We start from the raw sequence: 224,639 nt of genomic DNA, 5'->3' as shown, positions 1-224,639 counted from the left end.
AACTGTTTTCAATGTGCGAAATGTCAAGTTGCCCAAGGCTTCTCGGGCAACTGTCATCGTCGGTGCGCTGGCGGTGGTAGCCGCCCTGGTACTGGGCTACTTCGGGATGAACCTGTACAAGAAGCTGACCACCACCACGGTCACCGCGTACTTCCCCGAAGTGCTTGCGCTGTACCCCGGTGACAAGGTCCTCATCATGGGCGTCAAGGTCGGCGCGATCGACAGCATCGAGACCGACGGCGACAAGATGAAGGTCGTCTTCCACGTCAACAACAAGTACAAGATGCCCGAGAACGCCACGGCATCCGTGCTGAACCCCAGCCTGGTCGCGTCCCGCGTCATCCAGTTGTCCCCGCCGTACACCGGTGGGCCGCAGATGAAGAACAACGCGGTGATCCCGATCGAGAACACCCAGATCCCGGTCGAGTACGACGAGCTGCGCAACCAGATCACCCGCCTGCTCGACGAACTGGGGCCGACCGCCGAACAGCCCAAGGGCCCGTTCGGCGACATCATCGAGTCCTTCGCCGACGGCTTCCAGGGCAAGGGCGATCAGCTCAACCGCACACTCAACGGATTGTCGGAGGCGCTGACCACGCTGAACCAGGGCCGCGGCGACTTTTTCCAGGTGGTCAAGAGCCTGGCGTTATTCGTCAACGCCCTGCACAAGAGCGATCAGCAGTTCGTGGCGCTCAACAACGACCTGGCGCAGTTCACCAACTCGTTCACCAACACCGATCAGGAGTTGGCCACGGCCCTGCAGGATCTCAACCGGGTACTCAAGACCACCCGGGAGTTCCTCGACAAGAACGGCGGGGTGCTGGCTCACGACGTCAACAACTTGTCGGAGGCGACGACGGCGATCCTGCAGCCGGAACCGCGCAACGGTCTGGAGACGGGTCTGCACGCCTACCCGAACCTCGCCGCGAACGTGCTCAACATCGTCTCGCCCAACCAGGGTGGCATCGTGGGCCTTCCGGTTCTGCCGGGCCTGACCAACTTCTCCAACCCGCTGCAGTTCGTCTGCAGCTCCATCCAGGCGGGCAGCCGGTTGGGGTACCAGGATTCGGCCGAGCTGTGTGCGCAGTACCTGGCGCCGATCCTCGACGCGATCAAGTTCAACTTCCTGCCGTTCGGCCAGAACCTGGCCAACACCGCGATGACGCTGCCGAAGCAGATCTCCTACTCGGATCCGCGCCTTCAGCCGCCGGGCGGATATAAGGACACCACCGTGCCGGGCATCTGGTCGCGCGACACCTTGTTCTCGCACGGCAACCATGAGCCGGGCTGGACGGTGGCCCCGGGTATGCAGGGCGTGCAGGTGCAGCCGGCCACTCAGCAGATGCTGACACCGGAATCGTTGTCGGAGTTGATGGGTGGGCCGGACATCGCGGCGCCGCCTGCCCCGCCGGCATTCGGTGCTCCCCCGGGAGGCAACCTGCCCGGACCGCCGAACTCGTACGACGAGCGCAATCCGTTGCCGCCGCCGTGGTACCCGCAGCCCGGACCGCCGCCGGCGCCCGCGCCGGGTGTGATCCCGGGTGACCCGATGTCGGGTCCCGCACCCGCAGCAGCTCCTGCGCCTGGCCCGGCCCCCGCCGGACCGGCGTTGCCTGCCGAGGTCGGAGGACAACCGTGATGAGCCGCTTGCGCGAAGAACCGACGGGTCTGATGAAGACACGCAAGTTGCGTCGCATCGGACGACGTGTCGCGGTGTTGTCGGCGTCCGCGCTGATCCTCACCTCGTGTGGTCAGTGGCGCGGTGTGGCCAACGTGCCACTGCCGGGTGGGCCGGGAACCGAGTCCGGCCGCACGACGCTCTACGTGCAGATGCCAGAGACGTTGGCGCTCAACGCCAACAGCCGGGTGCGGGTGCGTGACGTGTTCGTCGGCCGCGTCCGCAAGATCGAACTGATCAACTGGGTGCCCACGCTGACGGTCGATCTGGAGCCGGGCATCGAACTGCCCAAGAACACCTTGGCCAAGATCGGCCAGACCAGCTTGCTGGGTTCGCAGCACATCGAGCTCAATCCGCCGGACAAGGACGCGTCCAAGGAGATGCTGCGCAACGGGGACACCATCCCGTTGGCACAGTCATCGGCCTATCCGACGATCGAGCGGACCCTGGCCGGTATCTCGGGCATCCTGACCGGCGGCGGTATCCCCAACATCGAGACCATCCAGACCGAGGTGTTCAACATCCTCAACGGTCGCGCCGATCAGATCCGGGACTTCCTGGGCCGGCTCGACACGTTCACCGATGAGCTCAATCAGCAGCGCAACGACATCACCCGCGCGATCGATTCGACGGATCGGTTGCTGAACATCGTCGCGGCGCGCAACGACACGTTGGATCGGGTACTCACCGAGTTCCCGCCGCTGATCCAGCATTTCGCCGAGACGCGCGATTTGTTCGCCGACGCGGTGACCTCGCTGGGTCGGCTGTCCAAAGCTGCCGACGACACGTTGTCGAACAGCAACGCGAACCTGCACACCAACCTGCAGAACCTGCAGCGTCCGCTGAAGCAGCTGGCGCGCTCGGCCCCGTACCTGGTCGAGGCGCTCAAGCTGATCCTGACGGTGCCGTTCAACATCGAGAACATCCCGAAGGCCGTGCGTGGCGACTACATCAACGTGTCGCTGACGATCGACCTGACGTTGAGCTCGGTGGACAACGCGTTCCTGTCCGGCACCGGCGTCTCGGGCATGCTCCGTGCGCTGGAGCAGGCGTGGGGCCGCGATCCGGCGACGATGATCCCGGATGTCCGGTTCACGCCGAACCCGCACGATGCACCTGGTGGCCCGCTTGTGGAAAGGGGGGAGTGAGACATGTTGCTGACCCGCTTCATCAAGATGCAGCTCGTTCTGTTCACGGTGCTGACGGTGATCGCGCTGGTTGTGTTGGCGCTGATTTATCTGCGGCTGCCGACATGGGCCGGCGTCGGGATGTACAACCTGAACGCCAACCTCCCGAATTCGGGTGGGTTATACGCCACGGCCAACGTCACCTATCGCGGAACGACGATCGGCAAGGTCACCTCCGTCGAGCCCACCGAGCAGGGCGCCCGGGTCGAGATGAACATCTACGACCGGTACCGGGTGCCGCTGGACGCCAGTGCCAATGTGCACTCGGTGTCGGCGGTCGGTGAGCAGTTCATCGACCTGGTGTCCAAGGGCGGCTCGAAGGAGTACTTCCGCGACGGCGACACCATCGAGAAGGGCACGGTGCCCGCCGAGGTGGGCCCGTCGCTCGACGCCGCGCAGCGGGGTCTGGCGGCGTTGCCGAAGGAGAAGATCGCGGTCCTGCTCGACGAGACGGCCCAGGCCGTCGGTGGCCTCGGCCCGTCACTGCAGCGCCTGGTCGATTCGACGCAGGCGATTGCCGGTGACTTCAAGGACAACCTCGGTCCGGTCAACGACATCGTCGAGAACTCCGGGCCGATCATCGACAGCCAGGTCAACTCGGGCGACGCGATCTCGCGTTGGGCCAAGAACCTGAACACGCTGGCGGCGCAGAGCGCTCAGAACGACGCGGCGTTGCGCAGCGGCATCCAGCAGGCGGCGCCGACGGCCGATCAGCTGAACTCGGTGTTCGGTGATGTCCGGGAATCGCTGCCGCAGACGTTGGCGAACCTCGAGATCGTCATCGACATGCTCAAGCGCTACAACAAGAACGTCGAGCAGGTGTTGGTGGCGCTGCCTCAGGGTGGCGCGGTGGCCCAGACCGCGACGATCTTCGCGCCCAAGGGCCTGCTGCACTTCGGCCTCGGTATCAACATGCCGCCGCCGTGCCTGACCGGGTTCCTGCCTGCTTCGCAGTGGCGTTCGCCCGCGGATACCTCGCTGGCGCCGCTGCCGTCGGGCCTCTACTGCAAGATCCCGAAGGATGCACCCAACGCGGTGCGCGGTGCCCGTAACTATCCGTGCGCCGACGTGCCGGGTAAGCGGGCCGCCTCGCCGGCGGAGTGCCACAGCGACGAGCCCTATCAGCCGCTCGGCACCAACCCGTGGTACGGCGACCCGAATCAGATCCGCAACTGCCCGGCTCCGGCCGCGCGCTGCGATCAGCCCGTCGATCCGGGCCGGGTCATCCCCGCGCCTTCGGTGAATAATGGGATGAACCCGTTGCCGGCAAGTCAGCTTCCACCACCGGAATCAACGGCGCCACGCAGCGATCCGCTGACCGCGCCGCGGGGTGGCAATGTGAGTTGTAGTGGACAGCAGCCGAACCCCTGCATCTACACTCCGGCAGCAGGTTCGACCGCCACCTATAGTCCGTCCAGCGGTGAGGTGGTCGGTCCCGGCGGTGTGAAGTACTCCGTCACCAACTCGAATAAACCAGGAGATGACGGATGGAAGGAGATGCTGGCACCAGCCAGCTGAACCTCGCCGACCAGCAGGACCCCCACACCACCGATCCGCAAGCGGAGGCTGTCACCGAGATCGCTGATCCGACGTCAGCCCCCGACGCCGAGAACGTCACGTCACGTCCTTCTCGGCTGGGCCGGGGTTGGATGGCAGCCATCCTTGCCGGGTTGCTCGTGCTGGCGGCGGCCGTCGGTGTCGGCGGCTATCTGGCATTGCGCGCACATCAGGACAGTGAACGGATCGCCGGCGACGAGGCCGAGGCCCTGGCCGCGGCCAAGGACTGTGTGACCGCGACCCAGGCACCTGATACGCAGGCGATGATCGCGGCTCAGACCAAGATCATCGAATGCGCGACTGGCGATTTCGGGGCGCAGGCAGGCCTGTACAGCGGCATGCTGCTCGACGCGTACCAGGCGGCCAACGTCCAGGTGAAGGTCTCGGACCTGCGAGCCGCGGTGGAGAAGCACAACGACGACGGGTCGATGGACCTGCTGGTCGCGGTGCGCGTACTGGTCACCAACAGCGAGAAGTCCGATGAAGAGCAGGGCTACCGGTTGCGGGTGAAGATGGCCCGTGCCGAGGACGGCATCTACAAGGTGGCACGGCTCGACCAGGTCACGTCGTGACCGCTGTTCTCGACAACGCTGACACGGTCTCGACAGCGGGAGCCGGGTCGGGCCAGCCCCGGTTGGCGTCATGGCCGGCTCGGGCCGGGGCTTTCGGCATCGATGTGCTGGCGCCTGCCGGGTTGATCGTGACGCTGGCGCTGCTGGCCTGGTCGGCCCCGTTGTACGGCTGGTTCTGGTGGGTCTGCACAGTGGCCGCCGCCGCGGTGGGCGTCGCGATGCTGATCAACAGGATCGGGTTGCCCGCATTCACCGGCTGGTCACTGGGCCGGTCCGTGTTCGGTATCCGGGTGGTCTCGTCGGCCGGAGACGCCGGTCTGCTGCGCCTGTTGCTGCGTGACGTGGCACATCTGCTGGATACCGCGGCGTTGTTCCTTGGCTGGCTCTGGCCGCTGTGGGAGTCGCGCAACCGGACGTTCGCCGATCTGCTGACCCGCACCGAGGTCCGTCGTATCGATCGGCCGGAACCCGACGTTCGCCGTCGCGCAGGCGCGGTGCTGCTGACGCTCGCGCTGCTCAGCGGAATCGCGGGCGGGCTGGGAGATCTCGTGGTGTACCGCGAGGACCGATCCGTCGACCAGGCGCGCGAGCAGCTCACCGAACAAGGTCCTCGGATGGTCGAGCAGCTGCTCAGCTACGGGGTGGATTCCCTCGATGCGGATTTCTCCAGGGCGCAATCGCTGACGACCGACAACTACCGCCAGCAGCTGGTCGACCAACAGGACGCGGTGCGGAAGGCCGGGCCGACCACCAACGACTACTCGGCGGTGAGAAGTGCGGTGCTGCCCGGTATGACCAAGAACTCCGCGGCGATGCTGGTCGCGTTGCAGGGTATGCGGGGCACCAATCCGCAGGAACTGAAGTTCATCACGGCGACGGTGCGGGTGGAGTTCCAGAGGTCGGGTGACCACTGGCTGGTCGACAACCTCACGGTGCTCAAGCGGCCGGTCCTGGGCGGGGGCGGACAGTGAGCCCGCGTCGCCGGATCGACCCCGAAGAGCGCGACTACTTCGCGGTCGAGCCCAAGGAACCGATCCGTTGGGGCCTGCCGATCGTCGGGATCATCTCGGCGCTGCTCATCGCGGCCGCCATCGCGGGCAGCACCCTGATCCTGGTCCGGCACGAATCCGATCACCGGGCGGAGATCAAGACCGCCGGCGCTTTGGACTACGTGCGTGAGTTCATGACGGTGTACACGACGCTGGATCCGTTCCACGCCAACGACTATGCGGACCGCATCGCGGCACAGGCGACCGGCGATTTCCGAAAGATGTTCCAGGAGAAGCAGAACGAGATCGTCGTTCAGGTGGCGCGGTCCGAGCCGACCGAAGGTTCCGTCTTGGATGCCGGTATCGAGCGCTGGAACGACAACGGCAGTGCCGATGTGCTGGTCGCCACCAAGACCAGCACGCGTACGCCGGACGGGAAGTCCGTGATCGAAAGCGGCAGCCGTTGGATTGCGACGACGATTTGGGAAGGACAGCAGTGGAAGATCAGCCAGCTGATTCAGGTGATCTGACCACCGGCGAGCCTGACAAGCCGCGCCGCAGACTGCGTTTCGGGCGGCGTCGCCGTGCCGAGGACGTGGTTGCGGCTCCGGCCGACGAAGGTGACTCGGAATCCGTCTCGGAATCCGATGATGCCCAAGCCACTACGGAACGTCGCACGCCTGTGGGCAAGACCCGCCGCAAGGCGGTGACCGAACCCGAAGGTGAGGCCGCGCCCGAAGCGAACGCCGAGTCCGAATCGGAACCGGAATCCGCGTCGGAGCCGGAAACCGAGGTCGCTACCGACGTCGCCACCGAGATCGACGCCGCAGGCGACGGCGAAACTGAGGCGACGGACACTGAGGTGGCGGATGCCGACGCCGAGGCGACGGATGCGGAGGCCGAGGCGACGGAGGCGGAGGCCGAGTCGGCCGAGGACGTCGTCCTGGTTCCGCACCGCGAGGCCGGCAAGCGATTGACGTACGTCGCCGCCGGTACCGCTGCATTGTTCGTGGTGGCGGGAGCATTCGGAGGTGCGATGGTGCAGCCGTACCTGGCGGATCGGGCCTTGGTCGCGACCAAACTGCAAGTTGCGCGTACTTCTGCAGATGCCATCACCACGTTGTGGACCTACAACCCGGACAACATCGAAAGCCTGCCGGACCGGGCGTCGAAGTACCTCTCGAGCGACTTCGCCAAGCAGTACCGGCAGTTGATCGATTCCATCGTGCCGACCAACAAGCAGGCGCAGGTCACGAACAACACCGAGGTGATGGGCACCGCGGTGGAGACCATCAGCCGCGATGAGGCCACTGCCATCGTCTACACCAACACGGTTTCGACGAGTCCGGTGACCAAGAACGTCCCATCGCTGCGGTACATGTCGTATCGGTTGAGCTTGCAGCGCAGTGATGGGGATTGGCGTATCACCCAGATGCCGGCGTTGACGCAATTGGACTTGTCTCCGCAGTTGTAGCGGCGAGGATGTAGGCATGGCCATCGCCTCTCCGGTGACGCAGCGGTCGACCGTTGTGGCGCTTCTGTTGTTGACGTGCGCCACGGGGATCGTCGACGCGGTCAGTGTGTTGGTGCTGGGTCATGTGTTCGTCGCCAACATGACCGGAAACGTGATCTTCCTGGGGTTCTGGTTCGTTCCCGGCTCCGGCGTCGACGTGACCGGGGCACTGGTGGCGTTCATCGGGTTCGTGCTGGGCACTGTGGTCGGTGGTCGCCTGCGGCGCCATCTCGACAGTCATGTCCGCAACTGGCTGGTCACCGCGCTGGGTGTGGAAGTCGTTCTGCTGACCGTGCTTTCGATTCTCGCCGGCACCGGTGTGCTGGACTATCACGACAACCGCAAGTTCATGCTCATCGTTCTGGCGATGACATTTGGTATCCAGAACGCGACCGCACGCCAATTCGGCATTCAGGAGTTGAGCACGACGGTGCTGACGCAGACGATCGTCGGCATCGGATTCGACAGCAGACTGGCCGGTGGTACGGGGGACCGCGAAAAGCTGCGCTACAGCGTGGTGTTGACGATGTGTGGCGGTGCGGTGTTCGGTGCCACGGTGTCGCGGTTCACCGTCGCACCGGTGATCGGGTTGGCTGCCGTGGTGGTGGGGATCAGTGCATTGATCTTCAAGTTCGGGTCGGCGTCTGAGCCGGTGTCTGCGGGGAATGCTCGCTGATCCACGCCGCACCCTCGTCCGCAGCGTGTCGCAGGGCGGTGAACTCACCGAAGTAGTCGACGACGGCGCCGACCCCGGGCAACATGCCGAGGTAGCGGTAAACCTTTTGCGGTTGGGGCCTTTTCGTGAATTCACCTCCGACCGCACGTAGGGTGCCGGCGAACTCCCAGAGCCTCACAGGTAGCGATTGCTGCGCTGTGTCGGCATCCTCGGCGTCACCGGCCGCAGTGTCGGGAAGTTGACGGTCGCACAGAACCGCGCCGAGCAACTGCACCTGATCGTCGTGGTCGGTGACGCCGTCCTCGCGGGCCACGGCGCACAGCACGAGGGCCTGGTTGGTGAAGCCCAGGAAGTCCTGGACGCCGAGCCGGTCGGCGATGACCCCGAAGGCACCGGGAAAGGCGACGAGGATGGTGGTCACCGCCCCGGCGCGGTGCACCCACCACTTCACGTGGCCGTCCTGATCCATCTCGGCCCAGGCTTTGGTGCCCGGCAGTTCGGCGAAATTGAGCAAAGCCGCCGCGATATCGAGAGACTTCCCGACAGGGCCCCCGGCGGGCTCCTCGCGATGGGTACGCCGTCTCAACCCGAGCGGATCGAATCGGCTGAACACATCGAGTACCGGGTTGATCACGGACACCGCGTGATCAAGTGCGCCGGCGACGTCAGCGTCCGACAGGCGAGTGAAAGGCAACAGGTTTATCCCCACCCCAGCTATCTTGCCCGATGGTCGCTCGGACGTCAGGGACAGCCACCGGGTCGAGGGGCCGTAACTTGTCGGTGGCCTCTGCGATGATGATCTTATGTCTTCGGCCGCAGCGGCTTTCACCGCGCAGGGGTGAGTCCTGTGCGGCGGATCGAGGTGTTGTTCGGGGAGTTGGAGCAGTTGTGCGGTCAGCGCAACGCGATCGACGGCCGGATCGTGGAAATCGTCGCCGAACTGGACCGCGACGAGTTGTGCGGGAACACCGGTGCCCGCTCGATGAAAGCGTTGGTGGCCTGGAAAACCGGGGTCAGCCCCCGCAACGCCGAAACCACCGTGGCCATCGCCCGCCGCATCGACGAATTTCCCCGCTGCACCCAAGCCCTACGCGACGGACGCCTGTCGCTGGATCAGGTCGGGGTGATCGCCGAGAAAGCCGCCGACGGCTCCGATGCGCACTACGCCCAGTTGGCCGGCGTGTCAGAAACCACCGTGGCCATCGCCCGCCGCATCGACGAATTTCCCCGCTGCACCCAAGCCCTACGCGAAGGACGCCTGTCGCTGGATCAGGTCGGGGTGATCGCCGAGAAAGCCGCCGACGGCTCAGATGCCCACTACGCCCAGTTGGCCAGCGTCGCCACCGTCAACCAACTGCGCACCGCGGTCAAACTCGAACCCCGCCCCGACTCCACACCACAACCGGAACCGCCCCGGTCGTTCACCCGCACCGAAACCGACGACTACACCATCTACACGATTCGGCTACCCCGGCTGGAAGCGGCCAAGTTCGACGCCGGCCTGCGCTCACATCACGACGGGCTGGTCGCCGACTGGAAACACCACCACGACGCCGGCGCTGAGGGTCCCGACGGGCAGGCGCCCCCGTTTCCCAATAATGTCGACGCGTTCATGAGTCTCATCGAAGCCGGCTGGGACGCTGAGGCGGCACGTCGCCCGCACGGCCAGCACACCACCGTCATCGTGCACCTCAACCTGGACACCGACACCCCGGTCGCCTCGCTGCATCTGGGTCCGCTGCTCACCGACGAAGAACGCCAATACCTGCTCTGCGAGGCCACCTTCGAAGCCTGGTTCCAGCGTCACGGCCAACCCCTCGGCGCTGCTCGCACCACCCGCCAGATCAGCCGTCGGCTGCGCCGTGCGCTGGAGCACCGCGACCACTGCTGCGTGGTCCCCGGCTGCGGGGCGACCCGCGGACTGCACGCCCATCATCTGGTGCACTGGGAAAACGGTGGCCCCACCGAACTCCACAACCTGGTGCTGGTGTGCCCGTATCACCACCGGCTGCACCACCACGGCGGCATCACCCTCACCGGACCCGCCGACCACCTCGTCGTCACCGACCCCGCCGGAAAACCACTGCACAACGGGTCCCTGGCCCAACCACCGACCACACCCCCACCCGACGTCCCACCCTGTCGCGGCCCCACCGGCGAACGCGCCGACTGGTGGTGGTACCCACCCTTCGAACCCCAACCAACACCACCATCGACGAACTAGCCGCGGGCGCGACACGCGTCACGGTTCGTCGGACACCACTTCACGGAGGAACCGGCCGCCGTGGATAGCAGCCAGCAGTGAATTCTCCGAGGTGCGGTTGGCGGTGAAGAGCAACTCGTCTCCGGCCTCGAGTACGTCGTCGGGGCTGGGCAGCCTGACCTTGTTGCCGCGGACAACGGTGACCAGCGCGGTGTCCACCGGCAGCTCCAGCCGGTCGACCCGCTGCCCCACCACCGGATTGTCCTCAGGCAGTGTGAGTTTGGTCAGCTCCACCCGTCCGCCGCGTAGCGCCATCAACCGCACCAGGTGCCCGACGTCGATGGCACCTTCGATACCGGCAACCAGGGAACCCGGCGTCGACACCGCGACATCGATGCCCCAGTCCTGACCGAACAACCATTGGTTGCGGATGTCGTTGATGCGGGCCACCACCCGAGGCACCCCGAACTCCGACTTGGCCAGCAACCCGACCACCAGATTGGACTTGTCGTCGCCGGTGGCCGCGATCAGCACGTCGCAGGTTTCGATCCCGGCATCTTCCATCGCCGAGAGTTCGCAGGCGTCCGCCAGCAGCCAGTCCGCGCCCGGCACGGTATGTGGCTCGTATCGCCGGTGCAGCTGTTCGATCAGCAAGACCTTGTGGCCGTTCTCAAGCAACTCCCGCGCAACAGAACGGCCCACATTGCCCGCTCCGGCAACCACTACTCGCATATTCCGGTCCGCCACTCAGCCATTTTCGCCTATTCGCACGGGCCACTCACGGCCCTTCGCCCTGATTAACTAATCCCCGATGAGTCTGAACCAGCTGTACCTGACCTTGCTCACCGGCGGCGTTGTCCTGCTGGCGAGCATCATCGGCACGCGGGTGGCGACCCGGATCGGGTTCCCCAGCCTGCTGTTCTTCCTGCTGGTCGGCATGGTGCTGGGCGTCGATGGGATCGGGCTGGAGTTCGACAATGTCGAGTTGGCCCGCAACGTGTGTACCACCGCACTGGCGATCGTTCTTGTCGAAGGCGGTTTGACCACCCGGTTCTCCGATATCCGGGGGGTACTGGCACCCGCAGGCGTACTGGCCACCCTCGGTGTTGTGATCAGCACCGCGATCACCGCCGTCGGTGCACACCTGCTGCTGGGCATGGACTGGCAACTCGCCCTGCTGCTCGGCGCGATCGTCTCCTCCACCGATGCGGCCGCGGTGTTCTCGGTGCTGCGGATACTGCCGCTGCCCCGCCGCCTGGCCGGGCTGCTAGAGGCCGAGTCCGGTTTCAACGATGCGCCCGCGGTCATCCTCGTGCTGACGTTCAGCGTGGTGCCGTTCGTGTTCCACCCCGAAGGGGCCGTCACCGATCTGCTCTACGAACTGATCACCGGTGCCCTGCTGGGTCTGGCCGTCGGGTTCGCCGGGGCGTTTGCGCTGCGCCGTATCGCGCTGCCCGCCTCTGGTCTCTACCCCATCGCCACCTTCGGGCTGGGTTTCATCGCATTCGCTGCCGCAGGCAGTGCCCACGCGAGCGGTTTCATCGCTGCCTATCTGTCCGCGGTGGTCCTCGCAAACTCGGGGCTGCCCCACAAGTCGGCCACCCGTTCCTTCGCCGAAGGCGTGGGCTGGCTGGCCCAGATCGGCCTGTTCGTGCTCCTCGGGTTACTGGTGAACCCGCACGATTTGGAGGGCGACATCGTCCCGGCAATCGTCATCGGGCTGGTGCTGCTGCTGATCGCCCGGCCGGTGTCGGTGGTCCTGTCGCTGGCCGGATTCCGTATCCCGTTCCGCGAACAACTCTTCCTGTCGTGGTCGGGGCTCCGCGGTGCGGTGCCCATCGTGCTGGCGACGTTCCCGATCGTCGCGGGCGTGCCCGACAGCTACCGGTTGCTGAACATCGTGTTCGTCCTGGTGGTGATCTTCACCTTGATACAGGCGCCCAGTATCCGATTCGTGGCGAACAGGCTGGGGTTGATCACCCGCGACATCACCCGCGAGATCCAGGTCGAGGCCGCACCGCTGGATGTGCTCGACGCCGAGTTGCTCACGATGACGGTGCAGCCCCACTCCCGTCTGCACAACGTGACGATCCTCGAACTGCGGCTTCCCGATCCGGCCGTCATCACGCTGATCATCCGCAACGGCCGCACCTTCGTCCCGCTACCGGACACCCGCATCGCCGTCGGCGACGAACTGCTCATCGTCACCACCAGCAAAACCCGGCACGCCGCCGAGGCCCGGATGCGCGCGGTGAGCCGGCGCGGCAAACTCGCCTACTGGTTCGACGAATACGGGCTCGAGGACTGAGCGCTGCTCGGCGTACACGCACTGTGGCATCGGGCACATCCGCGCTCGGCGATTTGAAACACAACCCTCCCCCAAGGGTAGAGTTCAGCAACGGCGCCGAACGTGGCGGTCCGCGCGCGTGATCTCACGAGCCAGCGGCCCGATCAATTGCATGTTCTGGCAATACTTTTCACGCAATGAGGCGTGACTGTGCCCATTTCTTGCCTTTGCCGCGCTGAACTCACGGCGCTGAAACGGAGTTGTGTTGAAACCGTCGACCGACGCGATGACGCCGCGCGAGCAGCAATCGGTGCTGGCCGCGCTTCGTTCACCCCGGCGGCTGCGCACCGAGGTGCTCGCGGGTCTGGTGGTGGCATTGGCCTTGATCCCCGAAGCGATCTCGTTCTCGATCATCGCCGGCGTGGACCCGCGCATCGGCCTCTTTGCCTCGTTCACGATGGCGGTCACGATCGCGCTCGTCGGTGGGCGCCCGGCGATGATCTCTGCCGCCACCGGAGCCGTCGCTCTGGTGGTGGCCCCGTTGGTGCGCAGTCACGGTCTGGACTATCTGATCGCGACGGTCATCTTGGCCGGTGTGCTGCAGTTGGCACTCGGCGGGCTGGGAGTCGCCAAGCTGATGCGGTTCGTGCCACGCAGCGTGATGGTCGGCTTCGTGAACGCTTTGGCGATCCTGATCTTCCTGGCTCAGCTGCCTCACCTACTCGGCGTGCCGTGGCTGGTATATCCGATGGTCGCGGTCGCCATCGCCGTCATCGTGGCCCTCCCGAAACTGAGTACCGCGATCCCCGCTCCGCTGGTGGCCATCGTGGTGCTCACTGCCGCGACAGTTGGATTCGGCTGGTCGATTCCCAACGTCGGCGACGAGGGGCAGCTGCCATCGAGCCTGCCGTCGCTGCTGATTCCGAACGTCCCGTTCACTCTGGAGACACTCGGCGTCATCGCGCCTTACGCACTGGCGATGGCCGTGGTCGGCCTGCTGGAATCGTTGATGACGGCCAAGCTGGTCGACGACATCACCGATACCCATTCCAACAAGTCCCGCGAGTCGCTGGGTCAGGGTGTGGCCAACATCGTCACCGGATTCTTCGGCGGCATGGGCGGCTGCGCGATGATCGGGCAGACGATGATCAACGTGAAGGCCTGCGGTGCCCGTACCCGGATTTCGACGTTCCTGGCCGGTGCGTTCCTGCTCGGTCTGGTTGTCGGACTTGGTGACATCGTGGCCCAAATCCCCATGGCCGCACTGGTCGCCGTGATGGTGATGGTGTCCGTTGGCACCTTCGACTGGCACAGCATCAACCCGAAAACGTTGCGGCGCATGCCCAAGAGCGAAACCGCGGTCATGCTCGCGACGGTGGCGGTCACTGTGGCGACCAGCAACCTGGCCTACGGAGTCGCGGTCGGCACGCTCACGGCGATGGTGCTCTTCGCCCGGCGCGTCGCTCACTTCACCGAGGTGGTCGACATCGACCATCCCGATGACGACACCCGCGTGTACGCGGTCAGGGGCGAACTCTTCTTCGCCTCCAGCAATGACCTGGTCTACCAGTTCGACTACGTCGGCGACCCCGCCAACATCATCATCGACATGAGCCAGACCCACATCTGGGATGCATCGACCGTATCCACGCTCGACGCCATCACCACCAAATACGCCGCCAAGGGCAAGACCGTCACCATCGTCGGGATGAACGAGAACAGCGCCGAGCGTCACGCGCGGCTCAGCGGCCAATTAGCCGCCGCGCACTGAGCCGTCGGGACACGCGTTGAGCAATCAGGACCATCTGCAGATCGGCGAAGTCGCCACACGAACCGAACTGTCCATCAAGACAATTCGGCACTACGACGAGGTCGGCGTGGTCATGCCATCGGCCCGGTCCGCGGGCGGCTTCCGCCTTTACACCGCCGACGACGTCGATCGCCTACTCGCGATTCGCCGGATGAAACCCTTGGGCTTCAGCCTCGACGAAATGCGGCAACTCCTCGAGGCCCTCGACACGCTCAACTCACCTACCGCGACCATCGCGCAGCGCGCCGAGGCCATCACCTACGTAGCCGAATGCCACACCCGCGCACAGGATGCTTGCGCCAAACTCAGCCGACAGCTGGCCTATGCGCAGGAACTGACCGAGCAACTCGCGGACTACCGCAATTGAGCACCGCCGTTTGACCTCCGGGCAGCCGGGTATACCGCGCGCATGCCGATGTCGACACCGCTTGCGGTTCTGTTCGATGTCGACGGAACACTCGTCGACTCGAACTACCTCCACGTCCATACGTGGGCGTGCGCGTTCCACGAGGAGAACATCGACGTCGCGGCGTGGCAGATTCACCGCAGCATCGGCATGGACGGCAGCAGCCTGGTGGCCAGCCTGTCCGGAGACGCCAGTGACGCTGTGCAGCAGCGACTCAAAGACCGCCACAGCAGCCTCTACAAAGACAGCTCAGACCTGATCGTGCGCTTGCCCGGCGCCCGCGAACTGCTGCACCATCTCGCGGACGACGGCATTCGGGTGGTGCTCGCGAGTTCCGCGCCCGAAGACGAACTCGCGATCACCCGAAAGATTCTCGACAGCGACGACGTGATCTTCGCCGCTACGTCCTCGAAGGACGTCGACACGGCCAAGCCAGACCCGGGCATCGTCCAGGTGGCGCTCGAGCGGGCCGGCGTTTCCGCCGATCGGGCGGTCTTTGTCGGCGACGCGGTGTGGGATGGCGAAGCTGCCACCCGCGTCGATGTGCCCTTCATCGGTCTGCGCTGCGGCGGCGTCGCTGACTGCGAACTCGAAAAAGCCGGTGCGCAAGCGGTTTTCGACGACCCTTACGAACTCCTCCAACGCCTGGAGAGCACCGTCATCGCCGCCCGGATCGCCGAGGACGCCCACCGGCCAACCTGAGCGCGGCGGGCGCGTCAACTTGACCACAGACGTCGAACGTGTGTTCTAATGTCTCCGACCGCCAGACCGCCCAGCGTAAGCGATGTTCGAAAAGGAGTTCGCCGTGACGATGACTGTAGACGCCCTGGCCCCAGAAACTTTGACCACCGAAGCCGACACTCCGGACGCCTTGGTTGCGCCGACCGACAGCGCCGCACCCGCCGCTGAAGCCCAGGCCGACGAGAAACCCAAGAAGGCGCCGGCCAAGAAGGCAGCCGGCAAGAAGGCCAAGACCATCGAGCTGACCCTCACCGTCACCGGTACCGCCGACGGTGAATGGCATGCCGAGCTCAAGCAGGGCACCACCTACCTGGCTCGCAACGTCGCAGTCGCCGCTGCCGCCGTCTCCCGCGCGGCCAAGGAACTACACGTGGACCTTTCCACCCCGATCGACGAGGTCATCGAGGCGGCCCGCTCCGAACAGGCTGCAAAAGTGGCCGCCTTGGAGGCAGAACTCGAAGCTGCGCGAAAAGCCTTGTCCGACTTGGAATAATGTCCAGACCCGGAGTGTCGGGTCAAAGTCGCCTACCCGTAGGCGGGATAGCGATTTTCCCAGATCGCGAGTTGCTTCGCGCGGTGCCGGCGGACGATTCGGGTCTCGGGGCCGAGCAGCATCGTGGGCCCGCCGGCCCCGTCGTACTGCTCCCAGGGCTCTCCCCCACGAACGAACTCCAGCCACAGTTGCTGAACTGCATCCGACATCTGGCGGGCCGCGTCGTCGGCACCGGCCAGAGCGGGTGCGGCGTCCAGGGTGCCGAACAGCAAGGGCAGACACGAATCGTGGCAGGCCCCGAGCCCGGCACGCGGAGAAGGCCACTGCAGTTCGTAGCGAAACACCGGGTTGCCGCGCTCAGCGTGGGTTCTGATGAACTGCTCGGTAGGCGCGGTGAAGTGGTAGTCGGTGACCATCGCGCTGGCGACATCGCGAAGCGCGTGCTGCTCGGCGCGGTAGGTAGCCACCACTGCGCCCGGGTCGTGACTGTCCCCGGCGAGTGCCCGCGCCCTGTCGTGCACGTACTGCTCGGTGAAGACCCCCTCATCCAGCGCTGCGTCGAAGATCCGCCATTCGTCGCGCGTCGATCCGGCGAGGATGGGAGTCGCCGGCATGGCGCGGGTGCGCGCGACCACCAACGGGTGATCGGCGATGACGTCGCCGTCGATGCAGGGATGGAACGGGCCCTGCGGCGGCACGAATCCGGTGTCGATGCGCCGCTGCGCGGCGAGGATCTCCTCAACGTCCGGTTCTCGGCCGACCGAGGAGATGACCTTCTCAGCCACGGCCGCGGCGGCTGCGGTCGAGCGGAAGCGTTCCAAACCGCCGCTTTGCAGAATCGCGCGGTCGAAGAGGCGGCATCCGCCGGCGAGCAAGGCCGATATCGCGATCGCGCCCGAGGACTGCCCAGCCACCGTGACGGCGTCGGGGTCGCCGCCGAAAGCACCGATCTGCTCGCGCACCCACCGCAGCGCGTGCCGTTGGTCGCGCAGTGTCAGGTTGGTGGAGTCGGCCCCGTGCCAGTCCGGCGCGTAGAGCGAGCCCAGCACCCCGAGCCGGAAATTCACTGTCACCACTACGATGTCGCCGTGACGGGCCAGTCGCGCACCGTCGAGCAGCGGTGCGGATCCGTGGCCCTGGGCCTGCCCGCCGCCGTGCAGGAAGACCAGCACGGGCCGCCGGTTGTCGTCGACCGCGGGTGTCCAGATGTTGAGCGTGAGACAGTCCTCGCTCATGGTCAGGCCGCGCTTGGCCAACCGCTCGGGCGCGATGTCCTGCGGGGCGATCGCGCCGAACGCTGTCGCCTCCCGTACGCCGGCCCAGCAGGGTACGGGTTGTGGTGGGCGCCAACGACGTTCACCTGTAGGCACCGCCGCGTACGGCACACCGCGGAAAACGATGACGTCGCCACGCGCGTCGCCGCGCAGCGCTCCGTACGAGGTGTGCGCGACGGCGGTCACGGGCGCTCGGTCAGCGGATAGTTCTGCGCCATCTCACCGTCGAGTATCCGGGTCAGAAAGTCGCGGCCCTTGAAGCTCACCACCTCGACGCGCAGCCCGCTGCGGGGGTCGCGCAGGAACGCCACTCCGGCACCGGTGCGCTCCAACTCCCAACCGTCGGCCTGCAGCCGGGCGACGTCGTCGCGCCAGCGCTCCGCGTAGTAGCCGAGGTGGTGCATGCCGCCGCCCTTCGGTTCGGCGAAGATCGAATCTTTGTCAGCGACAACCTCGATCAGTTCCAAGTACGGCGGGCCGGACACGGAGAACGCGATGCGTACTGTCTGGTCGTCTGCGGACCCGTCCGGCCGGGTGAAGCCGCTGCGCATCTCGAACGGTGGCGCCCAGGTGATCTGCATGGCTGCCGACACAGAGTCCATGGCTGTCGCCAGATCGGGTACGAGGTGGCCCACGTGGTAGACGTTGTCGAAGGTCGACGCGGCGAGCGTCTGGAGTCTGGCGTCCATCTCAGATCCTGTACCTGCGGCGGATGGCGTCGAAGCGGGCGTGCAGTTGCGCGGCGCGTTCGTCGGCCGTGACGCGCCGGGTTTCGGCCGGCAGCAGGGTGTCCAGCTCGGTCAACGGCACGACGGTGGTGCTGACGTCGGGCACCTGTCGGCTGCCGATGACCCGCATGGTGAGATAGCCCGCACTGAAACGTTGACTGTCGATCCAGTTGTGCACGCCGGGATCGTTGTGGGCCAGCACCATTCGCACGCGGCCGTCGGAGTCGATCGCCGATCTGCTCGGGGTGTAGCTCACCGGCCGGTACAGGTAGTCCATGCTGTTCCAGAATGCCCCCATGTTGGTCAGCATCCAGAACTCCCCGTCGTCGGCGAACTCGAAGATCAGCGCTTCGTCCGGCCCGAGGCGCCATGGCGTGGTGACGATGAGCCGGCCCCGGCGCGCATCGCGTTGCTCGGCCGTGCCGGCGAAGCGCGCGCCGGGAAAGACGTTTGGCTCGGGCTCGCCGAACAGCGAGCCGATCTGCAATTCACGATCGGGCCAGTCCGTCATCGCCCCGGTGAGGAAGTCCCCGGCCCACTGCATCGACGCGATGAGATCCTGCGGGGTCGGAACGGGACGTGGCTCGTCCATGTCGATGCGTTCGATGCTGAATTGCGCCGAGCGCTCCGCCCAGGAGTCGAAGCCCTGCCGCATGAAGAGCTTGCGTGAACCCGCCGTGGTGGGCAGCCAATTCGGTTCTCGCCGTTCCCCTCCGACGTAGAGCACGAAGCTGCCGTCGGGCTCGGTGACAAGCTCATCACCGGTGATGTTCGCCTCAGGGGTATCGCCGAAAGGCTCATGCAGATTGGGGTGATCGGCGCCGTAGTAAACGTCCTTTTCCGGACGCGGCCCCTGCACGGTGAAGTTGATGAAACGCGCAGTACCCCGGTCACCTTCGATGCGATACGTCGATGCGCCGTCGATCCAGGCCTGCAGATACACGAAGTCAGCGTTATCGCCGCCGAGCTTGCGGCTCGGCCCGCAGAACGGATGGATCATCGGATAGCGGCTGTTCTTGGTCTCCAGGGCGAGATCGTAAGCCTGCCCGAGATTCTGCGTGAGGTAGCGGAGAGCGTCGGCGCGCTGCAGCGCATTCGGCGGCGAAGTGTCCTTGAACGCCAGATCTCCGGCGGCCTTGAGCCGGTCGCAGAATTCGTGCCAGGCCGCACGCAGCGCCGCGTCGTCCGAAGTGTCGCCGAACGCCATCAGTGCCTCGTCTCGATGTCGATGCCGAATCGCTCGCGGTATCCGGCGAATTCGTCGTGCAGCTGCTGTACGGGGACCGGTAGGACGTCGGTGGAGTAGGTGAACTTGCCGTACCGGTCGCTGCGGTTGGTGACGAGGTAGTCGCGCATCGCCTTTTCAGCGGCGGCGGACAACGGAAGTCCGGCGAAGTCGTAGAAACCCCCGATCGCGGCGACCGGATCGGCGACGAAGTCGCGGTAGCGGACGTGGTGGATACGCGGGTCGTCCACCAGCGGGTCGGTGAGGTAGGCATGGAAGTTCGCCCGCGACCCTTCGATGGTGTCCTTGGCGTACTGCGTCCAATCCAGCGCCCCGGCAAGGCTCTCGTTGATCTGCCCGAAGGCCACGATCTGGGAGGCGAGCACCTGCACCGGGTCACGGTGTACCCAGACGATGCGGGCGTCGGGGTAGGTGTCGAAGAGCGCGCGCAGGCGCCGACCGTGAAACCCCTTGAGCACCCAGCGTTTCGACGGGCGCGAGTGTTGGATGTGTTGCAGCATCATGCGGTGCAGGTTGTACTGCGCGTGATGGTCTTGGTCGAAATTCTGGATCGTGAGCGGCACCCGCCACCAGGCGCTCGGATTCGTCGCACGGAAATCGAAGGCCCACGTACGTTCACACTCGGGCAGTCCGGCGCCGAGCAGATCGTTGTAGGGGTGGCTGACGATCCACGGCGGGATGCGGTCGAGGATCTCTCGCCAGTCGGCGTCGGCCTGCGCCCGGCGCGGGTCGTCGATGGTGGCCGGGCCCGGTGGCGGCGAGGGGTACATCACCTCCCAGAACCGCAGCGCGCGCGAATCCTCGTCCTCGGCGAGCAGGGCATGCAGCAGCGTCGTACCTGACCGCGGCTCGCCGGTGGCGAAGAGCGGGGCGGTGATCGGTTCTGCCTGCAGCGGCAGGCGGGCATGGTCTGCGATGAACCGCAGGCGGCTTGTGAGCAGCCCGTCGATCGTGAATGCAGCTGCCTGCAAGCAGGTTTCATCGAGTTGGGCGCTGTTCAGCCTGTCGACGACAAGTGCCACGCGGGCGGGGAGGGTTTCGTCGCCGAAGTCGGTGAGCCCGGTCGATTTCTGCGTGGCGGCGATGAGGACACCGGTGTCCAAGGTTGTCATGGTGTGCCTCCTGTGAGCTGCAGCAATTCGTCTTCGACCTCGCGAACTTTGCGTGCCGACTCGGCGGCGTAGTCCTGCCCGGCCATTCCGCTGTAGTCGAGCACCGAGACGACTTGGGCGCCCGCCTCGGCGAATTCGGCGATCTGCGCGGCGACCTGTTTCGGCGTGCCGTGCGGAACGACGGACAGGACCGCGGCCGGGTCGACCTGTTCGAAGAGCCGGAGCAGCCTGTCGCGGGTCAGCACGCGCGGGTCGATGTCCTGGATGCCGCGCCAGTGCTCCCCCATCGGATGGCGGTGACCGGTGGTACGCAGCACGTCGGCCGTCAGTTGCAGCACCAGCGACTTCACCAGCGGGCGTTGCACAATCGCGCCCAGTTCGTCGGGCTCACCGATGAGGCAGACCACCATCTTCGCGGGCGTGACCGCCTCCGGGTCGCGCCCGGCCTGTTCGGCCGCCTCCCGGATGCTGGCCAGCTGGTTGGCATAGCTCTCCGGCCCGGCGCTGCCCGTCGGCCACCAGCCGTCACCGAATTCCCCGACCAGCCGCAGCATGCGGGGTCCGTTGGCACCGATCCAGATGGGTGGCGGGCCGGTGTGGTGCAGCTCGGTGTCCAGCCGGGCATGCTCCAGCGTGAAGTACTGCCCGGCGAAGTCGATCGGTCCATCGGTGCTCCACAGCAGCCGGATCAGCCGGAGTGCCTCGGCGAATCGACTCACCGCGCGCCGGTGGTCGAAGCCGTACGGCGCCAGGTTCTCGCGCTCACCGGCGCCCAGTCCCAGAATGAACCGGCCGTCCGAGAGATGGCTGAGGGTCAGTGCCGACTGGGCCAGCATCACCGGGTGGCGTCGAACGGTGTCGAGAACGCTGGTGGCAAGCCGGGTGCGGGTGGTGCGTGCCGCGACCGCACCGGCGAGACTGAGGGTGTCCAGGTAGCGGTGCGGTGACGGCGACAGCTCCGCGAGGTCGGTGAACTCGGCCGTCCAGATCGAGTCCGGCCAGAAGCTCACGAGGTGATCGGGCAGCCAAAGGGAGTGGTAGCGGCCATCATCGAGGGCGCTCAGCCCGCTGAGATCGAGCGGCAGAGTTGTCCGAAAGAACGAGGCCAGCTCTAAGGGCATGCAGGCAAGCTACCGGAGGATGACGGCTACGTCACCGATTTGCTGGGCATATGCTCAGCGTCGCCTGTTCCGCAAACCAAAAAAGCCCGCCCCGACCGCGGACAGCCCGCGGTGCGTTGGCCTTCAAACGACGGCCGCAGTAGCCCAGGGGCGTCCGCTACTTTGCGTGGCGGAAATAAGGTTCAACCGTGCCGCTGAGCTTGACGACCATCGGATTGCCGCGGCGATCCTTGGCGGTGGGGACTTCAACACGCACCCAACCCTCGGCCACGTCGTATTCGTGAACATTGGATTTCTCGACGCCATTGAAGCGAATACCCACGTCGCGGAGGAGCACCTCTTCGTCATAGAAGGCGCTGCGGGGATCGACGGAGAGATGATTCGGTGGAACGTCTGCGTTCTGGTCCTCGGGCATGATGGCTTTCGTTGAATGCTGCGTTTGGCACTTGGATTTGGTTCCCTACGAACCTACGCGACCTGTTGTGGCGGGTTCCGGGTAGGCCTTGGCGGACCGCCCTCAGCGGGATTACGAAACACCGGCGCGGCCGATCAGCTCATGCGGCCGAGTGATCGCCACCGCTGGGTTACCTCGTGATCGAGTTCAGCATCACCAAGCCGCACACAGCAAAGAAACCGGAGTCATCTGACTTCGGGTTCTCAAACGTGGACCCAGGGGGATTTGACCCCATTCTGACCTGGCGTTTTGCATGGCCGCCGCAGCCCTATACCCCCAAACGCGTGAGCAAACTCACTCCAGAAGTATCGAAAGCTTGAACTCAGCGACGACAACGATTGCTAGCTTCAGGCTCAACAGGCCCGAACAATCTTTGCCGACCCGGAAAACAACCCCGAGCCAGCGCTGCAGCGCGGGGAATACAGCCAGGTAGTTGACGAGTTAACGAAAGTCGATCTAGAGTCCCGGAATCGCTCGGGAGTGGATAGCCATCACCTCCTGACATGTTGCTGATCGGGGGATCACATGCGGGACGATCGAGGCTTTCCAACTAGTTCAGCAAATTTTCTCGTCAGACGTCAGCAAAGCATTTGGCTAAGTTGGCCCGCACGATGGCTAGCTAGCTTGTGCGCGGTGGCAGTCACCCTCGGCGGGCTGCACCCGACCGCACCCACGGCGCAGCAGGCCAGCAACGGTGTGGCGGCGACTGCGGCGTCGGCGGCTGAGGGGTTCGCCAACGCCGCAGTCGCCGCGTTCGACAACTCGGCGGTGGGTACCGATCCGTTGTTGTCGCCCCAACAGCGCCGCGCGGGCTTGCCCGCCGATCCAGTGGCCGGGCTGACCTCACCAACAACGGCCGGCCCCGTACAGGTGGTGCTGCCCGGCGGACTCGGACCCGCGCAGCACACCGCCGGTGGCCAGGTGAGCTACCCGAATGCCGGTGCAGGCTTTGACTTCCTGGCCGAAAACACCGCCAACGGCACCCGCACCGTCGCACGAATCAACGATCCGGCTGGGCCGCGGATGGTAACCACATTCGTGCGTACCCCCGCCGACACCGTGATGCTGGCCCACACTAACGGCTACCTGACGATCAACCAGGCCACCCCGGCGGCCGAAACCATCGGCATGTTCTCCCCAGCCGAAACCCGCGACGCCACCGGCAAATTGGTGCCCAGTTCGTATGTGGTCAAACAACTCGCTCCCCAGTTATACGCGCTGGCCGAGGTGTTCGATCCTCAACCGTCCACCACCTGGCCGGTCTATGTGGACCCGCCGCTACATCTCGCGCGACCCGGCGGGGCCGCACTTCCCGAAGGACTATTCGATTCGGTCACCAACGCGGTCAACTCGGTCGCAAACACAGTGACCTCAGCGGCCTCCAGCGCGATGTCGGCCACCGTCTCCGGCGCGAAATCAGTGGGTTCGTTCGTCAAGGAAAACCCGCTCGAATCGGCCATGCTCGTCGGTGGAGTCGCCCTGGCGTTGACTGGCGTCGGCGGACCCGCCAGCGCGGCGATGATCGCCTCGGCCACAGTCAACCTCGCCAGCGCGTCCGTCGATATTGCCGCCGCCGCCCTACCTGACAACCAAGCGCTGGGCATCGCCTCCAACGTGCTCGGTGCCGCGTCCATGGTCACCCCACAAGGCGCAGCCAAAAAGGTCATCAAAGGAGGCGTTGAGGAAGCGGCCGAACAGCTCGCCAAACACGCCGACGACGTTGTCGACGTCGCCAAAGCCGCGCCCACCCCACCAGCACAACTCGCCGACGAGGTGGCGGCAGCCGGTGCAGCGAAACCGCCCACCCCGCCGGGGTTGTCGCCGAAGGCACCCAACGCGCCACCGGCCGGGGCGAGAACACCGGAAATGCCCTGTGCGGGACAGTCGTTCAGCCCCGATACGTTGGTGCTGCTGGCAGATGGCACGAGTCGCCCCATCTCCGCAATCAATATCGGCGAGTTGGTGTGGTCAACCGACCCTGCCACCGGCCGGTCAGGACCTCAAACGGTTCAGGCAGTGCTCGTCAATCACGACACCGACCTGCTCAACCTCACCATCGTCAACGCCGTCGGAAAATCTGCGGTCGTCAACACCACCGAACGCCACCCGTTCTACAGCCCCAGTCGCTCGCAGAACCCGGTTCGCAGCCTGGCAGCCGCCACCACGCCGAGTCAGGCCAACGGACCCGGCTGGACCGACGCGGCCGATCTTCGTTCCGGTGACGGCCTCTACACGCCCAACGGTCATGCCGCACAGGTCAAGTCAGCTACACCCCTGGACGGTGACGCCCACATGTGGGACCTCACCATCGAGAACACCCACACCTTCTACGTCACGACCACGGCAGCACCGGTCCTCGTCCACAACTGCCCGATGCCGGCCGACTACGGACCTAAGAGCCTGCCCGCCTGCACAAAACTCGATTGCGGACACACCACCGAGGTGCCGTCGGCCGTCTACAACGAGAGCGTCGTGCCGGGACACTACAACCACAACCTCGACGCAATCGAAAATGGACGCCCCAGCACGCTCACGAAAGGTGACCCCAAAGACACTGATCGACGCCGTCGACAGGCAACCGGACATTTACCACCCGCTGGCGAGGGGAAGGTCAAACACGAGTACCCCTATGCCTCATCGGAAGAGGGCGGCAAGGGTGCCCACGTCACCTCCCAGCTGCGCAGCGAATCGGATATCGAGGGCGACTTGGTGCGGTCCCTCAATCGTGATCAGAAGGTACGTCCAGGTGATCAGTTCACGACGACCTATCGGGGCACTGACGGGAAGACGCGCTGCCCAGAGTGTGCGAACAAGCAGCGCTACAATCCGCAGGACGCAAGCCGTCAAGGCGTCATCCAACCCTCCGTTCGCCAGCAGGGATCACAAGGCGGCACTCGTCAAGGCCACAGCACGAACCCAACAAAGGCCAAATCCAACAAAAAGCCGGACCGCAAGAAGGTGAAGCAGCAACGCAAACAAAAGCACCAGGACAAGAAAAAGCAGAAGAAAAAGAACAAGAAGAGTAAGCAAAACCACAAGAAACCAAAAAGGTAAATTCAATGTCGGCTCCACAGAACTCGCTGATTCTCGAAACGGAAGTATTTCCCGACTACCACCGTGTCTATATCGAGGACTTCGACACTTCCGACGGTGCGGAGTCCGGCGAGTCGGCGTGCAGTTACACGGACCATTCTGTGCTGGTGAAGACTATAACCTCGGATGAAGCCATTGACAGCGACACCGACATTCGCGTGAGGGTATACAAGGGAACTTCCGAACAGTCTCTAGGTGAGCGCATCTATTCGGGCGAATTGACCCTTGATAGCGGATATCTAGCGGTAGGAAATTCGGAGGACACTATCGCGAAATGCCCCTTTGAGGTCGGTGAAACGATCCACCTCCAGATTTTTGCAGACAGGCCGTCAGCGGCGCGTGAGGTTAATGTTCTGATAGATCCCACATGATCACGGCCAGCTGTGCCGTGCGTCATTGCAAATAGTCGACATAAAGTGTGGCTTCATCCCTCATGAACGAAACGATTCCCTGCCAGCGACGCAACAGATATCAGCTTCCTGCTCGACGATGAGGCCGAGTGATCCGATGAGCGTCGCCCCCAGCCTTCACCGACTGGGGGCGCCCTTGTAGCCGGCCGTCTGCCCTGAGGGCATCAACGTCAGGGGTGTCGTGATTGGAGGGGTCAGAATAATGGTGCGTCAGACGTCGTGACCGTTGCCGCAAAATGAGATGGTGACCTACGACGACGCCGGCTGGCACTACGACACGGTGGGTGAGCACGGTCTCCCGCTGGACAACGCAGCGACTCATATTGGGATGTTCTTCGCATGGCTCGCGCACAATCGGATGGTTGATCCCGGCTACGAGGACGTGGCGCCTTTGTTGAACAGATCCGTGACACCTGGACGGTTCGTTCTTCAGCACTGTTGCGGAGAGATCAATGAATCCATGCTGACGCCGCCGGGCGCCGCGTTCACCGAAGCTGCATATAGCGCATATCTCAAGGCCTACGACTACATTCCAACGATCGCCGCCTACGACGTGAGCTACGCCGCTCCCGACTCATGGGACGTTTACGACGCGGTAGCACCCGAGCTCGACGAGGCCTACCGAATCTTCGCAAGCACCCGGTGATTCCGCCCTTCGCCGGGATGCAGGCAACGTACTGCGTGGATCGTCTGAGCCGATCGTGACCTCGCTTGGCATTGTGGCCCAAACCCGACGGGCGCTGACAAAATTCCAGCGTGGAGGTCGACGTTGCTCAAAACGCCCGCATTCACAGATATGCGGGATCACGACCGAGCATTTTGCCGGGGCACGCGTTGCCACTACTGGTCGTCGACAACCGAGGCGGCGAGGGCGCCGACGATGTTCATGAAATTGGCCTGCGGTAGTTCGCTATCGGCGATATGTTCCCCCTGTTCAGTGCGTCGAATCGGGGGGCAAAATGTATGTCGGAGTGAAGGAATCGTTAACGGCGGGTGCGGCGATACTGACCGCGAGTGTTGTTGCTCTCAGTCCGCTGACCGACTCCGCGCCGCACCCGGTGCCGGCAGTACAGACCGCCTACCTGGATCTCACCGCTGTGACCGATCCACTGGAGGCCGCGGCCATCGTGGGTGACGGCATCTCCTCGTCGCTGGACCTGTTGGCCTACTACGCCGTCGACGCAGCGGCTGCGGTGCTGGTCGGCGCCTACGATTTGGGTCGGCAAGACAACAGGAGCTTCTACAACACAGTCCGCCAATTAGTCTCCGCACCAGCGATAATCGCCTCTCCAACTTTCGAAGCCCTGGCCCAGGTCCTTCCGCCACCGGCCGGTGGTACCGACGGCGCCCCATGGAACAACACTGCGGCCGACGGTGCGATGGTGGACTTCGTAGACCACGTCCTGCGGCCCACCGCGGATGCCATCAACGCCCAGATCGCCCAGGCCCTCCATGTCTATCCGGACACAGGTACCCCGTTGCCGGATCCAAGCCAGGCCGGACCACCCGCGAACCTGTTCCAGGGCGCGATCACGCTGGGCTTTGGTGTCGGCGGGACGGCGGTGCGCGCGCTCCAAGCGGTTGCGGTATCACCGTTGGCGGTAGCGCGGCTCGCTGTCGGCGCCGCTGCGGCGTTGACGACGGGCGACAACAAGTCGCTGTATCTGGCTGTGCGCGACATCGTCGATGCCCCATTGTGGGCGGCCGATCCGGCCATCGACGCGCTGGCCAAGGTGCTGCCCAGGCCGGTCGGCGGGACGGACGGAAAGCATGAGGTCTCATCGTTGCAGGACGGACGGATCATTCAGTTCCGCGACAAGGTGCTGTGGGGCGCCACCAACGCTGTGCGCAACGGCGTCGCGAAGGTGCTGAAGGTAGATCCCAACTACGGCGATCCACTGCCTGCCCTGAAGGCCCCCAGCGTTGACACCGACCTGGGCTCGGTTGCGAATCTCAAAGCCGGCGAGAGCGTCGAGCGGGCCGGTGCGGTGTCGGTGCCGGCTGCCTCCATGATCCGCGCCAAGGCGCGCGTCCCGGTCACCGGCAATGTCAGCGTCGATGAGGTCGTCGAGAATCCGGGCACGCCTGAGCATGCGGCCACGACCGGCGCTCAGACCGCCGTGAAGTCGCGCCGGGTTGCGGGCAGGGATCAGGTCACGGATCCTGCTGGTCAACTCAAGGCGGGCGCCAAGCGTGTGCACCAGCGGCTTCGAGGCGACGCCAAAAAGACTGCGGCCCAGAAGGACACCACGAAAAGGCCTTCGGCCGGCACTACCGACTAGCCGTGTCATCCCATCATGGTGGTGATGCCATAGCGCTGCGGAGCGCTATCTGAAGCGACCCAACCAGATACCGGTTTGATCGCCGCCATCACCACACGCGGGACACAGTTCGCGAACATGCGGCTGCAATCGGCAGGCCCCAACGCTGAGGGTCTCGCTACAAGGATCGCCCAACCTTCTGGGCGCTGAATTCGAAAATGAGGGGAACGTAAGTGAGTATCGGTATCAACCAGAGCAACCTGTGCCAGTTGTCGTCCACCAATCTGGCCACCACACTGGACGGGATTGCTGCCATGGGCTTTCAAACGGTGCGGTTCGCGGTCGACTGGGGCTACCTGAGCAATTTCCTGGGCCAGACCAACTACGCCCCCGTCACGGCGGTGAAGAACGCATTGACCGCTCGCGGCCTGACCCCGATGCCGTGCCTGGGCATCCACTATCCGTTCAACCACAGCGCCACCGGGTTCGGCAACTTCGTGGGCAAGTGCACCGAAATCTTCGGCAACATCCCGTACTACGAGGTGTGGAACGAACCCAACCTCATCGCGTTCACCATCGGTAGCCCGGCCACCTACGTCTCGTACCTCAAAGCCGCAGCACCCAAAATCAGAGCGGTTGGCTCACAAGTCATCTCGGGAGGAATGGCGGCCTACCCGACCTTCGGGTCGAACAAATCTCCGGTGGACTGGCTCAACGGAATGTACGCGGCCGGCGAGAATGGCGACTACGACCTGCTGGGCTACCACCCGTACAGCATCAAAGACGACCAGAACGCCACCTTTGTCGATCCGCGGACAAACCCGTTCGGCATCGCGCAGATCAACGCACTCAAGGCAGTACAGGCGACCAAAGGCGATACCCGGCCGATGGCCTTCACCGAGGTCGGCTATATCACGCCGGGCAAGGTGAGCTTGGCTGACGCGTCCGACTGGCTGACATGGCAACTGGCGAACGAGGACCCAAGCTTCCCGCTCACCTGGTTCTTCTGCTATCAGGACACCGCAGGCGACGGTGGCGGGTACGGCATCAGAGACAGCGCAGGCGCTAACAAGGGCGTGTACTTCGACACGGTCGCCGCCCTGGTGTAGCGCCCGCCCTCGGGTGAGTGAGAATGTCGACTTTATTCGGGTTCAGGCGGGCGGTTTGATCGGGACCACTGTGGGGAGGGATCGGGTGCGAAACCCGCGGCTGACGGGCACAGGGTTCTTGTCGCAAATCCGATGCGTGGTGTTCGATGTCGGCGAGACGTTGGTCGATGAGACTCGGATGTGGAGTGAACTTGCCCAGCGTTTGGGGGTGACGCCATTGACCTTGAGCGGCGTACTGGGAGCATTGATTGCCACCGGTAGAGACCATCGCGATCTGTGGGGCGTTCTCGGTGTCGATCGGCCCGCGATGGGCGTCGACCCGGCCCAGGGCGATCTATATCCGGATGCTCTGGAGTGCCTGGCAGCTGTGCGCCGGGCGGGTTTGATCGTCGGCGTCGCCGGTAACCAGCCGGCGACTGTCAACCAGGTACTCGCAGCGGCCGGACTGGAGGCCGACTTCGTGGCCTCCTCGGCTGAATATGGTGTGGCCAAGCCAGATTCCGCGTTTTTCCTCCGCGTGATCGCCGAGGCCAACGTTCCTGCCGACAGCATCTTGTATGTGGGTGATCGCGTCGACAACGACGTGCTGCCGGCTCGTGCGGTCGGGATGCGCACGGTGTTCATCCGGCGCGGTCCGTGGGGCTATATTCACGCACTCAAAGATGAGGCGGCGCTTGCCGATCTGCGGTTGGACTCGCTTCAAGAACTAGCGAGCTTGTTCGGCCCACAATGCGGCTGACGGCGCCGAGATCTAAGTGGGCGGTGTTGGTGGTGTGACATGAGAGTGTTCGATTGCCAGCACAACGAAACGAGGCCCCCTTGCGGGAGCCTCGGAACGCGCACAACTTCGTTATTTTTACTCTCGATCAGCTCTTTCCCTTGCCGACATCCTTTCGGGCGTCGGTTCGAATAAGGACTCTTGGGTGGAGCTAAGGGGATTCGAACCCCTGACCCCCACACTGCCAGTACCGGGAGCTGCCGTGACCAGGCGCGATAGGGCGCGAGTGGTTGTATAGGCGACGTGGTTGAGGGAGCAACTGTCGTCACCATTGTCGTCAAGACTGTCGTCACCTAACGATGAGAACCGGCGTCTCCACTCTGTTGCTTCCCGATGCCGACGACCGCACGTGCTGCAGCAGCGTCGCCGTTAGCTCCAGCCGAACCCGACCCGGGTCTGAAATTCTTGCATCTCTATCAATCGGCCCTACGCGGCCGATTCCCCGTCATATCCGATGGATGACTGCGATGTGTGTCGTGAAGGGGCCACGCTGTACTCGGCTCTCAGCGCGACGGACCTTGTGCCCGCGAAGGCGGGTGCCGCAACCGACGTCAGATCGTTACTCCTGACTAAGGGCCTGCGGTGCAGTTCGACCGAGCTCATCAGGGCACCTAGTCAGCCAGTTTGCCAAGTTCGGCCCTCTAGAAGAGGGCTTCGGCTCGGGGTTGGCGCCCGTTTCGATGCCACGTCAGCGACAGCCAAAGCAAACGTCCCAGGCGCGACAGACGTGCTAATGGCCCACCGCACCGGGGCACCATTTGCGGGCGAGTCGGTGCGGAGTTGACAAGGCGTACCAGTAGGATGCGATCGCACGGCAACCGCACCGCTTGGGGGAATAGATGCCCGATAACCCTCTAATACAAGAGGTTGATGAACTGCGTTTGGCGTTGCTACAAGATCCGGATTTGCGCGATCTCGTCGCCTCTATCCCGACAATTCAGGAGGCCGTCGAGAAAATCTGGCGAACGCCTCACCACTCTTGGTTCACTGATCATGGACCGGACCACAGTCGACGAGTCGCCTCGTACGCTATGCAGTTGGCCTTGCTACCGAGACTCCACCCATCTTATCGTTTGTCTCCTCTGGAAGTCTTCATTCTTTGGTCAGCTGCTTGGCTTCATGACGTTGGAATGCAGGACCTACGGGCGACGGGGCAGCCGATAGGCGAGATGTCACCAGACGCATATACCCTTGTGCGACACCAACATCCGGATCGCAGTTCCGAGAACATATTGAGAGACTGGCGACAGTTCGGCTTACCTGAGCACGATCCGCCATTGGCTGAATTGGTGGCGAGTGTAGCGCGGGCGCACGGCACGAAATACTATCGAGAGACTGTACGACATCGCCTTCCGAATTCCGCAAACGTTCGTAATCTCCCCGTAAGGGCAAGGCTGTTAGCGGCGTTACTGCTTTTTGCCGATGAACTTGATCTGCATTACCAGAGAGCGGTGCCGCCAAGCGGGTGGAGGGACGACAACCCCATTTCGGAGGCTCACTCATTCAAACATAAATGTGTGGTAGCTGTGAAGCCAGTGTGTCAAACCGATGGGCGAATTGCCGTGGAACTTGAGCTTAAATTTCCGGCGGAACTGTCCGAGGAACATCGCGATATCGTCAGACACTGGATCGAGGTAAAACTGTTGAAGCAAATGGGGATGATCGAGCCCGAAATTATCGCCGGATTTAGTTCCCAAGCAAGCTTTGATCGAATTATCCGCACAACCGTCGGAACGTCATTGGCTCACGCACCGACATTGTCTGAGGCTGCTCTTGCGGTGATACGCGCGGACACGACGCGCGATCAATTGATAAATCACCAAACTAATTTTGAGTTGGTGCAGCAAGAGGTCGACAATAACGGCATTGTCGTCATTTTGCCGGGCCCGAAGGGCAGTCTTGCGCCTCAGGACGACGGTCAGACGGACCTGCTCGAGGCGATCATCGCAGCTGCGGAAGCGGCTGGGCGCCGTGTGTGCGTTAGTCGCCGCGGCGAGTTGGTACTGGGCGCCACCGCGCGCGACATCATTAAGGAGTGGACACTCTGCCTCGCCCCTGAGTCAGCTGACAACCACCATGCTTCTGACGGGGGGAACAATGAGAATGATCTGGATCGTCTCGTGAGCGCTATCACAGCGGCAGGGGAAGACAAGGCGTATCTGTTTGCGATAGTAGGAGGTGAGTATGTCGACGTGGACGACCTCGCGTGGATCGCTAACACGTTGGCCCCTAAGCTACGTGAGAGCTGTGGATCTGTCGCATTCGCCCTCACGCTTGGCTTGGACAGCACATTCACGGCGATGGGGGCTGCGCAACTAGCCGTTCCCATGTCAGACTTGTCTTCCGACGACATTGCTGACTATCTCCGACGTTTCGTTAAGGAGGACGTGGCGCTCGCAGAAAGCCAGGCCCATGACTCTTACACGAAGGTGAAGCTACAGGGCCAACGGCATTTGATGACACAAAGAAGGTGAGGTGGACATGGACTTGCTCGAGGCGCAAGCCTCGGTTCTAAGCGTCGCACCCGCCTTCGATAACCACGTGGCAGCGGGCATCTTGGGGAGCTCCGAAGACTGGCTGACGCGCTTTGGCGGCGGCGACAAGACTGACCCAATCACCAGTCTGCGACTCGCTGGTCTCCTCGTCGAGTGGTCGGGAGTGATGCGGATCGCAGATCCGCTGAAGTCTGAATTGGCCTCCCGACTGGCTGCTGAGAGCCCCGCGACGTATCGCGCCTGCGCCCACACCTTCTCAGCGCATGCGCGCAACGGTTTCCACACACGCCTGGCGCAGGTACTCGGCGATCGAGGCGCGGCAGTCAGCGTCGCCGTCCTCGATGTTGCAGGGGCTGATCCAGATTCCGAGTCGTCATCGATTAGGTCTCTAATCGCCACGTTGCAGACAAGTTCGAGCCGGCCAGTTGACACGGCTGCGGCGATCCGCCAACTTAGTCAGTCGCCAGCGCGGAGAACAACAACAGATCGACTGGCTGCTTTCCTCACAGGGCTTCATGATTGGCGCTTAGGTCGACACGACGAAGCTTCCCACCAACTGGAGCTAGTCCTGGCTAGCAGGAGAGACGATCAAATCGAGGCAATTGCGCGTCACCTTGTCGGTGTTTACCGCGCAGAACAGCGGGATTTCGATTCTTCCCTGTTGTACCTCGAAACAGCGTCAGACCTGTTAAGACGGCTCGGCGACCGTCGGGGACTTACGCAGGCTCTAACGTCGTTTGGCCGCGTCCTCGCTGGAAGTGCAATGAGTCACGTTGCTTTCCCCAACAAGCCAGACTTCGAAACTGAGCAACTTGTCCGTGCCGCAAAGATACTCGACGAGGCCATCGCAATGGGTCAAGATCTCCATGACAATGTGCTGGCAGGTCGAGCAATCCTTGAGCTAGCACGTGTCGAATACGCATCCGAACGAATAGATGCTGCAATAGATTTAGCGGAGGACGCCGCACGCGTTCTTTCACATCATCAGCCAGATCTGGTCAATGTTTATACGTACATGGGCACTTGGTATCGGGAAGCCGGGCGAACAGATGAGGCGCGCGAGGTACTTCGAAAGGCCGCCGAAATTGCAGAGAAATCCGGCAGCTCCGACGCGGCGCTTGGGCGAATCTTGAATGTCCAAGCTAGTGCTGATCGACGAGCTGGACTGACGGATGAGGCAATTCGAAACGCCCGCGACAGTGTCGAAATTGGGCGGCGGCTAGGAGATAATAGACACACAGCCCATGCACTTCACACCCTCGCCGCGTCATTACTTGATCTCAACACCCAGGAAGCCCAGAAGGAGGCTATCTTGCTTCTTAACGAGGCACGAGCACTTCTTGAGCACCTGGGTGATTCCAAAGGCGTCGGGATGGTAGACACGACACTTGCTCGTACCCTCGGGCCTCATCGAGCATAAGTTCGCCGAGGCAACACATCGTCAATGCGTGGCGGGAATTGTGGATGGCGGGCCCGGTTGTTCCCGCCCGTACATTGAGCAGCAACAGGTCAGTCGAGAGTTCGGCCAAGTAATGCCTTCGATGCCCATGGAATCGGTTTGCGTTCCCATCCCCCTTTCTGACGTAAGGCTGTACTGGCCCGCGCCGGGTGGGGCGGCAAACACTGGCGGCCGTGTCGCTGGCCCGAGGCCGCCACGATGAAACTTTGCGTGATCCGCCCTGCATAAGACAGCGTTAACTTCCGGAAACTGACGAGGTTAAACCTCCTGCCCGCCTCATCGCCGCATTCCGAATGCTTTGAACTGCTCTGTGTCTCTCATCAGCCGGGGCTCAACGATTGCCCGGAGAGCCGCGCCGATCGGCGTTATCGACTCGTTGATACCAGTAGAGAAACTCCTCACGGGTTCGTGCTGCTGAGGTTTGTCCTATTCGACGTGCGGCTGAGATTTGCGGTGGCGCTAACCGAGTGTTCTTACATCTCGATCCCACAGTCGAGGCTCTGGTTGCGGCTGCGGCCGATGTGGTGCTCTCGTGCGGTGGTCATATCCCGGGCAAAGCTCTGCGTGTCTGCTTGCCAGGCTCGGTAGGTTGCCCGCCGGCGCTGCACCGTCGCTGCGCGCCGTTCGCGGATGCGGCGCACGCGTTCAGGCAGTGCGGCGCTGGGTGTTTGGGCAGCGATCTCGTTTGCGGTGATGGGCTGGTCGTGGTGGCCGATGATGGCGCGTGCCAGACGGCCGGCGTGCTGAGCGGTGCCGCGGGCCACGACATGCGCGCCGGGCAGCCGGTCGCCGCCATACTCTGCTTCGGTGGCCCGTTCGTAGATGTAGACGTTGTTAGTTTCGCGGCCATCGCCACGTAGAGCATCGAGCGGCTGGTGTTCTCGCCGAGCACGGCCTTGGTGGTGTCGGCGGTGACCCCTTGGGCGCCGTGCACGGTGACCGCGTAGCCGTGGGTGATGTGCTCGCGTACGTAGTCGCCGTCGAAGGCGACGCGGGTGCGGTCATCGAGGCGTTCGGCGGCGACCCGGTTGGTCGTCGCGTCAATCCCGGCGACGCGCCAGCGGTTGCCGTTGCGTACCGGGTCTGGTTGCGCCGCTTGGTCGATGGCGCTGTGTACCGCGATGGTGGTGTCGTTTCGGCGGCTGATGATGAGGTCGCCGACGGCGATTCGATGCCCACGGGCCGCCGACCGTGGGCGCGTCGGCGGCGATGGTGTCGCGGTGGATGCGCTGGTTGAGCGCGTCGGCGATTTCGGTGGTGTCGCAGATCAGTAGGGCGTCCTTGCCCGCCGCGGTGTCGGCCCGATAGGCGGCCAGCGCGTCGGCGGCCATCATGATCTGATCCCCGCAATTAAGACGGCCGTGGGTGCGGTACCAGCCGACCGCTTTGCGCACCGATGCAGGACCGCCGTTGCGCAGCGCCAGTGAGGCGGTGCGTTCCTCTGGGTCGTTCATGCGCCATACCCGCGAAAGGTGTTGTGTCCAGGGCAGGTCGGCGCACGGCTCTCTGGTTGTCAGCGCGCCGCCGCCTGCATGACTCGATGTCTCATTTCAGCGTCCAGATCCATCAACTGCTCACAATGGGCTTGTGTGCCGATCCGCGATCCCGTCCGAGCCGGTTGCCGTGGGTCAAATGACTACTCCCGGGACTAAGCAGCATCTCTCACGGCAGGCGAATGCGCCTAGCCGCCGAGCAGCGCGCTTATTGCCGTGACGTAGTGGCGACTCCGGCAGACCGAGGACAAGATGACGGCGCTAACCGGGTCCACCGTAGACGTGTGGGAATAGTGCCCCGGCCTGGGATCCTGCCAAGATCCGTAATCGACCCGGGGTTGCGGCCAGACGTCTGTGCCGCCTCGTCGCCAACCCGCTTTCGATTCATCAGCTGCGGTGATCGTGGGCACGATTCGTAGCGCCTCGAAATTGGCGCGGACGGCTTCGTACAAGTCTTGAGCACCCACAACGAATACTAGATCCAAAAGTACTGTCGCGACGTAACTTTGGAGTCGCGAGGATAGTGTGGTGCCGGCAAGTGTGCCGCCGAGTAGGCGCTCGATTGATACTTCTTCGTTCTCCTGTAGGTCGGCAAGACCGAGACCGCTTTTCTGGGGGTCGTGGCGATCAAGAACCCAGTTGGAAACCGTCCGCAGAAAGGCGGTCGCGGTGTCTCTATCTAGTCTGGCTAACACCACAGTCGGTGCGATCAGTGAGGCGGCGAACTGATCGGCGATGGGCCGATGGGAACCAGGATGATCCGAGCAGAGACGCCGGACCGCTTCCCCGGCCCGGGCAGCTAGATCGCCATCGACCACTAGCGCAAGGAGTCCGAATATCTCGATCATCCGACTGCACGCCGCAGGGTAGGTGACTATGGCGAGCGGTTCGATGAGTGCGTTGACAAGCGCCTTCGGATCATCGAGGAAGGGCTCAACTTGTTCCAGCAACTCCGCAGCGTAGGCGGTGAAGAGCCGCAGTGCCGAAGTCGACACGACGTTGGGAAGTGAAGGCGATGCCGCTCGGTAAAGATGCAGCGACATGAGCGCGGCCAGATCGAGACGCTGTGTGTTGCGCAAAAGGTTACAGATGATCGAGGCTTCAATCGACGCTTGGCGGAGCCGAACCCCGTCCAAATCTCCATCTAGCCATCGCCGCGAGAACCGCTCCAGCATGGGTTCTGTCACGTTCAAACTGTTGATAGCGCTAACCAGCGCGATGAGGTCGTTCTGGACGGCCGTTGCGGTCAGGCCGAGCGAGGGATCGTTGCACAGCCAGGTCAGGAGGTCTTGATCGTCCCAGACTTCGAAGCCGGCAAGTCCTCGCGCCTTGCAGCTTTTCTTGAACTGCTGAGCGTCAGGTGCGGCGGCACCTTTGAGATGGCCAGTGGTGACTAGGACTGCCACGCGCGGCAAAGCTTCGTCGAACGACGGGTGGCTGAGAGTGTTGTACTCGCACTCCTCAAGCTGAGAGCGAACGGCGCGCCACTCAGGCATACCGATGTCTCCGGCCTTTGACTGAATCGAATACTGGCGGAGAGTCAGCCCATTCCCGCGTGAGCATCCCCGGCGCAGACGTGCAAGGATGCCGCCCTTGGCCTCCGCCTTCTTGGCAATGACGTCTTTGCCGAACTCGAACCCACCGTGGGTGAAGTGGATATCGGTAAAGCCTCGGCTCGACAAGATCGCCAACAATGGACCGTCGAACTCGCGTTCTGTCAGGGATTTAAGGAAGTTCTCGACGACTGCGCGCAGCATTCCATTCCTCCCGCTTCCGATCGATCACTGCCTTCAGCCTTGCTTCTTGCTCGGCGGTCGGCGGCTCCTTCGGGAGGTTGTCGGGGTGAAGGAGGATTTGCTGCCGAAGCTTGCCTTCGTCGTCGAATGCCAGATCCATGTTCTCGGAGACTTCGATGATGGCGTCATAGAAGTTGCTCCCGCTGGCGTCTACTACGTTGCCTGTCCGGTCGCATATTGCGCTGATGTGTTCGGCCATCGCCCGGACAAGTTGACCACCCATGTCGTCCGCGGCCTGCGCGATGCTGCTCAGTAGGGAATCAGTGTCGTAGGACAGGATTTCGTCAACGCTGGTGGTCCATTCGTGCTGCAGATGGATGTCGCGGTACAGCGGCGAACGTAGACCGGCTTCGGGCGCCGGCTTACTGTCAGGTTGCACGAATTAACCCTGTCATTCGCTAGATTGGGCTGGATCAGCCTCAGGGAGGTCACGGACGACCATGTAGCTGGTCTCGCTGAGTATTGGATGCAACGCACGCGACAGATCGTGTATCGCCCGCGTCATCCATTGGTGTGCGGCAAGGCGGTATTCGCGGGGAGCAAGCCATACAGGCGAAACTCCGGATTCCTCACCTTCATTGTCCACCGACAAGAGCCTACTTTGCATCGACGGCATCGAGGCCGACCTGTCCGGAGGGTCGCGCGCCTAATTCCGTCCGTTGCCGCGTGGCCCATGCCGCAGCTCAGGGCAGAGTCGTATCGCTCATCCACGCGCATATTTCAGCGCGCGTGCGGAAGCGCATGGGCCTTCGGCTTGGGCCTGAGTGTCGTCAACTTTCGGGCGTTCGAGTGTGATGCGCATTTTCGAACGACAACTGTCGTCAACTCTGTAGTCAATCTGCGGCGGACTGGCCCTATCCGCGCCGCATTACGGGCATACGTCCTGGTCAAATGGGTGGAGCTAAGGGGATTCGAACCCCTGACCCCCACACTGCCAGTGTGGTGCGCTACCAACTGCGCCATAGCCCCGTTTGTCGTGCCCCACGAAGTTACACCACGGCTACCCGCCATTCAAAATCGCTGGTCAGGGAACCTCTCCACCGGCCTCGGGCCCCAATGCTCGGGTCGGAGTGTGCTCAGCGGAGGGCCGTCCGCGCGTCTCGGGAGCGAAGATCCAGCCCACCGCGGCAACGAGCAGGATGACCCCGCTGACCACGAAGGCCCAGGAGAACGACAGGTACTGCGCGATCAGCCCGACCAGTAGCGAGCCGCCGACCGAACCGACGTCGGCCATCATCTGGAACGTCGCCACCGCGGTGCCGCCACGAGCCTTGTTGCCGATGATGTCGGCCACCGCGGCCTGCTGCGGCGCGGTGAAGATCCCGGTCGAGAAACCCGCGACGTAGGCGCTCACCAGAAACAGCGTCAGGCCGTCGGTGAAGCCCACCATCACCGTCGAGATCCCGGCCGCCGTGAGCCCGACGATCAGCAGCAGGCGCCGGCCCACCCGGTCCGACAGATACCCGCTGGGGATCACCGCCGACACATTGCCGACGGCGAAGGTGGCCAAGGCCAGCCCCGCCATTCCGGGACCGCGATGCAGCACGTCGACGATGAACAACGGCACCAAGGCAATTCGTAGTCCGAAGGCCGACCATCCGGTCGCGAAGTTCGACAACAACGCCGCCCGGTAGGCGGGGTTGGCCAGCGCCGCGCGGACAGTGACCTTGGCACCTTCGTCCGGCGCGGGCGCGGCCAGTGACGAGTGCCGCAGGCTTATGAACACCACGGCGGCGGCAACCGTCAACGCCGCACCGTAGATCACGAACGGGGCATTCAGGCCGAGCCCGGCGGTCAGACTGCCCAGCACCGGCCCGCCGACCGAGCCGACCAGAAACGCCGAGGAGAACAGGCCGGCCACCCGTCCGCGGGCATCCTCCGGGCTGACCCGGATCATCAGTCCCAATGCCGACACGAAGAACATCGTCGAACCGATTCCGCCCAGCGACCGGAACAGCAGCAGCTGCCAATACGTCTGCGCGAACGCACATGCGCCGGTGGTGACAGCGACGATCAGCAGACCCCACACGTAGATCCGGCGCTCCCCCAGCCGCTGGATCAACACCCCGGTGGCCGGCGCGAAACACAGCCTCATCAGCGCGAACGCGGTGATGACGAACGTCGCGGCGCTGATGCTGACCCCGAAGTGGCGGGCGTAGGCCGGCAGCACCGGCGCCACCACGCCGTAGCCGAGCGCGATGACCGCGTTGGCGACGATCAGGACCCAGACTTCACCGGGCAGCTTCGGCTTGGCGTCGCTCTGACAGTCACCCTCCTTAACGCTCACCCGATGACTGTATTAACCACGTCCTTGGCGGCCTCCTGCACCTCCGCCAGATGGTCGGGACCGAGGAAGGACTCGGCGTAGATCTTGTAGACGTCCTCGGTGCCCGACGGCCGTGCGGCGAACCAGGCGTTCTGCGTCGTGACCTTCAATCCGCCCAGCGCTGCGCCGTTGCCGGGCGCGGCGGTCAGCTTCGCGGTGATCGGCTCGCCGGCCAGTTCGGTGGCGCTGACCTGCTCGGGCGAGAGCTTGGCCAGCCGTGCCTTCTGCTCGCGGTCGGCCGGCGCATCGATGCGGGCGTAGGTCGGCGAACCGTAGCGTTCGGCCAGTTCTGCATAGCGCTGCGACGGCGTCGTTCCGGTGATGGCCAGGATCTCCGAGGCCAGCAGCGCCAGGATGATGCCGTCCTTGTCGGTGGTCCAGGTCGAACCGTCGGTGCGCAGGAACGAGGCCCCCGCACTTTCCTCACCGCCGAAGCCGATCCCGCCACCGATCAACCCGTCGACGAACCACTTGAACCCGACGGGCACCTCGACCAGCTTGCGATCCAGCCCGGCCACCACACGATCGATGATCGAACTGCTCACCGCGGTCTTGCCCACCGCGGTGGCAACCGGCCAGTTCGGGCGATGGGTGTAGAGATAGTCGATCGCCACAGCGAGATAGTGGTTGGGATTCATCAGCCCGCCGTCAGGGGTGACGATGCCGTGCCGGTCGGAGTCCGCGTCGTTGCCGGTGGCGATCTGGTAGGAATCCCGATTGGCAATGAGCCCAGCCATGGCATTCGGCGAGCTGCAATCCATCCGGATCTTGCCGTCGGTGTCCAGGGTCATGAACCGCCATGTCGCGTCCACCAGCGGGTTCACCACGGTCAGGTCCAGGTTGTACCGGTCGGCGATGGCGCCCCAGTAATCGACGCTGGCCCCGCCCAGCGGGTCGGCACCGATGCGGATCCCCTCGGCCCGGATCGCGTGCAGGTCCACCACATTGGCGAGATCCGCGACATAGGCATCGAGATAGTCGTGACGCTGGGCCATCTGCAGCGCCCTCGAGAGCGGCATGCGGTTGACCGACTTGAACCCCTCGCGCAGGATCTCGTTGGCGCGCTTGGCAATCCAACCGGTGGCATCGGTGTCGGCGGGTCCGCCGTTGGGCGGGTTGTACTTGAAGCCGCCGTCGCGCGGCGGGTTGTGCGAAGGGGTGACGACGATACCGTCGGCCAAATCCGAATCGCGGCCCCGGTTGAACGTCAGGATGGCGTGGCTGACCGCGGGTGTCGGGGTGTAGCGGTCGGCCGAATCGATCATCGCTACCACATCATTGGCGGCCAGCACCTCAAGAGCGGACGCCCAGGCCGGTTCCGACAGGGCGTGGGTGTCGCGGCCGATGAACAACGGTCCGGTGGTGCCCTGTGCCGCCCGGTACTCGACGATGGCCTGAGTGGTGGCCAGGATGTGGCCTTCGTTGAACGCGGTGTCCAGACTGGAGCCGCGGTGCCCGGATGTGCCGAACACCACCTGCTGCGCGATGTCGTCGGGGTCGGGTCGTCGGGTGTAGTACGCGGTCACCACCGCCGCGACGTCGATCAGATCCTCGGGTTGAGCCGGTTGCCCGGCGCGGGGATTGGCAGCCATGGTTCCCGATTTCCCTCCGACAACTAGCGTTCGACGGTCAGAGCAAGCCTTACACAAGTCGGTTACAAGTGTGGCCCTGCAACGTGGCTGCCGTGAACACTCCGATGCAACCCACACGACTCGTCAACGTCACCGCGCGGCGTCCCGGCGATCCCGAGCCCGACCTCCTCGGTATCAGCCTTGCGCACCGCGCCATGGTCACCGACGTCGGCCGCGTCGCAACTTTGACCTCGGCTTTCGCAGATGGAGGGATGACGTGCACGCCCCGGCGTGCACGCGCTGTCGCCCGGTACGTGAACCTGCTGTGCGACTCGGTTCATCACCACCACACGACGGAGGACCAGATCCTGTGGCCGGTGATCGAAGCCTCTGCCGGCGGGAGTGTCGACCTGACCGAGCTGACCGAGGACCACGCGGCACTCGACCCGCGGTTGGACCGGTTGCGCGCGCTGGCGGCGGGGTTCCGGGTGAATGTCGGCGATAAGGAGTCAGCGGCACCGCTGGCCGCCGGCCTCACCGAACTGCACGGGCTGCTGCATGAACACATTGCCGACGAAGAACGGGAGATCTTCCCGGTGATCCGGCAGTACGTGTCTGTCGACGACTGGGCCGCCGTCGAAAAGGCTGCCCAACGGAGCGGGCGGATGTCGTTCGACGGACCACGCACCGTGGCGGTGATGACCGAGCAAGAACGCGTCGCACTGTCCGAAACCGTAAGTCCGATACTGCTCGCGCTGATCACCGTGTTGTCGGTGCGCCACCGGCGATTCGACCGTCGGGTGTTCGGCTGAGCACCCGGGCGGCGTCCGCCCCGAGACGCTGACGGAGCGCAGCGGCATCGGCACGGTAACGGCGAGCCTGCTCAGCGTCGCCGGTCAGTTCGGCGACGGCGGCCAGCGCCTCGTCGACGGGTCCGGTGAGCAGGGTGCCGTTGTCCAGCCCAGCCATCCGACCGGAGTAGGGCAGCAGCTCCTCGGCAGTCGCCTTCGCGACCGCCTCGTCACCGATCGCCGCCGACGCGTGTGCGCGCAGCGTGGTCATCGCCAGCCAGTAATAGGACCGCTCCACCGGCTCTCGCTGGGCCCAGACCTGTTGTGCTTCATCGGTTCTTCCTGAGGCCAGCAACGCCAGGACCACAGCGTCGGTGACCGTCCTCGACACCATGTTGTGAACGGCGAGCAACTCGTCTGCCAGCGGAGCGAGGTCGTTGCGGAACAGAGCGCCCGTCAACCGTCCGACTACTGCCATCAACGCGCCGTTGGGCGCGCCGTGTTCGGACAACTGAACGGCCGCCGCAGCGTAGCGGCGCTCCCCCTCGTCGGGTCGGCCCGCCAGCACCGTCAACTGCGCCTCGAACACGTCGAGCACACCCATCAGGTAACCCAACTGGCCGGTACCTGCCCGTGCCACAGCGAGATCGACACGGTCCAAGGCGGCAGCCAGGTCCGAGCGGCCCGCCGCAGACAGGAACAACAGCCACTGAGCGACCGCCTCGTAGTCGACCGCGCCGCACTCCTGTGCCACCGCGAGCAGTTCGGCGGCCGCCGCTTCCCGTTCGGCGGCAAGGTCGGGGCCCAGTGCTGCGAAGGCACGGGCATTGAGCGCCGCACACAACAACCGGCCGTAGACGTCGGGGGCCTCGGCGTGGGCCGCACGCGCCAACTCCAGTGCCTCCGAATTCGCCTGCAATGCGGCGGGCGTATCCGCACCTTCCAACTCGGCGAACAACGTCGATAGCAGTCGCGCCCGCACGGGCCCCGGATGATCACTGGCCAGCACCCGACGAAGCGGCACCACGATGTCCTCGTCGGCTGCGTCGGTGGTCCGGAGCCGCCACACCAGCGGGGCATCCCACAGGGTGAGCGCGCCGACTGTCAACGCGTCGTTGCCCGTTGTCAGTGCCAACGTCCGCTTCTGTTCGTCGCGTGCCGAAACGACATCGCCGGCCCGGGCCAGCGCCGCGACCAGACCACAGCGCGCGAGAACCGCCCGCTCCAGCGCGTTCGGCTGCGGGCCCACGGGCCGGACTCCGGCGAGATCCAGCATCCGAACGGTCGCCCGCCACTGCCGCACCGATTCGGCCGGTGCGCCGACGGTATCGGCCTCGCGGGCAGCGGCCATCGCGAAATCAGCTGCTGCACTTGCCGTGTCGGGAGTCGCTGCGGCCACGGCGTGATAGGCGAGCGAGGAGGCATCCGCTGAACTTCCCGGTCGGCGCAGTAGGCCGAGGGCCGCAGCGTGCAGCCGGGTCCGGCGCAGGATGGACATGTCGTCGTAGATCGTGTCGCGGATCAGGGCGTGGGCAAATCTCGCCCGGCCCGGCGCCGGCTCGTCGAGAAGCCCGGCCAGCACAGCCGGTTCGAGCGCGTCGAGCAGATCTTCTGAGTTGCCTTGCGCGAGATCGCCGAGTAGGTCGAGATCCACATCGCGGCCGAGTACCGCAGCCTGACGCAGTGCGGTGGCGGTCGGCGCTGGCAGCCGGGCAAGTCTGCGCCGCAACACATCACGCACCCCGACCGGCACGCCGCCCTTGCCGGCTTCCACGCCCTCGGCAACCATCAACCGGGCCAGTTCCCGGATGAACAGCGGATTGCCGCCGGTCCGCTCACGCAGGAGCCGTAGCGTCTCGCCGGAGAGCGCCGAAAGTCCGTACTCGGCAGCCAGTTCCGCCGTGGCCGGCTCGTCGAGGCCCGCCAGTTCGAGGTGGACGGCGGCGTGGTTGGCCAGCGCCGCGCGGGCCGCCTCCAGCTCTGGCCCCAATTCGGAAGACCGGTAGGTTCCGATGATCAGCACGCGATGACCACCGAGTCGATCGGTCACGAAACGCAGCAATTCCAGCGTCAGGCCATCGGTACGGTGCAGGTCATCCAGCACAACGACCAGCGGTCGACGGGCCGATACCTGCCCTAGGAGGCCGGCAAGCGCCTGGGCCAACCAGAACGTGCCGCCGCTGTCGGCACTGGCTGTGCCGCCGTCGTGCAACAACGGGCCCAACGCCGCGACCTGATCGGGTTCGCACGAGGCCACGAATTCACGGATGACCTCCGTCCACGCCCAACCTGGCGGTGCACCGTCCACCTCCGGGCAGCGTCCCGAGGCCACCGCCCAGCCGGTCGCGCGTAGCCGCTCGGCGGCGGTATCGACAAGTGTGGTCTTGCCGAGGCCCACCTCGCCACAGACCCACAGCACGCGACCACCTTCGCGCTCAACCGTTTCCGCGGTCCGTGCGATCGCCGCCAGTTCAGCGGTCCGCCCACACGACCGTGGCGGCTTTCGCCCGAACCGCGGAATCGCGACCGGCCTCTCCGCCAGTGGGATCGGCTCAAGGTGATCGGCCTGCTGCAGGATGTCGCGTTCCAGCTCCCGCAGCGGACGCGCCGGTTCGAGCCCTAGGTCATCGAGGAGGTGTTCACGGGTACGGCGTAAGACGTCCAGTGCTGCCGACTGATGTCCGGTCCGGTACAGCGCGGTCGCGAGCAATCCGGCGGCAACTTCCCGGCCCGGGTGATCGCGGGCGTGGCGCTCCAGAACCCGAACGACGACTGCGTCGCGACCCAGCACCGACTGCGTCTGTGCATACGATTCGGTGGTGGCCAACCGCAATTCGGTCAGACGGGCCACTTCAGGGACCGCCCACAGCGCGTCGGCCACCTCCGCGTAGGGCTCACCTGACCAGCCCTCGAGCGCACCTTCGAGCAGTCGCGCCCGCTCGGCAGGGTCCGCTTCCTGCTCTGCCGCAGAAACCTTCGACTCGAAACGCCACACGTCGACGGCCTCGACCGGCAGCCGCAGAGAGTATCCCGGGGCCGCGCTGACGATGACGCCGGCCACGGTACGCGGCTCGCGCCACGGCTCGAGCACGCGACGCAGATGCGAGATGTAGGCCTGTAGCGATGCCAACACTTTCGGTGGCGGCTCCCCCTCCCACAGGTCGTCGATGAGCCTGTCGACCGAGACCACTTCGCCGTGTGCGGATACCAACCGCGCCAACACCGATCGCTGCCTGCGACCGCCGAGTTCCACCGGCTCGCCGGCCACCCACGCCCGGATCGGCCCCAGCGCAGCCACCCGCACCGCGGAAACTGCGGAATTATCCGGGGCCGTCATAGTGAGCCGACGATAGCCGTCGGGCCGGCGACCGACATACTTTGCATCATGACCCGTCACGACGGCCGCGAACTCGCCGCAGTGTTCGTCGGCGGCGCGCTGGGCACCCTCGCCCGCGCAGGACTGGCGGTGCTCGCGGCACCCGAACCCGGACATTGGCCGTGGCCGACGTTCATCGCGAACATTCTCGGCGCGTTTCTGCTCGGCTACTTCACCACGCGACTGCTGGAGCGGCTGCCGGTGTCCAGTTACCGCAGGCCGCTGTTGGGTACCGGCGTATGCGGCGGGCTGACCACCTTTTCCACGATGCAGGTCGAGACGGTCACGATGCTCGAACACGGCAACTTGGCGTTGGCCGCGGGATACACCACCGCCAGCATCGCCGCCGGTCTGCTGGCAGTGGCGATCGCGACCGCGATGGTGCGTCGGGCGGCGGTGCGCCGATGACGACCGTCATGGTGTGGACCGGCGTGATGCTCCTAGGCGGCGTCGGCGCGGTGTGCCGGTTTCTTCTCGACCGTGCGGTGTCCGCGCGCCACACCCGCGGCTTCCCGTTCGGCACCTTGGCGGTCAACCTCAGCGGCGCCTTTCTGCTCGGCTTCCTCGGCGGGCTGGCCCTGGACCGGCACGCGGCGCTGCTGGCGGGCACCGCATTCGTCGGCTCCTATACGACGTTCTCCACCTGGATGCTGGAAACCCAGCGGCTCGGCGAGGAACGCCGGGTCTGGCCCGCAGTGGGCAACATCGGTATCAGCGTGGCGCTCGGCCTGACCGCGGCGTGGCTGGGCATGTCGCTCGGGAGCCAACTGTGACCACCACCGACTACCTCAAGCTGACCGCGTATTTCGCCGAACGGTCGCGTCACGAACACCGCTTCGTCGCCGACGCGCTCTTGGATCTGTACGGCGGCAGCGACATCGCGGTCAGCGTGATGCTGCGCGGGATCTCCAGCTTCGGTCCGCACCATCACCTGCGTACTGACGAGACGTTGACGGCCTCGGAGGATCCGCCGATCGCCATCGCTGCTGTCGATGCCGCCGACAAGATCTCCGCACTGGCCGAGCAGACCGTCGATCTCATTCCCCGCGGTCTGATCACCCTCGAACGGGCCCAGCTGATCCGTCGCGAGTCCCCCGCGCCGACCGTGACCGATACCTGCAAGCTGACTGTGTACGTCGGCCGTCATCACCGGGTCGGCGGAGTTCCGGCCTACCGTGCGGTGTGCGCTCTGCTGCACGGGCACGGCTTCGCCGCGACCACAGTGCTTCTCGGGGTGGACGGGACGGTACACGGCGACCGTCGGCGCGCCGCATTCTTCAGCCGCAACACCGAGGTGCCGCTCATGATCGTCGGGCTGGGGACCGGTGCCCAGGTGAACGCGGTACTGGGCGAGCTGACCGACGTGCTCGAGAATCCCCTGCTCACCGTCGAGCGGGCGCAACTGTGCAAGCGGGGCGGACAACTGCTGACCCGCCCGGCCGAGCTGCCCGCGACGGACGCCGAAGGCCGGCCGCTGTGGCAGAAGCTGATGATCCACACCTCGGAAACCGCTCACCACGACGGTGTCCCGATCCACCGGGCCATCGTCCGCTCGCTACTGGAGTCCAACGTGGCCGGCGGCGCGACTGTGCTGCGTGGCATCTGGGGGTACAGCGATGACGGTAAGCCTCACGGGGACAAGCTGTTCCAATTGGGACGGCAGGTGCCGGTGACGACGATCGTGGTCGACACCCCCGCACGCATCTCCGCGTCCTTCGACATCATCGACGAAATCACCCGCGAGCACGGCGTGGTCAGCGCCGAGATGGTGCCCTGGGCAACGGTTGTCGACGACGGTCAGCGCTTCGGCGGGACCGATCTGGCCGGTTTCTGAGCGTTGCCGGCACCCGCCTGCGCCGAGCGAGGCCGATGAGCCGTTGCTAGGGTGAAGGGGATAGCGCCTAGGGTTCCGGTGCGCCAGTCATGGTGTACGTCTGGTCCGAGCGGCGCCACCGTAGTCCTGGACGGGGTGCGGTCATCTGAACGGATAAAAGCCTGGAGGATCTCCGTCGGCGTGCCCCACGCCGACGAGAAGGTCCTGCGATGTTGACTCTCGTCTTGGTTTTCATTCTCGCGCTGGGCGCCGGAGCACTCGGCGGTCTGGTGGGCACCGGATCGTCGCTCGTACTGCTTCCGGTGCTGGTGCTGCTGTATGGACCGCGCGCGGCGGTGCCGATGATGGCGATAGCAGCCGTGATGGCCAACGTCGGCCGCGTGGCCGCCTGGTGGCGACAGATCAGGTGGCGCCCCGTGTTCGCCTACTCGGCAACAGGCGCACCCGCCGCAGTGCTCGGCGCGCACACACTGCTGACGATCTCTCCGAAGATCGTCGATGGGCTCTTGGGTGGGTTCTTTCTGGCGATGATTCCGGTCCGCAGGGCAATCGCGAAGCGAGGGTGGCGGGTGCGATTGTGGCAGCTCGGTGTCGCGGGCGCTGTTGTGGGCTTCTTGACCGGCCTGGTCTTGTCGACCGGACCGTTGAGCGTCCCGATGTTCACCGGATATGGGCTCAGCGGAGGCGCCTTCCTGGGTTCCGAAGCAGCCAGCGCCTTGCTGCTTTACACGGCCAAGCTCGCCACCTTTGGTCAAGGCGGCTCCCTCACAACGGGTGTCATCATTGACGGGGTCGCGATCGGGACCGCGTTGATGATCGGCCCATTCTTGATCCGCCGGATCGTGCAACGGCTTCAACCGCACACCTACGCTCGGCTGATCGACATGGTCCTGATCGCCGCCGCCACCGGCATGTTCATCGCCGTCGGCACCGTCTGAACGCACCCTGGCCGCAGGCTTAGTTATCGACCTCACAACGGCCTTTGTAAGGCTAGCCTATCTTTCCTCCGACGTGTACCGTGCCACCCCATGCAGTCGACAACACCCGAAGCGGTCAGCGCCGCCCTCACCGAGATCCTTCGCGACGACATGAACGTCGATGTCCGCCGGGTGACCAGGGACTCCCGGCTCATCGACGACGCCGGCCTGGACTCCGTGGCGTTCGCCGTCGGCATGGTGGCGATCGAGGACAAGCTCGGGGTCGTCCTGTCCGAAGAGGACCTGCTCAGCTGCGACACCGTGGGCGATCTCGAAGCGGCCATCCTGGCGAAAGTGCCTGCCGCGCAGAGCAACCAGTGAGCGTGCTCGCCACGGCGCTCGCCTCGTCGCTGACCACCACCGACGCCGACCTCGTGGTGTACGACCAGGCGACCAGCACCTGGATCCGCCACCCCTGGGGCGAGGTATACGCCCGCGCCGAGAACATCGCCGAACAGATCGGCGAGGACGGTTCGACAGCTGTCGGGATGGTCGGTGAGCCCACGGTCGAGGGCATCGCGACCATCCTCGGCGCGCTTCTGGCCGGTACGGCGCTGTCCGTACTGCCCGGCCCGATCCGGGGCGCCGACGTGGACACCTGGGCGCAGGCCACGATCAATCGGTTCGCGGACATCGGAGTGGGCACCGTGTTCAGCCACAGCGGCTACCTGGATCTGCTGCGAACAGCTGAGACTCCGGTGGCGATCCACGACTACGCCGTCATCGCACACACCCAACGCTCCACCACCCTGCCGCTGGGCACCGGCCCGTTCGCGGTCCTGCAGGGCACCGCTGGTTCCACCGGCACGCCCCGTACCGCGCAGCTGACGCCGTCAGCCGTGCTGGCCAATCTGCGTGGACTCAGTGAGCGGATCAGCTTGTCCCCCAGCGACATCGGCTGCTCGTGGCTGCCGCTGTACCACGACATGGGCCTGACGTTCCTGCTGGCCGGAGCGCTCGGTGGCATCGAGGTATGGCAAGCCTCGACCATGGCATTCGCGGCCTCACCGTTCAGCTGGGTGCGCTGGCTCACCGAGAGCCGCGCCACCCTGACCGCCGCTCCCAACATGGCCTACGGCCTGATCGGCAAGTACTCCAAGCGACTGACCGATCTTGACCTGTCGGCCGTGCGGTTCGCGCTCAACGGCGGCGAGCCCGTCGACTGCGAGGCCACCAGCCGCTTCGGCACCGAATTGTCCCGCTTCGGCTTCAACCCCGGAGCCCTTTCACCGTCCTACGGGATGGCCGAATCATCCTGTGCCGTCACAGTTCCCGTTCCGGGACTCGGCGTCGTCCTCGACGAGATCACCGTCGCCACGGACGCAGGCTCCAACCGGCAGCAGCTCGCCGTCCTCGGTGATGCCATCGGGGGCATGGAAGTGCGGCTGCGCCCCAGCGAAGACAACGCGGGCATCGTCGACCGCGAGGTCGGTGAGGTGGAGATCCGTGGCACCTCGATGATGTCGGGCTACCTGGGCCAGACTCCCCTGAACCCCGGCGAATGGTTCGCCACCGGAGATTTGGGCTACTTCGTCGACGGCGGCCTTGTGGTCTGCGGACGCACCAAAGAACTGATCACCGTGGCCGGACGCAACATCTTCCCCACCGAGATCGAACGGGTTGCCGCTCAGGTCAAGGGTGTTCGTGAAGGTGCGGTGGTAGCTGTGGGCGCCGGTGAGAAATCGGTCCGCGCCGGGCTGGTGATCGCGGCCGAGTTCCGTGGCGCCGATGAGGCGAGTGCCCGCAGCCAGGTTATTCAGCAGGTGGCATCCGAGTGCGGCATCGTGCCCGCCGACGTGGTGTTCCTGACGCCGGGGTCACTGCCCCGCACCTCCTCGGGCAAGCTGCGCCGCCTTGAGGTCAAACGACAATTGGAGACAGCGAAATCATGACCGCGCTCACGCCAACCCTGGCGCCGGCCACCACGACGCTCGACGAGTACCGCGACCTGCTGGATCGGGCGTTCGACGACCGGGTCAAGCAGTGGACCACCGAAGCGGAAGAGACCGAGAGCTTTCCGCGCCCCCTCATCGAGCACCTGGGCCGCTCCGGGGTGTTCAGCGAGAAGTGGGGCGACGGTCAACAGCCCGACGTGGCCAAGCTGATCGAACTCGCCTTCGCGCTGGGCCGCAACGGTTCCTCGGGCATCGGCGTGGGCGTCAGCCTGCACGATTCGGCCATCGCCCTGCTGCGGCGCTTCGGAAAATCCGACCACTTGCGCACGATCTGTGAACAGGCAGTCCGCGGCGAGGCTGTGCTCTGCATCGCGGCGTCCGAGGAATCCGGAGGTTCGGACCTGCAGATCGTGGAGACCGAAGTACGTACGGCCCGTGACGGATTCGAGATCAAGGGCATCAAGAAGTTCGTCTCCCTGTCCACGATCGCCGATCACATCATGGTGGTGGCCCGCAACGTCGACCAGGATCCGACCAGCAGGCACGGCAACGTCGTCGTCATCGCGGTGCCGACCTCTCAGGTCGAGATCCAGACGCCCTATCGCAAGGTCGGCAACGGGCCCCTGGCCACCGCCGCGGTGCACATCGACACGTGGGTGCCCGCCGATCATCTGGTGGCCCGCGCCGGCACCGGCCTGGCGGCCATCTCCTGGGGATTGGCACACGAACGCATGTCGATCGCCGGGCAGGTCGCCTCCGGATCCCAGCGGATTCTCGGAATCACGTTGGCGCGCATGATGAAACGGCGGCAGTTCGGCCAAACCCTCTATGAGCACCAAGCGTTGCGGATGCGCATCGCCGATCTGCAGGCCCGCGTCGATCTGCTGCGTTACGCCCTGGCCGGGGCAGCCGCGCAGGGCAAGCTCGATCTCAGAGCCGCCGCCGCTTTCAAGGTGACCGCCGCACGGCTCGGCGAGGAGGTCGCATCGGAGTGCATGCACATCTTCGGCGGCTCCGGCTATCTCGTCGACGAGACGCCGCTGGGCAAGTGGTGGCGCGACATGAAACTCGCCCGCGTCGGAGGCGGCACCGACGAAGTGCTGTGGGAGCTGGTGGCCGCGGCAATGAAGCCCGATTACGAGGGTTACGCCGAGTTCGCCGGAGCCTGAACCGGTGGCTCCACGTCAGCCGGCGGCGCCCAGGGCGTCGCCGGGTGTGCGCGGTAGCGCATAAAGGGCCATCCGCCGGTTGGACATCTGGTGCTCGCCCAGGAACTCGCATCCGGCCCATTCACACACGCGGCGGGCACCGGCATTGCGATGGTCCGGATCGAACATGATCCGCCGGCAGTTCGGCTCGAGTTCGAATACGTTGGCCACGATGCGCGGCAACAAGATCGGGCCCATGCCCCTGTTGACGAATCTCAGATCGGCGATCGCGGCGTGCATGCCGATGTCATATGGATCGGCGGCGTAGCGCGGAGCGATCGAATCCTTGGCCGCCCGATACAACTCGACGTACCCGACCGGCTTTCCGCGGAAGCTCGCGATGAACGGCCGTGAGTATTCGCCGTCGAGCTGCGCCTGCAGGTACCGGCGCCAGCGCTGCGGTTCCCAGTCGTACTCCCAGGCTTCCACCAGGTGCGGGCGATTCATCCACTCCGATACCAGCTCGGCGTCGGCGGCGGCGTCGGCGACCCGGATGTCGTACGGCTCGGCCAGGACAGGGGTGGGTGGGGCGTCGACGGCGCGCACCTCGTCGGTGATGTCGGTCAGCTCGCGTTTGAGGACGGGGGCTCCCGGCACGTCCGTCACGTCGGTATCGATATCGCTCATTTGAGCGCCGAGCCTACCGCAGCGACTGAGGGTAGGTTTACCTTCCTCCCTACGGTGAGACTCAGGTCAACAGCCCCGCCAGGACACTGAGGTGGCTGAGTTCGAGCTCACGGGTGGCCGTGACCAACGTGACAGGCCCCTTGCCGCCCTTGCCGACCAACGCCCGCAACTCGTCGAGCGCGGCGGCCTCCTCACCGGACTCCAGCTCCTGGGTGTAGCGCGCGGCGAACTCGTCGTAGCGCTCCGGCTTGTGGTCGTACCAGTGCCGCAACTCGGTGGACGGGGCGACCGCGGGCAGCCAGTGCCCCACCCGTGGATCGGTCTTCTTCACGCCCCTGGGCCACAGTCGATCGACCAGGACCCGCTGACCCTCATCGGGTTCGGGCTCGGTAAACACCCGGGCCAGCCGCACACGGTTCTTATCGGCCATCACATGCCATCGTAGGAGGCATGAGCGTCGACCGGGTGGCAGATCTACAGCGCTGGGAGGATTCCGGCGCGCATTGGCGCGTCCTCACCCGCACCACGCACAGCCTCACGATCGCGCTGCTGCGGTGCGACGGCGGCGAGGAGGTGGACCGGTTCACCTCCGGCGATCCGCGCCTGATCGCGTTCGTCGGTGCACGTCTGTCCAGTGAGGAACCCGAGCCGACATAGGGCTCACCGGGATAGGGCTCACCGGGCCCGGCGATAGCGCACCAGCCGGGCCAGATGCGATCGGTCCTCGACACCGACCTTGGCGAACACGCGGTACAGATGCCCGTCGACGGTACGTACCGACAGGCACAACAGATCGGCGATCTGCCGATTACTCAGCCCGGCATCGACCAGGTCGGCGATCTCCCACTCACGCTCGGTGAGCGGCAGCGGCTCCCCTGCACAGCGCAGTGCCGGAGACCGCGCTCCACCCTGGGCGCACAGCCATCGCGCCCTCGCGGCGGATTCCAATTCGGCACCCCGGCAGCCGGCCCGGGCATACTCCCGGGCCGCGTGCGCGGCAGCGTCGCCGGCCAGCGCGAACGCGCCGATCGTCTCGAATGTGTCTGCCGCGGCGACGAGTTGGGCGGGATCATGCTGCGCCAGTCCGCGACTGTGGGCGCCGATCGCCTCGGCCATCCGGCCACCGTGCAGGCGCACCAATTGCCGGATGCGCCCGTGGCCCGACGTTGCGCCGAATCGCAGCGCGGTGTGTAGGGCGGTGAGTTCGACCGCATCCATCCCGGCGCCCTTGGCACTGCGTGCGGCCTGGGCTGCCTGCTCCACCGACACCGCGGTGTCACCCGCCGCGGCGGCCGCCCAGCCTCGGGCCAGCTCCCACTCCGGGCGGAACACCTGCAGCAACGGTCCGACTGCCGCAGCCTCGGCCCGCACCAGTGCAGCGGTTGCCGCGATGCCGTTGCCGCGCATGCCCTCGGCCTGCGCCAGCCACGCGGCGACCACCATCAGCCAACCGGGCGGAAGACCCTGCGGCGCGGCCCATACCGCGGCCCGAAGCGCTTCACAGGCCGAATGCACGCAGCCGCGGGCCAGCTCCACCCGCCCTGACAACGCGCTGACGATGGCCTCGGCCTGCGGGGAACCGGCCGCCAGGACGGCATAGCGGTCACACACCCGGCGTGCCGCCGCCACTTCGCCGTCGGCCACATGCGCCGACACCTGCGCGAAGGCCAACCAGTACCGCTGCAGTCCGGACTCGCATTCCTCGGCCGCCCGTTCACCGGCGCGTACCACCGCGGCGACGTCGTCTTGTCGACCGGACAGGGCCAGTGCGCCCGAAACGCCCAGCGCCGCCCACATACCGGCCGCCGGCGACACCTCGTTGTCGAGTGCCGCGGTGCCCAGCGCGATCGCGCCGGCCATGTCACCGGCGAAGAATGCGAAGACCGCTTCCATCGCCACCACCAGACTCAACATCTGCGGGAGTTGTATCTGCTGACGGAGCATCGTCAGCACCGCATGCGCCGCCTCGGGACGGGCGCAGCCGAAGAACAGATTCGACGCCCGCAGACAACCCCAGCGGGCCAGCGCGGGCTCGTCGTCTGCGGCCGGTACGTTGCGGGCCAAAAGCTCCTCGGCCTGCTCGCCACGCCCCTGCCAGCTCATCGCATCAGCCAGCACGATGGCCGCGGATATCCCGGCGCCGTGGTCCAGGGCGTAGCGCGCAAGTTCTTCTCCGAGAACCAGATTGGACATGGTGACCGCACTGGCCGCAGCCTCGGCGATGACCCCGGGATTGGCCGGGACATCGCCTCCCACCATGAATCGGGCCAACTGAATGCGTCCCCGCACATCTGAAAGGGAGCCGCCACCAGACTGCATGTGAGCCTGCAGCAGCACGGCCAATTGCGTATTGATCTGCCGGGAACGGCTTTTCGAGCATCGCTTGCGGGCCACCTCACCGACGATCGGATGGCCGGGCTGCACGAGGGTACACGCCGCATCGTTGAGAACCTGAATCGCTCCCCTGCGCTCGACACGCGCGATGGCGTCCGTGTCGCAGGCCCGGACCAGCACATCCCAGTCGAGCACCTCGGCGGTCGAAATCACCTCCACCACATCGCGTTCGTCCGGAGTCAGCGTGTCGAGCCGGGAAGCGATGAGCGCGTACAGGTCAGCGCTCGCGCGCAGCTGGCCATGTAACCGCCAGCGCCCCTGATCGCGGACCAGCACCGCGTCGGCCAGCGCCGCGTTGAGCGCGCCACGAAGATAGAGCGGGCTACCGGCGGAGAACCGGTGCAGCTCGCCCACCGCATGCTCGTCGATCTCGCCGCCCAGTACCGCCGCGGCCAATTCACCGGTCTGGTCCCTGGTGAAGGGTTCGAGGTCCATCCGCAGCAGCAGGTGTTCCTTCCACAACGCGGTGACCGCGTCGGAGGTGGTCGCGCCGTTCTGCATGGTGACGATCAGCTTCGGCGAGCCGGCCACCGCCAGTTGCTGGACCAGCAGCGCCGACAACGGATCCAGATGCTGGACGTCGTCGACCACGATGAGCAGTGCGGGTTCGGAGGCCAGCGCCTCGTGTGCCGCCGCCAGCATCACTGTGGGTTCACGCGCGTCGGTCAGGGTGAGTGCATGGCGAAACGCCCCCAGCGGCACCGCTTGAGCCGTCTCGGTACCCAAAACGAATCGCACCGGATAACCGTCGGCCTCGAGTTCGTCGGCAAGAACCCGAGCCAACGCCGATTTGCCGACTCCGGCGGCGCCCGCCAGAACCACGCCCCGCGAACCGTCCCGCAACGCCTGTGCGGCCTCGCGCCGTTCGGCATCCCGTGCCACAAATGGCCAGTCCGACAAAACGCCCCCAGATGCATTCCTTGAGCCGGGTGCTACCCGGACCCGACGCTACGCCGGTGCAAGAAACCGTAACGGCCAATCAGCACCGCCGCAGCGCGGATCTTTGCCTCAGAAAGCACTTTTCGGACTGTCAGGGCGCATGCGTCAGGCGGCCTATACCGTGGGTTGCGGCTCCCACACGCCTCGGCGCAACACTGCGCCGACTGTCAGATCCCGGTCCAGGACCACGAGATCGGCTGCAGCGCCCGGCGTCAGGCCGCCGCCGGGCAGACCCAACGCTCGCGCCGGGTTGAGCGACGCCTGCCGGACGGCGAGCATCAAGGCCTCATCGCCTTCCAAACCGCAATGGGCCACGGCGAATCGGACCACGTGGTCCATCGTGGCGGTGCTCCCGGCGATTGTGTCGGTGCCGCCGACGAACGCCACCCCGTCGGACACATCGACCTCGACCGGCCCGAGGTGATAGCGACCGTCAGCCATGCCGGTGGCCGCCATCGCGTCGGTGATCAGCGAAACCCGATCCGGCCCGACGGCGCACGTGACGTGCCGGTATATGGCCGGAGCGACGTGCACCCCGTCGGTGATGAGTTCGACTGTGACAGAGCTGTCTTCGAGCAGCGCGATCACCGGTCCCGGCTCACGCCGGTCGATCGGACGCATGGCGTTGAACAGGTGGGTGCCGACGGTGGCACCGGCCGCAAGCGCAGCGCGGGTCTGCTCGTATGTCGCCTCGGTATGACCGACGGCCACCACCACGCCCGCGTCGACGAACTGCTCGATGGCCGCCAGCGCACCGGGACGTTCGGGGGCGATCGTCACCATCCGGATCGCGCCCGCGGCGGCCGCGAGTACTTGCTCGATCTCGGCGGGACCCGGGTCGCGCATGAGCGCGGGTTGATGCGCCCCGCACCGCACGGTCGACAGCCAGGGGCCTTCGAGGTGGATCCCGTCGATCCGGCCGACGCGGACGTCCTCGGCCAGCACACCGACCTGGCGCAGCAGATCGTCCGGGCTCGTGGTGACCAGGGAGGCGATCAAGGTCGTGGTGCCGTACCGACGGTGCAGCGCCACGGCGGCCGACGTGTCGGCCTCCGATGCGACGGAGAAGCTGCCGCCGCCCCCGCCGTGGTTGTGGGTGTCGACGAAGCCCGGCACGATCGTCACCGGGCCGAGGTCACGGTCGGCGGGCCGAGGAGCAGCGCCTGCCCCCACTGCCGTCACCCGCCCGTCGGACACCTCGATCCACCCCGGCCGCAACAGTTCTGCTCCGGTGATCACGGTGTCGGCGGTCAGTAGCACTCAGATACCCTGCCAATCCGGCTTCGAGCGGTAGGTCTCACGGTAGTAGTCGATGAGCTGAAGCCGTTGAGCCGCAGAGTCGTCGAGCAGCACCGTGACATGCGGGTGGTGCTGCAGGATGGTCGCCGGCCACATGGCGCTCACGGCACCCTCGACGAGACGGTGCACGGCTTCGGCCTTGCTGCGCCCGAGCGCCACCAGGATCACGTGCCGGGCCGCCATGATGGTGGCCAGCCCCTGGGTCAGGCAGTGCGTCGGCACGGCGTCGAGATCGTCCCCGAAGAACCGGGCATTGTCGAGGCGGGTCTGCCGCGTGAGCGTCTTGATGCGGGTACGCGACGCCAGCGAGGACCCCGGCTCGTTGAAGGCGATGTGTCCGTCGGTGCCGATGCCGACGATCTGAAGATCGACGCCGCCGGCGTCGCGAATGGCGTCCTCGTATGCTGCGCAGGCCGCCGGAATGTCGGCCGCCAGACCATCGGGCCCCTGCACCGCATCCGGCGCGAAGTCGACGCGGGAGACGAATACGGTGTCGATCACGTTGCGGTAGCGCTCAGGATGATCGGCGGGCAGCCCGACGTATTCGTCCAGAGTGAATCCCCGCGCCTGCCGGAATGAGATCCGCCCGGCGGTACACCGCGCGACGAGTTCGTCATAGATCGCCAGCGGCGACGAGCCGGTGGCCAGGCCGAGGACCGCGTCGGGCTTGCGGCCGAGCAGCGCGCCGATCGCATCGGCAGCCACGCCGCCGATCGACGCGGCATCGGCCAAGATGACGACCTCCATCTACCGTTCCCGTTTGTGCGCCGTGAAAAGCTCTGTGCCCGAATCGATGTCGGCACCGGCGACGACCGGCCCCGCCACGGTCACGTTGCCGGCCTCCCGCTCATCCATGACCACAACAGGGACGATCGGATTGAGGCCCTTGGCCTCCACGGCGGGCACGTCGTAGGTGATCACCACCTGGCCGGCGGTCACCTGATCCCCCTGGCTCACATGGGTGGTGAATCCTTCGCCGTTGAGCGCGACGGTGTCCAGACCGAGGTGCACCAGCACACCCACGTTGTCCGACGTCATGATGACGTACGCGTGCGGCATCAGCTTCAGCAACGTGCCGCTGACCGGGGCAATCGCGTCGATCACGCCACGCGGCGGGTCCACCGCGGCGCCATAACCCACCATGCCCGCCGAAAACACGGGATCGGGGACATCCTGAAGTGCCACCGCTCGCCCGGCAACCGGGGCGAGTACTTGCGTCCTGCTCACTGTGCGGCTCCTTTGTGGCGCGGTGTGCTCGTGGCACAAACAATACGAGCGTGCCCGTAAGCGGGCCTCGAGTTCACGGGTTCTCGTCTAAGCTTCCGCACAGCCTCGCGGCGGGTCGCGCCGGTGGCCAGGAGGGCGGTAGGGCGATGAGCAGTACGACGAATTCCGCAGGTGCACAGTCGAAATCAGGCTTGCGCATACCCGCTTTCGCGCAACTGCAACGACTCGGCAAGAGCCTCATGTTGCCCATCGCCGTTTTGCCCGCGGCAGGCATCCTGCTGCGGCTGGGCCAACCCGACCTGCTGGGCCGGATCGACTCCCCCGTGATCGGCCCGTTCTTCAAGGCGATGAGCGCGGCCGGCGACGCCCTGTTCAGCAACCTGCCACTGCTCTTCGCGGTCGGCGTCGCGATCGGCTTCGCCCGCAAGGCCGACGGTTCGACGGCACTGGCCGCGGTGGTCGGCTATCTGGTGATGTCAGCGGTTTTCAAGACCATGTCCCCGATCGTGTTGGCCGGCGAGGTGGACAAAGCCGGCGATCAGGCACAGATCAACTACAGCGTGTTCGCCGGAATCGTGGTGGGCCTGCTCACGGCATGGCTGTTCGACCGCTACCACACCATCCAATTGCCGTCCTATCTGGGCTTTTTCGGCGGACGCCGATTCGTGCCGATCGTGGTGTCCCTGGCGAGTTTGTTCATCGCCTTCTTGATGAGCTACTTCTATCCGATCTTCGACACGGGTCTGACCGGACTCGGCCGGTTCATCGGCGGCAGCGGCGCACTGGGCGCATTCGTCTACGGCTTCGCCAACCGCATGCTGATTCCCCTGGGCCTGCACCACATCCCGAACTCGTACGTGTGGTTCATCTACGGCGACTATCAAACCCCGGACGGCAACGTGGTCACCGGTGAGCTCACGCGCTTCGCGGCCGGCGACCCGACCGCAGGAGTCCTCACCTCGGGGTTCTACCCGGTCCTGATGTTCGGCTTGCCCGCCGCGGCGCTGGCGATGATCCTGGCGGCGAACAAGAAGCAACGAAAGGTCGCGGTCGGCATCCTCTCCGCTGCGGCCCTGACCGCGTTCCTGACCGGCGTGACCGAGCCGCTGGAGTTCGCGTTCATGTTCGTGGCGTTCCCGCTCTACGTCATCCACGCGGTCCTGACCGGGCTGTCCCTGGCGATCGCCTACCTGCTCGACATCCACTTGGGGTTCTCGTTCTCGGCCGGACTCCTCGATTTGCTGCTCTACGGCGGTGCGCCCGCGGCGAAGAACATCTGGCTGCTCATCGCGATGGGGGCGGTGTTCTCGGTCATCTACTTCGTGTTGTTCTACGTGGCGATCACGAAGTGGAACATGCGGACACCGGGACGGGAACCCGAGGCCGAGTTCGAGGCGGAGGAGCAGGCGAACCTCGGCGAGGGCACCGAGTCTGCGACGGCGGTTGCCCCAGGTGGCGCCGGCATTCTGACCGCGCCCGCGCGTGCCGACACCCAGACCGAACAGATCATCGCGGCGTTCGGCGGCCGGGAGAACCTGGTCAACGTCGACGCCTGCATCACGCGGCTCCGAATGGAGGTCGCGGACAAGTCGAAGGTCGATCAGGACCGGCTGAAGGCGCTCGGCGCCGCCGGTGTGATCGAAGTAGGCAACAGCGTCCAGGCGGTGTTCGGCACCAATTCCGAAGCGCTGAAGAACGCCATCATGGACAGTCTGTAGGCCCCGCGACGGCCCCGGGCCGCCTCACACCGACAGCAGCCGCTGGAAGAAATCCCGGTACCGCGTGAGAGCCACACGGAGATCTTCGGTGGATGCCTCCTCGCCACGGGACCATTGCGCCTCAAGCCGCGAACGGGTGTCGGCGAAGCTCGCGGTGAGCTCTTCGACCACTTCGGCGACCAGATTGTCCGCTCTCTGTACGCAGTCCCTCGGATCGTCGACGAACGCCGCCTGAATGTCATTCCAGCGCGAGTGCAATCCCGACCGGTGCTCATCGGCGAACAACAACGTGTTGTCATCCGTCACGCCCTCGGCCGGCGCTGCTGAACCCGTATCGGGAGCCGGTAGGTCCCCACTTCGGGTCTCTTGCACATCACTGAAGTCCGGTCGAGCAGTCGATGTCTGCTCGTCATGGGTCGTCATGCTCGCGCCTCCTTCGGCGAATCCGTACCCGCGTCGTTCGTACGGGCCTCATGTTTCCCGGCGTCGCGCTCAGACCCGGTTTCGTGTTCAGGCTGGGTCTCGTGTTCAGCCTGGGTTTCCTGTTCGTCCCGCGCCCCGTGCCCGGCCCCGACCAACTGCTCGAAGAGCGCGCGATAGTGCACTATCGCCTCACGCTGGGCCTCCGTGCCGATCTCGCCCTGCTCCTGAGCAAGGTGCAGGATGTGCGCGGCACGGTAGTGCTCGACCACCTTGGGATGGTCGACCGAGATGTCCGCCGCGCGTTGCTCGAAATCGTCTACCGGGTAACCGCGTTCGCGCATCACCTCGGTGACCAGACGATCGGCTTCGCTGACCGACTTCGCCGGGTTGTCGACGAATCCGGCCTGAGTCACTCCCCACGCCTCGACGTATCGCGCCCGGGATCCCGGCGTCAACTCGGCGATGTCCAGCTTGTCGTGCTTCCGTTTGCGCGCGATGAGCTCCCGCTCCGCCGCACGCTGGTCACCTGCGGATTCGACGGCGTGCTCATACTCCGGGCCGAACTGTTCCCTGAGCCGTTCACTGCGCTTCTGACGCATCATCGACGCGCCCACGATCACCGCGAGCAGCACGATGACCACGACAACCACAGCGATGACGATCCAACTCCATGTAGGCATTTCCGAACCTCCTGGCGCCAGGAGTACCCGCGGTGTGTCTACAGAAACGTCAATACCGCGGCGCTGCCGCGCTCAACGGCAGTAGGACCTGGTGGCGTAGTCCAGCGCCCGGCGGTACAGCGGGTCCAGATCTCGCGCCGTGGCCACCGCTTCGACGGCGTTCGCCCGGTCAGCCTGACAGGCCTGCGAGTGCAAGGCGGGCCATCGGTCGGCGATCTCGTTCACGATCGTGTGGTTGAGCTGGTCTATCGTCGACCTGGATGCGGCGAGGTCTGGCGCCGTCACCGGAGCGGTCGCGGGATCCAGCTTCCATTGCGAAAACAGGCCGTACTCCACGGCGACGGTCGCGTCGATCTGATCACGGAACACGTCGCTCACATAGGCCGGGTCGATCTGGCGGCCGACGGCTTCCGCCCTGGTGGCATCGATGACCTGTTGCTCGCGGCGCGGATCCTCGATCGGCCCACCGGTGCGGAACTTGTTGGCGGCCACCGGGTCCGCGGTCTGCAGGCGCTGCGCGGCGGCATCGACCAGCGGTAGCAACGAGCTGGGAGGCTCGGCCTGTGCGATCGGCACCATGGTCAGTGCCGCGAGGATGAGCGCGGCTGCCGCCGCGGTTCGGCTCATGCTCACAGCTTGGAGAAGCAGGCGTCGTCGGATTCGTCATTGGGAATGGACGCGTTCTGGCTGGAGAACTTGCCCACCACGCCGGTGTCGGTCACGGCGACGCTGTCGGCGTGGATGCCCAGCGGGTAGGCGTCGTTCAGCTTCGCGGTGAGTCCGTCGAGCGCGGCCTGCACGGTGTCTTTCTCGAACGGGCCGCTGACGTCGGTGACCTGCAGATCCAGATTTCCGTTGTCCACCACCGGCTTCGCCGTCACCTTGGTGTCCCCTACGGCCTGCAGGGTGATGGTGCCCGCGGCTGGATCGGTACTCACGTCGGAGACCAGCGCGCCGACCCCGGGCAGGTTCTCGGCCACGGTGTCCTTGATACCGGCCGATGTCCAGCTCAGTGTCGCGCTCAGTGATCCGATGGTGCCTTTGGAATCGTCGGTGCCCTGGAGCCGGATGTCGGACAGCGCCACATCCGCCGTCATCCCCTTCGCGGCCTGCACCTGCTTGCCGCCGGTCTTCACCGAGATGTTGGTGTAGTGGCCGTTGACGTGCTGCCACAGGAACGGTGGATTGACCCCGAACGAGACCGAGGCACTGTCCTCCACAACGCATTCGGCGACCGCCACGAGTACCGAGCCGGCCTTGTGCCGGGCGTACAGTTCGGCGCCGGTCAAGCCGATCACCACAACTGCCACGGCCACGACGGCGATGAGGATGATCGCCTGCGGACTGCGCCACCGTGACGGCGGCTTGGCCGGCTCGGGAGCGGTGGCCCTGGGGCCGGCGGGCGGTTGCTGCGGCGGCGGTCCCGCCGCCCGAGGAGCCACGGGTGGGGGCGGCCGCATGATCTTCTGAGTTGCCGCCTCGGGAGGCTGTTGGCGGGCCCGGATCTGCTCGGTGGGCGCCTCGGGTCGTCCCGGGCGGGGCAGCCGCCGAGTGGCCGGGTCAGGAGGCGGCACGGGACCGCGGCCTTGCCGGCCGGGGTCGCCGGGGCGTTGCGGCGGTGTCGGCACCTCCGCATTCTGCCTCATCGCCCGGGCGCTCAGCGGTGCGCCGCGCCTGTGGGTTCGCTCCTCATTCCTGGTTGCCTGCGGCACCCGAAGGCACCGATTCGGGCTGTTGTTGCAGGTCGGCGGGATTCACGGTGGCCGCCGCGGCAATCGACAGTCCGGCGATCACCACGCAGATCACGGTGTAGAGCAGGCTGCCGGTGGGATCGCCATCGGCGGTGACTCCGTCGACCGCCCCGAAGTAGGCCGGCAGCGCCGTGAGCCACAGGACGGTCATGACCGCCAGGTAGACCGTGGCGTAGCGCAGGATGAGCGGGTTCGCGTAGCGCACGGTCGCCGGGTCGCGGTCTTTGCGCAGGCTCGACCATTGGCCGAACAGCACCGGAATCGCCACGAGGGTGAGCACCACGAGTTCGGCGGCGTACACGACGCCCCCGACGGTCGTGCTGCCCGAGATCGACGTGGCCAGTGTGGCGGGCAGGGGCAGGATCGCGGTTCCGATCGACGCCAATACACCGACGACGATGGTGCGGCCCACGAGCTGCGGCCCGCTGAACGTCTTGCCGTCCTGCACGTGGCGTCCGACGAACAGCTGCACACAGAAGGCCAACGACATCGGCCACAGCGCGGCGAACACCACCACGCTCGGCAGGGGCACCGAATCGAAGAACGGTTGGTTCATCGGATGGTCGAGTGTCCACTCCCACCACCGCAGCTGTGGCCCGAGGTGATCGAAGATCTCGTAGAACGCGTGGTGGACGAAGCCGACACAGATCGCGCCCACCAGGACACCGCGCCGGCGGAACACCCCCAGCATGCGGACGATCTCGTAGGCGACCGTGGCCATCATCGGGTAGATCGCCACGATGTAGAGCGGCAGCCGGCCCCACAGGAAGTCGACGGTGAACACGTTGTGCGCGAACATCGTGTCGACGTGTTCGCTGATCCCGAACGCGCCGGGGAAATACAGCGGCGGCTCGATGATCAGCAGGTAGGCGATGGCGCCGAACCACAGCACCAGGTTGGTGGGATCGTTGTGCCGACGCAGCCGCACGATCGCGTACACCAGGGCCAGCACCGCGCCGACGATCACGGTGATCTCGAGCACCGGCAACGTCCAGTTCTCCAGCCCGAACGGGTTACGGAACTCGACAAGCCCGCCGGCGGTGTCACACGAAAAGCCCAGGCGCTGAGCCAAACCCGAGAATGTCGGGGTACACAGATCAGACATCGGCGGTATCCACCCTCTGGGTCGGGGCCTTGTCGGCGGTGTACCACTGGGTGACCTCGTAGCCGTCCTCGTAACGCTGGAACCACTCGTCGGCCAATGCCGGCAGCTTCTCGTGGGCCGGATTGTGGCCCGGGACCTGACTGCGCACCACACCGGACAGGGCGGTCAGCATCTCGCGCACCGGCAGGTGGGCAAAGGCGTTGGCCACCGGCCCGTCGTACGGCGTCTTGGTGAACGGAAGCTTTTGCAGCAGAGCCTTTTTACGCGCCTGCATGCCGAACATCGACATCGCGTCGATCTGGCGTTCCTCCAGCGGAACATGCTTGTTGAAGCCTTCGCAGGCCACCTTGAGCACGGCCCACACGTGTTTGAAGATCGACGGCGCGACGCGCATGCGGTACCACGGGTCGTCCGCCACGGCGTCGTAGATGATCAGGGCCGAGCTGCGGTGCTCGACCTCTTCGACGAAGTGCCACAGGAACAGTGACGCCACCCGGTCATCGCCGGGAGCGAACAGCGTGTCGTCATGGTCGAGCATCAGCTTGAACACCGGAGTGAACGTCGCCTCCAGATCGGCGGTGTAGGCCAGCCGGTACTTCAGCGGCGTCTCGGCCGTCAGATCGTCGAACGCCTTGACCACCTCGTCGAGGGTTTCCTTGAGGCCGGGGTATGTCTTGATCAGGCCCTTGGCGTGCTGGCGGTGGGCCATCGCGTGCTGGCCTTCCTGCCGGACGAAGGCCTGCGCCTCCTCGGCCACAGCCGGATCGGTGATGAACGGCATGGCCTCGGTGATCATGTGGCCGATCATCTTCTCGAATGCGATGGCGAGGAACGACACCGCGTTGGCCATCGACGAGAACGCCGGGTTGGCCTCGTTCCACAAGAACGGGACGCGGTGGTCCGCGAACGCGAACCTCATCTTGCGCACGATCAGATCCGTCATCGATGCCACCTCGCTTGTCCGAGCAATCATACAAAGAACGCCTTAGTTGTATGATTACTACACGCGGACGCGGCCCGTCAACGCTGGGGGCGATATCCTGCATGGATGTCGGTGGCCAGGAGTCGGGACCATGGCGCGTAGGCGCGGGTGGGACGGGCGGCCGCCCAGCAGCGACGACGAAGCCTCCGAACGTATCGTCGCCGCGGCCGTGCAGTTGATCGCCGAGACGGGCACCAGCATCAGCATCGCCGACGTCGCGGCTTCGCTCGGCGTCATCCGCCAGACCGTGTACCGCTACTTCCCCACCGCCGAATCGCTGATGCACGCGGCGGCCATCGCCACGGTCGACGGATTTCTCGATCGGCTCGCCGAGAGCGTGCGCGGCATCACCGATCCGGCCGAGGCGATGACCGAAGGCGTCATGTTCACCCTGGAGGAGGTCGCCCGCACGCCGCACCTGCGCATCATGCTGTCCGGGCCGCATGCCGCCGCCAGCTCGGTCAATGTCGCCTCGGACGAGGGGCAGGCCTTCGGCATGCGGATGATCACGCGCTTCGACGTCGACTGGGAGAAGTACGGATACGACGAATCATCGCTGCGGGACCTGGTCGAGTTCACGTTGCGCACCATGCTGTCGTTCTTCGTCGCGCCGAACGAACCAACGCGTGGTCCCGAGGAGCTGCGGCGCTTCGTCAGACGCTGGCTGGGCGGGTCGATCCTTGCTCAGCCCGCCGATGATTCGCGATGACATCGCCGAACACCGCCGGGACCAGCCGGTTGAAGATGTCGGCGCGCTCCCACTGCAGGAAGTGACCGGCACCCGGAACCACCAGTGGCCCAATCCGATTGAGAAACGCCCGCTCGGTGCGGGGAACGAAATCCTCGCCGACCACATGATCGTCGGGGCCGTACAGCACCAACGTCGGCACCTCGACCGCATCCATCAGCGGTATCTCGGACATGGCGCGGCCGTAGGCGAGTTGGTAGGACGCCCAGCCCGCGCGTAGCCGTGCCTCGTCAGCGAACGGCTCGGTCATGAAATCCACGTCGGATTGCGTGAATGCGTAGGCCGAACCCCACAACCGATTGGAGTACATCGCCGCGACCCACTGCCTGCGCGCTTCGGGTGTGGGCAGCATCGCGGCGAGGTCGTCGGGGAACGCGCCCTGCATCCAGCGGTAATCGGCGGTGGGATCGGCCGCACCTCTTACCGAAGCCGGGTGCTGCGTGCCGATTCCCGAATAGTCGACGGCCATGGGCGGCACGGTGTTGAAAACACAGAAACCCGTGACGAATCCGGGAAACCGGTGAATCAGATCGGTGCTGACGACCGCCCCGACATCACTCGCGGCGATCAGGCACGACTCGTGCCCCAGTTGGTCATGCACCAACGCATACAGATCGCGGGAGTAGGTGACGATGTCGTGCTGGTCATCGGACGGAATCGCGCTGTCCCCCATACCGCGCAGGTCCGGGACGATGACCTCGAAACCGGCCGCGGCCAGGGACTCGATGTTGCGCCACCAGATTCGCTTGGTCTCGGGATAGCCGTGCACCAGCAGAAGTGGTACACCGCCGACACCCTCGCGGACGAATGCCAGCGAAACACCCTGGGCGACAACGGCAGTGTGGATGGTGAAAGCGTCAGCAGCCGGCGCCTGAGGTTGCGCCGGACGCTGACGCGGATCGTATCGGAAATCCGCCATGACGAAATATTCTGCCGATCAGCGGGTCCCGCGCACCAGCCGGCCCGGACGGGCCCCGGTGTCGACACCGTGACGGCGGGTCACCGTCCCGCTGACAATCGTCGCATCGTAACCACTTGCGCCCTGCACCAACCGCTTTCCGCCCGCGGGCAGGTCGTAGGCCATCCTGGGCGCATGCAAGGTCAGGGCGTCGAGGTCGATGACGTTGACGTCGGCCTTCTTGCCCACGCTGATCACGCCGCGGTCCGACATCCCGTAGAGCTGAGCGGTGTCGTGCGACTGCTTGCGGATGACGTACTCCAACGGCAGCTTCTCGCCGCGGTGACGGTCACGGGCCCAGTGCGTCAGCAGGAACGTGGGGTATGAGGCATCGCAGATCATGCTGCAGTGCGCACCGCCGTCGGACAGGCCGAGCACGCCGGCCGGATGGGTGAGCATCTCGCGGATCGCATCGTGATTGCCGTCGGAGTAGTTGAACATCGGGTACATCAGCATGGCACCGGCATTCGCTTCGAGCATCAGGTCGTACATCGCCGCCAACGGGTCCACGCCGCGCTGCTCGGCGATCGCCGCGACGGTGCGCTCGACGGTCGGCTCGTAGTCCGGCGGTTCCCCGATGTGGTACAGCCGATTTGCCGCATGCTGCGCCAGCATGAACATGCCGTCGAACAGCTTGTTCGGGTCGATCGGCAGGTCTTCCTCGGCCAGGATCGAGGCACGCACCTTCGGTTCCGCGAGCCGCTCGGCGAGCTCCTCACGGGTGCATTCCGCTTGCAGGCGCCGATAAGTCGGACGGTGGGTGAAGGCGTGGTGGCCGGGGAAGCCCAGCAACATGCCGAACGGCCGGGCCGCCACCTGCGGGTACAACCGGCTGCCTGCCTGGTGCGCGGCCGCCGACAGATCGAGCTGCTCACGCCACAAATTGGGGTCGGCGTCGACCTGGATCAGCGCGAAACTCAGGGCACAGTCGATCTCCTCGCCGAGACGGCGCATCCAGTCGAGTTCCTTCTTGGGGGCGACGATGTCCTCGCCCGCCGCGCCCTGCGGAGCGAGCTCGAACACCGCTGCTCCACCGGCCGCCGCGGCCCGGCCCAAAGCGAACAACTCGTCCTCGGCGGCATAGGTCCCGGGCACCGGCTCGCCGTCCATCGCGGTGTGCGCAATGGTGCGCGACGACGAAAAACCAAGCGCCCCAGCCTCGATGGCCTCCTGCACGAGTTTCGCCATGGCCTTGATGTCGTCAGGGTCCGCCGGTTGGTTGCGGGCACCGCGCTCCCCCATCGCGTACGCCCGAACCGCACCATGGGCAATCTGGGTTCCCATGTCGACGGCGAGCTCGCGCTGTCCGATCACGTCCAGATACTCGCCGAAGGTTTCCCAGCCCCAGGTGATGCCCTCGGTCAGAGCCGTGCCGGGGATGTCCTCGACGCCCTCCATCAAGGAGATCAACCACTCCTCCTGGCCGGGCCGCACCGGCGCGAATCCGACGCCACAGTTACCCGCCACCACGGTCGTCACGCCGTGATTGCTGGACGGTTCGAGCACGGCGTCCCAGCTCACCTGTCCGTCGTAGTGGGTATGGATGTCGACGAATCCGGGTGCCACGATTCTGCCGGTGGCATCGATGGTTTCGGCCGCATCACCGGCCAGTGCGGGGTCGCTCGGACCACGCCGATGTACCTCGACGATCTTGCCGTCCTTGATCGCGACATCGGCGGTGAACCGGTCCGCACCGGTGCCGTCGACGACAGTGCCGCCGGTGATTTTCAGATCGAACACGTTTTGCTCCCTTGAGGCGTGCAGGCCGCTACGGTGGCAATGTAACACCGTTACAGAACTGCCGTGCCGAGTTTTTCGATCTTCACAGCGGGAGGCATCCATGGCTCTGAGTTCGACGCACACCGAGAACCCGCGAAGGGTCGACGCGATCGGCGACCCGCCGGCGGGTCCCACCCTGGTACCGGCCGAGCGCTACATCTCACCGACGTTCGCCCGGCTGGAAATGGAACGTATGTGGCCGCGCGTGTGGCAGGCGGCGTGCACGGTGGATCACGTGGCCGAGCCCGGCGACTACTTCGAATACCGTTGCGGCCCCTACTCGGTGCTGATCGTCCGTGCCGACGACGGCGCGTTGCGCGCCTTCCAGAATGCCTGCCGCCATCGGGGCAACGCGCTGTGCACCGGCGCCGGATCTGCGCTGCGGGAGCTGAAATGTGGCTACCACGGCTGGACCTGGGATCTGGCCGGAGCGCTCAAGCGGATCCCGAACCGCAAAGGCTTCGGCACCGTGCGCATGTCCGAGTTCCCACTGGCGCCGGTCCAGGTCGACACCTGGGAGCGGCTGGTCTTCGTCAACCTCGACATGTCGGCCATGCCGCTGGCCGACTACCTGGAGGCCGTCCCCGACGACATCGGCTGGTGCGGGCTCGGCGACTTCCGGTGCTACGCCACGATGACCATCGACGTCGACGCCAACTGGAAGACCATCGCCGACGGCTACAGCGAGACCTATCACGTCCAGACCCTGCATCCCGAACTACACCGGTGCATGGATGACGTGTACGCACCACAGAAGATCTGGGGCCACACAGGAAAATCCGAATCCCTATACGGAGTTCCGAGCCCGCGACTGGCCGGCGCGCTGAGCGACGAAGAGGTATGGGACGCCTACGTATGCACGCAGGGCCCATTGATGGGCGTCGCCGAAGGCACACCATTTCCCGGCGACCGGCAGTCTCCCGGCCAGACGGTGGCCGACGTGATCGCCACGCAGATCAAGGAATTCGCGGCCGGACGCGGGGTCGACATCGGCTGGGCCGACACCGATCAGGTGATGCGCCTGCACCAGTACAACATCTTCCCCAACCTCACCCTGCTGACCAGTGCCGACCATCTGACGGTGATGACGTCGCTGCCCGCGCCCGATCCTGACCGAGGGCAACTGGTGATGACACTGATGACCCGCATGCCGCCGCAAGCACCGCGCCTCAGCCCGACCGACGTCCGGATGCGTGCCGAGGAGGCCCACCCGGGCGTGGTGATGAGCCAGGACATCGCCGTGCTCACCGGACTGCAGCGGGGAATGCACCAGCCCGGGTTCACCCATCTGGTCCTGTCCGGCGAGGAGCGCAGAATCATCAACATGCACCGCAACCTTGAGCGCTATCTCGACCTCCCCGAATCCGAGCGCATGTCCGAAGCCGAAGTCGGCGGATGACGCCGAAGTCCAAAGCGGTCAACGCCGACGTCATTCTCGACGCGGCGGCCTGCCTCATCGAAACCGATGGGGTGGAAGCATTCTCGATGCGGGTACTCGCCGAGCGCATCGGCGTGGCCGTGACGTCGATCTACTGGCACATCGGTGGCCGTGACGCGCTCTTCGACAGTTTGGTCGACCGCCTGCTGACCGAGATGGCCGGACTGCCGATGGAGGGCGACACCCCTTTGGATCGGATCGCCTCGCTCGCCCGCAACCAGCGCAGCCTGCTGATCCGCCGCCAGCACCTGCTGGCGATCGCCCATGAGCGGGACCGCACGCCGATGTTGTTCCTGCCGGTCCAGCAGAAGCTTGCCGCCGAGCTCGCCGAGGCGGGCGTCACCGGCACGCACGCCGCACTGGTGTTACGAGCCGTCCAGGTACACGTGACCGCCTCTGCGGTCATGCTGTTCTCGGCTGTGCGCGGCCCTCAACACCAAGAGGAGGACCCGTCACTGTGGACTGCCGACTGGCCCGATCAGGCGCTGGTAGCGGCACTGCAGTCCCCCACCGACTACGACGCGGTGTTCGAATACGGCCTCGACGCGATGCTGGCTCCGCTGGCGCGGGCCGACGACCGGGTCAGGGCAGCACGGTCTTCATCAACATGACGTTGTAGGCCGACCACAGCGACAGGTTGTAATACAGCTCCTTGCCCGTCGACCACGGATGCAGATACGGCGCGTAGATGCCGCCGGGGATCTGCGACGAGGGCGCGATCAACTGCTCGGGCCCCCACGGGCCCTGCGGGGCTGGGGCGGTCCGCATCACCACGTCGTTGGCCCCGTTGCCGTACAGCACCAGATACTGCTTGAGATACGTGTTGTACTGAGCCGACATCTCGCTCACCGGTCCCGGGATCACCGGGGTCGCGGCGCCGGGATTGGCCGGCACCCAGGCGTTGTTGTCGGCATTCCAGTATTCGTATTTCGTCAGATCCGGGATGAGACCCGGAGCCACCCGTGCCAGGTACGCCGAGCCGCCGCGTCCGTTGGGGGTGCCGAAGGTGTAGATGTAGGGATCACCGGGGCCGGGCTTGAGGAATGCGCCCATCTGGAAGTTCTCGTTGCCTCCGCCGGGCGGGCGGATCGTCCCCGGGTAGACACCCCAGTTCTCGCCGTTGTCCGGCGACATCGCGATCGCCGAGAAATTGGTCGACCATGCCCCCGGGCTGTCCCAGTTCCGGATCGACATGAAGTTCAGATACTGGTTGCGCCCGACCGAGATTCCCGCTGTCGGGATGATCCCGGTCTCCTCCGGGGCCCGGCCGATGCTGTTGATGATCTGCTTGGAGATACCCTGGCGCCACACCGGCGAACCCGAATACTTGTTGGCGACCACGCCGTCGGGCACGGCGACGGTGCGCGAAAGCGAACCGTCGGTGCTGCGGAACAACGCGTTGTACCGCCACTGCTTGCCGGGAATGCCGCAGTATCCGTTGGTGTCGCCGAAGGCCATCAGTACCTGGCGGTTCACCGGATCTCCGTTGTCCCACATGATTCCGAGGTCGGTTCCGGTGATGGCGAAGCGCTTGATCGTCTGATTGGGACTGTCCGGACCGGTCACCCATCCGACGATCGACGTGCCGGGCGGCGGCCCCGGCGCCGGTTGCGCCGCGGGAGCCGGAGCAGGGTCGACGGGCGCCGGAGCAGGCTGCGCCACATTCGGGACAGGTTGGGCGCCACCCGGATTGGGTGCGGGCACAACTGCCGCCTTCTGCCTGACCTGCCCGGTGTTCGGGATCAGCGCCTTGAGGATGGCGAGTGGCAACTGCCCGATTTTGGGCAGCGGCGCCCGGTCATTCGCGCCCACGGGCATGTGCCCGATCGGGCGGTTGAGCGGGGCCAGCCTGGAGGGTTTCGGGATCTGGAAGGCTTGGTTCGGGAGTGGTTGGGCGGCCGCGGCGGCGCCTTCGCAGGGTTCGGCCGATGCCGAGGGCGCCACGCCGACGGCGACGACGAGTCCGATTGCGGCGGCCGCTGCCATCGTCGAAGTACCTCGAGGACGTCGCGACATGTCACACCTTCCCAATGCAGGGACGTCGACATGACGTCACAGTTGGCTGATGTGACGTTAGTGATCAATGTTGCCGATGTGACCGCTGATGCACTGAAAGGTACCGTCCCGTGACCGTGTCGCAACCGATGCGGCGTGTCGTTTTCCCATCCGTCACCGCGGTGGCCTGTCCTGGTCGGCTAACTTCTGCTCATCCTGATTCTCGTGGGCCTCGTCGCTGCGATCCGACGCGAAAGCCATGGGCACCTGCGTGGTTCACACGGAACTCTCAGCTGTTCATCGCCGTTCGCCACGCCGGGCCTTGCCATCGTGGTTACGGTGGACAGTGGTGGAACTATCGAAACGAGCGAGAGGGATCACCATGGCAGGAACATTCGATCCGAAAAAGGGCGGCAAATTCGAGCCGACCACGAAAGCCAAGCCGCCGCCACCTCCGCGGCCTGGGGGCAACAAGAAGTAGTTGAACGAAACTGCCCATGTGTGAGCGCTTTCAGCTCACACATGGGCAGTTTCCGTTTGCCGGTCAGCTACATACCTGCACCAGCCGGAACGGCCCGGTGGCACAGATCGACGGCGGACCATAGCCGCCATAGCCCCAACCTGCTCCATACGCGGGAGGCGGCGGGGGCGGCGGGACCCACGGGCCGGGGCCGTGGCCCCACCCGGGGTGCTCGGCCCAACCGACTCCCGACCCGGCGACCGGCGCGGGGGCGGCATTGGCCACACCCGTGCCGATTCCGAGCGCGGCCAGGCCCAGTGCGCCAGCCGCTGCGGCGCTGATGGCGATGGACTTGAACATCTTCGAAACCCCTCTGACTAGCAGAACCCAGACTGTGGATCGCCCCGTCGGTCCAGAGTCAGCGGAAGCCGATCTTTCCCGACTTCCGCCAATTAGGTTAGTCCTGCTTATTAAGTCAGAGCTGTGCAGAAGCTTTGTATGTGCGCTCCCCCCGGAGCGCATCCAGGCGCCGCTTGGACGCCGCCGACTGGATCGCCTGCGGCCACCAGAACCAGCGCCCGAGCATCGCGGCGATGGCGGGGGTCATGAACGACCGCACGATGAGAGTGTCGAACAGCAGGCCGAGCGCGATGGTGGTACCGACCTGCGCCATGACCTTGAGATCGCTGAACGCGAAGGACGCCATGGTGAACGCGAACACCAGACCCGCCGAGGTCACCACCGAACCGGTTCCCGCCATCGCCCGGATGATGCCGGTTTTCAGGCCACCGGACAGTTCTTCCTTGAAGCGCGACACCAGCAACAGGTTGTAGTCGGAACCGACCGCCAACAGCAGGATCACCGACATCGCCAACACCATCCAGTGCAATTCGAGGCCGAGGAGGTGCTGCCAGACGAGCACGGACAATCCGAATGACGCGCCGAGGGACAACAGGACCGTACCGACGATCACCGCTGCCGCGACCACACTGCGTGTGATGAGCAGCATGATGATGAAAATCAGTGACACCGCGGCGATTCCGGCGATCAGCAGATCGTAGAAGGACCCGTCCCGCATGTCCTTGTAGGTGGCCGCGGTGCCGGCCAGGTAGATCTTGGAACCTTCCAGCGGGGTGCCCTTGAGGGCTTCCTTGGCCGCCAACTTGATGGGGTCGACATGGTTGACCCCCTCGGGCGTCGCGGGATCGCCCTCGTGACTGATGATGAACCGCACCGACTTTCCGTCGGGTGAGATGAAGTTCTTCATGCCCCGCTTGAAGTCCTTGTTGTCGAAGGCTTCCGGCGGAAGGTAGAACGTATCGTCATTGCGGGCCTCGTCGAAGGCCTTGCCCATGGCCGTCGAATTCTCCTGCATGGCGGCCATCTGATCCTGTTGACCGGCCTGCGTCGCCTGCTGCGTCAGCATCATCGTCTTCATGGTTTTCATGGACTCGATCTGCTGCGGCATCAAGGCGACCAACTGCGGCATCAGCGTGTCCAACCGCTCCAGCTCCGGCACCAGTTCCTGGACATCATCGGTCAGCGCGTCGATCCCGTCGAGGGTGTCGAAGATCGACCGGAGCGACCAGCACACCGGGATGTCGGCGCAGTGCGGCTCCCAGTAGAAGTAATTGCGCAGTGGACGCAGCCAATCGTCGAAATCACCGATGTTGTTGCGCAATTCGGCGATGTCGAGGGTCATGACCTTGGTCTTGGCCACCATCGAGTGCGTGGTGTCGGCCATCTGCTGGGTCAGGCGCGACATCTGTTCCATCGTGTCGATGGTCTTCTGCATCTCGTCGGCCTGGACCAGCATGTCGGCCATCCGGTCCTGCTGGTACTTCCGGTTCATCGTGTTGGTGGTGCCCTGCCGACTGAGCAGGAACGGAATGCTGGTGTGCTCGATGGGGCGACCGTTGGGCCGGGTGATGGCCTGCACCCGGGAGATGCCGGGTACCCGGACCACGCCCTTTGCGATCCTGTCGATGATCAGAAAGTCCGCGGGGTTCCGCAGGTCGTGGTCGGCCTCGATCATCAGCAGTTCGGGGTTCATCCGGGCAGCGCTGAAATGCCTTTCAGCAGCGGCATATCCGAGATTGGCCGGCAGATCTGACGGCAGATATTTCCGGGCGTCGTAATTGGTCTTGTAACCCGGCAGCGTGAGCAGGCCGACGAGCGCCAGGCCCAGTGTCGCAGCCAGGATCGGGCCGGGCCACCGCACCACCGCGATGCCGACGCGGCGCCAGCCCCGCGACCGGATGCTGCGCTTGGGCTCGAAACGTCCGAACCGGCTGCCGATCACGATGACCGCGGGGCCCATCGTCAACGCAGCGATGACCGCGACGAACGTGCCCACCGCACACGGCACACCCATGGTCTGGAAATACGGCAGGCGGGTGAAGCTCAGGCACAGCATCGCGCCGGCAATCGTCATACCGGAACCGAGCACCACATGCGAGGTGCCGCGGAACATCGTGTAATACGCGGTTTCCCGGTCTTCGCCGGCGCCCCGTGCTTCTTGATAGCGACCGATCGCGAATATCGCATAGTCGGTCCCCGCCGCGATGACCATCAACGTCAGGAGGTTGACCGCGAAGGTGGACAGGCCGATCACTCCGGTGTGGGCCAGGAACGCCACGATGCCGCGAGCCGCGCCGAGCTCCATGAACACCATGAGCAGCACCAGGATCATGGTGGCGATCGACCGGTAGACGATCAGCAGCATCACCGCGATCACCACAAGCGTGATGGCGGTGACACGGGCGACGCTCTTGTCGCCGGCATGGTGCTGATCGGAAACCAGCGGTGCCCCGCCGGTCACGTACACCTTGATGCCGGCCGGAGGCGACGACTGCCCGACGATGTCACGTACCGCGGCCACCGATTCGTTCGCCAGCGTTTCGCCCTGGTTCCCGCGCAGGTACACCTGGACGTAAGCGGACTTGCCGTCGTTGCTCTGTGCGCCCGAGGCCGTCAGCGGGTCGCCCCAGAAGTCGGCAACGTGCTGCACGTGGGCGGTGTCGGCTTCGAGCTTGTCGACGATGCCGTCGTAATAATGGTGCGCGTCGTCGCCCAGGGGCGCCTCGCCCTCCAGCACCACCATGGCGGTGCTGTCCGAATCGAACTCCTGGAAGTCGCTGCCGATCTTGCGCATGGCGATCATCGCGGGCGCGTCTCTGGCGCTCAGCCCGACGGTGTTCTCCTCGCCGACCTTCTCAAGCGGTGGGACCAGCGTGTTCGTCAGGATGGTCAAGGCCACCCAGCCGAGCACGATGGGCACGGCCAGCCTGCGGATGAACCGGGCGAGGCCCGACCCGTTGCGCGTGCCGTCGCCGTGACGGCTCATCGCGCGCCTGCGCACATAGGTGATGCCTTGGTCTGCACAACCCGCCCCTTCGATAAGGCCACTGTCGCCCGGTGGGACAGGTCGCAAGCGATACACATTCGCGAACGCGCGTAATATACCTAGCCCGTCAAAGTGTCCGTGTCAATAATCACTTTGCCCGTCAACTGACAGCAATTTCACAGTTCCCGCGCGGCGGCGGTCACGTGGCGCCGCGCCCGTTCCCACGGCCAGGTCATCAGCGCCCACACGATGAGCACGATGGCCACCTCCGCCAGCAGATACACGGGCCACGGGCCCAACACGTCCAGCAGCGACGCGGTGGGAGGCTTCCGGTTGAGATAGCCGTAGTTGGTTCCCGTGACCACGTTGAAGGTGAAGGTGGCTGCCGCCCAAGCCAGGGTCGCGACGACCGCCAAGCGGTAGTCGCGCCACCGCGGTCGCATGCCACGCCCCCACGTGAGATAGATGGCCGCCAGCACCACGAGCACGTGAAGTGTGAAGAAGGTGACGAACAGGTGGTGGGGAAAGTCCGGAGCACCGTCCTTCGGCGTACCGATGTCCGGTGTGATCAATGCCTGTGAGCTCAGGACCAGGCCCCAGTAGTAGGTGAGCACGAAGGCCCAATGCCGTTGCGACCACAAGGCATACGCGGCGGCCAGTTCGGCGAGGTCACACAGCTGCAGTGGTACCGATGTGTCGATCGTGGGGTCTACGAGTTTGTACGTCAGGGCCACGACGAATGCCGCGATCAGCAGAACGGCCAGGACACGGCTCACGATGCGGGCCTGCTGCTCGGTCTGCCGACGGCCGATCATGACCAGAAGCACGGCAGCGGTGACGAACACCGCCAACACGACCAGGTGCGACGGGCCGTATGCCGAAAACTCGCGCTGCGCAGAGAACACGTCGATCAACTCCCCCGTTTCGTCGCAGGGACCGCTATCCATGATCGCAGGCCGGGTGGGGAAACTCATCAACCCGCCTCAGGACACGATCGAATCGCCCTATACTCCTGCCGAACCCTGCTGTTGGCGGGAGTCGAGAATGGTCAGGCGCGCGGCGGCAACGGCTTTGGAGCGACGCTCCCAGGGCGCGGCTTTTCGCGGGCTGCTGCTGCAATTCGCCCTGCGGGTCCTGTTGGCGGCATTCATCTTCTTCGCGTTGTTCCTGCAACCGCCCGAAACGTACCGCTGGCCCTACGGGCTGGTCTGGATCGGCTACATCGCAGCGATCGCAGGTTGGGGCTTGTGGGCGTTGCGGCTGTCCGATCAGGCCGGGATCGAGGCCCGGCGCTCGGTCGCGCTGCTCATGTTGTTCGCGGATGTCGCTGTGGTGTCGATACTTTCGGTGGAATCAGGCCTCAGCTCGCCGAACACCTGGACCTCCGATGTGCTCCACTACGGACTGTTTCTGATCCCACTGATCGCGGCCGCTCAGCTCGATCCGTTCGTGAGTACGGTGATCGCCGTCCCCACCGTCGCCGCATACGTCGTTGTCCTGTGGGTGAACCAGACGGCCAACGGAGATGAGCCGTGGGGTTCGATTCTCACGACAACCGGCATCTTGTTCGGGTTGGCCGCGGGGTCGGTCACGCTGTCGTGGATCCAGCAGGCAAAAGAGCGAACGATCGCGGGGTTGGCGCAGGAACGTAGTCACCTTCTCGAGGAGATCGTCATCCTCGAGAAGCGCGAAAGACAGACGCTGTCCGAACGGCTGCACGACGGAGCGCTGCAGTATGTCCTGGCATCACGCCGGGAGATGGAAGAGGTACGAGAAGGATCCGCCGAATCGATGGACCGGGTCGATATGGCGCTCGGCGAGTGCTCCAGACTGCTACGCGACGTGGTCCGTGAACTGCATCCCGAAGTGCTTGCCCGCGCCGGGCTCAGGGCCGCCATCGCCGCACTGGCCGACGGCATCGCGGCGCGCACCGACCTTGCCGTCCACCTGGACTTCTACGATTGGCCCGACGACTTGCGCACCGACGCCGACCACCTGCTCTACAGCGCGGCGCGGGAGTTCTCGACGAACGCGATCAAACATGCCAAGGCCGACAACCTGCGGTTCACCCTGCAACGATCGAACGGCCGCGCCACGCTGTGCGTCGCCGACGACGGCGTGGGCATCGAACCGGAGCGTCTCGCGCTGAGCGTCGAAACCGGGCACATCGGGTTCGCGTCGATTCGCGCCAAGGTGCTGGCCCTCGGTGGCGTATTGGACGTTCACGATGCCCGCGGCACCGAGATCGCGATCTCGCTTCCGTCGCAGTCAGCGGTCTGAAACCGCTCAGACCCATCCGATTTCGGAGGGCGACGAGGTCGGACCGGGTGTCGCCGGGCCAGAACCGGGTGGCTGCTGTCCGTATCCGGGTGTCTCGGGGCTGTACGCAGGCGCGTCGGGGCCATACCCCGGTTGCGGACCGTGCAGGGAAGTGTTGGGGTCATACCCCGGAGTGGGCCCATAACCCGGCGGCGTCGGACCGTAGCCGGGTGATGTCGGGCCGTAGCCCGGGACCGCGGGGCCATACCCGTAATCCGGCAGGGCCGGCCCGTACCCCGGCACCGCCTCACCGGACCCCGCGAGCAGCTTGGATGCGGCGAAAGCCGCCGCCTGGGTGGTGTACACGGGGACGTAGCCCTCGGTGTGTCCACTCCATTCGTTGCCCTGGCCCTCGTGACAAATCGGATCCATCGGGTTACACAGGTCGATCGCCTTCGAGCCGAACAGTGCGCTCTGGGTTGATATCGATTGCTTGGTGCGGGTGCCCACGTCGCCGAAGGTGGTGATCGCCACGACGTTGTCCGCGTACTGAGGCGGGAGCGAATCGCCCCAGGTGATGCCACCGAGCGGGTTACCGGCGACGATGTTGATCACGCTCGCACCCTGCGAGTAGCCACCCAGCACGATCTTGGTGTCCGGGCACGACGACAGCGTGGACTTGATGTGGGAGATCGCGTCCTTGGCGCCGTCACCACCGTGTAGCTGCAGCTTGCTGGCCTTGTAGTTCACCCCATAGCTGGTGATGTTCATGCCGGCCGCCTGCTTACGCAGCGAGTCGACGAAGGCATCGCCGACCCGACCCATACCGGCCGGCTCATCGGTGCCACGGGCGAAAACTACCTCGGCGTCCGCGCAATCGGCGGCAGACGCCACCGGCGGCGCCGTGAGCCCCACGAGCGGGATGCCAGAGGTGAGAAGTGCAGCAGCGCCAAGCCCGACCCAGCGACCACCTGACCGCGCACTGCCCTTCCCAGGGCTGTGTATGCGGCGAGAGAACATGCCTCAACCTAACCCGTATCTAGGGAGAATGAACATCCTCGCCGGGGCGGACTACCGAGCCTCGCAGGACGCCGGGTAACGGCAAAAGAAAACAGGCCAGGGATTAGATCCCTGACCTGCATCTTTTGGTGGAGCTGCCGGGAATTGAACCCGGGTCCTACGGCACTTCCTCGAGGCTTCTCCGTGCGCAGTTCGCTTTGTCTCTACTCGGATCTCTCAGTCACGCGAACAAGCCGAGATGACGATCCCAGTCGCTGTTTGATGTCCCCATGGATTCCGCGACCGAACCCATGGGTGGGTCCCTCTAGCTGATGCCAGGGTCCGGGCCGAGGGCGCTCCCGGTCTGACAGACACGCAGTCGCTTAGGCAGCGAGTGCGTAGTCGCGCTGATTGGAATCGGCGCTTAATTGGTTGCAACGACGCTTACGGTGGTCTCTTGCCTGCACCGGCACGCTTCCCTTGATTCGATGCGCGAAGTCGAAACCGATCAGCCCCTCGCATCCCTGCCGACTTTCGGCAGGACAGTCAATGGTACGTCAGACCCAACTACCGATGCCAAGTCATTATTCCGCGGCGTTTTCGAGTCGCTCGCGACCGCCGAACGTGCTCAGGACATGCCCTTGGCGCGGCGGCCCAGCTCGCGGGTGATCTCGCGGTCGGCATCCCGTTTGGCCAGGTCCTGACGTTTGTCATGGGCCTGCTTACCGCGGGCCAGCGCCAGTTCGACCTTGACCTTGCCGTCGGAGAAGTACATCGACAGCGGCACCAGCGTCAGGTTGCCGTCGCGGATCTTGCCGATCAGGTTGTCGATCTCCCTGCGGTGCAACAGCAGCTTGCGGTTACGCCGTGGCGCGTGGTTGGTCCAGGTGCCGTGGTGATACTCCGCGATGTGCACGTTGCGCAGCCAGATCTCGCCGTCGTCGACGGTGGCGAACGCGTCGGCCAATGACGCCTGGCCTTCGCGCAGACTCTTGACCTCGGTGCCCATCAGCGCGATGCCGGCCTCATAGGTATCGAGAATCGAGTAGTTGTGCCGTGCCTTGCGATTGCTGGCCACAATCTGCTTATTGCCGGCAGGGCTGGACTTCTTGGTCACGGCGATTTCACAACTACCTTCGTATGTAGAGCCGCAGCGTCACGTACGCGGTGATGCCGGACATCGCCAGGCCGAGGAACAGCATCCACGGTGCGCTGAAGTAGAGCACGTCAGCGTAGTCGACCCTGGCGATCAAATTCGACTGATAAAACTGGTCGAGCGCCTTCTCCAGGAACACCGCTCGCACCACGATGAGCCCGACGATCGCGATCACCACACCGATCAGGGCCGCGATCATGGCTTCCACCAGGAACGGCAGCTGGGTGTACCAGCGGGTTGCGCCGACCAGACGCATGATGCCGATCTCGGTGCGCCGCGTGTACGCGGCGACCTGGACCATGTTGGCGATCAACAGCACCGCACCGATCGCCTGCACCAGGGCCACCGCGAACGCGACGCTACTGAGCCCGTCGAGCACGGCGAACAATCGGTCGATGAGGTCCTTCTGGTTCAGCACGTTCAGCACACCGGGCTGGCCCTGCATCGCCTTGTCGAACGCCTCGTGCTGCTCGGGGTCGTTGAGCTTGACGATGAACGACGCCGGGAACGCATCCTTGCCCGCGACATCCTTGTACTGCGGGAACTTCTTGATCGCGTCGTCGTAGGCCTGGTCGCGGTTGAGGAAGCTCAGCGAACGCACGTCATCGCGGTCGTCGATCATGCGATACAGCGCCTTGCACGCATCTGCGTCGCAGGTCGGATCGTTGGCGGAGATGTCGTCGGTCAGGAACACCTGGCTCTCGACACGGTCCAGATAGATGTCACGGGACTGGTCGGCCAGCCGCACCACCAACAGACCGCCACCGAACAACCCGATCGAGATCGCGGTGGTCAGGATCATCGCCACCGTCATCGTGACGTTGCGACGAAGCCCGGTCAGAACTTCATTGACAAGAAAGCCGAAGCGCACTTAGCGATCCATTCCGTAGACGCCGCGCTGCTCATCACGGATCAGCCGGCCGAGTTCGAGTTCGACGACCCGCTGGCGCATGGAGTCGACGATGTGATGGTCGTGGGTGGCCATCAGCACCGTGGTTCCGGTGCGGTTGATCCGTTCCAGCAGATCCATGATGTCCTTGCTGGTCTCGGGATCCAAGTTGCCGGTTGGCTCGTCGGCGATCAGGACCAGCGGGCGGTTGACGAAGGCCCGCGCGATGGCGACACGCTGCTGCTCGCCACCGGAGAGTTCGCTCGGCAACCGGTTGGCCTTGCCGGACAGCCCGACCATCTCCAGCACATCCGGGACCACCCGGTTGATCACCTCGCCGCGCTTGCCGATCACCTCGAGGGCGAACGCCACGTTCTCGAACACGGACTTCTGCTGCAGCAGCCGGAAGTCCTGGAAGACGCAACCGATGACCTGACGCAGGTTCGGCACGTGCCGGCCGGCCAGCTTGTTGACGTGGAACTTGGAGACCCGGATGTCACCGGAGGTGGGCGTCTCGGCCGCCAGAAGCAGCCGCATGAACGTCGACTTGCCCGAACCCGACGGGCCGATCAGGAAGACGAACTCACCCTTGTCGATTTTCAACGAGACGTCGTCGAGCGCTGGACGCGCCGAAGACTTGTAGTGCTTCGTCACGTGGTCGAGGGTGATCATCACGGCACGCCAGTGTAGCGGGGCGACAGCATCCGGCTGGTCAGGCTATCGCGGCAATGTCGGTGCGACCGGCTCCGGGCCGGGTTGCTGCTGCTCGACCGGCGGGGCAGGGGCAGGTGCGGGGAACACCGGCAACGTGATCGGCGGAAGCAGTCCGGGACCGTCCGGATCGATCACCGTCGTGCGCGGAGCCCCCGACGGCGGCGTCGTCGTGGCAGGACTGCTGGTGGTCTCGGTCGTCTCCGGCACCTCGGTCGGCGTCGTGGTGGTCGGAGTCGTGGTCTCGGTCGTCTCCGGCGTCTCGGTCGGCGTCGTCGTGCGTGGCGTCTGCAGCTTCGTACGCGGCACCCACGTGTACTCGGGATCGGGCACGAACCCGGGCGGCACCACCTGGGTGTCGGGCGACTGCGGCGCGGCCTGCTTGGGCCGGTACTCCTGTTGCACCCACGACAGCGCGATGAACGCGACGAGCAGCACCACGGTCGACGTGCGGAGCCGGCCCACCCGGCTGCGCCACAATTTCTCCGCGGCGTCGACCACCCGGCTGAAGTCGAGTTTCACTTCTTCGGCTCCTGCGTCGATGCCGGGGGCGCCGCGACCGTCTCGGCGACGGCAGCCGGATGCATGACGTCGCCGGCCGCGGCGATCGACCCGTCCGACGATGTCACCACCCCGGCACGCCGGAGTGCGCGCACCACCCGAACCCGCAGCCGCCTGCCCACGTCGAACTGTTTGCCCGGCAGGGTGCGTGCCACCATCCGCAGGTTGACGGTGTCGACTCCGATGCTCTCCACACCCATCAGCTGCGGCTTGTCGAGCAGCAGCTTGGACAACTCCCCATCTTCGGCGGCCTTCTCGGCGACATCGTTGAGGACATCGTTGACCACGTTGAGGTCGGCACTCACCGATACGGGAATGTCGACGACGGCGCGCGCCCAGTCCTTGGACAGGTTCAGCGATTTGACGATCTGTCCGTTGGGCACGGTGAACATCTCACCTTCGGAGGACCGCAGCTTGGTGACCCGGAGCGTGACGTCCTCGACCGTGCCCTCCGCCTCGTTGGCCGCGGCGATCGTCAACCTGACGAGATCCCCGAAGCCGTACTGCTTCTCGGTGATGATGAAGAAGCCGGCAAGCAGGTCCTGCACGATGCGCTGGGCGCCGAAACCGAGGGCGGCACCGAGCACTGCGGCCGGGGCGACCAGAGACGCGATGGGCACCGCGAGCGCATCGGTGACCTCGACCAGCACGATGATGAACAGCACCGCCACCGACACCCAGGAGATGACCGAGGCGACGGCCTGGCGGTGCTTGGCGCTCTCGGAGCGCACCAGCTGGTCGCTCTCCTGGTATTCAGCGTCGATCCGGCGCACCACGCGTTGTGCGGCCCAGTTGATGAACCGGGCCGCCAACAGGCCGCCGATCAGCAGCAGGGCGATGTGCAGTCCGGTGGTCAGGATCCACACGCCGATCTCGCCGTGCCAGAAGTCGTGCCAGCGGTCGGCGAGGGGGAAGGCGAGCACGGTATCAGTCATCGTCTATCAGTCGTCATCGTCTTTTCTGTTGCGCCATCTGATCCCCGCTTCCAGGAATCCGTCGATGTCCCCGTCCAGCACGGTGGCCGGGTTGCCGACCTCGTACTCGGTGCGCAGGTCCTTCACCATCTGGTAGGGGTGCAAAACGTAGGACCGCATCTGGTTACCCCAGGAGCTGCCACCATCGCCCTTGAGCGCGTCCATCTCGGCCCGCTCCTCCAGGCGCTTGCGTTCGAGGAGCCGTGCCTGCAGGACCCGCATCGCCGCGACCTTGTTCTGCAGCTGCGACTTCTCGTTCTGACAGGTCACCACGATGCCGGTCGGGATGTGCGTGAGTCGGACGGCCGAGTCGGTGGTGTTCACCGACTGCCCGCCGGGACCGCTGGAGCGGTATACGTCGACGCGCAGATCCCCTTCGGGAATCTCGATGTGGTCGGTGGTTTCCACGACGGGGAGCACCTCGACGTCGGCGAACGACGTCTGACGCCGGCTCTGGTTGTCGAACGGGCTGATGCGCACCAGCCGGTGAGTGCCCTGCTCGACCGAGAGCGTGCCGTAGGCGAACGGGGCGTGCACGGCGAAGGTCGCGCTCTTGATCCCGGCTTCCTCGGCATATGACGTGTCGAACACCTCGACCGGGTAATCGTGCTTCTCAGCCCACCGGACATACATCCGCATCAGCATCTCGGCCCAGTCCGCGGCGTCGACGCCTCCGGCGCCGGAGCGGATCGTGACGACGGCTTCGCGCTCGTCGTACTCACCCGAGAGCAGGGTGCGGACCTCAAGGGTCTCGATCTCTTCGCGAAGCTTCGCGAGCTCGGCGTCGGCCTCGGCGAGGGCGTCGGAACCTTCTGCCCCCTCCTCCTCGGCGGCGAGTTCGAACAGCACCGGCAGGTCCTCGACACGCTGGCGGAGTTCCTGAACCCGGCGCAGCTCGCTCTGCGCATGCGAGAGCTCACTGGTGACTTTCTGCGCCCGCGACTGGTCGTCCCAGAGCTTCGGATCGGAGGCCTGCTGCTCGAGCATGTCGATCCGCTGGCGCAGGCCATCGATGTCGAGCACTCGCTCCACGGTCGTCAGGGTGGTGTCGAGTGCGGCTACGGCGGCTTGGCGGTCTGGATCCACGAATGTTCAGGGTACCCGGCGGCATTTCGGCGGCAGTTCTCTCCGACTCGCGGCAGCACGGACGTTCTGTGTTTAAAGTCGGTTGGTACCCGTCCCGGCAGCCCTGGGCGGGTACGTGACGGCTTTTCGAGCTCGTAAGAAGGCAGGCGTATGCGCCCATATCATGTAGCGATCGTCGGCTCCGGCCCCTCCGGATTCTTTGCTGCCGCATCGTTACTGAAGTTCGCCGATTCACCCGACTCCGATCGCGACGTGCGCGTCGACATGCTCGAGATGCTGCCCACTCCGTGGGGTCTGGTGCGTTCGGGCGTGGCGCCGGACCATCCGAAGATCAAGTCCATCAGCGCGCAGTTCGACAAGACCGCCGCCGATGCCCGGTTCCGGTTCTTCGGCAACATCAAGGTGGGCGAGCACGTCACGCCGGCCGAATTGGCGGAACGTTACGACGCGGTGGTCTATGCCGTCGGCGCGCAATCCGACCGGGCGCTGCACATTCCCGGTGAAGAATTGCCCGGCAGCGTGGCCGCGGTGGATTTCGTCGGCTGGTACAACGCCCATCCCCACTTCGACGGCATGGCACCCAACCTCGCCGGCGGACGGGCCGTGGTCGTCGGCAACGGCAACGTCGCGCTGGACGTGGCGCGCATCCTGGTCAGCGACCCAGAGGCGCTGGCCAACACCGATATCGCCGACCACGCGCTGGCCTCGTTGGACACCCGAGGGGTGGAAGAGGTGGTCGTGATCGGACGCCGCGGACCGCTGCAGGCGACGTTCACCACCCTGGAATTGCGCGAGCTCGGCGATCTCGAGGCGTTGGGCGATGTGGATGTCATTCTCGACCCGGCCGACTTCGACGGAATCACGGACGCCGACCTGGAGACCGCGAGCAAGACCGTCAAGCAGAACATCAAGGTGCTCCGGAAATATGTCGACGAGCAACCACGAGAAGCCAAGCGGCGCATCGTGTTCCGCTTCTGCACCTCGCCCGTCGAATTGCGGGGCGAGGATCGGGTCGAGTCGATCGTGTTGGGCCGCAACGAACTTGTCCGCGATGCCGACGGGCGCGTGGTGGCGAAGGACACCGGCGAACGCGAGGAGCTTCCGGTCCAGCTGGTGGTGCGGGCGGTCGGGTACCGCGGCGTGCCGACGCCAGGACTGCCGTTCGACGATCGTTCCGGAACGATTCCGCACACCGACGGACGTATCGAGGGCAGCCGCAACGAGTACGTGGTCGGTTGGATCAAACGGGGCCCGTCCGGTGTCATCGGCAGCAACAAGAAGGACTCCCAGGACACCGTCGACACGTTGCTGGAGGATCTTCGGGCCGCCGGAGTGAACGAGCGGGGCTCCGAGTACAGCATCGAGCTGGCCGAATGGCTGGTGGAACATCAGCCGAAGCTGGTCACCGGCGAACACTGGCAGCTGATCGACGCGCATGAGCGCACCGCCGGGCAGTCGGTCGGCCGGCCTCGCGTCAAGCTGGCCAGCGTGGCCGAATTGCTCCGGATCGCACACGCCTGATCAGGCCGACGGCCCTCAGGTAGTCCAGGGTCCCGCCGGTGCTTGCGGCCCCGGCGGCTCCGGCCTTCCCGGCGGCCCGCCCGGAGCGAAGGCCCACTTGTCCGGGTTTCCCGGCGAATAGACGACGGGGAACAGTGCGCCCATCGTCGGCCAGTCGTTCACGTCGACCGCCATGCGCTGGTACACGACGTGCTCACTGACCGTCGGCCCGGTGATGACGCCGGTGATGGTGACGTACTGCTCCCCCGTCGCATCCGGACGCGGACTCACCCCCGTCACCAGCAACGTGCCGTGGGCCAGCTCGCCGCGAATTCCGCGGCGGCGCATGATCCGTGGCGCCAGCAGCAGCACGAGAGCGCCGACCAGCAGGAGCAGTATCCCGAGTTCCCACACCAGGCCATGGTAGGACTTCAGCCATGAGCACCATCGCAGATGACCTCACACTGGCTCTCGAACTGGCCGATCAGGCCGACGCACTGACCATGGATCGCTTCGGCGCACTGGATCTGCGCGTAGAGACCAAACCCGACCTGACGCCGGTCACCGATGCAGACCGCGGAGCCGAGGAAGCACTGCGCGCATCGCTGGCCGCGGCGCGCCCCGGTGACACGGTGTTCGGCGAGGAATTCGGTGGCACAACGACATTGACCGGGCGCCAGTGGGTGATCGATCCGATCGACGGGACCAAGAACTTCGTCCGGGGCGTGCCGGTGTGGTGCACGCTGATCGCGTTGCTCGACGACGGCATCCCCACCGTCGGCGTGGTGAGTGCGCCCGCACTCTCGCGACGGTGGTGGGCCGGGCTGGGCCAGGGCGCATTCGGCTCGTTCGCGGGGACGACCCGCAAACTGTCGGTCTCGGGTGTCAGCGATCTTGCCTCGGCAAGCCTGTCGTACTCGGATCTGACAACCGGGTGGGAAGACCGTCGGGACCGATTCGTCGAACTTACCGACGCGGTGTGGCGCGTGCGGGCCTACGGCGACTTCTGGTCGTATTGCATGGTCGCCGAGGGTGCGGTCGACATCGCCTGCGAGCCCGAGGTGAAGCTGTGGGACATCGCCCCGCTGGACATCCTCATTCGCGAGGCCGGCGGCACGTTCACCAGCATCGATGGCGCCCCCGGACCGCACGGAGGTAGCGCGTTGGCCACCAACGGGCCACTCCACGACGCAGTCCTGACGAGGTTGTCGGCGGGCTGAGTCCACGGCTGGTTCGCCCGCCGCTGCGCTGTGAGGTTGGTAACAGATGCCGTACCTTACTCCGGAGTAAGATACGGTCAGATGCGTCGCCACGACCAACAGAGGCAGCTGACATGACCAACACCCTGCCGTCCAAGAACGGCACTCCCACACGTCCCTCCAGCTCCGGCCGGCAAAGCGCCGTCGGGCTGCAAAAGCACAAGCGGACAGCGACCGACATCGGTTTGGCGCTGATCACCCCGATCGTCGGTCAGGAATTCCTGGACCGCTACGGACTGCGGGATCCGCTGAACCGCAGTCTGAAATACGGTGTGAAACAAGTGTTTTCCGCCGCAGGTGCCGCCACCCGGCAGTTCCAGCGCGTCCAGGGCCTGGGCAAGGCGCCGACCCGGCTGAAGGCCAGCGGGGCCGACTACTTCGATCTCACCCCGGACGAAGACCAGCAGATGATCGTCGAAACGGTCGGGGAATTCGCCGCGGAGATCCTGCGGCCCGCCGCCCACGACGCCGACGAGGCCGCCACCTATCCCGCGGATCTGATCGCCAGGGCCGCTGAACTGGGCATCACCGCGGTCAACGTGCCCGAGGACTTCGACGGCATCGCCGAGCACCGCAGCACCGTCACCAATGCGCTCGTCGCCGAGGCACTGGCCTACGGAGACATGGGTCTGGCCCTGCCGATCCTGGCGCCCGGTGGCGTCGCCTCGGCACTGACCCACTGGGGCAGCGCCGATCAGCAGGCCACCTACCTCAAGGAATTCGCCGGCGACAACGTGCCGCAGGCCTGCGTCGCGATCGCCGAACCCCACGCGCTGTTCGACCCCACCGCACTGAGGACCACCGCGGTGCGGACCCCCAGCGGCTACCGCCTGTCCGGGGTCAAGTCGCTGGTGCCGGCCGCCGCCGATGCCGAGTTGTTCATCGTGGCAGCACAATTGAATGGCAAGCCGGCATTGTTCATCGTCGAGGCCTCGTCACCGGGTCTCACAGTCAAGGCCGATCCCAGCATGGGCATCCGGGCCGCGGCGCTCGGCCAGATCGAACTCGACAACGTGGCAGTGCCGCTGGGCAACCTGCTCGGTGAAGACGATGCGACCGATCAGGATTATTCCGAGGCGATCGCGCTGTCCCGGCTGGGCTGGGCCGCACTGGCGGTCGGCACCTCGCATGCGGTACTCGACTACGTGATTCCCTACATCAAGGAACGTCAGGCGTTCGGTGAGCCGATCGCCCACCGCCAGTCGGTGGCCTTCATGACCGCCAACATCGCCATCGAACTCGATGGCCTGCGGCTGATCACCTGGCGCGGCGCCGCTCGCGCCGAGCAGGGGCTGCCGTTCGCCCGCGAGGCGGCGCTGGCACGCAAGCTCGGTACCGACAAGGGCATGCAGATCGGCCTGGACGGCGTGCAACTGCTGGGCGGCCACGGCTACACCAAGGAACACCCGGTCGAGCGCTGGTACCGCGATCTGCGGGCCATCGGCGTCGCCGAAGGCGTCGTTGTCCTGTAACCGCAGCGTCCTCCAAACGGTTATCCAAGCGAAAGATTAATCATGGCAATCAATCTGGAAATGCCTCGCAAACTGCAGGCGGTCATCGAGAAGGGCCACCAGGGCGCCGCCGAGATGCTTCGCCCGATCTCGCGCAAGTACGACCTCGCCGAGCACGCCTACCCGGTCGAGCTCGACACCCTGGCCACCCTGTTCGAGGGCATCTCGAGCGCGAAGACGATCTCGTTCGCAGGCGCAGAGGCGTTCCGCGACGACGCCAACGGCAAGGGCGAGAAAGTCACCGTCAACGGTGCCAATATGTCCGCGCTGCTCAACGCGCTCGAAATCAGTTGGGGCGACGTCGCCCTGCTGCTCTCGGTGCCGCGCCAGGGCCTCGGTAACGCCGCCATCTCCTCGGTGGCCACCCCCGAGCAGCTCGAGAGCCTCGGCAAGGACGTGTGGGCCGCGATGGCCATCACCGAGCCCGGCTTCGGCTCCGACTCGGCGGCCGTCACCACCACCGCGGTGCTCGACGGCGACGAGTACGTGATCAACGGCGAGAAGATCTTCGTCACCGCCGGTTCGCGTGCCACCCACATCGTGGTGTGGGCGACACTCGACAAATCGTTGGGCCGCGCGGCGATCAAGTCGTTCATCGTGCCGCGCGAGCACCCCGGCGTCACCGTCGAGCGCCTGGAGCACAAGCTGGGCATCAAGGCGTCCGACACCGCGGTGATCCGCTTCGAGAATGCCCGCATCCCCAAGGCCAACCTCCTGGGCGATCCGGAGATCCACGTGGACAAGGGTTTTGCCGGGGTCATGGAGACCTTCGACAACACCCGGCCCATCGTGGCGGCCATGGCGGTCGGCATCGCCCGCGCCGCTCTGGAGGACCTGCGGGCGATCCTGACCGACGCCGGCATCGAGATCTCCTATGACAAGCCGGCCCATGCGCAGAGCGCGCCCGCCGCGGAGTTCCTGCGGATGGAGGCCGACTGGGAGGCCGGGTACCTGTTGACCGTCCGCTCGGCATGGCAGGCCGACAACAGCATCCCCAACTCCAAGGAAGCCTCCATGGGGAAGGCCAAGGCCGCCCGGGTGGCCAGCGACATCACCCTCAAGGCCGTCGAAATGGCAGGCACCACCGGCTATTCCGAGCAGACCCTGCTGGAGAAGTGGGCGCGGGACTCGAAGATCCTCGACATCTTCGAAGGCACGCAACAGATCCAGCAGCTCGTGGTGGCCCGCCGCCTGCTCGGCCTGTCCTCCGCCGAACTGAAGTAGCTTTCTTCTGCGCGAGCGGACGCAAACTGCCCAAAACCCATGCGGTTTTGGGCAGTTTTGCGTCTGCTCGGCCAACTAGGGTGGGGCCGGCGGCTTCTGACCAGCAGACGCAAAACCCCCCGAATCTCGCCGGATTCGGGGGGTTTCACGTCTGCTCGCGCTAAGAGGGCGAGCGGGAAGGACTAGCCGAGCACCCGCTGCAGGTCCGGAACCATGGCCTGCAACTGCTGACCCCAGTAGGCCCAGTTGTGGGTACCGGCATCAGGGAAGTTGAACACACCGTTGGTGCCGCCTGCGGCGATGTAGTTGTCCTGGAACGTGCGGTTGGTCTTGATGGTCAGACCTTCGAGGAAGGTGGCAGGAAGGTCGCCGCCGCCCAGTTCGTTCGGCTGGCCGTTACCGCAGTAGATCCAGAGCCGCGTGTTGTTGGCCACCAGCGTGGGGATCTGCACCATCGGGTCGTTGCGCTTCCAGCCGCTGTTCGGATCCTCGGTCGGACCCCACATGTCATTGGCCTTGTAGCCGCCGGCGTCACCCATGGAGATGTTGATCAGGAACGGCCACCAGCCCTCCGAGGGGTTCAGGAAGCCCGACATCGAACCGGCGTAGATGAACCGGTCAGGGTGGTACGTCGCCAGGATGAGCGCGGCGGAGCCTGCCATGGACAGACCGACCGCAGCGTTACCGTTCGCCGCGACGTCGCGGTTGGCGGCCAGCCACGCGGGCAGCTCGCTGGTCAGGAAGGTCTCCCACTTGTACGTGGTGCAACCGGCCTTACCGCAGGCCTGGTTGTACCAGTCGGCGTAGAAGCTGGACTGACCACCGACGGGCATGACCACCGACAGGCCGCTGTTGAGGAACATCTCGAACGCGTTGGTGTTGATGTCCCAACCGTTGAAGTCGTCCTGAGCGCGCAGGCCGTCGAGCAGGTACACCGCGTGCGAACCCGGTCCGCCACTCTGGAACTGAATCTTGATGTCGCGGCCCATCGACGGCGACGGGACCATCAGGTACTCCACCGGCAGGCCCGGCCGGGAGAATGCCCCCGCGGTCGCCGATCCGCCGGTAACGCCGATCAAGCCAGGCAGCAACAGCGCCGCCACAGCCGCCACCGTCATGCGGCGTGCCCAATGGCCACGAATCTTGTCAATGAAGGTCATACTGCGAATCCATCCGTCTTCCGGTCATTACGCCATTTGCGCGATCAGCGATCAGCATCGCCAAGCGACACCGCAGCGATCGACTCGCTGCACTGTCACGCCCGCTCGCCGTCGCCGGACGCCTTATCAGGCGCAGCAGAGCGGACCGAAGAATTCAGTTGTTGCGCCATGAGTAAAGCACGCGCCCATGACGGGGGAAAAGCCGCGCCGCGCCGCGCAACGGCATATCCAGGGATTCAAAAAAGGGAATTCGGTTCCGTCGACCTCCCGCCGGCGGCCCGTCTACCTGGGAAAACAGCACAATCCCGCCGTTGGAGCCAGTAGCACTCGATGAACGCCGATGCCTATCCGTTCACAACTGGTGTCCAGAGGGTTATCTGATCGTCGCCAACCAGTATTCGAAATGCCTGCCCGGCGCCCCGGAGGCCATCCAATCGCAGGACATACTAAAAAGTATGGTAGCTTTCGGGCCATGACCTCGCCCCCCACCACGGACCGCGGCATCACGACCGAATTCGTCTCGCGACTGGCCGAACGGGCCGCTGAAGCCGAGCAGCTGCGCCGGCTTCCCGACGCGACGGTGAGCGACCTCGTCGAGTCCGGCTTCACCGAACTCCTGGTCCCCGCCCGTTACGGCGGTCAAGAGGCGGATTTCCCGCAGATCCTGGATCCCGTGCGCCGGATGGCCCACGGCTGTACGTCGAGCGCGTGGACCATCGGCTTCCTGGCCCTGCACAACTGGATGCTGTCGCTGTTCGGCGAGCAGGCCCAGGACGAGGCCTTCGCGAGCCGGCCGTTCCTGGCCCCGGCCCCGCTCGCGCCGACCGGACGTGGACTGCCGGTCGAGCGCGGCATCCGCCTGACCGGCAGATGGTCCTGGGCCACCGGCATCATGCATGGGAACTGGATCATCGTGGCCGCGCTGTGCGGGCCTGACGATGCGTTGTATCCCGCGCTGGCCCTGCTGCCCATCAGCGATGTGACCGTGGCCGATGTGTGGCACACCGACGGCATGCGGGCCACCGGCTCCAACGACGCCATCGCCACCGATGTCTTCGTGCCGGAACACCGGTTGGTGAAAGTGCTCGACATCTATTCCGGTACCGCCCCGGGCGCCGGATTGCATGACGGCACCGCCTACCGCTGGCCGATGGTGCCCGCACTGGCCCTGCTGGCGGCGATGCCCGCGCTCGGAAGCGCCGAGCGGGTCACCGAGATCTACGCACAGCGCCTCGGCGAACGGGTGCTGCCGTACGAAGGCGTCATACAGAAGGACAAACCGATCGCTCAGGCCCACCTGGCCGGGGCTCAGGTCCGGGTTCGCGCCCTGCGGGCCCTGCTCGCCGACACCGTCGGAGAGATCGAGGCAATCGTGGCGGCCGGCGACCCGGTGGACAAGCCGGTGCGCGCGCAGGCCCGTCTGTCGGCCGCGCACATCGTCAGCGAATCAAAGGCGGTGATCGCCGACCTGTTGGGCGCAGGTGGCGCGAGCATCCATTTCCTGGCCAGCCCGCTGCAGCGGTTCAAGCGCGACGTCGACGTCCTGGCCGGACATGTGGTGTTCGACTACGACACCAGCCGGGAGTTGGCCGGAGCGCTGGCGCTGGGCATGCGGATCCCCCGAACGTCCATGATCTGAGGCGCACCGTCAGCGGCGCGGCGGACGCGGCCTGCCCCGCGGCGGTGCCCCTGCCCGCGGGCGAAACGGTCGGGTGGGCGGTTCCATCGGCGGCCCAGCCGCCGGGGTGCGCATCCTGGTGGTCGGTGGTTCGACGACCGGCCTGCGCGACGGCCCCAACTTCATCGGCCGGGTCTCGTCCTGCGCCGGATCCCGCTCCATCAGGACACCGCGCGCGAGGCGGTCGAGCGCACCCTGCACCTGCAGGCGGTCCGGCCGGCCTTCGAATTCCGGTGACTGCGCGAGAGATTCGGTGAGCCAGCCCGAGATGATGTTTCGAGCCGAACTGATTTCCGCCGCACCCGCCGGGGTGAGGGAGAACTCGCGTCCGCTCCGTGCCGCCAGACCCGAGGCGACCAACCGGTCGAACGTCGGCTCCAGGATCTGCCGCGGCACCCGGCGCTCGTCGGCGATGTCGTACAGGTTGGCGGCCCCGGTCGCGGCGGCATGCCGGTAGATCTGGATCAGCGCCCACAGCTGCGCGGCGTCCAGCCGGCTGCGGGGTGACTGGGCCAGGGCCTCGAGATCGATACCGTGACTACGTTGCAGCAGCCGGCCGATCGCCATTTCGAGGAGCTTCTCCGGCGACTCGGTGGTCGGCATGCCGAAGCCCTCACCCATGTCGGTACTGCCGCTCGCCGCGGTGTCGCGCAACGGAACCTGTTTGAGGAAGAGCGCCAGCACGAAGCCGACGACGGCGAACGGGGCCGCGAACAGGAACACGCGGGTCAGCGAATCGGCATAGGCGCCGACGATCGGCGCCGCGATCTCATGCGGCAGTCCGTGCAGCACCTGGGGCGATGTCGCGGCTTCCGGGGGCGCGCCGCTGCTTGCCATCGCCGGCGGAAGCCGGTCGCCGAGGAAGTTGGCGAACAGCGAACCGAAAATCGCCGCGCCGAAAGAACTGCCGATCGCCCGGAAGAACGTCACGCCCGATGTGGCGACACCGAGATCGGTGAAGTCGACGGTGTTCTGCACCACCAGGATCAGCACCTGCATGCTGAGGCCGATGCCGCAGCCCAGCACCAGAAGGTAAAGGGACTGAGTCAGTGTCGAGGTGTCGGCGTCCATCCGCGACAACAGCATGAATCCGATTGCCATGACGGCGGTGCCGGCAATCGGGAAGATCCGGTACTTCCCGGTCCGCCCGACGAGTACGCCGCTGCCCAACGAGGTCACCAGCAGCCCGGCGACCATCGGCAGGGTGCGCAGCCCCGATGCGGTGGCCGAGACACCGTCGACGAACTGCATGTAGGTCGGCAGGAAGGTCAGCGCACCCAACATCGCGAAGCCCACCACGAACGACAACACGCAGCACACCGTGAAGACCGGATTGGCGAACAACCGGATGGGCAGAACCGGTTCGGTGGCAAGGCGTTCGACGAAGACGAAGGCCACCAGAGCGGCCACCGATGCGACGAACAGCCCGATGATCGTCGCCGAACCCCATGGATAGGTGGTGCCACCCCAACTGGTAGCCAGGGTCAGACCGGCCGCACCGAGCCCGACCAGGACGATGCCGGCGTAATCGAGTACCGGCCTGGCGGTGCGGGTGAACTCGGGTATGGCCACCGCGGCGATCGCGATGACCACCACCGCCACCGGCACGTTGATCCAGAAGGCCCACCGCCAGCTCAGGTGGTCGGTGAACAATCCGCCGAGCAGCGGACCGATGACGGTGGTGACGCCGAAGACCGCGCCCAGCGCGCCCTGATAGCGGCCACGGTCGCGCAACGGGATGACCTCGCCGATCACCGCGACCGCGGTCACCGTGATGGCACCACCGCCGAGCCCCTGCAGCGCCCTCGACGCGACGAGCATCCCCATCGATCCGGCCGACCCGCACAACACCGATCCGACGAGGAACAGCAGGATCGCCACCTGGAAGACCTTCTTACGGCCGAAGGTGTCCCCCAGCTTGCCCACGACGGCGGTCACGATGGTCGAGGCGAGCAGATAGCTCGTCACCACCCAGGCCTGGTGTCCCGCTCCGCCCAGATCAGCGACGACGGTGGGCAGCGCGGTCGCCACGATCGTCTGGTCGAGGGCGGCCAGCAGCATGCCGAGCACCACCGCCAGGAAGACGAAGTTGCGCTGCCGATTGGTGGATCGCTCAGCGACCGGCTCAGGACCGGCCGCGTCGACCGTGGCGCGAGTAGTCATGGCTCGGCCCGCGCTCAGGTCTGGGCCGGGCTACTCGCCAATACCTCGGTGACGGCCTCACAGAACGCCGGCAGATCGTCCGGCGCGCGGCTGGTGATCAGGTTGCCGTCGATACAGACCTGTTGATCCACCACGGTGGCACCGGCGTTGCGAAGGTCGGTGCGGATACTCGGATAGCTGGTCAACGTGCGGTCGCGTACCACGTCGGCTTCCACCAGGGTCCATGGCCCGTGACAGATCGCGGCGACGGGCTTGCCGGATCGGACGAAATCGCGGACGAACGCCACCGCGGCCTTGTCGAGCCTCAGCTTGTCCGGGTTCACGGTCCCACCGGGCAGGATCAGCGCGTCGAACTGGTCGACCTTCGCCTCGGCGACTGTGCGGTCCACCGAAAAGGTGCCTGCGGGTTCCAGATCGTGATCGCGGGCCTGGATCTCGCCGGTCTTGAGTGACAGCAGCTCGACGTGACCGCCCTCGTTCTCGACGGCCGTGCGCGGTTGTTCGAGTTCGATGCGCTCCACACCGTCGGCGGCAAGGATCCCGACCCTGCGGCCTTCCAATTCCTTTCGCATGCGAGTCCTTTCGTTGACACCGGCGGGCAGCAGCGGGCGCGTGCGCCCGTCAAGGGCTACCCGGGCAGGCGGCGCCCGAAACGCGGTAAAGCGCCCTGTAGACACCCTTGCCATCGACCTGAACAAAAAGTAAAGTCACTTTCAGTTTTTCGCCCGCACCGTTCAGGAGTCGAGCATGGAATCCTTCGTTCACCTGCGTAAAGGCAAGACACCGAAGCGGGTGCATGCCGACCTCGATGGCCTCAAGGACGACGAATTGGGCCGCGGCGGGTTCGTCGGCCGCACCGCCAACATGTACCGGCGCAACGACCCGACCGCCTATCGCACCGTCGGCCCCCTGCGCCCCACCGACGTGTTGTCCAGCGAGCTCAAGCCCAGCGACGCCACCGACGCCCACGGCGGCCCGCTGCTGATGTTCTCCAACGCCGATTGCCAGGTGCTGTTGAGCCGGCGGACCGAGGAGATGCCGTTCTTCGTCCGCTACGTCGACGGCGACCTGTTGTTGTTCGTACACAAGGGATCGGGTCTGCTGGAGACCGAATTCGGTCCCCTGCGCTACCGCGAGGGCGACTGGGTCTACATCCCGAAGGCCTGCACGTTCCGTCAGGTGCCGGACAGCGATGACGGGGCGAGCACGTTCCTCATGATCCAGGCCACCGATGACTTCCGGGTTCCGCCGGCCGGCACTCTGGGCCGCCACTTCCCCTTCGACCCGGCTCAGATCACCATTCCCGAGCCGCAACCGATCGACGACGGCGTCGGGCCGCAGGCCGCCGGAGAATATGAAGTCCGCCTCATCCATGAAGGCGGTCCGACTTCGCTGTTCTATCAACACAATCCGCTCGACGTGGAAGGCTGGCGGGGCGACAACTTCCCGTTCACCTTCAACATCGAGGACTACACCGTCATCACCTCCGAGAGCGTGCACCTTCCGCCGACCGTGCACCTCTTCATGCAGGCCACCGGCGTGTACGTGATGAACTTCCTGCCCAAGCCGGCCGAGAGCGTGCCGGGCACCGAGCGCACCCCGTGGTATCACCGCAACGTCGACTACGACGAGATCGCGTTCTTCCACGGCGGCACGCTGTACGGCATCCCGATGCCGCCCGGCCTGGTTTCCCATGCACCACAGGGCGTTCACCACGGGGCGCCCGAGAAGGCACGGGAACGCGCCCGCCGCAAGTTCGACGACTACGACCGGGTCGACTGGTCGGTGATCGCGATCGACACCCGTCGTCGTCTCGTTCCGTCCGCCGAAATCCTCGCCAACGATCTGGGGCAGCACTAGCGATGACCGCAACCACCGAAGCACCCGTGAAGCACGAGTACGACCGCATCCCGTATCTGGTTGCCTACCAGAACAACTCCTCCGTCCGCGACGTCTACGGCGGCGTCGCCGAGCTGGTCGTGCTGGAGAGCTATCTGTTGCGGCCCAAATCGAAGCCCTCAGACACCGTCCTGGTGTTCATGCACCCGATCGGTGGCGGTGCGTATCTGCCGATGATCAACGCGCTGGCCCGGGCCGGGCACCATGTCATCTACTGCAACAGCCGGTTTCGCGGCACGGACTCGGCGCTGCTCATGGAGAAGGTGGTCGAGGACCTCGGCGAGTGCATCAAGGACGCCAAGAACCGGCTGGGCTACGACAAGGTGGTGTTGGCCGGATGGAGCGGCGGCGGATCGCTGTCGGTGTTCTACCAGCAGCAGGCGCAGAACCCGACAGTGACGGCCAGCCCATCCGGAGACGGGCCCGACCTCACCAAGCTGGGGCTGATCCCGGCCGACGGAATCATGTTGCTGGCGGCGCACATCAGCCGCCACGGCACCATGACCGAATGGATGGACGCGTCCATCCTCGACGAGAACGACCCCTCGAAGCGGGACCCGGAACTCGACCTCTACAACCCGGAGAACCCGAACCAGCCGCCATACACCCCTGAGTTCCTCGAGCGGTACCACCAGGCTCAAATCGCGCGGAATCGGCGCATCACCAAGTGGGTCAAGGAAAAGCTGGCGGATCTCAAGGCCGCCGGACGTCCCGATGATGAGTACGCCTTCGTCGTGCACGGCACCATGGCCGATCCTCGCTGGCTCGACCCGAGCGTCGATCCCAACGAGCGCACCCCCGGCACCTGCTACCTGGGCGATCCGCAGGTGGTCAACATGAGCCCGGTCGGCCTGGCTCGGTTCTGTACCTTGCGCAGCTGGCTGTCCCAGTGGAGCTACGACGACGCCAACGGTGACGCGGTCAAGGCCGGGCCGGACATCGCGGTGCCCGCCCTGGTGATCGGCAATCTGGCCGACGACGCCTGCACGCCCAGCCACACCCGCCGGCTGTACGAGGCGATCGGTCATTCCGACAAGGAGATGCACGAGATCCCCGGGGCCAATCACTACTATTCGGGCCCGGACCAGCGCGGCACGCTGCGCCAAGCCGTCGGGATCTGCACGGATTGGCTTCACCGGCATGGGTTCTCATTGGATCCGTCATGACAACAGGAGCTTTAGACGGGGTCCGGGTGATCGAGCTCGGCACGCTGATCTCGGGCCCCTTCGCGGGCCGGCTGCTGGGCGACATGGGCGCCGAGGTCATCAAGATCGAGCTGCCGTCCACCCCCGATCCGCTGCGCACCTGGGGACAGGCCGAACTCGACGGATACCACTTCTTCTGGACCGTGCACGCCCGTAACAAGAAGGCCGTCACCCTGGACCTGCGGAAGGAAGCCGGCCGGGATCTTTTCCTGGAGTTGGTCGAACAGTCCGACATCATCGTGGAGAACTTCCGCCCGGGCACCCTGGAGAAGTGGGACCTCGGCTATGACGTTCTACGCGAACGGAACAAGGGCATCATCCTGGTGCGAGTGTCCGGGTACGGGCAGACCGGGCCCGACGCCGGCAAGGCCGGCTACGCCTCGGTGGCCGAGGCTTCCAGTGGACTGCGACACATGAACGGGTTCCCGGGCGGTCCCCCGCCCAGGCTGGCCCTGTCGCTGGGCGACAGCCTGGCCGGCATGTTCGCCGCCCAGGGCGCACTGGCGGCCCTGTACCGGCGGACGGTCACCGGCGAGGGGCAGATCGTCGACACCGCACTGACCGAAAGTTGTCTGGCCATACAGGAATCCACCATCCCCGATTACGACGTCGGCGGCGTGGTGCGGGGGCCATCAGGTACGCGGCTGGAAGGTATCGCGCCGTCGAACATCTACCAGAGCGCCAACGGCAGCTGGGTGGTGATCGCGGCCAACCAGGACACCGTGTTCCGCCGGCTGTGCGCGGCGATGGGTAGCCCCGAGCTGGCGACCGACGATCGATTCGCCAATCATGTTGCCCGCGGCCGTAATCAGGACGAGTTGGACAAGATCATCGGTGACTGGGCCGCCGTGCGGCAGCCCACCGAGATCATCGAGACCTTGTCGCAAGCCGGTGTGATCAGCGGACCGATCAACACCGTGGCCGAGGTGGTACAGGACGCCCAACTCCAGGCCCGCGGCATGATCGCCGATCACTTCGATGAGCGGGTGCAACGCAACGTCAAGGGCCCCGGCGTCGTCCCGGTGCTCTCCGAGTCACCCGGCACCATCCGCAACGCCGGCTCGGCACACCCCGGTCAGCACAACGACGAGGTGTACGGGGGTCTGCTGGGACGCAGTGCACACGACCTGGAGAACCTGCGTTCGGAGGGGGTGCTGTGACATGAGCCTGCCCACCAAGGTCGACATCCGCGAGGTGTGTCTGCGCGACGGCCTGCAGATCGAGACGCCGATTCCGTTGTCCGCCAAGCTGGCCATCCTCGAGGCCATCGTGGCCACCGGGGTGCGGGAGGTGGAAGCCACGGCGTTCGTGTCCCCCTCGAAGGTGCCGGCCCTGGCCGACGCGGCCGGACTGGCCGAAGAGCTACACCGGTTTCCCGACGTCGAATTCTCCGCGCTGGTCGCCAGCCCCAACGGCGCCAAACGGGCCATTGCCGCCGGGCTGCGATCGATCGAGTACGTGGTGTCCGCCTCGGATGCCCACTCCCACGCCAACGTCGGCCGCACCTCGGCCGAGGCCACCGCGCAGATCGCAGACATCGTGGCCATCGCGGGTGACAGCGATACTTCGGTGGAGGTGATCATCGCGACCGCATGGGACTGCCCGTTCGACGGACCGACCGATCCGCAGCGGGTGCTCGACATCGCTTCGGCTGCCGTCGGTTTCGGAGTGGACCGGCTGGCGATCGCCGACACCATCGGCACGACCACCCCGCGGCGGGTCAGCACATTGGTCGCGAAGGTGCGGCCGCTGATCGACGACCTGCCGCTGGGCGCCCACTTCCACAACACCCGCGGCGCGGGTCTGGCCAGTGCCTACGCCGCCGTGCAGGCCGGCGTGACCCGGCTGGACGCCTCGGTCGGCGGATTGGGCGGCTGCCCCTTCGCCCCGGGAGCCAGCGGCAACATCGCCACCGAGGACCTCGTCTACATGTTGCGCGACAGCGACATCGCCGTCGATGTCGAACTGACCGCCGCCATCGACGCCGCCCGCATCGCGCAAGAGGCCGTGGGCCACGAGCTTCCCAGCGCACTGCTGCGCGCCGGCGACCGGATCCTGGGCTGAGGCGTCGATGACCGCCGCCGAGTTGGGCACCAAGGGCCGCCAGACCCGGTCGGCCATCGAGCTCGCTGCGCGGAAACTGTTCGCCGAGCGCGGCTTTCACGGCACCACCCTGGCAGACATCACCTCGGCGGCCGGCAAGAGTTCCGCGGTGTTCTACCGGTATTTCACCGACAAGGAAGACCTACTGGCGGCGCTGGCCGAATCGTTCCTGCACGACGTCGTCGAACCGTCCGGGCTCAACCTGCACCTGCCGGACTCCCCCGACGACACCGAGTTCTTCACCACAGTGGTCACCGGCTACTGGAACATCTTCAAACAGAACATCGGCATCATGATCGCCGTCGACCAGTTGGCCGCCACCCAGCAGCGCTTCGCCGACGTGCAGAACCAGTTCCGCCGCTTCGGCATCGACATCGTCATCGCCTCGGTACGCCACGCCCAGGACCAGGGCCATGCCCGCGGGCTGGAACCGGAACACGTCGGCGCAGCCATCGCCTTGCTGTTCGAGAACTTCACCACCGTCTTCGTCGGCCATTCCGGGCTCGGCATCGAGATCAGCGATGCCGACGCCATTGCCACCCTGTCCACAATCTGGAAGCGAACCCTGTACGGCTTCTGACCCGAGGAAGAGAGATCAACGTGGATTTCGCTTTACCCGAACATCTTTCAAAAGTGCTGGCCGAGATGGACGCGTTCATCGAGGCGGAGATCAAGCCACTTGAGCGCGAGCACATGCAGTACTTCGACCAACGCCGTGAATACGCCCGCACCGACTGGGAGAACGGCGGTGTGCCTGCCCGTGCCTGGGAGGATCTGCTCGACGAGATGCGCCGTCGTGCCGACGCCGCCGGCTGGCTGCGCTACGGGCTGCCTGCCCGGTTCGGCGGACGTGACGGCAGCAACCTCGACATGGCCGTGATCCGGGAACACCTGGCGCACAAGGGCCTCGGATTGCACAACGACCTACAGGACGAGTCCTCGATCGTGGGCAACTTCCCGCAGGTGATCATGATGGACCGGTTCGGCACCGAGGGTCAGAAGGCCGAATGGGTCGAGGCGATGCTCACCGGCAAGCGTTCGATGGCGTTCGGATTGACCGAACCCGACCACGGATCCGACGCCACCTGGCTGGAAACCACGGCGGTATCCGATGGGGAAGGCTGGATCATCAACGGCCGCAAGCGGTGGAACACCGGCGTGCATCGTGCCACCCACGATCTGATCTTCGCCAGAACGTCGGGCGATCCGGGTCAGGCCCGCGGCATCACCGCATTTCTGGTGCCCACCGACGCGCCGGGATTCACCGTCCCGTTCTACTGGTGGACGTTCAACATGCCCACCGATCACGGTGAGGTCGAGCTGAACGACGTGAGAGTGCCGGCTGATGCGGTGCTCGGTGAGGTCGACCGCGGCCTTGAGGTCGGCCAGACGTTCCTGCACGAGAACCGGATTCGCCAGGCCGCCAGCAGCCTCGGCGCCGCCCAGTTCTGTATCGACCGCGCAGTGGACTATGCCAACCGGCGAAAGGTGTTCGGCAAGCCGCTGGCGGTGAATCAGGCCGTCCAGTGGCCATTGGTGGAGTTGCAGACCGAGGCCCAGATGGTGCGGTTGCTTGTCCGCTATGCCGCAACGCAATTGGACCAGAACCACCACATGGAGGTTTCCGACAAGGTCTCGATGGCCAATTACCGCGCCAACCGTCTGGTGTGTGAAGCGGCCGACCGAGCCATGCAGGTGCACGGCGGCATCGGCTACAGCCGTCACGAGCCGTTCGAGCACATCTATCGCCACCACCGGCGTTACCGCATCACCGAAGGTGCCGAGGAGATCCAGATGCGCCGGGTGGCCCAGCGCCTGTTCGGGTTCGGCAAGGCCAAGCAGTGACTGCGGCTCTGGCCACCGGTCTGACCAGCGTCCTCGCGCCGGCGCTTGGCGCCGGGGTCGCCATCGAGAACCTGCGCGAGCTGACCGGCGGGGCCAGCCGCACCACCTGGTCGTTCGACGCCGTCGCCGACTCGGCCCGGCGCCCGCTGATCCTGCGCACCGGCGCACCCGACGAGGTCCATGCCGGGATGGAACTGGAGGCCGCTGCTCAACGGGCTGCGGCACTGGCCGGGGCGCCCGTCCCCCATGTGCTGGTCGCCGACGATTCCGCTGCCGCCCTGGGCGATCCATTCCTGATCTGTGACTTCATCGGTGGTGAGACCATCGTGCGCCGCATTCAACGCAGCCTCGATGAGGCCGGCCGGAGCCGGCTGCTCACCCAGTGCGCGCAGGCCCTGGCGGCCATCCACCGGGCCGAACCGCCGGCGCTGTCCGGCCTCGTCGAGCAGGACCAGCTGGCTCAGTGGCGCGAGCAACTCGACGAGATGGGTGACACCACAGCCACTTTCGAGTGGGTGTTCCGCTGGCTGGCCGCCAACCGGCCACCACCGTCCCCGACGCGGCTGGTGCACGGCGACTTCCGGATGGGCAACGTGATCGTCGACGACTCGGGACTGGCCGCAGTGTTGGACTGGGAGCTGGTGCACCTCGGCGAGGTGTACGAGGACCTGGCCTGGTTCTGTATCCGGGCCTGGAGGTTCGGGGCACCGGCCGACCTCGGGGCGGGCGGTCTGGGCAGCATCGAGAATTTCCTGAATGCCTACGAAGAGGCCGGCGGCGCGACCCTGGACCGGTCGGCGATCCGGTGGTGGCTCGTGCTCGCCACGCTGCGCTGGGGCGTCATCTGCCGCTATCAGGCGGAGCGGCACCTGAGCGGTCAGAGCCGCTCGGTGGAGCTGGCGACGATCGGCCGTCGTGTCTGCGAAACCGAATGGGACCTGTTGTGTCTGCTGGACGGGAGCAGCTGGTGAACAACCTGTACGGGCGGCCGACCGCAGCCGAGCTCGTGGCCGCGGTCGCCGAGTTCCTGGACAGCCAGGTGCGCGACGGTGAGACGGTGGCAGCCTCGGTGAGGTTTCAGGCCCGGGTGGCCGCCAATGCCCTACGGATGGTCGAACGCGAGTTGCTCGCCGAGGACGCTGCCCCGGCAGCCGAAGCCGCGCTGGCCAAACTCGGGTTCACCGACGAGGCCGCGCTGGCGGCCGCGATCCGGGCCGGCGAACTCGACGACCACGCCGACGACGTCACGGCCTGCTTGCGCGTCCTGGTGAAACAGCGGCTCGCTGCCGCGCATCCGGGGTACGACGCACCGTGAGCCCCTCAGAGCCTGCGGATGCGGGCCAGCCAGGCCGGCTCGTCGACCCGGGCTCCGACCTGCTCGCCGAGCGCTTCGGCATGTGCCGCACTCACCACTCCGCGGTACGTCGTGGTGTCCAACGCCTCCAGCTCCCAGCCCTGCGCGAAGGCGCGGCGGATCACATCGGCGCTGACCTGGGGTCCGAACCCGCGGCCCGCGTCGGACAGCGCCAGTACGTGCACCGTCGCGCCAGGCCGGGTCGCCCGGTGCAGGCTGGCCACATAGCGGGGCCGGTCGGCATCTCCGAAGACATGGAACAGCGCACTGTCGATGACGGTGTCATAAGGCGGCTCCTGCGACTCGCCGAGACGGGTCGCGTCCGCGACGGCGAAGTGCGCGTCGATGCCCTGTCTTGCCGCGTTCTCGCGGGCTTGCGCGATGGCGTGTTCGGAAAAGTCGATGCCGAGCACGTCATACCCGAGCCGCGTCAGCAGCATGGTGTGCTCACCAGCGCCGCAGCCCGCGTCGAGCACCTTGCCGGCCAGCCGGCCGGTGCGTTCCAGCTCGACGATGGCCGGTTGCGGCTCGCCGATGACCCACGGCGCGGTCCGGGACTCGTAGGCTTCGTCGAAGAGCGAATGTGAGGGCGTGGAGTTCATGATCCGAGTCTGAAACCTCAATGACGATTGAGGTCAAGCCCCTACCCCCGGGAGTCGATGATGTCCCTTGCCGAGGTCCGAGGCGTCGAGGACGTCGCGCACCGACTGTTCGGCGCGATCGAGCGCGGCGACAGGGCCGGTGTCGCTCGACTATGGGCAGATGACGTCGCCGTTTGGCACGCCGGCGATGCCAAGGACAACGACCGGACCCGCGCGCTGAAGGTCATCGACTGGTTCATCGGGGTGACCTCCGCCCGCCGCTACGAGGTACTGGATCGGCAGTTCTTCGATGGCGGATTCGTCCAGCAGCACGTCCTCCACGCCAGCGGGCGTGACGGCGCGGTGATCGCACTGCGCGTGTGCATCGTGATCAAAGTGGGTACGGACGGTCTCATCCACCGCGTCGATGAGTACTTCGATCCGAAAGGCATCGCGCCCTTGTTCACCTGAACCGTTCACCTGAACCTGGCCGACGACATTGGAGGTGGCATGGCAACGATCAGCGACATCCTGACCGAGAGCGCCGGAAACTGGACACTGGTCCCGGATCGGTCCCAGGTGGTGTTCCGGAACAAGACGCTGTGGGGCCTGGCAACCGTCACGGGACGGTTCACCGAGTTCACCGGTGAAGGCTCCGCCGGCGCCGGGATCAACGGGCAGGTGGTGATCGCGGCGGCGTCCGTGCAGACCGGGATCGCCAAGCGGGACAATCATCTGCGGTCCCCTGATTTCTTCGACGTCGATGCGCACCCCGATATCACTTTGCAGGTGACCGGTGTCGTTCCGTCCGAAGCGGGCGCCACGAGGTTGACGGCGGTCCTGACGGTGCGGGGCGTGTCGAAATCCGTCGAGATACCGGTCGATGTGCAGGCCGTCGGCGACAACACCTTGCGGCTGACGGGTCAGTTCGAGGTCCAACGAGACGATTTCGGAGTGTCGGGCGACCTGCTCGGGATGGTGGGGCCGAAAACGGTGCTGTCCGGTGAACTTGTGTTCACCCGAGAATGATGCGGCGCAACAGAATTCGTTGAGTTGTCCGGCCGACGGCGCGCGGCGCAGTAGCATCGGCACCATGGCCGGCCCCGCGCCGCTGCGCATCCTGGTGTACAGCGACAATCCGCGCACCCGCGAACAGGTACGTCTCGCACTGGGCAAACGGGTGCACCCGGAACTTCCGGAGCTGGACTATGTGGAGGTCGCCACCGCACCGACGGTGATCTCGCGGATGGATGCCGGGGGTATCGACCTGGCCATCCTCGATGGGGAAGCAACCCCGGCCGGGGGCATGGGCGTGGCCAAACAGCTCAAAGACGAGATCACGAATTGCCCACCCGTCCTGGTGCTCACCGGGCGGCCGGACGATGCCTGGCTGGCTAGCTGGTCACAGGCCGAGGCGGCCGTGCCGCACCCGATCGACCCGATCCGGTTGGGCGACGCGGTGGTGTCCCTGCTGCGCAGCCCGGCCCGGTAACTTTTTTTCGAATTGCCATGCTGCCGTTGATTGTTCGCGGCATGGATGTGGCCGCAGCGACACGCTGCCCCGATATGAAACGATACTAACCAAAATGCGTGGCACAGGCCGCAAACCTCGCTAGGCTGTGGGTTAGCTCACATCGACAGCCCACCGAGGGAGCGATAAGTGGCATGAATCTGTACACGCCCATCCTGGTTCTCGGAGTGATCGCGGCGGCGTTCGCGGTGGTCTCCGTGGGGATCGCGCTCGTCATCGGCCCGCGCCGCTACAACCGGTCCAAATTCGAGGCCTACGAGTGCGGCATCGAGCCGATGCAGCCCGGCGCGGCCGGGGTGACCGGCCAGCGCATGCCCATCCGGTACTACCTGACGGCGATGTTGTTCATCGTGTTCGACATCGAGATCGTCTTCCTCTATCCGTGGGCGGTGGCCTTCGACAACCTCGGGTTGTTCGCGCTGGTGGAGATGTTGCTGTTCATGCTCACGGTGTTCGTGGCATACGCCTATGTCTGGCGGCGAGGGGGCCTGAATTGGGACTAGAGGAACGTCTGCCGGGAGGAATCCTGCTGTCGACGGTGGAAGCCGTCGCAGGTTACGTGCGCAAGGGGTCGTTGTGGCCTGCCACGTTCGGCCTGGCCTGCTGCGCAATCGAGATGATGTCGACCGCCGGTCCGCGTTTCGACATCGCCCGGTTCGGGATGGAACGCTTCTCCGCGACCCCGCGGCAGGCCGATCTGATGATCGTGGCGGGCCGGGTGAGCCAGAAGATGGCGCCGGTGCTCCGGCAGATCTACGACCAGATGGCAGAGCCGAAATGGGTGTTGGCCATGGGGGTTTGCGCCTCGTCGGGCGGCATGTTCAACAACTATGCGGTGGTGCAGGGCGTCGATCATGTGGTGCCCGTCGACATCTACTTGCCCGGCTGCCCACCACGACCCGAGATGCTGCTGCACGCAATCCTGAAGCTGCACGACAAGATTCAGCAGATGCCGCTCGGAGTGAACCGCGAGGAGGCCATCCGGGAAGCCGAAAAAGCGGCGCTGGCCGTCACACCCACCATCGAGCTCAAGGGGCTGCTGCGGTGAGCACGGCCGACGGAAGCGGCGAAGGCACCGGCCAGGCCACCGGTCAAGGTCCCGAGGTGATCGGGACGCGCCGCGGCATGTTCGGCGCCGCCGGCACCGGCGACACGTCGGGATATGGCCGGCTGGTGCGTTCGGTGGCATTGCCCGGAAGCTCCCCGCGGCCCTACGGCCAGTACTTCGACGCGGTCGTCGACCGGCTCGCCGAAATCCTCGGTGAGGAGCGCTATGCCGTGTCGATCGAACGCGTGGTGGTTCATCGGGACGAGTTGACGCTCGAGGTCAGCCCGGTGCAACTGCCTGCTGTGGCCAGCGTGTTGCGCGACGACCCGCAGTTGCGGTTCGAGCTGTGTCTGGGTGTGAGCGGAGTGCACTATCCCGACGACACCGACCGCGAACTACATGCGGTCTACCCGTTGATGTCGATAACCCACAACCGCAGGATCCGGTTGGAAGTCGCGGCGCCCGACGCCGATCCGCACATTCCGTCGCTTTTCGCGGTCTATCCGACCACCGACTGGCACGAGCGTGAGACCTACGACTTCTTCGGCATCGTGTTCGACGGACATCCGGCACTGACCCGCATCGAGATGCCCGACGACTGGGTCGGCCATCCCCAGCGCAAGGACTATCCGCTGGGCGGTATTCCGGTCGAATACCACGGCGCGCAGATTCCGCCACCCGATCAGCGGAGGTCGTACAACTGATGAGCACCGAATCCCCTGTCGTGGTGGTCGGCGGGCAGGACTGGGACGACGTGGTCTCCGCCGCTCGTGAGCACGCCGGCGAACGCATCGTGGTCAACATGGGCCCGCAACATCCGTCGACCCACGGCGTGCTGAGGCTGATCCTGGAGATCGAGGGCGAGATCATCACCGAAGCCCGTTGCGGCATCGGCTATCTGCACACCGGCATCGAGAAGAACCTCGAATACCGCAACTGGACGCAGGGCGTCACATTCGTCACCCGGATGGACTACCTGGCGCCGTTCTTCAACGAAACGGCGTACTGCCTGGGTGTGGAGAAGCTGCTGGGTGTCACCGACGACATTCCGGCGCGCGCAAGCGTGATCCGGGTGATGCTCATGGAACTCAACCGGATCTCCTCGCATCTGGTGGCGCTGGCCACCGGTGGGATGGAGTTGGGCGCAATGTCGGCCATGTTCTACGGGTTCCGGGAACGCGAAGAGATCCTGCGGGTCTTCGAGTCGATCACCGGCCTGCGGATGAACCATGCCTACATCCGGCCGGGCGGCCTGGCCGCCGACCTGCCCGACGATGCGGTGAGTCAGGTGCGCGCGCTGCTGGACCTGCTGCCGAATCGCTTGCAGGACTTGGAGGACCTGCTCAACGAGAACTACATCTGGAAGGCTCGGACGGTCGGTGTCGGGTATCTGGACCTCACCGGATGTATCGCGCTGGGGATCACCGGACCGGTGTTGCGCTCCACCGGCCTGCCTCACGATCTGCGCCGCACCCAACCGTACTGTGGTTACGAGGACTACGAATTCGACGTCATCACCGATGACCGCTGCGACTCCTACGGCCGGTACATCATCCGGGTCAAGGAGATGCGGGAGTCGCTCAAGATCGTCGAGCAGTGTGTCGACCGACTTGAGAGACTCGGGCCGGGTCCGGTGATGATCAGCGACAAGAAGCTGGCCTGGCCCGCCGATCTCACGCTCGGCCCGGACGGGTTGGGCAACTCCCCCGAGCACATCGCCAAGATCATGGGCCACTCCATGGAGGGCCTGATCCACCACTTCAAACTCGTCACCGAGGGCATCCGCGTACCGGCCGGTCAGGTGTACGTCGCGGTGGAGTCCCCACGCGGCGAGCTGGGGGTCCACATGGTGTCCGACGGTGGCACCCGGCCCTACCGCGTGCATTACCGCGACCCCTCGTTCACGAATCTGCAAGCGGTGGCGGCGATGTGTGAGGGCGGCATGGTGGCCGATGCGATTGCCGCGGTGGCGTCGATTGATCCGGTCATGGGGGGTGTTGATAGGTGAGTGAAGTGTTCCTGGAACTGGGGCAGCGCCCCGATGAAGCGGGCCCGCCGATCAACGGGCCCGCGGTGTATCCGGAGGAGGTGACGGCCCGGCTCGCCGCAGACGCCGAGCAGATCACCGCCCGCTATCCCGACGCCCGCTCGGCCCTGCTGCCCCTGCTGCATCTGGTGCAGGCCGAGGACGGGTGCCTCACCCCTGCCGGAATCGGTTTCTGCGCTGCGTTATTGGGCCTGACCGACGCCGAGGTCACCGCCGTGGCGACGTTCTACTCGATGTACCGCCGCACCCCGACCGGCGATTACCTGGTCGGTGTGTGTACCAACACGTTGTGCGCGATCATGGGCGGCGACGCGATCCTGGACGCGCTGCAGGACCACCTGGGTATCCACGCCGGGGAAACCACCGACGCCGCTGATGGTGAGGCCAGAGTCACCCTGGAGCACATCGAGTGCAACGCGGCGTGTGATTACGCGCCCGTGCTGATGGTCAACTGGGAGTTCTACGACAACCAGACTCCCTCGTCGGCACGGGATCTGGTCGACGGACTCCGCAGTGGGACACCCCCGGTCCCGACCCGGGGTGCCCCACTGTGCACGTTCCGGGAAACGGCGCGCACCTTAGCCGGCCTGACCGATCCGCACTCCCCCGGCGGCGCGCCCGGAGCTGCCACCCTGGCCGGTTTGCGCGAGGCCCGCGATCGCGGAATGTCCACTCCCGAGACGGCAGGTCCGATCGCATGACGCCGCTGACACCGGTCCTGAGCCGGTTCTGGGACGAACCGGAACCGTGGACGCTGGACACCTACCGCCGCCACGACGGGTACCGCGGGTTGCAGCGGGCCCTGGAGATGGGGCCCGACGACGTCATCGCGCTGGTGAAGGATTCCGGACTGCGCGGACGCGGCGGCGCCGGTTTCCCGACCGGGACCAAGTGGTCGTTCATCCCACAGGGCGACGACGGCGCCGGGGCCAAGCCGCACTATCTCGTGGTCAACGCCGATGAATCGGAACCCGGTACCTGCAAGGACATTCCGCTCCTGCTGACCACGCCGCACTTCCTGGTCGAGGGGGTGATCATCGCGGCCTACGCGATCCGGGCGCGCCACGCGTTCATCTACGTCCGCGGTGAGGTGGTGCCGGTGTTGCGGCGTCTGCAGGCCGCTGTCGCCGAAGCCTATGCGGCGGGCTATCTGGGCACCGACATCCTGGGTTCGGGGTTCGATCTGGAGTTGACCGTGCACGCCGGGGCGGGTGCCTACATCTGCGGCGAGGAGACCGCACTGCTGGACTCCCTGGAGGGCCGGCGCGGCCAACCCCGTTTGCGCCCACCGTTTCCCGCCGTCGCCGGCCTGTACGCCTGCCCGACGGTGGTCAACAACGTCGAGTCCATCGCCAGTGTCCCGCCGATCCTGGTCAAGGGAGTGGACTGGTTCAGGTCGATGGGGTCGGAGAAATCTCCCGGCTTCACGCTGTATTCGCTGTCGGGTCACGTCACGAGGCCCGGACAGTACGAGGCACCGCTGGGCATCACGTTGCGTGAACTGCTCGACTATGCCGGCGGTGTCCGCGGTGGACACACCCTGAAGTTCTGGACGCCGGGCGGTTCGTCGACTCCGCTGCTCACGGCCGAACACATCGATGTACCGCTGGACTACGAGGGCATGGCTTCCGTCGGGTCGATGCTGGGCACCAAGGCACTGCAGATCTTCGATGAGACCACCTGTGTGGTGCGGGCGGTGCGGCGCTGGACCGAGTTCTACGCGCACGAGTCCTGCGGCAAATGCACCCCGTGCCGGGAGGGCACCTACTGGCTGGCCCAGATCTACGCCCGGCTGGAAACCGGTAGCGGCACGCAGGCCGACATCGACAAGCTGCTCGACATCGCCGACAACATCTTCGGAAAGTCGTTCTGCGCGTTGGGCGACGGGGCGGCCAGCCCCATCGTGTCCTCGATCAAGTATTTCCGGGACGAGTACGTGGCACACCTCGACGGCGGCTGCCCGTTCGACCCGCATGCCTCGACATTGATGGCGACCGAAGGGGCGGGTGCGTAGATGTTTCTCACCGCGAGCAGACATAGAACTGCCCTTCTCCCGGCTGAAATGGGCAGTTTTGCGTCTGCTCGCGCAAGGAAAGGGGGCCGTGCATGACGCTGGCCGAGCCGACCAAGGACACCCCGCCGGTGGAGATGGTGTCGCTGACCATCGACGATGAGCAGATCAGTGTTCCCAAGGGCACCTTGGTGATCCGCGCCGCCGAACTGATGGGCGTGCAGATCCCGCGGTTCTGCGACCATCCGCTGCTCGATCCGGTCGGAGCCTGCCGGCAGTGCCTGGTCGAGGTCGAAGGCCAGCGTAAGCCGATGGCCTCGTGCACGACCACGGTCATGCCGGACATGGTGGTGCGCACGCAGTTCAGCTCCGAGGCAGCCGACAAGGCGCAGCGCGGCGTCATGGAGTTGCTGCTGATCAACCATCCGCTGGACTGCCCGATCTGTGACAAGGGCGGCGAATGCCCGCTCCAGAATCAGGCGATGTCCAACGGGCGCCCGGAAACCCGGTTCGAGGATGTCAAGCGAACCTTCCCGAAGCCGATCAACATCTCGTCACAGGTGCTGCTGGACCGCGAGCGCTGCGTCCTGTGTGCGCGCTGCACCCGCTTCTCCGCACAGATCGCGGGTGATCCGTTCATCGAGCTGCTGGAACGCGGTGCGCTCCAACAGGTGGGCATCGCTCCCGGCGAACCGTTCCAGTCCTACTTCTCCGGCAACACGGTGCAGATCTGCCCGGTGGGTGCCCTCACCGGAACGGCGTACCGGTTCCGGGCCCGGCCCTTCGACCTCGTCTCCAGCCCCAGCGTCTGTGAACACTGCGCGTCGGGCTGTGCCCAGCGCACCGACCACAGGCGCGGAAAGGTGCTGCGCCGCTTGGCCGGCGACGACCCCGAGGTCAACGAGGAGTGGAACTGCGACAAGGGCCGGTGGGCGTTCGCCTATGCGACGGTCGGTGACCGCATCACCACTCCGTTGCTCCGTGAAGACGGTGCATTGCGTCCGGCGTCGTGGTCGGAGGCGCTGACGGTGGCCGGGGCCGGCCTGTTGGCAGCCGGCGCGGACACCGGCGTGCTGGTGGGTGGGCGCTGTACCGTGCAGGATGCTTACGCCTACTCGAAGTTCGCTCGAATGGTGCTGGGCACCAACGATATCGACTTTCGCGCCCGGCCCCACTCCGGCGAGGAGGCAGATTTCCTCGCGGCACGTATCGCCGGGCAACCCATGACATTGCGGTACGCCGAACTGGAAAACGCCCCGACCGTGCTGCTCGCCGGGCTGGAACCGGAAGAGGAATCGCCGATCGTCTTCCTCCGGCTGCGCAAAGCTGCCCGCAAGAACGGCCTGCAGGTGCTCGCGGTGGCGCCTTTTGCCAGCCGCGGCTTGACCAAGATGGCAGGCACATTGATCCCGACCGTGCCGGGCGCCGAAGCCGCCGCACTGGAAGCACTCGAAACCGATGACCGGCTGCGGCGCCCGGGCGCGGCGATCCTGGTCGGTGAACGCCTGGCCACCTCACCCGGTGCGCTGTCGGCCGCGCTGCGGCTCGCCTCGGCCACCGGCGCCCGCCTGGCCTGGATACCCCGCCGGGCCGGCGAACGCGGCGCACTGGAGGCCGGTGCCCTGCCGAACCTGCTTCCCGGCGGGCGTCCCGCCGCGGACGCCGATGCCCGGGCCCAGACCGCCGCGGTATGGAATACGGCCGACCTGCCCCGTGTCACCGGCCGCGACACCAGCGCCATCCTGGGCGCGGCCGCCGACGGAACGCTGTCGGCCCTGATCGTCGGCGGTGTCGAGGTGACCGACCTGCCCGATCCGGCCCTGGCACTGACCGCGCTACGGTCCACTCCCTTCGTGGTCAGCCTCGAACTGCGCGAGAGCGAGGTCACCGAACTGGCCGACGTGGTCTTCCCGGTGGCACCGGTGGTGGAAAAGGCCGGCGCATACCTCAACTGGGAGGGCCGGATTCGCCCGTTCACACCGGCATTGCACACCAACGCCATCCCGGATCTGCGCGTGCTGCACTACCTGGCCGACGAGATCGGCATCGACCTCGGCCTGTCCGGACCCGACGCCGCCGACAACGAACTGGCCCGGCTCGGCGCCTGGACGGGTCCCCGCACCGCCGCCCCATCGACGGCGCCCGCACCGCCGGCCGTCCCGGGTGCCGGCCAGGCCGTGCTGGCCAGCTGGCGCCTGCTGCTGGACGCCGGGCGTCTGCAAGACGGCGAACCGTACCTGGCCGGGACCGCCGTCAGCCCCGTGGTACGCCTGTCTCCGGCCACAGCGGCCGAACTCGATGCGGCAGCCGGAGATCCGGTAACCGTGAGCACCGAGCGCGGATCGATCACCTTGCCGCTGGCGGTCACCGAGATGCCCGACCGCGTGGTGTGGCTGCCCGCCAATTCGCCGGGGTCGGCGATCCATCGTCAGCTCGGGGTGACCGCCGGTGCCCTGGTTTCGATCGGGCGGGCCGACTCATGACGTACCCCGATCCCACCCTCTTCGGCCATGACCCGTGGTGGCTGATCCTGGCCAAGGCGCTCGGGGTGTTCGTCTTCCTGCTGTTGACCGTCCTCACGGCGATTTTGATCGAACGTAAAGTGCTGGGCCGCATGCAGATGCGGCCCGGCCCCAACCGGGTGGGCCCGTGGGGACTGCTGCAGTCGTTGGCCGACGGCGTGAAGCTCGCGCTCAAGGAAGGCCTCACCCCGGCGGGCATAGACAAGCCCATCTACCTTCTGGCGCCCATCATCTCGGTGATCCCGGCGTTCATGGCGTTCGCGGTGATCCCGATGGGCGGCGAGGTCTCGGTGTTCGGTCACCGCACCGCACTGCAATTGACCGACCTGCCCGTGGCCGTGCTCTACATCCTCGCCGTCACCTCGATCGGGGTGTACGGCATCGTATTGGCCGGCTGGGCGTCCGGATCCACCTACCCGCTGCTGGGCGGCCTGCGCTCCAGCGCCCAGGTGATCTCCTACGAGGTCGCGATGGGGTTGTCGTTCGTCGCCGTGTTCCTCTACGCCGGCACCATGTCCACCTCCGGCATCGTCGCCGCCCAGGACGGCACCTGGTTCGTCTTTCTGCTCGTGCCGTCATTCTTGGTGTACGTGACCTCGATGGTGGGTGAAACCAACCGGGCGCCTTTCGATCTGCCCGAGGCCGAAGGCGAGTTGGTCGGAGGATTCCACACCGAGTACTCATCGCTGAAGTTCGCGATGTTCATGCTCGCCGAGTACGTCAACATGACCACCGTCTCCGCCCTGGCCACCACCATGTTCCTCGGCGGCTGGCACGCGCCGTTCCCGTTCAACCTGATCGACGGCGCCAACAGCGGCTGGTGGCCGCTGCTGTGGTTCACCGCCAAGGTGTGGACGTTCATGTTCATGTACTTCTGGCTACGGGCCACCCTCCCCCGGCTCCGCTACGACCAGTTCATGGCGTTGGGCTGGAAGGTGCTGATCCCCGTGTCGCTGGTGTGGATCATGGTCGTCGCCGTCACCCACAGCTTGCGCGAGCACGGTTATCACAACTGGGCGACCGGGCTGGTGACCACCGCGGTCGTGGTCGTGGCCGTACTGGCCGTCGCCCTGTGGAAAGCCCTGCGCGGCAGAATCATTCAGCCGAACCCCGAGCAAAGTGTCGGCGCCTATCCGGTGCCGCCGCTGCCGCACGTCAGCAAGGAGGCTCTCGATGTCTAAGATGCCCAAGTTTCTCGACGCCCTGGCAGGATTCGGGGTCACCTTCAGCTCGATGTTCAAAAAGACACTCACCGAGCAATATCCGGAGAAGCCGGGGCCCGTCGCACCGCGCTATCACGGCCGGCACCAACTCAACCGGTACCCCGACGGCCTGGAGAAGTGCATCGGATGCGAACTGTGCGCCTGGGCCTGCCCCGCCGACGCCATCTTCGTCGAGGGGGCCGACAACACCGAGGCAGAACGCTTCTCCCCGGGTGAGCGCTACGGCAGGGTCTACCAGATCAACTACCTGCGCTGCATCGGCTGCGGATTGTGCATCGAGGCCTGCCCGACCCGCGCCCTGACCATGACCAACGAGTACGAGATGGCCGACGACAACCGGGCGGATCTGATCTGGGGCAAGGACAAACTGCTCGCCCCACTGCAACCCGGCATGCAGGCGCCCCCGCATGACATGGCGCCCGGCAGCACCGACGACGACTACTACCTCGGCCGGGTCAACCCGCTCACCCAGGACGTCCCGTGAGTCCCGGCGTCATACTGCTCGCCGAGGTCGGCGGCACCCATACGTCCACACCAGAAGCCGCGATGTTCTGGATACTCGGGACCGTCGCGGTGCTCGGCGCCATCGGGGTGGTGGCCGCACCGAAAGCGGTGTACTCCGCGGTGTTTCTGGCCTGCACCATGATCGCGCTTGCGGTGCTCTACATCGCCCAGGACGCACTGTTCCTCGGCGTGGTGCAGGTGGTGGTCTACACCGGCGCCGTGATGATGCTGTTCCTGTTCGTGCTGATGCTGATCGGTGTCGACCTGTCCGAATCGTTCACCGAAACGCTACGGGGACAACGTCTAGCCGCCCTGGCCGCGGGAACCGGGTTCGGCATCCTGCTGATCGCCGGGATCGGAAGCGTATCGGTGCACGGGTTCACCGGTCTGACCCAGGCCAACAGCGGCGGCAATGTGGAAGGCCTGGCCGCACTGATCTTCACCCGCTACCTGTGGGCGTTCGAGTTGACCAGCACACTGCTCATCACCGCCGCCCTGGGCGCGATGGTGCTGGCGCACCGGGAACGCTTCGAGCACCGCAAGACCCAACGCGAGCTGTCGGTCGAGCGGTTCCAGGCCGGGGGGCATCCGACCCCGCTCCCCAATCCCGGTGTCTATGCGCGGCACAACGCCGTCGACGTCCCGGCTCGGCTGCCCGATGGCTCCGATTCGGCGTTGTCGGTCAGTGCCATCCTGCCGCAACGCACCATGAGCAACTCGGGGAGCGAGGTCGAGTGAATGAATCCAGATAACTACCTCTACCTGTCGGCACTGTTGTTCACCATCGGCGCCTCGGGAGTGCTGTTGCGGCGCAACGCCATCGTGATGTTCATGTGCGTCGAGCTCATGCTCAACGCCGCGAACCTGGCCTTCGTGGCGTTCTCCCGCATGCACGGTCAGCTCGACGGCCAGGTGGTGGCGTTCTTCACCATGGTGGTCGCCGCCTGCGAGGTGGTGGTGGGACTGGCGATCATCATGACCATCTTCCGCACCCGCCGTTCGGCCTCGGTCGACGATGCCAGCCTGCTGAAGCACTAAGGGTGACATGACGATTCCTATCTGGCTCGTGATCGCTCTGCCCGCCGCCGGAGCCCTGGTGCTGCTGTTGAGCGGCCGACGCTCCGACCGGTGGGGCCATCTGCTGGGTTGTGCGACCGCGCTGGCCGCCTTCGCCGTCGGAGCCGTGCTGTTCATCCAGATGCTGGGTCGCGACGGCGAGCAGCGCGCAGTCGGGGAATCCCTGTTCTCGTGGGTTCCGGTGGCCGGTCTGCAGGTGGATTTCGGGCTGCAACTTGACCAGTTGTCGGTGTGTTTCGTGCTGCTGATCACCGGGGTCGGGTCGCTGATCCACATCTATTCGATCGGCTATCTGGCGCACGACACTGACCGGAGAAGGTTCTTCGCGTACCTGAATTTGTTCTTGGCGGCCATGCTTCTGCTCGTCCTCGCGGACAACTACCTCGGTCTGTACGCCGGGTGGGAAGGCGTGGGCCTGGCGTCGTATCTGCTGATCGGATTCTGGTCGCACAAACCCTCAGCTGCCGCCGCGGCCAAGAAGGCGTTCGTCGTCAACCGGGTGGGTGACATGGGTCTGGCCATCGCGCTGATGATCATGTTCGCCACCGTCGGATCCATCTCGTTCGCCGGAGTCTTCAGCGCCGCACCGGCACTGAGCGAGGCGACGCTCACCGCGATCGGCCTGCTGCTGCTGTTGGGCGCGTGCGGTAAGTCCGCCCAGGTGCCGTTGCAGTCCTGGCTCGGGGACGCGATGGAGGGCCCGACCCCGGTGTCGGCGTTGATCCACGCCGCAACCATGGTCACCGCCGGCGTCTATCTGATCGTGCGGTCCGGCCCGATCTTCGATCTCGCCCCGGGCGCGCAGACCGGTGTCGTCATCGTCGGCGCGGTCACCCTGCTGTTCGGTGCGATCATCGGCTGCGCCAAGGACGACATCAAGAAGGCGCTTGCCGCGTCGACCATGTCGCAGATCGGCTATATGGTGCTGGCCGCCGGGCTCGGGCCCGCCGGTTACGCGTTCGCGATCATGCACCTGCTCACCCACGGCTTCTTCAAGGCCGGGCTGTTCCTCGGAGCCGGGTCCGTGATGCACGCGATGAACGACGAGGTGAACATGCGCCGCTACGGCGCGTTGCGCAAGGTCCTGCCCGTCACGTTCGCCACCTTCGGGCTCGGCTATCTCGCCATCATCGGGGTACCGCCCCTGGCCGGCTTCTTCTCGAAAGACAGCATCATCGAGGCGGCGCTGGGCGCCGGCGGAGTGCGCGGCGTGATCCTCGGCAGCGCAGCCGTCCTGGGCGCCGGGATCACCGCGTTCTATATGACACGCGTGATGCTGATGACGTTCTTCGGGGAAAAGCGTTGGGCAGCTGAAACGCATCCGCACGAGGCACCGGCCGTGATGACATGGCCCATGATCCTGCTGGCGGTCGGTTCGGTGGTCTCCGGTGGCGCGCTGGCCATCGGCGGCACGCTGTCGCACTGGCTCGAGCCGGTGGTCGGCGCCCACGAGGCGCACCATGCGATTCCGGCGTGGGTGGTCACGGTGGTGGTACTCGCCGTCGTCGCAATCGGCATCGCGATCGCCTACCGCATGTATGCACAGCGACCCGTGCCGGCCGAGGTGCCGGGCGGATCGGCCCTGACCGTGGCCGCCCGCCGCGACCTGTACGGCGACGCATTCAACGAGGCGGTGTTCATGCGAGGGGGACAGACCCTGACCGCGGCCCTGGTGGTCGTCGACGACAAGGTGGTCGACGGCACCGCCGGTGGGTTGGCCGCACTCGTGAGCCGAACATCGGATGGTTTGCGCCAGTTGCAAACCGGCTTCGCCCGGTCCTATGCGCTGTCCATGCTCGGTGGGGCGGCCCTGGTGGTGGCGGCGATCCTGGCGGTGCGACTGTGGTGAGCTCATTTCCGTGGCTGACGGCGCTGTGGGCCCTCCCGACAGTGGGCGCCGCAGTGGTGATGCTGCTCCCGGCCGCACAACGGACACTGGCGAAATGGCTGGCACTGGCGATTTCGTTGGCGGCCCTCGGAGTCGCTGCAGTGATCGCCGTCGGCTTCGATCCGGCGGGCGAGCAGTATCAGTTCGTCGAATCGCACCGCTGGATCCCGTCATTCGGCACCGGCTACATCCTCGGGGTCGACGGCATCGCGCTGGCCCTGGTGGTTCTCACCGCTGTGCTGCTGCCGCTGCTCATCGTCGCGGGCTGGCACGACGCGAGCCACCAGACCGGACTCGGCGGCCGCGGCGTGCAGGCCTACCTGGCGTTGACGCTGGCCGTCGAGGGCATGGTGTTCATGTCCTTGGTGGCCCTCGACATCCTGCTGTTCTACGTGTTCTTCGAAGCGATGCTGATCCCGATGTACTTCTTGATCGGGGGATTTGGAGGAAACCGGGCTCACGCTTCGAAAGCGGCGGTGAAGTTCCTGCTGTACAACCTCTTCGGCGGTCTGGTCATGCTGGCCGCGGTGATCGGCCTGTACGTCGTCACCGCTAGCAGCGACGCGTTTACAGCCGGCACTTTCGACTTCCGGGCCATCGTCGCCGCTGTCTCCTCCGGTGAGTTCGTGATCAACCCGGCGGTGGCCAACTTCCTGTTCCTGGGGTTCATGTTCGCGTTCGCGGTCAAGGCACCGCTGTGGCCGTTCCATCGCTGGCTGCCGGACGCCGCGGTGCAGGCCACCCCGGCCAGCGCGGTGCTGATGATGGCCATCATGGACAAGGTCGGCACCTTCGGTATGCTGCGCTATTGCCTGCCGCTGTTCCCCGATGCGTCAACGTATTTCCGCCCGCTGGTCATCACGCTGGCGGTGATCGGCATCGTCTACGGCGCCGTCCTGGCGATCGGTCAGACCGATGTGATGCGCTTGATCGCCTACACCTCGATATCGCACTTCGGTTTCATCATCCTGGGCATCTTCGTGATGACCAGCCAAGGTCAGGCTGGTTCGACGCTGTACATGATCAATCACGGGATCTCGACGGCCGCACTGTTCCTGATCGCCGGATTCCTGGTGTCGCGGCGCGGCTCCCGGCTGATCGACGCCTACGGCGGCGTGCAGAAGGTGGCCCCGGTGCTCGCCGGCACCTTCCTGGTGGCCGGCCTGGCTACGCTGTCCTTGCCCGGTCTGGCGCCGTTCATCAGTGAATTCCTGGTCCTCATCGGCACATTCACGCGCTATCCGGTGGTCGCGGTGTTCGCCGCCACCGCATTGGTGCTGTCGGCGGTGTACATCCTGTGGATGTATCAGCGGATGATGACCGGACCCGTCCGCGACGGGCTGGTCGGGGACGACGACGGTGTGCGCGGCTTACCTGATTTGGTGCCACGCGAACTCGTGGTGGTAACACCGCTGATCGCGCTGCTGCTGGTGTTGGGCATTTATCCCAAACCCGCACTGGACGTGATCAATCCGGCGGTGCAGCACACCTTGACCACCATCGGACAGACCGATCCGGCACCGAGCGCACCGCCGACCATTGCCGAGGGGGGCCGCTGATCATGGTGACGCCGAGCATCGAGTACGGCCTGCTCTCCCCCATGCTGATCGTGTTCGGGGTGGCGGTGGCCGGAGTCCTGGTCGAGGCCTTCCTGCCGCGGCCGGCCCGTTACGGCGTGCAGGTGATTCTCGCGCTGGGTGGTTTGGTGGCCGCTGTGACGGCAGTCGTGCTACTGGCACGGGACCTGCACGGCACCGCGGGCCGACCCGCGGTACTGGGCTCGGTGGTACTCGATGCCCCGGCGCTGTTCCTGCAGGGCACCATCGCTCTGGTCGGTATCCTGGGCATCCTGCTCATCGCCGAACGCCAGTCCGTGGCAGAAACTTCCGGCGGAGCCCGCGGTCTGGACGGCTTCACGCCGCAGGCATCGGCGGTACCGGGCAACGTGGCCGAACAGCTGGCCACGAAGGCCGGTGTGATGCAGACCGAGGTGTTCCCGCTGACCATGTTCGCCATCGGCGGCATGCTGCTGTTTCCGGCCGCGGGCGATCTGCTGACCATGTTCATCGCGCTGGAAGTGCTCTCGCTGCCGCTGTATCTGCTGTGCGGGCTGGCCCGCCGCCGGCGGTTGCTGTCGCAGGAAGCCTCGCTGAAATACTTTCTGCTGGGCGCGTTCTCTTCGGCATTCTTCCTCTACGGCGCGGCGATGCTGTACGGCTATGCGGGCACACTGGATCTCAGCGGGATCGCGGATGCCGTTGCCACCAAGGCGCCCAACACCCCGCTGGCGCTCATCGGAATCGCTCTGCTGCTGGTCGGGGTGCTGTTCAAAGTCGGTGCCGTGCCATTTCATTCGTGGATTCCGGACGTGTACCAGGGAGCGCCCACCGCGATCACCGCATTCATGGCGGCGGCCACCAAGATCGCCGCATTCGGCGCGATGCTGCGCATCTTCTACGTCGCGCTGCCGCAGTTGCGTGACGATTGGCGGCCGATCCTGTGGGCCATCGCGATCCTCACCATGGTGGTCGGCACCGTCACCGCCGTCACCCAGACCGATGTCAAACGCATGCTGGCCTACTCCGCGGTGGCACATTCAGGGTTCCTCCTCACCGGTGTGATCGCCGCCAATCCCGCCGGGGTGTCCTCGACGCTGTTCTATCTGTTCGCCTACGGATTCAGCACGCTCGGCGCGTTCGCGGTCGTCGGCCTGGTCCGCGACGCCACGGGCGAAGAGGCCACCGGAATGGCGCAGTGGGCCGGGCTGGGCCGGCGCTATCCGCTTGTCGGCGTGGTGTTTTCGCTGTTCCTGCTGGCGTTCGCCGGGATTCCGCTGACCAGCGGGTTCGTCAGCAAGTTCGCGGTGTTCAAGGCCGCGGGTGAGGGCGGCGCGATCCCGCTCGTCATCGTCGGCGTCGTCGCCAGTGCCGTTGCGGCGTACTTCTATGTGCGCGTGATCGTGCTGATGTTCTTCACCGAACCACCCGAGAACGCACCCGAGGTCGTCGTGCCCAGTGGACTGACCACCGCCGTCATCACCGTCACCGCGGCCATCACGTTCGCTCTCGGCGCCCTGCCTCAACCGCTGCTGGACCTGGCCAACAATGCCGAGACCTTCCTGCGCTGAGGCAGGCTAGATTGATCCCATGACGACCGTCCTCACCGCTGACCACGGCGCCGTTCGCGTGCTCACGCTGAACCGCCCGCAGTCACGCAACGCCCTGGGTCGTCAGTTGATCGAAGAACTTTACGGCGCACTGGACGCCGCCGATGCCGACGAGGCAGTGCGGGCCATCGTGCTCACCGGGTCGGACCCCGCGTTCTGCGCCGGTGTCGACCTCAAGGAGGCACAGACACTCGGCATGGAGTATTTCGCCGAGTTCGAGTCCCACAACTGCATCACCAAGACCGGCGAACTCCGCACGCCGATCATCGGGGCGATCAACGGAGCAACGTTCACCGGCGGGTTGGAGATGGCGCTGGGCTGCGACTTCCTGATCGCTTCCGAGCACGCGGTCTTCGCCGACACCCACGCGCGGGTGGGAATCCTGCCGGGCGGCGGGATGACAGCGCGACTCCCCCACGTGGTCGGCGCCGCGATGGCACGCAGGCTGTCGATGACCGGCGAAGTCGTCGACGCCGCCCACGCCGAACGCCTGGGCCTGGTCACCGAAGTGGTCGCTCACGAGCGCCTGTTGGGCCGGGCGTTGGAGCTGGCCGGGCACATCGCCGAAGTACCGGGCCCGATCATGGCCGGGCTCAAGGAGATCTACACCCGCGGTAGCGAGCCGGTGATCGGCCCGGCGCTGGCCGCCGAGCAGGCGATCGCCGGCACGCAGGCACGTGATTTCGACGGCCTGGGTGACCGCTATCAGGCTGTGGCACAACGGAATCGTGGGCAGATCGACGGCTAGCCGTTGTGGGCAGGCTCGATGATCGTCATCCCGGGTCCGATGGGAGCGTCCATGATGGAGATCGCAGCACCCGCCTCGTCGAGGCTCACCCGCCGGGCCACCAGCAACTCCGGTTGCAGCGCGCCGGATGCGAGGAGGCCGAGCATCGCGGGATAGTCGACGGCCGGCATGCCATGCGATCCCAGGATCGAAAGTTCCTGCGCTATCACCCGGTCCATCGGGAAGGCGGTCAGCGCCGCATCACCGAGCAGAAGACCCACTTGAATGTGGCGCCCCCGGCGACACAGCGAGGCGACCGAGGCCGCTGCCACCGACGGCTGTCCGATGGCGTCGACCCCGATGTGCGCGCCGCCGCCGGTCCGATCCATGACTTCGGTTGCGATATCGGCCATCTCGGCACCGTTGACAACCTCATCGGCGCCCAGCCGAGCGGCCGTCGCCAGTGCCTCGTCGTTCACATCGACCGCAACGACCCTGGCACCGAACGCTTTCGCGATCATCACGGCCGATAGCCCAACTCCGCCGCAGCCATGGACAGCCACCCATTGACCCGGCCGCACCCCGCCATGGGTGACGACGGCGCGAAACGATGTGGCGAATCGGCAGCCCAACGACGCCGCCGCCACGAACGACACCGGATCGGGTAGGCGCACAAGGTTGGCCTGGGCCCGTGGTATCGCCACCTGTTGCGCGAATGAGCCGGGCAGGGTGAACCCGGGCTGCAACTGATCGGGACAGACTTGGGCGTCACCGGCCAGGCAGAACTCGCAGTGCCCGCACCCGAGCACGAACGGTGCGGTCACCCGCTCGCCCACTCGCCAGCCAGATACCGCGGCACCGACAGCCACGACGGTGCCGGCGAACTCATGCCCAGGAATGATCGGCAAGTCCACCGGGTCGTGCCCCCGCCACGCGTGCCAGTCGGACCGGCACACACCGGTGGCCGCAACTTCGACCACCACCCCGTCGTCGGGACATTCGGGATCGGGCACGTCAACCACCGCGGGCAGCACGCCGACCTCGGAATACATCACAGCACGCACAGTTGCGATCGTAGGCCGACTCCCGCGCCGGCAGCGACGCTGCGTGCGCCCCTCAGCCCCAGCCCTGCGGTCGAAAGGCAGCACCCGGGTGCTCAGGAGCCAGTAACGGTCCGGCGCCGCCGAGCCGCTCCCGTAGGGTGGCCGGTTCACTGTGGCCGGGCACTCTGCCGCGCCGACGTAACTCGGGCACGACATGGCGAGCGAAGTCGACAAAGGTGCCCGGCGTCGTGACATAGGCCAGGTTGAACCCGTCGACACCGGCCTCGTCGACCCAACGCTCGAGTTCATCGGCGACCTCGGTCGGTGAGCCCACCACCACCGGGCCACGACCACCCAGACCGACCTCGTGAGCCAGTTCGCCCGCCGTCCAGTTGCGGTCGGACGTGGTAAACGATGCCAGGGCAGAACGATTGGCTTCGGTCTGGACATACCTCAGAGGTTCGTCCGCCGCGAGTTCGGCCAGATCGACACCGGTCCAGCCACCGAACAGCGCCAGTGCGCCCTCCGCGCTGACGAACTGCCGGTATTCGTGCAGCTTGGCGACGGCCAGCTCGTGGGTCTCGGCCACGATCGGCGTGAGCATCGTGAACACCTTGATCGACCGAGGGTCTCGTCCTTGATCAGCGGCAGCGGCACGCAGTGCCTTGACCGGCTTGGCCACGATCTCGGGCGTCGGGCCCGATACGAACACCGCCTCGGCGTGAGCCGCGGCGAACCGGACTCCCCGCGGCGAAGCACCGGCCTGAAACAGCATCGGGGTGCGTTGCGGGGACGGTTCACACAGGAACGGCCCGGGGACGCTGAAGTAGTGGCCCTTGTGTTCGATGTCGTGGACTTTCGCCGGATCGGTGAACACGCCTCGCTCCCGGTCGCGGACGACGGCGCCGGGTTCCCACGATGCCTCCCACAGTTTGTAGCAGACCTCGAGATACTCCTCGGCGATCTCGTAGCGCTCGTCGTGCGGAATCTGGTTGCCCAGCCCCAGATTACGGGCGGCACTGTCGAGATAGGAGGTGACGATGTTCCATGCCACCCGGCCATTGGTCAGGTGGTCCAGCGTGGAGAGCCGGCGCGCCAACGCATAGGGCTGCTCGTAGGTCAACGACACCGTGACACCGAATCCCAGGGTCTCGGTGACCGCCGCCATGGCCGACACCGCCAGGGTCGGATCGTTGACGGGTACCTGTGCGGCATCGGCCACCGCCGCATCCCGTGAACCGCCGTAGACGTCGTAGACACCGAGCACGTCGGCGAGGAACAGCGCGTCGAAGCCACCGGCCTCCAGGGTGCGGGCCAATTCCGTCCAGTAGCCCAGTTCGCGGTAGCGATACCCCTGATCCTCGGGATGGCGCCACAAACCCGCGGATTGGTGTCCCACGCAAGCCATGTCGAAGGCGTTGAGATAGATCCTGCTCATCGCTCATCCCCGATCTCATCCCGATGCGTTTCCCGCGCGAAGTAGGCCGCGGTGAAAGTGATGGCGGTCAGCACCGCGAAGTATCCGACGATCAGCCACGGGCTGCCACCGCCCGCGACCAGCAGCGCCGCCGCGATCAACGGAGCGAACCCGCCCGAGAGCACCGCACCGATCTGGTAGCCCAACGAAGCACCGCTGTAGCGCACCCGGGTATCGAAAAGTTCCCCGAACCAGGCGGCCTGTGGTCCGTACATGGCGTCGTGAGCGATGTTGACCCCGAACACGATCGACAACACGATCGCGATGTGGGACCCGGTGCCCGCCGCGACGAAGAACAGGACCAGCGCCAGCACACCGGCCACCGCACCGAACAGATACGGAGGCCGCCTGCCGTAACGGTCCGACACCATTGCCCATGCCGGCGTACTGATCAGACCGATGGCCGATGCGATGAGAACCGCCGTCAGGCCGACCTGACTGCCCGCCCCCGATGAATCCTGCAGGTAGGTCAACGAATACGTGGTCAGCAACACGAACAGGGCGATCTGCGAGAATCGCAGACCGGTGGTGATCAGCACATTTCGCGGCTGGGTGCGCAGCACCTCCAGAACGGGCAGCCGCGCCACCTCACCACGGTCTCTGATCTCGGTGAACACCTCGGCATCGGTGAGCCTGAGCCGGATGACGAGGCCCACGACGACCAGAACGGCACTGAGCAGGAACGGAATTCGCCAGCCGTAGGCCAGGAACGCATCAGGACCGGTGACTGTTCTCGTCACGTAGAAGATGGCCGTCGACAGCAACATGCCGGCCGGTGAACCCAGTTGGGTGAAGCTGCCGAACAAACCTCGACGCCCAGGTGGCGCGTGCTCCACCGAAAGCAAAGCCGCACCGCCCCATTCAGCGCCCACCGCCAGGCCTTGCAGCAACCGCAGTCCGACCAGCAATACGGGGGCGAGCAGTCCGACCTGGGCGTAGATCGGCAGCAGTCCGATCGCGAAGGTGCTCAGGCCCATGCCCACCAGCGCGGCGACCAGAACGGCCTTGCGGCCCAGTCGATCTCCGTAGTGACCCGATATCAAGGCGCCCAACGGCCGGGCTCCGAACCCCGCGGCATAGGTCGCGAACGATGCCAGCGTGCCCGCCGTCGACGAGATGTTCGGGAAGAAAAGCGGTTTGAAGACCAGGGCCGCGGCGGTGGCATACAGATAGAAGTCGTACCACTCGATCGTGGTGCCGACCGCACTGCCCAACGCGACGGTGCGCGCACTCGGCTGAGCAGTGGCCACTGAACGTGGATCGGTAACAGTCACGTGGCCGTAGGTTATGCGGGGTCGTCATCACGCGGAAGATTTGTCCTCAGCCTGACGCAAAGGCGTCAGCCGCTACTTGCCGACGGTGGCCCCGTGCACCAGGATCGCCGCGGTCTGCGCCACCCATTCGTCGTCGAGTTCGCGTTCGGGCCACAGCAGCATCCGCAGCATGGTCGACCCACCGATGAGCTCCACCAGGCGGTCCGGGTCGACGTCCGGTTGGACCTCGCCCCGCACGATGCCGTCGACGATCCTGGCGCGCACCGTGACGAAGGTCCCGGCGAACCGCTGCATCACCCGGGCGTTCAAGTCGGTGTCGGCGACGACATCGGCCACCAGTCCGGGCAGCGCCGCCCGCATCACCGGACTGGTGAACACGTCGCGGGCGGCACCGATCATCGCCCGGATATCTGCGGCGATGTCACCGGCCGGCGCCGTCAGTGCGGTCGCGGCCGCGGGGAACACCGCCTCGTGCACCAACTCCGCTTTGCTCGACCACCGCCGGTACAGCGCGGTTTTCGTGGTCTGCGCCCGCTCGGCGACCGCCGCCATGGTCAGGTTCGCATAACCGATTTCGACAAGCAGGTCCGTGGTCGCCTGCAATATGGCAGCGTCGATGCGCGGGTCACGGGGGCGTCCCGCCCCGACGGTCTTGCCAAGTGGTGATGGCTCTGCTTTCATAACGCTACTAACAGTATCGTAATTGTGGCCGTAAGGAACAGTTGAATGGCAAACGAGGCCGTGGACGCTCCTGTGGAGAACGTCGACCACCTGCAACGCTCCAGCCGTGACGTCACCACCCTGCCATCGGTGCTGTCGAAATGGCTGTCCACCGTGATGCCGGGCGGCACCGCCCCTGAGATCACCGTGGAAAGCGGGGTCGACTCGAACGGAATGTCGTCCGAGACGATCATGCTGACCGGCCGCTGGGAAGAGGACGGCGAGCCCAAGGAACAGAAGTGGGTGGCCCGTGTCGCCCCCACCCAGGACGACGTTCCGGTGTTCTCCTCATACCGGCTTGATCACCAGTTCGAGGTGATGCGGCAGGTAGGCGAACTCACCGATGTGCCGGTCCCCAACGTGCGCTGGATCGACGCCACCGGCGAGGTGCTCGGCACTCCGTTCTTCCTGATGGACCGCGTCGACGGTCTGGTGCCGCCGGACGTCATGCCATACACGTTCGGCGACAACTGGTTCGCCGACGCCCCCGCGGAACGCCGCCGCGCGTTGCAGGACAGCACCGTGGCCGTCCTGGCGAAACTGCACGCGATCCCTGATGCCGCACAACGATTCGCGTTTCTTTCCGAGGTCGATCCGCCAGGTGATACACCACTGGACCGCCGCTTCGGCTGGCTCAAGGACTGGTACGAGTTCTCGGTACCCGACATCGGCCGTTCCCCGCTGGTCGAGCAGGCGCTGCAATGGCTCGAGGACAACTTCCCCGCCGATGTCGCCGCCTCGGAAAGCGTTTTGACCTGGGGCGATTCCCGCATCGGCAACGTGCTGTACGACGACTTCCGCCCCGCCGCCGTACTCGACTGGGAAATGGCCACCATCGGCCCGCGCGAACTCGACGTCTCCTGGATCATCTTTGCCCACATGGTGTTTCAGGAACTGTCCGGCATGGCCGGCTTGCCGGGCCTGCCCGATGTGATGCGCGAAGAGGATGTCCGGGCCACCTATCGCGAGTTGACCGGGGCGGAGCTCGGCGACCTTCGGTGGTTCTACATCTACTCGGGCGTCATCTGGTGCTGCGTGTTCATGCGTACCGGCGCCCGGCGCGTGCATTTCGGCGAGGCCGAGAAGCCCGACAACGTCGAGACCATGTTCTACCATGCGCCGTTGCTGCGGCGTCTCATTGAGGAGTCTTAAATGCTCGGCCCGATGGACGAATTCCCGGTACATCAAACCCCACAACCGATCGCCTGGCCCGGATCGTCGGACCGGAACTTCTACGACCGTTCGTATTTCAACGCCCACGATCGCACCGGCGACATCTTTGTCATCACCGGACTCGGCTACTACCCCAACCTCGGGGTGAAGGACGCCTATTTCCTTGTGCGCCGCGGAAATGAACAGACAGCCGTGCATCTGTCCGATGCGATCGATCAGGACCGGCTCAACCAGCATGTCGGCGGCTATCGGGTCGAGGTGCCCGAGCCGCTGCACAAGGTTCGCATCGTGCTGGAGGAAACCGAGGGCATCGCCGCGGATCTCACCTGGAACGGGCTGTTCGACGTCGTCCAAGAGCAGCCGCACCTGATGCGTCAAGGCAACCGGGTCACCCTCGATGCCCAACGCTTCGCCCAATTGGGTTCCTGGAGTGGCTATCTGGAGATCGATGGCCAGCGCATCGACGTCGACCCGGACACCTGGATCGGCTCGCGCGACCGGTCCTGGGGTATCCGGCCGATCGGTGAGGCCGAGCCCGCCGGACGCCCGGCCGACCCGCCGTTCGAGGGCATGTGGTGGCTGTACGTGCCGATGGCGTTCGACGACTTCGCGCTCGTCCTCATCATCCAGGAAGAGCCCAACGGGTTCCGCTCACTCAACGACTGCACGCGGGTCTGGAAGGACGGCCGCGTCGAGCAACTCGGCTGGCCGCGGATCAAGATCCACTACCGCTCGGGCACCCGGATCCCGACGGGCGCCACCATCGAGGCCACCGCGCTCGACGGCACCCCCGTGCGGTTCGACGTGGAATCCAAACTGCCCGTGCCGATTCACGTCGGTGGCGGCTACGGCGGCGACGTCGACTGGATCCACGGCGTGTGGAAGGGCGAGAAGTTCACCGAACGGCGCACCTACGACATGACCGATCCGGCCGTCGTCGGCCGGGCCGCCTTCGGCGTGATCGACCACGTCGGGCGGGCGGTGTGCACCGAGGGCAATCGCGCGCCTGTCGAGGGCTGGGGCCTGTTCGAGCACGGTGCGCTCGGGCGTCACGATCCGTCCGGCTTCGCCGACTGGCTCACCGTCGCCCCCTGAATCACTCCCGCCGCGAGCGGTCTCTCCAAGCGGGGACTGCTCGCGGAGGAAACTCAGGCGGCCAAGAACAGCGCGCCCGCGCCGATCGCTTCGACCAAGCAGTAGAACCAATTGGGATAGAACGACGTTCGGTCGCCGAGCACCCCGGACACGATGCGGCCGAAGGCCATCCCGGCCAGCGCCACGCCGACCGTGACCACGATCCCGGTGCGTAGGCCAGGCGTCGCGATCGCGTAACCCAGCACGCCGGCGATCGCCACACCGAACCCGCCGTACACAGCCCGCACTTCGGCGCGGGTCGGCGCGCTGTCGATACGGAACCCGAACGGCCGCAGAATCGCGGCGGGAGCCGCCAGGGCGTACACACCCATGCCCGCGAAGAACACGCCGACGACGGCGATCACGGCGGTGTTCAGGAGACGGCCTCGCTAGCCTCCGCGACGACCGGGGCCCGGCCGAAGACCATCGACTCCTCGATGCGGTCGAAGCGGTGGTCGATGGCATCGAGCACATAGTTGTGCCGGACGTGCCACGGCCGCTTGGTGCCCGAACGCGGCAGCGCATGCTCTGAACGCTGGATGTAGCCGGCCTCCAGGTCCCACGTCCGCTTCTCCGGCATCGGCGCCGCACCCTTGTGCGGATAGGCGTGGGTGTAGCCGTGAGAGCCCATGTAGGCCAACAGGTTCGCGAATGCCCGCGCGGTCATGTCCGCCCGCAGCGTCCACGAGGCGTTGGTGTAACCGATGCACCACGCCAGGTTCGGGACATCCTCCAGCAGAAATTCCTTGTAGACGAACCGCTCGGTGGGCTTGACCTCGTGACCGTCGATCGCGAGCCTGATCCCGCCGAGCGCCTGAAGTTGCAGACCGGTCGCGGTGACGATCACGTCGGCGTCAACGCGCGCGCCGGATTTCAGCACGATCCCTGTGCCGTCGACGTGGTCGATGTGATCGGTGATGACGTCCACGTGGCCGTGGCCGATGTGCTGGAACAGGTCTCGGTCGAGCACCAGGCACAACCGCTGGTCCCACGGGTTGTACCGCGGCTTGAAGTGCACGTCGACGGGGTAACCCTCGGGCAATGCGGCGATGGTCCGGTTGCGGATCAGCCACCGCCCGAACTTGGGCGCCTTGCGGAACACGAAATACATCAGCACGTGGATCATCGCATTGCGGAACCGCACCACCTGGTGGGATACCCTGCGCGGCAGGATCTTCCGGATGGCTTGCACCATCGGATCGATGCGCGGCATCGACATCATGTAGGTGGGCGAGCGCTGCAGCATCGTCACATGGGAGGCCTGTTCGGCCAACGCGGGCACCAGGCTGATCGCCGTGGCACCGCTGCCGATCACCACGACGCGCTTGCCCGAGTAGTCCAGCGACTCGGGCCAGAACTGCGGGTGGACCACGTCGCCGGCGAAGGTCTCGATGCCGGAAAACTCGGGAGTGTACGGCTCGTCGTAGTTGTAGTAGCCGGTGCCGCAGAACAGGTACCGGCACCGGTAGGTCCCCGGCCGGCCGTCCTCTTCGGTCCGCACGGTCCAGGTGTCGGTGCCCGAATCCCAATCCGCCGACAGCACATGGGTGTTGAACCGGATATTGCGGTCGATACCGTGCACCCGAGCCGTCTCGGTGAGGTAGTCCCGGATGTCGTCGCCGTCGGCCACGTTCTCGGGTTTGGTCCACGGTTGGTACGGGAAGCTCAGCGTGAAGATGTCGCTGTCCGAGCGGATCCCGGGATAGCGGAACAGGTCCCAGGTGCCACCGATCCGCTCCCGGCGTTCCAGGATGGTGTAGGTCAGCGCGGGGTTCTTCTCGTGGACCCGGTAGGCCGCCCCCAACCCTGAGATGCCGGCCCCGATGATGAGCACATCCGAATAGTCCGGATCCGCAGCCCGACGCGCGTCGTCCATGGCGAACCTCCTTTGGTCCCGCTCAGTACCACCCTATGCGCTCAGTCGCGCAGCGCGTCGACGATCTGGGCAAGCGAATTCACCTCGATCGGACCCGGTTGATACAGGCAGATCCGGTCGGACACGCCGGCCACGCGGTCCCGGATGTGGGCGGCGATGTCGGCGGGGCTGCCGCACGCCGCGATGGTGTGCAGCACCTCGTCATTGATCAGCGAACCCATCTCCTGCCAGCGGCCCTGTTTGGACAGCGCATTGAGCTCGGGCTGCAAATCACCCCAGCCGTGCACCTCCAACACCGGCCGGTAGGACGGGGTTGAGCCGTAGAAGGCGAGCAGGCGTCGCGCCGCGTCGTGGTTCGGGTCCTTCTCGGACTCCGCCGACACGATGATCTCCGGGACGATGGTCAACTCCCCCTCGGCACGTCCGGCGGCGGCGAGCCCGTCACGCACCGCGGGCATCGTGGCCTGGTGCAGGAACCGCTTGGACCCGAACGGCATGACCAGCAGACCGTCGGCGAACTGCGCGGTGGCCCGGGTGAGCCGCGGCCCCAGCGCACCGACATAGATCGGCGGCGAACCGTACGGGTTGTCCCGCGGCGTGAACGTCGGAGTCATCAAGGTGTGCCGGTAGTACCGGCCTCTGAAGTCCAGCCGCTCGCCGGTGTCCCAGGCCGCGAAGATCGCCCGCAACGCGGCGACCAACTCGGACATCCGGTCCACCGGGTGATCGAACTCCGCGCCGAACCGCTTCTCGATCTGAGTGCGGATCTGCGTGCCGAGCCCCAGCGTGAATCGGCCGCCGGACAGGATCTGGTGGTCGATGGCCTGGTGTGCGAGATGAATCGGGTTGCGGGGAAAGGCAATTGCCACATTGGTCATCAGATCGAGGCCGCCGACCGTGGAAGCCAGCGTCAATGGGGTGAACACATCGTGGGGACCCTCGAAGGTGAACACCCCACTGGCACCTGCCTCACGCAGGGCCGTGGCCCGCTCGATGGCGTCTTGCGGGCCGAACAACGCTGTCATGACCTTCACGCGTGAGAGCCTAGACAGGTGAGCATCCCAACGAACACCGACGTCGTCGTGGTCGGCGCCGGTTTCGCCGGCTTGACCGCCGCCCGGGCGCTCGTCGGGCTCGGACATCAGGTGGTGGTGCTGGAGGGCCGCGACCGCGTCGGTGGACGCTCGTCGACCGCCCTGATCGCCGACGTGCCGGTGGACCTGGGCGGGACGTTCGTCGGCCCTACCCAGGATGCGGTGCTGGCGCTGGCCAACGAACTCGGGTGCCGCACGGTGCCCACCTACGACCGCGGCAAGAATCTGATCCTGTGGCACGGGCGGGTGCGCTCCTACCGGAGCACCATCCCGCGGCTGTCGATGATGGAACTGTTCGACGTCTCCCGCATCCAGTGGCGCTTCGAACGGCTCTGCCGGCTGATCCGGACCAACGAGCCGTGGAAAAGCTCCAACGCCCAGAAACTCGACGAGCTCACCCTGGAGCAATGGCTGCGCTCGGCCGGTGCCAACGCCTCGACCCGGAACCTCATGGCGATCATGTCCCGGGTCACCTGGGGTGCCGAACCCGACGAGGTGTCGATGCTGCACGCCGCCCGCTACGTCAAGGCCGCGGGCGGGCTGGACCGCATGCTCGATGTCCGCGGCGGCGCGCAACAGGATCGTTTTCCCGGCGGAAGCCAGCAGATCGCCGTGAAGATGGCCGAGCAACTCGGAGATCGAGTCCTGCTCAACGCTCCTGTCGCCGCCATCGAGCGCCGCCCCGACGGCAGTGTGGCGGTGAGCGGCCCGGCCGGCGAAGTACACGCACGCGCGGTGATCGTGGCCATCCCGCCCCAACACCGGACCGGTATCGAATTCAACCCGCCACTGCCCCAGCCCTACACCGAACTGGCCGAGAACTGGCCGCAGGGCAATCTCAGCAAGGCCTACGCCGCCTACGAACGACCGTTCTGGCGCGCCAACGGCTGTTCGGGTGAGGCATTGTCCGACGAGGGGCCGGTGTTCATCACCTTCGACGTCAGCCCGGGCGACGGCGGCCCCGGGATCCTGCTCGGGTTCACCGATGCCCGCACCTTCGACCGGCTCACACCGGATCAACGGCGCGAGCAAGCACTGTCCGGGTTCGCCACCCTGTTCGGCGACGCGGCGCTGAAGCCGATCGACTACATCGACCAGTGTTGGAGCGCAGAACAATTCGCACCGGGCGGCCCGACGGCGGCGGTACCGCCGGGATCGTGGACTCAGTACGGTCGGTGGCTGCGCGAACCGGTGGACTGCATCCACTGGGCGGGCACCGAAACCGCCGACGAGTGGACCGGATTCCTCGACGGAGCGGTCCGGTCCGGCCGGCGCGCGGCCGCCGAAGTCGCGGGCCGGCTTACTGGCTGACCGCTCGATCCGCCGCCCGCGGCGACACGACTGATTCGGCCAGCGCCCGCAATTGGGCATTCACCTGTGCCGGGCATTCCAGGATGGCGCAGTGCCCGCCGGGCATCTCGACGAAGGCGCTCAAGTTCGGAGCGTCGGCGGCGATGCGGCGGGCGGCGCCGATGGGCAGCAGGCGGTCCTTGGCGCTACCGACCACCAGGGTCGGTACCGACAGGTTCTTCAGTGAGATATGTTGCGGCCCAACGCTGTTGACCAGTGCCCGGGCCCAGCCGCCGCGTCCGGCGGCCGGCGTCTCGGCGAACAGTCGATAGACGAACTCCGAGACCCATGGGTCGGCGTCGTGGCCCACTGCCAGACGCGCGACCAGCCGCTTGTTGGGACGCTCGGTGATCCGGGGCATCCGTGCCCCGCCCAAGGTCCTGATCGCGGTACCGGCAGCCCGGATGCGGGTCGCCGCCAACGGCGCGGGCACCCGCAGCAGTTCCACGTCCCGCACCAGGTCCCCGGTGGTGGTGTTGATCAGCGCGACGGCGTCGGCGCGGGCAGCCACTTGGGCCGGATAGCGCTGCGACCACGAGGTGATCGCGATGCCGCCCATCGAGTGGCCGGCGATGAGCGCCCGTTCACCCGGCTTGAGCGTGGCGTCGAGTACCGCGTCGAGGTCGGCGGCGAGGTGGTTGAGGCTGTAGCGATCGCGCCCGCGGGGAGCGTCGCTGCGACCGTGCCCGCGGTGGTCGTAGGCGATGACGCGGTAGTCGGTGGCGAGATCGGCGATCTGATGGGCCCAGACCCCGATGGCACAGGTGATGCCGTGGGCCAGCACGATCGGACGGCCGTCCTCGGGCCCGAACACCTCGGCGTGCAACCGCACACCGTCGACGGCGCGAACCTGCACAGGGCGCCCCGGTGGTAGCTGGGGAAGGGTCATGATGCTCCGATCGTTGGCGTCGTTGCCGATTGAAACTGAGATTTACGAGCCTACCGCCGCGGTGATCAACACCGGTTTGACGACGTCAGCGGCCTTGGCGGCGGCCCAGGCCCGGTCGAAGTCGTCGAACGGGTAGCGGGTCACGAATGTGTCGAGCGGAAGTTCGCCACGACGGTGCAGATCGACCAGTCGCGGGATGAATGTCTGCGGTTCGCTGTCGCCCTCCACGACACCGCGCACGGTCAGGCCTTTGCCCATGATCGCCGCGACGGGCAGCTCGGCCGTCAACGCGCCCAGACCCAGCAGCGCCAGTGTGCCGCGCTCGCGCAACACGCCGACCGCGGCGGCCAGGACGTCGGGCCGCGCGGTGGTGTCTACGACAGCTGCCGCTCCCCCGATCAGGTCGAGCACCGCCGCGGCGGCATCGGAGGCGACGGGGTCGATGGTCGCGGTGGCACCCAATTCGGTTGCCAGCGTGCGCCGCTGGGCGATCGGGTCGACCGCGATGACGGTGCGGCAGCCCGCGATGCGAGCGCCCATCACCGCCGAGAGTCCGACGGCGCCCGCACCGAACACCACGAGCGCGTCCGTGGGTTGCGGCGCAATCACATTGAGCACCGCACCCACACCGGTCTGCACGCTGCAACCCAGCGGGGCGGCCAGCGCGGGATCGATCGGCTCCGGCAGCACCACGGCATTGCGGCTACCGGCGATCGCGTAGGTACAGAAGCTGGACTGGCCGAAAAAGCCGCCGCCGATCGGGGCGCCGTCGCGGTGCAGCGCGCTGGACTCGTCGGGACGGCTGCCGCGCATGTTGAGGTCGGTGGATCGCTCGCAGTAGGCCGGGGCGTCGGCCCGGCAGTTGGGGCACGTGCCGCAACTGGCGAAGGTGAGCACCACTTGGTCGCCGATCCGGGCTACGGCGTCCGGCCCGGCCTGGACCACGGTCCCCGCACCTTCGTGACCGAACACCATCGGCAACCTGCGAAACCGCGCCGCCACGCTCACATCGGTGTGGCAGATGCCCACCGCGTCGATACGGACGAGCACTTCGTCACCCACTGGCTCACGCACCTGGACGTCGGTGAGCTGCGGATCGGCTCCGACATCGAGCACCACGGCAGCGCGGGCGTTGCGCATCCGGTGATGCTAACCACCGACTTGACACCTGTCACAATTGGCTGGCGACCCACCAGAAGGAGACACCGATGCGTGCAGCACAGATCACCGCCCTCGACGGTCCCGATGCGGTGCGGGTGACCGAGGTGGAGGAACCGAACGGTGACTCCGGCGACACCGTGCTGATCGACGTCCACGCCGCCGGAGTCGCCTTTCCCGACGCCCTTCTCACCCGCGGGCTCTACCAGTACAAGCCCGATGTGCCGTTCACCCCGGGCGCCGAGATCGCCGGCGTGGTCCGCAGCGCTCCGGCCGGTGCGCATGTCCGCGCCGGTGACCGGGTGCTGGGCCTGACCATGTTGTCCGGCGGTATGGCCGAAGTGGTGGCGCTGCCCGCCGAGCGGGTGTTCGCGCTGCCGGACACGGTCTCGTTCGAGGCCGGCGCGGGCATCCTGTTCAACGACCTGACCGTGCAGTTCGCATTGCGGACCCGGGGCCGGCTGGCCGAGGGCGAGACCGTCCTGGTGCACGGCGCGGCAGGAGGCATCGGCACCTCCGCACTGCGACTGGCTCCGGCGCTGGGCGCCTCGCGCACCATAGCGGTGGTGTCGACCGAGGAGAAGGCCGAGATCGCCAGGGCCGCAGGAGCGTCGGATGTGGTGCTGGCCGACGGATTCCGGGAGGCGGTAAAGGAACTCACCGACGGCCGCGGAGTGGATGTCGTCCTCGACCCCGTCGGCGGCGACCGCTTCACCGACTCGCTGCGGTCGCTGGCCGTGGGTGGCCGCCTGTTGGTCGTCGGATTCACCGGCGGTGAGATTCCCACGGTCAAGGTCAACCGCCTGTTGCTCAACAATGTCGACGTGATCGGCGCGGGCTGGGGCGCCTGGACGTTCTCCCACCCCGGCTACCTGCAGGAGCAGTGGGCCGAACTGCACCCGCTGCTGGCGTCCGGGGCGGTGCCCGCACCGCAACCGCAGGTGTACCCGCTCGAGCAGGCGGCGCAGGCCATCGCGTCGCTGGAGAACCGCAGCGCGAAGGGCAAAGTGGTGCTGAAGCTGCGTTGAACGGGGAATATCTTCGCGGTCGCCGGTGTTGCGGGGTGCGTGACTGAACATGCCGAACTGAGCCCGACCGACTGGGTACGTGACCAGACCCAACGCATCCTGGAACAAGGCACCACCGACGGCATCGAGGTGCTGGACCGCCCGATCGTGCTGTTCACGACGACGGGTGCGAAGTCCGGCAAGAAGCGGTACGTGCCGCTGATGCGCGTCGAGGAGAACGGCCGCTACGCGATGGTGGCATCCAAGGGCGGTGACCCGGAGCACCCGTCCTGGTACTTCAACGTCAAGGCCAACCCGGCCGTCACGGTGCAGGACGGCGACAAGACCGCTTCCCTGACCGCGCGCGAACTGGCCGGCGAGGAGCGCGAGCATTGGTGGAAGCTGGCAGTCGAGGCCTACCCGCCGTACGCGGAGTACCAGACCAAGACCACCCGGCAGATCCCCGTCTTCATCGTCGAGTAAGCGATCGTCGAGTAAGCGCTACCACCATCCGAGGGCGTCGGACATCTGCCGCGCCAACTCGGTGGTGAGCGTGCGCACGTAGGCCGCCGACAGGTGGTGGGCATCGTGATACACCAGCACGTTGCCTTCTACGGCGCGGCAGATGGTGGGCCTGCACACCGCATCTGTGAGGTCGAGGGCCTTCATCAGCGGATAGTCGGTCAGGTGATCGAGGGTCGGATTGCGCTGGGCCAGCGCTTCGTCGCGCGGCAACCCGCAGGAGTCGGCGTCTCCGCCTTTCGACAGACAGTCGACGGGTGAGAAGAACCAGCCGTCCCGGATCATCCACGGGGTATCACGTATGCCGAGCATCGGGATCCCGTTGGCGGACAACGCATCCCAGATCCCAAGGTAGTAGTCGGGCACGTAGTCGCCCGGGCTGTTGAGGATCGGGCGCGTCGACGTGAAGAACACATAATCCGGGCGGTCGGCGATGATCCGCGCCAGCGCATTGTCGGACCACGTCCGGCAGGAGGGATAGGTGTCCGACGATCCCGCGATGACCGGCACGCGTTTGGTGGTCAGCGGGCAGCCGAACTTCAGGTAGGTGGTCACCTTGAAACCGTGTTGACGCCCGATCTGGTTCAACGCGGTCAGCCAGTGCTCCGAATGCGACCCACCGGCCAGCGCAATGGTGTGGGCACCTTTGGGGTCGCCGTATACACACGTCATGACGTCATCACCGGTGAACCCCGTGACGCAATGGTCGACCGATGACGGCGGGATATCGTCATCGGCCTCCAGTGCACTCGGGCGGACCGGCAACTTCGCGACCCGACGACTCTCGATGAGCGCCTGCGCGCCCGGGTAGTCGCGAATCGGGAGCATGCCGAGTTCCGCACCGCTCGTGCGAGCCAATGCGACATGGCCCTGCCACATCAGCGACGTCGCTACGAGGAGTACCGCGACCAGCAGCACAACCGCGCCCGACACCATCCGCATACCGGGACCGCGACGCCACGGCAGCTGGGCACACCGCGCGGTCAGAACCGCCAGCAGCCCCGCAACCAGCATGATCACGATGCCGCCGGCCAAGCCGACGGAATCGTCGTCGATGGTGGCCAGCCAGAAGATCAGCAACGGCCAATGCCACAGGTACAGCGGATAGGCCACTGCCCCGATGGCGATGAGCGGGCGTGCGCGCAGGAATTCCGTCGTCCTCGGCGACGTCCCCGTGGCCGCGCTCAGAATGATGAGCACCGTCGCCGCCGCCGGAATCACCGTCCAGATGCCCGGGGACTGCACGGTCCGGTCGGTGAGCACGCCGCACACCAGGATCGACCCGAGCCCGGCCATCGCCGCACCCGCCCGCAACCAGCCGGGCCACCCGATCCTTCGCGCCGGTCCGGAGACCACAGCCGCGGCGAGCACTCCCACCAGCGGCTCCCAGGCCCGGGCGGTGGTGCTGTAGTAGGCCAGCATCGGGTTGTCCGACTGCGTGGTGAGCGCGTAGAACAGCGATGCCGCCGCCCCGATCCCGGCCGCGGCCACCAGGATCCTGCGGCGCGCACCATGACCTCGACGCAGCGTCAGCACGATGACCGCACCGGCGAGCAGGAAGAACGCGAGCGTGAACTGACCCAGGACCGATATGGCCCACAGGTGGTGCAGCGGCGTCACCGCTTCACCGGCCTGCACATAGTCGTCGGCCGACTGCAGCAACTGCCAGTTCTGGTAAAAGCCCAGGCCGGCCAATGTCTGATCGGCGAATGCCTCCCACCGGGTCTGCGGCTGGACGAGCACGGTGCCCACCGCACTCACCACCACCACGAGCACCAACGGAGGCAGCAGCCAGCGCGCGACCCGTCCCGATTCGGCCACCAGCGCCGCCGGGCCCGCCGTGCCGACGCCGCGGAGTACGCGACCGCCGATGAAGAAGCCGGACAGGACCAGTAGGACGTCCAGTCCGCCGGGCGCCCGACCGAACCAGATGTGGCAGACCACCACCATCACGATGGCGACGCCGCTCAGTCCGATCAGGTCGTCACGAACCCGACGCGTCGCAGCGGGTACGCGGACCCGATCGCCAACAATCGCCTGCACGCTGAACTTCCCCTGGGCCGTGTTCGCCGGTCAATGACGGACGAGAACACCCTGGGGCCACGCCGTTCGCCGCACCGAGCATAGGCCACCCCACCAGGCGGTAATTCCCCGCATCGAGGCGGCCAGAACGCCATATCGGACAACCATGCCCACAGCGTTGTACGAACCGGCCATAGGCATATTTACCCGGCAAATCTAGCCTTGACCCATGACCGCCACCGCCGCACCGGCTGCCAAGAAGTCCATCTACCGGCCGCTGGAGTTGTTCGACACCGACCGGCTGCTCGATCAGGACGAGCGCGATATCGCCGCGACGGTGCGGCAGTTCGTCGATACCCGGCTGCGGCCGAATGTGGGTGAGTGGTTTGAAGAGGCCACGTTGCCGCGGGAATTGGCCAAGGAGTTCGGCAAGCTCGGCGTGCTCGGCATGCACCTGCAGGGTTACGGCTGTGCGGGCACCAATGCCGTCAGCTACGGCCTGGCGTGCATGGAGCTGGAAGCCGGCGACAGTGGGTTTCGCAGCTTCGTCTCCGTGCAGGGCTCGCTGTCGATGTTCTCGATCTACCGCTACGGCTCCGAGGAACAGAAGAACGAATGGCTGCCCCGACTGGCCGCCGGTGACGCGATCGGCTGCTTCGGCCTGACCGAGCCCGACTTCGGCTCCAACCCAGCCGGGATGCGCACCCGGGCCCGCCGCGACGGGACCGATTGGGTGCTCAACGGCACCAAGATGTGGATCACCAACGGCAACCTGGCCGATGTGGCCACGGTGTGGGCCCAGACCGATGACGGCATTCGGGGATTCCTGGTACCCACCGACACGCCGGGCTTCACCGCCAACGAGATTCATCGCAAGCTCTCGCTGCGGGCCTCGGTGACCTCCGAGCTCGTCCTTGACAACGTGCGGCTGCCGGCCTCAGCGCAACTGCCGCTGGCCGAGGGCCTGTCCGCGCCGCTGTCGTGCCTCAACGAGGCCCGGTTCGGCATCGTGTTCGGTTCGCTGGGCGCGGCCCGCGACAGCCTGGAGACCGCGATCGACTACGCCGGCTCGCGGGAGGTGTTCGACAAGCCGCTGACCAGCTACCAGCTCACCCAGGAAAAGCTGGCCAACATGACCGTCGAGCTCGGCAAGGGAATGCTGCTGGCGATCCACCTCGGCCGGATCAAGGATGCCGAGGGAACCAGGCCCGAGCAGATCAGCCTGGGCAAGCTCAACAACGTCCGCGAAGCCCTGGCCATCGCTCGCGAATGCCGGACCCTGTTGGGCGGCAGCGGGATCACCCTCGAATACTCACCGCTGCGCCATGCCAACAACCTGGAATCCGTGCTCACCTACGAGGGCACCTCCGAGATGCACCTGCTGTCGATCGGCAAGGCACTCACGGGTCAGGCGGCGTTCCGCTGATGAGCGCTTGCGCGAAGAAGAGAACGCACTGATGAGCGCTTGCGTGAAGAAGAGAACGCACTGATGAGCGCTTGCGCGAAGAAGAGAACGCGCTGATGAGCGCTTGCGTGAAGAAGAGAAGGCACTGATGAGCGCCCTGGACGGTGTGGTCGTCGTCGATTTCAGCCGGGTACTGGCCGGACCGTACGCGACGATGATGCTCGGCGACTTCGGGGCCGAGGTGATCAAGGTCGAACGACCGGGAACCGGCGACGACACCCGCGCCTGGGGACCGCCCTACGACTCATCCGGCGTGGCAACGTATTTCAACGCCGTCAACCGCAACAAGCGGTCGGTCGTGCTGGATTTGACCGATCAGGGCGACCGTGACCGGGCCAGATCGCTGGTGGCCGGCGCCGACATCGTGGTGGAGAACTTCCGGCCGGGCACCATGGAGAAACTGGGACTGGGCTACGAGGACCTGCGCGCGATCCGTCCCGACCTGATCTACTGCTCGATCACGGGATTCGGTCGCGACGGAGGCGCCGAGTTGCCAGGCTATGACCTCCTGGTCCAGGCGGTCGGCGGCCTGATGAGCGTCACCGGAACCGAACCCGGCGATCCGACCAAGGCCGGCGTGGCCCTGGTCGACGTGCTGGCCGGCCTGCACGCGCTGAGCGGAATCCTGGCGGCGCTGGCGCATCGCGATCGCACCGGAGTCGGCCAGCGGGTCGACACCAACCTGTTCTCGGTTTTGTTGTCCTCCATGGTGAACCAGGCCTCCGGGTATCTGGGCGCGGGTGCGGTGCCGCAGATGATGGGCAATAGGCATCCGAGCATCACCCCGTATCAGACGTTCGATACCGCCGACCGTCCGATCGCGGTCGCCGTCGGCAACGACAAGCAGTTCCGCGCCTTCGTCGCCGCCATCGGCGAACCACGGCTGGCCGACGACCCGCGGTTCGGTACCAACCCGCAGCGGGTAGCTCATCGGGATGTGTTGTGCCCCATCATCGAAACAGCACTGAAGGACCATGGTGCCGACCATTGGTATTCGGTGCTGACCGCCGCCGGTGTGCCCGCCGGGCCGATCAACGATCTGGCGGAGGCCTTCGATTTCGCTCGGCAGCTCGGAATCGAGGCGACTGTCTCGGTGCCCGGAACCTCCACACCCCAAGTGGCCAACCCGATCACGTTGTCGGCGACACCGGTCACCTATCGCAGCGCGCCGCCTCGACTCGGCGGCGACGACCTCAGCCCGGTCGCCGAGACGCCAGCAGCTGCCACGCCTTGAGGGCCAGCCACAGCTGAGCCCGGGTGTCGGCCGATTCCAGGTCGTCGCCGAGCAACTGACCGATGCGCCGCATCCGGTTGCGCATGGTGTGGCGATGGACCGCGAGCTGGGCGGCGGCGGCCTCCATCTGACCGTTGCGTGCGAGGAAGGCGGCCAGGGTGGGAATCAACTCGTCCGCGCCGGTCAACGAGTCCAATGGCGCTGCCAACAGACGTAATTCGGCGGAGCTGCGGCCGTCGAGCAGCACACCCATCGGCGTGAGTTCCTCGAATTCGCTGAACCGCCCGGCGCTGGAATGCGCTGCTATGCGGGCCTGCTCCACGGCCGTGTGCAGATCCGCCAGACGGGCAGGTCGGCTCATTCCCCCGCTGACCGTCACGCCCGGCTGCTGTTCGAGTTCGTCGACGACGGCGCGAATGCGCCGTCGGCTCCCGGCGGCGGGAACCACGATCACGATCTCGTCACCCGTCGGGGCCATCAGAAATGTGGTCAGCACACGGCCCAGTACGTGCTCGGCTGCCAGCACCGGCCCTGTCCCGGTGAACGATGCCACGACCACGTCACCGTCGGGCTCGAAACCGAAGTAGCGCAACACCGCATTGTCGGCAGCTCCGGAACCGGTGAGCATTTCTCGGGTGACCGCGATCCGCAGAAGCTGCTCGGCGTCGATGACCCGCGCCGGCTTCTCGATCGCAATGGAGATGAGCGACACCGCATGAGCGACCAGCAGACGGTCGGCATTCGACATCGGGCCGGGCGTACGCACCGCGAGCTGACCGCGGACCGGCTGGGCGGCCCGAAGATTCTGGATCGTGACATAGGCATCCCCGTCGACGGTGACGTGAGCGCCGTGGCGACGCGTCGAACCCGCCCGCTCACCGATCACAGCGATCAACCGCTCCTGCGCGCTGCCCGCGGCCGCCAAGACGGTGCTGCCGGTGTCGACCACCACGACGGTGGCCGACAGGCACTCGGCCAGCGCGCCGACCACGCCCTGGATTCCGCCGCGCAACGTCGCCCGGGCAAGCACCTCCTGCGCGTCCACCACGTGCTGTACCGAACGCAACTCGTCGGCCTTGAGCGCGTCGACCACCACCCGGGCGATCGCGATGAAGGGCGTCGACGCCGGCACCTCCAGCACCGGCAGCCCGAATTCGTCGCCGGCGGCCCGCACGGCAGGCGGTACATCGGCGATGGTGGTGCCGGTGTCGACGGCCAGCGCCGCCGTCCCGGCCGCGGCGAGGCGCGCAACATAGTCAGATTGCGCGACGGCGTCGGCACCGATGTTGATGCCCGTCGTCATGACCAACTCACCGCCGGCCAGATACGGGGTCGGATCGGGCAGCTCGATCGCATGCGCCCACGAGATGTCGCGGTCGGCGCCTCGCCCTCCGGCCACCAACACCAGACCGAGACTGTCGACCTCGGCCAGATCTCGCACGGTGAGCCCCACAGAAGCAGTCTTACTCCCCGGGACAGCCACGTGGCCACACCCGCGGTCCGGCGTTTCTGCGGTCATCGGCATCACCCCCGGGACCCACTGTGACCGCGAGCACGCCTTCGCAGCCAAACAGATTGCGCTGTAGCCAAACTCACACTCTAAGAATTGGTTTTAATCCGCGCTGACAGCGAGCATGGAGGAGTCCCATTTTTCTTCGGGCGACCCCCGATGTGTGGATGTCAACAACAAGTCGAGTGCCCGCGATCCGGGCGCTCAAAGGAGTGAGAAGGATGTCGTTCGCACAGTTTCGTGCAAACCAGAAGCGGGCCAACATGCGGCGCCGCCTCTACGCGCGGATCAACCAACTGCCCGACTCGTCGGTTCGCGAAGAGTTGATCGCAGTCGCCCAGCGGTACGAGCTTCAGGATTCAGTTCACTGACATAGCGATTCCGCTGTCCAGAGCCGGTGGCCCGAAGGCCTCCGGCTCTGTTGTTCTTACGGGGTGGAACCGTCAGCCGCGGCCGAAGTACGGCATGGCCCGGGCCATCACGGTCAGCGACGGCACCGACACCTCCAGCGGCAGCTCGACGAGATGCGCGATGGCGCGGGCCACATGCTCGACGTCGAATGTCGGCTCGGCCGCGAGACTTCCATCGGCCTGCAAGGTCTGGTGACTGAAACCGGCAGTCATGTCGGTGGCGGCATTGCCGATGTCGATCTGCGTGACACAGATGTCGATATCGCGCAGATCCAACAACATTGACGCGGTCAAGCCACTCATCGCGTGTTTGGTGACGGTGTAGGCCAGGCTGTTGGGGCGGGGCCGGTGAGCGGAGATCGACCCGTTGTTGATGATCCGTCCGCCCCTGGGCAACTGGGCGGCCATGACACGGGCGGCCTCGCGGGCACAGAACACCGCGCCGTCGATATTGGTGCGCCAGGTGGAGTGCCACCGCTCGTCGTCGATGTCGGCGATCGAAGCCGATGGCCCGAACACACCTGCGTTGTTGAACAGCACATCGACACGTCCGAAGCTGGAGACCGTATCGGCGAACAGCGCCTGCACCGAGGCTGAATCCGTGACGTCGGTCGGCACGACCCGCGCGTTCGGGTTCCCGTCGGCGACGGCCCTCAGCGGTTCGGGACGACGTCCCGCCAGCACCACCCGGTGACCGGCGGCCAGCAGCGCCTGGGCGGTCGCGCGGCCGATGCCGCTGCCCGCGCCGGTGATGATCACGACTTTCTGCACGGGTTCGATTGTGCCGCACCTCGCCTCAACGCATCCGGGATCGCCGGTTGCGCTGAGGCGAGGGAGTTCAGGTGAGCAGGTAAAGGCCCACCGTGCCACCGTCGTTCACCGCGTACACGGCCTCACCCGGGCCGGCGCCGACAGCGTTGGCGGCGGCGACCGCCGACGGGGCGTCAGCATGATTGCCGGTCCAGTGCCACGCGCGTCCACCCGTTCCGGTGTGGTTGTCGAAGATGTAGAGGCCGACGGTGCCGCCGTCGTTGACCTCGAAGATCGCCTCGCCGGGGCCCGCTCCCGATGCGGTCGCCGCGGCTGCCGCAGACGGTGCGTCCCCGTGATTGCCAGTCCATCTCCAGCTCATGTCGAACTCCTGTGTCGCGTGCCGATGTCCCCGGTTGACGGGACACATCCACTGTCAGCCGCGTCACGGCATCACGCACGAGTAATGCACTACTCGATTACGGCCGCACGTCGTGAGGAACGTTTGAGGCCGACGTCAGTGCGTCGGCGTACCGCCCGCGGGACTCGGACGCGGCGCCGTGAAGAACGACGTGACCACCGCGATCAGACTGATCAACGCCGCCACGGTGAACGCCGCGTGCACACCCGGCAGATCCGGAGCCCCACCGGATTGCGAGGCCTTGGTCATGACCGTCACGAACAGGGCCGTGCCCGCCGCCCCCGCAACCTGTTGCAGCGTCGTCAAGATGGCACTGCCATGCGAATAGAGCCGGTCGGGCAGGACACCGAGCGCGTCGGTCATCAACGGGGTGAACATCATCGACAAGCCCAGCATCATGATCGTCTGCAGCCCAACCAGTTCCCATACCGGCGACGCCGCCGACAACAGCGTGAATCCGCACAACGACACACACAACAGCACCGAACCGGGCACGACGAGCACCCGGGCGCCGTGCCGGTCATATGCCCGACCGACCAGCGGACCGGCCAACCCCATCAGCAGGCCGCCCGGCAGCGTCGCCAGCCCGGCCACCAACGCGCTCTGCTTCAACACGTCCTGGACGTACAGCGGCACCATGATGATCGCGCCGAACAACCCCATGAAGCCGAGAACCACCAGGCCGAGCGACACGGAGAAACGACGGTAGGTGAACGGCCGCAGATCCAGGAACGCGCGGTCACGCCGCTGCAGCTGTATCTGACGCGCACCGAATGCCACCATCGCCACCGCACCGACCGTCATCGGCACCCACGCGGGCATCGACTGCCGGCCGTGAGCGGACTCACCCATGAGCGACAGCCCGAACACCAAGCCCGCGAACGCAATCGCCGACAGGGGTACCGAGATGGGATCGATCGGGGTCGGTTCTTCGCGCTCATCGCCGACCCGCAGCCATGCCAGTCCGGCGCTGACCGCCGCCAACGCGATGGGCAGCACGATCCAGAACATCCACCGCCAGTCGAGCGAGCCCAGGATGAACCCCGACAGCGTGGGCCCGATGGCCGGCGCGACGGCGATGACGATCGAGATGGTGCCCATCATCTGGCCGCGCCGATCGGCCGGGATCAACGTCATGACCGTCGTCATCAACAACGGCATCATGACCGCGGTGCCGCAGGCCTGCACGATCCGTCCGATCAGCAGGACCGCGAATCCGGGCGCCAACGCGGCGACCAGCGTGCCGGTACAGAACAAGGCCATCGACGCCAGGTAGATGCTGCGCACCGGGAAGCGCTGCAACAGCGAGCCCGACATCGGGATGACCACAGCCATGGTCAACAGGAAGCCACTGGTCAGCCATTGCGCCGTGCTCGCGGAGATGTCGAGATCGACGATCAAAGCCGGAAGCGCGACGCTCATGATCGTCTCGTTGAGGATCATCACGAACGCTGACCCCACCAACAGCGCGATGATGACATTTGCGCTCGCCAGGGCGCGCGGCTGCGTCGCGGTCTCCCCCGTGCTCGGGCCCGTCGTCATTACCTCTCCCTGTCTCCCCCGAGACTTCGTCTTCGCAGCCACCCAGGGTAGGTGGGGCACCCGACATGAGGGAAACCAGTTTTCGGGCTGCGTGCCACCACAAAAATTGACGCCGGCAGAAATTGAGTAGTGCACTACTGCATACATCGCGCCGGCGGGACGAAAGCATCAGGCAATGACGATCACCGACGCGGCACCGCTCCATGACCGCACCATCGCCTCATTCCCTATGTCTGCCAACGGGATGCCGCATCCGCTTGCGCTCACCGCGGCCAGTTTCAAGGCGGCCATGACGGCCGTGGACAGACTGATCATCGACGGTCGTGCCACGAACGATGAAGTGCAATCACGAGTGACCTCCGCCTGCAATGCGCTGTCCGATCAGATTCACATCCACTTGCGGACGGGTACGCCCGGCACGGACGAGATGGGCGCCTTCGTACACCGGGAGACGTACCCGTATTTGGGGTTGAGCACCCTCATCGACCGGTCATACACCAAGCCCCGCGGCTATGCCGGTGACTACCTGACCTTGCAGATGGTCTACGACGACCAACCGGACGGAGTACGCAGACTCGGCCCCTACGTCGACCGCTGGTTCCTCGATATTCCCGCCTCCCGCGCGGTCAAGAATCGCCGAAAGCTACTGCGGGACATCATCGTCGATGCCGCGCGGGCCCGCCACGGCAGGCCAACCGCCATCACCAGCCTGGCCTGCGGACCGGCCCGCGAGATCTTCGACGTCTTCAGCGAGCCGGACCACCCCGACATCATCGCCACCTGCCTGGACATCGACGAGCAGGCACTGGCCTACGCCGAGAGCATCGCCCACAGCGTGGGTGTGACCGGACGGGTCTCGTTCCTGCAAGCCAACGTCGTCAAAGTCGCGCTGGGCCGCCAGACGCTCGAGTTGGCCGAGCAGGATCTCGTGTATTCGATCGGCCTCATCGACTACCTGGCCGATCATCTCGTCATCAAGCTGCTCGACTGGATATTCCACTGCCTGCGGCCCGGTGGCACAGCCATCGTCGGCAACTTCGACATCGGCAACCCCGACCGAGCCTTCATGGACCATCTGCTCGACTGGAAACTGATCCACCGTTCACCACAAGACTTGTTGAATCTCTACGCGCAATCGGAGTTCGGCGACGCACCAGTGGAGGTGCGGCGCGAAGCGACCGGGATCAACCTGTTCGCCTCGGCGAGCCGGCCGATGTGACCGCCCATGCAATAGAGAATGGCCCCCGGAGTTTCCTCCGGGGGCCATTCTCGTTGGTAGCGGGGACAGGATTCGAACCTGCGACCTCTGGGTTATGAGCCCAGCGAGCTACCGAGCTGCTCCACCCCGCGTTGCAAATACAAGATTACCGGGGTCTTAACCAGAGCTCCAAATCGGGTGATCAGAGGTGGTTTTCGGTACGAAAACCACCGGAAGTCAGCCCTCGGAACGCACCACCTGGCCGCAGCGGAACACGCCCGCCGGATCGTGCCGCTCAGCCAGGGCGGCCAGCCAGTGCCGGGTCTCCTCGTCGTAGACCCGAACAGCCCGCCCCGCGTCCTCAGAGGGCGCGAAATTGGCCAACTGGCCGCCGCTGGACCATTGCGACAGCGCCACCATCAGTGCGCCGGCCTGAGGCCCCACGGCATCGGCCATCGGAGGCGCCAGGACACCGACGGTGGACACCGCGAAAGCCGCGTCACGGTGGCAGAAAGCGCTGCGATGTCGCCCCTCACGCGTCAACGCCCCGCCGAGCATGCGGACTTCGACGATGGTCTGCACCGAACCCGAATCCGGCCCGGCCGCATCCAGCAGTACCTCGACGGTCTCCGCGGTCAATTCCCGCAGCAGCGTGTGCTGTTCGTACATCGGCATCGGGTCGGTGGGATCGGCATGCACCGCGCCGATCGCGGCGTACGGCATCACCGCCACGGTGTCGAGCACCGGCGTGGCGATCGCCCGCATCGGCGCCAGGCGTCGTTCGGCCTCGGCAAAGTCGCCGAGTGCGGCGTAGCGTACCGCGACCGTGAAGCGGCCGGCCAGCGGCTCGGGAAGTGTGGGCAGCTGCGGAAGCTGTTGCAGCGCGATCGAAGTCGAGACGGACTCGGGCAGATCAGCACACCAGCGGGCCCACTCACGGAGCACCACCGCGGCATCGGTACCGTCGAAATAGACTGCACCACCGTAGAACTCGGTAATCGGCAGTAGATGGATCTCGACGGCCGTGACGATGCCCAACGTCGACTTCCCGCCGCGCAGCCCCCAGAACAGCTCCGCATTCTCCTCCGGCGTCGCGCGCAGCAACTTCCCTGCGCCGGTGACCAACTCGAAGGCCCGCACGTAATCCGACGAGAGCCCGACGGTGCGTACCAACGGACCGATGCCCGCGCCGGTCAGGAATCCCACGACGCCGACCCCGGGCGCTGAGCCACCCAACCCGGCCAGGCCGTGCGGCGTTGCCGCGTCGAGCACGTGCTGCCACGTCGCCCCGGCCGCCACCCGCGCGGTGCGGGCGACCGGATCGACAGTGACCTCGGTCATGTCTGAGGTCACCACCAGGATCGTGTCGGAGGCGACCGACAGTGCGCCGTGGCCGGTGGCCTGGACGCTCACGCGGTATCCCTTTGCGGCCGCAAAGCCCACGGTGTTGGCAATGTCGTAGGCCGAGGACGCCAATACCACCGCCGCGGGCTTTACGGTGGCCGCCACATTCCACGGGGAGGCACGCTCATAACCGTCTTCCCCGGGCAGTGCCACAGGCGCGGCGACATGGGCGCGTAACCCTTCCAGGGCGTCGTCCAGGCCCTCGTGCGGAAGGTCGGTCAGGGTCATTCGGGGTCCTCCCAGGAATCGTGTTCAGCGGCCGATGCGAATTCTCGGCGCACAGCATCGCCGCGACCACTTGTCATCTACTTGGTGTCCAGCTCAGTGAGGCACAGGGCCGACGCCGCATCACTTCTCTTGCGGCGTGCACACACCTTCGAACTCCTTGCCCTCTTTCTGGTCGACACCCGCGGGGTCGAGCCAGCCCACGCCATCGAAGAGGAAGGTATCGGCCGGGTGACTGTCCGATCCGGCGATGATATCGCCCATCCGGGAAGTCGCGGGGTATCCCCCGGGCGTGGACTGCACATCGAGAAACAGATACTCGACTGCGCGCCAATCGAAGTCAGGCGGCGGCGCTTCCGTCACGGTCAGACCCGGATAGGGTCCACCTACGGTGAACCGGTCGAGCGTCGCCGTACCGGAGGTATCGGTCAACACGAGCTTCGGGCCAAATCCAAACCCGACCTCCACCGACCGCACCCCGACGCAGCCCGGCGGCACCCATATCTCCAGCTTGCCGTCGGTGACCCGCGCGCCGAACGCCGGCCGCATCGGGGCGGCGAACGGCGCATCCGACCACGGGCGGTCTCCGGTCCGGCAAGCGGTGAGCCCCGCCGCCACCAGCAGCGTCAACAGCACGGCCAGCCAGGACCTCACGAATAACCCCCCGGCCCCGGGACGCACCAATATTCGGCGGAGAAGCTACTTCGACGAATCGAACTTCTTCATCGCATCGTTCAACCGCTGCAACGCCTGCCCGTACTTGCCGAAGTCACCGCTGCGCTGCGCATCCTGCGCCTCCGTCAGGGCCGACTCGACGTCCTTGAGCGCGGCGGCCTTGGCCGGCGACAACTGCACCGGTTCACCGGGCGGGATCGCCCCAGCCGGCGGCGAAACGACCTGTGGCGCCTGACCGTCCGGACCGGCCGGCGGCTGGGCGGCCGGTGGCGCCTCCGGAGTACCGGCGGCCTGCGGCTTGCTGTCAGTGGGAGCCACATTGGTGGCGGTGGCTCCCGCACCCGGGCCGAACAACTCGGTCAAGGCGTCACTGACGGTCGGGCCGTACCCCACCTTGTCCCCGTAAAGCATGGCCACCCGGATCAGGCGCGGGTAGGTAGATGCCGCATCGCTCGTGCCCGGAGACGCGTAAACCGGTGCCACGTACAGCAATCCGCCATCGGCGACCGGCAGGGTCAACAGGTTGCCCCACCGGATCCGGTTCAGGTTGTCGCGTCCGATCACACCGAGGTCCTGTGTCACGGCGGTGTCGGTACTGATCGCGTTGAACGCCTGCTTCGGGCCCTTGACCTCACCCGGGATGGTCAGCACCGTGATCTTGCCGTAGCTCGACGGATCCGAGCTGGCACTGACATAGGCGGCGAGGAACTCGCGCTGCAGCCAGTTCAGCGCGCTGGTCAACTGGAACGACGATGAATTGTCGTTGTTGGCCAGATCCCGGGCCACGATGTAGTACGGCGGCTGATAGCTGCTCGCGTTGGGGTTGGGATCCAGCGGCACATTCCAGAAATCGGCGTTGGTGAAGAACTTCACCGGATCGTCGACGTGGTACTTGGTCAGCAACGACCGCTGCACCTTGAACAGGTCCTCCGGGTAACGCAGGTGTGCCTGCAACTCCGGTGAGATGTCGGCCTTCGGGTGGACGGTGCCCGGGAACACGCTCATCCAGGCCTTGAGCACCGGATCCTGTTCGTCCTGGGCGTACAGCGTCACCGTGCCGTCGTAGGCGTCGACCGTGGCCTTGACGGAGTTACGGATGTAGGACACCTGCTTGTCGGGTGCCAGCCGGTTGACCGCGACCTCATTGGAATCGGCTGTCGCACTCGACAGCGTGGTCAGCTCCGAATACGGGTAGTTGTCGAGCGTCGTATAGCCGTCGACGATCCACACCATGCGCTTGTTGACGATCGCCGGGTACACGCTGGTGTCGGTGGTCAGCCACGGCGCCACCGCCTCCACCCGCTCGGCCGGGTCACGGTTGAACAGGATCTTGCTGTTCTCGCCGATCACGTTGGACAGCAGGAAGTTTCGTTCGGCGAACTTGGCGGCGAACACAGACCGCGCCAGCCAGTTGCCGATCGGTACACCACCGGTGCCCGAGTAGCTGTAGTTCTTGGTGTCGGTGTTGGTCTCGTAGTCGTACTCGCGGTCGACATCACCGTTCTTGCCGACGATCGCATAGTCGGCAGAGGTGTCCGAGATCACCGGCCCGAAGTAGACGCGCGGCTGGTCCAGCGGTGCCGGCCCGGGCGAGACGACCTTGCCGTTGGCACCGACGACGCTGGCGAGGAACTCCGGGTAACCGCCGTTCTGGTTGGGATCGTTGGCGATCCCGCGCACCGTGTTGGCCGGCGAGGCGATGAACCCGTTGCCGTGCGTGTAGACGGTGTGCCGGTTGATCCAGTCGCGCTGGTTCTCGATCAACCGGTCCGGATTGAGTTCGCGTGCCGCGACGACGAAGTCGCGCAGGTTGCCGTCAGGACCGGCATAGCGGTCGATGGCCAGCTGATCCGGGAAGAAGTAGAAGTTCTTGCCCTGCTGGAACTGCGTGAACGCGGGGCTCACGATCGTCGGATCGAGCAGCCGGATGTTCGACGTGGTCGCCCGGTCCGCGGCGACCTGCGCGGCGGTGGTCTGACCGTTGCTCTCGTAATTGCGGTACGTCACCGTGTCGTCGGTGAGCCCGTAGGCCTGCCGCGTCGCGGTGATGCTCCGTTTGATGTACTCGCCTTCCTTCTGCGCGGCGTTGGGCTTGACGCTGAACTGCTCGACGATCAGCGGCCACCCAGCCCCGACCACCATCGAGCTCAGCAGCAACAGCACCACACCGATGGCCGGAATCCGCAAGTCGCGCAGCACGATCGCCGAGAACACCGCCACCGCACAGATCACAGCGATGGCCAGCAGGATCAGCTTGGCCGGCAGCACGGCGTTGATGTCGGTGTAGCCGGCACCGGTGAACGGTTTGCCGCTGCGGGTGTTGCTCAGTAACTCGTAGCGGTCCAGCCAGTACGCGAGTGCCTTGAGCACGATCAGGAAGCCGACCAGGCTGATCAGTTGGATGCGGGCGGCCCGGCTCAGCGCTCCACTGCGGCCGGTCAGCCGGATTCCGCCAAACACATAGTGCCCCAGCAGATTCGCGACGAACGCCAGGAACGTCGCGACGAACAGGTAGGTCAGCACCAACCGGTAGAACGGCAGATCGAACGCGTAGAAGCCCAGATCGCGGCCGAACTGCGGATCGGTGATGCCGAAGTCACTGCCGTGCAGGAACAGCTGCACCCGGACCCAGTAGCTCTGCGCGATCACGCCCGCCAGCAGGCCGATGAAGACCGGTACCCCGATCCCGAACAGCCGCAACCGGGCCAGCACGGTGGTGCGGTAACGCGCCACCGGATCGTTCGGGCCCGCGGCCGGGACGAACACGGGACGGTTGCGGTAGGCCAAGGCCAGCCCGGCGAACACCACCGCTCCGATGAGCAACCCCACCACGACGAACACGATGAGCCGGGTGGCCAACACGGTGGTGAACACCGAGCGGTATCCCAACTCGCCGAACCACAACCAGTCGACGTAGGCGTCGACCACCCGCGGTCCGATCAGCAGGGCCAGCACCACAACCAGTGCCAGCGCGATCAGGACCCGACTACGTCGCGTCAGCTTCGGCATCCTCGCCGCGGGCCGCATCCCCACTCGTGAACTCCCGTTTCAGCCTCGGTGGACTCGTGACATGCCCGACGGGGCCGCCCGATTTTCTACAACTCTAGCCATCCACCGGCCGGGTGCGGTCTAGCAGCGAGGCGGTTCGCCACCGGCAGAAATCGTGTGCAGTGCATCGACCGCCTGGGTCAGCGTCTCCACCTTCACCAGATCCATGCCGTCCTGAGGCGCCGACCGTGCCTCGGTGCAGTTGTCCGCGGGCACCAGGAACACCGAGGCGCCGGCCTCCTTGGCGGCGAGCATCTTGTGGGTGATGCCGCCGATGGATCCGACCTTGCCCTCGCCGGTGATGGTCCCCGTGCCGGCGATGAACTTGCCGTCGTTCAGGTCACCGGTGGTCAGCTTGTCGACGACAGCGAGGCTGAACATCAGCCCCGCGGACGGACCACCGATGTTGGCCAGGTTGAAGTCGATGTCGAACGGCGCCCATGGGGCATCCAGCACACCGACCCCGAGGAACCCGTAGTCGCGGTCGGGATTGTCGCCGAGCGTGATGGTCGCGACCCCGGGCGGCGCATTCTTGCGGCGGTAGTCGATCACCAGCTGCTCACCCGGCTTGGTCTTCTTCAAGATGGCCTGGAACTCGTCGAGGTTGGCGACCGGCGCGCCGTTCACCCCGTCGATCGCGTCGCCGTCGCGCAGCTTGCCCGCCGACGGTCCCGGATCGGTGACGCTCTGCACCGTCACCGCCACCGGGTACTTCAGGAAGGACAGTGCCGCGTACGCCGCGCTGTCCTCCGACTTCTTGAAATCGGAGTTGTTGGCCTCGTCGATCTCGTTCTTGGACTTGTCCGGCGGATACACCAGGTCACGCGGGACCAGCTGCTCACGTCCGGACATCCACAACGCCAGCGCCTGCCCCAGGGTCAGGCCGTCGCGCTGGGACACCGTGGTCATGTTCAGATGCCCCGAGGTGGGATGGATGTGCGCGTCAGGTCCCTCGATGTCGACGACCTGTTTGCCCTCGATCTCGCCGAGCGTGTTGAAGGTCGGACCCGGCCCCAACGAGACGAAGGGCACCGTCACCACCGACAGCAGTACGCCGAACGCCACGATCGGCACCAACGCAACCAGCAGCGTCAAAATCCGCCTGTTCACGCCGCCCACAGTAAAGCCTGCGCCGACGTGTTCACCCACAGCGTGACCCACAGCCGCACCTGGACACCCGGTCATGAGTACCGTTGTGGGTATGGCTGACCTGCCCTTCGGCTTCTCCGCCGGGGATGACCCTGACCGAGACAAAGACAAGAAGGACCCCGCTTCGGGGTCCGGCTCCGGCAACTCCGGACCAGGTCCGGGCTCTGATCCGTTCGGTTTCGGCATGGGCGGAGCCAACTTCGACATGGGCGATCTCGGCCAGATCTTCACGAAACTCGGCGAAATGTTCAGCGGCGCAGGCAGCTCGATGGCCGGCGGCAAACAGTCCGGTCCGGTCAACTACGACCTGGCCAGGCAGTTGGCATCCAACTCGATCGGGTTCGTCGCACCTGTTCCGGAGAAGACCACCGGCGCGGTCGCCGACGCGGTGCGATTGGCCGAGACGTGGCTCGACGGGGTCACCCCGCTGCCGGCGGGCACCACCCGGTCGGTGGCGTGGACTCCGAGCGACTGGCTGGACAACACCCTCGACACCTGGAAGCGGTTGTGCGACCCGGTGGCCGAACAGATTTCGTCGGTGTGGGCCTCGGCACTGCCCGAAGAGGCCAAGAGCATGGCCGGTCCGCTGCTGGCGATGATGTCGCAGATGGGCGGTATGGCGTTCGGTTCCCAACTCGGCCAGGCGCTGGGCAAGCTGTCCCGCGAGGTGCTGACCTCCACCGACGTCGGCCTGCCGTTGGGCCCCAAGGGTGTCGCGGCGCTCATGCCCGACGCCATCGAATCGCTGAGCGAGGGGCTCGAACGTCCGCGCAGCGAGATCCTCACCTTCCTGGCCGCCCGTGAGGCCGCCCACCACCGGCTGTTCAGCCACGTGCCGTGGCTGTCGAGTCAGCTGCTCGGCGCCGTCGAAGCCTTCGCCAAGGGCATGAAGGTCGACATGACCGGGATCGAAGACTTCGCCCGCGGCTTCAACCCCGCCTCTCTCGGCGACCCGTCGGAGATGGAGCAGCTGCTCAACCAGGGGATCTTCGAGCCGAAAGCCACACCCGAGCAGGAAGCCGCGCTGGAGCGGTTGGAAACCCTGCTCGCATTGATCGAAGGCTGGGTACAGACCGTCGTCACCGCAGCACTGGGCGATCGCATCCCGGGCGCCTCGGCACTGGCCGAGACGCTGCGCCGCCGTCGCGCGACCGGTGGCCCGGCCGAACAGACCTTCGCCACGCTCGTGGGCCTGGAACTGCGCCCCCGCAAGATGCGTGAGGCCGCGGCGCTGTGGGAACGGCTGACCCAGGCGGTCGGCACCGACGCCCGCGACAGTGTGTGGCAGCACCCCGACCTGCTGCCGAGTGCGGCCGACCTCGACGAGCCGGCCGGCTTCATCGACCGGATGGTCGGCGGCGACACCACGGGCCTCGACGACGCCTTCGAGCAGGCCATCGCCGACCTGGAGAAAGAACAGGGCGAGGGCCGCGACAAAGGTGACGACGGCGCCAACTGACGCCCGCACGGCCTGTGGATAACTGAAACGGCCGTCCCCGCAGTCATGGCAGAGTCATCGCATGACGCGCTACGTGCTCGCCTCGGGCAGGCCGATCCTGCTGCGTCCCGACGACGCGGTTCAGCTGGGCTGGGACCCGAGGCGCGCGGTGCTGATCCGTCCACCCGCCGGGATGACGCAGACACGACTGGCCGAACTGCTGCACGCGTTGCAGGCGGGCGCCACCCGCGACGAATTGATCACGGAAGCAGCATTATTCGACGATCCCGAACCGATCGATGAGTTGATCGACGGGCTCACCGAGATCGGGATCCTCACTGCGCTGAACGCCCGACCGTCCCGACCGACCCGCTCGGCATCCATCCGCGTCCACGGCCGCGGTCCCCTGTCGGACCTGCTGGCCAACGGCCTACGCTGCTCGGGCGCGAGGGTCAGGCACAGCACGCACCCGCACACCGGAAACGTGGCAGCATCCACCGACCTGGTGGTGCTGGCCGACGATCAGATCGCCGATCCGCGGCTCCTGCAGGACCTGCACAACGACGGTATCGCCCACCTGCCGGTGCGGGTCCGCGACGGCGCTGGGATGGTGGGGCCGCTGGTGATCCCCGGGCTGACCAGCTGCCTGCATTGCGCCGACCTGCACCGCACCGACCGCGACGCGGCATGGCCGGCCGTGGCAACCCAACTCCGAGGCGCCGTCGGCAGCGCCAGCCGGGCCACCATCCTGGCCACCGCGGCATTGGCGATGCATCAGGTGGACCTGGTGATCCGGGCCGTCGGACACACCGGTGACGACCAGCCGGCGCCGGTCGCGCCGCCGACGCTGAACACCACCCTCGAACTCGACCCCGACGGGTACTCGATCGTCGCGCGGCGCTGGTCCAGGCACCCCGACTGCCCATGTTGAAAACGTTTGTTGCCAGTTGGTTGTGGGCGGTTCAGCCGAGTCGTGGATGATGGTCTGGTGACCGACATCAAACGGGGAAGCGTCGCACGGAATGCGAAGCTCGCCGGCCTGGCCGGCGGCATGGCGGGACGGGCCGCGCTCGGCTTCGGCAAGCGTCTGACCGGCAAGTCCAGGGACGAAGTCACTGCCGAATTGATGGACAAGGCCGCCCAACAACTGTTCACCGTCCTCGGTGAGCTCAAGGGCGGCGCGATGAAGGTGGGCCAGGCGCTGTCCGTGATGGAGGCAGCCATCCCCGAGCAGTACGGCAAGCCGTACCGCGAGGCGCTCACCAAACTGCAGCGGGAGGCTCCGCCGCTGCCCGCCCCCAAGGTGCACCGGATGCTCGACTCCCAGCTGGGCACCAAGTGGCGCGACCGGTTCAGCTCATTCGACGACACCCCGGTGGCCTCGGCCAGCATCGGCCAGGTGCACAAGGCGGTGTGGTCGGACGGACGTGAGGTGGCCGTCAAGATCCAGTACCCGGGCGCCGACGAAGCTCTGCGTGCCGACCTCAAGACCATCCAGCGCCTGGTCGGGGTGTTCAAGCAGCTGGCGCCGGGCGCAGACATCCAGGGCGTGGTCGACGAGCTGATCGAACGCACCGAGATGGAACTGGACTACCGGCTGGAAGCCGACAATCAGCGGGCGTTCGCGAAGGCCTACGAGAACGACCCGCATTTCGCGATTCCCCACATCGTGGCCAGCGCGCCCAAGGTGGTGATCGCGGAATGGATGGAGGGCATCCCGATGTCGGCGATCATCCGCGACGGCACGCCCGAACAGCGCGATCTGATGGGTACCCGGCTCACCGAGCTGACCTTCGGCTCACCCAAACGCCTCGAGATGATGCACGGCGACGCGCATCCCGGAAACTTCATGCTGCTGCCCGACGGCCGGATGGGCGTCATCGACTTCGGCGCGGTGGCACCGCTGCCCGGCGGGCTGCCCTACGCGCTGGGCGAGATGATCCGCCTGGCCCGCGACAGGAACTACGACGAGCTGCTCCCCGTGATGGAGGCAGCGGGCTTCATCCAGAAGGGTGAACAGGTCTCGATCGAGGAAGTCAACGACATGCTGCGCCAGTACGTCGAACCCATCGAGGTCGACGTCTTCCACTACACGCGACGGTGGTTGCAGCGCATGGCGGCCGGGCAGATGGACAATTCCGTGGCGCAGATCAAGATGGCCCGCCAACTCGATCTCCCGGCGAACCTGGCGATCCCGGCCCGTGTGATCGCCTCGATAACGGCGATCTGTTGTCAGCTCGACGCCCACGTACCTGTGAAAGCGATTGCCACGCAATTCGTTCCGGGCTTCATCGAGGAAGCCGCCTGAGCATCGACTCTGCGGTCAGGGTGCAAGAGTTCGAGAACAACTCGCCCTGACCGCAGAGTCGATGGCTGCTAAGCGGCGACCACGTTCTTACGCGGACGCCCCCGCGGCCGCTTGCGGGCCACGATGCTTCCGCGGTCGAGGATCTCTCCGCCCCAAACGCCCCACGGCTCTTGCCGTTCCAGCGCGGCGGCCAGACATTCGCGACGGATCGGGCAATCCGCGCACAGCGCCTTGGCCTGCTCCAGATCGACTGGGCTCTCGGCGAACCACAGATCGGGATTCCCGATGTGGCACGGCACCGCCGGCAGACGCTCCTCGCATGTCAACGGCGCGACGCTCACCTCCGGAGCGGTCATCGCAATGGACATGTGCTTATCCCCCTACTTCCTGGTCGTAGTTGTCGGCGATCTGTCTCTTCGATGGATCTGCGACCAGGTTTCTCGGGGTGGAACAACTCCCAAAAAATTTGGCCACGGATCCGGTTGACTGCGGGTCCGTGGCCATTTGGCGGTGATGGGAGCTCTACCTAGTAGGGGCTCCGATCCACGGACGCGCCAGTCGCGGCGGCCGGACGGCGCTTGTGCTGCGGTGCAATAGCAGCGGCGGCCAGCCATGCGGCGGCGGGGGCAGCGGGCGCGGCATGCCGACGTCCCCCCGGGGAAACCGGGGAAACGGCGACGGCGAGCACGGACGACGGCATGCCTGCGACCGCTACACCACTGAAATCGATGTTGCTATCCATTGCGGGCACCCTCCTTCCGTCTCGTCACCAGAGCTGTGTTACGAGGCTAAAGCCTAACAGCCAAATCGCACAACCTATTTTCTACCTGCGGTTTTGGCGCAATCTTTACGAACTGTGGCGGCTCCGCACCAACTCGAGTACGTCAGGGCCGTACTGCTCCAGCTTGCGGGCACCGATTCCGGGCAGCGCGACCAGCGCGGCCTCGTCGGACGGAAGCGACTCGGCGATGGCGATCAGGGTGTTGTCGGTGAACACCACGTACGCGGGCACTTTCATCTCCTTGGAGACGCGCAGCCGCCACTCCTTGAGCTCGCCGAGCAGCTCCTCATCCAGGTCCGACGGACAGGTTTCGCAGCGGCGCAACATGATCGCCGGAGGCGTCGTCAATGCGGCATTGCATACGCGGCACCGCGGCGCCGGACCACGTTGACGACGCGTCCGGTCCGGTCCCGGGCCGGACGAATTCTGCAATTGCGGCGCGATGCCGTTGAGGAACCGCGACGGCCGACGACCCTGACGCCCGCCGGGCGTGCGGGCCAGCGCCCAACTCAGCCCGAGATGCACCCGGGCCCGGGTGACGCCGACGTAGAGCAACCGACGCTCCTCCTCCACCGGCTCGCTGTCGGGACCGTGCGCGAGCGCATGCGAGATCGGCAGCGTGTTGTCGGCCAGGCCGACCAGGAACACCGCGTCCCACTCCAGCCCTTTGGCGGCGTGCAGCGAGGCCAGCGTCACGCCCTGCACCACCGGTGGGTGACGCGCGTCGGCCCGCTGACGCAGCTCGGCGACCAGTGCCCGCAGGTCCAACTCCGGGCGCAGCGCCACCTCCTCGTCGACCAATTCGGCCAACGCCGTCAACGCTTCCCAGCGTTCGCGCGCTTTGGTGCCGGCCGGCGGTTCGGCGGTCAGGCCCAGGGGCTCGAGCAATTCGCGCACCATCGCGGGCAGATTGTCTTCGGGGATGTCACGGTCGGCAAAGCGCTGCATGGCCACCAGTGCCTGGCGGATCTCCTGACGGCTGAAGAAGCCCTCACCGCCACGGACCTGAAAGGCGACGCCCGCCTCGGTGAGCGCCTCCTCATACACCTCGGACTGCGCATTGATCCGGTAGAGCACCGCGATTTCGGCCGGCTCCGTTCCGTTTTCGATCAGCTTCTTGATGGACCGGGCGACGGCGTTGGCCTCGGCCACCTCGTCGGGATACTCCGAGAACGTCGGCTCGGGACCCGGGTCACGCTGCCCCACCAGATGCAGCTTGCTGCCTGCCATGCGCCCGCGTGCGGCCGCGATGACCCGGTTGGCCAAGGACACCACTTGCGGCGTGGAACGGTAGTCCCGTTCCAGCCGCACCACCGCCGCATCCGGGAAGCGCCGCGAGAAGTCCAACAGGAATCGCGGGGTGGCCCCGGTGAACGAATAGATCGTCTGGTTCGCATCACCGACCACGGTGAGATCGTCGCGCTCCCCCAGCCAGGCATCGAGCACCCGCTGCTGCAGGGGCGTGACGTCCTGGTACTCGTCGACGACGAAGCAGCGGTAGCGATCGCGAAACTCCTGCGCGACAGCGGCATCGTTCTCGATGGCCGCCGCGGTGTGCAACAGCAGATCGTCGAAATCCAGCAGTGCCGAGCCGTCCCGCCGAGCCTTGAGCGCCTCGTAACCCGAATAGACGGCCGCGACCTTGGCCGCATCGAACGGGATGTCGCGGCCGACCTTGGCCACTGCGGTGCTGTAACCCTCGGGGGTGATCAAAGATGCTTTGGCCCACTCGATTTCACCGGCAAGGTCACGCACGTCGTCGGTGCTGGTCTGCATCCCGGCGCGGTTCGCGGCCTGCGCGACAACGGAGAACTTGCTGTCGAGCAGCTCCCACCCGGTATCGCCGACCAGGCGCGGCCAGAAGTACTGCAGCTGCCTGCGCGCCGCGGCGTGAAACGTCACCGCCTGCACCGCTGCGGTGTTGACTCCCGATTCCTGCCCCAGTACCCGCAACCGGCTCCGCATCTCGCCGGCGGCCCGCGCGGTGAACGTCACCGCCAGGACCTGACTGGGTGCCACGTGACCGCCCGCCACCAGATGCGCGATCCGGCGGGTGATGGTGCGCGTCTTGCCCGTGCCCGCGCCGGCCAGCACGCAGACCGGGCCGCGGGCGGCCAGCACTGCCTCCCGCTGCTCATCGTCCAGGTCGCCCAGCGCGGGCGAGGGAGCCTCCAACGGCATGCGCTCCATGGTGTCAGAGACCGGTGACAGTCTTCGGTCCGGCGTGGCCGGGGACTACCGCTGCCGGCTCAGCCACTGGTCGAAGGTGGTGGGCGCGATACGCGCGTCGGGGCCTGGCAGCAGTGCATCCCCGGCCATCTCCACCCCGAAGATGGACGACCAGGTCGGCACCAGGGTCACCTCGCGGCCGCGTACCGCCAGTGTCCGCCGCGCCATGTCCACCAGATCTTGCGTCTGTGGGCCGGCCACATCGGAGTAGCGGCGCTGCGGGTCACCCACGACGATTTCGGCGAGCACGGCGGCGATGTCGTCGGGATCGATGGGCTGAACCAGAAGTGGGGCGATCTCCGCACGGCCGTGCTGCTCGGTCCAGCTCACCACCGTCTCGGCGAAATCGTGGAACTGCGTGGCCGGCACAATCGTCCACGGCACCAGCCCGGCCTCGATCAGCTCCTCCTGCCGGCGTTTTCCGGCGTAGTGCGGATTGCCGTCGATGCCGTGGATGCCCACGATGGACAGCAGCACGTGGTGCGCCACGCCGGCACGCTGCTCGGCGGCGAGCAGGTTGGCGGTGGCAGTGCCCAGGTAGTCCACGGTGCGATCCCGATCGGCGGGCGGGGCGCTCATCGCGTCGACGACCGCCTGGACCCCGGCCAGAGCCGCGTCGAGGCCCTCCCCGGTGGTCAGGTCGACCCCGGCCGAGCGGCTGATCGCCACCACCTCGTGTCCTGCGCCCTGCAGGGCGGCGACCACGCGCGCCCCGATGTTTCCCGTCGCGCCTGCCACTGCGATTCGCATGATCACTCCCGTTCCGCTCGATGAAAGCTATCTCGGACTATATAGGTCCGCAATATCTGTAATAAAGTACGAGTGTGAAACTTCCCGTGGCCACCGAGTGGGCGCTGCATTGCGCGACATCGCTGGCGCAGCTGGAGCCCGGAACCACGGCCTCGGCCACCGATCTCGCGGAGTACTTCGACCTGCCTGCCGCGTATCTGGCCAAGCAACTGCAGGCGTTGACGCGTGCGGGTGTGCTTTCCGCGACAACCGGTCCGCGCGGCGGCTTCCGGCTCGGCCGGGCTCCGGCAGACATCACTTTGCTACAGATCGTCGAGGCCGTAGACGGCGCGTCCCCGCCCTACGAATGCCGCGAGATCCGCAGGCAGGGCCGCGGCGCCCTGCCTGCCAGTTGGTGCCGCCACGAGTGCATCCTGGCCGTCAAAATGGCTGAGGCACACCAGGCCTGGCGGGCCAGCCTCGACGGTGTCACGCTTGCCGACATCCTCGCCGACATTCCGGCCGCAGCGCCGGCACGCACCCGGGGATTGTTGGGTAGGCACGGGTCCTAGGCGAATCAGCCGTCGGTGGTAGTGATCAACGCCCACAACCCGCCCGCGCCCGCCGCGGTGCCGTAGTCGGTGAGCTTGTCGTCCCAGTGCGCGACCGAGCCGTACTCCGAACGCCAGGACAGCGCGGGCATGGTGAACTCGTGCAGTCGGTGTTCCATCGTGGTTCCGATCGCACCGTGCACCTGATGAGCGTTGCGTACCACCACGGAGGCAGCATGCCCGACACATGAACGTGCCACCGCGACAAGGAAATCCAGGTGTGGCGAGGACCAGTCCGATCGCAGCGCCTCGGCGAGCGCACCGTCGGTGGCAGCCCGGGCCAGCGCCGACTCGGCGGCGATGTCTGCCACGAGATTCTGCACAGCCTGAAACTTGGCCAGCGGCCTGCCGAACTGCGTGCGTTCGCGGGTATGCGTCACCGACAGCGCCAGGATCCGGTCCAGTGCGGCACACACCTGAGCGGCACGCACCAGGGCAGCCTGCCGCGTGAACTGTGCAACCACCTCCTCGGACACCGGCGTTCCGGTCAAGGCCGCCAGGTCCGCCCTGACATCGTCGCGGGGTTCCCCCGCATTGTTGTGGCCCGCAGTGATCGACAACGATGAGGCTTCCACATCTGCCACTTGATAACCGGTGGCGTCCCGCCACAGCAGCACCACCCTCTCGGAGTCGGCCGCCCATGGCACATCGCGCGCGGCGCCGTCTCCGTCGAGCAGGCAGGCGGTGCGCCGGGCATCGTTCACCGGCAGGCCAACCGTGTCCAACAGCCAGCAGGCCAGCAGATCATGCTCGGCCAGAGGGATTTTCACTCCATTCCAGACAGCGGCGCGCAGCAACTCGACGGCCTCGGCCCAGCCCGCACCACTGCCGCCGGACTCCTCGGATCCGGTGAGCCGGACCAGACCGAGTTCATCGAGCCGGCCCCATAAGTCGGCGACGCCCTCACCGGGTTGATGCCGCTCGCGGTGCGCGGCGAAGACCGCCGACATCATCTCGACCAGTTCAGGATCGACGGCACTCATGGGCGCAACCCCAGTCCCCTCGCAATGACCCCACGCAACACCTCATTGGTGCCGCCACGCAGCGTGAACCCCGGGCGTTGCACCACGGCATCGGCCAGCATGGTCCGGTAACCCTCGTCGTCCGTCTCACCGAGAACATCGGCGAAGTCAGCGATATCGCCCTCGGTGGATGTTCCGAGCACCTTGACCACGGCAGCCGCGGTGTCGGCCGGTTCGTGGCGCTCCAGCGCGCCGGCCACTGCCATGGACATCTGGTGCAGCCCGGCGATGCGGGCCAGGTAGCGGCCCAGATCGGTGTGCCGGGGCAGAGATCCGTCACGCATGTGACCGGCCATGTCCGCCAGTAGCGGGAACGTCGACAGGAAACGTTCGGGACCACTGCGTTCGAAGCTCAGCTCCGAGGTCACCTGCTGCCAGCCCTGGCCGATGGTGCCGAACACCATGGCATCGGGCACGAACACCTCATCGAGGATCACCTCGTTGAAATGGTGTTTTCCGTTCATCGAGATGATGGGCCGGATGTCGACGCCGGGGGCGTGCAGATCGACGATGAACTGGCTCAGACCGTCGTGGCGATGCGCGGGGTCCACCGGCGCACTACGGGCCAGGCAGATGAAGGCATGGGCCAAGTGCGCCCCGGACGTCCACACCTTGGCACCGGTGATCGCCCAGCCGCCGTCAACCTGGACAGCCTTGGTGCGCACGCTGGCCAGATCCGACCCGGAATCCGGCTCGCTCATCCCGATTCCGAAGTAGCACTCGCCTTTGGCTATGGCGGGCAAGAACTTTCGTCGTTGTTCCTCGGTGCCGTACTTGAGCAACGAGGGAACGATCTGGCGGTCAGCGATCCAGTGCGCCCCGACCGGGGCACCGGCGGCCAGCAATTCCTCGGTGACCACGAACCGTTCCTGATGGCTGCGTCCCTGCCCGCCGTATTCGACCGGCACCGTCATGCCCAACCAGCCGCGGGCGGCCAACGCCCGGCTGAAGTCCTCGTCCCAACCGGTCAGCCAGCTGTCGGCGTACCTGCCGATCCTGCCGGTCCGCTGCTGCTCGGCGACGAACTGGCGCACCTGCATCCGCAACTCATCGAGCACATGCGGGTCACCGGCCACCGGCGGCACCAATCGGGTCATGTTCAGCTCCGTCCACTGCGGATTAGCAACTTACCGGTGAGCACCGGAGACCTGCGTCACCGCGGGGCATGAGACGACGGGTCGGCTACGTTATGTGCACTATGACTGCTACACCGGCTTTGACCATGTACACCACCACCTGGTGCGGCTACTGCTCGCGACTCAAGATGGCACTGAAGTCAGAGGGCATCGCGTGGGCCGAGGTCGACATCGAGCAGGATCCGGCAGCAGCCGAGTTCGTCGGTTCGGTGAACGGGGGCAACCACGTCGTACCGACCGTGAAGTTCGCCGACGGGTCGACGCTGACCAACCCCACCATCAAGCAGGTCAAGGCCAAGCTGGCCTGACCGTCAGTCAGTCCAGGGCGGCCCAGGACTCGATGATCTCGCGCGCAATCGAGATGGATCCGGGCAGCAGCAGCCTCGAACGTGACTCGCCTTCGGCCGAGTTCCAGTCACCCTGATCCAGCGCCTCGCGGATCTCGGCACGGGTGAACCAGTCGGCCTCGACGATCTCGCCGTCGTTGAACGAGAACGGCTGCTCCGGGTCGCCGATGGCATGGAAGCCCACCATCAGCGACCTCGGGAACGGCCACGGCTGACTGCCGAGGTACTGCACGTCGGTGACCGTGAGGCCGACCTCTTCGGCGATCTCACGCACCACACACGCCTCGAAGGATTCACCGGCCTCGACGAAACCGGCCAGGATTGAGAACAACCGCTCCGGCCACGCGGTCTGCCGGGCCAGGACCGCACGGTCATGGCCGTCGTGGACCAGACAGATGACCGCAGGATCGATACGCGGGAACTCTTCGTGGCCGCTCACCGGGTCCACCCGTGACCAGCCGCCCTTCGCCGGCTTCGTCGCCGCACCGTCCACCGCACTGAACCGGGCCCTGTCATGCCAGTTCAGCAATGCGGTCGCAGTCGCCACCAACTGGGCACTGGTGTCATCGAACACTTCGCCGGCCCGGCGCAGGTCGAGGACCTCGACGGGTACACCGGGGTCCTCGGGCCCCTCCAGCGCGCTGCGGATACCCCAGACATGCCGGCCGTCACCCAACCGGCCCAGGAACACCGCATGCTCCGGCGGCTTGTCGGTGCCCAGGCTCGACGCCTTGCCGAGCACCACCTGGCCGTTGGAGATCAGCACCTGGTTGCGTCGGTCGACCCGCAGCAGCAGCGCGTCCTGCCAGCCGCCGATCGCGGCGTCGATGTCGGTGCGCAGCGCGTCGGCCCGATCTGCGCCGACGCGCGAGAGCAACGGAACATTGCGCAGGCCGAACGTTCTGGTGGGCGTCATCGCTCGGCATCCGCGCTGCGGATGTAGAGCAGCCTGTCACCGGCCTCAAGCGCATCCACTTCCGGCGCGTCGACACGCACCAACCGGCCATCCCGCACCACACCCAGCACGATGTCGTGCAGATGCCGCGGCGAGCCGCCCTCCTCCTTGGGAGTCACCTCGCGTTCGGCGATGGCGAAGCCCGCGTCGGGGGTCAGCAGATCCTCCATCATCTCCACCACGCTCGGCGTCTGCGTCGCGATCCCGAGCAACCGTCCGGCAGTCTCGGAGGACACCACCGTGGAGTCCGCGCCGGACTGTTTGAGCAGATGCAGGTTGTCGGATTCGCGTACGGCCGCGATGATCTTGGCCTTGGGTGCCAGTTCGCGGGCCGTCAACGTCACCAGCACCGCGCTGGCGTCGTTGTCCGCCGCGACGATGATCGACTTGGCGTGCTGGGCCCCGGCCAGCCGCAGCACACCGGAATTGGTGGCGTCGCCGTGCACGGTCACCAGCCCCGCGCCCTTGGCGCGTTCCAACGCGGCCGCGCTCTCGTCGACGACCACGATGTCGGCGGGAGAGACCTCGTCGCCGACCATCGCGGCAACCGCCGTTCGGCCCTTGGTGCCGTATCCGACGACGACGGTGTGGTTGCGCACTTTGTTCCTCCATCGCTGAATCTTCAGCGCCTGCCGCGATTGGGTGGTCAGGGTTTCCACGGTGGTACCGATGAGAACGATCAGGAAGGCCACCCGCAGTGGCGTGATGACCAGAACGTTGACCAGACGTGCCGACGGCGTATAGGGCGTGATGTCGCCGTAGCCCGTCGTCGACAGCGAGACCGTCGCGTAGTACAGGCAGTCCAAGAACGACAGCGGGCTGTCCTGCACATCCCGGTACCCATCGCGATCGAAGTAGACGATGAACACCGCGGCGAACAGTGCCAGCATCGCGTAGATGACCCGTCGGAAGATGCGTTGCCCGGGGCTGACGAACGGCTCGGGGATACGCAGAACGTCGACGAGCGCGGCGTCCGGGCGCGAGGTCAGGTTCGAGTCGATCGCGGCGAGTCGGCGCCGCAGCCTGCCTTTAGCCACGCGACCCCGTCATCGAGCGAAGCGCCCCGGGACGCGCCGGGATCAATCTGATCAGACGCACGCCACAATGTAACCATGACCGCACCCGAGCCTCAGCGGATCTCCTCCGCCCCAGCCCAACGCATGGCAGCCCTGCTGCTGGGCATGGGCACACTGCACTTCGTCGCGCCCAAACCCTTCGACACGATCATCCCGGCCGAACTGCCCGGCAGCGCCCGGTTCTACACCTACGCCTCCGGGGTGGGCGAGATGGCCACCGGTGCCCTGCTCGCTGTGCCGCGCACCCGGCGCATCGGTGCGTTGGCCGCAGTGGCGCTGTTCATCGCCGTGTTCCCCGGGAATGTGAACATGGTCCGGCTTTGGTGGGACAAGCCGTGGCCCATGCGGATCGTCGCCATCGCCCGGCTGCCGCTGCAGATCCCGATGATTACCGCGGCACTGCGGGTGTACCGAAACTCGTAGGGCGCGCCGGCTGGCCAGAACGCTTGGGCAGCAGCCTTTCTCGTCGCGCCGGGCGCCGCCCTGAGCCCCGCCGGACATAGTTTGGCAAGGCTATCGTTGCTGGTGGCGCACGGTTTTCACCGATACCGTCGGATCGTGATGAATCCCAGCCATCCGTCCGAGCCGCACGTAGGTTCACTGTCGTCGAAGCTGAACTGGCTTCGCGCCGGAGTTTTGGGCGCCAACGACGGCATCGTCTCCACGGCCGGCATCGTCGTCGGCGTCGCGGCCGCCACGGTGGACAAGGCACCCATCCTGACTGCCGGCATCGCCGGCCTGGCCGCGGGAGCGGTCTCGATGGCGTTGGGCGAATACGTCTCTGTGAGCACACAGCGCGACACCGAGCGCGCGTTGCTGCGCAAGGAACGCCGCGAGCTGCGCGACGACCCGGCTGCCGAACTGGACGAGTTGGCGGCGCTGTACGAGGCGAAGGGCCTGTCGACGGTCACCGCGCGCACCGTGGCCGAGGAACTGACCGATCACGACGCCTTCGCCGCGCACGCCGAGGTCGAATTGGGTATCGACCCCAAGGATCTGACCAATCCGTGGCAGGCTGCCGGGTCTTCGGCGCTGGCCTTCACCATCGGCGCGCTGCTGCCGCTGATCGCGATCCTCGTTCCGCCGACGACATGGCGAATCCCCGTGACCGTCGTGGCCGTGCTGCTGGCGCTGATGCTCACCGGGGCGGTGTCGGCCGGACTGGGTGGGGCACCGAAGGGACGAGCGGTGTTGCGCAACGTGATCGGCGGTGGCCTGGCCCTGGCGATCACGTATCTGATCGGCCTCCTGGTAGGGACCGCGATCACCTGACCTCGTCGCTTCATCCCGCCCAGTCAAAGGAGTTCCGTGACAGTCTTCAACGGTCTGCCCGCCCACGTCCTACTCGTCCACGCACTGGTCGTGCTCGTCCCGCTGACCGCGGTACTCGAGATGCTGTGCGCGTTGTGGCCCAGGGTTCGCCGAGGCCACTTGCTGTGGCTCACGCTCGTCCTGGCCGTGGTGACAACGGTTTTGACGCCGCTCACGACATACGCCGGTGAATGGCTCTACGACCTGCGCCCTGCCGCCGATGCCGTGCTGCAAGAGCACGCCGAGCGCGGTGACACCATGATCTACTTCTCGCTCGCGCTGCTTGTCGTCGCGCTGGCATTGGTGGGATTGCATTTCGCCGAACGCCGCGACGACCGTCGGCGGGTGATCTACAACAGCGTTGTCGCGGTAGTCGCCGTCCTGGTGGGAGTGTCCTCGATAGTGCAGATCTACCGCATCGGCGATCTCGGAGCACGGTCGGTCTGGGGATCCGAGATCGCCAAACTGACGTCGGCCGGCGACGGTTAGGACTCCGGTGCGATTTCCGGCGGGGCGGTCGTGGCGTCGGTCAGCAAGGCTACGAGTTCGTCCTCCCCGGGAAGCGACTCGGGGCTGACCGTCTGGCCTGAACGCACGTAATGGAACGCGGCGCGCACCGATTCCGGCGGACAGCCGCGCAGTGATGCCCAGGCCAGGCGGTACACCGCGAGCTGAACAGCGGCCTGCGCCATGGCTTCGGGCGTGGCCGGTGGTTCGCCGGTCTTCCAGTCGACCACGGTGGTGGTGCCGTCCTCCTGGGCGAATACCGCGTCGATCCGGCCGCGCACCACGGTGGTCCGGGCCCGCCCGATCGCCATGTCGAACGGCACCTCGACCTCGATCGGGGTGCGCGAGGCCCACGGCGACATGACGAAGGCATCCTGCAGTTCGGACAATTCGGCAGCACTGACGCGCCCACTGTCGCTGTCCACCGCACCGGGCAGGTCGTCGAGATCGAACAAGCGCTCGGAATGGAAGAAGCGCTGCACCCACTCGTGGAACGCGGTGCCCAGCAACGCATGCGGATCCGGGCGCTGCGGCAGCCTGCGGTGCAGGCGCCGCAACGCAGCCTGCCGATCACGGCTGAGCTCCACCAGTGTGCTGACCGACAGCTGGCCGGGCAGTTCCACCGGGGCGGGCCGCGGCCCGCGATCACGTTCGGCCAGTAGGGCATCGACGTCGGCGGCCCAGCCCTCGCCATCGACTGTGTCGGCGGGTTCGTCCTTCCCGCCGGTCTCATTCCCACCACCGCGGGCAAGCGTGAGCGCCCGCGCGACGAGCGCCGCGCCCCGGTCGACATCATCGACTCTGGCCGGCGCCGCCGGCCAGATCGCCTCGACAGCCTTGTCGCGCAGAGGGTTCACCTCTCCGGCCGAAGGATCGGGAGCCCATTGTTCGATCACGCCGCAGGGACGGCCCTGGGCATCGGCATCTTCGACGATGGCCTTGATCTCGCACAGGAACTCCGATGGCCCGCGCGCCTTGCTCTCGGTGGCACCCCAGTGATGCCCGGAGATCAGCAAGGTGTCCTCGGACCGGGTGATCGCCACGTAGAGCAGTCGACGTTCCTCGTCGACGCGGCGCTGCTCGAGGCTGCGTTTGTGATCAGAGATCTTGTCCGACAAGATCTTCCGGTCGTTGATGTCGGTCGTGTCCAATACCGGTACACCCAGCTCCGATTCGGTCGCACGGTCGCCGCGCAGCAGCGGAGGCAGATCCGACGGATCCGTGAGCCAGGTGCGTGCCGAGGCCGTCGACGGGAACACCCGGCCGCTGAGATGCGGAACGGCCACCACCTGCCATTCCAGCCCCTTTGCGGCGTGCACGGTGAGAATTTGCACCCGGTCGTGCGACACCGTCAGTTCAGCAGGGGCCAGGCCGTTTTCCACGTCGGTGGCCACGTCCAGGTAGGCCAGCAGGGCGAGGACCGAGCCGCCCGGCCGCCCGGCGAAATCGGCCACCAGATCGCAAAATGTGTCAAGGTTCTCGGTCCCCGTCCAGCCCGCGGTCACCGGGCGGGCCGCGCGCGCCTCGGCGTCCAGTCCGGCGACGCGCCGCACCTCGGCCACCAACTCCGGCAGCGGGTGACTCAAGTGCGCACGCAGCATGGTCAGCTCGCGCCCGAGAGCCTCGATCCGCCGATAGCCGGCCGGTGAATAGTGTTCGGCGGCACCGGGATCGCAGATCGCGTCGGCCAGACATGCCGAATCGGCGTCCGGTGCGGCCTGTGCCACGATCTCGGCGGGGCTCGGCTCCCCCACCGACCGATCGTCGAGTTCCCTGGCTCGCCGCCACAACGCCGCGATGTCGCGAGCACCGAACCGCCAGCGCGGTCCGGTCAGGACCCGCATCACCGCCGAGCCCGCGGCGGGATCGGCCACCAGCCGCAGCATCGCGACCAGATCGGCGACCTCGGGCACAGCGAGCAACCCGGCCACCCCGACCACCTCGACCGGCACCCCGCGAGCACTCAGCGCCTCGGCCATCGGCGCGGCGTCGGCGTTGCGACGTACCAGTACCGCCGCGGTCGGCGTGGCCGCGCCCTCGGCCACCGCCCCGTGGTAGATCCGGGCCAGATGGTCTGCCACCCAATCACGTTCGGTCTCGACGTCGGACAGCAGTGCGCATCGGATGGTGCCGGGCTCGGCATCTGGCCGGGGTCGCAGCTCATGCACCGTGACCGAGCGACGGCGTGCCTCCGCCGACACGGCGTTGGCCAGATGCAGGGCGCTCGGCGGATTGCGCCAGCTGGTCCGCAATTCCAGCGTCGGGGCCGGGGTGCCGTCGGCGAGCGGAAAATCGGTGGTGAACCGGGGCAAATTCGTGGCCGACGCGCCGCGCCAGCCGTAGATCGACTGGATCGGATCACCCACCGCGGTCAAAGCCAGGCCTTCGTCGACCCCGGCGCCGAACAGCGACGACAACGCCACCCGCTGCGCATGCCCGGTGTCCTGGTACTCGTCGAGCAGCACCACCCGGAAGCGTTGGCGCAGTTGCTCACCGACCTGAGGAAAATTGGAGGCCAGCCGCGCCGCCGCGGACATCTGCATACCGAAATCCATCACTTTGTCGGCACGCATCCGCTGGTGCAGCGCATCGATCAACGGCACCAGTTCGGTGCGTTCGGTCTGGGTGGCCAGCATTTTGAGCAGCCACTGACTGGGTCCGCGATCGCGCTGATAAGGGCCGGCCGGCAACGTGTGCACCAGCCGCTCCAGCTCCACGTGGGTGTCGCGCAGCTGGTCCGTGTCCACCAGGTGCTCGGCGAGGGCACCGGACAGACGCAGCACCATGTCGGTGACGACGGCCGGCGTCTTCTCGATGGCCAGCTCACCCGGATGGGCGCAGACCACCTCGAACGCCAACTGCCACAGCTCCGTCTCGCTGAGCAGCCGGGTGTCCGGTTCGACCGGGAGCAGCAAGCCGTACTCGCGCAGCAGGGTGCCGGCGAACGCGTGATAGGTGCTGACGGTGACCGATTCGGCGGCTCCGTCCATCGGCCCCTGCACCGGCGCGAGCCCGGCGCCGGCCAGCCGCGCCAACCTGGTCCGCACCCGGCGCAGCAACTGGCCGGCGGCCTTACGCGTGAAGGTCAGGCCGAGCACCTGCGATGGAGTGGCGTAGCCGTTGGCCACCAACCAGACCACCCGGGCCGCCATCGTCTCGGTCTTGCCCGCGCCCGCACCGGCGATCACCACGACCGGTCCGGGCGGCGCGGCGATCACCGCAGCCTGCTCTTCGGTCGGCGGGAAAAGACCCAGAGCCGTAGACAAGTCGGCCGGGCTGTACCGAACACCGGCCGGCATGATGTCCGTCATGACCGATCCCCGAGCGTCTGGGCCGGGCACGACGAACGCACCGGGCAGTTGGCGCAGCCGTCGTTGACTCGAGCGACGAAGTGCGGCCCGGCGGTGGCGGCCGCCGCGGCGCTGACGGTGCCCAGCCAGTCGGCACGGGTCTCTGGCGTCATCGGATCCTGTTCGCGTTCGGTGGCGCCGGCGGCTCCGGGCTTGCCCAGGTATACCAACCGCCCGCCGCCGGGCTCGTCCCCATGTGGCAACAAGCCCGCAGCCACCGCGAGCTGATAGGTGGCCAGCTGGGCGTGCTTCTGCGCATCGTCCTTGGTCACGGGGCTCTTGCCGGTCTTGAGGTCGACCACGACAAGCCGATCGGCCTGATCCCGCTCGAGTCGGTCCAACCGGCCCCGCACCCGAACGCCGGGCCCGGCGGAACTCGCTTCGACGATCACGCCGTCGACATCGATCTCGGTGGCGACCTCGGTCAGCCGGTCCCGGGAGTCCGCGCGCCACCGCGTGAAGGTCTCCAACATCGCCCGGTGCCGCGTCAGCTCGTTGTCCGAATACCACTTCGCCTCGAAAGGCAGGTCTTCCCACACCTTTTCCAGGTCGTTGATCAGCTGGCTCTCGCTCTTACCGGAGTCGGAAACCAACGCGTGCAACAACGACCCGACCGTCGAGCGCACGTCGCGTCCGTCACTGCCACCGTGCCGCTCCAGCAGCCAGCGCAGCGGGCAGTCGGTGAGCATCTGCAACGTCGACGGCGACAAGACCACCTCAGGCAGCACGCCCTCAACCTCTGACCAGAGCGGCTCCTCGGTGGACAACGCTGTCATCGTGTGCCATTGCGAGGGCTCGGCACCTGGTACCCCCGCGGCGGCCAGTCTGGCCAATTGAGTGGCGGCACAAGCTCGCGACTCATCGTCGACGGCGCCCTCCGGCGCGCACACGACGGCCCGGAGGCGACCGACCACCGCCGAAGGCAGCAGCAGCCGCGGGGCGGCCAGCGGCGGCAGCGGTACGGATTCGGTTGCCACCTCGGCCAACTCGGCGCAAAACGGTGAGGGCAGCAGCGATTCGTCGCCGCCGTCGCTGTCCACCGCGGTCACCAGCAGCCGCGTCCTTGCCCGTCCCATGGCCGCCATCAACAGCCGCCGCTCCTCGGCAAGCAGCGGCGCGCGGGTCGAGATCGCCCGATCGTCAGCAGCGGCCACCCCGTCGAGCACATCCACCAGGTTCTGCGTCCCCAGGATCCCACCGCGTGGAACGATGTTGGGCCACAACCCTTCTTGAACACCGGCGATCACAACGAAATCCCACTCCCGGCCGAGCGCTGCGTGTGCGCTGAGCACCGCCACCGCGTCGGTCTGCGAGTTCGACTCCGATGCCGACAGCGAAGTCCCCAACGCAGCCACATTGTCGACCAGCCCGCGCAGCGACGCTCCCGCCGTGCGGCTCACATACTGATCGGCCACATCGAACAGCGCCGTCACCGCGTCGAGGTCCCGATCTGCTTGCGCCCCGATGGTGCCGCCCCGCTCGCTGGCGGCCAGCCAGCGCGGCTGCAACCGGCAGGCGTTCCATGCCTGCCACAGGGTGTAGCGCGGATCGGCACCGTCGCGCTCGCTGCGGTGGGCGGCGGCCAGGACCGAACGGAGGCGGCGCAGTGGCTTGACGTGTTCGGCGGACAATCCGGCAGGCTCCGCGGCGATCGCGGCGACCAGTAGGTCGGTGAAATCGCGTGGCGGCGTGGATCCGTCGGCGCGGCGCAGCGCCCGGCGCAACTGCCGCAAGGTCACCGGATCGACGCGGCCGATCGGCCCCGTGAGCAGACTGATCGCGCTGTCACCGTCCAGCTGTCCGGACGCGGTCACCTCGAGCACCGTCAGCAGGGCCGCAACCGCGGGCTGCTGGGCCAGCCCCAGATCGGGGCCGGTGGCCTGCACCGGCACGCCGGCACCGCTCAGTGCCCGCGCCAGAGCCGCCCCCACCCGAGGGACCGAGCGGACCACGACAGCCATCTCGGACCACGGCACGCCGTCCACCAGATGGGCGCGACGCAGGGCATCGGCGATGAAGGCGTTCTCGGCGTGCGGCGTGGCCGCCAGCCGCATGGTCACCTCGCCGTGCCCGCGCTCCGGATTGCCCTCCAGCACACGGCAGGCCCCGACGCCGGGCAGCCGGCGCGCGATGCCCGAGATCGCGGTGGCGACCGCGGGGGCGCAGCGGTGCGACTGGGTGAGAGTGATGGCCGGGGAGTCATCCCCACCACGATCGCGCAGCAACACCGGCTCCGCGCCGCGGTAACCGAACACCGCCTGGTCCGGATCGCCCGCGATGACGGTCAGACCCGCCCGGGCGGCCAGCACCCGGACCAACAGGGCAGCCTGCGGGTCGAGGTGTTGCGCATCGTCGACCAGCAGCAGGCTGATCCGCGCGCGTTCGGCGGCCAGTAGATCGGCGTCGGTCCCGAGGGCCTCCAAGGCCGCGCCGACGAGTTCGGCCGCACCCAGCGCCGGCACCGTGGCCTGCGGGGCAGCCATACCGACCGCCGAGCGCAACAGCATGATCTGTTCGTAGGCCTGCGCAAACCGGCCCGCTGCCAACCATTCCGGACGCCCCGCCGAGCGGCCGAGCCGCTGCAGGGCACGCGGGTCCACACCACGCTCGGTGCAGCGGGCCAGCAGATCCCGCAGCTCGGTCGCGAAACCCGCGGTGCTCAGCGCCGGCCACAGCTGCTCGGGCCAACCCACGGGCGAGTCGGCGCCGTCCTCCATGTCGCCGGCCAACAACTCACGGATGATGCCGTCCTGTTCGGCGGTGGTGATCAGGCGCGGCGGCGGATCACCGTTGCGCTGGGCGGCCAGCCGCAACAGTGCAAACGCATAGGAGTGCACGGTGCGAACCATCGGTTCGCGTACCACGGCATGGGTGCCCGCGCCCAGCAATCGCGCGGTGATGGCGGCCCTCGCTTCCGAGCGCAACCGGGCCGAACCGGTCAGCAACAACACCGATTCGGGGTCGGTGCCCGCCGCGATGTGCTCGACCGCGGTGCTGATCAACAGCGAGCTCTTGCCGGTGCCCGGCCCACCCAAGACCCGCACCACCCCGCCACGTCCTGGCCCCAGCAGCTCGGTGCCTTCCAGGGTGGGCTGGACGTGTTGTGCGGTCATGGAATGCATGACACCAGAAGGGACCGACAAGTAGCGGAGCGGATTGGCGCGAACAGCCCGACAAGTAGCGGAGCGGATTGGAGCGAACGGCCCGACAAGTAGCGGAGCGGATTGGCGCGAACAGCCCGACAAGTAGCGGAGCGCGAGCTCTGGCAGCATCTAGGGAATGTCAGCCGAGAAGTTGCACGTCCACCGGTACGGCCCCGACCGGGCGCCCCAGCTGTTGCTCATCCACGGTTTGACCGGGCACGGCCAACGGTGGAAGACGCTGGCCGAGCAGCACCTGCCCGACGTGGCGGTGCTCGCGCCGGATCTGCTCGGGCATGGCCGTTCATCGTGGGCCGCCCCGTGGACGCTGGACGCCAACGTCGAGGCCCTGGCCTCGCTGCTGGAGGGACCGACCCTGGTGGTCGGGCATTCGTTCGGCGGCGCGGTGGCACTCAATCTCGCTGCCGCACAGCCGGATCTGGTCAGCGGGCTGGTGTTGCTGGACCCCGCGGTGGAACTCGACGGCGAATGGATGCGTGAGATCGCCGATGCCATGTTGGCATCACCGGACTATCCCGACCGTGCTGAGGCGCGGGCCGAGAAAGCCAACGGTTCGTGGGGCGAGGTGGCGCCGGCCGAGTTGGACCGTGACCTCGACGAGCATCTCATCGAACTGCCCGGCGGCCGCTACGGGTGGCGGATCAGCATCCCGGCCATGCTGTCCTACTGGAGCGAACTGGCCCGTCCGGTTGCCTTGCCGCGCAAGGGCACTCCCACTGTCCTGGTCCGCGCCACCCGCACCAGCCCGCCGTATGCGCGTGACGGTCTCATCGCGGCGCTCAGCGGGCACCTGGGTCCGGATTTCACTCTGCTGGATTGGGACTGCGATCACATGGTGGCTCAGGCCAAGCCCGCTGAGACCGCGAAGCTGATCCTCGAACAACTGGGCTGACGATGGCGGCGGTGACCGAGGAGCAGGTGGAGCTGGTGCGGACACTGGTGGCCGCGATCCCATCGGGAAAGGTGTCGACGTATGGCGACATCGCCGACGCCGCAGCGCTTTCCAGTCCACGGATCGTCGGCTGGATCATGCGCACCGATTCCTCGGACCTGCCGTGGCACCGCGTGATCCCGGCCTCTGGGCGCCCGGCCCCGCACCTGGCAACCCGGCAGCTGGAACGGCTACGCGCCGAAGGGGTGTTGGCCGTCGACGGGCGGGTGCCACTGCGCGAGTACCGGCACCAGTTCTGACCCCGAGCACACGAGCTACAGGATCAGCCGGACGAGCGAGGCGGTGCGCGCCAGACCCGGGAACGCCGCAGCGGTGGACCGCGGGTGCAGTGCATGCACGGCGAGCCGGAACATCAACGCGCGCAACAACATCTGTGGCCATTCCGGAAGCGATGACCACCGCTCGACCAGTCCGTCGTCGGCGTCGCCCCAGGACAACGCGTCGACCACCACCACCCCGGCGGCCCACGGTGCCGGGCGCCAGTACGGGGTGATGTCGGTGATTCCCGGTGCCGCCGTTCCGGCGAAAAGCACTGTGCCGTAGAGATCGCCGTGCACCAGTTGACTGGCGCTCCTGGTCGGCCTGCGCAGGCCGGCCAACTGATTGATCAATTCCACGGAGCGCTGCCCATCCGACGAGCCGGGCGAGACCCTGGCGCCCGGCGGCAGGGAGTGCAACGGCCGGTCCTCCCAGGCAGCCCGGTCGGCGGCGATGAACACGTCGACGTCGGCCCATGGCGCGACAGGCGGTTGAGTGAGGAAGCGCGGCCGCTCCAGCTTGGCGGTGGCCTCGTGCAATCGCACCGCCGCCGACACCACCTCGTCGTGACGGGGTTCGGGCGTGCCGGCGACGTAGGTGTCGGCCCGCCATCCGGCCACCACGTAACGGCCGTCTGTCGAGCGGACCGGGCGGGCGAGCCGCACCCCGTCGATGAACAACGATTCCCGAACCTTGGCCGACCACGCCGCACGGGCGTGCTCGGGCACCATCGACATCACCACTTCGCCGCAGCGCCAGCCACCCTCCCAGCTCGAGCCGAGCGGTACCGGGCGCACCCCGGACAGGCCGAACGCCGCCAGCACATGTTCCGGCGGCCGTTCCACACTCACAGCCTCAGCCTAAGCTGTTGACCGGCAAACCAGCGCTCAGTACATCACCATGTCGGGCTCGAGTTGCTTGGCCCAGGCCACAATTCCACCCTGCAGGTGCACCGCATCGGAGAATCCGGCCTTCTTGACGATGGCGAGTACCTCGGCCGAACGGATCCCGGTCTTGCAGTACAGCACCGGTGTCCGGTCCACCGGGAGCTTCGCCAACGCGTCACCGGACTCGAACGACGGCTTCGGGATGAGTTCGGCGCCCTCGATGTGATTGATATCCCACTCGACGGGTTCGCGGACATCGATCAGCGCCAACGGTTTCCCGGAGTCGATGAGATCCTTCAGCTCGCGCGGAGTGACGGTGGAGCCGGCCGCGGCATCCGCAGCGGCTTCCGAAACGACACCGCAGAACGCCTCATAGTCGATCAGCTCGGTGATCTTCGGGGTGGCCGGATCCTTGCGGATTCGGATGGTCCGGTACGACATCTCGAGTGCGTCGTACACCATGAGACGGCCCAGCAGCGGTTCACCGATGCCGGTGATCAGCTTGATCGCCTCGGTACCCATCACCGACGCGATCGAGGCGCACAGGATGCCCAGCACGCCACCTTCGGCACACGAGGGCACCATCCCCGGTGGCGGCGGCTCGGGATACAGATCGCGGTAGTTGAGGCCGAGGCCGTCGGGGGCGTCCTCCCAGAACACCGACACCTGGCCTTCGAACCGGTAGATCGAGCCCCACACATAGGGCTTGCCGGCCAACACCGCGGCGTCGTTGACCAGATACCGGGTGGCGAAGTTGTCGGTGCCGTCCAGGATCAGGTCGTACTGGCTGAACAGTTCCACCGCATTGTCCGGCTCCAGCCGGAATTCGTGCAGATTCACCGTCACCAGAGGGTTGATCTCCAGAACCGACTCCTTGGCGCTCTGCGCCTTGGAGCGGCCGATGTCGGACTGCCCGTGGATGATCTGCCGCTGCAGGTTGGACTCGTCGACCACGTCGAACTCGACGATGCCGATGGTGCCCACCCCCGCCGCTGCCAGGTAGAGCAAGGTCGGCGAGCCCAGCCCGCCGGCGCCGATCACCAGCACCTTCGCGTTCTTCAGTCTTTTCTGCCCGATCACGCCGACGTCCGGAATGATCAGGTGCCGGCTGTAACGCGTCACCTCTTCACGCGTCAGCTCGGCGGCCGGCTCAACCAACGGCGGTAACGACACGTCCAAATTCGCGGACACCGTATGTCTCCTCAGTTTTTCGGTCAGTTCATCGTCCGAGCTGCTCGTACCCACAACGGTAATCCGGCGCTGATGCTTCCCACCGTCCGGCCACCACGACCGCTCGCACGCCACGCCTGGTTCCCGGCGTCGGCACGGGGTGCAGCGGGTTACCGCGGCGGTAGTGGTCAGGCGATCGGGTACGGCCAGGGATTGAACTTGCAGGTCAAGCCGTCGGCCTTGACCGTTTCGGGGTCGAACTTGGCTGCGTCGTCGTTCGAGGTGGAGAACGTCTGCTGCATCATGATCGGCGCCAGCTGCCCGTTGGCCTCGCAGCCCTCGTGCCGCTGATAGCCGATGGCGTGACCAACCTCATGGTTGATCAGGTATTGCCGGTACGAGCCGATGTCGCCCTGGAACGGCACCGCGCCACGCACCCACCGGGCCTCGTTGACGAACACCCGGGGCTGATGCCCGTCGAACGACGGGTTGTAGCAGGACGCTTCCAGCTGGATGTCGTAGCCGCAGCCCTCGCGCACGGTCATCGGCGACGTCAGCGATACCCGGAAATCGGGTTCGATGCCGCTGCTCTCATCTACCCGGGTGAACGCGAACAGCCCGTTGTGCGTCCAGCTCTTCGGATTGGCCAGCGTCTCGCTGACCATCCGGGCGAAACCGTCGTCACCGCCGAAGGCGGTGGTGTCCACGCCATCCTCGACCTCGACGGTGTAGTGGAACGCTTTCGTCGTGCCTTCACCGATCTTGGGCGTGGTGCCCGGCACGATCCGCCAGGCCCGGGCGCCGGCCTCGGTGAACTGACCACCCGCGGGCAGGATTCCGGTGGGCAGATTCGCGTCGAACTGGGTCAGGCCTTTGGGCGGCGCACCGATGATCGCCGTGCTGGCCACGTCGATGGTGGGCGGGCCCTGCACCGGACCGTCGTCCTCCTGCGCCGAGTGCGGTGCGCTGGTGCCGGTGATGGTCTGGTAGACCACCACGACGGTCAGCACGATCAGCACCGGCAGCGCATACGCGCGCCAGCCGTAGGTGGACACAAAGCGGCCGATCCACGTCTGCTTACGCCACTGTTGGTGGTCGTCCCGATTCGATCTGGCTCGTCCTGAATCAGCCGCGATCGGATCTCGCTGTGCGCGGAGCGGCTCCCGCCACTCGTTTCGCAGCGCCGGGACACGGCCACCCCCGCGACGTCCCGGGTCGTAGGTCACGGGAACCAGAATGGCACAGACTCCTGTGGATCGGTTCTCAGCGCAGCTAGGCCGTGACCACGCTGGTGTCATTTCGAAACCCATCCCCGTTTCGCGACGACCGCGCGGACGAAAGAGCGCGCCACGGTAGTAGTGTCGGTGCGATCAGCGGCTCGGATGAACATGTCCAAGTGCGCCAGAGCAATACAGATTGAGGACCTGATGAGCGATCTCGCCAACACCGCCGAGAGGAGAGGTGACAAGCCTGCGTCCGCTGGTCGACGTGGCAATCGCCTGCCTCGTGATGAGCGGCGCGGACAGCTGTTGGCGGCCGCCAGCGAGGTATTCGTCGAGCGCGGCTACCACGCCGCGGGCATGGATGAGATCGCCGACCGTGCGGGTGTGAGCAAACCCGTTCTGTATCAACACTTTTCGTCAAAGCTCGAGCTCTACCTGGCAGTGTTGCAGCGCCACGTCGACAATCTGGTGTCAGGTGTGCGCCAGGCCCTGCGCACCACGACCGACAACCGGCAACGGTTGCGCGCGGCGGTCGAGGCGTTCTTCGATTTCATCGAGCACGACAGCCAGGGTTACCGGCTGATCTTCGAGAACGACTATGTCAGCGAGCCGCAGGTGGCCGCACAGGTGAAGGTCGCCACCGAAGCGTGTACCGATGCGGTGTTCGATCTGATCAGCCGCGACTCCGGGCTCGAGGCGCACCGCGCCAGGATGATCGCGGTCGGATTGGTGGCCATCAGCGTCGACTCGGCGCGGTACTGGCTGACCAATGACCGGCCGATCGACCGGAATACCGCCGTGGACGGCACGGTGCAGTTCGCCTGGGGCGGACTGTCACACGTGCCACTCACGCGGTCCTAGACCGCTGGGGCGGATGCTCCGGCAGATTCCACGCCAATCCCGAACCCAACCCGGCGCACGTCTGCGGCGCCGATCTCGACGTAGGCGATCCGGCTGTTCTGCACCAGGAATCGCCGGCCCTTCTCATCGGTCAACGCCAGCACCCCTGATTCCTTGGCGAGTGCGTCGGTGACCTGCTGCTCCACTTCGGTGGGTGTCTGCGCGCTGTTGAAGGCGAGCTCGCGCGGGCTGTCCGTGACACCGATCTTGACCTCCACGCTGGACCCTTCTTTCTTTCTCACGTCCGTTTGTCGACTTCCCTGAGCAGGCTAGTAGACAGCCGGGCCCGCCCGCCGCCAGCGGGTGGGCACCGGGGCTACGCCCTGCGCGAAACACGGATACCGAACCGAGTCCGGACCGTGACCGACACGCACCGAGCTCGACCTCATCTGTCACTTCTGTCTCGATAGCATCAGTTTCGATATTGGACGAGACGACTGGGGCAGCCGCATGACCAGGCACTATTCGCCGTACGACACCACCTCGACCGAGCGCTTCGGGGACCGGCCGTATGAGCCGACCGGATACTCCGGCTACACCCCTGAGCACACGACGGACTACTCGGCCGACTACGACAACTACGACGCGGATTACGACGCGGACTACGACGACGAGGTCACCTTCTACGAGGACCCCATCGACCGTCGCTGGATCTGGGTGGCCGGCGTGGCAGGCGCGATCCTGCTGGTCGCGGTCATCTGCACCGTGGTGATCCTGGGCGGCGGGGACAGCGGGTCGGTCTCGGCCACCCTGACGTCACCGTCGGCCCAGCCGACCCAGACCACCCAGCCCGCACAGGACGCCACTTCCAAACCGGCGCCGCCGCGCGCAGCACCGACCGCGCCGCTGTCACCCGAGACCGTCACCACGCTGACTCCGGCACCTAGTGCGACCGCGACACCCGCGCCCGTCGCACCACCCGTAGCCGCCCCGCCCGCCGGCGTCGCCACCCCGAACGCCGTCACCTACCGGGTGACCGGCAACCGGCAACTCATCGACCTGGTGACCATCGTCTACACCGATGAGCAGGGCGCCCTGCAGACCGACATCAACGTCGCGCTGCCGTGGGCCAAAACCGTGGTTCTCAACCCGGGTGTGACACTCAAGTCCGTGACGGCGACCAGCGTCGCCGGTCAGCTCAACTGCTCGATCACCGACGCGTCTGGGGCCGTGCTCGTCGCGCAGGCCAACAACACGATGATCACCACCTGCACGCAGTAGCGACCGAACGGAGCACTACGGACTGGGTCTGGCGGTTACGCCAGGCCCAGTTCCTGCATCCGGGACTGATGGGTGTTCTGCAACCGGCCGAAGAACTCGGCCAACTGCGTCAGACCCTCACCGCTGGACATCACCAGATCGACGAGTTCGTCATGATCGGCCAGGACGAACTGCGCCTGGGTGACCGCCTCTCCGAGCAGACGACGCGCCCACAACGCCAACCGGTGCCGCTGCCGATCGCTGGCCGTCACCGCCGCACGTACCTCGGCGACCACGAACTGTGAATGTCCCGTTTCGGACAGCACCGCACGCACCACCGTCGACACCGCCTCGGGCAGGGCATCGGCGATCTCCAGATAGAAATCCGCGGCGAGCGCGTCGCCGATGTAGGTCTTGACCAAGGCCTCCAGCCACGTGCTCGGAGTGGTCATCCGGTGGTAGTTCTCCAACGCCGACGCGTACTTCGACATCGCCGGAACGACGTCAACTCCCCTGTGCTCCAACGCATCCCGCAACAGCTCGTAATGGCCCATCTCGGCAGCCGCCATACTCGCCATGTTGATCCGGCCCCGCAGACTCGGCGCCATGCGGGCCTCTTCGGTGAGCCGGTAGAACGCGGCGACCTCGCCGTAGGCGAGCACCGCGAACAGTTCATTGACTCCCGGATGATCCGCAGTCACGCCCGAATCGACCGGTTTGACGATCTGTTCCGTGGCAGGCTGAGGGGAATTCATGAGGCCAACTCTAGACGCCGCCGGGACACCGTGATCGGCTGGCAAATCGGCCCAGATCCCGCGACCAGCTACAATGACAATTGGTAACGGCTTCGAGCCGACAATTCAGCGCCCGAACCGCTACCAGGAAATGTGCGTGCACGCAGTTGGCCCGCCCCTGTGGGAGCTGGGCCCAACGGATCGGCAGCGCTGAGGATACGAACCTTATCCGGGCGAACCCGACCGTTTCACCGTCAAACTCCGTGTGCGCTGGATGCCCGTGAGGTTTGACAGTGAAAGGCCACCTCCACCAACCATGACGCATGTAAATAAAACGTTTGCCGAACTCGGCGTCCGCGACGAAATCGTCCGCGCCCTGAGTGAAGAAGGCATCGAACACCCCTTTGCCATTCAAGAACTGACCCTGCCGCTGGCGCTGGCCGGCGACGATCTGATCGGTCAGGCCCGCACCGGTATGGGCAAGACCTACGCCTTCGGTGTCCCCCTGCTTCATCGCATCTCCACCGATGAGACGCGTCCGCTCAACGGCACGCCGCGGGCCCTGATCGTGGTGCCCACCCGGGAACTCTGCATTCAGGTCTACGGCGACCTCGCCGGAGCGGCCAAGTACCTGAGGGTCGACACCGAAGCGGGCAAGGACCGCAAGTTCTCCGTGACCTCGATCTACGGCGGCCGTCCCTACGAGTCCCAGATCGAGGCACTGCGCAAGGGCGTCGACGTCGTCGTCGGCACCCCGGGCCGGCTGCTCGATCTGGCCCAGCAGGGTCACCTGCAGCTCGGCGGCCTGTCCGTGCTGGTGCTCGACGAAGCCGACGAGATGCTCGACCTGGGCTTCCTGCCCGACATCGAGCGCATCCTGCGGCTGACCCCGGACGACCGGCAGTCGATGCTGTTCTCGGCCACCATGCCCGACCCGATCATCACGCTGGCTCGCACCTTCATGAACCAGCCGACCCACATCCGGGCCGAGGCCCCCCATTCGGCGGCCACCCACGACACCACCGAACAGTTCGCCTACCGGGCCCATGCTCTGGACAAGTCCGAGCTGGTGAGCCGGATCCTGCAGGCCGAGGGCCGCGGCGCCACGATGATCTTCACCCGCACCAAGCGCACCGCACAGAAGGTGTCCGACGAACTCGGCGAACGCGGGTTCAAGGTCGACGCCGTACACGGCGACCTCGGGCAGGGCGCCCGCGAGAAGGCCCTCAAATCGTTCCGCAGCGGAGCCGTCGACGTGCTGGTCGCGACGGACGTGGCGGCACGGGGTATCGACATCGACGACGTCACCCACGTCATCAACTACCAGTGCCCCGAGGACGAGCAGGCCTACGTGCACCGCATCGGCCGCACCGGCCGCGCCGGCAAGACCGGTGTCGCGATCACCCTGGTCGACTGGGATGAACTGCCCCGCTGGGAGATGATCGACAAGGCGCTGAACCTGGGTTGCCCCGCACCCGCGGAAACCTATTCCAGCTCGCCGCACATCTACGAAGAGCTCGGTATCCCGAGTGACGCCACCGGCCGGATCGGCGAAGCGCGCAAGCCCGCGGCCAAGCGCAGTCCCGACGAGAAGCGCATCTCCTCGGCGGATTCCGAGGACCGGCCCGCAAAGACCAGGAACCGCAGCCGTCGGCGTACCCGCGGCGGCCAGGCGGCCACTGGGCATCCCCAGGGCACCTCTGCGCCGGCACCGAAAGACGGCGATGCCGCTCCGGTGACCGATGCGGACGCCTCGGACGAAACGTCCTCCAACGGACGTCGCCGTCGGCGCCGCCGTCCCCGCAAGACCGAGACCGCGACGGCCGGCTGACCGGCGCCCGCAGACAAACCTGCAGTGGTCAAACCCGAACGCCGCACTCGCGGCGACATGGCGGCCGCCGCGGCAATCGTCGCGGTCGTCGCGGTGGTAGCCGGGCTGATCTGGTGGACCAGTGACGCCCGGGCCACCATCAGCAGGCCCGCCGCGGCACCGGTTCCCTACCTGACTCCGGCCCGCGAGGTGCCGGCAGGCCTGCAAGAGCTGTGGGTCGCAAACAGCCCGAAGACCACCGAACCCGTGCTCGCGGGTGGATCGGTGGTCACCGCGGACGGCTCCACCGTCGAAGGTCGCGACCCGGTCAGCGGTGCGGTGTTGTGGAGCTATGCCCGCGACCTCGAATTGTGCGGCGTGACGTCGGTGTACCAGTACGCGGTCGCGGTGTACCCGGACGTCCGCGGCTGCGGACAGGTCAGCACCGTCGACGGCAAGACCGGCAGACGTGGGCCGGCCCGCACCGCCTACGCCGACCCCGAGGTCCGGCTGTCGTCCGACGGGTCCACCGTGCTCTCGGCCGGCGACAGTCGCCTCGAACTGTGGCGTTCGGACATGGTCCGAATGCTGTCCTACGGCGCGCTCGACGCCCGCATCAAGCCGGACGTACCGGCTTCACCGGTGTGCCGCCAGCTGTCGGCGGCGGCGAGTTCCTCGGCGGTGTCGGTGCTGGAGTCCTGTCCGAAGAGCAAGTTCGTCCGGCTGACGCTGCTGCGCCCGGCCGACGAAGAGGACTCCCCCGACGTGCGCTACGTCGAACTGCAGGACATCACCGATGAGTCCGGGGCGCAGGTGGTCACGGTGTCGGGCACCACGACCGCGGTGTACCTTCCCACGCCGAAGCCGATGGTCAACGTCATCGACGAGACCGGGAAGACGCTGGCCAGCCTGCCGCTGGCCAAGCCTGCCGCACCGCAGTCGACGACCACCCGCACCGGGGACCTGATCAGCTGGTGGACCGGTGACTCGGTGCTGGTCTTCAGTACCACCGGAACAGGCGGCCTGCAGTACAAGTACACCGTGACGCCGGCGGGACCGCACTTTCCCGTCGGACCCGCCACGGTGATGGCGGGCGTGCTCCTGGTTCCGGTCAACGATGGTTACGACGTCTTCGACCAGCAGACCGGCGCCGGGCAGCGCCACATCGCGCTGCCGCGCACGCCCAGCGTGTCGCCGGTGATACCGGTGGTGGCCGGAAACACCCTGCTCGAGCAGCGGGGCACGCAACTGGTGGCGCTCGGCCCCGCATGAGTTCCGGCCTGCCCCGGGCTCAACCGATGTCGATCACGATCACGGTGGTGTTGTCGCTGCCGCCGGCATCATTGGCCACCTGAACCAGCCGCTGCGCCGCGATCTCGGGTGCCTGATCCGTTGCGGCGACGGCGATCTCGGCCACATCCGCGCCGGCGAACAAGCCATCGCTGCTGATCAACAGCCGGTCACCGGGACGGCAGTCGAGATCGAACAGGTCCGGCCGGATGATGGGGCCGATGCCCAGCGCCCGGGTGAGCAGATGGCGGTGCGGGTGGAAACGGGCCTCTTCCCGGGTGATCTCGCCGGCACGCACCAGTTCCCCCGAGACGCTGTGATCGTCGGTGAGCTGAGACATGACCCCATCGCGAATCCGGTTCAGCGGCGAATCCCCGATGTTGATGGCCATGGGACCGCCCTGCTCGTCACCGAACATCGCCACCACCGTCAGAGTGGCCCCCGAACTGGTCCCGGATGCGGTGACATGCGCGAAGACCTGGTCATTGGCCTGCTGCACCGCGCCGACCAGGCCGTCACGGTCAGGCGCCGCGGCGAATCCGGCGGCCAGCACATCGACCGCGATCCGGCTCGCTTGTTCACCGCCTGGCCCGAAACCATCCGAGATCGCGTACAGGATGCCGTCGGCGAGCAGTGAATCCTGATTGCTCTCACGCACCGGCCCCTGATCGGTCGCCGTCGCGGCCTGCAACACCGAAGCCATGGCCCGCCTACACCACCTCGGGCGTGAAGGTCGGCAGCTTCTTGCCCGATTTCCAGTGTTTGAGCAGGGCCTGGGCCAGCTCCCGGTACGCCAGCCCACCCTTGCTCTTGCGGCCCGCCAACACCGACGATCCCGACGCGCTGGCCTCGGCGAACCGGACGGTGCGCGGAATCGGCGGGGCCAACACCGGCAGCTGGTACCGATCGGCGACATCCAGCAGGACGTCGCGGCTGTGGGTGGTGCGCGAATCGTAGAGCGTGGGCAACGCGCCCAGCAGCGCGAGATCGGGATTGGTGATCTGCTGCACGTCGGAGATCGTCCGCAGGAACTGGCCGACGCCGCGGTGCGCCAGGGTTTCACACTGCAACGGCACGATCACCTCGCCCGCAGCGGTCAGACCGTTGAGCGTCAAGACACCCAGCGACGGCGGACAATCGATGATCACCACATCGAAATCCGATTCGACCTTGGCCAGAGCTCGTTTCAGCGCATATTCGCGCCCGGCCCGCATCAACAGCATGGCCTCGGAGCCCGCCAGGTCGATGTTGGCCGGCAGCAGCGTCATCCCCTCGGCCGTCTCGACCAGCGCCGCCCCCGGCTCGACGTCGCCGAGCAGCACTTCGTGCACCGACACCGGCAGCTTGTCCGGATCGTGGCCCAATGAAAACGTCAGACAGCCTTGCGGATCCAGGTCGACCAGCAGTACGCGCTTCCCCTGCTCGGCCATCGCCGCGCCCAGCGACGCCACCGTCGTCGTCTTGGCTACCCCACCCTTTTGATTGGCGACCGCTAATACTCGCGTCACACCTTCATCCAAGCACGCTCTCGGCGGCATTGCCGGAACGTGGGGCAGAATCGCCGGTGTGAGCGACCGCCTGCACCGCCTGATCCTGCTCCGCCATGGCGAGACCGAGTGGTCGGCGAGCGGCAGGCACACCGGGCGCACCGAGTTGGATCTCACCGAGACCGGACGTGAGCAGGCGGAACTGGCCCGCCCGGCACTGGCCGAACTGCAGCTGACCAACCCGCTGGTGATCAGCAGCCCACGGCGCCGCGCGCTGGTCACCGCCGAGCTGGCCGGCCTGCACGTCGATGAGGTCGACGCCGTGCTGTCCGAGTGGGATTACGGCGACTACGAGGGGCTGACGACCCCGCAGATCCGCGAGACCGTGCCCGATTGGCTGGTGTGGACTCACGGTTGTCCGGGAGGTGAGTCCGTGGAGCAGGTGAGCATCCGTGCCGATCGGGCTGTCGCGTTGGCGCTGGAACATGTGCCCACCAGAGATGTGGTGTTCGTCGGGCACGGGCATTTCTCCCGCGCGATGTTGACCCGCTGGACCGAACTGCCGGTGGCAGAAGGAATCCGGGTGTCGATGGTGCCCGCATCTCTGGCGGTATGCGGTTTCGAGCACGGCGTGCGCCAGATCACCGCGCTCGGTCTGACCGGTCACCCCAACCCCTGCCTGTCGCAGTGAACCCCTCGTTCGTGCTGGCCGGTCCGACCGGCGCCGTCCTTGCCGAGGGCATCCGCGCCGGATTCGCCGATATCGCCGACGCTCAGGCAGCGCTGCGCTCCGCAACACCAATTGTGCTGGGCGCGTTGCCATTCGACTTGACGGCACCGGCTGCCCTATACGCGCCGCAGGCGGTTCAGTTCAGCGATGCACTGCCGGGATGGGACGCGGGCGCACCCCCGGCCGTGCTGGACCGAGAAACGCTGCCGCCCGGGCCGGTGCACCGCGCAAGGGTGGCCGAGGCGATCCGGCGACTGCGGGATCCGGAGATCCCGATCGACAAGGTGGTTTTGGCACGCGCGTTGCGGCTCTCCGCGGATTCCGCATGGGACGTGCGCAGTGTTCTTCGCAGGCTGGCCGACGCCGACCCGGCCGCCACGGTGTACCTGGCGGATCTGTCCGCGGCGGGAGCAGCCCACGCCGGCACGGTGCTGGTGGGCGCGAGCCCTGAATTGCTGGTGGCGCGCGAGGGCGAGATGGTGATCTGCCAGCCGTTCGCCGGGTCGGCACCACGCTCGCTCGATCCGGAGGTCGACGCGGCCAACGCGACCGCGCTGGCCGCCTCGGCGAAGAACCGGCACGAGCATCAACTGGTGGTCGACATGATGCGTCAGGCGCTGGACCCACTGTGCGTGGACCTGCAGATCGCCGACGAGCCCGAGCTGCACGGCACCGACGCGCTGTGGCACCTGAGTACCCCGGTTGTGGGAAGGTTGCGCGAAAAGCGCACCACAGCAATCGATCTGGCGCTCGCGCTGCATCCCACCCCGGCCGTCGGCGGAGTTCCGACCGACCGGGCAGCCGCGCTGATCTCCGAGTTGGAGGGCGACCGCGGGTTCTACGCGGGCGCTGTCGGCTGGTGCGACAGCAACGGTGACGGACGGTGGGTGGTCTCGATCCGCTGTGCGGTGTTGTCCGCCGACCGTCGCACGGCCCTGGCCAGTGCCGGCGGCGGTATTGTCGCCGAATCCGATCCAGATGACGAAGTCGACGAGACCACCACCAAATTCAGAACCATTCTGACGGGACTAGGGGCGACATGAGCGAGCTGATCCGCCGGGCACGGCCCGGCGACGAAGTCGAGATCACCGCGATGGTTCGGGAGCTGGCCGAGTTCGAACAAGCCTCCGATGAGTGCACCGTGACCGAAAAGCAAATGCACACAGCACTTTTCGGTGACCAGCCGGTGGCGTACGCCCACATGGTGGAGGTTGACGGGCACGTCGCCGCGACCGCGGTGTGGTTCCTCAACTTCTCCACCTGGGACGGTGTCGCCGGACTCTATCTGGAGGACATCTACGTGCGCCCGGCGTTCCGGCGCCGCGGCCTGGCCCGGAAGCTGTTGTCCACGTTGGCCGCCGAATGCGTCGAACACGGCTACACCCGGATGACCTGGGCGGTGCTGAACTGGAATGTCAATGCCATCGCGCTCTACGACGCCGTCGGCGGCAAGCCGCAAACGGAATGGACCACCTACCGGGTATCGGGTCAGGAGCTCGCGGCGCTGGCCGACGAGCGCCGTGGCTAGCTGCGCCGGGTGATCCAGTCCACCGATGACGGGCTGAACAGCAGACCCAGCGTCACCAGGGCGAGCAATCCGACCAGCACGCCGTACACGACGTGGTGCGAGGTGATCACGTACCAGGCCACGGGCAGCAGCAGCAGGTTGGTCATCACGGCGATCCCCCGGCCCCAACGCCGCGCGGTGATCAGCGCCCAACCACCGGCGAGCACCCCGCCACCGATGAGCACGAACCAGACCGCGGTGCCGTAACCGCTGACGATGTGCTGGTCTGCACCGGCCGCCGCGCGCACCAGGAGCACGACCGCCACGATCAGGGCAGCCACTCCTTCGGCGGCGGTGATAAAACCTGCGTACCGGATGGACGGAGGCTGGATCGACGGCTCGGTCACTTCGACTGCCGCTCCGCGAGGTAGCGCACCGCGTACTCGTATCCGGCCGGGCCCGCTCCGGCGATCACCACCTCGGCGACGGCCGACACATACGAGTGGTGCCGGAACGATTCCCGGGTGTGGATATTGCTCAGATGCACCTCGACCACCGGCAATTCGGCGGCGCTGAGCGCGTCACGGATCGCCACCGACGTGTGGCTGTAGGCCGCCGGATTGATGATGATGCCCGTGCAGTCACCGCGGGCGGCCTGGATCGCGTCGACCAGCACGCCCTCGTGGTTGCTCTGCACGGCGCGGACCTCGAAGCCGAAACCGGCGGCCACCTCGGCCACCCGCTGCTCGATCTGAGCCAGGGTGGTGGATCCGTAGATCTCGGGCTGACGGGTGCCGAGCATGTTGAGATTCGGCCCGTTGACGAGCAGTAAACAGGGCTTGTCCGGGCGTTCGGTCACCCCTAGTACGGTACCGACGCTCGCGCAGCTGACAGCAAGGCACACCGGAGCACCGGCCGTGCCGTTGACGCTGGCTCACGACGCCGAGATCGACGCCAGGGTTGTGGTTGGGCAAAATCCACAGCCCTCACGTCGATTTCGGCGTACGGGACGGGTGGACATGGCGTACGGGACGGGTGGACATGTGGAGATACTGGACCGCGTGTCGAGCGTCAACCTCTGCCCGTGCGGTACCGGCCGCACCTACACCGAGTGCTGCGGGCCGCTGCACGCCGGCGCCCGCCCGGCCCCCACAGCCGTCGCGCTGATGCGATCGCGGTTCAGCGCCTTCGCCGTCGGCGATGTCTCCTACCTGCTGAGGTCCTGGCATCCAGACACCCGCCCCGCCGAGCTGGAGCTCGACGAGACGATCGCCTGGCGCCGGTTGCAGATCGTCGACTCCGACGCGGGCGGAGAAGACGATGCCGTCGGAATCGTCGAATTCCGTGCCCAGTACGTCCAGGACGGCAGCCGGCACATCCTTCATGAACGAAGCCGTTTCGAGCGGGTGAAGGGCGAGTGGCGCTACCTCGACGGGGAGCTCGCCGGAGACAGCGCTGGATAACGTCCGTACACCTTGCCCGGTTAGGCTCATGCCCCGTGCGTGCCGTGCTGATCGTCAACCCGAACGCCACCTCAACCACCCCTGCGGGTCGTGACCTGCTCGCCCATGCGCTGGAAAGCCGGGTGACGCTGACCGTCGAACACACCAACCACCGTGGTCACGCCATCGAGATCGCCCGCGATGCCGCCCGTGACGGGGTGGACGTGTTGATCGTCCACGGCGGCGACGGCACGGTGAACGAGGTCGTCAACGGTGTGCTCGGCCATTGCGGCACCCGTCCCGATGCCGGCATGGCACCTGCGGTGGCCGTCGTCCCGGGAGGATCGGCCAACGTCTTCGCCCGCGCGCTGGGCATCAGCCCCGACCCCACCGAGGCCACCAACCAGCTCGTCGACCTGCTCGGCGGTTACCGGATGGGACGCCCGTGGCGCCGGATCGGCCTGATGGACTGCGGTGAGCGCTGGGGAGTGTTCACCGCCGGGATGGGCGTTGACGGCGACGTGGTGGCGGCCGTGGAGGCTCAGCGCGCCAAGGGACGCAAGGTCACCGCATCGCGCTATATCCGGGTGGCGGTGCGCGAGATGCTGGCCAGCGCGCGCAAGGAACCGATCCTGACGCTGCATCTGCCGGGCGCCGACCCGGTTGACGGGGTGCATTTCGCGTTCGTGTCGAACTCCAGTCCATGGACGTACGCGAACGCCCGCCCGGTGTGGACGAACCCCGAGACCACGTTCGACACCGGCCTTGGCGTGTTCGCCATCACGAGCATGAACATATGGGCGAATCTGAGGCTGGTCCGGCAGATGGTGGCGCGCAAACCACGCCTTGCCGCCAAGCATCTGATCCGTGACGACGACGTGTCATCGGTCACCGTGACGAGCACCACGCCCGTCGCCTGCCAGATTGACGGAGATTACATCGGCGCGCGCGAAACCATGACGTTCACGTCGGTGCCCGAGGCGCTGAGCGTCGTTGCCCCGACGAACAAAATTGATTGACCTGCGCAAACACACCGCTTAAGGTGGAATTAGGGCGCAGCTGAATCCAGAGTGTAGTACACAGGAGTGAGGCGTCCGGTCACCGCCCCACCCAGTGACTTTGCCCACGTGTTAACTCAATGCTATTGACATCTGTTCAGCCTGTGAAAGCATCGATGCAACAGTGCAGAAACATTCGTGTGCACGCGTTAACAGCCGAAGAAAATCTAGTGCGCTTTGCCGCGCACGCATGACATGTCTAACGAGGAGTTTGATCTTATGGATTGGCGCCACAAGGCCGTCTGTCGCGACGAAGATCCGGAGCTGTTCTTCCCCGTGGGAAACAGTGGCCCGGCGCTCGCTCAGATCGCTGACGCGAAGCTGGTGTGCAACCGGTGCCCCGTGACCACCGAGTGCCTCACCTGGGCCTTGGACTCGGGCCAGGACGCCGGCGTGTGGGGCGGGATGAGCGAGGACGAGCGTCGCGCTCTCAAGCGCCGCAACGCCCGCACCAAGGCCCGCACCGGCGTCTGACCTTCGGTCCGGTTCTCCGGCATAAGCTACGGCCCCGACGAATGTCGGGGCCGTAGCTTATTTTTGCGGCATTTTCCGTAGCAAATTGCGTAATTGTCGTCACATTTCGCAATGAGGCGGCGACGCAATTACTTCATTGGTACTGATGTCCCACTGTGGACGTCCTGTGAATCGTCGACCCGGTCTCACTGGACTCCGCGGCCGCGGCGACCGATGGGCACCCGCAGCACCACGTCGGTGCCGCCCGAGGCGACCTCGTGCATGCCCAGCGACCCGTCCAGTTCGGCCGTGACCAGCGTCCGGACGATCTGTAGGCCCAACCGGTCGGACTTCTCCAGGCTGAACCCGTCGGGCATCCCCCGCCCGTCGTCGTGCACCACGACATCGAGCCACCGGGCCGACCGCTCGGACCGGATGGTCACGCAGCCCTGAGCCGTGTTCGCGTCGAAGGCGTGCTCGATCGCGTTCTGCACCAATTCGGTGATCACCATGATCAGCGCCGTCGCACGATCCGCGTCTAGCACACCGAGCGCACCGTCCCGGTTGATGCGGATCGGGGTGTCCACCGAGGCGACGTCGTTCATGATCGGCAGGATCCGGTCGATCACCTCGTCGAGGTTGACCTCCTCATCGACCGACATCGACAGCGCATCGTGCACCAGCGCGATCGAGGACACCCGTCGCACCGATTCGATCAGCGCCTCGCGGGCCTCCACATTGTTGGTGCGGCGCGCCTGCAGTCGCAACAGGGCCGCCACGGTCTGCAGATTGTTCTTCACCCGGTGATGGATCTCCCGGATGGTCGCATCCTTGCTGAGCAACGCGCGGTCGCGTCGTTTGACCTCGGTGACGTCGCGGATCAGAACGGCCGCGCCGACCGCGGCTCCGTGCACCACCAGCGGCAGGGTGCGCAACAGCACCGCCGCACCGCCGGCGTCGACCTCCATACGCATACTCGAGCCGCCGGCCAGCGAGTCGCGCACATGGTTGGCCAATTCCTGGGCCTCGAACGGGTCGGAGATCAACGGCCGCGTGACGGTGACCAGATTGTGCCCGTCGAGCTCGGAGGCCAGCCCCATGCGGTGATAGGCCGAGATGGCGTTGGGGCTGGCGAACACCACGTCGCCGACCTCGTCGAGGCGGATGAACCCGTCACCCACGCGCGGGCTGGAACGCGACATGGCCAGATCACCGACATTGGGAAAAGTGCCCTCGGACAGCATGTGCAGCAGATCGCTCGCACAGTCCAGGTAGGCGCCCTCGAGCGGACTGGCCATCCGGCGGGCCGCCAAGGCGGTCTGGTGTGTCAGGACCGCGACCACGTGATCGCGGTGCCGCACCGGCACCGCCTCGACGTTCAGGCCGGGCAGATCCGGCGAATGCCGTTGTGTACCACCGTTTCCCCGCCCGATCGCACCGGACTCGAACGCCGTTGCGACGACGGGAAGGTCGGCAGCCGCCGCCAGCGAGCCGACCGAATCGGCCAGCAACACCGTCGGGGCGGTGTTGGGCCGCACCTGGGCGACACACACCAGCACGCCGTCGTCGCGGCGCACCCACATCAGGTAGTCCGCGAAGGACAGGTCGGCCAGCAGCTGCCACTCGCCTACCACCGCGTGCAGGTGGTCCACCGCGCTGCCGGGCAGCACGGTGTGCTCAGCGAGCAGGTCCCCGAGGGTGGACATCAGCCAGCGCTTCGCAAGGGTCAGTCGATTACCGCGATCAGATGGCCCGCCTGGATGACGTCGCCCTCGGCGACATTGACCTTGGTCACAGTCCCCGCGACCTCTGAGAGGACCGGGATCTCCATCTTCATCGACTCGAGCAGCACCAGGGTGTCCCCCGCGCCGATCTGATCGCCCTCGTGAACCACGACCTCAAGCACACTGGCCACGATTTCGGCGCGAACGTCCTCGGCCATCTTCACCCCACTTCACTCCGGCTGCTACCCGACTACTTGTGCGGCCTATATCGAACCACAACACCGGGTGGTCAGCGGCGCCGCCGGGTCATGAGACACTAGGGGGCAAGCTCTTACACCATCTGGAGGATCATCATGGCCAAGCGTGGCCGCAAGAAGCGGGACCGCAAGCACTCGAAGGCGAACCACGGCAAGCGCCCCAACGCCGGTTCGAAGTCAGTGCGCTAGCCATTTCGGCTTGACTTGACCGCCCGACTCCCTTCGGAGATCGGGCGGTTTGTCGTCGGGCCACCTGGGGATATGCGGCGCGTCAGCCCTGGATGATCGTGGTCCGGCTGATCTGGATTCGCAGCCGCTCCCGCAGGCCTTCCGGCGCCTTTTCACCGCTGCACTTGGCCGCGATCAGCCGCTTGACTCGCTCCTCGACGCCGTAGTGGCGCAGGCAGGCCGGGCATTCTTCGAGGTGGTGCTTGAGCTTGTCGCGGCTTTCGGCCGTGCATTCCCCATCGAGCAGCGTCCATACCTCGGCGATCACCGCAGCACAATCGGGGTGCTCGGGATCAACGGGACCGATCGGCGGAGTCCAGCGCTCGTCCTCATCGTGCTTGTCACTCATGACGAGACCTCCTCCGGCTCACCAAGCTGCTGACCTCGAATGAAGCCACGCTCCCTGGCCACATCCGCCAGCAGCTCGCGCAGCTGCTTGCGACCGCGGTGCAAACGGGACATCACGGTCCCGATGGGAGTATCCATGATCTCGGCGATCTCCTTGTAGGGGAAACCCTCGACGTCGGCGTAATACACCGCCATCCGGAATTCCTCGGGCAGTGCCTGCAGCGCTGCCTTGATCTCGGTGTCGGGCAGCGCCTCCAGCGCCTCCACCTCCGCCGAGCGCAGACCGGTCGAGGAATGCTCGGCATTGGCTGCCAGCTGCCAGTCGGTGATCTCATCGGTGGGATATTCAGCGGGCTGGCGCTGCTTCTTGCGGTAGCTGTTGATGTAGGTGTTGGTCAGGATGCGGTACAGCCACGCCTTGAGGTTGGTGCCCTCGCGGAATGACCGGAAGCCGGCATAGGCCTTGACCATGGTTTCCTGCAGCAGGTCCTCGGCATCGGCGGGGTTGCGCGTCATCCGCAGCGCGCCGCCGTACAGCTGGTCCAGCAGCGGAATGGCATCACGTTCGAACCGCGCTGTCAGCTCGGCATCGGTTTCGGCAGGAGGCTGCGGCGCGTCAGGCTCGGCCTGCTCGACGTCAGTCATCGTGGGAAACACCTTCCCTTCTGTCGCGGCGCCACCAACAGGTGCGGAATACCACTGGGTATCCGCCGGCCGTTCCAGGCATACGGTTGGCACCAGAATCCTCCTTAGATCCTAGAGCGTGCTACCGACAAGTAGCGCTGAGCAGGTGTCGAGAGCAATAACAGCATGTAGGGGCCCCTATGTTCCCCGACGTGCCCGGCGGGCCCCGGCTACCCTGTGCCGATGGCACGCGCAGCGACCCCGGCCATTGCCGCCCTGGTGGCAGCGGGTATCGACCATCAAGTGCTGCAGTACCACCACGATCCGCGCAACGAAGCCTTCGGCGCGGAGGCGGTGGCCGAGCTCGCCGTAGCCGGTTTCGCCGCCGAACAGGTTTTCAAGACACTCGTCATCGCCCTGCCCAAGGGCCTGGCAGTGGCGGTGCTACCGGTGCCGACCAAGCTCTCTCTCAAGGCCGCGGCCTCGGCGCTCGGAGTTCCCAAGGCGGAGATGGCCGACCCCGCCGCAGCACAGCGCTCCAGCGGATACGTGGTCGGCGGCATATCCCCGCTGGGCCAACGCAAGCCGCTGCCCACCGTGGTCGACTCCTCGGCGCTCGCCTTCGACAAGGTGCTGTGCAGCGCGGGTAAGCGCGGCTGGGACGTTGCGCTGGCACCCGAGGATCTGATCAGTGCGACTTCGGCGATCACAGCTGATATCGCCGTCACCGCCTGAATCCCACTGTCATGCGGCACCGGCATGTCGCGATCGGAAACCTGCCGATGTGCGAATGCGTGATTTACACCACCGCGCATGCCAGATTGCATGTACCCGAGACGGAAGGCGGGTGCACATGACGATCAGCGTGGCCGAACGAGCGGAACTGGCCGCCGCGGTCTCCGGGCTATTGCGCGACGAATGCACCGAACACGACGTGCGCCGGGTGATGGCCACAGACGAGGCGTTCGACCGCGAGTTGTGGCGCAAGCTCGCCGCCCAGGGGGTCACCGGCCTACTGGTCGACAGCGAGTTCGGGGGCGTCGGACTCGGCGCTCTCGAGCTCGAGGCCGTCGCCGAAGCGACCGGGGCCGCGCTGCTGCCGGCACCGTTCCTGTCCAGCGCGGTGCTGGCGTCCGCGCTGATCGGGGCCGCCGGCACGGAAGCCGACAAGCGGCGCCTGCTTCCGGGCCTGGTCGAGGGAACCTCGGTGGCGACCGTCGCGGTGACCGGCTCCCGGGGCACCTGGGCACCGGAGGGCGTGGCGGTCCGCGCCTCCTCCGAAACAGGCCCGGATTACACCCTCACCGGCAATGCGCACTATGTGATCCACGGTCAGGTCGCCGACGTGATCCTGGTCGTGGCCCGCATCGACGGCGGCTTCGGCATTTTCCAGACAGCACCGGACGCCGACGGGTTCGAGCGCACGGCCACAACGGTTTTCGATCCGACAGTGCCTCTGTCGACGTACACGTTCGACGCCACACCGGCGCGGCGGATCGGCACCGCCGGGTGGGAGGCGGTACAGCAGGCCCTGGACCTCGCGTCGATCGCGCTGGCCGGCGAGCAGGTCGGCGGGGCGCGGCGGATCTTCGACATCACCGTGGACTACCTCAAGACCCGGATTCAGTTCGGCCGGCCCATCGGCAGTTTCCAGGCCCTCAAACACATGGCCGCCGACCTGCTGCTGCAGGTGGAATCAGCCATCTCGGCCGCGCAGCACGCCGCGGCCGAGCAGGCCTGCGGTAGCGAAAAAGCCAGCGGAGCAATAGCTCTGGCCGGCTTCGTGTGCGCTGACGCCTACCACACGACCGCCATGTCGGCGATCCAGATGCACGGCGGCATCGCATTCACCTGGGAACACCCGGCACATCTGTTCCTGCGCCGGGCCCGTACCGGCCTGCACCTGCTCGGCAGCTCCGAACTGCACCGCGAGCGCTACCTCACGTCGAAAGGCGCGTGAAGATGACCGCCGACAACCTGCCCAGCGCCGATCAACTGCGCGACGAGGTGCGCGATTGGCTCGCCCAGAACTGGTCCGGGCTACCGAAATCCACCAATCCATGGGTCAGTTCGCCCGAGCGAGTGGCATGGCTGCAGAAGGTGCTCGACGCGGGCTACGCCGTGCCCACATATCCCAGCCAATGGTTCGGACGGGAGTATCCGAACGGGCTCGCCGCGGTCATTGAGCAGGAGTTCCGGGCCGTCAAGGCGCCCGGCGCGCGCCAGGACAAATACAGCATCCCGGCCAACACCGCGCTCACGTTCGGCACCGAGCAACTCAAGAACGATCTGCTGCGCGACTTCCTGACCGAACAGGCCCGCACGTGTCTGCTCTACAGCGAACCAGGAGCCGGATCCGATCTGGCCGCGGTGCGCACAACCGCGGTGCGCGACGGTGACGAGTGGGTGGTCAACGGCCAGAAGGTGTGGACATCGGGCGCCACCACAGCCGAATACGCCCTGCTGATCGCCCGCACCGACTGGGATGTACCCAAGCACAAAGGCTTGAGCTTCTTCATGATTCCGATGCGCCAGCCCGGTATCGATGTCCGGCCACTGGTCCAGATCACCGGCGAATCGCATTTCAACGAGGTGTTCATCACCGACGCGCGCGTGCCCGAGGCGTATCTGCTGGGCGGCGAGGGCAACGGGTGGCGGGTGCTGCAGACCGCCCTGGCCTACGAGCGGTCGCTCATGGGCGACGCCGGACGTGGCTCCCGCAACCGGACCCGGGCCGACGATCTCATCGGCCTGGCCCGCGACCACGGTCGCCTGGAGGATCCGGCGGTGCGCCGGGAACTCGCCGAGGTGCTGGCGTTGCGCGAACTCAATTCGCTCAACAACGCCCGCGCCAAAGCCGCTGCGACACAAGGAACATCAAGCTCGATCATGTCGCTGGGCAAGCTGGCGATGTCGCACATCCTGCACGCCGAGGCACGGCTCAAAACTGAGATCATCGGCGCGGAAGCGCTTTTGGCCGGGCCCGACAACCCCGAGGCCGACGACATCAACTTCCTCACGCTCAACGCGTTCTTCACGTCGATCGGCGGCGGCACCGACCAGATCCAGCGCAACATCATCGGCGAGCGGGTGCTCGGTCTGGCCAAGGAACCCGAGGTCGATCGCGACATCCCGTTCCGCCAGGCCCGTCGGAGCTGACCACCATGCCCAACCCCGACGACTACGACCCCCCGCTGGCCGGGGTTCGTGTTCTCGACCTGTCGCGCGGCCCGATGACGGCGGTGGGCCGGCTGCTCGCCGACCTCGGCGCCTCGGTGACCGAGGTGCACCTGCACGGTGTCACCGAGGAACCCGCTGGTCCCATCGTCGAGAGTGGAGTCGAGGGCGGAGCCGATCCCGACACCGTGAGCATCGCGATCAACCGGCACGGAATGGACACGGTCGTCGTCGATCCGTCGATCCCCGACGACCAACGTCGCTGGGTTCAGCTCGTGGCCGGGGCCGACATCCTGATCGAGGACACCGCGCCCGGCTCGCCCGCTGAAAAAGCCTTGGCAGCACACAACATTCACGCTGAACATCCGAGTCTGGTGATCTTGTCCATCAGCGATTTCGGCCGGGACACCAGCTATCGCGGCTGGCATGCCACCACCCCGGTGCTACACGCGCTGACCAGCGAGCTGTCCCGCTCGGGCATTCCGGGGCGCGAGCCCCTGGTGCCACCCGCCGCGCAGCTGCCCTACCACGTGGCGGCGGCGCAGGCCGCCGTGATGACCGTCAGCGTGTACCTCGACCGATTACGCACAGGCGAAGGCGATCTCACCGATTTCTCTGTCCTCGACGGGGCCATGCAGACTCTCGATCCTCCGTACGGGACAGCGGGCACCGCCTCGGCCGGCATCGCGTTGAGCGCACAACGGCGCGACTGGAACGCCGAACGGCTGCGGTACCCGATCATCGCGTGCAAGGACGGTCACGTGCGGATCTGCCTGCTGGCAAAACGCCAGTGGCACGGCATGTTCGAATGGATGGGCCGTCCGGAACAGTTCGCCGATCCGTCGTTCGACCGGCTGCGGACGCGGCTCAGCTCACCGGAACTGATGGCCGCGATCGGTCGGTTCTGCACCGGGCAGACCCGGGCCGAGTTGGAAGTCGCCGGCCAGCGCCACGGGGTCCCCACCGCGGCGGTACTGAGCCTGGCCGAAACGCTCGGCGCCGAACAGGTTGAGAGCCGCGGGTTCTTCCGCGAAGTCGAACTGGCCCCCGGCATGCCGGCACCGGTGCCGGCGGGTGTCCTCGAGGTCGACGGGCGCCGTGCCGTCGCACCGCCGAGCCCCGCACCGGCCCGCCACATCGATGTCGCCCCGATTCTGGGCGCTCGCGAGCGCCGCAATGAGGGCCTTCCGCTGGAAGGCGTGCGCGTACTCGATCTCGGCGTCATCGTCGTCGGATCCGACACCGGGCGCCTGTTCGGCGATCTCGGTGCCGACGTCATCAAGATCGAGAACTCTGCGTTCCCGGATGGCCTGCGCGGCAACCTGACCTCGATGTCACAGACCTACGGCGCGGGGCACCGCAACAAGCGCTCGATAGGCATCGATCTGCGGACACCGCGGGGTCGCGCCCTGGCGCACAAACTGGTCATGCGCTCCGATGTCGTGCTCACCAACTTCAAACCGGGCGTGGCCGAGACGCTGGGGATGGACTTCCAGAGCTTGCGGGAGCTGAATCCGGGCATCGTGGTGGTGGACAGTTCGGCGTTCGGCCCCACCGGTCCGTGGGCGAAGCGGATGGGCTACGGCCCACTCGTGCGGGCGGCCGCCGGGTTCACCGACCTGTGGGTGTACCCCGACGAGCCGGAATCGTTCTGCGACACGGTCACCGTCTACCCCGACCACGTGGCAGCCCGGATCGGTGTGCTCGGAGCGCTGTCCCTGTTGTTGCGCCGGGAACGCACGGGCACCGGTGGCTCGGTCAGCGTCGCGCAATCGGAGGTCATGCTGAGCCACCTGGCCGGTGAGATCGCTGCCGATGTGCTGGTGCGGCGCGGGCATCACACCTCGGTCCAGCCGGTCCACGACGCTCCCTGGGGGCTGTTCCCGGCCGCCGGCGACGATCGCTGGATCGCCGTGACCGTCCGCGACGACGCCGACTGGTACGCACTGTGCCGGGTGATCGATCGTGCGGACCTCGGAGGCGACGAGCAGCTGCGCACCGCACGCGGCCGCGACGCCCACCGCACGCGCATCGACGAGGCCGTACGGGCATGGACGTCACAACGCGCGGCGCCTGAGGCGATGGATCTACTACAGGCGGCCGGTGTTCCGGCCGGCGCCGTGCTGCGTGCCGTGGAAGTCGCGGGCTGGGACTACTACGTGCAGCGCCGGGCTTTCCGCGAAGAACTCCATCCCTACGCGGATGAGCCGTTCACCATGGAGAACGTGCAGATCCACTCGGATCGCGTCGCTGACCCCCCACTGCTGCAGGCGCCCCTGCTCGGCGAGCAGACCCGGGAGATCGCCGCCGAATTGCTCGACATGGACGAGGCCCACATCGATGAGCTGATCGCCGCCGGCGTCTTCGAAGTACCGCAGCGCGCGCAACCGGCGGGACGCTGATCGCCCGTCTCGTACGATTCGTGGGCACACCTGCTCGAACAGCCCTCGAATCGCCGGAAATGACCGCATGGACTTCACCAGACTCTCCTACTTCGTCGCGGTTGCCGAGGAACTGCACTTCAAGCGGGCCGCCGACCGGTTGATGATCACGCCGCCACCGCTGAGCAAGCAGATCAAGCTGTTGGAGAAGGAGCTGGGCGGGCAGCTGTTCGAACGCAATTACCACGAGGTTCGCCTCACCCCGCTGGGCGCCAAGCTGCTCGGTCCCGCCCGCGAGATCCTGCGTCAGGTCGATGAGTTGAGGGCCACCGCGGTACGGCTGGCCGATGAAGCCACGACGGTCCGCGTGGGTGCAACCGCTTACGCGCCATCGGATTTCGTCGCGCATGTGCAGCGCGCGGTCACCGACCTGCCGGTCCCGACCGAGTTCAGCGTTCCCGGATCGGCCGCCGAGGTCACGGCCAAACTGGTGTCCGGCCACCTCGACCTCGGACTGATCCATCTGCCCACCTCGGACAAACGGCTGCAGTACCGCGTGGTGGCCACCTTCGGCGGCGCGGTGGCCGTGCGGTTCGACGATCCGCTGGCGAGCAAGGACCTGGTGACGATCGAGGAACTGCGTGATCGCGACGTGGTCATCGATTTCGCCCGGCCCAATCCCGTCATGCTGGCCGGCCTGACCCGCGCACTCAACGCACGCGGGGTAAGCCGCATCGTGCGCACCACCAACCAGTTCGGCGGCGAACTGGAGATGGCAGCCCAGGTGTTCAACCGCCACCTCGTCGCGGTCGTGCCCTACGCACCCGAATCGCTGATCGGCAAGATCTTCTCGCCGCCGGAGTTCACGCTGGTGCCCATCGACGAGAGCACCTGGGCACCGGCACGGATCGCGTTGGCCTGGGTGCCCGATCGCCTGAAAGACCCGGCAGAAATGGAGGCACTGGTGGCTCAGCTCGCGCCGGTATTGGTCCGCGGGCGGCCGCAGTAATGTGTTCACAGTGATGCCGATGATGGTGGGCGCAACAACCGTGGCCTCAAGCGTCGCCGCCCTGGCGGCGCTCCTGGGGACGTCCGCGCCCGCACCGCAGATCCACCTGGTCGACGACACCATCCCGATGACCCAGGGTGACGGCTCACTGGCCGACGGACAGGTCCTGACGCCGTTCGACGTGCAGAACCCCGCCATCGGCCGGCTGGATCCGCGGCTGCTGGCCGCCATTCAGAACGCCGCCAACGCCGCGGCCGCCGAGGGGGTGACCATGACGATCAACTCGGGGTGGCGGTCGCCCGAGTTCCAGCAGTCGCTGCTCGATCAGGCGGTGCAGACGTACGGCAGCGTCGCGGCCGCACGGCAATACGTGCAGACCCCGACCGCGTCCCGGCATGTCACCGGCGAGGCCGTCGACGTCGGTGGTCCCCAGGCCGATCACTGGTTGATCGCCAACGGCGCGCGATTCGGGCTGTGCCGGATCTACGCCAACGAGCTGTGGCATTTCGAACTGGTCGCCGACCCGGCGGGCAACTGTCCCGCGCTGCAGCCCAACGCCGCGGGCTGACCTAGTCGGTGACCGGCACCATATCGGCGCCGCAGGTGCACTTGTAGCTGGTTTCGGGGCCTTCGCAATGGCATTCGGACTCGACGCGGATCCGGCACCCACAGCCCTCGTGAGCACAGGTCAGCACGGTGCCGGTCGGGACAACGCTCATGTCTCCTCCAATTTCGTCTGCACGGTGGACCGGTTCCCATCGTCCCCCTTGCACCAGCGCTGAACCGCCGAAATCAATACAAATCGGTCGGCCTATCGTGTCTCTATGACTCTGTCCGGGAAGACCATGTTCATCTCCGGCGCCAGCCGGGGCATCGGCCTGGCGATCGCCAAGAAGGCCGCTGCTGACGGCGCCAACATCGCATTGGTCGCCAAGACCGCCGAGCCGCATCCCAAGCTCGAGGGAACGGTCTACACCGCTGCCAAGGAGATCGAGGAGGCCGGCGGGCAGGCTCTGCCGATCGTCGGTGATGTTCGCGACGGCGACTCCGTGGCAGCAGCGGTCGCCAAGGCCGTCGAGCAGTTCGGCGGCATCGACATCTGCGTGAACAACGCCTCGGCGATCAATCTCGGCTCGATCGAGGAAGTCCCGCTCAAGCGCTTCGACCTGATGAACGGCATCCAGATCCGCGGCACCTACGCCGTGTCACAGGCCTGCATCCCGCATATGAAGGGCCGGGAGAATCCGCACATCCTCACGCTGTCCCCGCCGATCCGGCTGGAGTCCGAATGGCTCAAGCCGACCGCGTACATGATGGCGAAGTTCGGAATGACATTGTGCGCCTTGGGTATCGCCGAGGAGATGCGGGAAGCGGGCATCGCTTCCAATACGCTGTGGCCGCGCACCCTGGTGGCGACCGCCGCGGTGCAGAACCTGCTCGGCGGTGACGAGGCGATGGGCCGCGCCCGCAAGCCAGACATCTACGCCGACGCGGCATACACGGTCTTCAACAAGCCCGCGCGGGAGTACACCGGGCAGAGCCTGCTGTGCGAGGACGTCCTGCTGGACAACGGTGTCACCGACCTTTCGGTGTACGACTGCGTGCCCGGCTCGGACCTGGGCGTGGACCTGTGGGTGGACACCCCCAACCCGCCCGGATACACGGGTCCGTAGACGGTCCCGGAATCGCGCTCGCCGGGCGTTTGCCCGCCTGGCGAGCGACAATTCAGCGACAACCTGAAAATCGTTGCTGGGCTGGCCATACACGAGTAGACTCGAACACGTGTTCGAATTGCTGGACCAGCCGACGCTCGGTGAGCTCACTGACAACGCGCTGATCGATGTCCTCGAGCACCGCACTCGCTCGGAAGCAGCCGCAGGCGCGCAGCGCCTGGCCATCATCGCCGAGATCGTGGCCCGCCACTGCGACGACGAAGACGACATCTCCGCCCGCCGCGCGATCGACGGCTGGGAACTCGCCACCGCCGCCGTCAGTGCCGCCTGCAACCTCGGCCGCAGCGCCGCCTCCGCCCAAATGCGCATCGCCCAAGCTTTACGCGAACGACTCCCCAAGGTCGCCGCCGTATTCGCCCGCGGCGAGATTTCGGCCAACGTCGTCTCCACCATCACCTGGCGCACCCAACTCATCGTCGATGAGGACGCGCTCGGGTTGGTCGACACCGCCCTGGCCGGTGCCGCCACCACATACGGAGCGCTCTCCTCGGCCAAGGCCCAACAAGCCATCGATGTGTGGGTCGAAAAATTCGACCCCGCTGCCGTCCGGAGAAGCCGCACAGCAGCCCGAGAACGCCACATCCACTTCGGCGACCCCGACGACCCCAACGGCACCGTCTCCATCTGGGGACGCCTACTGGCCACCGATGCGGCGTTGATCAAAAAGCTCCTCAACGCCATGGCCCGCGGAGTCTGCGACGACGATCCGCGCACCATCGGACAACGCCGCTCCGATGCCCTCGGCGCCATCGGCGCCGGAGCCGACCAATTGACATGCCAATGCGGCAACCCCGGTTGCGAAGCCACCGGCATCGACCCCCGGTCCCGTGCCGTGGTGATCCACCTGCTCGCACAGGGACTGCCCCGATGGGCCACCAACAGCGCCGAGGGCGGGGCTTTTTGGGGTCGGAACCGCCCCGGTCGTTCACCCGCACCGAAACCGACGACTACACCATCTACACGATTCGGCTACCCCGCCTGGAAGCGGCCAAGTTCGACGCCGGCCTGCGCGCGCATCACGACGGGCTGGCCGCCGACTGGAAACACCACCACGACACCGGCGCTGAGGTTGAAGACGGGCAGGCGCCACCGTTTCCCAATAATGTCGATGCGTTCATGAGTCTCATCGAAGCCGGCTGGGACGCTGAGGCGGCACGTCGCCCGCACGGCCAGCACACCACCGTCATCGTGCACCTCAACCTCGACACCGACACCCCGGTGGCCTCGCTGCATCTGGGTCCGCTGCTCACCGACGAAGAACGCCAATACCTGCTCTGCGAGGCCACCGTCGAAGCCTGGTTCCAACGCCACGGCCAACCCCTCGGCGCCGCCCGCACCACCCGCCAGATCAGCCGTCGGCTGCGCCGTGCGCTGGAGCACCGCGATCACTGCTGCGTGGTCCCCGGTTGCGGGGCCACCCGCGGACTGCACGCCCATCATCTGGTGCACTGGGAAAACGGTGGCCCCACCGAACTGCACAACCTGGTGCTGGTGTGCCCCTATCACCATCGGCTGCACCACCAGGGCGGCATCACCCTCACCGGACCCGCTGATCGGCTGGTCGTCACGGACCCCACTGGAACACCATTGGACGGCGGATCCCTGGCCCGACCACCGACCACACCCCCACCCGACGTCCCACCGTGTCGCGGCCCCACCGGCGAACGCGCCGACTGGTGGTGGTACCCACCCTTCCAACCCCAACCACCACCGAAAGTCGCGTAGTTCCTGGGGTTAGCGTCGTGGATCCGGCATAGCCGTCCACGCATGTGCCGGTAACCTGACCGGTATGTCCGATGCCGCGGACCGGTCCGACGTCTTCGTCAAACACAGCGCGTCGGCTCCGGCAGGCTTCTTCGCGGCCGAGGCGGCGGGTCTGAAATGGCTGGCCGTGGACGGCGGTGTGCCGTGTGTCGACGTAATCGATTATGACGCAACCTCATTGACGCTGCAGCGGATGTATCCGGTGGCACCGACGGCGCACGAAGCCCGTGTCTTCGGGGAGCGCTTGGCGCATACCCACGATGCGGGCGCGAAGGCCTACGGCGCCGGGCCAGACGGTCACCAAGGGAACGGGTTCTTCGGCCCGATGTCGCAGCCGTTGCCAATGTCCTTGACTGGCAATGATTCTTGGGGCGCCTTCTATGCCGACGATCGTCTGATACCGATGGCGCGGCTGGCGCAACCGCAGCTCAGCGCCGCCGCGCAGCGCGCTGTCGCATCAGTGATAGACCTCTGCCGCACAGGCATTTTCGACGACGACGATGTGCCTGCCAGGCTGCACGGCGACCTCTGGAACGGCAATGTGCTGTGGACCGCCGACGGCGCCGTCCTGATCGATCCGGCTGCGCATGGCGGGCATCGGGAGACGGACCTGGCGATGTTGGCGCTGTTCGGTTTTCCGTACCTCGATGAGGTGATGGCCGGGTACTGCTCGGTGCGGCCACTGCGCGGCGGCTGGCGGTATCGGATCGACCTGCACCAGCTCTACCCGCTGCTGGCCCACGTCGTGCTGTTCGGTGGCGGTTACGTAGCCCAGGTCGAGGCGACCGCGCACCGGATCCTGACGAATGACAGCAAACTACGGATCGAGTAGTTTCAGCGGTTCTCTACACCTCCGCGGCAACGTCTGGCGCAGGTCGACGCGGTTTCGTCGGTGATCGGAATCAATTGACATATCGGCGGATGTTTGACAACGGCAATCCGCGCCCTCGCGGCATTTAGCAACATGACGCTGATCGACGCATGACGAATTCGACGATTGCCTGTCGCAAGCGTAAATTGATTTAACTGCAGGGCATCACTGGTCCAGTCGGTTGCAACTAGTTTGCGACAAGCCGTTGACGCGAGGGTGGAATTCTTTTCAGCAATGTAGTGATGCCGGTCACATTAGTGCTACGTTGCCTGAGATCAACCTGAGAACACGGCCGAAGGGACTGGTCAGATGGCGGTCAAACACCGTAGGCAGCGGCGGCGCATCAAGAGGGTGGCGACCCTCGGCGCGGCAACCGCAACAGTCACCGCGCTCACGGTGGGCGTTGCTCCTCCGCCGGCGCAGGCGGCCACAGTGCAACGCGACCTTCGGCTGCAATCCGGCGTCCAGATCTTCCCGCCGCCCGACCAGATCCCGGACCTCACGGGTGGCCTCGGAATCCAGGTTTACAACCAGTTCCAAACCGTCGGCGCGCAGGTCGAGACGGCGTTCGTCAATACCTTCAACCTGGCCGCGCTCCTGCAGGCGGCGGGCATCGATCCGACCGCCGCGATCAAGGACCCGCTCAACGATGCGCTGGGCGGTGCGCTCGGTGGCGCCCTTGGCGGGCTGCCCGTCGGTGACCTGGCCGAACTGCTCGGGATCAACGTCGAGGACCCGCTGTCATCGCTCGGGATCAACCTGATCACCACCGGCGGGCCGTTCACTCTGCTGCGGTTGCTCGGAGTCGACCTCGGGTGGGTACCGTCGTTCCCGAATTCGGTGGCCGACGAGATCAACAACACCCCCTACCTCGATGTCAGCCTGGAGTCGATCTTTGACGCGCTCGGTCTACCCACATCTGGCGCTGGGCTTTTGGCGATCCGCGTTGCGCTCCGCGCAATCGGCATCGAACTGCCGGACCTCAGCACGAACGCCGCCGATGTGCGCATCCCGATCGTGGCGGGCTGGGGATTCGGTGCATTCGCGGCCGGGGCGGCGTACCAGCAGGTGGTCGACGATTTGCCGAATCAGCCTGGCGGCGCGAACTACACCGGTACCAACCCGCTGCTGGGCAGTTTCACGATCCTGCCGATGATCCTGATCGACAATCCGGGCCGTGCCAACGGTGGCATCCTGGCTCGCGCCTATCCGTTGTTCGGACTGTTGGGCATCGACACCGTGACACCCGATACCCAGGTGCAGAGCAGCGGGACCAGCATCCTGGCCGGCATCCCCGTCGTCGGTGACATCCCATTGCTCGGACTCACCCCGGGCGGGGCCAACCTGATCCCGATCAAGATCGACGCCACGGCGGAGTACCTTCCACTGTCGGACTTCGCGGCGTGGCCCAACCCGTTCACCATGGCGAATAATGTTGCGGCAGGTCTGTTCCCGACCTACATTCTGCGAAACCAGTCGCTGGACACGCTGAGCACGGTGCTGGTCGACCAAATCGTGTCGCAGCTCGGCGCGGACATCACCGACTATCTGGCCAACCCGGGGGACGATCCTCAGCTCGGCCCCAAACTCAACATCTACGTGACGATCCCGGCGCAGAGTCTGCCGCTGTTGGAGCCGACATACCTCGCTGTCGACGTCGTCAACCTGTTGACGGGGGCGAACTTCAACAACCCGATCGGCACGGCGCTGAGCCCGGTGCTCACGAGTCTGGTGAATCTCGGGTACACCGATGTGGAGTACAACGCCACCACCGGCGTGTACGAACGGACGCTCGACGAAGCCGACATCCCAACCGCTTTCGGCACGCTCCCGGCAGATGTCGACTGGGCGCAGGTGCCTGGGCATCTGGTCGACAACCTTGTCACGGGTATCCAGAAGGCGATCGACGATGGATTGGTGAGCCAGACTCCCGTTTCCAATCCCATCAAGACCCTGCTCGGCCTCCTGGGCCTGGGCAACACGCTGACGAGCGGTGGGTCCGGGCTGGATCTCTCCAGTCTTACCGATGCGCTGACCGGCCTCACGCAGGTCGCACCCGACAGCGTTGGGACACAGAGCATCGCGAAGACGAGCTTCGAGCCCCAGGGCGTCACGCAGACCAAGGTCGGCACCGCCACCGTGGAGCTGAAATCTGTTGTGGACGAGCCTGTGGACGGCCCGGTCGACGACCCCAAGGCGAACGTCGAGGTCGGCGCCGACAAGCTCGCCGCCGCCTCGGACGCCCGCAAAGAGGTCGAGAAATCGGTTACCGAGGCCGGCGCGCGTGCGAAGGCCTCGGCTGAAAAGGCACGTGAACGGACAGCCAAGGCGGTCAAGGACGCCCAGGAGCGGGTGAACAAGATCGCCGAGGATGGTCGCAAGGAGATCAAGGCGGCCGCCGAGGGTATCCAGAAAGGTGCCGAGAAGGCGGTCAACGACGTGAAGGACAACGTCAAGAAGGCCGGCGATTCGGTGAAGCCCGCCAAGAAGACCGAGAAGAAGGACGCCAAGGACGCCGCCTGACGCCTGGGCCGCCTGACCTCTAGGCGGCCTGGTGCACCGACTCCACGGTGTAGACATGCGGCTCGAAGCTGATCGCGATGTCCGCGCACCGGCCCATGTGTTCCCGTGCGGTGGGATCGGTGAGCATGGCTTGGAAGTCCTCGACGCTGCGCCATTGGGCGTAGTTGGTGACACGGGTGCCGTCGGTGCTCAGGTGGATGTTGGCGGAGATGAATCCGGGCACGTGCCGCATCACGTCCTCGGTTGCCGTCCGCAGTAGGTCGACCAGTTCTGTCGCTCGCTGCGGCTCCACGGTGAACACGTTGATGAGGGTCGCGTGCGGGCTGTGTGCCTCGATGGTGGTCATCGTCATCTCCTTTGTCAGGTTCCTTACATGAACGACGGTAGCACTGATGTAAGGTTCCTGTCATGCCCCAGGACGTGGAAAGTGGCGCCGGCTACCTCGTCAAGCGCGTGCAGCAGAGCCTGCGTCGCAATTGCGATGCGGCACTGCGGCCTACGGGCTTGTCGATGGCGCAGTACACCGCCTTGCGCGCGTTGGCCGACCACCCGCAAGCCTCGGCCGCGGAGCTGGCGCGGCTGTGCTTCGTCACCCGCCAGTCCCTCCAAGACGTCCTGGCCGGCCTGCGAGCCGCCGCTCTGGTGCAGGACTCGTCCGGTCCGCAAAAGGGCCGTGCCCGGGCACTGCAGTTGACGGCCGCAGGCACACGTCGGCTGGCTGAGGCGCACGCGGCGGTGATCCATGTCGAGCAGGACATGCTGAACGGAATCCCCGGCAAAGCCCGGAAGGAACTCGCATCATTGTTGCTGCGCTGTGCGGAGAACCTCGAAGGATCCGCGGCGGAAACTGCAGCCCTGCCGGACTAGTTGGGCGCCAAAGCGCTTTCTGCCAGGCGCGCCATCACCGGCGTCAGCAGTTGGGCGTATTCGGCGGTGATGTGGTTGTCATCGCGGAACACGAGCGTGTTGCCGACGATCACCGGACAGCGCCGGTCGGTGCAGAAATACTGGTCCAGCCGCGCGTACTGCCCGCCACCGGCCTGCACCGCCGCGGCCTCGGCGGCAATGCCCTTGTCGTTCACGGCGATCGAACGGTCGGGCGCGCACGCCGTGGCGTCGTCCATGTGCGCCGACAGGCAAGCGGGCACCGTCGTGTGAGGATCGGGAACCGGGCCGAGCACCAGTACCCGCGCCCCGGTTCCACGCAGCTGCGCCACCAGCCGCGTCAACCCGTCCAGCCAGGCGGGGTCGTAGCTGGTGAAGCCGAAATCCGCGCCGTAGCGGCGCACCATGTCCAGCACGATCATCGCCGGACGTTCCTTGGCGACGCGGGCCAGCACCTCGGCTCGCCATTGCTTGCATTCGGTGAACTCGCGGCCGAGGTAGGGGCTGAGAATCGGCAGCTTCATCGGTGGGCAGGTGACTTTCGCATAGGTCTGCAGCCGCCAGCCTCGTTGCTGCGCTGTGGCTTCCAGAGCTGGATGCCACATGCCTGCGTGTGAATCGCCGATCAGGGCGACCTTGGTGGCCGAGGCGGCATCCCCGGAGACGCAGTCCGGCACGGCGGTGTCTTGCCAGGACAGCACGCAGCCGTTGACGAACGCCTCTGGTTTGGTGATGTCGTCCAGCGGTGGTGACAGATTCGACGGCACCGCGCGCAGTTCAGCCGAGGCGGCGACGGCGGCCTGCACCCGCTGTTCGGGCGTCATCGTAGGCGCAGGAGCGGCCGCGCTGGGTGGCCCGATCAGGGCGACCGGAACCGCTGCGGGCCCGGATCCCGTAGGGACGGGACGCACCGCCAGCAGAACGAGCCCAGCACAGACGGCGACTCCGGTGGCTGTGGCGCCGACGGCCAGGCTGCGCCAGGAGGAGGATCGCAGCGTCGCGGCGAACCGGGCCGGGTTCTCGACCAGGTGCAAGGTGAGGATCGCCAGGCCCAGCGACATCACGATCATCGCCAGCCGCCCCGGCAATCCCAGGTCGTGGCCGAGCAACGCGGGCGCCAGCAGCAAGACCGGCCAGTGCCACAGGTACCACGAGTAGGACAGCCGGCCGATGCCCCGCATCACCGGTTTCGAAAGCAGCCGCCCCACACCGAGATCGGGTATCGCGCAACCCGCCCCGACCACCAGCGCGGTTCCCATCACCGGAAGCACCGCCGCCGAGCCCGGGTACGGCGTGGCCGTGCCGAGTTGTGTGCAGGTGGCCAGGATCAGTGCCAGACCGCCCCAGCCGACCAATGCCGCGCAGACCGGCGGAAGGTTGCGCCAGTACGCCGCGGTCAACGCGACCAGCCCGCCGGCGGCCAGCTCCCAGGCACGGGTCGGTAGGGAGAAGAACGCCCACGGCGGCATCGTCGCGGTCCACGAAAGCGACAGCATCAGCGAGGCGCCGGCCACCGCCGCCAGCAGGCACGCGTACGGAACCGCCGACCGCGTGCTCCGGCCGCTGCGTCCCAAGAGCCAGGCGGCGCCCAGGATCAGCGCCGGCCACAACAGATAGAACTGTTCCTCCACACCGAGCGACCAGTAGTGCTGCAGTGGGGAGGCCGCTGTCTCGGCTGCCAGATAGTCGGTCCCTTGGGCAGCGAAGCGGTAGTTTCCGGCATAGAGAGCGCTCGCGATCGCGTCGGCCAGCACCGAGCGGGCGCGCAAGGGCGGAAGTAGGACAGTCGCCGCTAGCGAGGTGACGACCAGGACCAGAGCAGCAGCCGGCAGCAGGCGCCGAGCCCGCCCGGCGTAGAACCGCGCGAGCCGGACGGTGCCGCTGTCGGCGGCTTCGCGCCACAGCAGCCCGGTGATCAGGAATCCCGACACGACGAAGAACACGTCGACGCCGATGAACCCTCCGCCGAAACCGGGCACCCCGGCGTGAAACAGGACCACGGCCAGCACCGCGACCGCCCGCAGCCCTTCGATATCGGGGCGAAACTGCTTGTTCGACAGAGCTTTTCGCCCGCTCGCGGTGCTGCCGCGGCGGGCTGTGGGCTCCGCGAGGGTGGTCACTCTGTTCACTCGAGTAACGATCGTCGCACGGCTGGCGCCGTTGACCCTGGATTTGCGGGGCTTGTTGTGAGCCGGTTGCTAGCCTCATGCCGATGGGACGATCACGCATTGCGGTACTGGCAGTGCTGTGCGGGCTGCTCCCGGGCTGCTGCGCACCGACTCAGCCCACGTCCTCTCCGGCGCCACCGGCATCGGCATCACCGTCACCGACGAAGTCAGCGGCAGCGGACGGCACGTGCGCTCTGAGCGGCCTTCCTCCGGAGGCGGACAAGACCGTCGAGCTCATCCAATCCGGCGGGCCGTTTCCGTACCCGCGCAACGACGGCGTCATCTTCGGCAACTTCGAAGGCCGGCTGCCCAAACATGAGCGGGGCTATTACCACGAGTACACGGTCCCGACGCCCGGCAACAAGCACCGCGGCAAGCGGCGCATCGTCACCGGGGGAGCGCCGCGGAACGATCCGCCCGAGTACTACTACACCGGCGACCACTACGAATCGTTCTGCCTGATCGGAGGCATGTGAAGACGTATCGGATCGAGGGGGCCAACGTGGCTTCCAAAGCGGACTTCTTCACCGAGATCGGCCGTGCGGTCAACGGCGACGGAGGCTACTTCGGCTCGAATCTGGATGCGCTGGCCGACTGCCTGCGCGGCGGGTTCGGCACTCCGGAGAACCGCAAGTTCCGGTTCGTCATGACGTCGTACCGGAAGATCAAAGAGGCGCTCGGGCAAGACACCTGGACCACCGTGCTGTCGATCTTCGTCTCCGAGGGCGTCGACCTCTGGCTGGAGAACTGACGGCCAACCTGTCCAGCAAACTCTGACGGTAGCCGCTTACGCGCGTCCCACGGGGGCAACAGCGCCGGGGTCGCGGGCTGGCAACCCGGTTGTGCGGCAACGGTGTTGACTGTCGATACACCACTTTCGGAAAGTGGTTACGCTGGCGTTCTGCGTGCCATCAGGCGCGGGGTTTCGGGGAAGAACTGGCAGGAGCAACGCGCGCGTGACCGAAGATCTGTCGACCGAGACGACGTGGCTGATGGCCCGCACCGAGGGATCCGCGCGCCTGTGGCAAACGCAACTCGCGGACATGGCCGCCGCGCTGCCGTACTTGCGAGCCACCGTGAGCCATTTGGTGCCGCTCCATGGCGGCACCCTGTCGGCGAAGCAGCCGGCGTGCGACGGTTTCACGGCCACTTTCGGCCGTGCCTCGGACGCGGTGTCATGCGCGCTGTACCTGCAACTGATGCAGTTGGATCCGTTCGAACTGTGTATCGGCGTGCACAGCACCCGCACCGGTACAGAGCGGCTGCGCGACGTCGCCCATGCCGGGCAGACGTTGATCTCGGGCACCACAGCGTCATCGGTTGCCGGTGATCTACCGTCCGGAGCGACCGTGAAATACCTCGGCGACCAACGCATGGGCGACACCGAACCGCAGGAACGGCTCATGCAGCTGTGCCACCCGGGATTGCGGAAGTACCTGCAGCCCGTGGGGATGCCGAATGCTGTTCTCGCCGAAATCCTGGTGAACTAGCGGCACTGCTCAGCTGAAGGCAAGCCAACTGGGCAGGGCCCGCTCGCGTGAATCGCACAGCACTTGACGGGTATCGCAGTTCCCGCGCGGTGACCCGGCACCGCTCCACATCCCGCCGGTGTCGCGGCGCAACACGATCGCCGACGAGCCGCCGCCGTCGAGCAGCAGGGCGTTGTCGGCGCCAAGGCCACGGAAAAGGTCCTGGATGTTGTCCGGGGTGTAACTGCCGCCCTGGAAGACGTAGAGCTGGTCGGTCGCCCTGTTGTAGCCGACGGCGGTCCGTGCCGCGCTGGGGCCGTTGTCGTTGAGCTGACCGGTTTCCCCGGGGGCGAGGAGGCCGATACCCGCCACCGCGACGAACCGGGCGTTCTGGTCGAGCAGTCGCTGGATCACCGGGGTGGCCGAGTCGTAATCGTCGGGGCCCTTGGGCATCACCACATAGGGCGCGCCGCCCATCGGAAGGATCATGGTGGCCAGTGCCGCCCAGCGTTCGTCACCGCCGGACAGGCCCTGCTTGCCCGCATAGGCCAGCGTGCCGGTGACCGCGGCGTTCGCCCGGCCCTGACCTCTGGTGTTGTCCACATATGCGCCCAGCGGCGACGAGCACTTGGTGTCACGCCAGGAGCCACCCTTCTGGCCGCGCACGTCGAAGAAATTGGCGTTCACCGCGATGGTCGGCTGGCCCAGCACCTGCCAAGCGGCCAGAGGTGCATAGGTTTCGGAGGCCTGCCAGAGCCCTTCGCCGGTTCGGGCGCCGGGGGTGCGCTCGCAGCGGGACTGGTATCCCTGATGGCTGTCGACGAGCAGACGAGGGTTGAGCCGGCCTGACGCGTTCTTCATGGCCATCAGATGGCCGCCGTTGTTCAGCGTGTAGGCACGCCCGTCGGCGGCCAGGAACGGCGCGGCGAACTGGCCGCCGAAGTTGTAGACGAGGTAGGCGCCCTTGGTGTTGGCGATCGCCCCGAGCAGTAGCGCCCTGGCGTCCTCGGCGCGTGCGACGGGTGAGCCGGTGGTGGCCAGTGCCGCGCATACGGCAACCGCGGACGCCGTGGCGACCGCTCGCTGGAGGAGTTTTGCCAGGACTGGCACGAACTACACAATAATCACACAGATAACTCTGTCAACATGCGTAACGGCCTGGTCACGGTTGGATCAAGACGGGATCGCACCCGGCTGATCAGAATTTGCTGGTGCGGCCGCATCCGGCTTACGCATGACTGCCGGCCGCAAACGTGTGGGGAGTGCCCGCAGGCACGCTGCGCACAGCGCTGTCACCGCAATCGCGCCCGCAGTGGTGAGCAGCACCGGGGCGGCCGGGAAGGCGGCCTCGAGCAGCATCGCGACACCGAAGATGACGAACAGGGCCGCCGCCCCGAGCTGGATCGTGCGCTCGGGCAGGTGCTTGCCCGCGATCGCGCCGACCACGATGGCCAGCGCGTCGGCGGCCACCATGCCGATGGTCGAGCCGATCCACACCCCGACCCAGTCGTTGTCGGCGGCCAGCGTGATCGTCGCCAGCATCGTCTTGTCGCCGAGTTCGGCGAGAAGAAAAGCCGAGGTGACGGTCAGGAACGCCGGTGCGGTCGAGCGCTGCGCCTTGGTCGCCTCATCGTCGGACAGCTTGTCGCCGCGCAGCGTCCACAGCCCGAAGCACACGAAGGCCACGCCGGCGAGGATGCCGAGCAGGTGGGTGGGAAGCGCCGCGCCCAGGTAGTGGCCGACGGCGACGGAGATCAGGTGCACGCCGGTGGTGGCTGCGGTGATACCGCCGAGGACGACCCACCAGCGATAGCGCAGGGCGAAGGTCATGGCCATCAACTGCGACTTGTCGCCGAGCTCGGCGACGAAGATGACAGCGAAACTCAAGGCCAGCGCAGCGAGCACGCAACAACTCCTCGGTCGTTGGCTGCCTTGGGGGCTGAAACAGATGCCTCCGGCCGGCAACCAAATGGTCTACGGCCGAAGGTCTCGCCCACCGGTTGATCGCCGGTTCGGATAACCGGGCCGTTGACGCATCGCTGCGGGGCCAGTATGTCGAATATCCGATTGGGGGCTACTCCCCTTCGTTGTCCTCCACCATACGCACCGCGGACGGGACGGCGCAAACCGTCCCGTCCGAAAGTGCTTATTCGACAATAAGTTTGGGGATCGACACGAGAAAGTTCGGGTGCCCTGACTGCGGCGGTTCAGTGACCCACATATTCGGCGAGGTGCTGGCCGGTCAGCGTGGCACGCTGGGCGACCAGATCTGCCGGGGTGCCCTCGAAGACGACGCGACCGCCGTCGTGGCCCGCGCCGGGCCCCAGGTCGATGATCCAGTCGGCATGCGCCATCACCGCCTGATGGTGCTCGATCACGATCACCGACTTTCCCGAATCCACCAGCCGGTCCAGTAGGCCGAGCAACTGCTCGACATCGGCCAGATGCAGGCCCGTGGTCGGCTCGTCGAGGACGAACGCGTCGGCCTTCTCGGCGCCGGTATCGCCGAGCCGGGCGGCGAGCTTCAGCCGCTGCCGCTCACCGCCGGACAGGGTGGTCAACGGCTGCCCGAGCGTCAGGTAGCCCAGGCCCACATCGGCCATCCTAGACAGGATCTTCTGTGCGGCAGGGACTTTCGCCTCACCCTCGGCGAAGTACCGCTCAGCCTCGCTGACCGGCATCGCCAACACCTCGGCGATATCGCGTCCGGCCAGCGTGTACTGCAGCACCGAAGCGCCGAACCGCTTGCCCTCGCACTCTTCGCACGTGGTCTCGACGGTGGCCATCACCCCGAGATCGGTGTAGATCACCCCGGCGCCGTTGCAGGCCGGACAGGCGCCTTCCGAATTGGAACTGAACAGGGCGGGTTTGACGCCGTTGGCCTTCGCGAACGCCTTACGGATCGGGTCGAGCAGCCCGGTGTAGGTCGCCGGGTTGCTGCGCCGCGACCCGCGGATCGGGCTCTGGTCGACCACCACGACTCCGTCCCGGCCGGCTACCGAGCCGTCGATCAACGAACTCTTGCCCGAGCCTGCGACACCGGTGATGACCACCAGCGCACCGAGCGGGATGTCGACGTCCACATCGCGAAGATTGTGCGTGTCGGCGCCGCGGATCTTCATGGCGCCGTTGGATTTCCGCACCGTATCCTTCAACGCGGCGCGGTAACCGAGGTGACGGCCGGTGACGGTGTCGCCGGCCCGCAGATCTTCCACGCTTCCTTCGAACACCACCTCGCCGCCTGCCGAGCCGGCGCCCGGACCCAGGTCCACGACATGGTCGGCGATCGAGATCGTCTCCGGCTTGTGCTCGACGACCAGCACGGTGTTGCCCTTGTCGCGCAGGGCCAGCAGCAGGTTGTTCATCCGGGCGATGTCGTGCGGGTGCAGACCGATCGTCGGCTCGTCGAACACGTAGGTGACGTCGGTGAGCGAGGAGCCCAGATGCCGGATCATCTTGACCCGCTGGGCTTCTCCACCGGACAGGGTGCCGGCGGGGCGGTCCAGTGACAGATAACCCAGCCCGATCTCGACGAACGAGTCCAAGGTGTGCTGCAACGCCGCCAACAGCGGGGTCACCGACTTGGCCTCGGACTTCTTCGCGAGGCCGCCCAGCCACGCGGCCAGATCGGTGATCTGCATCGCGCAGGCCTCGGCGATGTTGAGGCCGTCGACCTTCACCGACCGCGCGGTCTCCGACAGCCGGGTGCCCTCGCACTCCGGGCAGGTGGTGAACGTGACCGCGCGCTCGACGAACGACCGGATGTGCGGCTGCATGGCCTCGACGTCCTTGGACAGGAACGACTTCTGGATCTGCGGAATCAGCCCCAGGTAGGTCAGGTTGACGCCGTCGACCTTGAGCTTCGTCGCCTCCTTGTGCAGCAGCGCGTCGAGCTCCTTCTTGGTGAACTTGTTGATCGGCTTGTCCGGATCGAAGAAGCCGCAGCCCCGGAAGATGCGGCCGTACCAGCCGTCCATGCTGAAGCCGGGGATGGTCAGTGCGCCCTCGTTGAGCGACTTGGTGTCGTCGTAGAGCGCGGTCAGGTCGATGTCGTTGACCGCTCCGCGCCCTTCGCACCGCGGGCACATCCCACCCACGATGTTGAAGTCCCGGCGCTCCTTGACGGTGCGCCCACCCTTCTCGAGCGTCACCGCACCGGCCCCGCTGATCGACGCCACGTTGAACGAAAAGGCTTGCGGGGAACCGATATGCGGCTTGCCCAGCCGGCTGTAGAGGATGCGGACCATCGCCCCGGTGTCGGTGGCGGTGCCGACGGTGGAGCGCGGATCGGCACCCATCCGCTGCTGGTCGACGATGATCGCCGTGGTCAGCCCCTCCAGAACGTCGACCTCAGGGCGCGCCAGGTTCGGCATGAAACCCTGAACGAAGGCGCTGTAGGTCTCGTTGATCAGACGCTGGGATTCCGCGGCGATCGTGTCGAACACCAATGAGCTCTTGCCCGAGCCCGAGACGCCGGTGAACACCGTCAACCGGCGCTTGGGCAGCTCGATGTCGACGTCCTTGAGGTTGTTCTCCCGGGCACCGGTGACGCGGATCAGATCGTGGCTGTCGGCGGGATGCATCGGCTAGCGCGACTCCTGGATACGGACCATGTTGCCTGCGGGATCACGCAGGGCGCAGTCCCGCACACCGTATGGCTGCTCAGTGGGTTCCTGGACTACCTCGACGTCGCCGGCCTGCACTTTTTCAAAGGTACCGTCGAGATCTTTGGTGGCGAGCAGGAGCGTGCCGAAGGTGCCCTTGGCCATCATCTCGGTGATCACCCGACGCTCGTCATCGGTGAGACCGGGGGTGGCTGTGGGCGGGTACAGCACCACCGAGGTGTCGGGCTGGTTCGGCGGCCCGACCGTGATCCACCGCATCTTGTCCTTGCCGACGTCGAGGCGAACCTCGAAGCCGAGGACGTCGCGGTAGAACGCGAGGGATTCTTCGGGATCGTCGAGCGGCAGCATGCTGGAGTGGATGGTGATGTCTGCGTTTTCCATGACGGTCACGTTATGTGCAGGCCGACGGCGGGCGCTTCTCGATTCCTGATCGGTTTGGTGACCTGCTTCTCCACACAGGACGGCATGCCTTCCGTCACCCCGGCTGTCTGTTGCCGGTACGCGCTGGGCGGGATGCCGACGAGTTCGGTGAACCGGGTGCTGAATGTGCCGAGCGACGAACAACCCACCGCGAAACAGACCTCAGTGACGGACATGTCGCCGCGGCGCAGCAGCGCCATCGCGCGCTCGATACGACGCGTCATCAGATACGAATACGGTGACTCGCCGTAGGCGATCTTGAACTGCCTGCTGAGGTGTCCGGCCGACATGTTGACGCCGCGGGCAAGCGCTTCGACGTTCAGCGGCTGCGCGTACTCGCGGTCGATCCGGTCCCGCACGCGGCGCAGCAGCTTGAGATCGCTCAGCTGTTGGTCGGCCACATGGGCGATGGTACGGCTCGGTCAAGTTCAAGGCGCCAGCCGATACACCGCGCCGGCATAGTCGTCGGTGACGTACAGCGCTCCGTCCGGTCCGGCGACCGCGTCAACCGGACGGCCCCAGCGGGCGCCGTCGTCCCCCTGGAAACCTCCGGCCAGGGTCTGCTGCGGGCCCAATGTGCCGTCGCGCCAACCGAAGAACGAGACCTCTGGCGCCTGCGGTGTCTGCCGGTTCCATGAGCCGTGTACCCCGACGAGCGCTCCCGTCCCGTAGGGCTGAGGCAATTCGGCGAAGCTCATGCCCAGCGGCGCCGAATGCGCGCCCACCGTCTGCTCGACCGGTGCCAGCGCCGCACAATCCATCTTGCTGCCGTCGCCGTTGGTCTGCATGTCCCGGATGAACCCGGCGGGCGGCGCTCCGTCGGGATTGCAGTACGGCCAACCCAATTCGCGTCCCGGCATCAACTTGGCCACCGACTCGGGCGGATGGTCGTCGACATAGTCCTGCCGCACCCGGCCCTGAGGATCGGCCACGTTGTCGCGGTTGTTCACCGCCGTCCACAGTGCACCGTCCGGCGCGACGGCCAGGCCGGTGCCATTGCGCACACCTGTGGCGAACGGTGTCGCCGGACCTCCACCGGGCGGCACCCGCATGATGGTGGCCCGCGGTGGGGTGGCGCTGCGATCCTCGGCCGAGGCATTTCCGGTTGAGCCGATCGAAAAGTACACCGCGCCATCGGGTCCCACGACCACACTCTTGAGTGCGTGGGAATAGGCGCCGTGCAGTTCGGGACTCTTCGCGTCGGGCAGGCCACCGGCGACGGTGCGGCGGTTGACCGCCCGGCCGTCGACATAGTCGTAGGCGTCGACGCGGTTGCTCTCGGCCACGTACAACGTCGACCCGGCGAAGAAGAGGCCGTGCGGCTGCTCCAGCCCGTCGAGCAGCGTGCGCCGAGCGGGGCGCACCGTCAGCACCTCACCGGTGGCAGGCACCGACACCAGCAACGCCCCGTCCGGAGCGAATGCGGCCATCCTGGCCTTGGGGACCCGGGCGATCACCTCGATCGTCCAGCCGGCCGGGATCAGGGCCCGGCGAGGTTGATCGAGTGGGGACTGGGCGAGCTCGTCGGGTACGCGAAGCGGTGCGGATACCAGCCCCGTCTGCGGCGCGCTCGATGACGGCTGCGGCGTGGTGACGGAGTCTGCGCCACACGCGGCCACAGCGGCCGCGACGATTACGGCCGTTGCGCTACGCGCCGCCCAGACCCGCATTCATCTCCCAGACCAGGATCTCGGCTTCGGTGCCGGCTGTTACCTGTCCGCCTGAATCGGCGAGCCGGGCGGCGTCACCCTCGCCGAGCGGGCCGAAGCCGTCCAGCGTGACCGTGCCGCGCGCGACGAACAGGTGGAGGTAACGGGCCTGCGGTAACTCGACCGACTCACCCGTCCGCAGGCGCGCGCCGTACAGGGTGGCATTGCGGTTGTGCAGGCTCACGGCCGCGTCGAGGACGCCGGAGGCGATCGGCGTCAGCGTGGCGGCCAGCTCGATCTCCTGCTGCTGATAGCTCGGTGTCACCCCGGCAGTGTCGGGCAGCACCCACATCTGCACGAAATGCACGGGCTCAGTGTCGGATCCGTTCTTCTCGGAATGCCGCACACCGGTGCCCGCCGACATCCGCTGGGCCAGACCCGGGTAGATCACCCCGGAGTTACCCATCGAATCCTCGTGTGCCAACTGACCCGACAGCACCCACGTGACGATCTCCATGTCCCGGTGCGGGTGGGTGTCAAAGCCAGCGCCCGGCGCGACGATGTCGTCGTTGTTCACCAGCAACAGTCCGTGATGGGTGTTATCCGGGTCGTAGTAATCGGCGAAGGAGAACGAGTGCCGCGACTGCAGCCAGTCGGTCGTGCTGACGCCACGATCGGCCGCGCGCCGGATATCGACCTTGGACGTCTCCGAAGCCATGGCGCCAGCCTACCGACGGCGTCAGCTGACCAACCGGTGGATCGGGCCGGGCCGGGGCTTAGTGTGTTGGGCGTGGAACTCAACGGAGCAAGCGCCATCGTCACCGGTGGCGCATCAGGTATCGGCGCGGCGACCGCCCGCCAGTTGGCCGCCAAGGGAGCCCGCGTCGTCGTGGCTGACCTGCAGGCAGACAAGGGCGAGGCCCTCGCGCACGAGATCGGCGGCGTCTTCGTCACCGTCGACGTCACCAAGACCGAGCAGATCGAGGATGCGGTCAACACGGCCGCGGATCTCGGCCCGCTGCGTGCCCTGGTGAACTCGGCCGGCATCGGCTGGGCTCAGCGCACCATCGGCAAGGACGGCGAATTCGCCTCCGCGCACAACCTGGACGCCTACAAGAAGGTGCTGGCGATCAACCTGGTCGGCACCTTCGACTGCATCCGGCTGGCCGCCACCGCGATGAGCCGCAACGAGCTCACCGACACCGGCGAGCGCGGCGCGATCGTCAACATGACCAGCGTCGCGGCCTTCGACGGCCAGATCGGCCAGGCGGCCTACTCGTCGTCCAAGGGCGGCGTGGTCGGTCTGACCCTGCCGGTGGCCCGGGATTTGTCGGCAGTGGGTATTCGGGTGAACACCGTCGCTCCCGGACTCATCGATACCCCGATCTACGGGGAAGGCGAGGCGTCGGAGGCGTTCAAGGCCAAGCTCGGTGAGTCGGTGCTGTTCCCGCACCGCCTCGGCAAGCCCGACGAGCTGGCCTCCATGGTCGTCGAGCTGCTGACCAACTCGTACATGAACGCCGAGGTGGTCCGCGTCGACGGCGGCATCCGGATGCCACCCAAGTAATTCTCGCGAACAGACACAAAACTGCCCCTTTTCAAGCGAAAAGGGGCAGTTTTGTGTCTGCTGGGCAAGCGCTGCTCGGCAGAGAAGCGTTACCAATCAGCCTCGTCGAACTTGATGACACCGCGAATGTTGTTGCCGTCCAACATGTCCTGGTAGCCCTGGTTGATGTCTTCGAGCTTGTAGGTCCGCGTGATCATGTCGTCGATGTTGAGCAGACCCGACTTGTACAGCGCCGTCAGCCGCGGCGTCTCGACGTGCGAGCTGCCGCCACCGAAGATGTTGCCCTTCAACGTCTTCTGCAACATGGTGAACAGGAACAGGTTGAGCTTGACGTCGGCGTCCATCATCGAGCCCATACCCGTCACCACGCAGGTGCCGGTCTTGGCGGTGAGGATCATCGCCTCTTCGATGTACTCGCCCTTCATCTCGCCCACCGCGATGATGACCTTGTCGCCCATCAGGCCATGGGTGACGTCGATGACGGGCGCGATGGCCTCGGCCATCGACGGGTAGACGTGCGTGGCGCCGAACTTGATGGCCTGCTCACGCTTCCACTCGTTCGGGTCGATCGCGATGACGTGCTTGGCGCCCGAGATCACCGCACCCTGCAGGGCGCTCATGCCGATACCGCCCACGCCGACGATGACGACGGTCTCGCCGGGCTTGACGTCGGCGACGTTGGTGGCCGAACCGAAGCCCGTCGGCACCGCGCAACCCATGATGGCCGCGGACTCGAACGGGATGTCCTTGTCGATCTTGACGACAGAATCCTTGTGCACCGTCATGTACGGCGCGAAGGTGCCGAGCAGGTTCATCGGCGACACCTCACGCCCGCCGGCGTGGATCCGGTTGGTGCCGTCGGCGATGGCCTTGCCGCCGAGCAGGACCGCACCGCGGTCACACAGCGAGCGGAAGCCCTTCAGACACGGCGGACATTCACCACAGGCCGGGATGAACGCGAGGATGACGTGGTCGCCCTCCTCGATGCCGGTCACGTTCTTGCCGACCTTGGTGACCACACCCGCGCCCTCGTGGCCGCCGAGTGCGGGCAGCGCCATCGGGGTGGCTCCGGTGGTCAGGTGGTAGTCCGAGTGGCACATGCCCGCGGCGTGCATGCGGATCTGTACTTCGTCGGCGACAGGATCGCCGAGGTCGATCTCGTCGACCTGGAATGGCGAGTTGAGTTCCCACAGCAGGGCGCCTTTGGTCTTCATGAGAGGCGATAATAGAACAGGTTGCAATACCGTCGAGTAACTGGCCTTTGACCTGCGGTGATCGAGGCTTGATTTCGTTGTCCAGCGGCTAGTTGTGACACGCGTCGAGTGGAATCGTGTGCCTCAAGTGGCCACTCGACGGGTGCGTATCCACAGGTCGCGTTGATCCACAGTGGGTCCGTCATCGCTGCGGGGTTGATCGTGCGCGTCGGGTCGCGCCGTGACGGTGCATGCATGGCCAGACCATTTGTGGGGACCGAGGCATTGCGCGCGGGCAGGGTGACCAGGCGAACGTTGGTGAGCCGCTACGACGCCGTCTACCGCAACGTCTACGTCTGCAAGGGCACTGAGATGACGGCATCCACTCGAGCGGTCGCGGCCTGGCTGTGGTCGGGGCGGCAGGCAACCATGGCCGGACTGTCCGCCGCTGCCCTGTACGGCACCCGGTGGATCGAAACTGGTGAACCCGCCGAGTTGTATCGGCGCAACGGTAAGCCGGTCGACGGCATTCTCATCCACCGCGACGAGTTGGCCGGCGACGAGACGCGTCTCGTCGCCGGAATCGCGACGACAACTCCGGCGCGTACCGCTTTTGATCTGGGGCGCCGCGGTGACAGGGCTCAAGCCGTCACCAGGTTGGACGCCCTCGCTCAAGCGACGGATGTATGTGCGGCCGACGTCCTTCCGCTGGTCGAGCGACATCGCGGCGTGAGAGGGTTGGTCCAGTTGCGTGAGGTGCTCGATCTGATGGATGACGGCGCCGAATCTCCGCAAGAAACGCGCACTCGGCTGCTTCTGGTCGACGCCGGATTGCCCAGGCCGAAGTCGCAGATCGTCGTTGTCGGGGACTTCGTCGGCCGCAAACATGCGCGAATCGACATGGGATACGACGAGTTCAAGGTGGGCGTGGAGTACGAGGGCGCCCAGCACTGGACCGACCCAGCCGTGCGGGCCAATGACATCGACCGCTACGCCGAACTGGCTGCGCAGGGATGGATCATCATCCGAGTCAGCTCGGACATGCTGCGGTATCGGCCGCACACCATCGTCGCCCGTACATGCGAGGCTTTGCGGATTCGTGGTGCCCAATGGCCAGTTATCGCACGCGTTTTGGGTGATCGTGTGGCATAAGTGGCCACTCGGCGATGAGTTTCTGGCCCACTGCGGGTCTGCACACCATGACCCACATCACCGCAAGCATCGTCCCGAACCTCTGGTTCGACCGAGAGGCCGAGCAGGCCGCACAGCACTACATCGCCGCGTTCGGCGGCAACGGCCGCATCGTCAACACCATCGCCTCGCATCCCGAGTCACCATCTCCGCAGGATGTCCCGGTGGTGGTCGAATTCGAGCTGGCCGGCCAGCACTTCGTCGGCATCAACGGCGGCCCTCAGTTCACCTTCACCGAGGCCGTCTCCCTTGAAGTGCGTGTCACCGGTCAGGAGCAGCTCGATCAGATCTGGGCCGCGCTGGTCGAGGGCGGCGAAGAACTGCCCTGCGGCTGGCTCAAGGACAAATACGGGCTGGCCTGGCAGATCACCCCGACCGAGTATTACGACCTGCTGGCCAAGGGAAACCCCGCCGGCGACGCCCGCCTGATGTCGGCAGTGCTGAGCACCGTGGGCAAATTCGATATCGCCGCACTGCAGGCGGCCTACCACGGGGCATAGGCCACGGCCGCGGGCTCAGCGGAGGCCGAGCGGTCCGGCCAGCTCGGCAAGTGCAGGAACCAACTTGTCAGGTCCGGTCAGGACCTGCACGGCCACGTGGTTCGCCCCGGCGGCCAGATGCTCCTTGAGCCTGGCCGCGACGGCATCGGTGCTGCCGTACGCGACGAGGGCGTCGATCAGCGCGTCGCTTCCGGGCGCGGCGACGTCGGTGTCGGTGAACCCCAACCGCTTCCAGTTGTTCACGTAGTTGGTCCCTTTGAGGTAAACCTCGAGGTGGTCCCGCCCGACCGCCCGTGCCTGCGCGGCGTCGGTGGTCAGTACCACCTTGTGTTCCGGCGCGATGAACGCATCCGGTCCGACGAGATCACGCGCCCGGGCAGTGTGCTCCGGGGTGGTCAGATAGGGATGGGCTCCCGCGCTCCGGCGTGCGGCCATTTTGAGCACCTGTGGGCCGAGTGCGGCGACCACGCGCCGATCCTTGGGCACCCCGTACTCGTCGAGCTTGTCCAGGTATTCGGTGAGCGCGTGGTAGGGCTTCTTGTACTCGGCAACCAGCTCGGGGTGCCCGGCTCCGATCCCGAGCAGGAACCGCCCGGGATGGGCCGCGTCGATGCGGTGGAACGACTCCGCGACCGGACCGGCTGCGGACGCCCAGATGTTGACGATGCCCGTTGCCACCTTCAGATTTTCCGTCGCTTCCAAGACCGACTCGACCCAGTCGAGGTCGGCCGGCGGCGAGCCGCCTCCCCAGATCGCGCCGTAGCCGAGCGCTTCGATGTCCCTCAGTTGCGCGGCGGTCGTGTGTTTCCACTGCTCGAACAGCCCGAAAACACCGAAGGTGCCGAGAGTCGGGTTCGTCATGGCTCGGTCAACCTGCCTTGCTGCAGTTTGGTGTGGTGGGCACGCCGTTGAAGCGGTCGGCGATCCAGGCCATGCTCCGCTCGCCGTCGACGAAGGCGGTCAGGAGTGCGTTCATATCCGTCTTGTTCAGGAACGGTGGTTGCTCGTTGGTCCACAACGTCACGTCGGCTCCGAGCGCGCACCAATCTCTCGCGGTTGCCACGACCGACTCATACGGCGCGAAGGAGTCCCACCGATTGTGTGAAAGATACACCGGTCCAGTGGGTTTCACGTTCCCGATTCGCTGCATCGCCAGAATCGAGCTGAGCGGCTCCTCCCGCACCGATTGATAGAGGTCCTTCTTGAACCATGGCTGCAGATGCCGGAACGCGTAGTTGACGCCGGTCTGGATCATGCACTGCCGGCTGGTGTTGGCCAGCATCTCCAGACCGCGCGGGGTGAGCGAATCGGCAATCGGTTGGGTCATATCGGGATACGCCTCTTGAATCCCTCGTAGCACCCACCCGAGGGATCCGGCGAGCTGGTTCCCGTCGAGGGGCGGCAGCATGCTGGGCAGATCGGTCGTCGCGCCGTTGGCATAGGTTCCGACGACGTTGAGCTCGGGTGCGTACGCGCCGGCCACCTCGGCCGCTGCCAACGCGGAATGTCCGCCGCCGGCCAACCAGCCCCAGAAGGCCACGGGCCCATGCGGATCCAGCGTGGTGTCGGGCAGTTTCATCGCTGCCCGCGCGGCGTCGTTGAGTGCCGCCCCGCCTGCCACCCGGTTCAGGAACTGTGGCGCCATCTGACCGTGCACTCCGAGTCCGACACCGTCGGTGACGACTATGGCGAAGCCCCGCGCCAGCAGAGTCGCGATGAACCCTTCCTCGAGATTGAACATCAGGTCGAAACCCGTGTCCAAAGAGGCGTGGATGCCTTGGTCGAACAGGCGAGAGGGAGCGCACTGCTCTCCCATTCCGTACGGGGCTGTGGCGTAGGCGAGCAACGGGCG

General features: G+C 66.2%; 211 protein-coding genes, 2 tRNA genes, 1 other RNA gene and 3 pseudogenes (1 of these 217 cut by a window edge). 115 read left to right on the top strand and 102 right to left on the bottom strand.

All coding sequences use genetic code 11. From position 1 onward, the window contains the following. The 8 genes from H977_RS0104345 to H977_RS0104310 all read left to right on the top strand — a co-directional run. A partial coding sequence (locus H977_RS0104345; RefSeq protein WP_081681612.1) for a virulence factor Mce family protein occupies positions 1–1,639 on the top strand: 1,639 nt, incomplete at its 5' end. A gap of 32 nt (positions 1,640–1,671) precedes the next feature. Continuing rightward, entirely contained in the window at positions 1,672–2,826 is a 1,155-nt protein-coding gene (locus tag H977_RS0104340) for a virulence factor Mce family protein (protein ID WP_029106705.1), read from the top strand. Between the two features lie 6 nt (positions 2,827–2,832). Next, entirely contained in the window at positions 2,833–4,383 is a 1,551-nt protein-coding gene (locus tag H977_RS0104335; protein WP_029106704.1) for an MCE family protein, read from the top strand. After that, entirely contained in the window at positions 4,353–4,994 is a 642-nt protein-coding gene (locus tag H977_RS0104330; protein WP_029106703.1) for an Rv1363c family protein, read from the top strand. The genes H977_RS0104335 and H977_RS0104330 overlap by 31 nt, the downstream gene beginning before the upstream one ends. Then, positions 4,991–5,965, top strand: coding sequence for an RDD family protein (locus tag H977_RS0104325; RefSeq protein ID WP_029106702.1), 975 nt, complete (start codon positions 4,991–4,993; stop codon positions 5,963–5,965). The genes H977_RS0104330 and H977_RS0104325 overlap by 4 nt, the downstream gene beginning before the upstream one ends. Beyond that, positions 5,962–6,513: an Rv1363c family protein gene (locus tag H977_RS0104320; RefSeq protein WP_029106701.1), complete on the top strand. Its 552-nt coding sequence runs from the start codon at positions 5,962–5,964 to the stop codon at positions 6,511–6,513. Before H977_RS0104325 ends, H977_RS0104320 begins: the two co-directional genes overlap by 4 nt. Then, positions 6,480–7,457, top strand: coding sequence for a hypothetical protein (locus H977_RS0104315; RefSeq protein WP_029106700.1), 978 nt, complete (start codon positions 6,480–6,482; stop codon positions 7,455–7,457). The genes H977_RS0104320 and H977_RS0104315 overlap by 34 nt, the downstream gene beginning before the upstream one ends. Before the next feature lie 16 nt (positions 7,458–7,473). Next, on the top strand, positions 7,474–8,172 hold the full coding sequence (locus tag H977_RS0104310) for a YoaK family protein (RefSeq protein ID WP_029106699.1): 699 nt from the start codon (positions 7,474–7,476) through the stop codon (positions 8,170–8,172). Here H977_RS0104310 and H977_RS32505 read toward each other — a convergent pair. Beyond that, complete coding sequence (locus H977_RS32505; RefSeq protein WP_231395862.1) at positions 8,123–8,866, bottom strand: hypothetical protein; 744 nt, start codon at positions 8,864–8,866, stop codon at positions 8,123–8,125. The genes H977_RS0104310 and H977_RS32505 overlap by 50 nt on opposite strands. Positions 8,867–9,019: 153 nt before the next feature. Between H977_RS32505 and H977_RS0104300 the strand changes: the two genes are divergently transcribed. Then, positions 9,020–10,396, top strand: coding sequence for an HNH endonuclease signature motif containing protein (locus tag H977_RS0104300; protein WP_029106698.1), 1,377 nt, complete (start codon positions 9,020–9,022; stop codon positions 10,394–10,396). Between the two features lie 18 nt (positions 10,397–10,414). On the opposite strand, the gene H977_RS32500 is transcribed toward H977_RS0104300, so the two are convergent. After that, the gene (locus H977_RS32500) at positions 10,415–11,107 is read right to left on the bottom strand and encodes a potassium channel family protein (protein ID WP_036474870.1); all 693 of its coding nucleotides are present in this window, start codon (positions 11,105–11,107) and stop codon (positions 10,415–10,417) included. Positions 11,108–11,186: 79 nt separating this feature from the next. On the opposite strand from H977_RS32500, the gene H977_RS0104290 reads away from it, so the two are divergent. The 5 genes from H977_RS0104290 (at position 11,187) to H977_RS0104270 (ending at position 16,112) form a co-directional block, all read left to right on the top strand. Next, the gene (locus tag H977_RS0104290; protein ID WP_029106697.1) at positions 11,187–12,683 is read left to right on the top strand and encodes a potassium/proton antiporter; all 1,497 of its coding nucleotides are present in this window, start codon (positions 11,187–11,189) and stop codon (positions 12,681–12,683) included. Between the two features lie 265 nt (positions 12,684–12,948). Continuing rightward, the gene (locus H977_RS0104285) at positions 12,949–14,433 is read left to right on the top strand and encodes a SulP family inorganic anion transporter (RefSeq protein WP_029106696.1); all 1,485 of its coding nucleotides are present in this window, start codon (positions 12,949–12,951) and stop codon (positions 14,431–14,433) included. Between the two features lie 16 nt (positions 14,434–14,449). Beyond that, positions 14,450–14,839 (top strand): MerR family transcriptional regulator, encoded by a 390-nt coding sequence (locus H977_RS0104280; RefSeq protein WP_029106695.1) that lies wholly within the window; start codon positions 14,450–14,452, stop codon positions 14,837–14,839. 48 nt (positions 14,840–14,887) lie between these two features. Beyond that, the gene (locus tag H977_RS0104275) at positions 14,888–15,580 is read left to right on the top strand and encodes an HAD family hydrolase (RefSeq protein ID WP_029106694.1); all 693 of its coding nucleotides are present in this window, start codon (positions 14,888–14,890) and stop codon (positions 15,578–15,580) included. A gap of 109 nt (positions 15,581–15,689) precedes the next feature. After that, complete coding sequence (locus H977_RS0104270; protein WP_029106693.1) at positions 15,690–16,112, top strand: DUF6319 family protein; 423 nt, start codon at positions 15,690–15,692, stop codon at positions 16,110–16,112. A gap of 32 nt (positions 16,113–16,144) precedes the next feature. On the opposite strand, the gene H977_RS0104265 is transcribed toward H977_RS0104270, so the two are convergent. From H977_RS0104265 to H977_RS0104240, 6 genes are all read right to left on the bottom strand, one after another. Then, positions 16,145–17,572 carry a carboxylesterase/lipase family protein gene (locus H977_RS0104265; protein WP_029106692.1) on the bottom strand — a complete coding sequence of 476 codons (1,428 nt, stop codon included), beginning with the start codon at positions 17,570–17,572 and terminating at the stop codon, positions 16,145–16,147. Continuing rightward, a complete protein-coding gene (locus tag H977_RS0104260) occupies positions 17,569–18,075 on the bottom strand; it encodes a VOC family protein (protein WP_029106691.1) in 507 nt (168 codons plus the stop codon). The genes H977_RS0104265 and H977_RS0104260 overlap by 4 nt, the downstream gene beginning before the upstream one ends. A gap of 1 nt (position 18,076) precedes the next feature. Next, positions 18,077–19,321, bottom strand: a complete 1,245-nt coding sequence (locus H977_RS0104255) for a DUF1214 domain-containing protein (protein ID WP_029106690.1) — start codon at positions 19,319–19,321, stop codon at positions 18,077–18,079. Further along, positions 19,321–20,472 carry a sulfotransferase family protein gene (locus H977_RS0104250; protein ID WP_029106689.1) on the bottom strand — a complete coding sequence of 384 codons (1,152 nt, stop codon included), beginning with the start codon at positions 20,470–20,472 and terminating at the stop codon, positions 19,321–19,323. The genes H977_RS0104255 and H977_RS0104250 overlap by 1 nt, the downstream gene beginning before the upstream one ends. Continuing rightward, positions 20,469–21,593: an LLM class flavin-dependent oxidoreductase gene (locus H977_RS0104245; protein WP_029106688.1), complete on the bottom strand. Its 1,125-nt coding sequence runs from the start codon at positions 21,591–21,593 to the stop codon at positions 20,469–20,471. Before H977_RS0104245 ends, H977_RS0104250 begins: the two co-directional genes overlap by 4 nt. A 157-nt stretch (positions 21,594–21,750) precedes the next feature. Next, positions 21,751–22,008 (bottom strand): DUF3297 family protein, encoded by a 258-nt coding sequence (locus H977_RS0104240; RefSeq protein ID WP_029106687.1) that lies wholly within the window; start codon positions 22,006–22,008, stop codon positions 21,751–21,753. Between the two features lie 867 nt (positions 22,009–22,875). On the opposite strand from H977_RS0104240, the gene H977_RS35175 reads away from it, so the two are divergent. The 8 genes from H977_RS35175 to H977_RS34665 all read left to right on the top strand — a co-directional run bounded on the left by H977_RS35175 (position 22,876) and on the right by H977_RS34665 (position 33,613). Beyond that, on the top strand, positions 22,876–25,101 hold the full coding sequence (locus H977_RS35175) for a polymorphic toxin-type HINT domain-containing protein (protein WP_231395861.1): 2,226 nt from the start codon (positions 22,876–22,878) through the stop codon (positions 25,099–25,101). A 5-nt stretch (positions 25,102–25,106) separates the two neighbouring features. After that, positions 25,107–25,511 (top strand): hypothetical protein, encoded by a 405-nt coding sequence (locus tag H977_RS0104230; RefSeq protein ID WP_029106686.1) that lies wholly within the window; start codon positions 25,107–25,109, stop codon positions 25,509–25,511. Between the two features lie 283 nt (positions 25,512–25,794). Beyond that, positions 25,795–26,196, top strand: coding sequence for a DUF7832 domain-containing protein (locus tag H977_RS0104225; RefSeq protein WP_029106685.1), 402 nt, complete (start codon positions 25,795–25,797; stop codon positions 26,194–26,196). A 325-nt stretch (positions 26,197–26,521) separates the two neighbouring features. Continuing rightward, positions 26,522–27,832, top strand: a complete 1,311-nt coding sequence (locus H977_RS0104220) for a hypothetical protein (RefSeq protein ID WP_155946484.1) — start codon at positions 26,522–26,524, stop codon at positions 27,830–27,832. 212 nt (positions 27,833–28,044) lie between these two features. Then, positions 28,045–28,920 (top strand): glycoside hydrolase family protein, encoded by an 876-nt coding sequence (locus H977_RS0104210; protein WP_051288619.1) that lies wholly within the window; start codon positions 28,045–28,047, stop codon positions 28,918–28,920. Positions 28,921–29,005: 85 nt separating this feature from the next. After that, on the top strand, positions 29,006–29,659 hold the full coding sequence (locus H977_RS0104205; protein ID WP_231395860.1) for an HAD family hydrolase: 654 nt from the start codon (positions 29,006–29,008) through the stop codon (positions 29,657–29,659). 878 nt (positions 29,660–30,537) lie between these two features. Further along, positions 30,538–32,172: an HD domain-containing protein gene (locus tag H977_RS36220; RefSeq protein WP_155946483.1), complete on the top strand. Its 1,635-nt coding sequence runs from the start codon at positions 30,538–30,540 to the stop codon at positions 32,170–32,172. 7 nt (positions 32,173–32,179) lie between these two features. Then, entirely contained in the window at positions 32,180–33,613 is a 1,434-nt protein-coding gene (locus H977_RS34665) for a tetratricopeptide repeat protein (RefSeq protein WP_155946482.1), read from the top strand. A 580-nt stretch (positions 33,614–34,193) separates the two neighbouring features. On the opposite strand, the gene H977_RS36215 is transcribed toward H977_RS34665, so the two are convergent. From H977_RS36215 to pgm, 7 genes are all read right to left on the bottom strand, one after another. Next, positions 34,194–34,799, bottom strand: a complete 606-nt coding sequence (locus H977_RS36215) for a hypothetical protein (RefSeq protein ID WP_502691135.1) — start codon at positions 34,797–34,799, stop codon at positions 34,194–34,196. Then, a complete protein-coding gene (locus tag H977_RS35755) occupies positions 34,693–35,106 on the bottom strand; it encodes a hypothetical protein (RefSeq protein ID WP_029106679.1) in 414 nt (137 codons plus the stop codon). The genes H977_RS36215 and H977_RS35755 overlap by 107 nt, the downstream gene beginning before the upstream one ends. A gap of 227 nt (positions 35,107–35,333) precedes the next feature. Continuing rightward, a complete protein-coding gene (locus tag H977_RS0104175; protein ID WP_029106678.1) occupies positions 35,334–36,902 on the bottom strand; it encodes a hypothetical protein in 1,569 nt (522 codons plus the stop codon). Next, entirely contained in the window at positions 36,871–37,320 is a 450-nt protein-coding gene (locus H977_RS0104170; RefSeq protein ID WP_029106677.1) for a hypothetical protein, read from the bottom strand. The genes H977_RS0104175 and H977_RS0104170 overlap by 32 nt, the downstream gene beginning before the upstream one ends. Before the next feature lie 517 nt (positions 37,321–37,837). Beyond that, positions 37,838–37,910 (bottom strand) — tRNA-Ala (locus H977_RS0104165). A gap of 55 nt (positions 37,911–37,965) precedes the next feature. After that, a complete protein-coding gene (locus H977_RS0104160; RefSeq protein ID WP_029106676.1) occupies positions 37,966–39,228 on the bottom strand; it encodes an MFS transporter in 1,263 nt (420 codons plus the stop codon). Continuing rightward, the gene (gene pgm, locus H977_RS0104155) at positions 39,225–40,859 is read right to left on the bottom strand and encodes a phosphoglucomutase (alpha-D-glucose-1,6-bisphosphate-dependent) (RefSeq protein WP_029106675.1); all 1,635 of its coding nucleotides are present in this window, start codon (positions 40,857–40,859) and stop codon (positions 39,225–39,227) included. Before pgm ends, H977_RS0104160 begins: the two co-directional genes overlap by 4 nt. Positions 40,860–40,951: 92 nt before the next feature. Between pgm and H977_RS0104150 the strand changes: the two genes are divergently transcribed. Then, a complete protein-coding gene (locus H977_RS0104150) occupies positions 40,952–41,650 on the top strand; it encodes a hemerythrin domain-containing protein (RefSeq protein WP_231395859.1) in 699 nt (232 codons plus the stop codon). On the opposite strand, the gene H977_RS32480 is transcribed toward H977_RS0104150, so the two are convergent. After that, on the bottom strand, positions 41,598–44,966 hold the full coding sequence (locus H977_RS32480; RefSeq protein ID WP_051288617.1) for an ATP-binding protein: 3,369 nt from the start codon (positions 44,964–44,966) through the stop codon (positions 41,598–41,600). The two genes, H977_RS0104150 and H977_RS32480, sit on opposite strands and share 53 nt — an antisense overlap. A gap of 48 nt (positions 44,967–45,014) precedes the next feature. On the opposite strand from H977_RS32480, the gene crcB (H977_RS0104140) reads away from it, so the two are divergent. From crcB (H977_RS0104140) to mbtN, 7 genes are all read left to right on the top strand, one after another. Further along, a complete protein-coding gene (crcB, locus tag H977_RS0104140; protein ID WP_029106673.1) occupies positions 45,015–45,413 on the top strand; it encodes a fluoride efflux transporter CrcB in 399 nt (132 codons plus the stop codon). Next, positions 45,410–45,778 carry a fluoride efflux transporter CrcB gene (gene crcB, locus H977_RS0104135; protein ID WP_029106672.1) on the top strand — a complete coding sequence of 123 codons (369 nt, stop codon included), beginning with the start codon at positions 45,410–45,412 and terminating at the stop codon, positions 45,776–45,778. The genes crcB (H977_RS0104140) and crcB (H977_RS0104135) overlap by 4 nt, the downstream gene beginning before the upstream one ends. After that, a complete protein-coding gene (locus H977_RS0104130) occupies positions 45,775–46,839 on the top strand; it encodes a DUF190 domain-containing protein (RefSeq protein WP_029106671.1) in 1,065 nt (354 codons plus the stop codon). Before crcB (H977_RS0104135) ends, H977_RS0104130 begins: the two co-directional genes overlap by 4 nt. A 209-nt stretch (positions 46,840–47,048) precedes the next feature. After that, positions 47,049–47,777, top strand: coding sequence for a sulfite exporter TauE/SafE family protein (locus tag H977_RS0104125; RefSeq protein ID WP_029106670.1), 729 nt, complete (start codon positions 47,049–47,051; stop codon positions 47,775–47,777). Positions 47,778–47,867: 90 nt separating this feature from the next. Beyond that, positions 47,868–48,137 (top strand): mycobactin biosynthesis acyl carrier protein MbtL, encoded by a 270-nt coding sequence (gene mbtL, locus H977_RS0104120; RefSeq protein WP_029106669.1) that lies wholly within the window; start codon positions 47,868–47,870, stop codon positions 48,135–48,137. Beyond that, the gene (gene mbtM, locus H977_RS0104115) at positions 48,134–49,708 is read left to right on the top strand and encodes a long-chain-fatty acid--ACP ligase MbtM (RefSeq protein WP_029106668.1); all 1,575 of its coding nucleotides are present in this window, start codon (positions 48,134–48,136) and stop codon (positions 49,706–49,708) included. The genes mbtL and mbtM overlap by 4 nt, the downstream gene beginning before the upstream one ends. Further along, positions 49,705–50,880, top strand: coding sequence for a mycobactin biosynthesis acyl-ACP dehydrogenase MbtN (gene mbtN, locus H977_RS0104110; protein ID WP_029106667.1), 1,176 nt, complete (start codon positions 49,705–49,707; stop codon positions 50,878–50,880). The genes mbtM and mbtN overlap by 4 nt, the downstream gene beginning before the upstream one ends. Before the next feature lie 15 nt (positions 50,881–50,895). On the opposite strand, the gene H977_RS0104105 is transcribed toward mbtN, so the two are convergent. Next, positions 50,896–51,546 (bottom strand): GNAT family N-acetyltransferase, encoded by a 651-nt coding sequence (locus H977_RS0104105; protein WP_029106666.1) that lies wholly within the window; start codon positions 51,544–51,546, stop codon positions 50,896–50,898. A gap of 61 nt (positions 51,547–51,607) precedes the next feature. Next, a complete protein-coding gene (locus H977_RS0104100; RefSeq protein ID WP_029106665.1) occupies positions 51,608–51,976 on the bottom strand; it encodes a DUF488 domain-containing protein in 369 nt (122 codons plus the stop codon). Positions 51,977–51,996: 20 nt separating this feature from the next. On the opposite strand from H977_RS0104100, the gene H977_RS35560 reads away from it, so the two are divergent. Next, positions 51,997–52,203 carry a hypothetical protein gene (locus H977_RS35560; protein WP_029106664.1) on the top strand — a complete coding sequence of 69 codons (207 nt, stop codon included), beginning with the start codon at positions 51,997–51,999 and terminating at the stop codon, positions 52,201–52,203. 18 nt (positions 52,204–52,221) lie between these two features. On the opposite strand, the gene H977_RS0104090 is transcribed toward H977_RS35560, so the two are convergent. The 4 genes from H977_RS0104090 to H977_RS0104075 form a co-directional block, all read right to left on the bottom strand. Then, on the bottom strand, positions 52,222–54,822 hold the full coding sequence (locus H977_RS0104090) for a helix-turn-helix transcriptional regulator (RefSeq protein ID WP_029106663.1): 2,601 nt from the start codon (positions 54,820–54,822) through the stop codon (positions 52,222–52,224). A 171-nt stretch (positions 54,823–54,993) separates the two neighbouring features. After that, positions 54,994–56,139, bottom strand: coding sequence for an N-acetylglucosamine-6-phosphate deacetylase (gene nagA, locus H977_RS0104085; RefSeq protein ID WP_029106662.1), 1,146 nt, complete (start codon positions 56,137–56,139; stop codon positions 54,994–54,996). Continuing rightward, the gene (gene nagB / locus H977_RS0104080; RefSeq protein ID WP_029106661.1) at positions 56,140–56,925 is read right to left on the bottom strand and encodes a glucosamine-6-phosphate deaminase; all 786 of its coding nucleotides are present in this window, start codon (positions 56,923–56,925) and stop codon (positions 56,140–56,142) included. Next, on the bottom strand, positions 56,926–57,405 hold the full coding sequence (locus H977_RS0104075; protein WP_029106660.1) for a PTS sugar transporter subunit IIA: 480 nt from the start codon (positions 57,403–57,405) through the stop codon (positions 56,926–56,928). It lies immediately after the preceding gene. A gap of 146 nt (positions 57,406–57,551) precedes the next feature. Between H977_RS0104075 and H977_RS0104070 the strand changes: the two genes are divergently transcribed. Further along, positions 57,552–59,123: a PTS transporter subunit EIIC gene (locus H977_RS0104070; protein WP_029106659.1), complete on the top strand. Its 1,572-nt coding sequence runs from the start codon at positions 57,552–57,554 to the stop codon at positions 59,121–59,123. Positions 59,124–59,147: 24 nt separating this feature from the next. On the opposite strand, the gene H977_RS0104065 is transcribed toward H977_RS0104070, so the two are convergent. The 6 genes and pseudogenes from H977_RS0104065 to H977_RS0104040 all read right to left on the bottom strand — a co-directional run bounded on the left by H977_RS0104065 (position 59,148) and on the right by H977_RS0104040 (position 64,025). After that, entirely contained in the window at positions 59,148–59,546 is a 399-nt protein-coding gene (locus H977_RS0104065; RefSeq protein ID WP_029106658.1) for a hypothetical protein, read from the bottom strand. Positions 59,547–59,692: 146 nt separating this feature from the next. Continuing rightward, positions 59,693–60,226: pseudogene (locus H977_RS32475) on the bottom strand (hypothetical protein); the annotation flags it as partial. A gap of 72 nt (positions 60,227–60,298) precedes the next feature. After that, a complete protein-coding gene (locus H977_RS0104055; RefSeq protein WP_029106657.1) occupies positions 60,299–60,853 on the bottom strand; it encodes a chorismate mutase in 555 nt (184 codons plus the stop codon). Between the two features lie 2 nt (positions 60,854–60,855). Next, positions 60,856–61,854: an LmeA family phospholipid-binding protein gene (locus tag H977_RS0104050; RefSeq protein ID WP_231395858.1), complete on the bottom strand. Its 999-nt coding sequence runs from the start codon at positions 61,852–61,854 to the stop codon at positions 60,856–60,858. A gap of 61 nt (positions 61,855–61,915) precedes the next feature. Continuing rightward, the gene (locus tag H977_RS32470) at positions 61,916–63,082 is read right to left on the bottom strand and encodes a DUF7802 domain-containing protein (protein WP_036474861.1); all 1,167 of its coding nucleotides are present in this window, start codon (positions 63,080–63,082) and stop codon (positions 61,916–61,918) included. Then, positions 63,075–64,025 carry a metal-dependent hydrolase gene (locus tag H977_RS0104040; RefSeq protein ID WP_029106655.1) on the bottom strand — a complete coding sequence of 317 codons (951 nt, stop codon included), beginning with the start codon at positions 64,023–64,025 and terminating at the stop codon, positions 63,075–63,077. Before H977_RS0104040 ends, H977_RS32470 begins: the two co-directional genes overlap by 8 nt. Before the next feature lie 130 nt (positions 64,026–64,155). On the opposite strand from H977_RS0104040, the gene H977_RS0104035 reads away from it, so the two are divergent. Continuing rightward, positions 64,156–64,773, top strand: a complete 618-nt coding sequence (locus H977_RS0104035; protein ID WP_029106654.1) for a TetR/AcrR family transcriptional regulator — start codon at positions 64,156–64,158, stop codon at positions 64,771–64,773. Here the strand turns inward: H977_RS0104035 and H977_RS0104030 are convergent. Next, the gene (locus H977_RS0104030) at positions 64,718–65,731 is read right to left on the bottom strand and encodes an alpha/beta fold hydrolase (RefSeq protein ID WP_029106653.1); all 1,014 of its coding nucleotides are present in this window, start codon (positions 65,729–65,731) and stop codon (positions 64,718–64,720) included. The two genes, H977_RS0104035 and H977_RS0104030, sit on opposite strands and share 56 nt — an antisense overlap. Positions 65,732–65,749: 18 nt before the next feature. Next, entirely contained in the window at positions 65,750–67,510 is a 1,761-nt protein-coding gene (locus tag H977_RS0104025; protein ID WP_029106652.1) for an N-acyl-D-amino-acid deacylase family protein, read from the bottom strand. A gap of 100 nt (positions 67,511–67,610) precedes the next feature. Between H977_RS0104025 and H977_RS0104020 the strand changes: the two genes are divergently transcribed. Then, positions 67,611–68,948 (top strand): aromatic ring-hydroxylating oxygenase subunit alpha, encoded by a 1,338-nt coding sequence (locus H977_RS0104020; RefSeq protein ID WP_029106651.1) that lies wholly within the window; start codon positions 67,611–67,613, stop codon positions 68,946–68,948. Further along, the gene (locus H977_RS0104015) at positions 68,945–69,598 is read left to right on the top strand and encodes a TetR/AcrR family transcriptional regulator (RefSeq protein WP_029106650.1); all 654 of its coding nucleotides are present in this window, start codon (positions 68,945–68,947) and stop codon (positions 69,596–69,598) included. The genes H977_RS0104020 and H977_RS0104015 overlap by 4 nt, the downstream gene beginning before the upstream one ends. Here H977_RS0104015 and H977_RS0104010 read toward each other — a convergent pair. The 4 genes from H977_RS0104010 to H977_RS0103990 all read right to left on the bottom strand — a co-directional run bounded on the left by H977_RS0104010 (position 69,570) and on the right by H977_RS0103990 (position 75,735). Next, on the bottom strand, positions 69,570–70,973 hold the full coding sequence (locus H977_RS0104010) for a glycoside hydrolase family 183 protein (protein ID WP_081681593.1): 1,404 nt from the start codon (positions 70,971–70,973) through the stop codon (positions 69,570–69,572). The genes H977_RS0104015 and H977_RS0104010 overlap by 29 nt on opposite strands. A gap of 553 nt (positions 70,974–71,526) precedes the next feature. After that, complete coding sequence (locus H977_RS32465) at positions 71,527–71,802, bottom strand: hypothetical protein (RefSeq protein WP_036474858.1); 276 nt, start codon at positions 71,800–71,802, stop codon at positions 71,527–71,529. A gap of 115 nt (positions 71,803–71,917) precedes the next feature. Beyond that, positions 71,918–74,788, bottom strand: coding sequence for an MMPL/RND family transporter (locus H977_RS0103995; protein WP_029106648.1), 2,871 nt, complete (start codon positions 74,786–74,788; stop codon positions 71,918–71,920). Between the two features lie 176 nt (positions 74,789–74,964). Then, on the bottom strand, positions 74,965–75,735 hold the full coding sequence (locus H977_RS0103990; RefSeq protein ID WP_502691134.1) for a YwaF family protein: 771 nt from the start codon (positions 75,733–75,735) through the stop codon (positions 74,965–74,967). A gap of 97 nt (positions 75,736–75,832) precedes the next feature. Between H977_RS0103990 and H977_RS0103985 the strand changes: the two genes are divergently transcribed. Beyond that, entirely contained in the window at positions 75,833–77,068 is a 1,236-nt protein-coding gene (locus tag H977_RS0103985; RefSeq protein WP_029106646.1) for a sensor histidine kinase, read from the top strand. Between the two features lie 6 nt (positions 77,069–77,074). Here H977_RS0103985 and H977_RS32460 read toward each other — a convergent pair whose 3' ends face one another. From H977_RS32460 to prfB, 8 genes are all read right to left on the bottom strand, one after another. Further along, positions 77,075–78,067 carry a cutinase family protein gene (locus H977_RS32460; protein WP_051288613.1) on the bottom strand — a complete coding sequence of 331 codons (993 nt, stop codon included), beginning with the start codon at positions 78,065–78,067 and terminating at the stop codon, positions 77,075–77,077. A 126-nt stretch (positions 78,068–78,193) separates the two neighbouring features. Then, positions 78,194–78,562: a transfer-messenger RNA gene (ssrA, locus tag H977_RS34660) on the bottom strand. A 112-nt stretch (positions 78,563–78,674) separates the two neighbouring features. Continuing rightward, positions 78,675–79,163, bottom strand: a complete 489-nt coding sequence (gene smpB, locus H977_RS0103975; RefSeq protein WP_029106645.1) for an SsrA-binding protein SmpB — start codon at positions 79,161–79,163, stop codon at positions 78,675–78,677. Between the two features lie 13 nt (positions 79,164–79,176). Next, a complete protein-coding gene (gene ftsX / locus H977_RS0103970) occupies positions 79,177–80,073 on the bottom strand; it encodes a permease-like cell division protein FtsX (protein ID WP_029106644.1) in 897 nt (298 codons plus the stop codon). Continuing rightward, entirely contained in the window at positions 80,074–80,763 is a 690-nt protein-coding gene (ftsE, locus tag H977_RS0103965) for a cell division ATP-binding protein FtsE (protein WP_029106643.1), read from the bottom strand. Between the two features lie 45 nt (positions 80,764–80,808). After that, positions 80,809–81,324 carry an Rv3103c family proline-rich protein gene (locus H977_RS0103960; RefSeq protein ID WP_029106642.1) on the bottom strand — a complete coding sequence of 172 codons (516 nt, stop codon included), beginning with the start codon at positions 81,322–81,324 and terminating at the stop codon, positions 80,809–80,811. Continuing rightward, positions 81,321–82,298 carry a mechanosensitive ion channel family protein gene (locus H977_RS0103955; RefSeq protein WP_029106641.1) on the bottom strand — a complete coding sequence of 326 codons (978 nt, stop codon included), beginning with the start codon at positions 82,296–82,298 and terminating at the stop codon, positions 81,321–81,323. Before H977_RS0103955 ends, H977_RS0103960 begins: the two co-directional genes overlap by 4 nt. 6 nt (positions 82,299–82,304) lie before the next feature. After that, on the bottom strand, positions 82,305–83,423 hold the full coding sequence (gene prfB, locus H977_RS0103950) for a peptide chain release factor 2 (RefSeq protein ID WP_029106640.1): 1,119 nt from the start codon (positions 83,421–83,423) through the stop codon (positions 82,305–82,307). A gap of 150 nt (positions 83,424–83,573) precedes the next feature. On the opposite strand from prfB, the gene H977_RS0103945 reads away from it, so the two are divergent. Continuing rightward, positions 83,574–84,944 carry an FAD-dependent oxidoreductase gene (locus H977_RS0103945; protein WP_029106639.1) on the top strand — a complete coding sequence of 457 codons (1,371 nt, stop codon included), beginning with the start codon at positions 83,574–83,576 and terminating at the stop codon, positions 84,942–84,944. Between the two features lie 15 nt (positions 84,945–84,959). Here H977_RS0103945 and H977_RS0103940 read toward each other — a convergent pair whose 3' ends face one another. After that, positions 84,960–85,337, bottom strand: a complete 378-nt coding sequence (locus H977_RS0103940; protein WP_029106638.1) for a hypothetical protein — start codon at positions 85,335–85,337, stop codon at positions 84,960–84,962. A 23-nt stretch (positions 85,338–85,360) separates the two neighbouring features. Here H977_RS0103940 and hisN point away from each other — a divergent pair, with 23 nt between their 5' ends. From hisN to H977_RS0103925, 3 genes are all read left to right on the top strand, one after another. After that, the gene (hisN, locus tag H977_RS0103935) at positions 85,361–86,143 is read left to right on the top strand and encodes a histidinol-phosphatase (protein ID WP_029106637.1); all 783 of its coding nucleotides are present in this window, start codon (positions 85,361–85,363) and stop codon (positions 86,141–86,143) included. A 113-nt stretch (positions 86,144–86,256) separates the two neighbouring features. Next, positions 86,257–87,654, top strand: coding sequence for an acyl-CoA dehydrogenase family protein (locus H977_RS0103930; RefSeq protein WP_029106636.1), 1,398 nt, complete (start codon positions 86,257–86,259; stop codon positions 87,652–87,654). Positions 87,655–87,696: 42 nt separating this feature from the next. Next, positions 87,697–88,917, top strand: a complete 1,221-nt coding sequence (locus tag H977_RS0103925) for an acyl-CoA dehydrogenase family protein (protein WP_029106635.1) — start codon at positions 87,697–87,699, stop codon at positions 88,915–88,917. Positions 88,918–89,099: 182 nt separating this feature from the next. Here the strand turns inward: H977_RS0103925 and H977_RS0103920 are convergent, their stop codons facing one another. Continuing rightward, on the bottom strand, positions 89,100–90,077 hold the full coding sequence (locus H977_RS0103920) for an esterase family protein (RefSeq protein WP_029106634.1): 978 nt from the start codon (positions 90,075–90,077) through the stop codon (positions 89,100–89,102). A 472-nt stretch (positions 90,078–90,549) separates the two neighbouring features. On the opposite strand from H977_RS0103920, the gene H977_RS0103915 reads away from it, so the two are divergent. Beyond that, positions 90,550–91,716: an acyl-CoA dehydrogenase family protein gene (locus tag H977_RS0103915; protein WP_029106633.1), complete on the top strand. Its 1,167-nt coding sequence runs from the start codon at positions 90,550–90,552 to the stop codon at positions 91,714–91,716. A 9-nt stretch (positions 91,717–91,725) separates the two neighbouring features. Here H977_RS0103915 and H977_RS0103910 read toward each other — a convergent pair whose 3' ends face one another. Together H977_RS0103910 and H977_RS0103905 are read right to left on the bottom strand one after the other, a co-directional pair. Beyond that, complete coding sequence (locus H977_RS0103910; protein ID WP_029106632.1) at positions 91,726–93,918, bottom strand: MDR family MFS transporter; 2,193 nt, start codon at positions 93,916–93,918, stop codon at positions 91,726–91,728. A 14-nt stretch (positions 93,919–93,932) separates the two neighbouring features. Further along, a complete protein-coding gene (locus H977_RS0103905) occupies positions 93,933–94,490 on the bottom strand; it encodes a type 1 glutamine amidotransferase domain-containing protein (RefSeq protein ID WP_029106631.1) in 558 nt (185 codons plus the stop codon). Between the two features lie 175 nt (positions 94,491–94,665). Here H977_RS0103905 and H977_RS0103900 point away from each other — a divergent pair, with 175 nt between their 5' ends. The 8 genes from H977_RS0103900 to H977_RS0103865 are packed head-to-tail and all read left to right on the top strand — an operon-like array spanning position 94,666 to position 102,285. After that, positions 94,666–95,778, top strand: a complete 1,113-nt coding sequence (locus tag H977_RS0103900; protein WP_029106630.1) for a homogentisate 1,2-dioxygenase — start codon at positions 94,666–94,668, stop codon at positions 95,776–95,778. 2 nt (positions 95,779–95,780) lie between these two features. Then, a complete protein-coding gene (locus H977_RS0103895; RefSeq protein ID WP_029106629.1) occupies positions 95,781–96,983 on the top strand; it encodes an alpha/beta hydrolase family protein in 1,203 nt (400 codons plus the stop codon). Then, positions 96,980–98,182 carry a CaiB/BaiF CoA transferase family protein gene (locus H977_RS0103890; protein WP_029106628.1) on the top strand — a complete coding sequence of 401 codons (1,203 nt, stop codon included), beginning with the start codon at positions 96,980–96,982 and terminating at the stop codon, positions 98,180–98,182. The genes H977_RS0103895 and H977_RS0103890 overlap by 4 nt, the downstream gene beginning before the upstream one ends. Position 98,183: 1 nt before the next feature. Continuing rightward, the gene (locus H977_RS0103885) at positions 98,184–99,086 is read left to right on the top strand and encodes a hydroxymethylglutaryl-CoA lyase (RefSeq protein WP_029106627.1); all 903 of its coding nucleotides are present in this window, start codon (positions 98,184–98,186) and stop codon (positions 99,084–99,086) included. 7 nt (positions 99,087–99,093) lie between these two features. Next, the gene (locus H977_RS0103880) at positions 99,094–99,705 is read left to right on the top strand and encodes a TetR/AcrR family transcriptional regulator (protein WP_029106626.1); all 612 of its coding nucleotides are present in this window, start codon (positions 99,094–99,096) and stop codon (positions 99,703–99,705) included. A 20-nt stretch (positions 99,706–99,725) separates the two neighbouring features. Then, positions 99,726–100,970 (top strand): acyl-CoA dehydrogenase family protein, encoded by a 1,245-nt coding sequence (locus H977_RS0103875; protein ID WP_029106625.1) that lies wholly within the window; start codon positions 99,726–99,728, stop codon positions 100,968–100,970. Further along, positions 100,967–101,941, top strand: coding sequence for a phosphotransferase family protein (locus tag H977_RS0103870; protein ID WP_231395857.1), 975 nt, complete (start codon positions 100,967–100,969; stop codon positions 101,939–101,941). The genes H977_RS0103875 and H977_RS0103870 overlap by 4 nt, the downstream gene beginning before the upstream one ends. Beyond that, positions 101,902–102,285: a DUF6285 domain-containing protein gene (locus H977_RS0103865; RefSeq protein WP_051288611.1), complete on the top strand. Its 384-nt coding sequence runs from the start codon at positions 101,902–101,904 to the stop codon at positions 102,283–102,285. The genes H977_RS0103870 and H977_RS0103865 overlap by 40 nt, the downstream gene beginning before the upstream one ends. Positions 102,286–102,290: 5 nt before the next feature. Here H977_RS0103865 and H977_RS0103860 read toward each other — a convergent pair whose 3' ends face one another. Beyond that, positions 102,291–102,926, bottom strand: a complete 636-nt coding sequence (locus tag H977_RS0103860) for a class I SAM-dependent methyltransferase (RefSeq protein ID WP_029106622.1) — start codon at positions 102,924–102,926, stop codon at positions 102,291–102,293. A 60-nt stretch (positions 102,927–102,986) separates the two neighbouring features. On the opposite strand from H977_RS0103860, the gene H977_RS0103855 reads away from it, so the two are divergent. From H977_RS0103855 to H977_RS0103770, 18 genes are all read left to right on the top strand, one after another. Continuing rightward, on the top strand, positions 102,987–103,376 hold the full coding sequence (locus tag H977_RS0103855; RefSeq protein ID WP_029106621.1) for a nuclear transport factor 2 family protein: 390 nt from the start codon (positions 102,987–102,989) through the stop codon (positions 103,374–103,376). A 39-nt stretch (positions 103,377–103,415) separates the two neighbouring features. Beyond that, positions 103,416–103,934: a YceI family protein gene (locus H977_RS0103850; RefSeq protein WP_029106620.1), complete on the top strand. Its 519-nt coding sequence runs from the start codon at positions 103,416–103,418 to the stop codon at positions 103,932–103,934. A 64-nt stretch (positions 103,935–103,998) separates the two neighbouring features. Further along, positions 103,999–104,397 carry an Rv3143 family two-component system response regulator gene (locus tag H977_RS0103845; protein WP_029106619.1) on the top strand — a complete coding sequence of 133 codons (399 nt, stop codon included), beginning with the start codon at positions 103,999–104,001 and terminating at the stop codon, positions 104,395–104,397. 173 nt (positions 104,398–104,570) lie between these two features. Then, positions 104,571–104,939, top strand: a complete 369-nt coding sequence (locus H977_RS0103840; protein WP_029106618.1) for an NADH-quinone oxidoreductase subunit A — start codon at positions 104,571–104,573, stop codon at positions 104,937–104,939. Then, a complete protein-coding gene (locus tag H977_RS0103835) occupies positions 104,930–105,484 on the top strand; it encodes a NuoB/complex I 20 kDa subunit family protein (protein ID WP_029106617.1) in 555 nt (184 codons plus the stop codon). The genes H977_RS0103840 and H977_RS0103835 overlap by 10 nt, the downstream gene beginning before the upstream one ends. Then, positions 105,481–106,188, top strand: coding sequence for an NADH-quinone oxidoreductase subunit C (locus H977_RS0103830; protein WP_029106616.1), 708 nt, complete (start codon positions 105,481–105,483; stop codon positions 106,186–106,188). Before H977_RS0103835 ends, H977_RS0103830 begins: the two co-directional genes overlap by 4 nt. Beyond that, on the top strand, positions 106,188–107,492 hold the full coding sequence (gene nuoD, locus H977_RS0103825) for an NADH dehydrogenase (quinone) subunit D (RefSeq protein WP_029106615.1): 1,305 nt from the start codon (positions 106,188–106,190) through the stop codon (positions 107,490–107,492). Before H977_RS0103830 ends, nuoD begins: the two co-directional genes overlap by 1 nt. Continuing rightward, positions 107,489–108,232: an NADH-quinone oxidoreductase subunit NuoE gene (gene nuoE, locus H977_RS0103820; RefSeq protein ID WP_029106614.1), complete on the top strand. Its 744-nt coding sequence runs from the start codon at positions 107,489–107,491 to the stop codon at positions 108,230–108,232. Before nuoD ends, nuoE begins: the two co-directional genes overlap by 4 nt. Then, positions 108,229–109,545, top strand: coding sequence for an NADH-quinone oxidoreductase subunit NuoF (gene nuoF / locus H977_RS0103815; RefSeq protein ID WP_029106613.1), 1,317 nt, complete (start codon positions 108,229–108,231; stop codon positions 109,543–109,545). The genes nuoE and nuoF overlap by 4 nt, the downstream gene beginning before the upstream one ends. 92 nt (positions 109,546–109,637) lie before the next feature. Continuing rightward, positions 109,638–112,025 carry an NADH-quinone oxidoreductase subunit G gene (locus tag H977_RS0103810; RefSeq protein ID WP_029106612.1) on the top strand — a complete coding sequence of 796 codons (2,388 nt, stop codon included), beginning with the start codon at positions 109,638–109,640 and terminating at the stop codon, positions 112,023–112,025. Further along, complete coding sequence (gene nuoH, locus H977_RS0103805) at positions 112,022–113,245, top strand: NADH-quinone oxidoreductase subunit NuoH (protein WP_029106611.1); 1,224 nt, start codon at positions 112,022–112,024, stop codon at positions 113,243–113,245. Before H977_RS0103810 ends, nuoH begins: the two co-directional genes overlap by 4 nt. A 1-nt stretch (position 113,246) precedes the next feature. Next, positions 113,247–113,771 (top strand): NADH-quinone oxidoreductase subunit NuoI, encoded by a 525-nt coding sequence (gene nuoI / locus H977_RS0103800; protein ID WP_029106610.1) that lies wholly within the window; start codon positions 113,247–113,249, stop codon positions 113,769–113,771. An 11-nt stretch (positions 113,772–113,782) separates the two neighbouring features. Next, the gene (locus H977_RS0103795) at positions 113,783–114,529 is read left to right on the top strand and encodes an NADH-quinone oxidoreductase subunit J (RefSeq protein ID WP_051288669.1); all 747 of its coding nucleotides are present in this window, start codon (positions 113,783–113,785) and stop codon (positions 114,527–114,529) included. Next, entirely contained in the window at positions 114,530–114,829 is a 300-nt protein-coding gene (gene nuoK / locus H977_RS0103790) for an NADH-quinone oxidoreductase subunit NuoK (protein ID WP_029106608.1), read from the top strand. Between the two features lie 7 nt (positions 114,830–114,836). Next, the gene (gene nuoL, locus H977_RS0103785; RefSeq protein ID WP_029106607.1) at positions 114,837–116,717 is read left to right on the top strand and encodes an NADH-quinone oxidoreductase subunit L; all 1,881 of its coding nucleotides are present in this window, start codon (positions 114,837–114,839) and stop codon (positions 116,715–116,717) included. Beyond that, positions 116,711–118,315: an NADH-quinone oxidoreductase subunit M gene (locus tag H977_RS0103780; RefSeq protein WP_029106606.1), complete on the top strand. Its 1,605-nt coding sequence runs from the start codon at positions 116,711–116,713 to the stop codon at positions 118,313–118,315. The genes nuoL and H977_RS0103780 overlap by 7 nt, the downstream gene beginning before the upstream one ends. A 2-nt stretch (positions 118,316–118,317) precedes the next feature. Then, positions 118,318–119,883: an NADH-quinone oxidoreductase subunit NuoN gene (gene nuoN, locus H977_RS0103775; RefSeq protein WP_029106605.1), complete on the top strand. Its 1,566-nt coding sequence runs from the start codon at positions 118,318–118,320 to the stop codon at positions 119,881–119,883. A 19-nt stretch (positions 119,884–119,902) separates the two neighbouring features. Further along, positions 119,903–120,670, top strand: a complete 768-nt coding sequence (locus tag H977_RS0103770) for an enoyl-CoA hydratase (RefSeq protein WP_029106604.1) — start codon at positions 119,903–119,905, stop codon at positions 120,668–120,670. On the opposite strand, the gene H977_RS0103765 is transcribed toward H977_RS0103770, so the two are convergent. The 4 genes from H977_RS0103765 to H977_RS0103750 form a co-directional block, all read right to left on the bottom strand. Next, the gene (locus H977_RS0103765; protein WP_029106603.1) at positions 120,667–121,713 is read right to left on the bottom strand and encodes a zinc-dependent alcohol dehydrogenase family protein; all 1,047 of its coding nucleotides are present in this window, start codon (positions 121,711–121,713) and stop codon (positions 120,667–120,669) included. The two genes, H977_RS0103770 and H977_RS0103765, sit on opposite strands and share 4 nt — an antisense overlap. Before the next feature lie 52 nt (positions 121,714–121,765). Then, complete coding sequence (locus tag H977_RS0103760) at positions 121,766–123,130, bottom strand: LLM class flavin-dependent oxidoreductase (RefSeq protein ID WP_029106602.1); 1,365 nt, start codon at positions 123,128–123,130, stop codon at positions 121,766–121,768. Beyond that, positions 123,127–124,419: an MFS transporter gene (locus H977_RS0103755; protein ID WP_196808166.1), complete on the bottom strand. Its 1,293-nt coding sequence runs from the start codon at positions 124,417–124,419 to the stop codon at positions 123,127–123,129. The genes H977_RS0103760 and H977_RS0103755 overlap by 4 nt, the downstream gene beginning before the upstream one ends. A 96-nt stretch (positions 124,420–124,515) precedes the next feature. Further along, positions 124,516–125,124: a TetR/AcrR family transcriptional regulator gene (locus tag H977_RS0103750; RefSeq protein ID WP_029106600.1), complete on the bottom strand. Its 609-nt coding sequence runs from the start codon at positions 125,122–125,124 to the stop codon at positions 124,516–124,518. A gap of 45 nt (positions 125,125–125,169) precedes the next feature. Here H977_RS0103750 and H977_RS0103745 point away from each other — a divergent pair, with 45 nt between their 5' ends. Both H977_RS0103745 and H977_RS0103740 read left to right on the top strand, forming a co-directional pair. Continuing rightward, a complete protein-coding gene (locus H977_RS0103745) occupies positions 125,170–126,315 on the top strand; it encodes a phosphotransferase family protein (protein WP_029106599.1) in 1,146 nt (381 codons plus the stop codon). Further along, entirely contained in the window at positions 126,316–127,431 is a 1,116-nt protein-coding gene (locus H977_RS0103740) for an Rv3169 family protein (RefSeq protein ID WP_029106598.1), read from the top strand. A 53-nt stretch (positions 127,432–127,484) separates the two neighbouring features. On the opposite strand, the gene H977_RS0103735 is transcribed toward H977_RS0103740, so the two are convergent. Genes H977_RS0103735 through H977_RS0103725 form a run of 3 tightly spaced genes read right to left on the bottom strand, consistent with a single transcriptional unit; the run spans position 127,485 to position 130,371 of the window. Continuing rightward, positions 127,485–127,835 (bottom strand): DUF4345 domain-containing protein, encoded by a 351-nt coding sequence (locus H977_RS0103735; RefSeq protein WP_029106597.1) that lies wholly within the window; start codon positions 127,833–127,835, stop codon positions 127,485–127,487. 8 nt (positions 127,836–127,843) lie between these two features. After that, entirely contained in the window at positions 127,844–129,346 is a 1,503-nt protein-coding gene (locus H977_RS0103730; RefSeq protein WP_029106596.1) for a flavin-containing monooxygenase, read from the bottom strand. A gap of 41 nt (positions 129,347–129,387) precedes the next feature. Then, complete coding sequence (locus H977_RS0103725; protein WP_029106595.1) at positions 129,388–130,371, bottom strand: TIGR03617 family F420-dependent LLM class oxidoreductase; 984 nt, start codon at positions 130,369–130,371, stop codon at positions 129,388–129,390. 27 nt (positions 130,372–130,398) lie between these two features. Between H977_RS0103725 and H977_RS0103720 the strand changes: the two genes are divergently transcribed. Next, positions 130,399–131,751 (top strand): flavin monoamine oxidase family protein, encoded by a 1,353-nt coding sequence (locus tag H977_RS0103720; protein WP_029106594.1) that lies wholly within the window; start codon positions 130,399–130,401, stop codon positions 131,749–131,751. Here the strand turns inward: H977_RS0103720 and H977_RS0103715 are convergent. Both H977_RS0103715 and H977_RS0103710 read right to left on the bottom strand, forming a co-directional pair. After that, entirely contained in the window at positions 131,741–132,679 is a 939-nt protein-coding gene (locus H977_RS0103715) for an alpha/beta fold hydrolase (RefSeq protein ID WP_029106593.1), read from the bottom strand. The two genes, H977_RS0103720 and H977_RS0103715, sit on opposite strands and share 11 nt — an antisense overlap. Before the next feature lie 42 nt (positions 132,680–132,721). Further along, positions 132,722–133,819: an NAD(P)-dependent alcohol dehydrogenase gene (locus H977_RS0103710; protein WP_036474850.1), complete on the bottom strand. Its 1,098-nt coding sequence runs from the start codon at positions 133,817–133,819 to the stop codon at positions 132,722–132,724. 68 nt (positions 133,820–133,887) lie between these two features. Between H977_RS0103710 and H977_RS0103705 the strand changes: the two genes are divergently transcribed. Both H977_RS0103705 and H977_RS0103700 read left to right on the top strand, forming a co-directional pair. Then, positions 133,888–134,865, top strand: a complete 978-nt coding sequence (locus H977_RS0103705) for an NADPH:quinone oxidoreductase family protein (RefSeq protein WP_029106591.1) — start codon at positions 133,888–133,890, stop codon at positions 134,863–134,865. A gap of 39 nt (positions 134,866–134,904) precedes the next feature. After that, positions 134,905–135,327 (top strand): nitroreductase family deazaflavin-dependent oxidoreductase, encoded by a 423-nt coding sequence (locus tag H977_RS0103700; protein WP_029106590.1) that lies wholly within the window; start codon positions 134,905–134,907, stop codon positions 135,325–135,327. Between the two features lie 18 nt (positions 135,328–135,345). Here the strand turns inward: H977_RS0103700 and H977_RS0103695 are convergent, their stop codons facing one another. Next, positions 135,346–137,409, bottom strand: coding sequence for an acyltransferase family protein (locus tag H977_RS0103695; protein WP_029106589.1), 2,064 nt, complete (start codon positions 137,407–137,409; stop codon positions 135,346–135,348). 208 nt (positions 137,410–137,617) lie between these two features. Between H977_RS0103695 and H977_RS0103690 the strand changes: the two genes are divergently transcribed. Beyond that, entirely contained in the window at positions 137,618–138,814 is a 1,197-nt protein-coding gene (locus H977_RS0103690) for an acyl-CoA dehydrogenase family protein (protein WP_029106588.1), read from the top strand. 127 nt (positions 138,815–138,941) lie between these two features. Then, the gene (locus H977_RS0103685; RefSeq protein ID WP_036474848.1) at positions 138,942–140,087 is read left to right on the top strand and encodes a CaiB/BaiF CoA transferase family protein; all 1,146 of its coding nucleotides are present in this window, start codon (positions 138,942–138,944) and stop codon (positions 140,085–140,087) included. On the opposite strand, the gene H977_RS0103680 is transcribed toward H977_RS0103685, so the two are convergent. Continuing rightward, a complete protein-coding gene (locus H977_RS0103680) occupies positions 140,047–141,540 on the bottom strand; it encodes a PucR family transcriptional regulator (RefSeq protein WP_029106586.1) in 1,494 nt (497 codons plus the stop codon). The two genes, H977_RS0103685 and H977_RS0103680, sit on opposite strands and share 41 nt — an antisense overlap. Before the next feature lie 278 nt (positions 141,541–141,818). Between H977_RS0103680 and H977_RS35155 the strand changes: the two genes are divergently transcribed. Then, a complete protein-coding gene (locus H977_RS35155; protein WP_155946479.1) occupies positions 141,819–141,968 on the top strand; it encodes a hypothetical protein in 150 nt (49 codons plus the stop codon). 72 nt (positions 141,969–142,040) lie between these two features. Here H977_RS35155 and H977_RS0103670 read toward each other — a convergent pair whose 3' ends face one another. The 3 genes from H977_RS0103670 to H977_RS0103660 all read right to left on the bottom strand — a co-directional run bounded on the left by H977_RS0103670 (position 142,041) and on the right by H977_RS0103660 (position 144,720). Next, entirely contained in the window at positions 142,041–142,787 is a 747-nt protein-coding gene (locus H977_RS0103670; protein WP_029106585.1) for an SDR family oxidoreductase, read from the bottom strand. A gap of 58 nt (positions 142,788–142,845) precedes the next feature. Beyond that, positions 142,846–143,139 carry a hypothetical protein gene (locus H977_RS0103665; RefSeq protein WP_029106584.1) on the bottom strand — a complete coding sequence of 98 codons (294 nt, stop codon included), beginning with the start codon at positions 143,137–143,139 and terminating at the stop codon, positions 142,846–142,848. A gap of 135 nt (positions 143,140–143,274) precedes the next feature. Continuing rightward, a complete protein-coding gene (locus H977_RS0103660) occupies positions 143,275–144,720 on the bottom strand; it encodes a DHA2 family efflux MFS transporter permease subunit (RefSeq protein WP_029106583.1) in 1,446 nt (481 codons plus the stop codon). Positions 144,721–144,895: 175 nt separating this feature from the next. On the opposite strand from H977_RS0103660, the gene H977_RS32455 reads away from it, so the two are divergent. Then, the gene (locus H977_RS32455) at positions 144,896–145,939 is read left to right on the top strand and encodes a class I SAM-dependent methyltransferase (RefSeq protein ID WP_051288607.1); all 1,044 of its coding nucleotides are present in this window, start codon (positions 144,896–144,898) and stop codon (positions 145,937–145,939) included. A 54-nt stretch (positions 145,940–145,993) separates the two neighbouring features. On the opposite strand, the gene H977_RS0103650 is transcribed toward H977_RS32455, so the two are convergent. The 5 genes from H977_RS0103650 to H977_RS0103630 all read right to left on the bottom strand — a co-directional run bounded on the left by H977_RS0103650 (position 145,994) and on the right by H977_RS0103630 (position 152,380). Then, positions 145,994–146,070, bottom strand: a tRNA-Met gene (locus H977_RS0103650). A gap of 85 nt (positions 146,071–146,155) precedes the next feature. Continuing rightward, positions 146,156–147,550: an FAD-binding oxidoreductase gene (locus H977_RS0103645; RefSeq protein WP_029106582.1), complete on the bottom strand. Its 1,395-nt coding sequence runs from the start codon at positions 147,548–147,550 to the stop codon at positions 146,156–146,158. A gap of 120 nt (positions 147,551–147,670) precedes the next feature. Beyond that, on the bottom strand, positions 147,671–148,201 hold the full coding sequence (locus H977_RS0103640) for a hypothetical protein (protein ID WP_029106581.1): 531 nt from the start codon (positions 148,199–148,201) through the stop codon (positions 147,671–147,673). Between the two features lie 45 nt (positions 148,202–148,246). Continuing rightward, positions 148,247–151,255 carry a UPF0182 family protein gene (locus H977_RS0103635; protein WP_029106580.1) on the bottom strand — a complete coding sequence of 1,003 codons (3,009 nt, stop codon included), beginning with the start codon at positions 151,253–151,255 and terminating at the stop codon, positions 148,247–148,249. Between the two features lie 96 nt (positions 151,256–151,351). Then, entirely contained in the window at positions 151,352–152,380 is a 1,029-nt protein-coding gene (locus H977_RS0103630) for a YlbL family protein (protein WP_029106579.1), read from the bottom strand. Positions 152,381–152,471: 91 nt separating this feature from the next. Between H977_RS0103630 and H977_RS0103625 the strand changes: the two genes are divergently transcribed. The 3 genes from H977_RS0103625 to H977_RS0103615 all read left to right on the top strand — a co-directional run bounded on the left by H977_RS0103625 (position 152,472) and on the right by H977_RS0103615 (position 156,165). Next, the gene (locus tag H977_RS0103625; RefSeq protein ID WP_029106578.1) at positions 152,472–153,878 is read left to right on the top strand and encodes a zinc-dependent metalloprotease; all 1,407 of its coding nucleotides are present in this window, start codon (positions 152,472–152,474) and stop codon (positions 153,876–153,878) included. Positions 153,879–153,939: 61 nt separating this feature from the next. Next, positions 153,940–154,788 (top strand): cyclodehydratase, encoded by an 849-nt coding sequence (locus H977_RS0103620; RefSeq protein WP_029106577.1) that lies wholly within the window; start codon positions 153,940–153,942, stop codon positions 154,786–154,788. Between the two features lie 42 nt (positions 154,789–154,830). Continuing rightward, positions 154,831–156,165 carry a macrolide-binding ATPase MABP-1 gene (locus tag H977_RS0103615; protein ID WP_029106576.1) on the top strand — a complete coding sequence of 445 codons (1,335 nt, stop codon included), beginning with the start codon at positions 154,831–154,833 and terminating at the stop codon, positions 156,163–156,165. A 68-nt stretch (positions 156,166–156,233) separates the two neighbouring features. Here H977_RS0103615 and H977_RS0103610 read toward each other — a convergent pair whose 3' ends face one another. The 4 genes from H977_RS0103610 to H977_RS0103600 all read right to left on the bottom strand — a co-directional run bounded on the left by H977_RS0103610 (position 156,234) and on the right by H977_RS0103600 (position 159,925). Further along, positions 156,234–156,533 carry a WhiB family transcriptional regulator gene (locus tag H977_RS0103610; RefSeq protein ID WP_029106575.1) on the bottom strand — a complete coding sequence of 100 codons (300 nt, stop codon included), beginning with the start codon at positions 156,531–156,533 and terminating at the stop codon, positions 156,234–156,236. Positions 156,534–156,691: 158 nt separating this feature from the next. After that, positions 156,692–156,907: a hypothetical protein gene (locus H977_RS34655; protein WP_231395856.1), complete on the bottom strand. Its 216-nt coding sequence runs from the start codon at positions 156,905–156,907 to the stop codon at positions 156,692–156,694. A gap of 105 nt (positions 156,908–157,012) precedes the next feature. Then, on the bottom strand, positions 157,013–159,127 hold the full coding sequence (locus tag H977_RS0103605; protein WP_036475040.1) for an ATP-dependent DNA helicase UvrD2: 2,115 nt from the start codon (positions 159,125–159,127) through the stop codon (positions 157,013–157,015). A gap of 54 nt (positions 159,128–159,181) precedes the next feature. Then, positions 159,182–159,925: an SDR family oxidoreductase gene (locus H977_RS0103600; protein WP_029106573.1), complete on the bottom strand. Its 744-nt coding sequence runs from the start codon at positions 159,923–159,925 to the stop codon at positions 159,182–159,184. A gap of 74 nt (positions 159,926–159,999) precedes the next feature. Between H977_RS0103600 and H977_RS0103595 the strand changes: the two genes are divergently transcribed. Continuing rightward, entirely contained in the window at positions 160,000–160,476 is a 477-nt protein-coding gene (locus H977_RS0103595; protein WP_029106572.1) for an RrF2 family transcriptional regulator, read from the top strand. Between the two features lie 5 nt (positions 160,477–160,481). Here H977_RS0103595 and H977_RS0103590 read toward each other — a convergent pair whose 3' ends face one another. Together H977_RS0103590 and H977_RS0103585 are read right to left on the bottom strand one after the other, a co-directional pair. Further along, on the bottom strand, positions 160,482–161,498 hold the full coding sequence (locus H977_RS0103590; RefSeq protein WP_029106571.1) for an acyl-CoA dehydrogenase family protein: 1,017 nt from the start codon (positions 161,496–161,498) through the stop codon (positions 160,482–160,484). Further along, on the bottom strand, positions 161,495–162,640 hold the full coding sequence (locus tag H977_RS0103585) for an acyl-CoA dehydrogenase family protein (protein WP_029106570.1): 1,146 nt from the start codon (positions 162,638–162,640) through the stop codon (positions 161,495–161,497). Before H977_RS0103585 ends, H977_RS0103590 begins: the two co-directional genes overlap by 4 nt. Positions 162,641–162,735: 95 nt before the next feature. Between H977_RS0103585 and mrx1 the strand changes: the two genes are divergently transcribed. Then, positions 162,736–162,981 carry a mycoredoxin Mrx1 gene (mrx1, locus tag H977_RS0103580; protein ID WP_029106569.1) on the top strand — a complete coding sequence of 82 codons (246 nt, stop codon included), beginning with the start codon at positions 162,736–162,738 and terminating at the stop codon, positions 162,979–162,981. Between the two features lie 7 nt (positions 162,982–162,988). Here the strand turns inward: mrx1 and nudC are convergent, their stop codons facing one another. Both nudC and H977_RS0103570 read right to left on the bottom strand, forming a co-directional pair. Beyond that, the gene (gene nudC / locus H977_RS0103575; RefSeq protein ID WP_029106568.1) at positions 162,989–163,936 is read right to left on the bottom strand and encodes an NAD(+) diphosphatase; all 948 of its coding nucleotides are present in this window, start codon (positions 163,934–163,936) and stop codon (positions 162,989–162,991) included. Further along, positions 163,933–165,012 carry a potassium channel family protein gene (locus H977_RS0103570; protein ID WP_029106567.1) on the bottom strand — a complete coding sequence of 360 codons (1,080 nt, stop codon included), beginning with the start codon at positions 165,010–165,012 and terminating at the stop codon, positions 163,933–163,935. The genes nudC and H977_RS0103570 overlap by 4 nt, the downstream gene beginning before the upstream one ends. 75 nt (positions 165,013–165,087) lie before the next feature. Here H977_RS0103570 and H977_RS0103565 point away from each other — a divergent pair, with 75 nt between their 5' ends. The 3 genes from H977_RS0103565 (at position 165,088) to H977_RS0103555 (ending at position 166,851) form a co-directional block, all read left to right on the top strand. Beyond that, a complete protein-coding gene (locus H977_RS0103565; protein WP_036474844.1) occupies positions 165,088–165,474 on the top strand; it encodes a DoxX family protein in 387 nt (128 codons plus the stop codon). Between the two features lie 138 nt (positions 165,475–165,612). Beyond that, positions 165,613–166,323: a VIT1/CCC1 transporter family protein gene (locus H977_RS0103560; protein ID WP_502691133.1), complete on the top strand. Its 711-nt coding sequence runs from the start codon at positions 165,613–165,615 to the stop codon at positions 166,321–166,323. Between the two features lie 36 nt (positions 166,324–166,359). Then, positions 166,360–166,851, top strand: coding sequence for a DUF2231 domain-containing protein (locus tag H977_RS0103555; RefSeq protein ID WP_029106564.1), 492 nt, complete (start codon positions 166,360–166,362; stop codon positions 166,849–166,851). Here H977_RS0103555 and H977_RS32450 read toward each other — a convergent pair. Both H977_RS32450 and H977_RS0103545 read right to left on the bottom strand, forming a co-directional pair. Then, positions 166,848–170,180 carry an ATP-dependent helicase gene (locus tag H977_RS32450; RefSeq protein WP_051288603.1) on the bottom strand — a complete coding sequence of 1,111 codons (3,333 nt, stop codon included), beginning with the start codon at positions 170,178–170,180 and terminating at the stop codon, positions 166,848–166,850. The two genes, H977_RS0103555 and H977_RS32450, sit on opposite strands and share 4 nt — an antisense overlap. Beyond that, positions 170,177–173,332, bottom strand: coding sequence for an ATP-dependent helicase (locus H977_RS0103545; protein ID WP_029106563.1), 3,156 nt, complete (start codon positions 173,330–173,332; stop codon positions 170,177–170,179). The genes H977_RS32450 and H977_RS0103545 overlap by 4 nt, the downstream gene beginning before the upstream one ends. Before the next feature lie 166 nt (positions 173,333–173,498). Here H977_RS0103545 and H977_RS0103540 point away from each other — a divergent pair, with 166 nt between their 5' ends. Continuing rightward, the gene (locus tag H977_RS0103540) at positions 173,499–174,272 is read left to right on the top strand and encodes an alpha/beta fold hydrolase (RefSeq protein WP_029106562.1); all 774 of its coding nucleotides are present in this window, start codon (positions 173,499–173,501) and stop codon (positions 174,270–174,272) included. A 2-nt stretch (positions 174,273–174,274) separates the two neighbouring features. Next, positions 174,275–174,571, top strand: coding sequence for an MGMT family protein (locus H977_RS0103535; protein ID WP_029106561.1), 297 nt, complete (start codon positions 174,275–174,277; stop codon positions 174,569–174,571). Between the two features lie 15 nt (positions 174,572–174,586). Here H977_RS0103535 and H977_RS0103530 read toward each other — a convergent pair whose 3' ends face one another. The 3 genes from H977_RS0103530 to H977_RS0103520 all read right to left on the bottom strand — a co-directional run bounded on the left by H977_RS0103530 (position 174,587) and on the right by H977_RS0103520 (position 177,873). Beyond that, on the bottom strand, positions 174,587–175,441 hold the full coding sequence (locus H977_RS0103530) for a TIGR02569 family protein (RefSeq protein ID WP_029106560.1): 855 nt from the start codon (positions 175,439–175,441) through the stop codon (positions 174,587–174,589). A gap of 36 nt (positions 175,442–175,477) precedes the next feature. Further along, positions 175,478–176,656 (bottom strand): adenylyltransferase/sulfurtransferase MoeZ, encoded by a 1,179-nt coding sequence (gene moeZ / locus H977_RS0103525; protein ID WP_155946509.1) that lies wholly within the window; start codon positions 176,654–176,656, stop codon positions 175,478–175,480. Positions 176,657–176,835: 179 nt separating this feature from the next. Continuing rightward, the gene (locus H977_RS0103520; protein ID WP_029106558.1) at positions 176,836–177,873 is read right to left on the bottom strand and encodes a DUF3152 domain-containing protein; all 1,038 of its coding nucleotides are present in this window, start codon (positions 177,871–177,873) and stop codon (positions 176,836–176,838) included. Positions 177,874–178,074: 201 nt separating this feature from the next. Between H977_RS0103520 and fasR the strand changes: the two genes are divergently transcribed. Further along, positions 178,075–178,731: an HTH-type transcriptional activator FasR gene (fasR, locus tag H977_RS0103515; RefSeq protein WP_029106557.1), complete on the top strand. Its 657-nt coding sequence runs from the start codon at positions 178,075–178,077 to the stop codon at positions 178,729–178,731. Here the strand turns inward: fasR and H977_RS0103510 are convergent. Continuing rightward, complete coding sequence (locus H977_RS0103510) at positions 178,728–178,988, bottom strand: DUF3107 domain-containing protein (protein ID WP_029106556.1); 261 nt, start codon at positions 178,986–178,988, stop codon at positions 178,728–178,730. The two genes, fasR and H977_RS0103510, sit on opposite strands and share 4 nt — an antisense overlap. Before the next feature lie 232 nt (positions 178,989–179,220). On the opposite strand from H977_RS0103510, the gene H977_RS0103505 reads away from it, so the two are divergent. Then, complete coding sequence (locus H977_RS0103505; protein ID WP_029106555.1) at positions 179,221–179,991, top strand: hypothetical protein; 771 nt, start codon at positions 179,221–179,223, stop codon at positions 179,989–179,991. Positions 179,992–180,026: 35 nt separating this feature from the next. Here H977_RS0103505 and H977_RS0103500 read toward each other — a convergent pair whose 3' ends face one another. Beyond that, entirely contained in the window at positions 180,027–180,725 is a 699-nt protein-coding gene (locus tag H977_RS0103500; protein ID WP_029106554.1) for a ferritin-like fold-containing protein, read from the bottom strand. 295 nt (positions 180,726–181,020) lie between these two features. On the opposite strand from H977_RS0103500, the gene H977_RS0103495 reads away from it, so the two are divergent. Continuing rightward, complete coding sequence (locus H977_RS0103495) at positions 181,021–182,535, top strand: DEAD/DEAH box helicase (protein ID WP_029106553.1); 1,515 nt, start codon at positions 181,021–181,023, stop codon at positions 182,533–182,535. Between the two features lie 24 nt (positions 182,536–182,559). Next, positions 182,560–183,786: an Rv3212 family protein gene (locus H977_RS0103490; RefSeq protein ID WP_029106552.1), complete on the top strand. Its 1,227-nt coding sequence runs from the start codon at positions 182,560–182,562 to the stop codon at positions 183,784–183,786. A gap of 19 nt (positions 183,787–183,805) precedes the next feature. On the opposite strand, the gene H977_RS0103485 is transcribed toward H977_RS0103490, so the two are convergent. Together H977_RS0103485 and H977_RS0103480 are read right to left on the bottom strand one after the other, a co-directional pair. Beyond that, entirely contained in the window at positions 183,806–184,507 is a 702-nt protein-coding gene (locus tag H977_RS0103485) for a PP2C family protein-serine/threonine phosphatase (protein ID WP_029106551.1), read from the bottom strand. Between the two features lie 7 nt (positions 184,508–184,514). Further along, entirely contained in the window at positions 184,515–185,342 is an 828-nt protein-coding gene (locus H977_RS0103480) for a ParA family protein (protein ID WP_081681590.1), read from the bottom strand. A gap of 28 nt (positions 185,343–185,370) precedes the next feature. Here H977_RS0103480 and H977_RS0103475 point away from each other — a divergent pair, with 28 nt between their 5' ends. The 3 genes from H977_RS0103475 to H977_RS0103465 are packed head-to-tail and all read left to right on the top strand — an operon-like array spanning position 185,371 to position 187,549. Next, on the top strand, positions 185,371–185,982 hold the full coding sequence (locus H977_RS0103475) for an acid phosphatase (protein WP_029106549.1): 612 nt from the start codon (positions 185,371–185,373) through the stop codon (positions 185,980–185,982). Beyond that, positions 185,979–187,064, top strand: a complete 1,086-nt coding sequence (locus H977_RS0103470; protein WP_036474841.1) for an isochorismate synthase — start codon at positions 185,979–185,981, stop codon at positions 187,062–187,064. The genes H977_RS0103475 and H977_RS0103470 overlap by 4 nt, the downstream gene beginning before the upstream one ends. Further along, positions 187,061–187,549 (top strand): GNAT family N-acetyltransferase, encoded by a 489-nt coding sequence (locus tag H977_RS0103465; RefSeq protein WP_029106547.1) that lies wholly within the window; start codon positions 187,061–187,063, stop codon positions 187,547–187,549. The genes H977_RS0103470 and H977_RS0103465 overlap by 4 nt, the downstream gene beginning before the upstream one ends. On the opposite strand, the gene H977_RS0103460 is transcribed toward H977_RS0103465, so the two are convergent. Continuing rightward, positions 187,546–187,935 carry a hypothetical protein gene (locus H977_RS0103460; protein ID WP_029106546.1) on the bottom strand — a complete coding sequence of 130 codons (390 nt, stop codon included), beginning with the start codon at positions 187,933–187,935 and terminating at the stop codon, positions 187,546–187,548. The two genes, H977_RS0103465 and H977_RS0103460, sit on opposite strands and share 4 nt — an antisense overlap. Then, complete coding sequence (gene aroQ / locus H977_RS0103455; protein WP_029106545.1) at positions 187,932–188,387, bottom strand: type II 3-dehydroquinate dehydratase; 456 nt, start codon at positions 188,385–188,387, stop codon at positions 187,932–187,934. Before aroQ ends, H977_RS0103460 begins: the two co-directional genes overlap by 4 nt. 160 nt (positions 188,388–188,547) lie before the next feature. Here aroQ and H977_RS0103450 point away from each other — a divergent pair, with 160 nt between their 5' ends. The 3 genes from H977_RS0103450 to whiB1 all read left to right on the top strand — a co-directional run bounded on the left by H977_RS0103450 (position 188,548) and on the right by whiB1 (position 190,502). Beyond that, positions 188,548–188,991: a YchJ family protein gene (locus tag H977_RS0103450; RefSeq protein WP_051288667.1), complete on the top strand. Its 444-nt coding sequence runs from the start codon at positions 188,548–188,550 to the stop codon at positions 188,989–188,991. A 35-nt stretch (positions 188,992–189,026) separates the two neighbouring features. Further along, positions 189,027–189,989: a diacylglycerol/lipid kinase family protein gene (locus H977_RS0103445; protein WP_029106543.1), complete on the top strand. Its 963-nt coding sequence runs from the start codon at positions 189,027–189,029 to the stop codon at positions 189,987–189,989. Positions 189,990–190,247: 258 nt separating this feature from the next. Next, on the top strand, positions 190,248–190,502 hold the full coding sequence (gene whiB1, locus H977_RS0103440) for a transcriptional regulator WhiB1 (RefSeq protein ID WP_003882795.1): 255 nt from the start codon (positions 190,248–190,250) through the stop codon (positions 190,500–190,502). A 185-nt stretch (positions 190,503–190,687) separates the two neighbouring features. On the opposite strand, the gene H977_RS0103435 is transcribed toward whiB1, so the two are convergent. Together H977_RS0103435 and H977_RS0103430 are read right to left on the bottom strand one after the other, a co-directional pair. Continuing rightward, positions 190,688–192,187, bottom strand: a complete 1,500-nt coding sequence (locus H977_RS0103435) for a sensor histidine kinase (protein WP_029106542.1) — start codon at positions 192,185–192,187, stop codon at positions 190,688–190,690. A gap of 20 nt (positions 192,188–192,207) precedes the next feature. Further along, positions 192,208–192,423, bottom strand: coding sequence for a biotin/lipoyl-binding carrier protein (locus H977_RS0103430; protein WP_029106541.1), 216 nt, complete (start codon positions 192,421–192,423; stop codon positions 192,208–192,210). 135 nt (positions 192,424–192,558) lie between these two features. Here H977_RS0103430 and H977_RS36210 point away from each other — a divergent pair, with 135 nt between their 5' ends. Next, positions 192,559–192,651, top strand: a complete 93-nt coding sequence (locus H977_RS36210) for a 50S ribosomal protein bL37 (protein ID WP_003882799.1) — start codon at positions 192,559–192,561, stop codon at positions 192,649–192,651. 82 nt (positions 192,652–192,733) lie between these two features. On the opposite strand, the gene rsrA is transcribed toward H977_RS36210, so the two are convergent. Both rsrA and H977_RS0103415 read right to left on the bottom strand, forming a co-directional pair. Continuing rightward, positions 192,734–193,039: a mycothiol system anti-sigma-R factor gene (gene rsrA, locus H977_RS0103420; RefSeq protein WP_029106540.1), complete on the bottom strand. Its 306-nt coding sequence runs from the start codon at positions 193,037–193,039 to the stop codon at positions 192,734–192,736. Continuing rightward, the gene (locus H977_RS0103415) at positions 193,036–193,683 is read right to left on the bottom strand and encodes a sigma-70 family RNA polymerase sigma factor (protein WP_029106539.1); all 648 of its coding nucleotides are present in this window, start codon (positions 193,681–193,683) and stop codon (positions 193,036–193,038) included. Before H977_RS0103415 ends, rsrA begins: the two co-directional genes overlap by 4 nt. A 222-nt stretch (positions 193,684–193,905) precedes the next feature. Here H977_RS0103415 and ybaK point away from each other — a divergent pair, with 222 nt between their 5' ends. The 6 genes from ybaK to H977_RS0103385 all read left to right on the top strand — a co-directional run bounded on the left by ybaK (position 193,906) and on the right by H977_RS0103385 (position 200,797). Then, positions 193,906–194,397: a Cys-tRNA(Pro) deacylase gene (ybaK, locus tag H977_RS0103410; protein ID WP_029106538.1), complete on the top strand. Its 492-nt coding sequence runs from the start codon at positions 193,906–193,908 to the stop codon at positions 194,395–194,397. A gap of 118 nt (positions 194,398–194,515) precedes the next feature. Then, on the top strand, positions 194,516–195,622 hold the full coding sequence (locus H977_RS0103405; protein ID WP_029106537.1) for an acyl-CoA dehydrogenase family protein: 1,107 nt from the start codon (positions 194,516–194,518) through the stop codon (positions 195,620–195,622). Positions 195,623–195,624: 2 nt separating this feature from the next. Beyond that, complete coding sequence (locus H977_RS0103400; protein ID WP_029106536.1) at positions 195,625–196,821, top strand: acyl-CoA dehydrogenase family protein; 1,197 nt, start codon at positions 195,625–195,627, stop codon at positions 196,819–196,821. Between the two features lie 5 nt (positions 196,822–196,826). Then, the gene (locus H977_RS0103395; RefSeq protein ID WP_029106535.1) at positions 196,827–199,241 is read left to right on the top strand and encodes a CoA transferase; all 2,415 of its coding nucleotides are present in this window, start codon (positions 196,827–196,829) and stop codon (positions 199,239–199,241) included. A gap of 67 nt (positions 199,242–199,308) precedes the next feature. Next, entirely contained in the window at positions 199,309–200,229 is a 921-nt protein-coding gene (locus H977_RS0103390; RefSeq protein ID WP_029106534.1) for a LysR family transcriptional regulator, read from the top strand. Between the two features lie 13 nt (positions 200,230–200,242). Then, positions 200,243–200,797: a M15 family metallopeptidase gene (locus H977_RS0103385; RefSeq protein ID WP_155946477.1), complete on the top strand. Its 555-nt coding sequence runs from the start codon at positions 200,243–200,245 to the stop codon at positions 200,795–200,797. 1 nt (position 200,798) lies between these two features. Here the strand turns inward: H977_RS0103385 and mymT are convergent, their stop codons facing one another. Further along, the gene (mymT, locus tag H977_RS0103380; protein ID WP_029106532.1) at positions 200,799–200,948 is read right to left on the bottom strand and encodes a copper-binding metallothionein MymT; all 150 of its coding nucleotides are present in this window, start codon (positions 200,946–200,948) and stop codon (positions 200,799–200,801) included. 105 nt (positions 200,949–201,053) lie between these two features. Here mymT and H977_RS0103375 point away from each other — a divergent pair, with 105 nt between their 5' ends. The 5 genes and pseudogenes from H977_RS0103375 to H977_RS0103355 all read left to right on the top strand — a co-directional run bounded on the left by H977_RS0103375 (position 201,054) and on the right by H977_RS0103355 (position 207,120). Next, on the top strand, positions 201,054–201,902 hold the full coding sequence (locus H977_RS0103375; RefSeq protein ID WP_029106531.1) for an SDR family oxidoreductase: 849 nt from the start codon (positions 201,054–201,056) through the stop codon (positions 201,900–201,902). Positions 201,903–202,011: 109 nt separating this feature from the next. Further along, positions 202,012–202,836: pseudogene (locus H977_RS34650) on the top strand (DUF222 domain-containing protein); the annotation flags it as partial. Positions 202,837–202,871: 35 nt separating this feature from the next. Beyond that, positions 202,872–203,687: pseudogene (locus tag H977_RS32435) on the top strand (HNH endonuclease signature motif containing protein); the annotation flags it as partial. Positions 203,688–203,751: 64 nt separating this feature from the next. After that, positions 203,752–204,558 (top strand): fructosamine kinase family protein, encoded by an 807-nt coding sequence (locus tag H977_RS0103360; protein ID WP_029106530.1) that lies wholly within the window; start codon positions 203,752–203,754, stop codon positions 204,556–204,558. A gap of 348 nt (positions 204,559–204,906) precedes the next feature. Beyond that, positions 204,907–207,120, top strand: a complete 2,214-nt coding sequence (locus H977_RS0103355) for an ATPase AAA (protein ID WP_029106529.1) — start codon at positions 204,907–204,909, stop codon at positions 207,118–207,120. A 19-nt stretch (positions 207,121–207,139) separates the two neighbouring features. Here H977_RS0103355 and H977_RS0103350 read toward each other — a convergent pair whose 3' ends face one another. Beyond that, the gene (locus H977_RS0103350) at positions 207,140–207,466 is read right to left on the bottom strand and encodes an antibiotic biosynthesis monooxygenase family protein (protein ID WP_029106528.1); all 327 of its coding nucleotides are present in this window, start codon (positions 207,464–207,466) and stop codon (positions 207,140–207,142) included. A 62-nt stretch (positions 207,467–207,528) separates the two neighbouring features. On the opposite strand from H977_RS0103350, the gene H977_RS0103345 reads away from it, so the two are divergent. After that, positions 207,529–207,987: a MarR family winged helix-turn-helix transcriptional regulator gene (locus H977_RS0103345; RefSeq protein ID WP_029106527.1), complete on the top strand. Its 459-nt coding sequence runs from the start codon at positions 207,529–207,531 to the stop codon at positions 207,985–207,987. Here the strand turns inward: H977_RS0103345 and H977_RS0103340 are convergent. After that, entirely contained in the window at positions 207,984–210,125 is a 2,142-nt protein-coding gene (locus H977_RS0103340) for an acyltransferase family protein (RefSeq protein ID WP_029106526.1), read from the bottom strand. The two genes, H977_RS0103345 and H977_RS0103340, sit on opposite strands and share 4 nt — an antisense overlap. 92 nt (positions 210,126–210,217) lie before the next feature. Here H977_RS0103340 and H977_RS0103335 point away from each other — a divergent pair, with 92 nt between their 5' ends. From H977_RS0103335 to H977_RS32430, 3 genes are all read left to right on the top strand, one after another. Then, positions 210,218–210,649 (top strand): guanyl-specific ribonuclease, encoded by a 432-nt coding sequence (locus H977_RS0103335; RefSeq protein ID WP_231395855.1) that lies wholly within the window; start codon positions 210,218–210,220, stop codon positions 210,647–210,649. Then, entirely contained in the window at positions 210,646–210,924 is a 279-nt protein-coding gene (locus H977_RS0103330) for a barstar family protein (RefSeq protein ID WP_029106524.1), read from the top strand. Before H977_RS0103335 ends, H977_RS0103330 begins: the two co-directional genes overlap by 4 nt. 205 nt (positions 210,925–211,129) lie before the next feature. Further along, positions 211,130–211,663, top strand: coding sequence for an adenylate/guanylate cyclase domain-containing protein (locus H977_RS32430; protein ID WP_051288596.1), 534 nt, complete (start codon positions 211,130–211,132; stop codon positions 211,661–211,663). Positions 211,664–211,672: 9 nt separating this feature from the next. Here H977_RS32430 and H977_RS0103320 read toward each other — a convergent pair whose 3' ends face one another. The 7 genes from H977_RS0103320 to H977_RS0103290 all read right to left on the bottom strand — a co-directional run bounded on the left by H977_RS0103320 (position 211,673) and on the right by H977_RS0103290 (position 219,054). Continuing rightward, the gene (locus H977_RS0103320; protein WP_029106523.1) at positions 211,673–212,752 is read right to left on the bottom strand and encodes a phosphodiester glycosidase family protein; all 1,080 of its coding nucleotides are present in this window, start codon (positions 212,750–212,752) and stop codon (positions 211,673–211,675) included. Positions 212,753–212,815: 63 nt separating this feature from the next. After that, positions 212,816–213,547, bottom strand: coding sequence for a TMEM165/GDT1 family protein (locus H977_RS0103315; RefSeq protein WP_029106522.1), 732 nt, complete (start codon positions 213,545–213,547; stop codon positions 212,816–212,818). A gap of 302 nt (positions 213,548–213,849) precedes the next feature. Further along, entirely contained in the window at positions 213,850–216,225 is a 2,376-nt protein-coding gene (locus H977_RS0103310) for an ATP-binding cassette domain-containing protein (RefSeq protein WP_029106521.1), read from the bottom strand. Between the two features lie 3 nt (positions 216,226–216,228). After that, complete coding sequence (locus tag H977_RS0103305; protein ID WP_029106520.1) at positions 216,229–216,648, bottom strand: VOC family protein; 420 nt, start codon at positions 216,646–216,648, stop codon at positions 216,229–216,231. 5 nt (positions 216,649–216,653) lie between these two features. Further along, on the bottom strand, positions 216,654–217,088 hold the full coding sequence (locus tag H977_RS0103300; RefSeq protein ID WP_029106519.1) for a helix-turn-helix transcriptional regulator: 435 nt from the start codon (positions 217,086–217,088) through the stop codon (positions 216,654–216,656). 27 nt (positions 217,089–217,115) lie between these two features. Then, complete coding sequence (locus tag H977_RS0103295) at positions 217,116–218,357, bottom strand: PQQ-dependent sugar dehydrogenase (RefSeq protein ID WP_029106518.1); 1,242 nt, start codon at positions 218,355–218,357, stop codon at positions 217,116–217,118. Then, positions 218,335–219,054 carry a pirin family protein gene (locus H977_RS0103290; RefSeq protein WP_029106517.1) on the bottom strand — a complete coding sequence of 240 codons (720 nt, stop codon included), beginning with the start codon at positions 219,052–219,054 and terminating at the stop codon, positions 218,335–218,337. Before H977_RS0103290 ends, H977_RS0103295 begins: the two co-directional genes overlap by 23 nt. A 72-nt stretch (positions 219,055–219,126) precedes the next feature. On the opposite strand from H977_RS0103290, the gene H977_RS0103285 reads away from it, so the two are divergent. Continuing rightward, entirely contained in the window at positions 219,127–219,903 is a 777-nt protein-coding gene (locus H977_RS0103285; RefSeq protein WP_029106516.1) for an SDR family NAD(P)-dependent oxidoreductase, read from the top strand. 89 nt (positions 219,904–219,992) lie between these two features. Here the strand turns inward: H977_RS0103285 and H977_RS0103280 are convergent, their stop codons facing one another. After that, complete coding sequence (locus H977_RS0103280; RefSeq protein ID WP_029106515.1) at positions 219,993–221,117, bottom strand: NDMA-dependent alcohol dehydrogenase; 1,125 nt, start codon at positions 221,115–221,117, stop codon at positions 219,993–219,995. A 234-nt stretch (positions 221,118–221,351) separates the two neighbouring features. Here H977_RS0103280 and H977_RS0103275 point away from each other — a divergent pair, with 234 nt between their 5' ends. Then, on the top strand, positions 221,352–222,248 hold the full coding sequence (locus H977_RS0103275; protein WP_029106514.1) for an endonuclease domain-containing protein: 897 nt from the start codon (positions 221,352–221,354) through the stop codon (positions 222,246–222,248). 14 nt (positions 222,249–222,262) lie between these two features. Continuing rightward, positions 222,263–222,787 (top strand): VOC family protein, encoded by a 525-nt coding sequence (locus H977_RS0103270; protein ID WP_231395854.1) that lies wholly within the window; start codon positions 222,263–222,265, stop codon positions 222,785–222,787. Positions 222,788–222,802: 15 nt separating this feature from the next. On the opposite strand, the gene H977_RS0103265 is transcribed toward H977_RS0103270, so the two are convergent. Together H977_RS0103265 and H977_RS0103260 are read right to left on the bottom strand one after the other, a co-directional pair. Next, entirely contained in the window at positions 222,803–223,648 is an 846-nt protein-coding gene (locus H977_RS0103265) for an LLM class F420-dependent oxidoreductase (protein ID WP_029106512.1), read from the bottom strand. 7 nt (positions 223,649–223,655) lie between these two features. Beyond that, positions 223,656–224,639 carry the 3' portion of a lipase family protein gene (locus H977_RS0103260; RefSeq protein ID WP_051288592.1) on the bottom strand. Its footprint extends 336 nt past the window's final position, so 984 of the gene's 1,320 nt are visible here — the last part of the coding sequence; its start codon lies beyond the right edge, outside the window — the gene reads right to left on this strand; the stop codon is at positions 223,656–223,658.

The sequence above is a fragment of the Mycobacterium sp. URHD0025 genome, from assembly GCF_000426065.1.
In the GTDB taxonomy this organism is placed as follows: Bacteria; Actinomycetota; Actinomycetes; order Mycobacteriales; family Mycobacteriaceae; genus Mycobacterium.
Note: the sequence above shows the minus strand (reverse complement) of the source record. Positions and strands in the feature narration are given on the sequence as shown.

Coding starts and splice junctions, on each gene's coding strand:
- H977_RS0104340 (WP_029106705.1), top strand. CDS start 1,672: ATGAAGACACGCAAGTTGCGTCGCATCGGACGACGTGTCGCGGTGTTG.
- H977_RS0104330 (WP_029106703.1), top strand. CDS start 4,353: ATGGAAGGAGATGCTGGCACCAGCCAGCTGAACCTCGCCGACCAGCAG.
- H977_RS0104310 (WP_029106699.1), top strand. CDS start 7,474: ATGGCCATCGCCTCTCCGGTGACGCAGCGGTCGACCGTTGTGGCGCTT.
- H977_RS32500 (WP_036474870.1), bottom strand. CDS start 11,107: ATGCGAGTAGTGGTTGCCGGAGCGGGCAATGTGGGCCGTTCTGTTGCG.
- H977_RS0104290 (WP_029106697.1), top strand. CDS start 11,187: ATGAGTCTGAACCAGCTGTACCTGACCTTGCTCACCGGCGGCGTTGTC.
- H977_RS0104285 (WP_029106696.1), top strand. CDS start 12,949: ATGACGCCGCGCGAGCAGCAATCGGTGCTGGCCGCGCTTCGTTCACCC.
- H977_RS0104275 (WP_029106694.1), top strand. CDS start 14,888: ATGTCGACACCGCTTGCGGTTCTGTTCGATGTCGACGGAACACTCGTC.
- H977_RS0104270 (WP_029106693.1), top strand. CDS start 15,690: ATGACTGTAGACGCCCTGGCCCCAGAAACTTTGACCACCGAAGCCGAC.
- H977_RS0104260 (WP_029106691.1), bottom strand. CDS start 18,075: ATGGACGCCAGACTCCAGACGCTCGCCGCGTCGACCTTCGACAACGTC.
- H977_RS0104255 (WP_029106690.1), bottom strand. CDS start 19,321: ATGGCGTTCGGCGACACTTCGGACGACGCGGCGCTGCGTGCGGCCTGG.
- H977_RS0104250 (WP_029106689.1), bottom strand. CDS start 20,472: ATGACAACCTTGGACACCGGTGTCCTCATCGCCGCCACGCAGAAATCG.
- H977_RS0104245 (WP_029106688.1), bottom strand. CDS start 21,593: ATGCCCTTAGAGCTGGCCTCGTTCTTTCGGACAACTCTGCCGCTCGAT.
- H977_RS0104240 (WP_029106687.1), bottom strand. CDS start 22,008: ATGCCCGAGGACCAGAACGCAGACGTTCCACCGAATCATCTCTCCGTC.
- H977_RS0104230 (WP_029106686.1), top strand. CDS start 25,107: ATGTCGGCTCCACAGAACTCGCTGATTCTCGAAACGGAAGTATTTCCC.
- H977_RS36220 (WP_155946483.1), top strand. CDS start 30,538: ATGCCCGATAACCCTCTAATACAAGAGGTTGATGAACTGCGTTTGGCG.
- H977_RS34665 (WP_155946482.1), top strand. CDS start 32,180: ATGGACTTGCTCGAGGCGCAAGCCTCGGTTCTAAGCGTCGCACCCGCC.
- H977_RS35755 (WP_029106679.1), bottom strand. CDS start 35,106: ATGAACGACCCAGAGGAACGCACCGCCTCACTGGCGCTGCGCAACGGC.
- H977_RS0104175 (WP_029106678.1), bottom strand. CDS start 36,902: ATGCTGCGCGCAGTCGTCGAGAACTTCCTTAAATCCCTGACAGAACGC.
- pgm (WP_029106675.1), bottom strand. CDS start 40,859: ATGGCTGCCAATCCCCGCGCCGGGCAACCGGCTCAACCCGAGGATCTG.
- H977_RS32480 (WP_051288617.1), bottom strand. CDS start 44,966: ATGACGGCCCCGGATAATTCCGCAGTTTCCGCGGTGCGGGTGGCTGCG.
- crcB (WP_029106673.1), top strand. CDS start 45,015: ATGACCCGTCACGACGGCCGCGAACTCGCCGCAGTGTTCGTCGGCGGC.
- crcB (WP_029106672.1), top strand. CDS start 45,410: ATGACGACCGTCATGGTGTGGACCGGCGTGATGCTCCTAGGCGGCGTC.
- H977_RS0104125 (WP_029106670.1), top strand. CDS start 47,049: ATGTTGACTCTCGTCTTGGTTTTCATTCTCGCGCTGGGCGCCGGAGCA.
- mbtL (WP_029106669.1), top strand. CDS start 47,868: ATGCAGTCGACAACACCCGAAGCGGTCAGCGCCGCCCTCACCGAGATC.
- mbtN (WP_029106667.1), top strand. CDS start 49,705: ATGACCGCGCTCACGCCAACCCTGGCGCCGGCCACCACGACGCTCGAC.
- H977_RS0104105 (WP_029106666.1), bottom strand. CDS start 51,546: ATGAGCGATATCGATACCGACGTGACGGACGTGCCGGGAGCCCCCGTC.
- H977_RS0104100 (WP_029106665.1), bottom strand. CDS start 51,976: ATGGCCGATAAGAACCGTGTGCGGCTGGCCCGGGTGTTTACCGAGCCC.
- H977_RS35560 (WP_029106664.1), top strand. CDS start 51,997: ATGAGCGTCGACCGGGTGGCAGATCTACAGCGCTGGGAGGATTCCGGC.
- nagB (WP_029106661.1), bottom strand. CDS start 56,925: ATGGAGGTCGTCATCTTGGCCGATGCCGCGTCGATCGGCGGCGTGGCT.
- H977_RS0104070 (WP_029106659.1), top strand. CDS start 57,552: ATGAGCAGTACGACGAATTCCGCAGGTGCACAGTCGAAATCAGGCTTG.
- H977_RS0104065 (WP_029106658.1), bottom strand. CDS start 59,546: ATGACGACCCATGACGAGCAGACATCGACTGCTCGACCGGACTTCAGT.
- H977_RS0104055 (WP_029106657.1), bottom strand. CDS start 60,853: ATGAGCCGAACCGCGGCGGCAGCCGCGCTCATCCTCGCGGCACTGACC.
- H977_RS32470 (WP_036474861.1), bottom strand. CDS start 63,082: ATGTCTGATCTGTGTACCCCGACATTCTCGGGTTTGGCTCAGCGCCTG.
- H977_RS0104040 (WP_029106655.1), bottom strand. CDS start 64,025: ATGACGGATCTGATCGTGCGCAAGATGAGGTTCGCGTTCGCGGACCAC.
- H977_RS0104035 (WP_029106654.1), top strand. CDS start 64,156: ATGGCGCGTAGGCGCGGGTGGGACGGGCGGCCGCCCAGCAGCGACGAC.
- H977_RS0104030 (WP_029106653.1), bottom strand. CDS start 65,731: ATGGCGGATTTCCGATACGATCCGCGTCAGCGTCCGGCGCAACCTCAG.
- H977_RS0104020 (WP_029106651.1), top strand. CDS start 67,611: ATGGCTCTGAGTTCGACGCACACCGAGAACCCGCGAAGGGTCGACGCG.
- H977_RS0104015 (WP_029106650.1), top strand. CDS start 68,945: ATGACGCCGAAGTCCAAAGCGGTCAACGCCGACGTCATTCTCGACGCG.
- H977_RS0104010 (WP_081681593.1), bottom strand. CDS start 70,973: ATGGCAGCGGCCGCCGCAATCGGACTCGTCGTCGCCGTCGGCGTGGCG.
- H977_RS32465 (WP_036474858.1), bottom strand. CDS start 71,802: ATGTTCAAGTCCATCGCCATCAGCGCCGCAGCGGCTGGCGCACTGGGC.
- H977_RS0103995 (WP_029106648.1), bottom strand. CDS start 74,788: ATGAGCCGTCACGGCGACGGCACGCGCAACGGGTCGGGCCTCGCCCGG.
- H977_RS0103990 (WP_502691134.1), bottom strand. CDS start 75,735: ATGGATAGCGGTCCCTGCGACGAAACGGGGGAGTTGATCGACGTGTTC.
- H977_RS0103985 (WP_029106646.1), top strand. CDS start 75,833: ATGGTCAGGCGCGCGGCGGCAACGGCTTTGGAGCGACGCTCCCAGGGC.
- H977_RS32460 (WP_051288613.1), bottom strand. CDS start 78,067: ATGTTCTCTCGCCGCATACACAGCCCTGGGAAGGGCAGTGCGCGGTCA.
- ftsE (WP_029106643.1), bottom strand. CDS start 80,763: ATGATCACCCTCGACCACGTGACGAAGCACTACAAGTCTTCGGCGCGT.
- H977_RS0103955 (WP_029106641.1), bottom strand. CDS start 82,298: ATGACTGATACCGTGCTCGCCTTCCCCCTCGCCGACCGCTGGCACGAC.
- H977_RS0103945 (WP_029106639.1), top strand. CDS start 83,574: ATGCGCCCATATCATGTAGCGATCGTCGGCTCCGGCCCCTCCGGATTC.
- hisN (WP_029106637.1), top strand. CDS start 85,361: ATGAGCACCATCGCAGATGACCTCACACTGGCTCTCGAACTGGCCGAT.
- H977_RS0103930 (WP_029106636.1), top strand. CDS start 86,257: ATGACCAACACCCTGCCGTCCAAGAACGGCACTCCCACACGTCCCTCC.
- H977_RS0103925 (WP_029106635.1), top strand. CDS start 87,697: ATGGCAATCAATCTGGAAATGCCTCGCAAACTGCAGGCGGTCATCGAG.
- H977_RS0103920 (WP_029106634.1), bottom strand. CDS start 90,077: ATGACCTTCATTGACAAGATTCGTGGCCATTGGGCACGCCGCATGACG.
- H977_RS0103915 (WP_029106633.1), top strand. CDS start 90,550: ATGACCTCGCCCCCCACCACGGACCGCGGCATCACGACCGAATTCGTC.
- H977_RS0103910 (WP_029106632.1), bottom strand. CDS start 93,918: ATGACTACTCGCGCCACGGTCGACGCGGCCGGTCCTGAGCCGGTCGCT.
- H977_RS0103905 (WP_029106631.1), bottom strand. CDS start 94,490: ATGCGAAAGGAATTGGAAGGCCGCAGGGTCGGGATCCTTGCCGCCGAC.
- H977_RS0103900 (WP_029106630.1), top strand. CDS start 94,666: ATGGAATCCTTCGTTCACCTGCGTAAAGGCAAGACACCGAAGCGGGTG.
- H977_RS0103895 (WP_029106629.1), top strand. CDS start 95,781: ATGACCGCAACCACCGAAGCACCCGTGAAGCACGAGTACGACCGCATC.
- H977_RS0103890 (WP_029106628.1), top strand. CDS start 96,980: ATGACAACAGGAGCTTTAGACGGGGTCCGGGTGATCGAGCTCGGCACG.
- H977_RS0103885 (WP_029106627.1), top strand. CDS start 98,184: ATGAGCCTGCCCACCAAGGTCGACATCCGCGAGGTGTGTCTGCGCGAC.
- H977_RS0103880 (WP_029106626.1), top strand. CDS start 99,094: ATGACCGCCGCCGAGTTGGGCACCAAGGGCCGCCAGACCCGGTCGGCC.
- H977_RS0103865 (WP_051288611.1), top strand. CDS start 101,902: ATGGGACCTGTTGTGTCTGCTGGACGGGAGCAGCTGGTGAACAACCTG.
- H977_RS0103860 (WP_029106622.1), bottom strand. CDS start 102,926: ATGAACTCCACGCCCTCACATTCGCTCTTCGACGAAGCCTACGAGTCC.
- H977_RS0103855 (WP_029106621.1), top strand. CDS start 102,987: ATGTCCCTTGCCGAGGTCCGAGGCGTCGAGGACGTCGCGCACCGACTG.
- H977_RS0103850 (WP_029106620.1), top strand. CDS start 103,416: ATGGCAACGATCAGCGACATCCTGACCGAGAGCGCCGGAAACTGGACA.
- H977_RS0103845 (WP_029106619.1), top strand. CDS start 103,999: ATGGCCGGCCCCGCGCCGCTGCGCATCCTGGTGTACAGCGACAATCCG.
- H977_RS0103840 (WP_029106618.1), top strand. CDS start 104,571: ATGAATCTGTACACGCCCATCCTGGTTCTCGGAGTGATCGCGGCGGCG.
- nuoD (WP_029106615.1), top strand. CDS start 106,188: ATGAGCACCGAATCCCCTGTCGTGGTGGTCGGCGGGCAGGACTGGGAC.
- nuoF (WP_029106613.1), top strand. CDS start 108,229: ATGACGCCGCTGACACCGGTCCTGAGCCGGTTCTGGGACGAACCGGAA.
- H977_RS0103810 (WP_029106612.1), top strand. CDS start 109,638: ATGACGCTGGCCGAGCCGACCAAGGACACCCCGCCGGTGGAGATGGTG.
- nuoH (WP_029106611.1), top strand. CDS start 112,022: ATGACGTACCCCGATCCCACCCTCTTCGGCCATGACCCGTGGTGGCTG.
- nuoI (WP_029106610.1), top strand. CDS start 113,247: ATGCCCAAGTTTCTCGACGCCCTGGCAGGATTCGGGGTCACCTTCAGC.
- nuoK (WP_029106608.1), top strand. CDS start 114,530: ATGAATCCAGATAACTACCTCTACCTGTCGGCACTGTTGTTCACCATC.
- nuoL (WP_029106607.1), top strand. CDS start 114,837: ATGACGATTCCTATCTGGCTCGTGATCGCTCTGCCCGCCGCCGGAGCC.
- nuoN (WP_029106605.1), top strand. CDS start 118,318: ATGGTGACGCCGAGCATCGAGTACGGCCTGCTCTCCCCCATGCTGATC.
- H977_RS0103770 (WP_029106604.1), top strand. CDS start 119,903: ATGACGACCGTCCTCACCGCTGACCACGGCGCCGTTCGCGTGCTCACG.
- H977_RS0103760 (WP_029106602.1), bottom strand. CDS start 123,130: ATGAGCAGGATCTATCTCAACGCCTTCGACATGGCTTGCGTGGGACAC.
- H977_RS0103750 (WP_029106600.1), bottom strand. CDS start 125,124: ATGAAAGCAGAGCCATCACCACTTGGCAAGACCGTCGGGGCGGGACGC.
- H977_RS0103745 (WP_029106599.1), top strand. CDS start 125,170: ATGGCAAACGAGGCCGTGGACGCTCCTGTGGAGAACGTCGACCACCTG.
- H977_RS0103740 (WP_029106598.1), top strand. CDS start 126,316: ATGCTCGGCCCGATGGACGAATTCCCGGTACATCAAACCCCACAACCG.
- H977_RS0103730 (WP_029106596.1), bottom strand. CDS start 129,346: ATGGACGACGCGCGTCGGGCTGCGGATCCGGACTATTCGGATGTGCTC.
- H977_RS0103725 (WP_029106595.1), bottom strand. CDS start 130,371: ATGACAGCGTTGTTCGGCCCGCAAGACGCCATCGAGCGGGCCACGGCC.
- H977_RS0103715 (WP_029106593.1), bottom strand. CDS start 132,679: ATGACCCTTCCCCAGCTACCACCGGGGCGCCCTGTGCAGGTTCGCGCC.
- H977_RS0103710 (WP_036474850.1), bottom strand. CDS start 133,819: ATGCGCAACGCCCGCGCTGCCGTGGTGCTCGATGTCGGAGCCGATCCG.
- H977_RS0103705 (WP_029106591.1), top strand. CDS start 133,888: ATGCGTGCAGCACAGATCACCGCCCTCGACGGTCCCGATGCGGTGCGG.
- H977_RS0103690 (WP_029106588.1), top strand. CDS start 137,618: ATGACCGCCACCGCCGCACCGGCTGCCAAGAAGTCCATCTACCGGCCG.
- H977_RS0103685 (WP_036474848.1), top strand. CDS start 138,942: ATGAGCGCCCTGGACGGTGTGGTCGTCGTCGATTTCAGCCGGGTACTG.
- H977_RS35155 (WP_155946479.1), top strand. CDS start 141,819: ATGTCGTTCGCACAGTTTCGTGCAAACCAGAAGCGGGCCAACATGCGG.
- H977_RS0103665 (WP_029106584.1), bottom strand. CDS start 143,139: ATGAGCTGGAGATGGACTGGCAATCACGGGGACGCACCGTCTGCGGCA.
- H977_RS0103660 (WP_029106583.1), bottom strand. CDS start 144,720: ATGACGACGGGCCCGAGCACGGGGGAGACCGCGACGCAGCCGCGCGCC.
- H977_RS32455 (WP_051288607.1), top strand. CDS start 144,896: ATGACGATCACCGACGCGGCACCGCTCCATGACCGCACCATCGCCTCA.
- H977_RS0103645 (WP_029106582.1), bottom strand. CDS start 147,550: ATGACCCTGACCGACCTTCCGCACGAGGGCCTGGACGACGCCCTGGAA.
- H977_RS0103625 (WP_029106578.1), top strand. CDS start 152,472: ATGGCTGACCTGCCCTTCGGCTTCTCCGCCGGGGATGACCCTGACCGA.
- H977_RS0103620 (WP_029106577.1), top strand. CDS start 153,940: ATGACGCGCTACGTGCTCGCCTCGGGCAGGCCGATCCTGCTGCGTCCC.
- H977_RS0103610 (WP_029106575.1), bottom strand. CDS start 156,533: ATGTCCATTGCGATGACCGCTCCGGAGGTGAGCGTCGCGCCGTTGACA.
- H977_RS34655 (WP_231395856.1), bottom strand. CDS start 156,907: ATGGATAGCAACATCGATTTCAGTGGTGTAGCGGTCGCAGGCATGCCG.
- H977_RS0103605 (WP_036475040.1), bottom strand. CDS start 159,127: ATGCCGTTGGAGGCTCCCTCGCCCGCGCTGGGCGACCTGGACGATGAG.
- H977_RS0103600 (WP_029106573.1), bottom strand. CDS start 159,925: ATGCGAATCGCAGTGGCAGGCGCGACGGGAAACATCGGGGCGCGCGTG.
- H977_RS0103590 (WP_029106571.1), bottom strand. CDS start 161,498: ATGAGTGCCGTCGATCCTGAACTGGTCGAGATGATGTCGGCGGTCTTC.
- mrx1 (WP_029106569.1), top strand. CDS start 162,736: ATGACTGCTACACCGGCTTTGACCATGTACACCACCACCTGGTGCGGC.
- nudC (WP_029106568.1), bottom strand. CDS start 163,936: ATGACGCCCACCAGAACGTTCGGCCTGCGCAATGTTCCGTTGCTCTCG.
- H977_RS0103565 (WP_036474844.1), top strand. CDS start 165,088: ATGACCGCACCCGAGCCTCAGCGGATCTCCTCCGCCCCAGCCCAACGC.
- H977_RS0103560 (WP_502691133.1), top strand. CDS start 165,613: ATGAATCCCAGCCATCCGTCCGAGCCGCACGTAGGTTCACTGTCGTCG.
- H977_RS32450 (WP_051288603.1), bottom strand. CDS start 170,180: ATGACGGACATCATGCCGGCCGGTGTTCGGTACAGCCCGGCCGACTTG.
- H977_RS0103545 (WP_029106563.1), bottom strand. CDS start 173,332: ATGACCGCACAACACGTCCAGCCCACCCTGGAAGGCACCGAGCTGCTG.
- H977_RS0103540 (WP_029106562.1), top strand. CDS start 173,499: ATGTCAGCCGAGAAGTTGCACGTCCACCGGTACGGCCCCGACCGGGCG.
- H977_RS0103535 (WP_029106561.1), top strand. CDS start 174,275: ATGGCGGCGGTGACCGAGGAGCAGGTGGAGCTGGTGCGGACACTGGTG.
- fasR (WP_029106557.1), top strand. CDS start 178,075: ATGAGCGATCTCGCCAACACCGCCGAGAGGAGAGGTGACAAGCCTGCG.
- H977_RS0103505 (WP_029106555.1), top strand. CDS start 179,221: ATGACCAGGCACTATTCGCCGTACGACACCACCTCGACCGAGCGCTTC.
- H977_RS0103500 (WP_029106554.1), bottom strand. CDS start 180,725: ATGAATTCCCCTCAGCCTGCCACGGAACAGATCGTCAAACCGGTCGAT.
- H977_RS0103495 (WP_029106553.1), top strand. CDS start 181,021: ATGACGCATGTAAATAAAACGTTTGCCGAACTCGGCGTCCGCGACGAA.
- H977_RS0103485 (WP_029106551.1), bottom strand. CDS start 184,507: ATGGCTTCGGTGTTGCAGGCCGCGACGGCGACCGATCAGGGGCCGGTG.
- H977_RS0103480 (WP_081681590.1), bottom strand. CDS start 185,342: ATGCCGCCGAGAGCGTGCTTGGATGAAGGTGTGACGCGAGTATTAGCG.
- H977_RS0103465 (WP_029106547.1), top strand. CDS start 187,061: ATGAGCGAGCTGATCCGCCGGGCACGGCCCGGCGACGAAGTCGAGATC.
- H977_RS0103450 (WP_051288667.1), top strand. CDS start 188,548: ATGGCGTACGGGACGGGTGGACATGTGGAGATACTGGACCGCGTGTCG.
- whiB1 (WP_003882795.1), top strand. CDS start 190,248: ATGGATTGGCGCCACAAGGCCGTCTGTCGCGACGAAGATCCGGAGCTG.
- H977_RS0103435 (WP_029106542.1), bottom strand. CDS start 192,187: ATGTCCACCCTCGGGGACCTGCTCGCTGAGCACACCGTGCTGCCCGGC.
- H977_RS0103430 (WP_029106541.1), bottom strand. CDS start 192,423: ATGGCCGAGGACGTTCGCGCCGAAATCGTGGCCAGTGTGCTTGAGGTC.
- H977_RS36210 (WP_003882799.1), top strand. CDS start 192,559: ATGGCCAAGCGTGGCCGCAAGAAGCGGGACCGCAAGCACTCGAAGGCG.
- rsrA (WP_029106540.1), bottom strand. CDS start 193,039: ATGAGTGACAAGCACGATGAGGACGAGCGCTGGACTCCGCCGATCGGT.
- H977_RS0103415 (WP_029106539.1), bottom strand. CDS start 193,683: ATGACTGACGTCGAGCAGGCCGAGCCTGACGCGCCGCAGCCTCCTGCC.
- ybaK (WP_029106538.1), top strand. CDS start 193,906: ATGGCACGCGCAGCGACCCCGGCCATTGCCGCCCTGGTGGCAGCGGGT.
- H977_RS0103405 (WP_029106537.1), top strand. CDS start 194,516: ATGACGATCAGCGTGGCCGAACGAGCGGAACTGGCCGCCGCGGTCTCC.
- H977_RS0103400 (WP_029106536.1), top strand. CDS start 195,625: ATGACCGCCGACAACCTGCCCAGCGCCGATCAACTGCGCGACGAGGTG.
- H977_RS0103395 (WP_029106535.1), top strand. CDS start 196,827: ATGCCCAACCCCGACGACTACGACCCCCCGCTGGCCGGGGTTCGTGTT.
- H977_RS0103390 (WP_029106534.1), top strand. CDS start 199,309: ATGGACTTCACCAGACTCTCCTACTTCGTCGCGGTTGCCGAGGAACTG.
- H977_RS0103385 (WP_155946477.1), top strand. CDS start 200,243: ATGCCGATGATGGTGGGCGCAACAACCGTGGCCTCAAGCGTCGCCGCC.
- mymT (WP_029106532.1), bottom strand. CDS start 200,948: ATGAGCGTTGTCCCGACCGGCACCGTGCTGACCTGTGCTCACGAGGGC.
- H977_RS0103375 (WP_029106531.1), top strand. CDS start 201,054: ATGACTCTGTCCGGGAAGACCATGTTCATCTCCGGCGCCAGCCGGGGC.
- H977_RS0103360 (WP_029106530.1), top strand. CDS start 203,752: ATGTCCGATGCCGCGGACCGGTCCGACGTCTTCGTCAAACACAGCGCG.
- H977_RS0103355 (WP_029106529.1), top strand. CDS start 204,907: ATGGCGGTCAAACACCGTAGGCAGCGGCGGCGCATCAAGAGGGTGGCG.
- H977_RS0103350 (WP_029106528.1), bottom strand. CDS start 207,466: ATGACCACCATCGAGGCACACAGCCCGCACGCGACCCTCATCAACGTG.
- H977_RS0103345 (WP_029106527.1), top strand. CDS start 207,529: ATGCCCCAGGACGTGGAAAGTGGCGCCGGCTACCTCGTCAAGCGCGTG.
- H977_RS0103335 (WP_231395855.1), top strand. CDS start 210,218: ATGGGACGATCACGCATTGCGGTACTGGCAGTGCTGTGCGGGCTGCTC.
- H977_RS0103310 (WP_029106521.1), bottom strand. CDS start 216,225: ATGCATCCCGCCGACAGCCACGATCTGATCCGCGTCACCGGTGCCCGG.
- H977_RS0103305 (WP_029106520.1), bottom strand. CDS start 216,648: ATGGAAAACGCAGACATCACCATCCACTCCAGCATGCTGCCGCTCGAC.
- H977_RS0103295 (WP_029106518.1), bottom strand. CDS start 218,357: ATGCGGGTCTGGGCGGCGCGTAGCGCAACGGCCGTAATCGTCGCGGCC.
- H977_RS0103290 (WP_029106517.1), bottom strand. CDS start 219,054: ATGGCTTCGGAGACGTCCAAGGTCGATATCCGGCGCGCGGCCGATCGT.
- H977_RS0103280 (WP_029106515.1), bottom strand. CDS start 221,117: ATGAAGACCAAAGGCGCCCTGCTGTGGGAACTCAACTCGCCATTCCAG.
- H977_RS0103275 (WP_029106514.1), top strand. CDS start 221,352: ATGGCCAGACCATTTGTGGGGACCGAGGCATTGCGCGCGGGCAGGGTG.
- H977_RS0103270 (WP_231395854.1), top strand. CDS start 222,263: ATGAGTTTCTGGCCCACTGCGGGTCTGCACACCATGACCCACATCACC.
- H977_RS0103265 (WP_029106512.1), bottom strand. CDS start 223,648: ATGACGAACCCGACTCTCGGCACCTTCGGTGTTTTCGGGCTGTTCGAG.